Here is a 224,942-nt window from a genome sequence, read left to right as displayed (position 1 = left end):
GTCGAGACCAGCGCCACGATCAGCGTGTTGAGGGCCGCGGACAGGATCGCCGAATTCGAGGCCAGCGAGACATACCATTTCAGGGAGAATCCCGACCATGCCGTCGGCAACCCGCCTTCGTTGAAGGACAGCGCCACCAGCACGGCGATCGGGATGTAGAGGAAAGCGAAGACCAGGCTGAGCACGAGCCAGAGCGTGCGCCGCGTGGCAGGGGAGCGCTCAGCCATCGGTGTCTCCGCCGGCTTGCGTGACGTGACCCGAGGCGCGATTGGCGGCCAGCGCTTGCGCCATCAGTACCAGAAGCATGATGGCAATCAGCGCCATCGCCAGTGCCGCCCCGAAAGGCCAGTCGTTGGCGGTCAGGAACTGGTCGTAGACGAGGTTGCCGATCATCTGGAAGCGGCCGCCGCCGAGCAGCGCGGGCGTGACGAAATTACCGATCGACAGCACGAAGACGAAGACCGCGCCGGCGGCGATGCCCGGTACGGTCAGCGGCAGGATGACACGACGGAACGTGGTGGCTGCCGAAGCGCCGAGATCACGCGAGGCCTCGGCGAGTTCCGGGTTGAGTCGCGACAGCGGCGCGTAGCAGGCGAGAATGACGAAGGGCAGGTAGTTATAGACCAGGCCGGCGATGACGGCGCCTTCGGTGTAGAGCATCGACGGCGGCTCGCCGGTGTAGCCGAACCAGCGCAGCAGCTGGGTAATCAGGCCTTCGCGGTTGAGCAGCACGATCCAGGCATAGGTGCGGATCAGATAGTTGGACCAGAACGGCAGCACGGCGAAGAACAGGAACACTGGCTGCCACCGGCGCGGTGCCGCCGATATCGCGTAGGCGGCAGCATAGCCGATCACCACCGCGATCAGGGTCGCGGTGCCGGCGATGCGCGCCGAATTGAGGAAGATGCCGGCATAGAGCGGGTCGAAGACCAGGCCGAAATTCTCCAGCGTGAAGGTGTATTCGATGCCGCCATAGATGCCACGCCGGAAGAAGGCGAGCGCCAGTACCAGCGCGCACGGCACCACCATCAAGGCCGCGAGCCAGGCCAGCGCCGGGGCCATCAGCAAGGAGGAACGAAGTCTGGTTGAGGACACGATTGGGTACCGCATTCAGCGGCCGACGGCGGAAACCCGCCGTCGGCCGTGGTCTCTGATGTGCCGCCGCTTACTGCGCAGCCTTGATCTCGCTGACGATCTTCGAATAGTCGCGCTGGGCGTCGCCGACGTCACGCAACTGCTCGAATTTGACGAGATCGGCCACCGGCATCGCCATGTTGGGGAATTTTGCCAGAAAATCGGCCGGCAGGCTCTCCATGGCCGGCTTGTTCGGCACCTTGTAGTCGATGTTCTGCGCCGCCCAGGCGTGGTTCTTGGCGTCGAGCATGAAGTTGATGAACTGGAAGGCGGCGTCCTTGTTGGCGGAGGCCTTCATCACCACCATCGTGTCGACCCAGAGGTCCGAACCTTCCTTGGGAATGACGTATTTGATCTCCGGCTTTTCGGCGATGCCGTAATTGCACCAGCCGTCCCAGGCCTGCACCATCAGTGCCTCGCCGGACACCAGCTTGGAATAGAAGGTGGTGTCGTCATAGGCGAGCAGGGTCTTCTTGGCCGAGATCAGCAGATCCTTGACCTCGGCCATCTTGGCCGGGTCGGTTTCGTTGACCGAATAGCCCTTGTCGAGCTGGCCGGCGGCCAGCAGCCAGCGGTCGGTCGCCAGCATGGTGGTCTTGCCCTTCAATTCGTCGGAGGGCGCGAGCAGGTCGCTCCAGCTGGCCGGTGCGACCTTCATCAGATCCGAGCGATAGCAGAGGCCGGTGGTGCCCCAGGTGTAGGGCACCGAGAAGGCATTGCCGACATCGTGCGGCAGCTTGGCTGCTTCCGGATAGAGGTTGGCGAGGTTGGGGATCTTGGCGTGGTCGATCGGCTCGGTCAGGCCGAGCTTGTTCAGCACCTCGGCGAAGGGTGAGGAGACAAAGACCACGTCATAGCCCTTGCCGCCGGCGGCGATCAGCTTGCCCATGATCTCTTCATTGGTGGCATGCACCACCACTTCGCCCGAAACGCCGGTTGCGGTCTTGAAGGCGGCCATGGCGTCGGGTGCCATGTAGCCGTCCCAGTTGGAAATGACGAGGTCGGCAGCCGTCGCCGGCGCGGACAGCGCCAAGGCCAGGCCAAGTGCGATCGAAGATGTTTTCAGCGCACGGCGCCGCAGGCTGGTAGCGGTCATGACAGACTCCCATTCGGTTGATCGTCGAATTTCATTCGCCGGACCAACGCTTGCGACCCTTGCCGCTGCCTCGATCCTGTTCCCTCGGTCTTTTTCTCGCCGATTGTGCTGACAGTACTATTGCAGAAAAAAGTACGTCAATCCATAATTTGTCAAACGACCGAGGAAACTGGCCGATTGCGTCCGTTCGGGCGATCGGTCAAATCAATGCGGTCATCTCGTTTTCCGCTGGACCAGCCATGCAAGCCGCAGCCAGACGACCCCGCACCAACCATCTTGATCTGGCGCAGCGCATCCTGGATGTGGCGCGCCAGCGCGGCTTCGAGCCCGGTGCACGCTTGCCCGAGCAGCAGATCGCGTCGCTGTGCAATGTCTCGCGCACGCCGGTGCGGGCGGCACTCGGCCTGCTCGCGGAACGGGGCGTCGTGCGCTGGGAGGCGGAGTCCGGTTATCATCTGGCCATCGACCTCACCGCGCAGGCTTCGGTCGCCACGGAATTGCCCGCTGCCGAGGAGGACGAGTTGGCCGAGGCGATCCTGCGCGACCGCTCGGCGCGGCGACTGGACCAGACGGTGACCGTCGCGGGATTGATGCGGCGCTACAGTGCCGAGCGCAAGACGGTATTAAAAGCGTTGAACAAACTGACCGAAGAGAATCTGCTGGATCGTGCGCCTGGCCAGTCCTGGCTGTTTCGGCGCACGCCCGACGATCCGGAAGCGCAAGGCGACAGCTACGAGTTCCGCTTGCTGCTCGAGCCCGCGGCCATCCTGACGCCCGGCTTCAGGCTGGACGGCGCGCGGGCGGCGACGTTGCGCCAGGCTATGGAAGCGCTGGTGACGCTGCCGGACGCCGCCTTCGACACACGCGAGTTCCAGCGATTGGACATCGATTTTCACGGCATGCTCGCCGAGGGCAGCGCCAACCGCTTCATCGCCGACGCGCTCGCCGATCACCTCAGGCTGCGCCGGCTGCCGGGCATCTATGCCGGCGTCAACGTCTTCCGATTGCGGCAATCGCTGCGCGAACACCTTGTCATACTCGACCATCTTGAAAGCCTGCAGTATGAGGTGGCTGCCGATCTGCTTCGCATTCATCTGCGGCTCTCCCGCAACCAGCGACCGCAAGCGGCCAGCCGCGGGGCTCCCGCGCTGTTCGGCACGATCAGCCGGCCGGAATGACGAGGATTAATTGACGCGTAAAGCCAGCCCGACCATCGCGCTGTTTCCCGAAGCAAGCTTCGGCGCGGCGTTGAATTGCGTCGGCATCGCGCAGGCGCTGCGTGCGAAAGGCGCCCGGCCCGTCTTCATCTGCCATGCCGGTTTCTCCGGCGTCTTTGCCGACTATGGTTTCCAGGAATACCAGTTGCCAACCGACGAGCCGCTGAGCGAGAGCCAACGTCAGAGCTACTGGCAGGCTTTCGTGCGCCGGCACCTGCCGCATTTCAGGCTGAGCCCGATCGACCAGCTTGAGACCTATGTCGCTCCGACCTGGCAGGCCATCGTCGACACCGCGGTCAATGCCGAGGCGCCGCTGCGCCAATTGCTGGCACGGCTCAAGCCGGATGCCGTGGTGCTCGACAATGTCATCATGTTCCCGGCGATCGCCGCCGCCGGCTGTCCGTGGGTGCGCGTCGTCTCCTGCGCCGAGACCGAGCTGCCGGACGCCAATGTGCCGCCCTATCTGTCGGGGCTTGGCGTGGACGACCCGCAACGCGCGGCGTTCGAGGCCAGGTATCTGGCGGCTTGCGCGCCGGCGCATGACCGCTTCAACCGCTTCCGGGCGGATGCCGGACTGGGGCCGCTGCCGAAGGGTCAGTTCCTCGAGACGTCGCCCGATCTCAACCTGCTGCTGACGCCGACGATCGTGCGCCGCGAGCGTGCCGAGCCGCTCGACCCCGCGCGCTTCGTCTATCTCGAGGGCTGCGTGCGTTCTGAAGGGCCGTTCGAGGTGCCGGTGTTCCCGCGCAATGGCGGGCCGCTGGTCTATGTCAGCTTCGGCAGCCTGGGTGCCATGGATGTCGGCCTGATCGAGCGCATGCTGGTGGTGTTCGACAGGCTGCCGGCGCGCTTCATCGTCAATGCCGGCGGCCTGCGCGACGCTTACCGCGCGGTGCCGGACAATGTCTATCTCGACGCCTGGTTTCCGCAGCCCTCGGTGGTGGCGAAGTCGGATCTGTTCATCCATCACGGCGGCAACAACAGTTTTTGCGAAGCGCTGCGCTTCGGCGTGCCGTCGCTGATCATGCCCTATTGCTGGGATGGACACGACAACGCGCAACGCGCCGAAGAGACCGGCACCGGCGACCATATCGGCCGTGACGGCTGGACCGAAGGAGTGTTGGAGAAAGCCATTCTCGGCCTGCTGGCCGACGATGCCATGCGCGCCCGCCTCAAGGACAATGCAGCCCAAATGGCGCTGAAACCCGGAACGGATGCGGCCGCGCAAGCCATACTCTCTCTGATACGGATTTGAACGAAAATGCCTGACAACAACACGAACATCTCGCTCTCCAGCGGCAACGATGCCAAGGCCTGGCTGGCCCGGCACGGCATCAACGAAGTCGAGTGCCTGGTGCCCGACATGAACGGCGTCCTGCGCGGCAAGGCCTTGCCGACGGCCAAATTCCTCCAGGCGCTTGAAGACCGCGCGCTCTATCTGCCGAGCAGCGCTTTCCTGGTCAGCATCGACGGCCGCTATTCCGGCTCGATCGACGAGGGTTTTGCCTATTCGGATCCGGACATGCGCATGGTGCCTGATGTATCGACGCTCTGCCTGGCGCCGGGTGCCGCTCCCGGCAAGGCCTATGTCTTTGCCGATGCCTTCCATATGGACGGCCGGCCCTGGATGGCCTCGCCGCGCCATGTGCTCAGGGCCGTGCTCGACCTCTACGCCAAGCGCGGCTGGCGGGCGGTGGTGGCGCCCGAGGTGGAATTCTATCTCACCGCGCCCAATCCGGATCCGGACCGTCCGCTGACCGCCCCGGTCGGCGCCAATGGCCGCGCCGAGACCGTGCAGCATCCCTACGATATGGCCGGGCTCGAGGAGTTCGAGCCGGTGATCCGCCGCATTTACGATTATGCGGCGGCGGCCGGCCTGCCGCTCGACACGCTGATCCATGAGTCGGGAACCGCGCAGTTGGAGATCAACTTCCTGCATGGCGATGCGCTGCCGCTGGCCGACAAGGTGCTGCTGTTCAAGCGGCTGACGCGCCAGGCCGCGCAGCAAAGCGGCATGCACGCCACCTTCATGGCCAAGCCGATCGCCGCACAGGCCGGCAGCTCCATGCATCTGCACATGTCGGTCATCGACGAGGCCGGCAGGACTTTGTTTGCCGGCAGCGACGATGCCGACACCGCAATGTTTGGCCACTTCATCGGCGGCCTGCAGAAATATGTCCCCGAAATCATGCCGCTGTTCGCGCCCAACGTGAACTCGTTCCGCCGCATCAGGCCGAACCACAGCGCGCCGGCCAACATCGAATGGTCGCATGACAACCGCTCCTGCGGCCTGCGCGTGCCGGCCGGCGGCCGCGCCGCGCGGCGGGTGGAGAACCGGCTTCCGGGCGCGGATTCCAATCCTTACCTGGCGATCGCCGGCTCGCTGCTTGCCGGCTATCTCGGCGTCGAGCAGAAACTGGCGCGCTCGCCCGAGGCGTCGGGCAATGCCTACAAGATCAAGAGCACGCTGCCGAAGACGATGGAGGAGGCGCTCGATCGTTTCGAGGCTTGCGGCCCGGTGCGGGAACTGCTCGGCGAGGATTTCTTCCAGACTTATCTGCGCGTAAAGAGCGTCGAGCTCGACCTGTTCCAGGGCGTGGTGACGAGCTGGGAACGCGACCACCTTCTGCTGAAGGTGTGATCATGGCTTCCAGTTCAACGGGCTTCAATTCGGGCCTCGATATCGCAAAATCCTATTATGTCGCCACCGCCAATCCGGCGCCGGACCATCCGGCGCTGGTCGGCGACGTCGACACCGACCTGGTTGTCGTCGGCGGCGGCTGCACCGGCCTGTCGGCCGCCCTTCACGCCGCCGAGCGCGGGTTGAAGGTGGTGCTGCTCGAAGGCGGCAAGATCGGTTGGGGGGCGTCGGGCCGCAATGGCGGCCAGATGATCCCCGGCCTGCGCAAGGGCGCCAAGGGCCTGGTCAAGCTCTACGGGCCGGAGCGGGCAAAGGTGCTGTTCGATCTTGCGTTCGAGGCGCGTGGGCTGGTGCTCGACATCATCGAGCGCCATGCCATCGATTGCGATCTCAGGCTGACCGGCCATCTGGTCGGCGCGGTCAACGGTTCCGACCTCAAGGATCTCGAGGAAGAGGTCGAGTGCCTGGCTACGGTGATGAAGTTCCCGCACGCCGAAATCCTGTCGGCGGCGGAAGCCCGAGCCAAGGTCGACACACCCTATCATGGCGCGATGTATGAGCCGCTCGGCGGCCACATGCATCCGCTGAACTACACGCTCGGCCTTGCCCGCGCGGCGATTGCTGCCGGCGTCGTCATCCATGAGAATTCGGTGGCGGTGAAGCTGGAGCGTGAGCCTTCGATCCGGATCTCGACGGCAAAGGGATCGGTGCGTGCAAAACATGTCGTGCTGGCCGGTGACGCTCTGCTCGATGGGCTGGAGCCGCGCGTCAACAGCCGCATCATGCCGGTTGGCAACTACATCGTCGCCACCGAGCCGCTGGAGGGCAAGCGCAATGTCATCCCGGCCAATGTCGCGGTGTCCGACACACGCTTCGTCGTCAACTATTACCGGATGTCGGCGGACGGCCGGCTGCTGTTCGGCGGCGGCGAGCGCTACACGCCGTCACCGCCGGCCGATATCGCCGGCTTCGTGCGGCCGCATATGGAAGCCACCTTCCCGCAACTTCAGGGCTGCCGCATCGATCACGCCTGGGGCGGGCTGGTGTCGGTGACGACATCCAGGCTGCCGCATGTCGGGCACTATGGCGAGGTCTATTTCGCGCATGGCTATTCCGGCAAGGGCGTCATCCTGTCGACGCTGTCGGGCAAGCTCCTGGCCGAGGCGATCGCCGGCGACGCCTCGCGGCTCGATCTGTTCTCGACGCTCACCCCGATGCCATTCCCCGGCGGCACGGCGCTGCGCGGTCCGCTCTATGTGCTGGGCATGCTGTGGTATGCCATGCGGGATCGCATCAAGCATTGAGGGTCGGCGGGGCGGCGGCGAATTGCAAAACGCCGCGATCCTTCGCGCCCCCCTCAGTCCTGCCGGACATCTCCCCCTCAAGGGGGGAGATTGGCAGATTGGTGGCTTCGCCCATTCCTGCGTCGTTGGAGATTGGCGAAAGCCGGCGTGACGTCCGATCTCCCCCCAAGAGGGGGAGATGCCCGGCAGGGCAGAGGGGGGCGCTGTCCCGCCGACGGTGAAGGTTGTTGGAGAAGGCCTCTTAAACCACAAAAAAATCTTCAATCCGCTGCCTGGCCTCCAGCAGCGCCGGCAGAATCTCCCGCTCCATCTCCGCGACGGAGAACCGCGCCGATTGCGTCGAGACGTTGATGGCCGCGACCGTGCGTTCTGCGCGGTCGCGGATCGGCACGGCGATCGAGCGCAGGCCGAGTTCCAGTTCCTCGTCGACGATGGCAAAGCCGTCCGCTTTCGCCTTGCCGATGGCGTTGGCTAACAAACACCTGTCGGTGATCGTCTTCGGCGTCCGTCTCTCGATCGTCGCCTGGCCGAGGAATGCGTCCAATTCCTGAGGCGTCAGACCGGCAAGCAGGATGCGTCCCATCGAGGTGCAATAGGCCGGCAGCCTGGTGCCGACATCGAGCGACACGCTGAGGATGCGGCGGCCGGGAATACGGGCGACATAGACGACATCGGCACCCGACAGGATCGCCGCCGAACAGGCCTCGTTCAGCTGTGCGGCGACCGCGCGCATGATGGGTGCGGCGAAGGCCCAGAGCGAGGCGCCGCCGAGCCAGGTGCGGGCGATCGTCAGCAAGCGTGGCGACAGCGAGAACACGCGGCCGGCTTGCGTTGCATAGCCGGTGGCGGTGAGCGTCAGCAGAAAGCGGCGGGCGCCGGCGCGGGTCAGGCCCGCTTCCTCGGCCATTTCGGTCAGCGTCATGCCCGAGGGATGCCGAGCCAGGATCTCCATGACGGCAAGGCCGCGCTCGAGCGAGCCGACATGATCACGGGAAGCGGCTTCTTCGTCCATCTCAACTCCGCGGGAACGGCATCGACGCCAGGATTGACTCCTCGCCCTCCCCCAGCGTAGAAAGTATCGCATATAAAACATATGTTCGCAATGCGAACTTTTTGAACCCGGAGCCGATGCGATGGTCAAGTTCCTGCCGCTCAAACAGGCTGTTGCGGAGAATTTGAACGATGATGACACGGTCGCCTTCGAGGGTTTCACCCATCTGATCCCGACGGCGGCGGCGCATGAGGCGATCCGTCAGGGTTTTCGCGACCTGACCCTGGTCCGCATGACGCCGGACCTGATCTACGACCAGATGATCGGTATGGGCATGGCGAAGAAAATCGTCTTCTCCTATGTCGGCAATCCCGGCGTCGGCCTGCTGCGGCGCGCCCGCGACGCCATCGAGAACGGTTTCCCCAGATCGATCGAGATCGAGGAGCACAGCCATGCCGGCATGGCCAATGCCTATGAGGCGGGCGCGGCCGGTCTGCCCTGCGCGGTGTTTCGCGGCTATCGCGGTGCTGGCCTCGCGGCGGTCAATCCGAACATCAAGTCTGTCACCTGTCCGTTCACCGGCGAGGTGCTGGCGGCTGTTCCTTCGATCAGGCCTGACGTCACCTTCATCCATGCGCAGAAGGCCGACAGACAAGGCAATGTGCTGGTCGAAGGCATCATCGGCATCCAGAAGGAAGCGGTGCTGGCGGCCAAGCGAGCGGTGGTGACGGTGGAGGAAGTGGTCGATAATTTCGACGATCTGCACCCCAATCTGACCGTGCTGCCGCGCTGGACGATCGCGGCGATATCCGTCGTGCCAGGCGGCTCGCACCCGTCCTACGCACATGGCTATTATGCGCGTGACAATGCCGCCTATCTCGAATGGGACGAGATCGCCGCCGACCGTGACAAATTCCAGGCGTGGATGCAGGCCAATGTCATCGAGAAGAGCGCCGGCGATTTCGCGGCCCGGGTCGAGCATTTGAGGAAAGCGGCATGAGCGACAATCCATTGGGTTTCACCCCCAACGAGATGATGACGATCGCCGCCAGCAGGGCGCTCAGGAATGACGATGTCTGCTTCGTCGGCATCGGCGCACCGTCCGCGGCCTGCAATGTGGCGCGGCTAACGCATGCGCCTGACATCACGCTGATCTACGAGAGCGGCACGATCGGCACCGCGCCCGACGTGCTGCCGCTGTCGATCGGCGATGGCGAATTGTGCGAGACCGCCGTCACCACCGTCGCGGTGCCGGAGATGTTCCGCTACTGGCTGCAGGGCGGCCGCATCTCGATCGGTTTTTTGGGGGCGGCGCAGATCGACAAGTTCGGCAACATCAACACCACGGTCATCGGCGACTATTTCCATCCCAAGACCAGGCTGCCCGGCGGCGGCGGCGCGCCGGAGATCGCGACCTCGTCGAAGCAGATCTACATCACAATGGCGCAGACCAAGCGCGGCATGGTCGAGAAGATCGACTTCTTCACCTCCTTCGGCCATGGCGAGGGCGGCGACCATCGCAAGCGGCTTGGCATCGACACATCAGGTCCGACCTTGCTGATCACCGATCTCGCCATCTGGAAGCCGGATCCGGTGACCAAGGAATTCACCGTCGTGTCGTTGCATCCGGGCGTCACCCGCCAGCAGGTGCAGGAGAGCTGTGGCTGGGTGGTAAAGTTCGCGGAGGCGCTTGACGAAACACCGGCGCCAAGCGAACTCGAATTGAAGACATTGCGCGACCTGCAGGCCCGCACCAAGGCGGCGCATGAGGGAACCGGAAAAGCAAAGGCTGCATGACATGGCCGAGGCCTATATCTGCGACTACATCCGCACGCCGATCGGCCGCTTCGGCGGTTCGCTGTCTTCGGTACGATCGGACGATCTAGGCGCCATCCCGCTGAGGGCGCTGGCCGAGCGCAATCCGGGCATCGACTGGCAGGCGATCGACGATGTCGTCTATGGCTGCGCCAACCAGGCCGGCGAGGACAATCGCAACGTAGCGCGCATGGCGCTGCTGCTGGCCGGGCTGCCAAAGGAGGTCCCGGGCTCGACCGTCAATCGCCTGTGCGGCTCCGGCATGGATGCGCTGACCATTGCCGCCCGAGCCATCAAGGCCGGCGAGGCGGAGCTGATGATCGCGGGCGGCGTCGAATCGATGAGCCGGGCACCCTTCGTCATGCCCAAGGCCGACACGGCGTTCTCGCGCAATGCCGAGATTTACGACACCACCATCGGCTGGCGCTTCGTCAACCCGCTGATGAAGAAGCAGTATGGCGTCGATTCCATGCCGGAAACCGGCGAGAACGTCGCCGAGGATTTTTCGGTGTCGCGGGCCGACCAGGACGCCTTCGCAGTGCGCAGCCAGAACAAGGCCGTCGCCGCACAAGCCAATGGAAGATTGGCGAAGGAGATCACCCCAGTGACCATCCTGCAGCGCAAGGGCGATGCGCTCATTGTCAGCAAGGATGAACACCCCCGCGCGGGCTCAACGGTCGAGGCGCTGGCCAAGCTGCCGACGCCGTTCCGGCAGGGCGGCACGGTGACGGCCGGCAATGCTTCCGGCGTCAATGACGGCGCGGCGGCACTGATCGTTGCCTCCGAGGCGGCGGTGAAAAAGTATGGGCTGACGCCGATCGCCCGCATCCTCGGCGGGGCTGCCGCCGGCGTGGCGCCGCGCATCATGGGCATCGGCCCGGTGCCGGCGACGCAAAAACTCTGCGCGCGGCTTGGCCTGACACCAAAACAGTTCGACGTCATCGAGCTCAACGAAGCCTTTGCCTCGCAAGGCATCGCCGTGCTGCGCCAGCTCGGCATTGCCGAGGACGCCGAACACGTCAACCCGAATGGCGGCGCCATCGCGCTCGGCCATCCCTTGGGCATGTCGGGCGCCCGCATATCCGGCACGGCGGCGCTGGAGCTTCGCGAGCGCGGCGGCCGGTATGCGCTTGCCACCATGTGCATCGGCGTCGGCCAGGGCATCGCGATCGCGCTGGAACGGGTCTGATCGGCAAGTCTCTCCGGCTAACTTCGAGAATCCGGTGCGGTTAAATTTGACCACGTGGACAAAAGTCCGGACCCGTTCCATAGTTCCTCGTCTGATTTTTAGAACAGCCGGCTCGACACGGCTGTCGAACAGAGGGGAATACAATGGAAAACCGAAAGAACAGATTTCAATCCGCACGCGAAGGGCTTTCGCGACGCAATGTGCTGGAGTTGGGCGCGCTTGGCCTGGCTGCGGCAATGCTGCCGGGCGCTGCCTTCGGCAAGGACAAGAAACTGAAGGTGGCGGCGATCTTCGCCACGCCGATCGAGGAGCCATGGGACAACCAGATCCATGTCGCCCTGCAGAAAGCCGAGAAGGAACTCGGCATCGAATACAAATGGTCGGAGAAGGTGCAGACCGCCGATTTCAGCCGCGTCATGCGCGAATACGCGCAAGGCGGCTACCAGCTGGTGCTGGGTGATGCCTTCGCCGCCGAGCGTGAATCGCGCCGCACCGCCAAGCAGTTCCCGAAGACCGCCTGGCTGTTCGGCTCCGGTGCCGGGCCGGCGGAACCGAATTTTGGCGTGTTCGACAACTGGATCCACGAGCCCGCCTATCTCTCCGGTATGATCGCCGGCAAGATGTCGAAGTCGGGCACGATCGGCGCCGTCGCGGCGATGGGCATTCCGGAAGTGAACCGGCTGGTCAACGCCTTCTTCGCCGGCGCCAAGGAGGTCAACCCGAACATCAAGAAGAAGGTCGCCTTCATCGGCTCTTTCTTCGATCCGCCCAAGGCCAAGGAAGCGGCGGTCGCGCAGATCGACGCCGGTGTCGACGTCATCTATGCCGAGCGCTTCGGTGTCATCGAAGCGGCGGTCGACAAGAAGATCCTTGCCATCTCCAACATGTCCGACCAATCGAGTCTCGGCCCGGATACGGTCATCACCGGCCCGGTCTGGGACATGTATCCGACGGTCGAACAGGCGATCAAGCTGGTCAAGGCCGGCGTCTTCACCGCGCAGGACTATGGCGACTTCTCGCGCATGGCCAAGGGCGGCTCGCATCTGGCGCCTTACCACAAGTTCGACAAGACGCTGCCGGCGGACGTGAAGGAGCTGGTCGAAAAGAAGAAAGCCGAGATACTCGAAGGCAATTTCCGCGTCGACGTGGACGAGAACACGCCGGTTTCGGATTGAGTTCTGGTTTGAGGGGCTGGCGCTAGGCGCCCCCCTCTGCCCTGCCGGACATCTCCCCTCAAGGGGGGAGATTAGCAGTTTCGGCGACGCGCTGTTCTTTCAAGAAAATTGGCGAAAGCCGATATGACATCCAATCTCCCCCTTGAGGGGGAGATGGCCGGCAGGCCAGAGGGGGGTGCAGCGCATTCCTCTCAATCAAAGCTGAATCGCAAAGCCCGTACGTTCAGGAGCCCCCTTGTCCGCCCCCCTCATCGAAATGCGCGGCATCACCAAACACTTCGGCGCCGTCAAGGCGAACGAGGCTGTCGACCTTAGCGTCGCGCCGGGCGAGATCCTCGGGCTGCTGGGCGAGAACGGCGCCGGCAAGACGACGCTGATGAACGTGCTGTTCGGCGCCTATGCGCCCGACGCCGGCGAGATTCTCATCCAGGGCAGGCCGGTGCGGATCACAAGTTCCGCCGATGCGCTAGCCGCCGGCATCGGCATGGTGCACCAGCATTTTCATCTGGCGCCAAGGCTGACGGTGCTGGAGAACCTGCTGATAGGCATTCCCGGCAAGACAGGGCGGATCGACCGCGCCGGCGGGCTGGCGCGGCTGGCCGAGATCGGCCGCCAGCATGGGCTGACGCTTGATCCCGATCTTCCGGTCTCGGCGCTGTCGGTCGGCGAGCAGCAGCGGCTCGAAATCGTCAAGGCACTGTTTCGCGGCGCCAGGCTCTTGATCCTCGACGAGCCGACGGCGGTGCTGGCGCCGAGCGAGGTCGACGGGCTGTTTTCGGCGTTGCGGTCGATGGCGGCGCAAGGGCTCGGCATCATTTTCATTTCGCACAAGCTCAACGAGGTGCGGGCACTGACGCATCGCTGCACAGTGCTGCGGCATGGGCGCGTCGCCGGCCGCGTCGACGATCCCGCCAACACGACATCGTCCGCAATGGCGCAACTGATGTGCGGCCATGAGATCGTGCCGCCGGCGCGGGGACAGTCGACGCCCGGTGCTGCGGTGCTGACCCTCGACGGCATTTCCACCTCGCGTCATTCGGGTACGGCGCTGCGCGACGTGTCGCTTGCCGTGCGTGCAGGCGAGATCCTCGGCATTGCCGGCGTGTCGGGCAATGGCCAGCGCGCGCTGGCGGAGGTCATCTCCGGCGTGCGCGTACCTGACGCCGGCCGGATGACGATCGCCGGCCAGAAAGTCTCACGCTTTTCGCCGCGCGAAGTGCAGGCGCTCGGTCTTGGCCGCATCCCGGAAGACCGTATGACGACGGGGCTGGTTACCAACCTGCCGCTCGCGGATTCGATGGTGTTGCCGCGCATCGGCACCGCCGCGTTCAGCAGCAAGGGCCTGCTCAAGCCGGATACGATCCGCGCCTTCGCGGAAGAGCAGATCAAGGCCTATGATATAAGGTGCCCCGGGCCGATGACCCGCGCGGGAGCGCTGTCCGGCGGCAATCTGCAGAAGGCGCTCTTGGCACGCGAACTGGCCTTCGACCCGAAGGTTCTGATCGTCTCGCAACCGACGCGCGGGCTCGATATCGGCGCGGCGCGTTTCATCCACGAAAAGTTCCTCGACATGCGGGCCAAGGGCTGCGGCATCATCGTCATCGGCGAGGATCTGGAAGAGCTGCTGGTGCTCTGCGATCGCATCGCGGTGATGTATGAGGGCCGCATTGTCGGCACGCTCGACAGCGCCGATGCAACGATCGCACAGCTCGGCCTGATGATGACCGGGGCGGAGGGGCACAGCTGATGTTTCGCCTGGAAGTCCGCACCTCTACGCCGGCCTGGTTCAACCTCGCTTTGCCGCTGCTGGCTATCGGCGCGACGCTTGTCCTGTGCAGTGGCCTGATCGCGCTGGCCGGCGCCGGCGTGCTCGATGCGTATGGCGTGATGTTCACGGCCTCGCTGGGCGACAGCTATGCGATCACCGAAACGATGGTGCGCGCCGCGCCGATGATCTTCACCGGACTGGCGGTGGCGGTCGCCTTCCGGGCAAAATTCTGGAACATCGGCGCCGAGGGTCAATTGCTGGCCGGCGCGGTGGCCAGCTGCTTTGTCGGCGCCATCCCGATGCCGGGACCGCTCGCCATGGTGTTGATGGCGGTCGCAGGCGCTGCGGCCGGGGCCGCGGTCGCGCTGGTGCCGGCGACCCTCAGGGTAAAATTCAAGGTCGACGATGTCGTCAGTTCGCTGCTGCTCAACTCGGTCATCTACTACGCGCTGATGGCGCTGATCGAAGGACCGTGGAAGGACTCCTTCAGCGGCTATCCGATCTCGCCGCCGATAGAGGATTCGGCCAATTTCCCTGTGCTGATCGAAGGTACAAGGCTGCATCTCGGCGTTATCGTGGCGCTGCTGGCGGCACCGCTGATCTGGTTCCTGATCGTGCGCACCACGCTCGGCTTCAGGATAAGGGTCACCGGCGAAAACCCGGAAGCGGCCAGATATGGCGGCATCCATGTCGAGCGCGTGCTGATCTCGACAGCGCTGCTGTCCGGCGCGCTGGCCGGACTGGCCGGCGTCGGCGAGGTCGGCGGCGTGCATTTCCAGGTGATGAGCGACATCTCGCCGGGCTACGGCTATTCCGGCATCGTCGTTGCCATGCTGGCGCGGCTCAACCCGCTTGGCGTCGTGCCGGCGGCGATCTTCCTTGCCGCCGTGATGACCGGCGCCGAGGCGATGTCGCGGGCGACCGGCGTGCCGGCCTTCCTCAGCGATGTCATCCAGGGCACTGCACTGCTCGCCATGCTGGTGGCGCTGCTGTTCACCGCCTATCGCATCCGCCGCGTCGGGGTTGCCCGATGAGCGCGGTGTTCGAACAGATCTTCCAGGTCGGTTTTCTGGCCGCGATCATTCGTATCGCCACGCCGCTGGCTTTTGCAACGCTGGGCGAAATGTTCTCGGAACGGGCCGGCGTGCTCAATCTCGGCATCGAAGGCATCATGCTTTTGTCGGCGATGACAGGCTTCACCGCTGCCAGCCTCAGCGGCAGCCTGTGGCTCGGCGTGCTGGCGGCGGTGCTGACCGGCATGCTGATGGGTGCGCTGCATGCGTTGTTCACGGTGGTGCTCGGCCTCAGCCAGCATGTCTGCGGCATCGGCGTGACGCTGTTCTCGTCGGGCCTTGCCTATTTCCTCTACCGGCTGATCTTCGGCCAGCAGTCTGTGCCGCCCAACATCAATGGTTTTCAGACGCTGCCGATCCCCCTCCTCTCCGACATTCCGGTGCTCGGGCCGGCGGTGTTCAACCAGTTCGCGCTGGTCTACATGGCGATCCTGGCCATTCCGTTGGCCGCTTTCATACTCTACCGCACGCCATGGGGCCTGTCGGTGCGCATGGTCGGTGAAAATCCGCGTGCCGCGGATTCGGCCGGTGTCAGCGTCATCGCCACACGCTTCCAGGCGGTTGTCCTCGGCGGCGCGCTGATGGGGCTGGCCGGCGCCTTCCTGTCGATGGCGCAGTTCAACGCCTTCACCTTCGGCGTCGTCTCCGGGCGCGGCTGGGTGGCGATCGCGCTGGTCGTCTTCGGCCGCTGGGATCCATGGCGCTCGGCGGGTGCGGCACTTCTGTTCGCCTTCGTCGATGCCTTGCAGCTGCGCATGCAGGCGAGCGGGCTCGGACACATCCCCTACGAGGCGTTCCTGATGCTGCCGTTCATCTTCACCATCGTCGCCATGGCTGTGATGTCGCGCAACGCGGTGGCGCCGTCGGCGCTGCTCAAGCCATTTCGCAGGGAGGAGCGTTAGCAAGCAGGGCTTGGTGCCATTTCCTCTCCCTCCGGAGGGGGGAGAGGTGGCGCTGCGAAGCCGCGACGGAGTGGGGGAACCACCCGGCAACCGTCGCGACGGACATTGGAAGGCCACTAGGCGCAAGAATCTTCCTGCACCGCGCCCAAGGGTCGCCCCCACTCCGTCGACCCCCACTCCGTCGAGCTGCGCTCGACACCTCTCACCCGATCGACGGGGGAGAGGAAGGGCGCCAGGCGTCGCCTCACATCGCGGTAAAACCGTTGTCGACGAACAGATGCGTGCCGTTGACGAAGCTCGACTCGTCGCTGGCCAGGTAAAGCGCCGCCCTCGCCACCTCTTCCGGCTCGCCGATGCGGCCCTGCTGCGCGGCCAGCGCTGCGTCCGAGACATCGACGCCGAGCCTGCCGAGGTCGGCAACCTCGCGCAGGCCGTGCGGCGTGCGGATGAAGCCCGGGCAGACGGCGTTGCAGCGGATGTTGCGGTCGCGGAACTCGACGGCGATGGCGCGGGCGAACATGTGGCAAGCGCCCTTGGTGGTGTCGTAGAGCACTTCGTTGGGAGTAGCCGCCACCGCCGAGATCGACGAGGTGCAGACGATCGAGCCGCCGCCCGCCGCAATCATGCCGGGCAAAACGGCGCGCGTCATCAGGAACATCGAGCGCACATTGACGGCATGCAGCCAATCCCATTCCTGCACCGTGGTCTCCAGGAAGGGCTTTATCACGATGGTGCCGGCGTGGTTGAACAGCACGGTGATGGGCCCGAGTTTTTCGATAGCACCCTTCACGGCGGCTTCGACCTGTGCCTCGTCGGAGACGTCGGCGACAAAATGCTCGGCGACATGGCCGCGTGCCCTGATTGTCGCTGCGGTTGCGGCGGCCGCCTCGCCGTTGCGGTCGATGATCGCCACCTTGGCGCCTTCGGCGGCGAACAACTCCGAGGCTGCTCCACCCATTCCCGTCGCGCCGCCCGAAATGATGGCGACCTTGCCGGCCAGTCTTGTGCCCATTTTTTTTGCCCCTTATGTGACGATTTCGCTTTGCTGGTTGGGTGATGCTACCGCGCCGGCGCCGGGCGGCCAATCCACGAATTGAGTGCCGCGAGGGCAAGGCCATAGGTCCATTCGGACGCAGACCCGAAAACGGACGCGCCATACGGATCGGCCGCCCGAGTGCCCCTGTAAGCAAGTGGCTACCAACTTCCCGTCACCTAAGAGAAAATTATTCTAGATTTGACCGAAAAATAGCAATCGACAAAGTCTACAAGTTTTATAGATTAACAGACGAGACGGAGGTCGATATGTCCTATATCCAGAACGCCCAGACGGATCGCAGTGGTCAGCGGGCGGCCAATGCCCAGACCTTCCGCCCGGCCTATGCCGGGGCTTTCGCCTATCTCGTCTTTGCCCTTGCGTTCGTGTTCACCGGGGCCGTTGTTCTGGGTCTTATTCCCTGAGTCGTCAGATCGACCGGGGTTAGCTGCCCCACCACTTACAGGCAATTGGAGTTGAATGAACCGAATCCTCGGCGTGCTTTCGCGCGCCCGACACCACGGAGGACATGGCAATGCCGATCGAGTTCACGCATATTCCCGGCAAGACCGCCGATGCCGCGGTTCCCTTTTTCTACGACTTTGCCGAGACCGCGACCAAGCTCGGGCTGATCGAGGACGGCGGCTTCCGCAAGATCGTCGTCGACGATTCGGCCGGACTGCTGACCAACATGGATCTTGCGGCCCAGGTGCTCGATCGCACCTCGTCGCTGGAAGTCGTGCTCACCCATTGGGCGGGCGTGGTCGAACCGACTGTGGCGGCCCGACAACTGGCGTCGATCGACAGGCAAAGCGGCGGACGCCTGGCGCTGAGAATGATCAGCGAGCCGCTGAGCGATGCCGACGCCGAAACACGGCCGGTCGGGCACACCGTCATCTGGCAGCGAATAGACGAATATCTGGTGCTGCTGAAGCGGCTGTGGTCGAACGACCGGCCCTTCGACCACGAAGGAACGTTCTACAGCATCAAGGGCGGCTACGTGCCGCGCAAGGGACCGCACGGCGCCGACCTGGTCATCCGCATGGGCGGGCAGTCCGGAACGGCGCTCAAGGTGGCCGGCCGGCATGCCGATGTCTTTGAACTGGCGCCGGGCTCGATCGACGAGATCCGGCAATTGATGGAGCGGGTGCGTCGCTCCGCCGCCGAACATGGCCGGGCCGGCAAGCTGCGCTTCGCGCTTCCGGTCGGGATTCACCAGGGTGCTTCCGCCTCCGGCCACAAGGCGGTCGATGTTGCCGGGCCGCCAGCCCAGGCCGCCCTGTCGCTGCTTGCCTATGCAGCCCTCGGGATCGATGAATTCATGATTGTCGGCGTCGACACGCCACGCGAGATCGCAACGCTCGGCCGGGAAACGATCGCCCTGCTGCGCAATTCGCTGGCGCGTCGCGAACACGAGGCATTCCAGCCTGGAGCATATGCGTCTCGTGCAGGATTGGAGACGCGCGCAACGGGCTGAAGTCCTTCAGCCTTTTGTTGCCTCGGGCCTGTCGCCAAGCCGCGACAGGCCTTCAATGACAGCGCCCGAATCCGCCAGCGCGCCGAAGACGCCATCTTCGACCGTCACCATATGAAGCGCGGCCTCGTGGGCTTGTTTGTCGCCGCTGGCGCAGGCGTCGGAAATCGTCAGGCATTGAAACTTGCGGTCGCAGGCTTCGCGCAGCGTGGTGTGGACGCAGACATCCGTCGTGCATCCGGAAAACATGAGATGCGTGATGCCTTGCGCGCGGAGCACAAGCTCGAAATCCGTATAGGTGAAGGCGCTGTTGCAGGTCTTGTCGACGATGATGTCGTGCGGTGCCACGTCGATCTCCGGAACGATCTGGAACCCCGTGCCCGAGCGCAGCAGGATATCGGTGCCGTCGAGACCGGAGCGCTTGCGGCGCCATTTTTCGTAAGGCGTCATATCGGCCATGTCGGCCCTATAGCCCTGCCTGGTATGGATGACCCTGACGCCGGCCCTGCGCGCGGCCGCGATCAGCCGGCTCACCGTCGGCAGGATCGCCCTCAGAGGCGACGGGTCATAGCCCTGCCTGGCGAAGTAGCCCGTCGTCGACAGGAAATCCTGCTGCAGGTCGATGACGATCAGCGCGGTGTTTTCGGCCACCAGCCTGCCGTCAAAGGGAAAGTCGAAGGGCGTTGCCTTGATCATCCGGGGGCTCCCTGCTTGGCCGCTACCATAGTGGATCAACGCGATGACACCAGATGCTGGGCGTCGTGCAGGCGTCGATAGATGCCGCCGGCACGGATCAGTTCGCTGTGCGACCCCTGCTCGACGACGCCCGACTCCGAGACGACGACGATGCGGTCGGCGCCGCGGATCGTTGCCAGCCGGTGTGCGATGACCAGCGTGGTTCGGCCCTCGGCAAGTTCGGCCAGCGACTTCTGGATTTCGCGCTCGGTCTCGGTGTCGAGCGCCGACGTCGCCTCGTCGAGGATCAGGATCGGCGGGTTCTTCAAGAACATACGGGCAATCGCCAGCCGCTGCTTCTGGCCGCCGGACAGTTTTACGCCGCGCTCGCCGATGATCGTATCATAACCGGCCGGCAGGCCTGATATCATGCCGTCGAGCTGCGCCCGCCGCGCGGCATCGGCGATGGCGTCGTCGGAGGCGCCGAGACGGCCATAGGCAATGTTTTCGCGGATCGAGCCGCCGAACAGGAAGACATCCTGCTGGACAATGCCGATCTGGCCGCGCAGCGAAGCGAGCGTCATGTCCCTGATATCGATGCCGTCGATGCTGATCCGCCCGGCGCTGACTTCGTAGAACCGCGGCAGCAGCGAGCATATGGTGGTCTTGCCGGCACCTGACGGCCCGACGAAGGCGATGGTTTCGCCGGCGCGGATGGTGAGATCGATATCCCTGAGCACCGGCTTGCCGTCGCCATAGCCGAAGCTCACACCGCGATATTCGATGGAGCCCTTGAGGCCGCTGGCGGTAACGGCACTGGGCCGGTCGGCGATGTCGGGTTCGGTGTCGAGCAACTCTGTGTAGCGGCGGAAGCCGGCAATGCCTTTTGGATAGGTCTCGATCACCGAATTGATCTTCTCGATCGGCCGCACGAAGACGCCGACCAAAAGCAGGAAGCCGACGAAGCCGCCATTGCTCAGGCCTCCCGTAATGACGAGGTAGCTGCCGGCAATCATGACCACGAGCTGGATCAGCCTTATGCCCATGTAGTTCAGCGAATTGCTGGCCGACATGATGCGGTAGGCGTCGAGCTTGGTCTGGCGGTAGCGCTGGTTGTCATGTGCGAACAGCGTGCGCTCATGCTCCTCGTTGGCGAAGGCCTGGACGACGCGCATGCCGCCGACATTCTCCTCGATGCGGACGTTGAAATCGCCGACACGCCGGTAGAGCGCCTGCCAGTTGCGCTCCATGCGGTCGCCGTAGCGCATCGTCACCCAGGCGATCAGAGGCACGATCACCGCCGTGATCAGCGCCAGATGCATGTTGACCGTGAACATCAGCACGAAGGCGCCGGCGAACGTCATGATGGCGATGAACAGGTCCTCGGGGCCATGATGCGCGATCTCGCCGATCTCCTCGAGATCCTTGGTGACGCGACCGACGAGATGGCCGGTCTTGTGGTTGTCGTAGAAGCGGAACGACAGTTTCTGCAGATGATCGAAGCTCTTGCGCCGCATCTCGGTCTCGATGTTGATGCCAAGCATGTGGCCCCAATAGGTGACGACCGCCATCAGCACCGTGTTGAGCAGATAGATTACCAGCAGCCCGGCCGAGGCGATGATGATCAGCGTCCAGTCCTGCCGTGGCAGGAGCTGGTCGACGAAGGTGCGGACCGCCATGGGAAAGCCAAGTTCGAGCAGGCCGGCCAGCACCGCGCAGGAGAAGTCGAGCGCGAACAGCCCCTTCCAGGGCGCGTAATAGGACAGGAAACGTCTGATCATCGAGGTGAACCGCAAGCTGTCTTGATGGACGCGGCGAGGGCACCGGCCGCCATCGATGGGCGCTGCTTACAATCGGCAGGGCAGGGCCGGCAATATGCCAGGGCCGACTTCATTGCCTGCCTTTCCACATCAGCGCCATGAAATAGGGGCCGCCGACGAAGGCGGCGATGAGCCCGGCCGGCACCTGCCAGGGAAAGATCAGCGTCCGGCCGGCCCAGTCGGCGGCAACGAGGATCAGCCCGCCTGTCATGGCCGAGGCCAGAAGCTGCGGCACGGCACGGCGGAAGCCGAGCATGCGCGCGAGATGCGGCGCCATCAGGCCGACGAAGCTCAGCGGGCCGATGACCAATGTCGCGGTTGCGGTGGCCAGCGCGGTAAGTGCCAGCAGAATGGCGCGAACCCGTCCAAGCCGCAGGCCAAGGCCACGCGCGGCAGTTTCGCCGAGCGGCACTATATCGAGCCAGCGCGCCGTCAGCGGCGCCAGCGCGAGGACGGCGACCGCGACCGCAGCGGCAGTGAAGGCATCATTGGGCGTTGCGCGATAGGTCGATCCCGATAGCCAGGCGAGCAGGAAGCCCGTGCGCGGATCGCCGCTGGCCAGAAGCAGCGCGGCGAAGGCCGACGCGACCGTCGCCACGGCGACGCCGGCAAGCAGCAGCCGCGACGGCGACAGTGCATTGCGCCGCCCGACCAGCACGACGATCGTCAGCGCCAGCAAGGCGCCCGCGAGTGCGGCGCCGAGCATTGCCGCGCGGTCGAAGCCGTCGCTGAGCAACAGCAGCGCCAGCACGCCGAAAGAGGCGCCGCCGGAAATGCCGAGCACTTCGGGTGCTGCCATCGGGTTGCCGGTCATGCGCTGCATCAGCGTGCCGGCGACCGCGAGCAGGACGCCCGCCGACAGGGCTACGACGACGCGAGGCGCGCGCAGGGCAAGCAGCTCGGTCAAATCCTCGGATGCGATCCAGTGCCAACCGCCTGCGCCACGGCCAAAGCCCATTGCGACGACAACCGCGAGGATGAGCGCCAGCAGGCCGGCGATCAACGGCAGGCCGTTTGTCGGCAGGCGTACGGACGACATCATATCGGCCTGCCTTTCGGGGGTGGTTCGCATTCGCGGCAACAGGAACAGCAGCAGCGGCGCGCCGAGCAAAGCGGTCGCGGTGCCGGCGGGGATTTCGCCGGCGAACGGCAGATGCTGCACCAGGCGGTCGGTGAGCCAGAGCAGGGCGCCGCCGACCAGCGGCGACCAGACCAGGCGGCGGCCAAGCGTGCGCGCTCCGGCCAGCCGCGCCAGCGCCGGGGCAGCGAGCGCTACGAACCCGATGACGCCGACCTCGGCGACGACCAGCGCGCCAAGCGAGACGGCGACAGCCATGCCGGCAAGGCGGATGACGGCCGGGCGGGTGCCGAGCGATGCCGCGCCGTCGTCGCTGAGATCGAGCAGGCGTAGCGGTCGCCAGAGCAGGAACGCGGCGCAGATGCCGGCCAGCAGCCACGGCGCCAGAGCAACGACGGCCGCATCGCCATTCTGCACCAGCGAGCCGCTCTGCCAGATGAACAGCTCCTCGGTGTATTCGCGGTTGAGCGCCATCAGCAGCGCGCCGGCCGAACCGAAAGTGAGGCTGACGACGAGGCCGGCGATGATGATCGACACTGGCGAAAAGCTGCGCCCGCGCGCCAGTGCGAAAACGGCTGATGTGGCGAGAGCGCCGCCAGCCAGCGCCACCCCTTCACGGCCGCCTTCCAGCAGCCATGGTGCGTAGAGGGTGGCGGCCGCCAAAGCGAGGCTTGCTCCGGCATTGGTGCCGATCGTGGTCGGCTCGGCCAGCGGGTTGCGCAGCACATGCTGCATGACGACACCGGCGAGACCGAGCGCCGCGCCGGCCAGCACGCTGACGGCGACACGTGGCAGGAAAGCATAGCGATACAGCAACTGCACTGGATCGGATGTGTCGGGGGCGGTGAGCGCCTGCCACCACAGGTGCGCCGGCAGAAGGTGGATGAGATCGATGACGCTCAGCACCAGCGCCAGCCCCGCGGGCACGGCAACTAGCAGGATGAGCGCGCCGATGCCGTCGCGCTGTCGCGGCAGGGACATTGCCTGAGCGATCATGCTGCTGCCACGAATTCGGCGAAACGCGCGGCAGCAGTGAGACCGCCGAACGGCCAGACCGGCGGAATGGTCCGCACTTGGCCGTTCCGGACGCAGGGCAGGTTGGCCCAGAGCGAGTTGCGGGCGATCCTGATCCTGACGTGCGGCGGGATCGGATCGAGCGAGATCAGTTGCGCCTCGCCGACGGCGACCAGTTCCTCGATGCCGACCGTCGAAAAACCCCATTCATTGGTGGCGCCGGTCCAGGCATTGACGAGGCCGAGCCGGTCGAGGACGTCCTGCAGCAGGCTGCCGGCGCCGTAGACGCGGACATGGCGATCGTCGAACATGCTGACGACGCAGACCGGTTTTTGCACCGCCCGCTCCAGCCTGGCACGCGCTTGGGCGATCGAGGCTTCGATGCGCCCGACAAGGTTTTCTGCTTCCGTCCCACGGCCAAGCATGTTGCCAAGCTGCAGCGTCACCTGCTGCGCCTGCGCGTAAGGTGGAGCCTTGCCGCTGTAGAACGGCACATTGAAGGTCGGCGCCAATCTGGTGAAGCTGTTCTCGTCCAAGCCATAGCCATAGGCGCCGACGATCAGGTCGGGCCGCAATTCCCGAAGCAGTTCGAGATTGGGCTCGCTGCGCGACCCCAGGTCGATGGTGGCCTGCGGCAGCGCCGGGCCCTGGACCCAGTCGCCATAACCCCTGGTGTCGCCGACGGCGAGCGGCGACACGCCGAGCGAGACCACCATTTCGGCCGATGTCCATTCCAGGCAGACGACGCGGGCAGGTGCCGCGCGTGCCGTGCCGCCCGGCAAAGCGAGACCGGTCGCGGCGAGGCCGGCAAGATACTGGCGCCGTGTCAGCGCCGCCATTTTGGGCCGGCCCGCCACATTGCTTCTACCATGTGTATTTCACCGAACCGTTGATCCTGCGGCCCTCGCCGTAGAAGCAGCCGAAGCCCGAGGAGAAGCAGGAGGCGACGTAGCGTTTGTCGAACAGATTGCTGGCATTGAGGCTGAGCGTGGCGTTCTGCCAGGCGTAATGCACCGCCGCGTCGGCGAGCACGACCGACGGAACCTTGAAGCTGTTGGCGTCGTCGCCATAGGTCGAGCCGACATAGCGGACACCGGCGCCGAGGCCGAGACCTTCGAGCTTGCCGCCCATGAAGGTGTAATTGGCCCAAAGCGATGCGGAATGGGCCGGCACGCCGAAGGGCGTGTTGCCCTCGTTGCTGACCCAGACGCCGTTGACATCTTCGACAGCGGTCGCCCTGGTGATCTTCGTGTCGAGATAGGTGTAGGCCGCTCTCAGGTCGAAGCCGGAATCGAGGCTGGCAACGGCCTCGAATTCCACGCCGCGCGAACGGATCTCACCGGTCTGGAACAGATCGTTGGGCGAGCCCTCATTACCGGAACGCACGACATTCTGTCGGGTCAGGTCGAAAACCGATGCCGTAATGAAGGAGTTCCAGCCGGTCGGCTGGTATTTCAGCCCGATCTCGTATTGCCTGCTGGTCTCGGGCACGAACAGATTGCCGTCGCTGTCGGCGCCGGCCACGGGCTGGAACGATTCGGAGTAGCTGACATAGGGCGCAAGCCCGTTGTCTGCGAGATAGACCAGGCCGGCGCGGCTGGTGAAGGCGTTGTCCTTCTGCTCGGGAATGTAGCCGCCGGCCAGATTGTCGTAGACCTTGGCGTCCGACCAATCCTGGCGGCCGCCAAGGGTCAGCCGCCAGTTGCCGAACTTGACCTGGTCCTGGGCATAGAGACCGACCTGCTGCTGGGTGGTGTCGGTATCGGTGTAGGGCGTCAGATCGGTGATCGGGTACCCGTAAACCGGATCGAAGATGTTGAAACCGTCCTCGACGGTCCCTTCCGAGGCATAGTCGCGGTAAGTGTAGCGTTTGTAGTCGAGGCCGACGAGCAGCGTGTGGGCAAGCGGCCCGGTGTCGAAATCGGCTTGTGCCTGGTTGTCGATGGTGACGCCGCTGAGTTTGGTGCCGCCGGCATCTGCATAACGGTAGTAGTCGCCGCTTGAAGGTTCCAGGCCGTTCGAGTCCGTCAGTCCGCCACCAAAGACGCCCTCCTCGGTGTGGGTGAGGTGGACGTAGCGGGCATGCTGTCGCACCTGCCAGGTTTCGTTGAAACGGTGATCGAATTCGTAGCCGATCGAGGCCTGGTCGTTGTTGTAGGAGTCGAAGCCGGGTTCGCCGACGAACATGCTGTTCGGCAGGTACTTGCCGTCCTTGCCCGGTATGACCGTGCCGTAGGCAGGCAGGTACTGCATCGCCCATCCCGAGCGGTCGCGCTGATAGTTGGCGAGGATGGTCAGGCTGGTGTCGGCATCGGGCTGCCAGGTGATCGCCGGGGCGATGAAGATGCGGTCGTCCTTGACGAAATCGGTCTGCGTGTCGCCCATGTGAGCGGCACCGGTGAGGCGAAACAGCAGCGACTTGTCGGCGTTCACGGCACCGCTGAAATCGAACTTGCCTTCATAGCGATTGAAGCTGCCGCCACCGAGTTCGATCTCGCGCAGGTTTTCCTCGGTCGGCCGCTTGCTGACATAGTTGATGATGCCGCCGGGGCTAGCCTGGCCGTAGAGCACCGACGCTGGTCCGCGCAGCACCTCGTAGCGTTCCGCGCCATAGGAATCGAGTGCGGTGAACAGGATGAAATTGCTCTCCTTGAGCTGCAGCCCGTCCCTGTAGAAGACGCCGTTGGCGTTCGAAATGCCGCGCAACTGCAGGCCGAGGCCGCGATTGTCGGTGCCGTAGAGATCGCCGGTGGCGCCGGGCGTGTAGCGCAGAACGCCGCCGAGGTTGTCAATCGCCTGTGCTTCCATCTGGTCCTTGGTGATCACCGATATCGACTGGGGCGTCTCGATCAGCGGCGTGTCGGTCTTGGTGCCGGTGGAGCCCTTGGTGGCCACGTAGCCCTTGACCGGCCCGAAGGCGCTTTCGACACGTTCCTGGACGTTGATCGGGTCCAGGGTGGTGGTGACCGTCTCCTGGGCCAGGGCATGGCCGCAGCCAAGCAGGGCCGGCACCGACACCGCTGCGATCAGCAGGCGCTTCCGCGCCATCCGGTCCTGCCAAATCAGTCCACGTCCCGAGATCATCCTGCGCCCCCTTTTCCAAATTTCATGTCGATATTGCCGGTCGCGACGATTTGTTGATCGTTGCAGTCATCTTCAATGTTGACTAGTAAGGTCATGTTTCATAGTCAACCGGGCATGAGCCGTCGAAAGCCGGAATCTGGAAATGCGGGCGGCCGCACTGGAGAAAAGCCATGAGCATGGCTGGAATTGATGCCCAGACTGCCTTCCATATCGACGCGGTGCGCTTTGCCGTCGGCGAGCGGACGCTGCTCGGTCCGGTCTCGCTCGAACTGCAGCGCTCGCGCGTCTACGGGCTGATCGGCCACAATGGTTCGGGCAAGTCGACGCTGATCAAGCTCATGGCGCGCCAACAGCCGGCGAGTTCAGGCGCCATCACTTTCGCCAGGCGTCCGTTGCCGCAATGGGGCGCCCGCGAATTTGCCCGCGCGCTTGCCTATCTGCCGCAGACGACACCGGCGGCGACCGGCCTGACCGTGCGCGAACTGGCGACGTTGGGACGCTATCCCTGGCATGGCGCGCTTGGCCGCTTCCGCGCGCAGGACAGGCAGCATGTCGACGAGGCGCTGGCCCTGACCGACATGGACGGGTTCGCGGATCGGCTGGTGGACGAATTGTCGGGCGGCGAGCGCCAGCGCGCCTGGCTCGCCATGCTGGTGGCGCAGAACGCCGGCGTCATGCTGCTCGACGAGCCGATCTCGGCACTCGACATCGCCCATCAGGTCGAGGTGCTCGGGCTGGTCAAGGAACTCAGCCGCAAACGCGACCTCTGCGTCGTCGTCGTGCTGCACGATCCCAACATGGCGGCGCGCTACTGCGACGAACTGATCGCGCTCAAGGACGGCAAGCTGCTGACGCGCGGCACACCCGGCGAGATCATGCGCAGCGATGTTCTGAAAGGCATTTTCGGCGTGGAGATGGGCGTGTTCGCGCACCCCGTCACCGGCCAGCCCGTCGGCTATGTGCAGTGACGAGATCTGGTGCGGCGGCGGGAAATAGAAGGCGGCTGGCCGCTGTGAGAACAAGGAAGAAGCTGTTGTCGAGAACTGGTTTGTTGGCGGCGTTGGTCGCATCCGTCATCCTGTCGGCCGGCAGCGCGATGGCCCAGGAGCAACCGGCCGGTGCCGCGCCGGCGATTGATGCCCCCACCCCGGCTGCTCCCACGGCCCCAGCGCCGATTGCGCCGGCGCCCGCCGCACCGGCAGTCGCTCCGCCGGCCACGATGGCGCCTTCGCAGCCAGGCACCCAGCCGAACACAGCCGCGCCAGCCGAGGCCGGACCTTCGACGGCGATGGAATTGACCTTGCCGCATGACCTGTCGCCATGGGGCATGTTCATGGCGGCCGATATCGTCGTCAAGGCGGTGATGATCGGGCTGGCCTTTGCCTCCCTCGTCACCTGGACGATATGGCTGGCCAAGTCGCTGGAGCTTTTCGGCGGCAAGCTGCGCATCCGTCGCGCCGTGCGGGCGATCGGCGAGGCCGCCACGCTGAAGCAGGCCGGCAGTACCCTCGACCGCAGCGGCGGCCCGGGCGCGCTGCTGGTGCGGGCGGCCGAGGAGGAGACCGCACTCTCAGCCGGCGCCCTCGATCATGTCTCAGGCGATGGCCTCAAGGAACGGGTTACGTCGCGCCTGTCGCGCATCGAGGCGGCGGCGGCGCGGCGCATGTCACGCGGCACCGGCGTGCTGGCGACGATCGGCTCGACCGCGCCCTTCGTCGGCCTGTTCGGCACGGTCTGGGGCATCATGAACGCCTTCATCGGCATCTCGCAGGCGCAGACCACCAATCTCGCCGTGGTCGCGCCGGGCATCGCCGAAGCGCTGCTGGCCACCGCGATGGGCCTGGTCGCGGCCATACCGGCCGTCGTCATCTACAACGTCTTCGCCCGCTCGATAGCCGGCTATCGGCAGATCCTCGCCGATGCCTCGGCAGGGGTCGAACGACTGGTCAGCCGCGACCTCGACTTCCGCACCGTCGCGCCGGCCGCGCCACTGGCGGCGGAGTAGCGCCATGGGAAGCAGAATCCGACAGACCATGGATGACGATCTCGAGGAAAGCCACGAGATCAACGTCACCCCGTTCATCGATGTCATCCTGGTGTTGTTGATTATCTTCATGGTCGCGGCACCGCTGGCCACGGTGGATGTCAATGTCGACCTGCCGGGTTCGACCGCAACGCCCGCGCCGAGGCCCGAGACACCGCTGTTCCTGACGCTGAAGGACGATCTGACGCTGGCGATCGGCAATGACGGCGTGCCACGCCCGGCTTTCGCCGCGACGCTGGACGCCAAGACCAAGGGCGACAAGCAGACGCGCATCTTCCTGCGCGCCGACAAGGCGGTCGCCTATGGCGACCTGATGGAGGCGATGAACCTGTTGCGCGGTGCCGGCTATCTGAAGATCGCGCTGGTCGGCCTGGAGACGGCTCCCGCGTCCAATGCCCCCGCGCCCACAGCCACCCGTGCGGCGGCGCCATGACGCAAGCGGTCGCCGTGCCCTCGGTCCAGATGTCGCGCTTCGGCTGGCGCGACCTTGGCTTGTGGGCCGGTGCTGCCGCGCTGGTCCTCGGAGCCCATGTCGCGGTCGCCTATGCAGTGCAGAATCTCACCATGGTCACCGAAGCGGACGGCGGTCCGCCACCGGCCCAGGTGATCGAGATGGCGCCGATGGTGGTGATGCCGGCCGTACAAGAACAGGTCGCCGCGCTGGACGCGGTGACGCCAGATCAGACCGAACCGACACCGACGATCGAGCCGACACCTGAAGAACCGGTCGAAAAGGCGAAGCCGGTTGTCGAGCCACCGGAAGCGGTCGCGCCCGACGAGGCCGAACCCAACCGGACCGAAACGGCTGAACAGGCCGATCAGCCGCCGCCGGATGAGGTCATCCCGGATGTTGTCGAGGCTGTCACGCCAGACGTCGTCATTCCCTTGCCGCAGCCGAAACCGGTCGAAATTGTCAAAGACAAGAAACCGGTCGAGGCCAAGGCGAAAAAACCTGTCGAGAAGCCCAAGCCGCGGCTTAAGAAGGAGAAGGCGGCTCCGCCGAAGACGGCAACCGTCGCCAGCGCCGACGCACGGCCCGCGGCCAGGACCGCCGCGCCGAAGGCAGCGGAATCGACGTCGCGCTCCGGCGACTCCAGCAAATGGGACTCCCGTCTGGGCGCCTGGATCAAGCGGCACACGCGCTATCCCAGTTCTGCCAAGGCCCGAGGCGTGGAAGGCAGGCCGTATGTCGCCTTCACGGTCGACTCGTCCGGCCGGGTCCGGTCTGCCAGGCTCTCTCGTTCCTCAGGGGATGCGGATCTGGACCGTGCGGCGCTCGCCGTGCTGCAAGGCGCCACGGTGCCGGCACCGCCGCCGGAACTCGGTTCGCGTCTGAGCCGTACAGCGCCGTTCGTGTTCAGCCTGCGCAACTAGGACCGAATTTGATCGAAGCGGCCTGTCAGTAGGCCAGCGACAGGCTCAGGGCCTCGACCTGTTCGAGATAGAAACGGCATTTCGTGCGCAACAGCCCGAGGCTCGGGTCATCGGCTCCGTTGATCTCGATGGTCTGCATCATGAAGTCGAAATGGGCGTGGAAGGCGTCCACTGTACCCCAGAGACTGTCGGCCTGGCAGCTGTCGGCAATCGCCATCGAGACGAGTTGGCGGGCCTCGATCCGCGCGGCGTCAGGCGATGGCGGTCGCCTGGCGATCAAGACGTCGAGCCGACTGAAAATGCTTTCCCTGGCATCGACGCTTCTGATGTTGGCTATCATGTTCATGTGCAGGTCCCCCTTGGCATTCCAGGCGCGCAATAGGCTCCGGTCTGGAATTGCCTGAAAGCTGGTGATCAGAGCGGTTCAGCGGCGCTGAACCACTAAGCGCGTGGCGTTTGGGCGGGCGACTTGCATCAAGCCTGAGCGACCGGATGCCGGTCCTGCGGGCAGGATGCAATCAGGGTCGGGATCGCGGTTGCATCGGAGGGGTGGCCCCTGATGATGTTGGCGACCTCGGCATCGGCCTGCTCGAACCAGTAGACCATGTCGGCGCGGTGCAGATCCGTCGCGGCTTTCTTCAGCAGCGGCAGCAGGCTTTGCAACGCGCACAGCGTCTCCCAGCGGTTTGGCCGGGAGGTCGAGCCGGCCACCGCGCATGCGGCTGACGATTGCATGTCGCTACGCTCTCCGTGGCTGGGCGGCACGATTGTCTTTTGCCTGCGCCTTGGGGTGCAGCGGGTTGCCGCTGAGCTGCGCATGCCTGGCCGGCCGTGCGCCGCGAAGAACGTCGAAGGCCTCCGCATAGGCCATGCCCAGCAGATAGGAGATCATCGGAAAACGGCTTGATTCGGCCATTTGCACGAGCTCATTGGTCATCGACGAAATATATTGAAGACTATCGATTTCCGACTGGCGTAAGGATTGATTTGGCACGTGCTGCTCCTGTCTCTGGTTATACCCTGGGGAACGCGTTACTGGCCGGACTGCACATTGTTGGTCGACTAATTGATGGATTGGCTCGCGGTGGACGGGTCTCTTTCCGGGGTCGAGAGGGTCAAGGCATAGATCGGTGCGTCGGTGAGACTGTCGAGACCAAGCAGCCGCTTGATGGCGGAATGATTGAGCGCGGCTGTCGGACATGCCGACAGGCCATGATTGGTCGCCGCCAGCATGATATTCTGGCCGATATGGCCGGCCTCGATCAGCACGACACGATAGGCGTTGGCGTCCTCATATTTCCACATCGTGCGATCGAGCCTGGCGCAAAGCAGGATCAGGCACGGCATGCTATCAGCCCACTCCTGTCCGCCGACCAGTTCGGAGATCTTCGGCAGATGGTTCGCGGAAATCCTGCCAAGGTCGTGATCGGCGGCGGAATAATGATAGACACCGGGCTCGAGGCCATCGACGCCGAGCGCGACCACATAGGCCTCATAGGGATTCCGCGCGCCGCCGGAAGGGGTCATGCCAAGCGGCAGGGTGCCAACGCAATTGGCGGTCTCGCCGATGATGCCGAGCCCTGCGAACAGGCAATCGGAAAGCTGTTTGGCTGTGATGGTGGGCTGAGCCGCCGTGCGGTTGGTGCGGCGCCGCGCCATCAAGCTAAGAAGTTCGTTGTCTTCCAGTGCATTCGGCAGCTGGATAGCGCCGGCGGAATTCTTGAGCAGGAGGTCCGGCTGCGGCGTATGGCCGGCGCGTTCTATCTGCCGCTCTTCCGCCTGCTCGATGGTCATGTATTCGCTGTCCTGGACGCAGAAATGCATCAGCGCCGTCGGAAGCCCCCAACTCCATTGTCCTGAAAATTGTTCCTCCTGCTCGGCGAGAGGCGATCCGGCGGTGACCAGGGCGGAAAAATCGAGCAACTGCGGAACGACAGCCTTCAACTCGGACTTCGACCACCCATGGGCGCGGGCAATGTCCGCCGTCGATGCCCATTTGTCCCACGATGCGAGAAGGCCGACCATCTCAGGGCTGCATTCGAAGACGCTTCTGGTCAGGAAGTTGCATGCCGTGACCTTGTTCGGTCCGGGGTAGAAAACGAGCGTTTTCGAAGAGCGCATTTTCATGAAGCTGGATGCCATCTGCGGAGCCGAGGCGCCGACAAGCGAACCGCTCGTCGGCGCAGAACGGCTTCAGCGCTTGTTGTAGTGCATACCCTGCGAAAAGAAGACGGTCTGCGTGCCGGCGGCAATCGTCAGCTTCGGAGCGTTAGTCACTTTCTTGGCCATTTTTATCCCTTTCCTGACCCCCATTTGGGATCCGTTGAAAGACCCCCAGAATGGGATCCGCGTGAAGAAAGGTAAGGTCGGAAGAGTTAATGGTTTGTTAAAATTATAGTAAAACCACGAGCCGAAGACGGACGTGTGGATTATCTTTCCTGGCATTAAAGTGTAAAATATCGATTTTATTCAGATACAGAGTAGACAATCGTTGGCATACGCTTTATCGGCGTACGCTTATTCTTATTTGGCGTAAGACACGGCGATCCGAGGGATTAGCCCAACCCGTCCCGGGTCAGGCTGACAACCAGTTGGTCGACGCCCGCATCGTCGAGGCTGATGACATGCGCCATGCTGATGGCATCCCTTGCCTGGATATTGGCAATGTCGCGCCGCATGATGACGGACACGAATGCCGGGCCGGCCTCCGTCAGAAGCATGGCCTTGCCCATCAGCACCGGTTCGGAGATGGGAGCCCATTGCACGGAGATCAGCGACGGCTCTCCGGTCTGTCGGCGATTGATGCCGCTGAAATAGATCCAGTTCAGCCGCGAGATCGCCACGCCATAGTGATTGCCGCGCGCTCGTGCCCAGGTCGATCCCTGGCGCTCCGACCATCCGGTGACCCTTCGGAAGGTGACCAGTTCGGCTTCGCGCCGCACGAAGGTCACCGAGCGCATCAGGAGGTCGAGGCGGCCCGGGATCGAGAAATAGGTGAAATAGGTGCCGCCCGCGATCGAAGGACTGGGAGGGCGGATCATCTGGTTGAACAGGCTCTCGGAAACCGGCGGCAGGCCACGCATCGCGGGCTCGGGTGCGCCGGGATCCTGGTACAGTTCGGCCTCGTCGATCCGAAAGTAATCGCATATCAGCTTGGCGGTGGCCTTGTTGGGAACGGTCTGCCCTTGCAGGTAGCGTTCGAACTGCGTGCGATTGATGTGCAGCTCACGGCATACCGCACTTACGGAGGCATGGTCCTTGCTCAGCCGTCTAAGATTTGCAGCGAGATTCTCGCGAATTGACACGTCTTTGCTTCCGCGGGCGGGTTTTTCATTTCAACTCGAAATCCATATAGCGTCTCCGGTCGCCCCCGCCGAAACGCCTTGGCCACAACGCACAGAAAAAACTGATTTGGTAACGTCAATTTAGTGGGGCGGTTTGCAAAAAAAACGGAAACAATCGACGAGCGCTTCCGCCATAAGTCCAATTGACAAAAGTCTTGCCGGAGATTGCGAAAACAGGCGGCGCGGCGCGCGGCCTTTTAGGCGCGCCGGCACGGCAAATGCCAGCCGTGGAGGCAAGCCCGGACGAGCGTCGCGGAGTGCATATGGCGCGGAGAGCGAGGAATTAATCCGCTGGTGGAGCTGAGGAGGATCGAACTCCTGACCTCGTCATTGCGAACGACGCGCTCTCCCAGCTGAGCTACAGCCCCGTCCAGCGGATGGGCGCATTTATCGGGCGCTGCGGTTTCCTGTCAAGGCGGAGGTTTGCCGAAATCCAGTGGCTGGCAGCCGTACCGGCGCACCGTGGCAGGCGGCCCTTGCCGGTTTCGCGTGCAATGGCTACATGTCGGCAACAATTGGAGACCGGCATGCTCGCCCTCATTCAGACAATCGTCATGGCGCTCGACCTCTACTGGTGGATCATCATCGCATCGGCGATCTTTTCCTGGCTTTACGCCTTCAACGTCGTCAACTCGCGCAATCAGTTCGTCGGTTCCATCGGCAACATGCTCTATCGGCTGACCGAACCGGCGTTGCGGCCGATCCGCCGTTTCATGCCGGACCTTGGCGGCATCGACATCTCGCCGATCATCCTGCTTCTGATCCTGTTCTTCCTGCGGCAGTTCATATTGACCAGTGTGGCGCCTCTGGTCCTGTGAGCCCGATGATCGTATGAGCGCGCCGTTTCGCCTGCGCGATGATGGTGTCGACGTGTTTGTCCGGCTGACGCCGAAGGCTGCGCTGGACAGGCTCGAAGGCATCGAGACCACGGCGGACGAGCGAAGCCATCTGAAAGCGCGCGTCCGCGCCGTGCCGGAAAACGGCGCCGCCAATCATGCGCTCGAAAAGCTGATTGCCAAGGCGATTGGCGTGCCGGGGTCCGCCGTCTCGGTTGTCGCCGGCGGCACGGCGCGGCTGAAGACCGTGCGCATTGAAGGCGATCCGGAGACGTTGGCGAAAAGCATCGAGGCGCTCGGCCATCAGGCCTGATGTCCTTGCCGGAGGGTCAATCCCCCAGCGGCAAACGCGGATCGTCAACTTTCAACGTGTTGACGCTCTGCTTGATGCGGCGCAGATTTTCCAGAACCCTTGGTCCGCGCGTCTCGGCGACCGAGGTGACGATCATGTCGACGATCGACAGCAGCGCATAGCGCGACGATGTCGGCTTGTAGATATTGCCGTCTTCCAGCGACTGGAAATGGATGACCGTGTCGGCGACCTTGGCGAGCGCGGAGTCCGGCGGGGTGATGGCGATCGTCGTGGCGCCATATTGCTGGGCGACCTGCACCGCATCGATGACCGATCGTGCATAGCCGGAGACGGAGAAGGCGATCAGCGTGGTGTCGGGGGTGGCGACGGCGGCGTACATGCGTTGCAACTGTCCGTCGATTTGCGCCAGCACCGACACGCCAAGCCTGAACAGCCGGTTCTGCATTTCGGTCGCCATCATCGACGAAATGCCACCGGAGCCGATGCACAGCACATTGCCGGAAACCGCGATGCGTGCGGCGACGGCGACCAGCGTCGTCATGTCGAGGTTTTCGCTGGCGCGCTGGATGGCCGATATCGCCGCTTCGGTGATGGCGGAAGCGATGCGCTGTTCGCGGGCATCGCGGCTCAACGGCTCCGGCGACAGATACTGGCCGCCGATGGCGATGGCTTGCGCCAGATAGAATTTGAAGTCGCGCAGGCCCTCGCAGCCGAGGTTGCGGCAGAACCGCGTCACCGTCGGCTCGCTGACACCGACGCGCGCGGCAATTTCCGAAATCGCCGCCTTGGAAACGAAGTCGAGGTCTGCCAGCACGAAGCCGGCCAGCTTGCGATCCGACTTCGTTCCGTCCTGCGACATCAGCTGCAGGCGCGTGATGATGTCGGCCGGCGTCTTCATGCTGATATTTTCATAGAGGCAGGCCCGTCGCCTTGTCGAACAGATGGATGTTGCCGGGATCGACCGAGACCGGCAGCAGGTCTCCCGGCCTGACCGGCACCCTGTCACGGAACACGGCGCGTACCGTATCAGCACCGATAGCGCCATAGACATGTGTTTCGGAGCCGGTGGGCTCAACGACATCCACCCTGATCGCCATCGCGTCGACAGCCTCGCCGATGACAAAATGCTCGGGCCGGATGCCGGCCTCCACCGCGCTGTCCGCCGGCACCTGTTTGCCGGCAAGCGCCAGCCGCCCGCCACCGGCCGATTCGAACCAGGTTTTCTCAAGCGTCGTCTTGAGCGAACCCGAGACGAAACTCATCGACGGCGAGCCGAGGAAGGAGGCGACGAACTTGTTGGCCGGCCTGTCATAAAGCTCCAGCGGCGCCCCGACCTGCTGGATCCTGCCGCGATCCATCACGACGATGCGGTCGGCCATGGTCATAGCCTCGATCTGGTCGTGGGTGACGTAGACGATCGTCGATTTCAGCCGCTGGTGCAGAGCCTTGATCTCGACGCGCATCTGCACGCGCAATTGTGCGTCGAGATTGGACAGGGGTTCGTCAAACAGGAACACAGACGGTTCGCGCACGATGGCGCGGCCCATGGCGACGCGCTGGCGCTGGCCGCCCGACAGCTGGCGGGGATAGCGGTCGAGATAGGAGAAGAGATTGAGGACCCCGGACGCCTTCTTGACCTTCTCATCGATTACCGTGCGCGTCTCGCCGCGTATCTTCGGGCCGAAACCGATATTGTCCGATGCCTTCAGATGCGGAAACAGCGCATAGGACTGGAACACCATGGCGATGTTGCGCTGCTGCGGCGGCAGCGCGTTGGCGCGCACGCCGCCGATCAACAGATCGCCGGAAGTGATCGTCTCCAGGCCGGCGAGCATGCGCAGCAAGGTCGACTTGCCGCAGCCGGACGGGCCGACCAGGACGACGAACTCGCCGCTCTTGATATCGAGGCTGATGTTCTCGAGGATCTTGTGCTGCCCGAAGGATTTCGACAGGTCGCGGAACTCGACGTCGGTCATGCTCACGCTCCCAATATGTCGTCGATGAAGGGCAGGCAACCGGCGGTCAGTCCCGCGTCCACGGGCATCACCACGCCTGTTACTCCCGATGCGCGATCGGACGCAAGGAAAGCGACGGCTTCCGCCACTTCCGCAGCGTTGACGATGCGACCGAGCGGATAGAGCCGCTGCAATTTGCCGAGGATTTCGGGATCCTTGGCAAGGCGGTGGTCCCAGGCGGCGGTGCGGATCGATCCGGGGCAGACGACATTGGCGCGCAGGCCGCTGCGGCCGAGCTCGACGGCGATCGCCTTGGCATAGGCGTTGATGCCGGCCTTGGCCGCGGCATAGGCGGGATTGCCGAAATGCGCGATGGCGTTGACCGAGGAGATGAAGACGACGCTGCCGGAGCCACGGCTGGCCATCGCCTTGACCAGCGGATCGGCGAAATTCATCACGCCGGTCAGGTTGAGGTCGAGTTCCTGCTCAATCCTGTCGGGGTTGAGCGCGGGGAGCGTCTCGGCGCGCGTCCAGCCGGCATTGTTGATGAGAATGTCGGGCACACCGTCCCGGTCGAGGATGGCGGCGATCGCTGTGGCTATCGACGCCTTGTCGAGAAGATCGAAGACGTGGCGGGCGGCAAAAAACGGGCTCTTCAACGCCTCGCTCGACTGGTCGCAGCCTACGACCCTGGCGCCCCTTTGCGCCATCAGCGCCACGATGGCCGTGCCGAGGCCGCCGCCCGCACCCGTCACAACGACAGTCTTGCCCTCGAATTCGGCCCTGCCTTCGAGTTCCGTTTGCGAAACCACCGTGCGTCATCCTCCGGGATCTTCGACAGGTCGGATCAGGCCTAGTCCACAAAATGTAATTAAGCAACAGAATAATCTGCTTGCAAGCCTTCAAATCCACGATAATGTAGGAAAGTAACATAAATCTTCTGCTTGGGTAACGAAGAGGCGCGCAGGCGCAAAAATCAAAATGGGAGAGTTCAAATGAGTCTTGCAAAATGGACTGTCGGCCTGATGGCCGGAATGAGCATGCTGGCAATTGCGGCGCAGGCGGATGCGGGCGAGGTGCGGGTCACCGTGGCCGAGTACAGCGCCAAGACTGGCCCATATTTCGACAGCGTCAAGAAGGAATTCGAGGCGGCGAACCCCGGCATCACGGTCAAGTTCGAAGTGGTGCCGTGGGATGTGCTGCTGCAGAAGCTGACCACCGACATCACCGCCGGCACCAATGCCGATCTGTCGATCATCGGCACGCGCTGGCTGATCGACTTCGTCCAGCAGGATGTCGCCGAGCCGCTCGACGGCTACATCAAGCCCGACTTCAAGGACCGCTTCATCGACACCTTCCTGTCGCCCTCGATCATGGATGGCAAGACCTACGGCCTGCCGATCGCTGCCTCGGCGCGCGCCATGTACTACAACAAGGAGCTGTTCGAGAAGGCCGGCATCGCCAAGCCACCGGCAAACTGGACCGAGCTGCAGGAAGATGCGCGCAAGATCAAGGCTCTGGGGTCCGGCACGTTCGGCTTCGGCCTGCAGGGCAAGGAGATCGAGACCGACGTCTATTACTACTATGCGATGTGGTCCTACGGCACGGAAATCCTCAACAAGGACGGCACTTCGGGCCTGAGCACGCCCGGCGCGCTTGAAGCCGCCAAGCTTTACAAGTCGATGATCGACGAAGGCCTGACCGAACCCGGCGTCACCTCCAACAACCGCGAGGACGTGCAGAACCTGTTCAAGCAGGGCAAGGTCGGCATGATGATCACCGCACCCTTCCTGTCCAACCAGATCAAGGACGAGGCGCCGAACCTGAAATACGGCGTTGCGGCCATTCCCGCCGGACCGACCGGCGCGCGCGGCACCTATGGCGTCACCGATTCCATCATCATGTTCAAGAACTCCAAGAACAAGGACGAGGCCTGGAAGCTGCTCGATTTCCTGTTCACCACGGAGCAGCGTGCCAAGTTCACACAGGGCGAAGGCTTCCTGCCGGTGAACAAGGAAGAGGCCAAGATGGACTACTACGTCAACAATGCCGATCTGGCCGCGTTCACCGCTCTGCTGCCCGACGCCCGCTTCGCGCCGGTCATCCCGGGCTGGGAAGAGGTCGCCCAGATCACGTCGGACGCCATGCAGAAGATCTATCTCGGCGGCGACCCCGAGGCAGGCCTGAAGGACGCGGCGGCCAAGGCCAATGCGGTGCTGAAGAAGTAGGGGGGCAGTGCTGAAGGAATAGGGCGTATCTCCCTGCGCCCGTGGCGCGCCCCAGATTCAGGCGGGGCGCGCCACATCTTGCAGCCTCGAGCAGAAAGATAGTTCGTCGATGTCAACGCCGCCCAGCCAGGCTCCTTTCCTCTCCCACCGGAGGGGGGAGAGGTGGCTCGGCGAAGCCGAGACGGAGTGGGGGAACCACCTGGCAGCCACCGCGAACGGATATAGGAAGAGCACCAGGCGCAAGTCTCGCCTTGCGCCCAAGGGGTCGACCCCCACTCCGTCGAGCTTCGCTCGACACCTCTCCCCCGATCGACGGGGGAGAGGAAAGGGGCCCTTCCGCAACTGCTGCGGAGAACGGACGAGCAGGTGAGGGCAGCGCCGACGGTTGCAAGGAATCCTGAAGCGGTGCCCTGAGAAGAACGAGGCCGGACCAAGTCAATCTGTCAAGCCAGCGAAATCCAATCTCCCCGCAACGCGGTACAAAGCCAGCCGATGCAAAATCGTTTCTTGCCCTATCTCCTGACCTTGCCCAGCCTGTTTCTGGCGGCGGTGGTCATCTTCTGGCCGGTCTGGGACCTGATCCAGATCTCGACGCATGACGTCAGCCGCTTCGGCCAGCTTCGTGACTTCAACGACTTCGCCAATTTCGCGGCACTCGCTGCCGATCCCGATTTCACGGCCGCGCTTTGGCGCACCGGCCAATGGACGGTGATGGTGGTCGGCGGCGCGCTTCTCTTGTCGATCCCGGTGGCGATGATCCTCAACACCGATTTCTATGGCCGCGGCATTGCCCGCGTCATCATCATGCTGCCCTGGGCGGTGTCGCTGACCATGACCGCGGTGGTCTGGCGCTGGGCGCTGAGCGGCGAAAGCGGCATGCTCAATTCGGCGCTGATCGGCCTCGGCCTCATCGATCACAACATCCAGTGGCTGGCGAGTGCCGAAACCGCCTTTCCGATGCAAGTGCTGATCGGCATCCTGGTGACGGTGCCGTTCACGACGACGATCTTCCTCGGCGGGCTGTCGTCGATCCCGGACGATCTCTACGAGGCGGCGGCGCTTGAAGGGGCGACGCCGCTGCAGCAGTTCCGCGAAATCACCTTTCCGCTCCTGAAACCGTTCATCAACATCGCCATCGTGCTCAACACCATCTACGTCTTCAATTCCTTCCCGATCATCTGGGTGATGACGCAGGGCGGTCCGGCCAACTCGACCGATATCCTGGTCACCCATCTCTACAAGCTGGCCTTCCGCATCGGCAAGCTGGGCGAAGCATCGGCGGTGTCGCTGGTGATGTTCGCCATCTTGCTGGTCTTCACCATGATCTATGTGCGGCTGGCGATGCGGGAGCAACGCGCATGACGAGCAAGCTCAAGCGTTCGATCATCGCCTGGCTGCTGCTGGCGCCGCTGATCGTGGTGACGCTCTTTCCCTTCGCGGTGATGTTCCTGACCGCAGTCAAGCCGAGACAGGAAGTGCTGTCGCCGACCTGGTGGCCGAGCGAATTCCGCTGGTCGAATTTTTCCGACATGTGGGTGGCGACCGGCTTCGGCCAGGCGTTGCTCAATTCGCTCTACGTGTCTGTGATCGCCACCGTCGGCGCCATCCTGATCTCGGTTCCGGCGGCCTATGCGATGTCGCGCTTCCGCTTTGCCGGCTACGGCGCCTTGCGCCAGTTCCTGCTGATTTCGCAGATGATCTCGCCGATCGTGCTGGTGCTCGGCCTGTTCCGGCTGATGGCGGCCTGGGGCCTGGTCGAGAGCACGACGGCGCTCGGCTTCATCTACATGGCCTTCAACGTCGCCTTCACGGTGTGGATGCTGCAGAGCTATTTCGACACCATCCCGCGCGATCTCGAGGAAGCCGCCTGGATGGAGGGCGCCGGCCGCTGGCTGACCTTGCGCAAGGTGTTCCTGCCGCTCTGCCTGCCGGCGATCGCGGTGACGGCGATCTTCACCTTCATCAACGCCTGGAACGAGTTCGTCGTGGCGCTCACCATGCTGCGCAGCCAGGAAAGCTACACGCTGCCGATCCAGGTGTTTTCGCTGGTCGCCGGCCGCTACACCATCGAATGGCATCACGTCATGGCCGCGACGCTGCTGGCGACCTTGCCGGTGGCCATCCTGTTCATCTGGCTGCAGCGCTACCTCGTCAGGGGCCTGGCGCTCGGGGCGGTCAAATAGCGCCTATTCACGGACGGAGCTTTCATGCGCATTTTCACCGCCTCGCTGGCGACGGAAACCAACACCTTCTCGCCGGTGCCGACCGATAGGGCTTCGTTCGAGATGGCCTTCTATGCCGGGCCAGGCAAGCATCCGGAAACGCCGACGCTGTGCTCCTCGCCGATGGTGGCGCTACGCCGGCGTGCGGTGGCCGAAGGCCTCGACGTCATCGAAGGCACCGCCACCTGGGCGGAGCCGGGCGGCCTGGTGCAGCGGCAGACCTATGAGGCTCTGCGCGACGAGATTCTGGGCCAGCTCAAGGCGGCGCTGCCGGTCGATGCTGTCATCCTCGGCCTGCATGGCGCCATGGTGGCGCAAGGCTATGACGATTGCGAAGGCGATCTGCTCGAACGGGTTCGCGCAATGGTCGGGCCGGAGGTGGTGATCGCCGTGGAACTCGATCCGCACAGCCATCTGACACCGAAGCGCGTCGCGGCCTCCGACATTCTCGCCTATTTCCTCGAATTTCCGCACACCGATTTCTACGAGCGCGGCGAACATGTCGTCGAGCTTGGCCTGGCAGCAGTGCGCGGTGAGATCAACCCTGTGATTTCGACCTTCGACTGCCGCATGATCCAGGTGCTGCCGACCAGCCGCGAGCCGATGCGGTCCTTCGTCGATCGCATCAAGGCGCTGCACGGCAAGGACGGCGTGCTGTCGGTCTCCGTCATCCACGGCTTCATGGCGGCCGATGTGCCCGAGATGGGCACGCGCATCCTGGTCGTCACCGACAATGACAAGGCCAAGGGCGACGCGCTGGCGGAACGGCTCGGGCGGGAACTCTACGCGCTGCGCGAAAAGACGGCGATGACGATGCTGAGTGCTGCCGACGGCATCGATCGGGCGCTGGCCGTGCGCACAGAAAATCCGGGCAAGCCGGTGGTCATCGCCGATATCTGGGACAATCCCGGCGGCGGTGTGCCCGGCGACGGCACCTTCGTGCTGCGCCAGATGCTGGCGCGTGGCCTGGACAGGTTCGCCGTCGCGACCATCTGGGATCCGATTGCGGTCACCTTCTGCCTGGCGGCAGGCGAGGGCGCAGTCATCGACCTGCGCTTCGGCGGCAAGGCCGGGCCGCAAGCCGGCGAGCCGATCGATGCGCGCGTGCGCGTGCTGAAGGCGGTTGCGGAGGGCTGGCAGAGTTTCGGGCCAAGCCGGGTGACGCTTGGGCCGACGGCGCTGGTCCGCCTCGAAGGCACCGAGGTCGACATCATCCTCAACACCAACCGCACGCAGACTTTCGAGCCGGATATCTTTTCCAACATCGGCGTCGATCCGCTAGCCAAGGACATGCTGCTGATCAAGTCGACCAATCATTTCTACGCCGGCTTCGAGCCGATCGCCGCCGAGATCATCTATGTCTCGGCGCCGAGTTCGTATCCCAGCAATCCGGCGGTGACCGATTACAAGAAGCTGACAAGGCCGGTGTGGCCGAGGGTGACGGATCCTTGGAAGCTGCCAATCTCCCCCACGAGGGGGGAGATTGGCTAATCACACCAACCCGCGCTTGGCCATCATCGCTTCCGGCGACGGCATCTTGCCGCGGAAGGCGGTGTAGAGTTCTTCCGGATCCTTCGACCCGCCGGCCGCGTAGATGTTCTTGCGCAGCCGCTCGGCGAGTGCCGGGTTGAAGGGGTCGCCGGTTTCCTCGAAGGCGGCAAAAGCATCGGCATCGAGCACTTCCGACCACATGTAGGAATAGTAGCCGGCCGAATAGCCTTCGCCGGAAAAGACATGGCCGAAATGCGGGGTGCGGTGACGCATGGCTATGGTGTCCGGCATATGCAGTTCTGCAAGCGTTTCGGCTTCGAAACGAAGCGGCGCTTCAGGCGCCTCCGCCCGCGCGTGATAGGCCATGTCCATCAAGGCGGAGGCGGTGAATTCGACCGTGGCGAAGCCGGCGCCGAAGGTGCGCGCGGCCAGCATCTTGTCGAGCAGCGCCTTGGGCATCGGCTTGCCGGTCTTGACGTGCAGCGCGTGCTTTTCCAGCACTGCCGGCACGGTCAGCCAGTGCTCGTAGAGCTGCGAAGGCAGTTCGACGAAATCGCGGCTGACCGAAGTGCCCGAAACCGAGGGCCAGGTGACGTCGGTCAGCATGCCGTGCAAAGCATGGCCGAACTCGTGGAACAGCGTTTTGGCCTCGTCGACCGACAGCAGAGCCGGCTCGCCCACCGGCGGCTTGGCGAAGTTCATGATGTTGTAGATGACCGGGCTCGCACCGTGGCCGAGCCTGTAGCCGGATTGCAACGCGCTCATCCAGGCGCCGGATCGCTTTGACGGCCGGGCGAAATAGTCGGCCAGGAAAAGGCCGCGCTCGCTGCCGTCGGCATTCTTCACCACGAAGACGCGGGCGTCCGGATGCCAGGCCGCGATGTCCTTTTTCTCTTCGAAGGTGATGCCGAACAGCCGTGTCGCCACGTCGAAGCAAGCGTCGATGATCCGGTCGAGCTGCAGATAAGGTTTCAGTTCCGCCTCGTCGAAGGCGAATTTCTCCGCGCGCAGCTTCTCCTGGTAGAAGCGCCAGTCCCAGGCAGCGAATTTTTCGTTGCTGCCGGCTGCGGTGGCCAGGCGCTGCAATTCGATCTGGTCGCTTGCTGCCTTCTCAAGCGCCTTCTCCCACACCGGATCGAGCAGCGCGTGCACGGCCTTCGGCGTCTTGGCCATGGTGTCGTCGAGCTTCAGCGCGGCGAAAGAGGCGTAGCCGAGCAGCTTTGCCTTTTCGGCCCGCAGGCGCAGCATGTCGCGCACCACATTCGTGTTGTCGGTGGCGCCGCCATTCTGCCCGCGCATGGTGAAGGCGCGGAAGGCGATCTCGCGCAGATCGCGGCGTTCGGAGAAGGTCGAGAACGGCTCATAGATCGAGCGCGACAGAGTGACGGCATAGCGGCCCTTCTGGCCGCGTATCTCGGCCGCTTCGGCCATGGAACTTTTCACGAAGTCCGGCAGGCCGGCAAGGTCGGCTTCATCGAGGAACAGCGCCCAGTCGCGCTCGTCGGCCAGAACATTCTGGCCGAAAGCCGTGCCGAGCGAGGACAATTCCTCGCTGATGCTTGCCAGCCGCTTCTTGCCGTCGGCGTCGAGCTTGGCGCCGGAACGGACGAAGCCCTTCCAGGTCTTTTCCAGTACCCGCAGGGTCTCGGCGTCGAGCTTCAGGCTCTCGCGGCGCTGGTAGAGATCGTCGATGCGGGCAAACAGCCGCTCATTCATTGAAATCGCCGAGAAATGCCTGGACATTTTCGGCGAGATGTCGCGCTCCAGCGCCTGGATCGTCTCGTTGGTGTAGGCGCCGGCGCGGCACCAGAAGATCGACGAGACACGATCGAGCGCTTCGCCGCCGAGTTCCAGCGCGGCAAGCGTGTTCTCGACGGTCGGCGCATCCTTGTTGCCGGCGATCGCCTCGATCTCGGCCTCGTGCGCCTTCAGCGCCGCGTCGAAGACCGGGGAGAAGTCGCCGTCGCCAATGCGCGTGAAATCGGGCAGGCCGAGCGGCCCCTGCCACGCGGTCAGCGGATGGGCGGCGAGGTCGACGGCTTTCGTGGAAGGCATGGACAGTCTTTCGTTGGTGAAGCAGGCAGGTGGGTCGTACCCGATGTAGGGCGCGGCCGGCGGACCCGCAATATGCGGATTTGGCCGATATCGCCCTCAAAAGCCGTCGCAGTTTTCGGCGATCGCCGCTTGTGAACTGGCGGTGATGCGGTTGTCGGTGACCGCGAAAGTTTCCTGCATCAGCATGTCGTTGTTGGGGAAATCGTAGCAGGCGACCACCGTGGTGACGCCGCCTTCGCTTTTCTCGATCCGGTGCCGGATCGCAGCACCGGCAACGGCACCTTTCCATTCGTCGATCGAAGCGATGAATTCCTGCTTGCTCTGCACGATGCCGAGGTCGTCCAGCTTGATGCGGACATCGTCGGCGAGCAGGTCGGACAGTTCCGTGCGGTCGGCGACCAGCAGCGCCGAATACCAGCGGCTGATGAGGGCACGATCATCGGCGCGGGCGGCAATAATCGCCAGCAGCAGTGCGGCCGCCGCAAAAGCGACCGACCTGATGTTCACCAGCTTGCGCGCCGCCGCGTTCATCCCAGTTCCGGCCGTTCGAAATCGCCAGTCTCCTTGTTCATCGTCCAGAGTTCGCCGGTCGAGATATCGAACCAGGCCCCATGCAGCGACAGCCGTCCCTTGCCTTCGAGAATCGAGACGCAGGGAAAGGTTCTGAGGTTGGCGATGGAATAGCGGATCGAGATGCGCTCCAGCGCGGTCTGGCGCTCCGAGGCGGTCATGAAGGTGCTGGAGGAGACGGTTTCGGCCGCCGGCGCGATCAGGCTCATCCACTTGCCGATGAAGTCGCCCGGCGACAGCGGCGCGGAATTGCTGTCGAGCGCCGCCCGGATGCCGCCGCAGCGGCCATGGCCCATGACGACGATGTTCTTGACCTTGAGGCTCTGTACGGCGAATTCAAGCGCCGCCGAGGTCGAATGGAACTCGCCGTCGGGTGCATAGGGCGGCACCAGATTGCCGACATTGCGCAGAACGAAGAGTTCGCCCGGCCCAGCGTCGAAGATCGCCTCGGGCGCCGAACGCGAATCGCAGCAGGCGACGATCATCGTCTCCGGCGCCTGGCCTTCGCGAGCGAGATCGCGATAGCGCCCGCTCTCTGTGAGATAGCGGCCATTCATGAAATTGCGATAGCCGGCGAGAAGATGTTCAGGGAGATGGGACATGGGCGGCGTCTGGAGCCTTTCCGGGTTGGATGCGGCAGCTCGTTGCGGTCTAGAGAGGCTCTAGCGGCAAAAGCCGGTCGCGAGCAATGCAGAATTATGAGGGCTGGCTAGAAATGCCATGCATCGAGCGCAACGGTGGCCAACAGCGTCACGCCCAGATGGCGACGGGAATGCCAAAGCTGTCGCGGCCCGGCGGGTCGGGAAACGGCCGCGCCTCGCCGCCGACGATGCGACCGGCGATCAGCGTCATCGCGGCTGCGTCGAGGAAGTCATCAGCGGCGGCACCGCGGGGCGGCGGCTGGTCGAGAAAGCCCTTATCATAGCCGAGCCGGCAGAGCAGCGCCTTGCGTTCCGCCATGCCGGCCGGATTGATGCTGCCCTTGATCTTCTTCGGCAGTTGCATGGCTTGATCGCCGTTCAAGCGGCAGAAAGCGACTTCCGGATGGGATTCGAACACGCGGCCGCGCAAATCGGGCCGCGCGATCAGCAGGGCGTCGATCTCGCGGATCTTGGCAAAAATGCCGAACGCCTGGATCGAGACGCCGCGCGGCGGATCGGATGTGGTCAGGGCCACCGCGCTTGCCCTGACGTGCGCGGCATACCAGGCTTCGATGGTGGTGAAGCCGTTGGTGTCGGCATAGAGCGCGGCACGGGACGGGATCGAGAAGACACTGGACTGGCGTGCCCCGAGCAGCGGCCGCACCAGCGCTTCGGGGCCGCGACCGCCCTTGCCCGAAAAGCCGGGCAGGCCGATCGGCATGTCGACGGCGATGACAGCGTCTTCGGGAAGGGATGCGAGCAGGGCAGTGAAGGTTGCAAAGACACCGACCGACGGTGCCATGCCAAAAGTTCGTCGGACGGCGATCCAGCCGGCCTTGCAGCCATCGACGCCGACAAGTACGGCCTCAGTCGATGTCACGCCCGGCGGCCCCGCCCTGGATGTGTGAGGTGGCGAAGCTGGACCATCGCCATCGGATGCGACAGGCTCTGCGCATCGGTTTCGAGCTGCAGTTCGTCGCCGCCGCGCTTGGCGGTGCGTGCCAGGATCTCGTAGACCGCCGCCGTCGTCGATTGCAGCGCCTTGATCGGTGGCTGGCCGGACAGGATGCGTGCCAGGTAAACGGCCGCCGTCAGATCGCCCAGGCCATTCGGCGGCTTGTCGATCAGGCGATGTTCGGCGAGCAGCGCCTGGCTGTTATCGAGCAGGAGGTTGCCGGTGCCGCCCGTCATCATCGACGGCGCCGAGGTGACCAGCATGGTCGATGGTCCGGCGTGCAGCGCCGCCGCGATCACCGATTTCATGTCTGGCAACGCGGCGCCGGCCATCCATTCCAGTTCGTAGCGGTTAGGGGTGGCTATGTCGGCGATCGGCATCAGCCGGTCGCGCATGGCGATGGCGGTCGGTTCGGGCACATAGAGGCCGCCCGAATCACCCATCACCGGATCGCAGATATAGACGGCGCCGGGCGTCCTTGCCTTGACCGCGGCGACCAGCGAGGCGACGGCCTCGGCCTGGCCCGCCTCGCCGAGATAGCCGGACAGCACGGCGCCGACCTCACCCAGCCATGGCGCCCGCTCGAGATCGGCCATCAGAGCCTTGAACTCGTCGAGCGGCGGCACGATGCGCGTCGCGCGCCCATGGCCGGGATGCCAGGGCAAGATGACGGTCGGCACCGCCCAGACCGGGAAACCCAGGGTCTCCAGCGCAAAGACGGCAGCACGGTTGCCGACCGAGCCACGCGCGACATGGCTGGAAATGACGATGACCGCACGCGGCGCGTCGGTTTGTTCGGCGCTCATTGTCGTTTGATTCCTAACTGCCCCGGATGACGTAAAGCACGAGCCAGACCATCAGGCCCAGCGCCAGCAGCAGGCCCAGCGTGCGGCCAAAGCGGGTGCCCCAGACTTCGATCGGATCGGCACGATCGGCATCGGCCGCGATGACGTGATCGTGCATGCCTTTCGCTGCCCGCGCTACAAACGAGTTGCCGGCCGGATCCGTCTCGCGCGCAATGCGCTCGAGGATACGGCGCGATTCCTTGTCGCTGTCCTGGCGTTCCGCCATGATGATGTCCCGTTTTGCCGGACCTTATCGCGTTCGCACGGCCAATCACAGAGCCTTGCAGCGGCACCGGGCGTGCCAGGCGAGGGGCTGCCGGCGCGGGCGGTTTTCTTGCGCGCTGATTGTGGTAATGCTTCGCGTGCAACTTCTACCGAGGGACCCCCATCATGTTTGCCCAGCGCCTTGCCTTGCCGTCCACGTTCCGCACGCTGCCCGCCTTCCTGATGATGGCGATCGTGTTGCCGCTGCTTGCAGGCTGCGGCTATAACACCATCCCGACGGCGGAAGAAAATGCCAGGGCGGCATGGAGCGAGGTGCTGAACCAGTATCAGCGCCGCGCCGACCTCATCCCCAACCTGGTCGAGACGGTCAAGGGCTATGCCTCGCATGAAAAGGATACGCTCGACGCGGTGGTCGAGGCGCGCGCCAAGGCAACGCAGATCACGGTAACACCGGAAACGCTGAAGGATCCCGAAGCCCTCAAGAAGTTTCAGGATGCCCAGGCGGGGCTGACCAGCGCGCTGTCGCGGCTGATCGCGGTCTCGGAGGCCTATCCCGACCTCAAGGCCAATCAGAACTTCCTGGCGCTGCAGGCGCAGCTCGAAGGCACCGAGAACCGCATCGCGGTGTCGCGGCGCGATTACATCCAGGCGGTCAGGGACTACAATCTGACGCTGAGGACGTTCCCCTCGGTGCTGTGGGCGACCTTCTGGTTCCGCGGCAACGAGCCCTTCGCCAATTTCACCGTCGCCGAAGACAAGATGCAGCCGCCGAAGGTCGATTTCGGCACGAAGCAGGGCGGGTGAACGTCCACTGTCATCGGAATAAATCCCGCGAAATGACGGGCTGCTGGCGTGCAAACACCCCCCTCTGTCCTACCGGACATCTCCCCCTCAAGGGGGGAGATTGGCAGCTTCGGCGCTGACGCCCATCTTGCGACGTTGAAAATTGGTGAAAGTGGAGATGGCGGCCAATCTCCCCACTTGAGGGGGAGATGCCCGGCAGGGCAGAGGGGGGCGCTCCGGAACGCAAGCCTAGGGTTCCTTTTCGCTCTTCTAAGCCTCCTCTTCCTCCCCTTCACCGCCCTCGCGGCCGATCTCCCGGCGCTGACCGGCCGTGTCGTCGACAATGCCGGCATCATCGACGCCGCGACCAAGGCGGCGCTGACCCAAAAACTCGCCGATTTCGAGACAAAAGGCTCCGACCAGATCGTCGTCGCGACGATCCCCAGCCTCGATGGCGAGGAGATCGAGCCTTACGCCAACCGGCTGTTCCGCTTCTGGAAGCTCGGCCAGGCGAAGGAAAACAATGGCGTCCTGCTGCTGGTGGCCCCGAACGACCGCAAGATGCGCATCGAGGTCGGCTATGGGCTGGAAGGCACGCTGACCGACCTGCACACCAAGCTGATCATCGAGAATGACATGGTGCCGGCCTTCCGCGCCGGGGACTTCTCGGGCGGTATCAGCAAGGCCGTCGACGACATGGTCATGGTGCTGGAAGGCAATCCGGCGGAGCTGGAGGCGCGCGGCGAGCGCAACCAGCAAGCGCCTTTCGATTCCGACGACCTGTTCTTCGCCGTCTTCATCAGCATCTGGGCGATCATCTTCTTCGGCAGCATTGCGGCTTCCGTGCTGCCGCCGATCTTCGGCCAGAAGCTTGGCCCCGGCCGCTACCGCTGGCTTGGCATGACCTTCGAGCCAAGCCGGCGATCCTCCAGTGGCGGCTGGTCGTCGGGGAGTTCCGGCGGCGGCTGGTCTTCGGGGTCAAGCAGCGGTGGAGGCTTTTCCGGCGGCGGCGGTTCGTCCGGCGGCGGCGGCTCGTCGGGAAGCTGGTGATGGCATGATGGTATCCAGCATCAGCCTGTCGAAACGCGACCGCCTCGCCTCGGCCGTCCTGATTGCTGCGGTCGTGCTGTTCTCCTGCGTCATGGCCTACGCGGCCGACCTGCCGGCGCTGACCGGCCGTGTCGTCGACAATGCCGGCATCATCGACGCCGCGACCAGGGCGGCGCTGACCCAAAAACTCGCCGATTTCGAGACGAAAGGCTCCGACCAGATCGTCGTCGCGACGATTCCCAGCCTCGATGGCGAGGAGATCGAGCCTTACGCCAACCGGCTGTTCCGCTTCTGGAAACTTGGCCAGGCGGGCGAGAACAATGGCGTGCTGCTGCTGGTTGCCCCGAACGACCGCAAGATGCGCATCGAGGTCGGTTATGGGCTGGAAGGCACGCTGACCGACCTGCACACCAAGCTGATCATCGAAAATGACATGGTGCCGGCCTTCCGCGCCGGGGACTTCTCCGGCGGCATCAGCAAAGCCGTCGATGACATGGTCATGGTGCTGGAGGGCAATCCCGAAGAACTGGAAGCGCGGGGCAAGCGCAATCCCGCCGATGACGGCACGTCCATCGATCCGATCTTTGCCGTGTTCCTGATCCTGTGGGCGACGATGTTCTTCGGCGGGATGGCGATGGCGTTCCTGCCGCCGATGTTCGGCACGAAACTGTCGCCGGGCGTGTACAAATGGCTGGGCATGACGTTTCGTTATGGCCGCGGGCCGAGCGGGTACTCGGGCACTGGCTGGACAACCGGTTCGTCGTCGGGCAGCGGCTGGTCTTCGGGGTCAAGCGGCGGTGGCGGATTTTCCGGTGGCGGCGGCTCGTCGGGTGGTGGCGGTTCTTCAGGAAGCTGGTGAGACAGATCATGGCAACACGACCAATCAGCCCGCAGGATCATGAGCGCATCGCAACCGCGATCCACGCCGCCGAGGAGAAAACCGACGGCGAAATCTACTGTGTCGTGGCGCATGCCAGCGACGGCTATTTCTTCCCGGCCGCCTTCATGGCGACCGTGTGCATGCTGTTCGTCAGCCTGGCGGTCGGCTACGGTCTGGAGGCCTGGTGGCTGTCGATCCGGCTGCCGCATTTCGTCCTCGCCCAGCTCCTGGCGCTTGCCTGCGTGCTGGCCTTGTTGTGGGCGCTGCCTGGTATGCGCATCCACCTGGTGCCGAGGCGGCTGCGCTACCAGGCGGCGCACGCCAACGCGATCAAGCAGTTCCTCGCCCGCAACGTCCACCGCACCACGGCGCGCACCGGCGTGCTGGTCTTCGTCTCGATCGCCGAGCGCTATGCCGAGGTGGTTGCCGATTCGGGTATCGACGCCAAGGTCGGCCAGCATGTCTGGGACGGCGTCGTGCGCGACCTTACCGCGCATGCCGGCGACGACCGGCTTGCCGACGGCTTCGTCAAGGCGATCGAGTTGGTGGGTGCGGTGCTGGCCGAGCATTTCCCGGTCACTGCGGGCGACAGCAACGAGCTCGACGACCATCTCGTCGAGATTTGAGCCTTTCCACAGAAGTCTTGAAGGCCCCTCACCAGGGCGGTGATCGCCTGTGAGAAAGCAGCCGGCTGGCGGCCCGGACCCTTGCAATCGGGCGATGCGGGTTTATGGTTAACAAATCATGAATACGCTGACGATCGACATCCGGAAAGCCGACCCGCGCGATGCCAGTGCCATCGCCGAGGTGCATCTGGAGGCCTGGCGCGGCGCCTATTCCGGCATCATTCCGCACCGGACCCTGACATCGATGATCAACCGCCGTGGCGCCGACTGGTGGGCGAATGCGATTCGCCGCGCCGCCACCGTTCTGGTCGTCGAAATCGGCGGCAAGATCGCCGGCTATGCGACGATCGGCAAGAACCGCGCCCGTGAACTGCGCCAGCAGGGCGAAATCTACGAATTGTACCTGCGCCCGGAATATCAGGGCATCGGGCTCGGCAGCCGCCTGTTTTCGGCGGACAAGGCGCGGCTGGCCGATCACGGGCTGAAAGGCATGGTCGTGTGGGCGCTGGAGGACAACCAGAACGCGCTTGCCTTCTATGCCGGCGCCGGTGGCCGCGATGTCGCCGAGGGCGTCGAGATCTTCGAGCAAAAGGCGCTGAAGAAGGTCGCTTTCGTCTGGGAATGACAACCCGGCCTTTCGGCAATTGGGCGTTCCATTCGCACCCAGCACCATTCGCCGCATTGCACCATGACGCGCCGCCCGCTATCGATCGTCCATCGAGAGAGGGATTTAAGCCATGCGCATTGAAGCCATAGCCAGCGGAAAGAATCCGCCTGAGGACGTCAACGTCATCATCGAGGTGCCGATCGGCGGCGAGCCGATCAAGTACGAGATGGACAAGGAGGCCGGCACGCTGTTCGTCGACCGCTTCCTGCACACCTCGATGCGCTACCCCGGCAATTACGGCTTCGTGCCGCACACGCTGTCGGGCGACGGCGATCCGATCGACGTGCTGGTCTGCAACACGCGCGCGCTGGTGCCGGGCTGCGTCATCAACGTGCGGCCGATCGGCGTGCTGATCATGGAAGACAATGCCGGCCAGGATGAGAAGATCATCGCCGTGCCGTCGCCAAAACTGACGCTGCGTTACGAGAACGTCACCGAATACACTCAGCTGCCCGACATTACGCGCCAGCAGGTGCAGCACTTCTTCGAGCACTACAAGGATCTCGAGCCCGGCAAATGGGTCAAGATCGAAGGCTGGCACGATTCCAAATACGCCAAGAAGATGATCGTCGACGCGATCGAGCGGGCCAAGGCGAGCAAGTAGCCCGACCGGTCAGTTGTCGACCCGGCCGAAGGCCGGCACTTTGCCGATGACGGTGTGTCTGTCCTTGCCGCAGGCGAAGGTGCGTGCCTTGTCGTCGGCAAGCTTGCGCGCCTGGTCGTTGGCGACGGGATTGCCGGTGGCCAGCACCAGGCCGACGGTGCAGCCGTCGCGGGCGTCCATCTGGCCGACCTTGGCGACGAGCAGCACCTCGGTCGGCTTTTTCTCGTCCTCGGGATTGCTGATCGAGCGGCGATGGATGACGGCATAGGGCACTGCCGTGTCGCCCTTGGTTTCGATGCGCCATTCGACTTTGGCTCCGGACGAATTGAGGCCGGAAAAGCTTTCCCAGACCGTCGTCATGTCGCCGCCGGGCGGAAAACCGTAGAACAGCGATTCACGGGCGTCGTCATAGGCGATCAGTACGGGATAGCCGCGATAGCCTGAACAGGCGAGTTCGGCCCAGTCGCCGTCGCCTTCTTCTGCCTGCGCGTAGGTCACGCAGTCCGTTTTCGAATCCAGATCGGTGTAGGCGCTGGAAATGCCGTCGGCTTGCGCCGCCTGACCGAGACCGACCAGGACAAGCGGGATCAGAATGGCACGCATGGCGGTCAATCTCCGTTGCAAGCCGCCGCAGCGTAGCGCCAAACGCTATTTCTTCAAGCTGGCTTCGATCAGCAGGTCGGCATTGCGGGCAACCGCTTGCGCCGGACCGCCGAGGCCGAACAACTGGCCGCTGATATAGGCGCCCTCGATCAGCAGCAGCAGGCCGTCGCCGAGCGTGTCTGGGTCTTGCGCGCCCATCGCAGCCGCCATGGCGCGCAGGCGGCGGCGCAGTTCCTGCTTGTTGGCCTCGCTGACCACGCGAGCCGGGTGGCTGTGGTCGGGATATTCGACCGCCGCATTGGTCATGCCGCAGCCGCGATAGTCCGCCACCTGCGTGCGCTTGCCGATGCGGGTCAGGAAAGCCTTGATCTGAGCGCGCGGGTCGCCGGGATGAGCGGCGACCGCCTCGTCGAAGCGCTCCCAGTATTCACGGTCATATTGCCTGAGATAGGAAGCGGCCAGTTCGTCCTTGGACGGAAAGCTGCGGTAGAGGCTGGGCTTGGTGACGCCGGCACGCTTGACGATCTCGTCGACGCCGATCGCCCTGATGCCGCGCCGGTAGAACAGGTCATAGGCCACATCGAGGATCTTCTTGGCGGCTTTCGGCGGAGCGGATGCATGACCGTCGCTGATGGTCAGTTCAATATTTTTGTCGGTTGGCATCGTGTGACTCGATTGACAATGTTACCGATCGGTACGTATACATGTTCCCACCCTGCAACGTACCGGTCAGTAACATGATAACTCAATCTCGCCCCTTTGGCCAGCGCTACGCTTTCGTCGTGGTCGGCGTCATCTTCCTCAGCCTGCTGGTCGCGGCTGGCCTGCGCTCCGCACCCTCGGTCATGATGCTGCCACTCGAGAACAGTTTCGGCTGGCGCCGCGACGTCATCTCCCTGGCCGCCGGTGTCGGCATTCTGCTTTACGGTTTGACGGGGCCATTTGCCGCAGCCCTGATGGAGCGCATCGGGCTGCGCCGCACGCTGCTCGCCTCGCTGGTGGTGATGTCGGGCTCGACCATGCTCAGCCTGCTGATGACCAAGCCGTGGCATCTGTTCATCACCTGGGGCGTGTTCTCGGGCATTGGTTCCGGTGCCGTCGCCAGCGTGCTCGGCGCGACCATCGTCAATCGCTGGTTCAAGACCAATCGCGGCCTTGTCATGGGATTGATGTCGGCCTCCAGTGCCTCGGGCATGCTGGTGTTCCTGCCGCTGATCGCCGCTCTGGCACAGTCGGGCGGCTGGCAGCCGGTTGTCATTGCGGTCGCGATCGCGACCGCTGCCCTGATACCGCTGGTCTGGCTGCTGGTGCCGGAGCGGCCGGCATCGATCGGCATGGTGCGCTATGGCGCCGAGGCTGACGATGTGCCGCCGACGCCGCCTGCGTCACAGGGCAACTTTCTGGCGCATACGTTCTCGACGCTGCGCCGTGCCGCCGGCACGCGGGTGTTCTGGTATCTGTTCGCCACCTTCTTCGTCTGCGGCTTCACCACCAACGGGCTGGTCGGCACGCATCTGATCGCGTTTTGCGGCGACATGGGCATCGGCGAGGTGCAGGCCGCCGGCCTGCTGTCGATGATGGGCATTTTCGATCTGATCGGCACGACATTGTCGGGCTGGCTCACCGACCGTTTCGACCCGCGCAAGCTGCTCGGCGTCTATTACGGCATCCGCGGCCTGTCGCTGATCTACCTGCCCTATTCCGGCTTCTCAGCGACCAGCCTGATCATCTTCGCCGTGCTCTACGGTCTCGACTGGATCGCCACCGTGCCGCCGACTCTGAGGCTCGCCAATGAGGCGTTCGGCGATCGCAGTGGGCCGATCGTGTTCGGCTGGATCGTCGCCGGCCACCAGATCGGTGCGGCGACCGCCGCCGCCTTCGGTGGCACCATGCGCGAGTTGCAGGGCAATTACGAACTGGCCTTCCTGATCGCCGGCATGACGGCAATAGCCGCTGCCTGTATCTCGCTGCTGATCAACACCAGCAAGCCGGCATTCGAGCCGGAGCCGCAGGCGGCGTAGGGAGAGACGCTACCGGCCAAGCTGCCATCTCCCCCACACGGAGGAAGATCGGCAGCTTCGCCGTCCGCGCAAACGCCCACCCGCCTGTTGATCGTCAGAAAAACTTCATGATCCCGAGATGTCCCTGAAACATTGACGCTGGATTTTGGTGGCACCGTTCAAGCCATCCAGGAGACAGCCGTGAACAAGCTTTCGATGACTCGCCGCGCTTTCGTCACCTCCGCCAGCGCCGTTGGCCTGGCCGGCGTCTCGAGCCTGGTGCTGCCCTACTATTCGCGCGCCAGTCAGCGGCCGGCCTTCACCCATGGCGTCCAGTCCGGCGATGTCGACGCAACCAGCGGCATGGTGTGGACGCGCACCGATCGCCCGTCGCGCGTCATGTTCGAAGTGTCGTCGACGGAGAACTTCGCCACTGCGACACGCCTGGCGCCGCTCGATACGTCGCCGGCCAGCGACTACACCGTCAAGCGGCTGCTCACCGACCTCGCTTCGGACCAGGATATCTTCTATCGCATGACGGCAGCCGATCTCGCCGACATCAACGCCGTTTCCGAGCCGATCATCGGGCGCTTCAGGACGGCGCCGGCCTCGAAGCGCGACATCCGCTTTGCCTGGTCGGGCGACACCGCCGGCCAGGGCTGGGGCATCGATGAGACCGGCATGAAGACCTACGCCACGATCGGCAAGCACACGCCCGACTTCTTCCTGCATTCGGGCGACACCATCTATGCCGACGGCGCCATGAAGGACGAGGTCGACCTGCCCGGCGGCGGCAAGTGGAAGAACGTCGTGCTGATCGACGGCAAACGCAAGGTTGCCGAGACGCTGGACGAATACCGGGACCAGTGGAAGTACAACATGATGGACAGGAACGTGCTCGGCCTCAGCGCCATCTGCCCGACTTTCTACCAGTGGGACGACCATGAAGTCCTGAACAACTGGTCGGATTCGAAGGATCTCAGCGCCGACAGCCGCTATTCGGAAAAATCCATCCACGTGCTGGCGGCCCGTGCGGCGCGGGCTTTCCACGAGATGACGACGATCCGCTACGAACCTTCCGAGCCCGGCCGCGTCTATCGCAAGATCGCCTACGGGCCGCTGCTCGACGTGTTCTTCCTCGACATGCGCTCCTATCGCGGCCCCAATGGTCCCGACATGCAGGATGAGATGACGCCGCAATCGCGCATGCTCGGCGAACAGCAGACGAAATGGCTGAAGCGCGAACTGGCGAATTCGAAGGCGACCTGGAAAATCATCGCCGCCGACATGCCGCTCGGCCTCGTCGTCTGGGACGACGGCACCAAGAAGGTTGGTGCCGAAGCAGTCAGCAATGGCGACAATGGCTTGCCAAAAGGGCGTGAGCTCGAGATCGCCGACCTGCTGCGCTTCATCAAGAATGCCGGCATCAGCAACACCGTCTGGCTCACCGCCGACGTGCATTACACGGCCGCGCATTATTACAACCCGGACAAGGCGCAGTTCCAGGATTTCAATCCGTTCTGGGAATTCGTTTCGGGTCCGATCCATGCCGGAACGTTCGGGCCGAACGATTTCGACATGACGTTCGGTCCGGAGCTGAAGTTCATCAAGGCGCCGACCGCCGAACAGGGACAGAACCTGCCGCCCTCGGCAGGTCTGCAATTCTTCGGGCTGGTCGATATTTCAGGCGCCAGCGAGCAGATGACGGTGCGGCTGATGGATCGCGACGACAATGAACTCTACAAGGTGACGCTCGACCCGGTGCGGTCGGCATAAGCGCGCGCTGATGGAAAGGTGTCGCGCGCGTCTAGGGCGCGCGATGCCTTAGTCCGGGTAGCAGACCATGGGGATATTCGGCCAGACGGCGCTGTCGCAGTTGGCGGCGTCCTGCCGCTGCTTGAAGGCGGCGCTGACCGGGCCGGTCACCACCGGGTCGACGCCGTCGGGCGCGTCGGCGAAAATCTGCTCGGCCGACTGTGCCTCTGACGGCAAGGCAGGCCGTGATTCCTTCGTCGTCGCGGCCGACTGCGCGGCGTTGGCCGCCAGCAGGACGGCGAAGGCAACAGAGGCGATGAGCGGCCAGAATCGGTTGAGTTTATCGGTCATGACGTTCGAACTGCCCGGGCCCCGAGGGGTTCCCGCCTTGGTTAACAAAATCATCTCACACGCAGATGCTTAAGATTTGATGAGTATTTGGTGACGCGCCTCCTCTTTCGCAACTGCGAAAAACCCTGTATGAGCCGCGCAACCGAAAGAGGCAGCGCCTTTTGGCCTGCTGCCTGCAACGCTTCCGAGACCAGAACATGAAAATCCGTAATATCGCGATCATCGCGCACGTCGACCATGGAAAGACCACCCTGGTCGACCAGCTTTTGAAGCAGTCCGGCTCCTTCCGAGACAATCAGCGCGTGGCCGAGCGCGCCATGGATTCCAACGACCTCGAAAAGGAGCGCGGCATCACCATCCTGGCCAAAGCGACCTCGGTCGACTGGAAGGATACCCGCATCAACATCGTCGACACCCCCGGCCACGCCGATTTCGGTGGCGAGGTCGAACGCATCCTGTCGATGGTGGACTCAGCCATCGTGCTGGTCGATGCCGCCGAAGGGCCGATGCCGCAGACCAAATTCGTCGTCGGCAAGGCGCTCAAGGTCGGCCTGAAGCCGATCGTCGTCATCAACAAGATCGATCGCCCGGACGCCCGTCATGTCGAGGTGGTCAACGAGGTGTTCGACCTCTTCGCAGCGCTCGACGCCACCGACGAGCAGCTCGACTTCCCGATTCTGTACGGCTCAGGCCGCGATGGCTGGGTTTCGGAAAATCCGGAAGGACCGAAGGACCAGCAGTTGGCGCCCCTGTTCGACCTCGTCATCAAGCATGTGCCGGAGCCGACCGTTCATCCCGGTCCGTTCCGCATGATCGGCACCATCCTGGAAGCCAATCCGTTTCTCGGCCGCATCATCACCGGCCGCATCGAGAGCGGCACGCTGAAGGCCAACCAGCCGGTCAAGGTGCTGCACCATGACGGTACTCAGATCGAAACCGGCCGTATTTCCAAGATCCTGGCCTTCCGCGGCCTTGAGCGCCAGCCGATCGAAGAAGCGCAGGCGGGCGACATCGTCGCCATTGCCGGCTTGTCGAAGGGCACCGTCGCCGACACGTTCTGCGACCCGAGCGTGAGCGAACCGCTGCATGCGCAGCCGATCGATCCGCCGACCGTGACCATGTCGTTCCTGGTCAACGACAGTCCGCTGGCCGGCACCGAAGGCGACAAGGTGACCAGCCGCGTCATCCGCGACCGCCTGCTGCGCGAAGCCGAAGGCAATGTCGCGCTGAAGATCGAGGAATCGCCTGACAAGGATTCGTTCTTCGTCTCCGGCCGCGGCGAATTGCAGCTGGCCGTGCTGATCGAGACGATGCGGCGCGAAGGCTTTGAAATCGCCGTGTCGCGTCCGCGCGTCGTCATGCAGAAGGGCGAGAATGGCGAATTGCTGGAGCCGGTCGAAGAAGTCGTCATCGACGTCGACGAGGAGCATGCCGGCGTCGTCGTGCAGAAGATGTCCGAGCGCAAGGCCGAGATGGTCGAACTGCGCCCATCCGGCGGCAATCGTCAGCGCATTGTCTTCCATGCGCCGACCCGTGGCCTGATCGGCTACCAGTCGGAGCTTTTGACCGACACGCGCGGCACCGCCGTGATGAACCGGCTTTTCCATGCCTATGAGCCCTACAAGGGCGAGCTGCCAGGCCGCACCAATGGCGTGCTGATTTCCAACGAACAGGGCGAATCGGTCGCCTACGCCATGTGGAACCTGGAAGATCGCGGCCCGATGGTCATCGATCCGGGCGTCAAGGTGTATCAGGGCATGATCATCGGTATCCATAGCCGCGACAATGACCTTGAAGTGAACGTGCTCAAGGGCAAGAAGCTGACCAACATCCGTGCCGCCGGCAAGGACGAGGCGGTCAAGCTGACCCCGCCGATCCGCATGACGCTGGAACGCGCGCTGGCCTGGATCCAGGACGACGAGCTGGTCGAAGTGACGCCGAAGACCATTCGGCTGCGCAAGCTCTATCTCGATCCGAACGAGCGCAAGCGGTTCGAGAAGTCGTCCAAGGTGGTCGGCGCGGCGTAAGCTCTTATTTTTTCCAACAGCGGAGAGGGGCGGAGCAACCAGTGTTCCGCCCCTTTTTCGTTCATCCACCGGCAGCCGCGATGATGGCCTGCCGATCGGCCTCGCCGGCCAGATCGATGCGGATCGTGTTTCCCGCACGGGCCGGCTTGCGCAGGGCCTTTGCTCCATCCGGGTCAACGATGAGCAGCCGCTTCTCCTCCAGCGCCTGAAGCCGTGATCGCGAGATGCAGAGTTCGCTTGCGAGCAGCCGGTCGAGCCGCAGCGATGTCGGCATTTCGAGCCCGAGCTGGAGTTCCAACACGGTCGCGGCTTCCCTGGTGTCGCCGAGCCTGCGCTTGTGAACGCTGACATCGGAGAACTCCTCGACGCGCCCGATCCGGTTGCGCAACGCCACCGCATCGAAGGCATGACGGTGAGCGAGTGCAGGATCGTTGCTTTCGAGCGCCGCCAGCAGCGCCGGGTCGATGTCGCGGCGGTTGCAGCGTTCGAAAATGCCGAAATTCCAGGAATTGTCGCAGTCGATGCAGCGATAGATCAGCCACACGTCGATGCGTTTGCCATTGGCGTTGACGCGGAACTTTCCGCTGCTGCAATAGGCCCTCACGGTGCCGCAGCGGTTGCAATTGATGAGCGGTCGAGGTGCGGTCTGGGGTGCGATTGCCCAGTGGATACGCAGAAGTCCAGACATGCCGATAAGCCCTTCCCGTCGGGAAGTTCATCAGGCCGGCGATGTCGAGATGCCCATGCGGGCGCGGCGTGGCGGTCGCTTGCTATGATTGGAAATCGGATGTCACGGGCGGCAGCGCGCAACAACGGTTCAGCAGTGCCAAACCGGTCTCGAACCGCCGCCCAGAAGAACACATGAACATGAAAACAGATACCGCAAATGCGGTGTCATGCAGTGTGTCGGGGGAGTTGGCGAGACCGGCGGTTACGTAGGCAAAGTGAAGCTCAAAATTGTTTCGCGATGGCCTTTCTAGCCGCGACATGCCGGACCGACAAGGGTCTTTTGTCGGTGCTACCGCAGCCGAGCCACTTGCGTTAATATCCGAAATCGAAGGTTTTCAACCAGAGACCCGGTTATGCACCCCACCTCGCTCCTGATTTTCGCCGCCGCTCTGTTCGTTGCCGCGGGCTCGCCTGGGCCATCGATCGCGGCGCTTGTCGCCCGCGTCATCTCGAAAGGGTTTCGCGACGTGTTCCCGTTCCTGCTCGCCATGTGGATCGGCGAGGGCATCTGGCTATCGCTGGCGGTGTTCGGGCTGGCTGTCGTGGCGCAGACCTTCCATTTCGCCTTCGTCGTGGTGAAATGGGTCGGCGTTGCCTATCTCGCTTACCTCGCCTGGAAGATGTGGACCGCGCCTGTCGATGCAAAAGAGGGCGAGATGCCGCGCGAGGATTCGGCGATAAAACTGTTCTTCGCCGGCATGGCGGTGACGCTCGGCAATCCCAAGATCATGATGTTCTACCTGGCGCTGCTGCCGACCATCATCGACCTCGCTTCGGTCAGCATCGTCGGCTGGGTCGAGCTGACGGCGACCATGGCCGTGGTGCTGGTCGCCATCGATCTCGCCTGGGTGCTCGCCGCATCACAGGCGCGCAAGCTTTTGAAGAGCAAGCGCGCCATGAAGATCGCCAATCGCATCAGCGCCACGACGATGGCCGGTGCGGCGGCCGCCATAGCGACGCGGTCCTGAGCCGGCGCGTCACATCACTTCAATGATCGGCGCGATCTCGACGCTGAAGGCCGGGTTCATCAGGATCGGGCAGTCCTTGGCCTTGGCGACGGCATCGTCGATGTCTTTCGCTTCGACGATCGTGTAGCCGGCGGCCGGATTGCTGCCGCCATTGTTCTCGACCTTGCCGCCGGGCAGCACCATCTTCGACATGCCGACCGGATTGCCGCCGTCGACCACAGCCGAGCCGAGCTTGCCGTACCAGCCGTTCCAGGCGTCCATTGCGGCCTTCCGCTCGGCCTCGTCGGTCGGCATCTTGCCCGAGCCATGATAGACGTAGAGATACTTCGCCATGTTCTCCTCCCTTGGTGAGCGGCATCGAACCGGCATGCGGTCATGCCGCCTGCCGATCATCGGACCAAACCGGCAAACAAGCAACGAGAATGCGACACTGCTAATATAACGCCCCGGTCTGGATCCTGCCGCAATCCGTCACCTTGCCATGGCGTGGTATTCGTCGTTCGGCCGCATATCGATTGCCGCGGCCACGCGGTTCGACATGTTGAAGAAGGCAGCGGTCGAGGCGATGTCCCAGATGTCGCGATCGGTGAAGCCGGCCTGACGCAGCGCGCCCCGGTCGGCCTCGACGATCTTGGCCGGCTCTTGCGTCAGCTTGACGGCGAATTCGAGCATTGCCGTCTGCCTGGGCGAAAGATCGGCGGCGCGGAAATTCATCACCATCATTTCGCCGAGCGCCGGATCGCCGGAGAGCTGGCGCACCGCCGCGCCGTGCGCGGTCAGGCAATAGTAGCAATGATTGATCGAGGAGACGGCGACCGCGATCATTTCGCGCTCCAGCTTCGACAGGCCGGACTCACCCAGCATCAAATCGTTGTACATGTCGGTGAAGGCGCGCAGCTTCTTGTCGTCGAAGGCATAGGCCCTGAGCACGTTGGGGACGAGGCCGAGCTTCTCCTCGCATTTGGCGAAATAGGTTTTTGTCGCCTCGCTCAGCTCTCCCTGGCCAAGATCAAGCGCGCTGATTTTGCCGGTCATGGGTCATTTCTCCTCGTTGCGCGGCATCTTGTCGCCAAATTCCGATAATTCTTGGCAAGCCGTCAAACCTTTGTCGCCAAACAGCGGTCATCTGCTACCATAGTCGTAAAAGCATTCGACGGGAGGGACGTGCGTCATGGCCAGCGTGAAATCCGCGAGCAAGCCGAAGAAAAAAGCCACGGCAGCGCTTAAAGCGGAGGAAAGGCCAGCCAGGCTTGCAGACTATCTGCTCGCCCGCGCGCCAGCTGAAGACATTGCTCCCTACGATGTGGCCGACCTGGAGCGGGCTGCCGATCTCGCCGGCCAGGCAGTCGCCACTCACAGGAAAGGCGAGTGCGTCGTCGCCGTCGATGCCGATTCGGGCGTTGTGCGAGACGGCCGCCCGATGACGGTTGTCACGGTCGTCAACGACAACATGCCGTTCCTGTTCGATTCCATCCTCGGCGAGATCACCGAGACATCGGGCGAACCGACCCTGGTCACCCATCCGGTTATCGTCGTGCGCCACGGCAAGGGCGGCGTGGAAGAAATCCTCGGCGACGGCAATTTCGCCAAGGACGATGGCAGCCACGACCGGCTGAGCGTCATCCATGTCCACATCCCGCGGCTGACATCCGAGCAGGCGAGCGGATTGAGCGAGCGGCTGCGCAAGATCCTTGGCCAGGTTCATGCCGCCGTTCACGACTGGAGGCCAATGCTGGCCCGCCTCGATCAGGCGATCTCGGAATTCCGCTATACGGCCGTGCCGCTCGACAAGAAGAGCGTTGCCGAGGCTCTCGCCTTCCTGGAGTGGCTGCGCGACGACAATTTCACCTTCCTTGGCATGCGCGAGTTCAAATACACCGGCGGCGAGGAAAGCGGCACGCTGGAGCGCGCTGAAAAGCCTGGCCTCGGCATCCTGTCCGATCCCGACGTGCTGGTGCTCAGGCGCGGCACCGAAGCGGTAACGACGACGCCGGAGATCCGCGCCTTCCTGCATGGGCCGGAGCCGCTGATCGTCACCAAGGCCAATGCCAAGTCGTCCGTGCACCGCCGCATCTATCTCGATTACATCGGCATCAAGACCTACACCGCCAAGGGTACGCTCGCGGGCGAATTGCGCATCGTCGGCCTGTTCACCTCGACCGCCTACACGCGCTCGGTGATGAAGATCCCGTATCTCAGGTCCAAGGCCGAAACCATCATCGCCAAGTCCGGCTTCGACCGGCACGATCATTCCGGCAAGGCGCTGATCAACGTGCTGGAAAGCTATCCGCGCGACGAGCTGTTCCAGGTGCCGGTGCCGATCCTGCGCAAACATGCCGCCGCCATTCTGGGCCTGGTCGAGCGGCCACGCGTGCGGGCGCTGGTGCGCGCCGACCAGTTCGACCGTTTCGTCTCAATCCTCGTCTTCGTGCCGCGCGACCGTTACGACAGCGTCGTGCGCGAGAAGATTGGCTCCTATCTGAAAACCGTATTCGAAGGCCGGCTGTCGGCCTACTACCCGGCCTTTCCCGAGGGCGGGCTGGCGCGCGTGCACTTCATCATCGGCCGCTCCGGCGGCAAGACGCCGAAGGTCGAGCAAGCGACGATAGAGGCGGCGATCCGCGACATCGTGCGTACCTGGGAGGACGCCCTTTCCGATGCGGCCGAGGCCAGTGGCGGCGACCAGGCTTTGAAGGCGATTGCCGCGCGGCTGCCGGAAAGCTACCGCGATTCGTTCAGCGCGGCGGTGGCGCTGGCCGATGCCGGGCGCATTGCCAAGATCAGCGCCGGCAATCCGATCGCCATCGACTATTATCGCCATGCCGAGCAGAAGCCGCACCAGGCATCGCTGAAGATCTATCACCACGGCAGCCCGGTGGCGCTGTCGCGCCGCGTGCCGGTGCTGGAAAACATCGGCTTCCGCGTCATCAGCGAGCGCACTTTCGAGGTCGGCGACGACCAGGTCGGCACGATCAATAGTGATCGGCCCGGCTTAGTCTTTATTCATGACATGGAGCTTGAGAACAGCTACGGCCAGCCGATCGACCTGACCGATGGCGGCGCGCTGTTCGAAGATGCGTTCCTCTCCGTCTGGCGCGGCGACGTCGACAATGACGGCTATAACGGCCTCGCCCAGACCGCCGGCCTGTGGTCTGGCGAGATCACCATCCTGCGCGCCTATGGCCGTTATCTGCAGCAGGTCGGCATTCCGCAAAGCCAGGATTTCATCGCCGCCGCGCTCAACCGCTATCCCGACATAGCGCGTGGCCTGCATGCGCTGTTCATCGCCCGGCTTGGCCCGACAGCCGAGACCGAAGGCGTGGTGGCCGCAAAGCATCTCAAGGCCAAGATCAAGGATGCGCTGGAGGATGTGCCGAACATCGACGACGACACCATCATCCGGCGCTACCTCAATCTGATCGAAGCCACGCTGCGCACCAATCATTTCGTTGCCGATACGAAAGAAAAGGGCCAGTCGCTGGCGATCAAGCTGGACTCGCACGCGGTCGAGGGCTTGCCGGCGCCGCGGCCGTGGCGGGAGATCTTCGTCTACGGCTCCGAGGTCGAAGGTCTGCATCTGCGCTTCGGTCCGGTGGCGCGCGGCGGCCTGCGCTGGTCCGACCGCGCCCAGGACTACCGCACCGAGGTGCTCGGCCTGGTCAAGGCACAGCAGGTCAAGAATGCCGTCATCGTGCCGGTGGGCGCCAAGGGCGGCTTCTATCCGAAGAAGCTGCCGATGAGCGCTGGCCGCGACGCGATCTTCGAGGCCGGTACTTCGGCCTACAAGAACTTCGTCTCCAGCCTGCTGTCGATCACCGACAATATCGGCCTCGACGGCGTCATCCCGCCGGCCGGCGTTATCAGACGCGACCCGGACGATCCGTATTTCGTCGTTGCCGCCGACAAGGGCACGGCGACCTTCTCCGATACCGCTAACGCGATCTCGGAGAAGCACGGCTTCTGGCTCGACGACGCCTTCGCCAGCGGCGGCTCGGCCGGCTATGACCACAAGAAGATGGGCATCACCGCCAAGGGCGCCTGGGAAGCGGTCAAGCGGCATTTCCGCGAGATCAACCGCGACATCCAGACCTCGTCCTTCACCGTCGTTGGGGTCGGCGACATGTCGGGCGACGTGTTCGGCAACGGCATGCTTTTGTCCCCGAAAACCCGGCTGATCGCGGCCTTCGACCATCGCGACATCTTCATCGATCCCGATCCCGACATGGCAGCCTCGATGGCCGAGCGCGAGCGCATGTTCGCGCTGCCGCGTTCGAGCTGGCAGGACTACGACAAGACGAAACTGTCGGAAGGCGGCATCATCGTCTCGCGCAACCAGAAATCGATCACCTTGCCGGCGGCGGCGGCGGCGGCGATCGGCCTGGCCAAGACCACCGCCACGCCGGTCGAGATCATGACCGCCATCCTCAAAGCGCCGGTCGATCTTCTGTGGTTCGGCGGCATCGGCACGTATCTCAGGGCATCGACCGAGACCAATGCCGAGGTCGGCGACCGCGCCAACGATGCCATTCGCATCACCGCGCTCGACGTCCGGGCGAAAGTGATCGGCGAGGGCGCCAATCTCGGCGTCACGCAGCGGGCGCGCATCGAGTTCGGCATGAATGGCGGCCGCTGCAACTCCGACGCCATCGACAATTCGGGCGGCGTCAACTGCTCCGACGTCGAGGTCAACATCAAGATCGCGCTGGCTTCCGCCATGCGCAAGGGGTCGTTGACACGCCCGGCACGCAACAAGCTGCTGGCCGAGATGACCGAGGAGGTCGGCTCGCTGGTGCTGTCCAACAACTACCAGCAGACGCTGGCGCTTTCGATCGCCCGCAAGCGCGGCCTCGCCGACATCGCGCATCAGAGCCGCTTCATGACGGCGCTGGAGGCGCGCGGCCTGCTCGACCGTGCCGTCGAGACGCTGCCGTCGCCGGCAGCGCTGGCCGAGCGCGAAGCGCGTGGCGAACCGCTGACCAGAGCCGAACTCGGCGTGCTGCTCGCCTATGCCAAGATTGTGCTGTTTTCCGACATCGTCGCCAGCGACGTGCCTGATGACGCGCATTTCGACCGCGACCTGATGGGCTATTTTCCCGACCAGATGGCGAAGAAATACGCCGCCGAGATCCATGGCCACAGGCTGCGCCGCGAGATCATCACACGGGTCGTCGCCAACGATCTGGTCAATCGCGGCGGCCCATCCTTCGTCAACCGGCTGCAGGAGGCCACCGGGCGCACCGCCGCCGACGTGGTGCGGACCTTCGCGGTGGTGCGTGACGGTTTTGCCTTGCCGGCGCTCTATCGCGAGATCGACGCGCTCGACAACCAGATCGACGGCCAGGTGCAGCTCGATCTCTATCAGATGGTCAGCCGGCTGATCTATGTGACCAGCGGCTGGTATCTGAAGAACGATGCCGGCACGGCACCCCTCAGCCAGCGCATTGCCGAGTTGCAGGAAGCCCGCAAGGCGCTGGAGCCCAAGCTCGTTTCGCTGCTGCCGGCCTTTTCACGCGAGCGCATCGAGGAGAAGCGGCATGGGCTGTTCAAGGCCGGCGCGCCGGAAAGCTTGGCCGGGCAGCTGGCACTGAGCGAGGTGGCGGAACTCATCCCCGACATCGCGCTGACGGCGCGCACCGCCGGCGCCGATATCGTCGCCGCGGCCAAGGCGTTCTTCGCCGTCAGCGATGCCTTCCGCATTCCGCGTGTCGAGGATGCCGCACGCTCGATCACGCCATCGGACTACTACGATCAGCTGGCGCTTTCGCGCGCCACCGACACGATCGATGCGGCACGGCGCGGCATCGCGGTGGCGGCGCTCACCGGCCACGCCAAGACGGCCGATCCGGTGGCTGCCTGGCTGGACGCCGGCGGCGAGCGGGTGGCGCGCATCCGCGAGCGGCTGCAGGCGTTGACCGAGGGCGGCGACATCACCGTGTCGCGGCTGTCGGTGGCGTCGGGGCTGATGAGCGATCTGACGGGGATGTGAACCGTCGATGATTGCCACACGCGTTGTCGGGTGCGTGTGGCGCCTTTTCCAATGTTATCGGCGCTTGGCGTTCAGCAAGCTCACCAGGAATGTTTGAGGGTGCCGACGATTTTCAGCCGGTCGCCGTAGAATTCGGTCCCGTAATAGCTGGTTGTCAGATACTTCCGGTCGAACAGGTTCGTTGCGTTCAAGGCCAACGTCACGTCCTTGGTCATCTTGTAGCTAATCGCCGCATCCACCAGTGCGTAGCCGCCAATCGAAATGGTGTTCGCGTCATCCCCGTAGGTTTGTCCGATATAGCGCAGGCCACCGCCGATGGTCAGGTCGCCACGCGGTCCTTCCTCGGGAAGCGTGTAGTCGACCCAGGCTGACGCCAGGTGGCGAGGAACGCGCTGCGGCCGATTGCCGGCATTCCCGCCAATGCCGTCTTCCAGGATCTCGGCATCCCAGTAGGAATAGGCAAGCGTCAGGTTCAAGTTTTCCGCGATGGCGGCCTTGCCCTCGAGTTCGATGCCGCGGACGCCAACCTTGCCGATCTGCTGCTGGACAACAGGCGTGACATAGGTCGGAACATTGGTTTGGGTAAGGTCGAAGACCGCGGCTGTGAACAGGCCGTCGAAGCCGTCGGGCTTGTACTTGATGCCTGCCTCATACTGTTTGCCCTCCTGAGGCTTCAACGAGCCCGAGACCGCATACCCGTTGGCGCTTGGCGACACGAGCGGCTGGAAGCTTTCCGAATAGTTGGCGTAGACCGCGAGGTTCGGCGTGAATTTGTAGGTCAGGCCGGCGCGCTTGGTGAAGGCCGATGCGGTGTCGTCGTCCTGCGTTCCCAGGTCGAGATAATCAGCTGTCGTCTGCACGCGGTCCCAGCGCCCGCCCAGGGTGACGATCCAGCGGTCGTCAAACGTCAATTGCTCCTGGGCATAGACACCGACCGCCTGCTGCTTGACCCGCCAGTTCACATAGGGGCCGAGGTTGATGCAGGACAGACCGCAATAGGTCGGGTTGTCGATGTCGATGGGGCCGGCAGTGCCGAAGAGGATGTTTTCGCGGGTGTTGTCGTTGGCGTAGTCGACGCCGACAAGCGTCTTGCTGGCGACCCGGTCCCAGCCCGTATCGTATTGCAACTGATTGTCGAAGGCATAGCGGTTGGACAGGCCGCCGACGGAAAATGCCGTGCGGTCCGCCGTGGGGTCAAGCGACGCGCCGTAGACCTCGGCGTAGTCGAGGCTCAAATGCGTGTAGCGGGCATTGGAGCGGAAGGTGAGATTCTCGTTGAATTCATGTTCGAACTGGTAGCCGATATCGACCTGCTCGGTGTTGAAGCGGTTGAAATCCGGCTCGCCCAGGAAGGTGCCGATGTCGATATTGGCGCCGGCGGGGGTGCCGCGTGCGCCTGTGCCATCTCGCTTGTAATAGTCAGTCAGGATGGTGAGCGAGGTTCCTTCCTCGGGCTTGATGGTCAACGCGGGTGCGATGTAAAGCCGGTCGTCGTTGGAATAATCCCATCCTTGATCGCCATCCTTGGCCAGCCCGGTAAGCCGATAGGTCCACACGCCATCGGGGTCGATCGGCCCGCCAAAATCAACGCCAATCTCCTTGGTGCCGTCGCCATAGGACGTGTAAATCTCCCCCTGCTTCTGGTCCAGCGGCCGCTTGGTAATGGCGTTCACCAATCCGCCAGGGCCGTTGAGACCAAAAAGCGTCGATGTCGATCCCTTTAGGACCTCCACGCGCTGAAGTCCGTAAGGTTCGAGACGGCTGGCCGTGAACCAGGCTGGGATGCGCGCCGTCAAGCCGTCGCGATAGGTACCGAGCGATGTCTGGTCGAAACCGCGGATGCGAATATAGTCGTATCGGTCATCGTTGCCGAACTCGTCGGTGAGGACGCTGGATGTGTAGGCCACGGCCTGCTGGAGGCTTTCGACATGGCGCGCCTCCAGTTCCTTTTGGGTTACAACTGAAACCGAGGCGGGAACGTCGACGATCGGCGTATCGGTCTTGGTGGCGGTCGCCGTATCCTTGGCGACGATCGTTTGATCGGGCCCGCCAACGCGGTCCGACTTGCCGGTGACGACGATCGTTTCCAGTTGAGTTGCATCGTCCGGCGAAACGTCCTGGGCCCGGCCGGTCCCCACCATTCCAAAAGATGCCGCTATCAAGGCACTGCTCGCAATCAATCGCCTTGCCTGAATGCGCAACAATGCCTGTCGACCAATCGTCATCTCTTATTCCCTGTCAGACCAATTTCGAGCAGTTCGGCCGGTCACCGTTCCGGCCCTGCGCGAGCGCAATTAGTCAAAGCGGACAAAAAGAGTCAACTTAATAATCAAGAGATCCACGCCGGCGACAATCGTTGCGAAGCAGGGGGTGGAGGACGGCGCCGGACCTACGGTCCGACTTCCCCCACGAGAAAAATACGGGCTTGGTTCGCGAAGCGGACGAAAGCCGGTTGCATGGCTTTCGAACAGTGAACGCCCGGCAGCGTCAAGGGTACGGCACCGAGCTTCGTTCATTGCATGAGCGCATGAAACATGCAGACATGGCGCCCGACACGGAACCGGTGCCGAGGGATCATGATGACGGTAGAGACAGTGCAGCGTGCGTCCGGGCGCGGCATCTGGGGATGGATGCTGTTCGACTGGGCGGCGCAGCCGTTCTTCACGGTCGTGACGACCTTCATCTTTGGACCTTACTTCGTCTCGCGCATGGCGAGCGATCCGGAGACCGGCCAGGCGGCCTGGGGCTACGGCATTGCCGCGGCCGGTCTTGTCATCGCCGTGCTGTCGCCTATCCTCGGCTCGATTGCCGACCAGACCGGCCCGCGCAAGCCCTGGATCGCATTCTTTGCCGCGGTCAAGGTCACCTGCCTTTGCATGCTTTGGTTCGCGGCCCCCGGTTCGAACCTTTTCCTGGTCGTGCTATTCTTTTCGCTGGCGTCGGTCGCGGCCGAGTTTTCGACCGTGTTCAACGATTCGATGATGCCGCGCCTGGTGCCGAAGAGCGAGATCGGCCGAATCTCCAACATGGCCTGGGGCCTTGGTTATCTCGGCGGCATGATCGCGCTGATCTTCGTCGTCGCTTGCTTGGCCGGTTCGCCGGAGACCGGCAAGACGATCATCGGCACCGACCCGCTCTTTGGGCTCGACCCGAAGCTCGGCGAGGACGCGCGCGCAACCGGGCCTTTGTCAGCCGGCTGGTACTTCCTGTTCATCCTGCCGATGTTCTTTTTCACCCCCGATGCCATCAAGGGCCTGCCGATCGGCCCTGCGGTGCGAGAGGGGTTGGCGGAGCTGAAAGTGACGCTGGGCGAGGTGCGCAAGCGCAGCGGCATCTTCCGCTTCCTTGTCGCCCGCATGATCTATCAGGACGGTGTCAATGCGGTGCTGGCGCTGGGGGGCACTTTCGCAGCAGCGATGTTCCACTGGTCGATCACCGAAATCGGTATTTTCGGCATCATTCTCAACGTCGTCGCCATCTTCGGCTGCCTGGTTGCAGCCCGTCTCGATACGGCGCTTGGCTCAAAAACCATCGTCATGATCTCGCTGGTCCTGCTCAGCATCGCCACGATCGGCATCGTCTCGACCGGACCGGGCTATACTTTGTTCGGCCTCTGGATGATGCTTGGACCGGACAGCGGTGGCCTGTTCGGCACGGCAGCGGAAAAGGCCTACATCTTCTTCGGCCTGTTGATCGGTGTGGCTTTCGGGCCGGTGCAGGCGTCGTCGCGATCCTACATGGCGCGCAGCGTCACGGCCGCCGAATCCGGCCGCTATTTCGGCATTTATGCGCTGGCCGGACGGGCGACCAGTTTCCTGGCGCCGTTCATGGTCGCGTCCGTCACCCTGGCCAGCGGCTCGGCACGGCTCGGCATGGCGGTGATCGTGCTGTTCCTCGGGATCGGCATGGCGATCCTGGTCAAGACGCCCTATCCAGCGGACCGGCCGGCGGATTGAGTTCTTTCTTCCTTCTCCCCCTGTGGGGTGAGCGGCCGGTTCGCGAAGCGAATTCATCGTGCCAGTGGCACGATGAAAGGCTGACGAACGCCGGGACGCTGCGGAGCAGCGGGGACCCGGCAGGGCGGATCGTCCACCGCCCGGCCCTTCGCGGGCTCAGGGCGTTCGAAGCTCGAAAAGCCAAGCAATTGGCTTTTCGTTTGCTGCGCGAACCGCTTCTCACCCCGCAAGGAGAGAAAGAAGAAGTGCGTCAATGCCTGAAATGCCGGACGCCCGTAAACACCATGGCGATGCCGTGCTCGTCGGCAGCGGCGATGACGTCCTTGTCGTTCATCGAGCCACCCGGCTGGATAACGGCAGTGGCGCCGGCGGCGATCGCCGACAGCAATCCGTCGGCGAAGGGGAAGAAGGCGTCGGAGGCGACGACCGAGCCCTTGGTCAGCGGTTCGGCAAGGCCGGCGGCCTCGGCGGCGTCGAGTGCCTTGCGGGCAGCGATGCGTGAGGAGTCGACCCGGCTCATCTGGCCGGCGCCGATGCCGACGGTGGCGCCGTCCCTGACGTAGACGATGGCGTTGGACTTGACGTGCTTGGCGATGCGGAAGGCGAATTTCAGGTCGGCCATTTCGACCGGCGTCGGCGCCCTCTTGGTCACCACTTTCAGTTCGAGGTCGTCGACGACAGCGTTGTCCCGGCCCTGGATGAGCAGACCGCCGGCGACGGATTTGACCGTCGTGCCCGGCGTGCGCGGATCCGGCAGCCCACCGGTGACCAGCAGGCGCAAATTCTTCTTCGCCGCGACGATGGCCGCTGCCTCGTCAGTGGCGCCGGGCGCTATGATGACTTCGGTGAAGGTTTTTACGATCTCTTCCGCCGCCTCGGCGTCGAGGGTGCGGTTGACCGCGACGATGCCGCCGAAGGCCGAAACCGGGTCGCAGGCGAGCGCCTTGGCGTAGGCGGCTTTCAGCGAGGTGCCTTCGGCAACGCCGCACGGGTTGGCGTGCTTGATGATGGCGACGGCGGCGGAACGCGCCGGATCGAACTCGCCGACCAGCTCGAAGGCGGCGTCGGTGTCGTTGATGTTGTTGTAGGACAGCTGCTTGCCCTGCAACTGACGCGCCGTGGCGACGCCCGGCCGCTTGTCGCCATCGATATAGAAGCCGGCGCTCTGATGCGGGTTCTCGCCATAGCGCATCACCTCGACCAGCCTGCCGCCAAAGGCACGCCACGTCGGGTGTTCGATCTCGAGCGCTTCGGCGAACCAGCCGGAGATCGCCGCGTCATAGCTGGCGGTGCGGGCGAAGGCCTTGGCGGCCAGCTTCTTGCGGAAATCCAGCGACAGCGAGCCGATGTTCATCTCCAGCGCGTTCAGCACCGAGGCATAGTCGCCGGGATCGGTGACGATGGCGACATAGGCGTGGTTCTTGGCCGAGGCGCGGATCATGGCCGGGCCGCCAATGTCGATGTTCTCGACGATCGATGCGTAGTCGGCGCCGGAGCGGCGGACCTCCTCGAACGGATAGAGATTGGAGACGACGAGATCGATCGGCTCGATGCCGTATTTGCGCATTGCCGCTGAATGCTCCGGATCGTCGCGCACGCCAAGCAGCGCGCCATGCACGCCGGGATGCAAGGTCTTGACGCGGCCATCCATGATCTCGGGAAAGCCGGTGAGCTCGGAGACGTCGCGCACCGGAAGGCCCGCGTCAGAGATCGCCTTTGCCGTGCCGCCGGTCGAGACCAGCTCGACGCCTGCGGCTGCCAGCGCCTTGGCGAAATCGATGAGGCCGGTTTTGTCGAAAACGGAGAGCAGGGCGCGGCGCACGGGAACCAGGTCTGGTGCGGGAATGTTCTTGGCGGCGACGGCCATGGGCTGGCGGCCTTTCACGACTGGTGTGGTGGATGCCCGCGCCCGTAGCACATGCCGCCCGGAAATCAAACCGGCGGTCAGGTAGGTCAGTTGTTTTCCGGATAACCGGCGATGCTGGTGCGGGTCAGCTGCCAGTGGACTTCGGCGATTTCCGAGGCCTTGAAGGCAAGCACGATCTGGCGGCTGCGGCGCGGGCCGCCAAGACCGGCGAAATAGATCGATTCCTCGACCTCCGGCACCACTTCGGCCGATGTGAACACCCAGGTGTCGGCCTGATCGGCGGCCAGCACCAGGCGGTCATGCTCGTCCTGCAAAAGGTTGACATCGGGATGAACGTGGAAGCGGACGGTGACGAAGTCGCGGCCATTGTTGCGGATCGCGGCACTGCCGGGGCGCTGGAAGCGGTCCCGGCCGGCCAGCACATTGCCGTTCGACGACAGCTTCAGCTCGCGCTCATGCAGGAAACCAAAGCGCGCGACATAGCCGTCATGGCGGGCGATGAAACCCTGAACGCCTTTCTGATCGGTGCGCTTGCACTGCACATGCTGCGGGCCGCCGATCAACGGCGAACCGAGCAGGTCGTTGACGCGCAACGAGTGGCTGAAGCGCGCCGACGAGGTGTCGTTGATGGTGGCGGTCGAGTGCGCGGCGGTGGCGCGCGCCAGCGGCCGGAATTCAGCCGCGCCGTAGGTGTCGATGCCGGCATTGACGATGTAGTGCTGGCGCCCGGACGACAGTTCGAAGGCAAGGCAGCTGGCATGTGCGGCATTGGACACGTCGACCGGCGGCGGCGGGCCGGTGTCGGCGATGACCGTGGTGCCGCCCATAGACAGGCGCTCATAGCCGGAATGCGGCGCATGCAGCAGCGGCGCGCCAGCGGTGTCGTCGTGGCGCAGGATGGTGGCGATGCGGTCGTGGATGGTGGCGCCCATGCCGTTGAAGCGGGCGAGGCTGCCATCCTGATGGCGGAAGAAGCGCAGCGCCGGCAGCATGCGGTCGATGGCGCCGATCAGCGCCTGCGGCGGCGTTTCCGCCTGGTTGGCATAGGTCTGGCGCAGCGGCAGAAGGTCGGCGAGGATTTCCAGGACGACCATCGGATTGCGCGAAATGTGCCCGCCATCGGCGAGGATCTGGCGGTCGAGTTCCTCGGCAAGGTTGCGGGTCGCGCCACGCAGCGCCGATGCCGGCGCCGGCAGGGACAAGGCAGCGAAGGCGAGCGCGATGCGGGCCCGCAGCCTGTCCTTGCCGTCGGGCATTTCGCGCGCCATCGACCTGAGATAGCGGATCTGCATGGCAACCGACTTCAGGAAGGCGCGGTAGAAAGGGAACTCGGCGCCCTGCAATACGACCGAGGAGTGCTGCAACCAGGCGATGATGCGCTTGGCCGTCGTGCCGGGCTCCCAGGCGATGCCGGAAATATGGCTGCCATGCATGGTGATCCAATCGGAGACCAGGGCGCGGGCATTGGCAGCGGCAAGCTCCGTGCCGGCGGCGCGCATATGGCGCAGCCAGCGAAAGCCGTGCAGCGTCTTCTGCCACCCGTGATTGGGCACGTTGATCTGGAAAGGCGACTTGCCGCCGGTCTCGACCAGATGCCCCGACAGGGGATAGCGGCCGTAATAGATCTCGAGTGCGATCTGCGGGTCGGCGAGGCGCAGGTCCGGCGGTGCGATCAGCACACGTTCCGGCGTGCGGCCGGAATAGCGCCAGCGATAGACAGGCCCGGCGCGCAGGCGCCGGCGCGTTTTGCGCCAGAACTCCTTCGCGACAAGCGTCCACAGACGCGTCGTGCTGCTGGCAGCCAGTGCCAAAACCCCTCCTGATCGTCCTCTACCCCGGCGCCGAGTCTACATGATTGCACGATTCGTGCGAAGGCGAATTCCACGAGCCCGGGCCGGTTCACCTGCTTCTGCCCCCGGTCCTGCCTAAAAAAGGCAGCAAATCCGGCAGTTCAAGCCCTAGCCGGCTCGCCGCATGCGAGCGGCGAAGAAGCCGTCGAGGCCTGAGCGTTCCGGCGCGCCGAGGTCCAGGTCGGCGGGCGTGGTGCGCAGCGTGCCTTGCGGCGTCAGGAATGGAGCGATGCCGGCGATCTCGCCTTGCAGCAGCGGATCATTGGTGATTTCAGGCGTGCCGGCGAGAAAGGCGCGACAGAGATCCTCGCCTTCGAGCGGATCGAGCGAACAGTTGGAAAAGACGATCCTGCCGCCGGGCTTCACCAGCGTCACAGTGCGGGCGAGCAGCCTGCGCTGCAGGTCGGCCAGTTTTTCGACATCGGCAGAAGTCTTGGTCCATGGCACGTCGGGGTGCCGCCGCACCGTGCCGGTCGACGAGCAGGGCGCGTCGAGGAGAACGGCGTCGAACAATTCCTTCGGCTCGAATTTGAGCAGGTCGGCCTGGACGATCTCGGCGGACAGGCCGAGGCGCTCGAGATTCTGCGTCAGCCGCGCAAGCCGGTTTTTTGACGTGTCGACGGCGGTGACCTTCGCGCCGGCAACGATCAGCTGCGCGGTCTTGCCGCCGGGCGCGGCGCAGAGATCGGCAACCCGCAATCCCGTGACATCGCCGAACAGTCGGGCGGGCAGGCTGGCCGCGGCGTCCTGGACCCACCAGGCGCCCTCGGCAAAGCCAGGCAATTCGGTGACAGGACCGACAAGATTCTCGACCCGCACCGTGCCGGTCGGCAGGACGATGCCGCCGAGTTTTTCGGCCCAGAGTCCGGGATCGGCCTTGACCGAGAAGTCGACCGGCGCCTCAACGCGGTGCGCTTCGAGGATCTGTCTGGCCTTTTCGTTGCCGTAGGTAGTCTTCAGCCTGTCGGAAAACCATTCGGGCGCCTCGTCGGTGGCGGCAAGGGCGGCAGGCAATTCCGTTTCCTTGGCCCGTGCCAGTGTGCGCAGCACGCCATTGACGAGGCCGGAGAACCGCACCGTGCGCGGATCGGACTTGGCATGGGTCACCGCAATGTCGACGGCGGCGCTGTCGGGAATATCGAGGAACAGGATCTGTGCGGCCGCCACATGCAATATGTGCGACAGCGCCGTGGCATTGGGCGGCAGCGGCTTTTCCAGGCGCCGCGCCAAGAGCCCCGATATGGTCATGCGATAGCGCAGCGCGGTGACCAGAATGGCGCGGACAAGGCCGCGATCGCGCAAATCGAGCGCCTTGTATTGCGGGTGGCCGTTCTCGTGATCGGTCAGCCCGTCAAGCGGTGTCCTGGCATCGATGACGGCGGCCAGCAGGCGGGCCGCTGCCTTGCGCGCGGCGAGACCGGCGACGAAGTCGCCGCCGTCCCTGTGTTCCTGATCACCTGAAACCGTGCGTCGAGGTCCTCTGTCCGCCACGCTCACGACCACCGGCCCCTGGGCCCGGTCGGATTGCGACCCCATGGGTTGGATTTGGGCTTGGCGGGCTCCGCCGGCTGCTCGGGCCGTGCTGTCTGATCCCACGGGCCGGATGGCCGCAGTTCGTCCGCCTGGCGTGGCGTTGGGGCCTGGCGCGGTGCAGCCCGGGTTTCGCTGCCGGCCATGTCGCGCGCCATCGCCTGCAAGGCTGCAATGCGGTTCTCAGTGGCGGGGTGGGTGGAGAACAGGCTGTCCATGCGCTCGCCGTGAAGGGGATTGATGATGAAGAGATGCGCGGTCGCGGGATTGCGCTCGGCATCGGGGTTGCGGATGCGTTCGGCGCCGCGGGCGATCTTGTCAAGCGCCGATGCCAGCCAGAGCGGGTGTCCACAGATTTCGGCGCCACGTCGGTCGGCCTCGTATTCGCGGGTGCGGCTGACCGCCATCTGCACGACCATCGCGGCAAAGGGCGCTACGATCATCGCCGCCAGCACGCCGACAAAGCCGAACGGATTGTTGTCGCGATTGCCACTGAAAAAGAAGGCGAAATTGCCGAGCATCGAAATGGCACCGGCAAAGGTGGCGACGATCGTCATGGTCAGCGTGTCGCGGTGCTGCACATGGGCGAGTTCGTGCGCCATGACGGCTGCGACCTCTTCAGGCGTCAGCGCCTGCAACAGGCCGGTGGAGGCAGCGACCGCCGCGTTCTGCGGGTTGCGGCCGGTGGCAAAGGCGTTCGGCTGCGGATTGTCGATCAGGTAGGTCTTCGGCATGGGCAGGCCGGCCTGTTTGGCGAGCGACTGGACGATGGCGTAATATTCGGGCGCGTTCTTCTCGTCGACCTCGACGGCACGGTTCATCGACAGCACCATCTTGTCGGCATTCCAGTAGCTGAACAGATTGGTGCCGGCGGCGATCAGCAGCGCGATCATCATGCCGCCGGTTCCGCCGATCAAAAAGCCGACGCCCATGAACAGCGCGGTCATCGCGGCAAGAAGCATGGCGGTGCGAAGTGTGTTCATCGTCTGCTCCTGTCCAGGTGATAGCGAAAAGGGGTCGATCCGCTTCGTCTCATCGCTATATGATGGGAAACACCAGTTCCCGTTTCAATCCGCTGGAAATATCGCATGAACGACGAAGCCAGTAAAACCGATGCCGAGCTTGCCCATGATGTCGAGCCAAAGGCGCTGACGCCGGAAGCCAGACGTGCGCTCGCGGAAGCCGAAGCAAGGCGTGTAAAGTACCTGGAAAAGGAAGCCTCGGCGCCGAAGGAAATCGGCGGCCGCGGCGGCAAGGAGCCCGGCCGCTACGGCGACTGGGAGGTAAAGGGCCTGACCAGCGATTTCTAGACGCGGCCTAGGCGGCGTTGCGCTGCGGCTCGAGCGCGATCCAGCCACGCTCGTCGACGGTGATGCCCACCATGTCGTAGCCCGCGATCGCGGCGTGTTGCGTTGGCAAGGGGTGCTTGTGCGTGGCGCTGATGACCATGACCGCCGCGCCCGCCGCTTCGGCTGCCGCTATGCCGGCCGGGGCATCCTCGAACACGAGGCAGTCGCGCGCGTCGAAGCCGAGCCGTTCCGCGCCAAGCCGGAAGCAATCGGGCGCCGGCTTGCCGCGGGAGACATCTTCCGCTGCGACGATGACGGCCGGGACGGGGATGCCCGCGGCCTTCATGCGCAACAGCGCCAGCTCACGTGGGGCGGAGGTTACGATCGCCCAGCGTTCGGGCGGCAGCGAATCGAGAAATGCCACGGCGCCGGCGATCTGGATAATGCCTTCGAGATCGGCCGCCTCGGCCTTCAGCAGCAGATCAGCCTCGTGTGCCGGGTCGACGCCCGGCAGCGCCAGGCCGGTGATGGTCTCGATCGCGCGTACGCCATGGATCGTCGGCAGGAAGGCAGCGACGTCGAGGCCCTGGCGGCGTGCCCAATCGCTCCACACCCGTTCCGCCGAGGCGATGGAATTGATGAGCGTGCCGTCCATGTCGAAGAGGAAGGCCGCGAATTTTCTGCTTGAATACATGATTTTCCTTGAGTCCGGGGAGCGCTGGTGGGGTTGCCGAACCTAACGTCTCGACCGCGGCAGGGGAAGACACGGGGTGGGCTTTTCGATCGGCCCAGGGAACCACGGTATCCTCCGGGCGTTTGGGAAGGACTGCTTCTCACAAGATCGAAGGGGGGACCAACGATGCTGATCCGGCTCGGCTATGAAATCGCCATCGAATGCGTAGCCGCCACGCCGGTGATTTCAGTGCTCGAGATCCATCGGGACAGGCAGGCTGATATCAAGCGGCAGACGCGGGTGCTGACCTCGCCCGCGGTGCCGACAAGGCTGTACCACGATCTGCATGGCAATGCCTGCCGGCGCTTCACAGCGCCCGCCGGTGGTTTTCGCATCCTGTACGACGCGGTCGTCGAGGACAGCGGCGAGACGGACGAGGTAAACACGCTGGCCAGGGAAGTGCCGGTGGCGGACCTGCCGGACGAAGTTCTCGGTTATCTCCTGGGCAGCCGCTATTGCGAGACGGATCATCTGAGCAGCCTGGCCTGGCAGCTCTTCGGCGACATTCCGTCCGGCTGGGCGCGCGTGCAGGCGATCGTCGACTATGTCCACAACCGGCTGTCGTTCGGCTATGGCTATGCGCGCTCGACCCGCACGGCGGCTCAGGCGCATGAGGAACGCGTCGGGGTCTGCCGCGACTTCGCTCATCTGGCGATCACGCTTTGCCGCTGCATGAATATTCCGGCACGCTATGTGAACGGCTATCTCGGTGATATCGGCGTGCCAGCCGATCCGGCACCGATGGACTTTTCGGCGTGGCTGGAAGTGTTCCTCGACGGCAAATGGTACACGTTCGATCCTCGCCACAACACGCCAAGAATCGGCCGCATCGTCATCGCCCGCGGCCGCGACGCCACCGACGTGCCGCTGCTGCATAGTTTCGGCGCCCACCGGCTCAGCCTGTTCAAGGTATGGACCTATGAACAGGAAGGCAATCTGTTCAACCCGCCCTACCACGGTATCGACAGGACCGTCGGCGCACAGATGCTGGCCTAACGGTATGTCGATTCAGGTGAGGCCGGTCTGCAAATGACGGCTTTCTGCGCTTCCGGTGCTCACGGACCAAATGTCCGCTCCGCTCCGGTTCTCGAAAGCCATCATTTTCGACCTGGCCTGACCTGAATCTCAACACCCCCTTGAGGCGCGGCCAAAAGCGGCCCTGGTTTTCAAACGTGATGGCGCTTTGGTCTTTCGACGGCCGGAGGCGTTGGATCCGATCATTTCGCGCCCTGCAGTCTCGGGACAACTGGCCCGCTTCGGCACACGGACCCTGTCCCGCAACAGGACGTCATCGGGATTCCGTGATTGCTTCGTCTTGAGCATGGTAACCGGCTCGTAAACGCAGCCGCGGCCGCGCTTTTCTGTTTACCAGTCATTCACCTTTGCGGAGCTTGAAGCCGAACAAAAACAATGATTTGGCGGCAAGCGGCCGGCCTTCTGCCAGCCAGCGGCGTCATCCGGCGGGAATCCTGCATTGCCCTGTCCGCGGCGACGAGGCCGAGGCGAATGGAGGCTGTAGGATGCGGAATTACGGGGGTCTTGTTCACGCGATCGGCGGGTTCGCCAGGGATCGCGGTGGAAATTTCGCAATCCTGTTCGGCCTCAGCGCCTCGGTCTTGGCGCTGGCTGTTGGCTTCTCGGTCAACGTATCGCAGCTCTACAATGCCAGATCGAGCCTCCAAGGCGTCGTCGACGCCGCGGTCACATCGACGGCACGCGACCTAACGACCGGCGCCATCAAGGAAGCCGATGCCAACAAATCGGTGCAGGCCTTTCTCGACGCCAACAGCCAGGCAGGCATTCTGCAGGCCGACCAGATCGTACTCGACAGGCTGATCGTCAACAGGACCGCCAAGACGGTCCAGGCTGACGCCCATGTCGATGTCGGGCTGTATTTCCCGATTTTTGGCACGGGCGACATGAAACGCGTCGCCGCCTCCACGACGGCGCTCTATTCGGACAAGACCGTCGAAGTGGCGATGATGCTCGACATAACGGGGTCGATGGCCAAGCGCGGCAAGGTCGACAAAATCGGCGATCTGAAAACAGCTGCAAAAAACGCCGTCCAGACGATGCTGCAGAAACAGGATCCGCAGAACCCCCGCATCCGCGTCGCGATTGTGCCTTATGCATCTGGCGTCAACGCCGGCAAGCTGGCGGAAAACGTCTATGCCGAAAAACAAGCCAGCACTGAGCTCCCACCCGTCGCCGGCAGTCCGCTTCTCGTCGCCAAGACGGGCAAAAATCTGCTGCCGTCCTTCAGCGACTACATCTCCATTGTCGGCGCGGCGATGCCACGCCCCGACAATTGCGCCACCGAGCGCAAGGACAAGAACGGCAACGCGGATATGAGCGCCGACGGCCCGGATACTGTCCGCACCGACGGGAACGGCAAGAAATACTATGCTCTGGTCAACCGGGACGATCATCTCGGTGACGGGGACATGAACAGGTGCCCTGATGCGAAAGTGATCCCGCTGACCGCCGATTCCGATGCCTTGCTTGAATCGATCGAGGACTTCCGGGCCAATGGGTTTACGGCCGGCGCGATCGCCATTCAGTGGACCTATTATATGCTGTCGCCGCAATGGCGCACTGCGATCAGGAATGCCGGTCTTGGCAAGGGTGCCTCGGATGCCGATCCGAAGAAGATCGCCAAGGTCGCGATCCTGATGACCGATGGCCAGTTCAATACGGCCTTCGCCGGTGCTGGGGACAGCTACAACAGGCAGGGCACCCTTGCGCGCGGCAACGCCGAAACGCTGTGCGACAACATGAAAAACGACGGCATCGAGATTTTCACCATCGGCTTCGATCTGGACGACAAGGATATGTCGACAACCGAGCGGGACCAGGCAAAGGCGGTGCTGAAGGATTGTTCGTCGAAGGATACCTCCGCCGCCAAGAGGCATTTCTTCGACGTGTCCACCGGAGCCGAATTGGACGACGCCTTTCAGGAAATCATTCGCAACACCGAAAAGATCGCATTGACCCAGTAGTCTGGTCCGCAAACGGAAAAGGCCGCCGCTTCTTTCGAAGCCGGCGGCCTTCCGTGTTTCCGTCCGTGGCGCGGCCCATGGCGATGACCTATCAGGTCAGCCGCCGCGCATTTCGCGCCTTAACGGGAAGACTGCTTCCCGAAAGTGCAATCCGCTGAGGCCACGTTCTGGAAAACGAAATCACTCGACATCGGATCACCTCCTTTCGATTTGTTGAACACATACTCATGATGGGGTGCATTGCAGCAAAAGACAAGGTGCAGGTCTGAAATTAACCAAGGGGCGGGCCTGGTGCGGGCCGGCTTGCGATTGCCAGGCCGACCGGGCAAACTTCTGCCCCTGAGCCAGCATTCGGAGGAATCGCATGGAGGCAGCCGAAAAGGCCGCTCGCATCGTTCGAACGGTGATCGAAACATTGAAGCCGGGTTTTGCGGTCAGGCTGTGGACCGGGGAGCGGATAGGCCCCGCCACTGGTCCGGTGCTCACCATCAACGACCAGGACATCGTCTGGCAGATCGTGAAGCGACCGTCCCTGTCGACGCTGATCGAGATGTGGATTTCCAAGACCATCGACATCGAAGACGGGACGATCTTCGATTTTTATGCCCTGCCGTCGCAAGGCAAGCTCAGAACCAAGCTCAAGTCGCTGCCGAAAATGGCGATCCTGCGCGACCTGCCTTCCGTGCTTTTGGCACGCAAGCAGATGAGCGCGCGGACCGATCTGTCGGGGCGCAATCCCTATGTCAGCGGTTCGAGCCAGGAGGCGATCCAGCATCACTATGACATCTCGAACGCCTTCTACCGGCTCTTTCTCGACGAGCGCATGGTCTATAGCTGCGGCTACTTCAAGGATTTCGCCAATGGCATCGACGAGGCCCAGGTCGACAAGCTCGACCACATCTGCCGCAAGCTCCGGCTGAAACCGGGCGAACGACTGCTCGACATCGGCTGCGGCTGGGGCGCCATGCTGATCCATGCGGCAAAGAACTACGGCGTCGTCGGCCACGGTGTGTCGCTGTCGCAGGCGCAGACCGAGCTGGCCCGCGAACGCATTCGCGCCGAGGGGCTGGAGGACCGCATCACCATCGAGATCAAATCCTATGCGGAACTCACCGGCAGCTTCGACAAGATCTCGTCGATCGGCATGTTCGAACATCTCGGGCTCGCCAACCATGCGACTTATTTCAAGACCATTCATCGCCTGCTGAAGCCGGGCGGCATCTATCTGCACCACGCCATCACCCGGCGCAGCAAGGGCGACATCAAGAAGACCTTGCGCAAGGGGCCGGAGTTCAAGGCGCTGCTCAAATATATCTTTCCCGGCGGCGAACTCGACACCATCGGCATGACAACAGGCAATCTCGAGGCGCATGGTTTTCTCGTCTACGATGTCGAGAACCTGCGCGAGCACTATGCCCGCACCTGCAGGCTGTGGGCCGAGCGGCTGCAGGCCCGCTTCGATGAGGCAATCGCCGAGGTGGGCGAGGCCAGGGCGCGGCTATGGCTGCTTTACCTGACGGGCTGTTCGATCACCTTCGAGCGCGCATCGGCACAGATTTTCCAGACCGTCGTGACCAAGCGCGCGCGCGGTCCAAGCGGCCTGCCGCCGACACGGGCGGATCTGTATCGATAGCTTACAGGAAGCGCATCGCGTCGCCGACTTCGACGCGCGCCGGCCTGTCGACCGTGCAATAGACGCCGAGATTATGGGCGTTGTGACGGACCAGGTTGCGCAGGATCGCCGGATCATGGTCGAAGCCATCCTGGGCGACAATGGTGAAACCGCAGCGGCGGCAGGGTTCCGAGATGGTCAGCAGGAGATCGCCGACGGCAAGCTTGCGGCCGATCCATTCCGTTTCGGGAAACGAGCCTTCGATGGCCGCCATGTCGACAACGATGTTGGGGCGGAAGCGGCGCGGGTCGGCGACCCCTTCCGGGTGCAATGCTTTCAGGCGTGCCAGCGAAGCCGTGGTCAATAGATGAATCGGCGCCTTGCGGTAGCGCTCCGCGGTCAGCGGGCCGGAATAGTCAGGCCCGGCATTCTCGCGGCGAAACGGACGGAGCGAGGCCTCGAAGCCGAGATAGGCCGACACCGCGCGGTCGCTCTCGATGCTTGGCGCGGCCAGCCAGTCGCCCTCGGGAACGGCAATCTCGAGTTCCAGGGTCGGCGACAGCCGGGTGCGGATGCGCGGCACCTTGTGCCATTTCGCGTCGCGGTCCGGTCGTGCGATCTCGTTGTCGGACACGTCGACAAGGCCGAACAGGCGGTCGCCGTCGATGCTCTCGACGTCGACCGAGATTGTTTTCAGGCGCTCGCCGGCAAGCGAACTCGCCGGATAGCGCCAGAGTTCGCTGACAGTGCCCAGCGCGGCCTGCATCAGCTCTTCTTGTTCTGCCGGTTGGCGACCAGATCATCGACGACGGCCGGGTCGGCCAGCGTCGAGGTGTCACCCAGGGCAGAAAAATCGTCCTCGGCGATCTTGCGCAGGATGCGACGCATGATCTTGCCGGAACGCGTCTTCGGCAGGCCCGGCGCGAACTGGATCTTGTCGGGCGAAGCAATGGCGCCGATCTCCTTGCGGACATGGGCAACAAGCTCCTTGCGCAGCTCCTCGGTGGGTTCGGCACCCTTCATCAAGGTGACGTAGCTGTAGATACCCTGGCCCTTGATGTCGTGGGGATAGCCCACGACCGCGGCCTCGGAAACCTTCTCATGGCTGACCAGCGCCGATTCGACTTCGGCCGTGCCCATGCGGTGGCCGGAAACGTTGATGACGTCGTCGACGCGGCCGGTGATCCAGTAATAGCCGTCGGCGTCGCGGCGGCAGCCGTCACCGGTGAAGTACTTGCCCTTGTAGGTCGAAAAATAGGTCTGCACGAAGCGGTCGTGATCGCCATAGACGGTGCGCATCTGGCCCGGCCAGGAATCGGTGATGCACAGATTGCCGTCGGCCGCACCTTCCAGCACCTTGCCCTCGCCGTCGACCAGCTGCGGCTTGATGCCGAAGAAAGGCCGCGTCGCCGAACCCGCCTTGAGGTCGGTCGCACCTGGCAGCGGCGTGATCAGGATGCCGCCGGTCTCGGTCTGCCACCAGGTGTCGACGATCGGCACCTTGCCGTTGCCGACGACGTTGAAATACCACTCCCAGGCTTCCGGGTTGATCGGCTCGCCGACCGAACCCAGCACGCGCAGCGACTTGCGCGACGTCTTCTTCACGTGCGCATCGCCGGCGCCCATCAGCGCGCGCAACGCCGTCGGCGCGGTGTAGAAGATATTGACCTTGTGCTTGTCGATGACTTCCCAGAAGCGCGACTGCGACGGATAGTTCGGCACGCCTTCGAACATCAGCGTGGTGGCGCCGTTGGCGAGCGGGCCGTAGACGATGTAGCTGTGGCCGGTGACCCAGCCGACATCGGCGGTACACCAGTAGATGTCGCCGTCATGGTAGTCGAAGACATATTGGTGGGTCATCGAGACGTAGACGAGATAGCCGGCGGTGGTGTGCAGCACGCCCTTCGGCTTGCCGGTCGAACCCGACGTGTAGAGAATGAACAGCGGGTCCTCGGCCTTCATCTTCTCGGGCTTGCATTCGGCTTTCACCGTCGCGATCTCGTCGTGATACCAGACGTCGCGGCCTGAAACCCAGCCGGTCTTGCCGCCGGTGCGTCGCACGACCACCACCTTTTCGACTTTCGTTCCGGCTTTCGCGGCGATCTCGATCGCCCTGTCGGTGTTTTCCTTCAAAGGGATCGGCTTGCCGCCGCGCAGGCCTTCGTCAGCCGTGATAACGAAGGTCGACTTGCAGTCGTCGATGCGGCCGGCCAGCGCATCCGGCGAGAAACCGCCGAAGACGATCGAATGGACGGCGCCGATGCGCGTGCAGGCCAGCATCGCATAGGCGGCTTCCGGGATCATCGGCATGTAGATGGTGACTCGATCGCCTTTCTTGACGCCGTGTTTCTTCATCACATTGGCGAGCCGGCAGACATGCTCGTAGAGCTCGTTATAGGTGACCTTCTTGTCGTCGTAGGGATTGTCGCCTTCCCAGATGATGGCGGTCTGGTTGCCGCGCTTCTTCAGATGCCGGTCGATGCAGTTGTAGGAAACGTTGGTCAGTCCGTCCTCGAACCATTTGATCGAGACCTTGCCGTCGAAGGAGGTGTTCTTGACCTTGCTGAACGGCTTGAACCAGTCGATGCGCTTGCCGTGCTTGCCCCAGAATTTGTCCGGGTTCTTGACGCTGTCGGCATACCATTTCAGGTAGGTGTCATTGTCGATCAGCGCGTTTTTCTTCCACGCCGGCTGGACGCGATGGACATGAACCTCGGACATTCCTGACTTTCCTCCCGAACCAATCGCCGGCTTGAAATGCCGGCGGGATCGCGGCGACACGGCCGCGAATTCGGCGGCATTATTACCAGTTCCGCCGTTACGGCAACATTAGACGTTGGATTCGCGCGGCGGGATGCCGCAGGGAGCTTCTCCAGGGCTGTCAGCACTCGAAGAGGTGCGCTGCTAACCGCATGTTTTCGCAAGCTAAAGCCGGTTCAGATGAAGAAAAAATCAATAGACGGTTAATCAGCGGCGCGCACAATCAGCCGTGGGAGGACAGGCGAATCAACCTGGGGACCGTCATGCGCGACCATGCCGAAATGGACCTGATGCTCAAAGGCTATGGCTTGACCACTGCCAAGATTCTTTATCACTTTCCCGATCACCCGCATCTGCTGCAGAGCTTCATCTGGCAGGACTACGATCTCGCGCCGAAGTTTCCGGTGCTGATCAAGTTCATCGAATTCTGGAAGGCCAAGCTGGACGGGCCGCTGCATTCGATCAGCTACACCCACCAGAAGCTGATCGCGCCGAATGAATGGCGCAAGGTGGATGGGGAGTTTGTGCTGCACTAGGGGCAAGTTTCGCAGCAACGGCTTCTTGAGGTCGGCGTTCTACGACGCCCCCCTCTGTCCTGCCGGACATCTCCCCCTCAAGTGGGCAGATTGGCAGCTCCACCGACAACGCCGCCCCTTGTTACGCCTGCGATTGGCGAAAGTCGCCGCGACATCCGATCTCCCCCCTTGAGGGGGAGATGGCCGGCAGGCCAGAGGGGGGCGCTGGCCCGCGAACCTTGCGCCATGACGGCCCGATGCGCTCAAACCACCGGCGGGTTCAACCGGGCAAAGCCTTCCTGCCGCCGATACGGGAAGTACGGGTAGGGCGCGGTGACTTCGCTTGCCGCGTCGAGCTGCCTTATCTGCCCCGGCGTCAAGGTCCAGCCGACGGCGCCGAGGTTCTGGCGCAACTGCTCCTCGTTGCGGGCGCCGATGATGACCGACGATACGGTCGGGCGCTGCAGCAGCCAGTTGATGGCGATCTGCGGCACGGTCTTGCCGGTTTCCTCGGCCACGACATCGAGGGCATCCATCACTCGATAGAGATGCTCGTCCTCGACCGGCGGACCGAAGCTTGCCGTGTCGTGCAGCCGGCTCTTTTCCGGTAGGGACTGGCCACGGCGGATCTTGCCGGTCAGGCGGCCCCAGCCAAGCGGGCTCCACACCAATGCACCGACGCCCTGGTCGAGGCCGAGCGGCATCAGCTCCCACTCATAGTCGCGGCCGACCAGCGAATAGTAGACCTGATGGGCGACATAGCGCGGATAGCCTTGGCTGTCGGCTTGCGCCAACGACTTCATCACTTGCCATCCGGAGAAGTTGGAGACGCCGACATAGCGCAGCTTGCCGGCACGGATCAGGTTGTCCAGCGTCGACAGCACCTCCTCGATCGGCGTGCCGGCATCGAAGGCGTGTAGCTGCAAAAGGTCGATGTAGTCGGTGCCGAGGCGCCTCAGCGCATCATCCACGGATCTGATCAGCCGCGAACGTGACGAGCCGTAATCGCCCGGCCCATCGCCCATCGGCAGCGCGGTCTTGGTCGAGATCAGCACGGCATCGCGGCGGCCTTTTATCGCGTCGCCAAGCACCTGTTCAGAAGCGCCGTTCGAATAGACGTCGGCCGTGTCGAACAAATTGACACCGGCCTCCAGGCAGATGTCGATCAGCCGCCGCGCTTCCCTGGCGTCGCTGTTGCCCCAGGCGCCGAACAGCGGGCCGGAACCGCCAAAGGTTCCCGCGCCGAAGGAGAGTGCGGGCACTTTCAAGCCCGATGCACCGAGACGTCGATAATCCATCTTTTTACTCCTGGTGGTATGAAGGGTGTCGGAAGCGGGTTTGCCGAGGGTAGTCACGAGCGGATGGAGGCAGGTGCGCCGAGCGCCGGGGTGCGATCGAGACGCAGCGCCAGGCCCGCCACGCCGAGTGCCGTGAGCGGCAGCAGGGCGGCGACCCAGGTGAGGGAACCCAGACCAAGGCCGTGGGCAATCACCGCGCCGCCAAGCCAGGCGCCTGCGGCGTTGCCGAGATTGAAAGCGGCGATGTTGAAGGACGAGGCGAGGCTCTGGCCGGCACCTTGCGCCTTGTCCAGCACCCACATCTGCAGCGGCGCCACGGTAGCAAAGGCGGCGGCACCGAGCAGGCCGACATAGATGACGGCCATCACCTGGCTGTGGATGGCGAAGGTCATCGTTGCGAGCACCAGGGCCAGCACCACGAGGCTGCCCAGCACGGACGGCCAAGCCAGCGGTCGGCGACCTTGCCGCCAAGCAAATTGCCGGCGATGAGACCGCCGCCGAAGACGAGCAGGATCGGCGACACGGCTGCTTCCTTGAAGCCGCTTATCTCGGTCAGCAACGGAGCGATATAAGTGAAGACGGCGAAGACGCCGGCATAGCCGAGCACGGTGGTGGCGAGGCCGAGCAGGACGGGGGTGCGGCGCAAAACGGCGAGATCGGCGCGCAGGTCGCTCTTTTCGGGCGCCGTCCGGCTGCGTGGCACCAGAGCCAGGATGACGGCGAAGGCGGCCACACCGACCACTGTCACGGCCCAGAAGGTCGCGCGCCAGCCGAAGGCCTGGCCGAGCCATGTGCCGAAGGGCACGCCGAGGATGTTGGCGATGGTCAGGCCGGTGAACATCAGCGCGATCGCCGAGGCTTGTCTGTTGGGCGCGACCAAGCCGGTGGCGACCACCGAGCCGACGCCGAAGAAAGTGCCGTGGGCAAAGGCGGTGATGATGCGGGCGCCCATCAGCGTCCAGTAGTCGGGCGCCAACGCGCAGGCGAGATTGCCGAGCGTGAAGATCGCCATCAGCGCCAGAAGCACGGTCTTGCGCGGCCAGTTGCCGGTGGCGATGGTCAGCAACGGCGCGCCGATGACGACGCCAAGCGCATAGCCCGAAATGAGCTGGCCGGCAGCCGAGATCGAAACGCCGAGATCCTTGCTGACATCGAGCAGCAAACCCATAATGACGAATTCGGTGACGCCGATGCCGAAGGCACCGGCGGCGAGGGCGTAGAGAGCAAGAGGCATGGCGGTTTTCCACTTCGATGCGAAGAGCGCCGTCCCGCGCCCCGACCCCTGAGATCGTGCTTCCCTGCATTGTGAACCAGACTTGCCTTGGGCATATTTTCTGTGAAATAGATTCATAAATGGCCAGGCCCGACATCAATCGCTCCGGCGAGATCGAAGTGTTCGTGCGCGTCGTCGAGGAAGGCAGTTTCTCCTCCGCGGCACGCGCGTTGCGCATGACGCCGTCGGCGGTGAGCAAGCTGATCGCGCGGCTGGAGGCCCGGCTTGGCGCGCGGCTGGTCAGCCGCTCGACGCGAAAGCTGCAACTGACGCCGGAAGGCACAGCATTCTACGAGAGCGGCCTGCGCATCCTTGCCGACATGGCGGCAGCCGAGCAGGAGGCAGCGGCCGGTGCTTCACCGCGCGGACGTGTGCGCATTAACAGCTACGTGCCCTTCGGGGTGCATCGGCTGGTCCCGCTTCTGCCTCGGTTCCTGGAACGCTACCCCGAGATTTCGGTCGATCTGGTGCTGACCGACAGCGTCGTCGACCTGATGGCGGAGCGCGCCGATGTTGCCATCCGTGCCGGGCCATTGAGTGAGTCACGGCTGGTGGCGCGCAAGCTCGGGCAAAGCCCGGTGGTCGTTGTTGCAGCACCTTCTTACCTCGAGACGCACGGCATACCGCTGACGCCAGCCGATCTCGACAAACACAACCGCATGGGCTTCGGCTTCGTCAGGCACCTCGATGGCTGGCCGTTCCTCGACGCGGAAGGCCGCGTCATCATGATTCCGATCACCGGCAACACGCTGGTCAGCGATGGTGAGGCGATGCGGCTCATGGCACTGGCGGGCGCGGGCATCGCCCGGCTGGCGCGCTGGCATGTGGCGGAAGACATAGCGGCCGGCAGACTGGCGCCGCTGCTGGAGGCATTCAATCCGGGTGACGAGGAGCCGACCCACGCCGTCTATGTCGGCCAGGGCCGGCATCTGCCGGCGCGGGTGCGCGCCTTTCTCGATTTTCTGGGCGAGAGCGTCCGGCTGACCTGACATCTCCGGAGCCACGGCTCCCGAGATGTCAGCGTGGGCTGTATTTATGCTTTCGGCGTGAACGCCGCCGGACGGCGGCCCGCTGCCTGGCGCTCCAGCATCCAGCCTGGATATTCGGACGGCAGGGCGCTGACCTCGTCGAGACGAACCAGATCGTCGGTGTCGAGCTTCACCTCAGTGGCGGCAAGGTTCTGCTCCAGCTGCTCCATGCGGCTGGCGCCGATGATGACGCTCATCACGAAGGGCTTGGCCAGGACATAGCCGAGCGCCACCGTGGCGACGCTCACATCATGTTTTTTGGCTATGTCGCGCATGACGGCAACGGCCGCCCAGGCGCGGTCCTCATTGACCGGCGGGAAGTTGAAGGACGCGCGGCGGCCTTCGCCATTGCCGGGTGCGCCGGGGCCATATTTGCCGGAGAGCAGGCCACCGGCCATCGGCGACCACACCATCAGGCCGAGCTTCTCCTCATTGAGCAGCGGCACGATTTCGCGCTCGAGATCGCGGCCGGCGATCGAATAATAGGACTGCACGGTCTCGAAACGGGCGAAACCCTTGCGCTCGGCGATGCCGAGCGCCTTGGCGATGCGCCATGCCGCCCAGTTGGAGACGCCGACATAGCGGACCTTACCGCTGGCAACGAGATCGTCGAGCGCCCGCAGCGTTTCGTCGATCGGCGTCACGGTGTCGGTGCCGTGCAACTGATAGAGATCGATATGGTCGAGTTGCAACCGCTCCAAGCTGGCATCGACCGAATCCATGATGTGGCCGCGTGACGAGCCGCGCTGGTTGGGGCCTTCACCCATGGCGCCATGCGCCTTGGTGGCGATGACCACATTCTGCCTGTTGACCTTGAGATCCCTGAGCGACTGGCCGAGCAACCGTTCGGATTCGCCAAAGGAGTAGACGTCGGCCGAATCGAAGAAATTGACGCCGGCGGCAAGCGAATGGGCAACGATCTCGTTGACGCCCTTCTGGTCGAGGCTGGCGATCAGGCCCCATTGGGCATTCTGGCCGGCGGCGCCGAAGGTCATGGTGCCGAGGCACAGTTCGGAGACGAACATCCCCGTATTTCCAAGCTGGTTGTAGCGCATGGTGGCGGCTCCAGAGAGTTTGTGACGACCCAAAGCAAATAGGAACGGTACGTTTCGTTTCCAGTCCTGGAGCAACGAGCCTGTCGGATTGGCCCAAAGGCCGTTGCGTCTCAGCGAGTGCCGAAGATCGCCGAACCGACGCGGACGCTGGTGGCGCCGAAGGCGATTGCTGTTTCGTAGTCGCCGGACATGCCCATTGAGAGTTTGGCGACGTCGGCTTCCTTGCTAAGCTTCTCCAACAGCGCAAAATGCGGACCGGGATTCTCGTCGGCCGGCGGGATGCACATCAGGCCTTCGATGGCGAGGCCGTGCACGTCGCGGCAGCGGGCGACGAAGGCCACGGCGTCGCGGGGCTCGATGCCGGCCTTCTGCGGCTCGGAGCCGGTGTTGACCTGGACATAGAGTTTTGGCGCGCGGCCCTGTTTGGCGATCTCCTTGGCGAGTTCGGCGGCGATCTTCTCGCGATCGACCGTCTCGATGACGTCGAACAGTGCTACCGCTTCCCTAGCCTTGTTGGATTGCAGCGGGCCGATCAGATGCAGTTCGATGTCGGGAAATGCGTCCTTCAGATCAGGCCATTTGGCTTGCGCCTCCTGCACCCGGTTCTCGCCGAAGACGCGCTGGCCGGCTTCGATGACCGGGCCGATGTCGGCGGCATCAAAGGTCTTTGAGACCGCGACCAGGATCACGGCGCCGGCTTCGCGGCCGGCCTCGCGTTCGGCGGCGGCGATCTTCGCCTTGACCGCGAAAAATTGCTGAACGGCGTCACCCATATGCAAATCCTGCTGTTTTGACCGGCGTTTTTGTCAGACGCGGTACCCATATGGTTGACGGGTTTGCCAAACCATGGTGAACACCCGGACCACATTCCCTGAACTGCCGAGCCATCGCCCGCAGTTCGCGCATGCTTTTAAGTGAAAAACGTCCCATGGCAACCGAACGATACAATCCGCGCGCGTCAGAGCCCAAATGGCAGAAGGCCTGGGACGCCAAGAAGCTGTTCGAAGCGCACAATGACGATCCGCGCCCGAAATACTACGTGCTGGAGATGTTCCCCTATCCGTCGGGGCGCATCCATATCGGTCATACCCGCAATTACACGATGGGCGACGTGGTGGCGCGCTACAAGCGGGCCAAGGGCTTCAACGTGCTGCACCCGATGGGCTGGGACGCCTTCGGCATGCCGGCCGAAAACGCGGCGATGCAGAATAAGGTCCACCCCAAGGAGTGGACCTACCAGAACATCGCCACCATGCGCGAGCAGCTCAAGGTCATGGGGCTGTCGCTGGACTGGGCGCGCAAATTCGCCACCTGCGACGTCGATTACTACCACCGCCAGCAGATGCTGTTCCTCGACTTTGTCGAGAAGGGGCTGGTGACGCGCAAATCCTCCAAGGTCAACTGGGATCCGGAGGACATGACGGTGCTTGCCAACGAGCAGGTCATCGACGGGCGCGGCTGGCGCTCGGGCGCGCTGGTCGAACAGCGCGAACTGACGCAGTGGTTCTTCAAGATCACCGACTTCGCCCAGGATCTGCTGGATTCGCTCGAAGGCCTCGACGAATGGCCGGAAAAAGTGAAGCTGATGCAGCAGAACTGGATCGGCCGCTCGGAAGGCCTGCTGATCCGTTGGCCTCTGGCCGACGCCTCCGATGGCGAGCATGAGTTGGAAGTCTATACGACAAGGCCCGACACCATCTTCGGCGCTTCCTTCATGGCTGTCGCCGCCGATCATCCGTTGGCCAAGAAGGCCGCTGCGCACAATCCGGCACTGGCGAAGTTCATCGAGGATATCGGCCATATGGGCACCTCGGTGGCGGCGCTGGAGACAGCTGAGAAGAAGGGTTTTGACACCGGCCTCCGCGTCGTCCATCCGTTTGACGACAACTGGACGCTGCCTGTCTATGTCGCCAATTTCGTGCTGATGGAATACGGCACCGGCGCCATTTTCGGCTGCCCGTCCGGCGACCAGCGCGACCTCGACTTCGCCAACAAATACGGCCTGCCGGTGATTCCGGTGGTGATGCCGGAAGGCGAGAATCCGGCGACGTTCCAGATCATCGATGAAGCCTATGTCGATGACGGCGTGATGATCAATTCGCGCTTTCTCAACGGCTTGAAGCCGGATCAGGCTTTCGACGAAGTCGCCAAACTGCTGGAGCAGAAGACGATCGGCAACCGGCCGATGGCCGAGCGCAAGGTGAATTTCCGTCTGCGCGATTGGGGCATTTCGCGCCAGCGCTACTGGGGCTGCCCTATCCCGATGATCCATTGCGAGGCTTGCGGCGTGGTGCCGGTGCCGAAGGCGGACCTGCCGGTGAAGCTGCCCGACGATGTCGATTTCGACCGCCCGGGCAATCCGCTCGACCGTCATCCGACATGGCGGCATGTGAAATGTCCGCAATGCGGCAGGGATGCGCGGCGCGAAACCGACACGATGGACACGTTCGTCGACTCGTCGTGGTATTTTGCCCGCTTCACCGCGCCGTGGGCACATGAACCGACCGATCCCAAGGCGGCCAACGAATGGCTGCCGGTCGACCAGTATATTGGCGGGATCGAGCACGCGATCCTGCATCTGCTCTATTCGCGCTTCTTCACCCGCGCCATGCGCGAGGCCGGCCATGTCGATCTGGCCGAGCCGTTCAAGGGCCTGTTCACGCAAGGCATGGTGGTGCACGAAACCTATCGTGTTGGCTCGGCATCGAACGGCCGCTGGCTGGCGCCCACCGAAGTTCGGCTGGACGACGTTGACGGCAAGCGCAGCGCCATCGAGATCGCCACCGGCGAGACCGTCTCCATCGGCCCGCTGGAAAAGATGTCGAAGTCGAAGAAGAACACTGTGAGCCCGGAAGACATCACCGATGGCTACGGCGCCGATACGGCGCGCTGGTTCATGCTGTCGGATTCGCCTCCCGAGCGCGATGTCGAGTGGACCGACGATGGCGCCGCCGGCGCGCATCGCTTCATCCAGCGCATCTGGCGCCTGGTGTCGACGGCGGCCGAAACACTGGCCGGCATCAAGCCCGTGGCGGCCAGCAGCGGCGAGGCCGCGGTGGTTTCCAAGGCCGCGCACAAGATACTCAAGGCGGTCGGAGAGGATATCGAGAAGCTCGCTTTCAACCGCGCCATCGCCCGCATCTACGAACTGGCCAACGCGCTGACCACGCCGCTTAACGAGGTGGCAGAAGGCAAGGCCGATGCAGCGCTGAAAGGCGCCTGCCGGCAGGCGGTGGAGATTCTCGTGCATCTGATCGCGCCGGTCATGCCGCATCTGGCCGAGGAGTGCTGGGCAACGCTCGGCGGCACCGATCTCGTTGCCGAACGGCCTTGGCCGGTCTTCGATCCGGCGCTGGTCGTCGACAACGAAGTCACCTATCCGGTACAGGTCAACGGCAAGAAGCGGGGGGATTTGACAATTGCCCGCGACGCGGACCAAGGTGCGGTCGAAAAAGCGGTATTGGCTCTCGACTTCGTGCAGAAAGCACTCGAAGGGAAGGCTCCGCGCAAGGTGATCATCGTGCCGCAGAGGATCGTCAATGTCGTTGCCTGATCGGGAAAAGACAGAGTTGAGCCATTTGCTGCGCCGCATGGCGCTTGCCGGCCTGATAGGTTCGCTCGCGCTTGTCTCGGCCTGCACGGTGCGGCCGCTCTATTCGAGCGCGCCACTGTCGGGTTCGCAGGCCAGTGCCAGTGCCGAACTGGCGTTGATCGGCATCAAGCCGGTCAATACGCGTTACGGCCAACAGGTGCGCAACAATCTCATTTTCGGGTTTGGACGAGGCGCCGGCGAGCCGGCCTCGCCGGCCTATTCGCTCAATCTCGGCGTGACCGAAGCGGTCGAGTCCGCGGCACTTGTGCAGGTCGGAACCGACGAAGACGAGCCGACCGCCGGTTCCGTGACGCTGACCGGCAGCTATACGCTGGCCGATGCGAAGACCGGCGTGGTGATCGCATCCGGCAAGCGTTCGATCACCTCGTCCTTCGACAGGCCGCGTCAGGAATTCGCCGCATACCGGGCGCAGATCGACGCCGAGAATCGCGCGGCGCGAGAGTTGGCGGAAGCGCTGCAGCTGTCCATTGCCCAGGACCTTGTCCGGCACGGCAAGACCGGCTAGCGCACCTCATCTGCTTCACGAAAACGGTCTGGCGCCCCAGGCATGACGGGATGATCGTGGGATCATGACCAGATTCCCGAACAGAGCCAGATTCTGAACAGAGATTGGCCGAAGAGACCCATCGGCCTGCTATGGCACAGCGAGTAGATCGCGCCACCGCGGTGGGTGCGGCGAGGCGACGATCGTGCCGCGTCGCTCGCGAAGATTTTGGCGCTCAGGATCGTAGGCGACCCATCCGGGAAGCAACTGTTAACCACTCGCTCCCTATTGCTCGGCAGACATTTCAGAGTGAGTCTTGAGAATGGAAGCCAAGCGTTTTTCCCGGGTCAATTTGTCGACGGCCGCACCGCCTGATGATCCCGAGGGGAAGCGCTTCGAGAGCATCGGCGACAGGGGTGATCAGCGAAGTTCTTCCGCCGCAGGCGCCCTTGATCGTATGGCTCGCAAGGAGCCGGACGGTCGGCAGCCCGCCACACGCCAGGCCGGCTATTCCGCGCCTATGGTCGATCTCGGCGGCAACAAGCGGCCCTATATGGAGCCGCGGAGTGGCTCGGACGACACGCCTTCGAAAATCGGCGATATCGAGAGCCCTGCCTGGCAGGAATATTTCTTCCTTGCACCCAACGTGCGTTTTACACGCACGCCGGATTATGAGGCCAGGAAGCATCATCCGCAGCACGAGCGTGTCGTCGAACACGGCGCGACGCGCCCGGCACAGCAAGCCGTTGCGCAACCCATGGTCGGCAGGGCGTCCTCCGCGCCCTCGCTCCTGGCATTGCCGGCGTCGGTGAAAAGCCCTGCCTCCCAGCCGCAGACCGGGCACGCCACGCAAGGGCCACTGCCGCCGGCTGCTGCTTTTGTCCCGTCCGTGCGCGCCAGGGAGAGGGTGCCAGCCGTTGCGCCGGTGCCGCCGAGGACGGTCGCAACGAGACGGGCATCCGCGCGTGCGTCCGTTGCTCCGGGCGCCCCGATCAAAACCGAAAGGCTGCGCTGGCCCTATCTTTCGGATCATGCCTTCTTCGAGGCTATGGCACCCTATCTGGTCGACGTTTCGCCGCCGGCCCGGCAAACCGGTTCAGCGTCGCCTGCGCCGCTCGCCGCAGCGCCAGTCACCACTATGCCGATCGACATCCGTCCGACGACAGGGACCGATGCCACCGCCTTGTTTCGTGTCATCGACTGCCTGCCGGGCCAGGCCTTGAAGCCGTTGCCGGATGTTTGGCCGGCCAATTCGAACCAGGCCGTCGCCCAACCTGACGTGCCGGCGAGCAATGCGCCGTCGCCGGTCCAGCCTGTCGCAATTCCAGCCGCCAAAAGCGTCGCCGTTTCCGCGCCGGCCGCGCCAAGTGCGAACGTCCCTGCCAAGGCCGTTGGCGCCCGCTCTGCACGCTTGCCTGGGGCTGGAAAGGTCGTGCTGTCAACCGCGGGCGATCCCTATGAGCTTCCCTCGGAAGAGCTGTTGCAGCAGCCACCGGAGGGACAAGGCTTCTACATGTCGCAGGAGCGGCTCGAGCAGAACGCGGATCTGCTGGAAAGCGTGCTCGAAGACTTCGGCGTGCGTGGCGAGATCATTCATGTTCGTCCCGGCCCGGTCGTCACGCTCTATGAATTCGAGCCGGCGCCGGGCGTCAAATCTTCTCGCGTCATCGGGCTTGCCGACGATATCGCCCGCTCCATGTCGGCGATTTCGGCGCGCGTCGCCGTCGTGCCCGGCCGCAACGTCATCGGCATCGAGCTTCCGAACGAGATGCGCGAAACCGTCTATTTCCGGGAACTGATCGAATCCGAGGGCTTCCGCAAGACAAGCTGCAAGCTGGCGCTGTGTCTCGGCAAGACGATCGGGGGTGAGCCGGTCATCGCCGAGCTGGCGAAGATGCCGCATCTGCTCGTGGCCGGAACCACCGGCTCCGGCAAGTCGGTCGCCATCAACACCATGATCCTGTCGTTGCTCTATCGGCTGAAGCCGGAAGAATGCCGGCTGATCATGGTCGATCCCAAAATGCTCGAACTCTCTGTCTATGACGGCATCCCGCATCTTCTGACGCCCGTCGTCACGGATCCCAAGAAAGCCGTCACGGCGCTCAAATGGGCGGTGCGCGAAATGGAGGACCGGTATCGCAAGATGGCGCGGCTCGGTGTGCGCAACATCGACGGCTACAACGAGCGCGCCGCCCAAGCCCGCGACAAGGGCGAAACCGTCGTCATGACGGTGCAGACCGGCTTCGAAAAGGGCACCGGCGAACCGCTTTTCGAACAGCAGGAAGTAGACCTGGCGCCGATGCCCTACATCGTCGTCATCGTCGACGAGATGGCCGACCTGATGATGGTCGCCGGCAAGGAGATCGAAGGCGCCATCCAGCGTTTGGCGCAGATGGCGCGTGCTGCCGGCATCCACCTGATCATGGCAACGCAGCGTCCCTCGGTCGACGTCATCACGGGCACGATCAAGGCCAATTTCCCGACCCGGATTTCCTTCCAGGTGACGTCGAAGATCGACAGCCGCACCATCCTGGGCGAGCAGGGCGCCGAGCAGCTGCTCGGCCAGGGCGACATGCTGCACATGATGGGTGGCGGGCGCATTTCGCGCGTGCATGGGCCGTTTGTCTCCGACGCGGAGGTAGAGCACGTCGTGGCGCATCTCAAGGCGCAGGGCCGGCCTGAATATCTGGAAACCGTGACCGCCGACGAGGATGAGGAAGAAATCGACGAGGACCAGGGCGCGGTCTTCGACAAGGGATCGGTTGCAGCCGAAGACAGCGATGCGATCTACGACGAGGCGGTCAAGGTGGTGGTGCGCGACAAGAAGTGTTCGACCTCCTACATCCAGCGCCGCCTCGGCATCGGCTACAACCGCGCCGCATCCCTGGTCGAGCGTATGGAAAAGGAAGGATTGGTCGGCGCACCCAACCATGTTGGCAAACGCGAAATCATCATGGGCCGGCGCCAGCCGGCGACCGTGCCTGAGGATGACGGCGCGGACTGAGCGACCCCGGCCGTTATGGGATCATGCTTCAGGGGATGCTTCAGCTGCGGGTCAAGCTCGTGAATTCCATCACCTATCCCAGCCTAAACCTTAAGCATCTACACTAGCGGTTAGTGACGGCCTTTCCAATGCTGACGACCACATAGGATAACCAGCCAATGACATGCCCGAAGAAATAGATGCACAGTCCCAAATATGTAAGCAACGCAATCACAAATAGCTTCTCACCTAACGCAACATTCGTCACGAAGCCTTGAGGCAACAGGGCAAGAATCCAACCGAAGTGAAGGCCCCAGCTACACCCCCATTGACCACACGTCCGGTTGGCACTCAGCACCGTTGCGCCAAGCCACACGACCGAAATCACTATGAAACTCACCCACGAATAACGTTTGTCCCGAATGAGGCCGTAGATTGAAAATGCCTTTGCGAAAGCGAGTCCTATTGATGCAAGAACAGAAAAGGCGATTGAGATTAGAAGGCTCATGTTCGACCCAGTAGCTAAAACATCGAAGCTACAGCCAGCACCTTTACAAAGGGTTCGACCAAGTCATCGTTTTTTAAGTTCGTCGAAGGGCATCTCTCTAGCGTGATATCCAGGGTATGCTTCAGCAGCGTGTCGATCTGGTGAACTCGATCAAATATCCTGTTTTGAACTTGTCGCTCTCGATTTCAGCTGGATGCAATGCTGCGATGCAGTAAAGCCAAAAGAGCTAGTGCAAGGCACCCAAAAACAAAGACATGGAAAGTCACCCCACCCGCAGCACATAAAAAAGACCGGTTGCCCGGTCTTTTTTCACTGCAAGCGCATTGGCTTCAGCCGATCGCCATCTCAGCCAATCGATTGGCCGGTCTTGGCCCAGTCGGCGAGGAAGGCGGCGAGGCCCTTGTCGGTCAGCGGATGGTTGACCAGGGCCTTCAGGGTCGCCGGCGGCGCGGTCACGACATCGGCGCCGATGAGTGCCGCCTGCTTGACGTGGTTCACGGTGCGCACCGAGGCGACGAGGATCTCGGTCTGGAAATCGTAATTATCATAGATCTGCCGGATTTCCTGGATCAGCTCCATGCCGTCGATGCCGATGTCGTCGATGCGGCCGACGAAGGGCGAGATGAACGAGGCGCCGGCCTTGGCCGCCAGCAGCGCCTGGTTGGCCGAAAAGCACAGGGTGACGTTGACCAGGCGGTTCATCTCGGTGCGGATCGTCTTGCAAGCCTTGAGACCGTCCAGCGTCAGCGGCACTTTGATGCAGACATTGTCGGCGATCTTGGCCAGAACCTTGGCCTGCTGCATCATCTCGGAATATTCGGTGGCGGTGACTTCAGCCGAAACCGGACCCTTGACGATGTCGCAAATCTGTTTGGTGACCTCGGCGATCTTGCCGCCGGATTTGAGGATCAGCGACGGATTGGTGGTGACGCCGTCGAGCAGCCCCAGATCGTTCAGCTCACGGATATCCTTGACGTCGGCGGTGTCGACAAAAAATTTCATGGCGGGTCTCCTGAAGATTTTCATGTGCATGTCATGCACATTTGGGGTCGGCCTTTGATCTAGACCAAAGTCAGGGCAAGGTCACGCCTCATGATCGAAGATTCGCCCTTTGTCGCAGCCGCACCGGTGCTGGTGCCGATGCCCGCCGAACGCCCCTACACCTACGCCGTGCCGGCCGGCATGCGCGTGGTGCCGGGCTCGATCGTGCGTGTGCCGCTCGGGCCGCGCCAGGTCGCCGGCATCGTCTGGGATGGCGCGGTCGAGAAGGTCGACGCGAAAAAGCTGCGTCCTATCGAACAGGTCTTCGACTGCCCGCCGATCGACCGCGCGATGCGCCGTTTCGTCGACTGGGTGGCGCAGTACACGCTATCGCCGCCCGGCATGGTGGCGCGCATGCTGCTCAGGGCGCCGGAGGCTTTCGACCCCGAACCGTGGATCGAGGGGTTGCAGCGCACGCTTCTCGCACCTGACCGGATGACGGGCGCCAGGCAGCGCGTGCTGGAGACGGCCGAAGGCGGCCTTGCCTGGACGCGCTCCGGCCTCGCTCACGCCGCCGGCGTGTCCTCGACGGTGATCGACGGCCTGAGGGCGCAAGGCGTGTTCGAGACCGTGATGATCCCGCCGCGCCCGGTGGTGGCCGCGCCCGATCCCGGCTACGCTATTCCGGAACTGATGCCGGACCAGGGCGCCGCGGCGCAGATGCTGCGCGCCAATGTCGCAGCCGGCGTGTTCAACGTCGCGCTGCTCGACGGCGTCACCGGATCCGGTAAGACCGAGGTCTATTTCGAGGCTGTGGCGGCTGCGCTCGACCAGGGCAGGCAGGTGCTGATCCTGCTGCCGGAAATCGCGCTGACGCATGCCTTTCTCGAGCGCTTCCAGCAGCGCTTCGGCGCCAAGCCGGGCGAATGGCATTCCGACCTGCCGCCGCGGATGCGCGAGCGGGTTTGGCGGCAAGTGGCGGAGGGCGGCGTGCGGGTCGTCGCCGGCGCGCGCTCGGCGCTGTTCCTGCCGTTCAAGGAGCTCGGCCTTATCGTCGTCGACGAGGAGCACGACCCTGCCTACAAGCAGGAGGACCGCGTCTTCTACAATGCGCGCGACATGGCGGTGGTGCGCGGCCATATCGGCAGCTTCCCCGTGGTGCTGGCGTCGGCGACGCCGTCGGTCGAAAGCCGGGTCAATGCCAGCCAAGGTAAATATAACAGGGCGGTGCTTTCCGCTCGCTTCGCCGAGGCGGCGCTTCCGCATCTGAAGGCGGTCGACATGCGGCGTGCGCCGCCGGCGCGTGGCGGTTTCCTGTCGCCGGTGCTGCTCGACCAGATGCGCCAGACGCTGGAGAGGAAGGAGCAGTCGCTGCTGTTCCTCAACCGGCGCGGCTATGCGCCGCTGACCCTGTGCCGGGTCTGCGGCCATCGTTTCGGCTGCCCGGTCTGCTCGGCCTGGCTGGTCGAGCACCGGTTTCGCGGGCAACTGGTCTGCCATCATTGCGGGCACAATGAGCGCCGCCCCGAAGCCTGCCCGGAATGCGGCACGCTCGATCATCTGGTCGCCTGCGGACCGGGTGTCGAGCGCATCGCCGAAGAGGTCGTGACGCATTTCCCCGACGCGCGCACCATCGTCTTGTCGTCAGACCTGATGGGCGGCGTGCGGCGGCTGCGGCTGGAGCTGGAGGCGATCGCCGACGGCGAGGCCGATATCGTCATCGGCACGCAGCTCGTCGCCAAGGGCCACAATTTCCCTAATATGACCCTGGTCGGCGTCGTCGATGCCGATCTCGGCCTTGCCAACGGCGATCCACGCGCCGCCGAACGCACATTCCAGTTGCTCAGCCAGGTGACAGGCCGCGCCGGCCGCACCGGCAAGAAGAGCCTTGGACTGCTGCAGACCTTCCAGCCCGACCATCCGGTGATGCGGGCGATCGTCTCCGGCGACGCCGAGGCTTTTTACGAGCGCGAGATTGCCGAGCGCGAACGGGCCGCCCTGCCGCCCTTCGGCCGGCTCGCCGGCGTCATCGTCAGCGCGGTGACGCGAGCGGAAGCCGAGGGCCATGCACGCGGCCTGCGCCGCGCAGCACCCGAGGCGTCAGATCTGTTCGTGCTGGGTCCAGCCGAGGCGCCGCTGTCCCTGCTCGGCGGCCGCCACCGCTTCCGCCTGCTGATCCAGGGCGAACGGCGCGCCGACATGCAAGGTTTTATCAGGGCCATGCTGGCCAACGGGCCGAAGCAACGCGGCTCGGTCCGGGTGCAGGTCGACGTCGACCCGCAGAGTTTTTTGTAAGGTTGCGCTTTCAGCGATAGGTTGCCCGCAAGCCAGCGAGATGTGGAAACTCATATGAAGACCCTTGGCCTGCTCGGCGGCATGAGCTGGGAATCGACCGCCATCTACTATCGCCTGCTCAACGAGATCGTGCGCGAACGGCTGGGTGGGCTGCATTCCGCGAAACTGCTTCTGTGGTCGTTCGACTTTGCCGAAATCGCCGAGCGGCAGCATCACGGCGACTGGGACGGTGCCGGCGTGCTCCTCGTAGAAGCGGCGCGCAAGCTTGAGGCCGGCGGCGCGGAAGGTCTGCTTTTGTGCACCAACACCATGCACAAACTGGCCGATCAGGTGCAGGCGTCGGTGTCGATCCCGCTGATCCACATCGCCGATGCCACCGCAGTGGCGGTCAAGCGTGCCGGAATGCAGCGTCCGGCGCTGCTGGCGACGCGCTTCACCATGGAGCAGGATTTCTACAAGGGCCGGCTCGCTGACAGATTTGGCTTGGACCCCGTGGTGCCGGATGCGGCCGGGCGCGACATGGTCCATCGCGTCATCTACGACGAGTTGTGCCAGGGCATGGTCAAGGAGACTTCAAAGGCGGCCTATATCGCCGAGACCGAACGCCTGCGCCGCGAAGAGGCGGCCGACAGCGTCATCATGGGCTGCACCGAGATCACCATGCTCATCGGCCAGCAGGATTTCGACATCCCGGTCTTCGACACGACGCGCATCCATGTCGAGGCGGCTGTGGAATTCGCGCTCGGTTGATGCGCGCTGCCTAAAGTACCTGGACCCATCTGGCGCGGGGGCTTTCCTCCGTTAGAATGCCCGGAATTTCAAAACAGGCATCTCGAGGGGACAAGATGGATTTTGCGCTTCCATGGCCGACGAGCCAGGGCGAATGGCTGGCTTGGTCGAGCGCCGTCTTCACGGTGCTGCTCGGGCTTTTGTTCTTCCTGGCGCCGGGTCTCGCCTTTCGTGCCCTGCGCCTGCAGGTCAAGCCAGAGAAGGCTGCGGCGATCGCCGAGGGGCGCGGCAGGATGTCGGGCTTTTATCTGGGTGTCGGCCTGTGCTGTATCCTGCTGGCGCAGCCGCTGATCTACATGGCGCTTGGCTTCTCCTGGCTGTTCACTGCCTTCGGCCGGCTGCTGTCGATGATGTCTGATGGCGCCAACACGCCTTTCAATTGGGTTTCCATTGTGCTGGAATTGGTCCTGGCGGCGTTGCCGCTCGCCTTCGCCTTCGGCTTTCTGCCCTGAATCATTGGGTATTCCGCGATCGAAGACGGGCGACTTTCGCCGGATGCGACAATAGTGCCTGAAAACCATGCGGAACGACGCATTGCGGTCTTAAAATGCCTGTGCTAGACGGCAATCGACTTTCGGCCGGGGATAGCGGAAGCCGCGCCTCCGTGCTCGAAAAAATGCAGTAAGGTCAAAGATTTAGCCAGAGTTTTTGCTCGCGCCAACAATCTACGGCCTGTCAGACAAGAGAAAAGACGGTCCGTGGCTCAATCGTCATCGCCAATCTCAGGTGTCGCAGAACGCTATGCGGGTTCGCTGTTCGAACTCGCCCTGCAGGCAAATTCCGTGGCCAAGGTCGAAGCCGACCTCAACAGTTTCGAAATCATGCTCGCGGGCAGCGCTGATCTCACCCGGCTGATCAACAGCCCGGTGTTCTCCAGCGAGGACCAGGCGAAGGCCATCGCGGCGATCGCCGACAAGGCCGGGATCACCGGCCTCACCGGAAATTTCCTGCGCGTCGTCGCCCGCAACCGCCGGCTGTTCGCCATTCCCGGCATGATCAGGGCGTTCCGCCAGATATCAGCCGAACACCGTGGCGAGACCGCTGCTGAAGTGACGTCGGCTCACGCGCTGACGGCTGTCCAGCAGACCGAACTCAAGGCGGCGCTGAAGAGCGTTGCCGGCAAGGACGTGGCTATCTCCGTCACCGTCGATCCGTCGCTGCTCGGCGGGCTGGTGGTCAAGATGGGCTCGCGCCAGATCGATACGTCGCTCAAAACCAAACTCAATTCGCTCAAGCTTGCACTGAAAGAGGTCGGCTGATGGACATCCGCGCCGCGGAAATTTCCGCAATTCTGAAAGACCAGATCAAGAATTTCGGCAAGGAGGCCGAGGTCTCCGAAGTTGGACAGGTGCTGTCCGTCGGTGACGGTATCGCTCGTGTCTACGGCCTCGACAATGTCCAGGCCGGCGAGATGGTCGAATTCCCCGGCGGCATCCGCGGCATGGCGCTCAACCTCGAAGCCGACAATGTCGGCGTCGTCATCTTCGGCGCCGACCGCGACATCAAGGAAGGCGACATCGTCAAGCGCACCGGCGCCATCGTCGACGTTCCCGTCGGCCCAGGCCTGCTCGGCCGCGTCGTCGATGCGCTCGGCAATCCGATCGATGGCAAGGGTCCGATCAAGGCAGTCGAGCGCAAGCGCGTCGACGTCAAGGCGCCCGGCATCATTCCGCGCAAATCGGTGAACGAGCCGATGTCGACCGGCCTCAAGGCCATCGATGCGCTGATCCCGGTCGGCCGCGGCCAGCGCGAGCTGGTCATCGGCGATCGCCAGACCGGCAAGACCGCCATCATCCTCGACACGATGCTCAACCAGAAGTCGGTGCACGACAACGGCCCCGAGAAGGAAAAGCTCTACTGCGTCTACGTCGCCGTCGGCCAGAAGCGCTCGACCGTCGCGCAGTTCGTCAAGGTGCTGGAAGAGCGCGGCGCGCTCGAATACTCGATCATCATCGCCGCCACCGCTTCCGACCCGGCGCCGATGCAGTTCCTGGCGCCGTTCGCCGGCTGCACCATGGGTGAATATTTCCGCGACAACGGCATGCACGCGCTGATCAGCTATGACGATCTGTCGAAGCAGGCCGTCGCCTATCGCCAGATGTCGCTGCTGCTGCGCCGCCCGCCGGGCCGCGAAGCCTATCCGGGCGACGTGTTCTACCTGCACTCGCGCCTGCTCGAGCGCGCCGCCAAGCTCAACGACGATCTGGGCGGCGGGTCGCTGACCGCTCTGCCGATCATCGAGACGCAGGCCAACGACGTGTCGGCCTACATCCCGACCAACGTGATCTCGATCACCGACGGCCAGATCTTCCTCGAAACCAACCTGTTCTTCCAGGGCATCCGTCCTGCGGTGAACGTCGGTCTATCGGTGTCGCGCGTCGGCTCGGCCGCGCAGATCAAGGCGATGAAGCAGGTTGCCGGCTCGATCAAGGGCGAGCTCGCGCAGTACCGCGAAATGGCGGCCTTCGCGCAGTTCGGCTCGGATCTCGACGCTGCCACGCAGCGCCTGCTCAACCGCGGATCGCGCCTGACCGAACTCCTGAAGCAGCCGCAGTTCTCGCCGCTGAAGACGGAAGAGCAGGTCGCGGTGATCTTCGCCGGCGTCAACGGTTATCTCGACAAGCTGCCGGTCAACCAGGTCGGCAAGTTCGAGCATGGCCTGCTCAGCCACATGCGTGCGGCCGGCAAGGACGTTCTCGACGCCATCCGCAAGGAAAAGGCACTGTCGGACGATCTGCGCGCCAAGCTGAAGGCCGAGATCGACGCTTTCGCCAAGACCTTCGCCTGAGCGAAGCGACAAGACGGGATCAGGTTTGAAGCATGCCTTCATTAAAAGACCTTCGTAACCGTATCGCCTCGGTCAAGGCGACGCAGAAGATCACCAAGGCGATGCAGATGGTCGCCGCGGCGAAGCTGCGCCGTGCGCAAGAGGCTGCGGAAGCGGCGCGCCCCTATTCGGAGCGCATGGGTTCCGTGCTGGCCAACATCACCCAGGCGATCGGCGGCGGTGGCGATGCCCCGGCGCTGATGACCGGCACCGGCAAGGATGATGTGCATCTGCTCGTCGTCTGCACCGCCGAGCGCGGCCTGTGCGGCGGCTTCAATTCGCAGATCGCCCGTCTTGCCCGCGACCACATCCGCAAGCTTTTGGCCGACGGCAAGCAGGTCAAGATCATCTGCGTCGGCAAGAAGGGTTTCGACATCCTGCGCCGCGACTACGCGTCGCTGATCATCGATCGCGTCGATCTGCGCGAGGTCAAGACACTCGGTTTCGTCAATGCCGATGCCATAGCCAAGAAGGTCATCCATCTCTTCAACGAGGGCGGCTTCGACATCTGCACGCTGTTCTATTCGCAGTTCAAGTCTGTGATCAGCCAGATCCCGACCGCGCAGCAGATCATTCCGGCGGGCGTTGCTTCGGCTCAGGCGGAAGTGACGGATGGCGGCAACGCTGTCTATGAATACGAACCGGAGCCGGGCGAAATCCTCTCCGATCTCATTCCGCGCAACATCTCGGTGCAGGTTTTCCGGGCACTGCTCGAAAACGCGGCCGGCGAGATGGGCGCCAAGATGAGTGCCATGGACAATGCGACGCGCAACGCCGGCGAGATGATCAACAAGTTGTCGATCACCTATAACCGCCAGCGGCAGGCGCAGATCACCAAGGAACTGATCGAAATCATTTCGGGCGCCGAGGCGCTCTAGGCGCGGTCCACGGGTTTTTTGCCCGCGACCGGACCGCGTGAGAAACAAAGGACGAAAAAGGGTAAAGACGATGGCGAAAGCAGCGACCCCCCAGAAGGCAGCCCCCAAGGCCGCAGCCGCGAAGGCAGCAGCCCCCGCGAAGGCGGCAAAGGCTCCAGCAGCAGCCGCGAAGGCGGCCCCGGCCAAGGCAGCAGCACCGGCGAAGGCCGCAGCTGCCAAGACATCGGCAGTGGCCAGCAAGGCAACCGGCGTTGTCGGCAAGGTCCGCCAGGTCATCGGCGCCGTCGTCGACGTGCAGTTCGGCGATCACCTGCCGGCGATCCTGAACGCGCTCGAGACGACCAATGTCGGCAACCGTCTGGTGCTCGAAGTCGCCCAGCACCTGGGTGAAAACACCGTGCGCTGCATCGCCATGGACTCGACCGAAGGTCTGGTTCGCGGCCAGGAAGTGCGTGACACCGGCGCGCCGATCACCGTGCCGGTCGGCCCGGGCATGCTCGGCCGCATCATCAACGTCATCGGCGAGCCGGTCGACGAAGAAGGCCCGGTCGACGCGATCGAAATGCGCTCCATCCACCAGCCGGCTCCGACCTATGTCGAGCAGTCGACGGAAGCACAGATCCTGATCACCGGCATCAAGGTGCTCGACCTCCTGGCTCCCTACGCCAAGGGCGGCAAGATCGGCCTGTTCGGCGGCGCCGGCGTCGGCAAGACCGTGCTGATCCAGGAACTGATCAACAACATCGCCAAGGCGCATGGCGGCTATTCGGTGTTCGCCGGCGTCGGCGAGCGCACCCGCGAAGGCAACGATCTGTATCACGAGTTCATCGAATCCGGCGTCAACAAGAAGGGCGGCGGCGAAGGCTCCAAGGCCGCGCTCGTCTACGGCCAGATGAACGAGCCGCCGGGCGCGCGCGCCCGCGTCGGCCTGACCGGCCTGACGGTTGCGGAGTATTTCCGCGACCAGGGCCAGGACGTGCTGTTCTTCGTCGACAACATCTTCCGCTTCACGCAGGCGGGTTCGGAAGTGTCGGCTCTGCTTGGCCGTATCCCGTCGGCGGTGGGCTATCAGCCGACGCTCGCCACCGACATGGGCGCGTTGCAGGAACGCATCACCACCACCACCAAGGGCTCGATCACGTCCGTGCAGGCGATCTACGTGCCCGCCGACGACTTGACCGATCCGGCGCCGGCGACCTCGTTCGCCCACCTTGACGCGACCACGACGCTGAACCGCGCCATCGCCGAAAAGGGCATCTATCCGGCGGTCGATCCGCTGGATTCGACCTCGCGCATGCTCGACCCGCTGGTCGTCGGCGACGAGCATTACGGCGTCGCGCGCCAGGTGCAGTCGATCCTCCAGCGCTACAAGTCGCTGCAGGACATCATCGCCATCCTGGGCATGGACGAGCTGTCGGAAGAAGACAAGCAGACCGTGGCCCGCGCCCGCAAGATCGAGCGCTTCCTATCGCAGCCCTTCTTCGTCGCCGAAGTGTTCACCGGCGCGCCGGGCAAGCTGGTCGACCTCGCCGACACCATCAAGGGCTTCAAGGGCCTCTGCAACGGCGACTACGATCACCTTCCGGAAGCTGCCTTCTACATGGTCGGCGGCATCGAGGAAGCGGTCGAGAAAGCACAGCGCCTCGCGGCTGAAGCGGCGTAATCAAGCGAATAGCGAATAGGGAGTAGCGAATAGGGAATATGGGCCGGCGAATTCTTCTTCTGACTACTCGCTGCTCGCTATTCGCTATTCGCTAAATTGATCATGGCTGAAGCTTTCAAGTTCGAACTGGTCTCGCCGGAGCGCCTGCTTGTTTCCGAGCAGGTTGAATCCGTCGTCATTCCGGGCGCCGAAGGCGAGATGACCGTGATGGCGCATCACGCGCCGGTCATGACCACGATCAAGCCGGGTGTCGTCACCGTGAAGACCGCAGCGGGCGGCGAAGAGCGCTATGTGGTGTTCGGCGGCTTCGCCGACATCGTTCCGGCCGGCTGCACGCTGCTGGCGGAATCGGCTGTCGCGGTGAAGGATGTCGACCGCGCCGATCTCGCGCGCCGCATCCAGGAAGCCAAAGAAGACGCCACTGATGCCAAGGACGACGAGGCTCGCAGCAAGGCGGAACAGTTCCTTAGCCAGCTCACCACGCTGGAAGGCGCCATCCTGCCGGCTTGAAATTCGGTTCGATGAAAGAGTAAAAAGCGGGGCCTTGCCTCGCTTTTTTGTTTAAATGCCCAAGGCTGCGAAAGCCAATGTCGGGCCGTCTCGTCGCAGGTGGACGAGATGCACGGCCACGAGCTCGATCAAGGTCTGGCGCTCGGCATGGTCCTTGGCGAAGCCGGCGAGGTCGAACACAGCGGTCACGGTTTCGTTCGCCGGCAGTTGCTCGCCCAAAAGTGCCGTCAACGCCGCGTCGAGCGGGTCGGTGAAATGGCCCTCCGGCAAGGTTTTTCCTCGTGCGGCGCAAGCAGCGATCCAGGCAGCCACCACCAACGTGAGATGGACCAGCTCGGTACCGGCTTCTAGACATTCGATGGCGGAAGCGACGATGCGCTGCGGCAATTTCTGGCTGCCGTCATTGGCGATCTGAGCCGTACGGTGGGCAAGTGCAGTGTTGGAAAAACGCTCAGCGAGCTCCGCGGTGTAAGCGCTCGGGTCGAGCCCGGCATCCTCGGGCAGGGTCGGGATGGCTTCCGCCCACAATGCATCGACGAATTGCCGGATCGCCGGGTCGGCGAAGGCGCGGTCGACGGTGGCATGACCGCTGAGCAGGCCAAGATAGGCGATGGCCGAATGCGAGCCGTTGAGCAGCCTGAGCTTCATGTCCTCGAACGGGCCGACGTCGCGAACCATGGTGACGCCGAACTGTTCCCAGTCCGGGCGGCCCGCTGGGAAATTGTCTTCGACCACCCATTGGCAGAACGGCTCGGTCATGACAGGCCAAGCGTCCTCGGCACCGAGTTCTTCAGCGATCCGCGCCCGATCGGCATCGGTGGTTGCCGGCACGATGCGGTCGACCATGCTTGAAGGAAAGGCGACCTGATGGGCGATGTGATCGGCAATTCCGACATCATTCGATTGGGCGAGCCCGGCATCTCGCAACTGGGCGAATTCAACCAACAGCCGATGCAGCGTGGCGCCGTTGGCCGGCAGATTGTCGCAACAGAGCACGGTAAAGGGCGGCGTGCCGGCGGCGCGTCGCCGGGCAAGCGCCTCGGTCAGGAAACCATGCGCTGTCTTCGGCATCTGCGGATTGGCCAGATCATGGGCGATATCGGGATGAGCAGCGTCCAATCCGCCGCCAGCCGCCCTCAGATAGGCCTTTTCGGTGATCGTAAGCGTGACGATGCGGGTGCGCGGATCGGTCAGCGCGGCCAGTACCGCGCCCGGATCCTCCGGCGCCACCAGCATCGCGGTAATCGAGCCGATGACCTGAAGTTTTTCGGTTCCACTGCTTCTGATCGCCAGCGTGTAGAGCCCATCCTGCGGCGTGAGTGCGTCGCGCGTGTCGGCGCTGCGCAGCGAAACGCCTGTTATGCCCCAATCCGTCTCGCCGGCCGCCAGGCAATCGTCGACATAGGCGGCCTGGTGGGCGCGATGGAAGGCGCCGACGCCAAGATGCACGATGCCCGGGACGATGCGGCTGCGATCATACGAAGGCGTCGCGATCGAAGCCGGCAGTGCGCGCAACGTCTTCGTGGAAAGGCGTTCGGTCGTCGTGGTGCGACTGGTCTGGTCGGATGACATGAGTGGCCTCGGCAGGGATCGGCAAAGCGGCGTAACATTCGATTTCCCGCCACACAATGGGCCGAAAAGTCATCATACAACAACCTAATTTTTGTATGTTGACATTATTTCTTGCCGCCCCTACCGATAGCGGCCCTGGGAGGATTGCCGTGCCACTGACCGATGCGGATCTGCTGTTTCCCGCCGATGCGCATTCGCGCTCGGTTGCCCGCGATCTCTATGCCGGGATCAAGGACCTGCCCCTGGTCAGCCCGCATGGCCACACCGATCCGCGTTGGTATGCGCTGAACGAGCCTTTTCCGGATCCGGCGCAACTGCTCATCGTTCCGGATCACTACATTTTCCGCATGCTGTTCAGCCAAGGCATCCGCCTTGAGGATCTCGGCGTGGCGACGCTGGACGGCGCGCCGGTCGAGACCGACGGCAGGGCGATCTGGCGGCTTTTTGCCGAGCACTATTATCTGTTTCGGGGTACACCGACCCGGCTGTGGTTCGATCATGTGCTTGCCGATCTGTTCGGCATCGACGAGCCGCTGACCGCAGCGACCGCCGACCGCCACTACGACGCCATCGCGACGCTGCTGCAGTGGGAGAATTTCCGCCCGCGCGCCCTGTTCGAGCGCTTCAACATCGAGGTCATCGCGACCACCGAAGGCGCGCTCGACGATCTCAAATGGCACCAGATGATCCGCGACAGCGGCTGGCAGGGCCGTGTGGTCACCGCTTATCGCCCCGACGCCGTCGTCGATCCCGACTTCGAGGGGTTTTCAACCAATCTCGACCGGCTCGGCGAGATCACCGGCTGCGACACCGGCAGCTGGGCAGGCTATCTCGATGCGCATCGCCAGCGGCGCGCCTTCTTCAAAAGCTTCGGCGCGACCTCGTCCGACCATGGCCATCCGACGGCCGAGACCGCCAATCTTTCGGATGCTGCAGCGCAGGAGCTGTTCAATCGCGTTCGCCGTGGCTCCGACGACGAGCGCGAACGGAAACTGTTCCGCGCCCAGATGCTGACCGAGATGGCCAAGATGAGCCTCGACGACGGGCTGGTGCTGCAGATCCATCCCGGCTCCTGGCGCAATCATTCGTCGGCTGTTTTCCAAAAATTCGGCCGCGACAAGGGTTTCGATATCCCGACCCGGACCGACTATGTGACGGCGCTGAAGCCACTGCTCGACTGCGTCGGACTTGAGCGCGACCTCACAATCGTTCTCTTCACGCTCGACGAAACAAGCTATGCGCGCGAACTGGCGCCACTCGCCGGTGTCTACCCGGCGCTGAAGCTCGGGCCGGCCTGGTGGTTCCACGACAGCCCGGAAGGCATGCGGCGCTTCCGCGAGATGACCACCGAGACCGCCGGCTTCTACAACACCGTCGGCTTCAACGACGACACCCGTGCCTTTCCCTCGATCCCGGCGCGCCACGATGTGGCGCGGCGGGTCGACTGCGCGTTCCTGGCGCGTCTCGTCGCCGAGCATCGGCTGCGCGAGGACGAGGCGCATGAGCTGGCGCGGGAGCTTGCCTATACACTTGCGAAAAAGGCCTACCGGCTCTGAGCCGGGCGTTTTGGTTTTCATAGGGAGGAAGTCATGTTGCATCTTTCGAAATTGACGGCAGTTACATTCGTTTTCGGCTCGTTGCTGGTCGGCATCGCCAACGCCGAAACCGTGCTGCGGTCGTCCGATACCCATCCCGACGGCTATCCAACCGTCGAAGCGGTCAAATATATGGGCGAGCTGATCAAGCAGCGCACCAATGGCCGCTATTCGGTCGAGGTCTATCATTCGGCGCAGCTCGGCGAGGAGAAGGACACGATCGAGCAGACGCAGACCGGCGTCATCGATCTCAACCGCGTCTCGATGGGGCCGTTCAACGGCATCGTTCCGCAAACCGCGGTGCCGTCGCTGCCCTACATGTTCCGCTCCGTCGAGCATATGCGCCATGTCATGGACGGGCCGATCGGGGACGAGATCCTGAAAGCCTTTGAGACTCACGACCTTGTCGGTCTCGCCTTCTACGATTCCGGGGCACGCTCCTTCTACAACACCAAGAAGGACATCACCTCGATGGCCGACATGAAGGGCATGAAGTTCCGCGTCATCCAGTCCGACGTGTTCGTCGACATGGTCAATGCGTTGGGCGCCAACGCCACGCCGATGGCCTATGGCGAGGTCTATTCGGCTTTGCAGACAGGCGTCATCGACGGCGCCGAGAACAACTGGCCGAGCTTCGAATCCGCCAAGCATTTCGAGGTCGCCAAGCATTACACGCTCGACCAGCACCAGATCGTGCCCGAGGTTCTGGTGATGTCGAAGGCGAGCTGGGACAAGCTCGCCCCGGAAGACCAGGCGATCGTGCGGCAGGCGGCCAAGGACAGCGTCGTCAAGATGCGTGAATTGTGGGACGCGCAGGAGAAGAAGTCGCGCGACATCGTCGAGAAAGCCGGCGTCAAGGTCAGTGAGATCGACAAGCAGCCGCTGATCGATGCGATGAAGCCGGTCTACGAGAAATATCTCTCGACCCCCGAGTTGAAAGATCTCGCCGCGCGCATCCAGGCGACCAAATAATCCGTTCGCGGCAATGGTGGCGCGAGCTTGCGCGCCACCGTCCAGTGGGAAGCGCGCATATGAAACCATTCTGGCTGGCAATAGAACGGCTGCTGTCACGGCTGGCGAGGCTTGCGCTGTGGGTCAGCGGCATCGGCCTGACGCTGATGACGGTGATCATCTTCTGGCAGGTGTTCTCACGCTATGTGCTCAACAGTTCGCCAAGCTGGACGGAACCCTTCTCGGTGATTTTGATGGGGTGGTTCATCTTTTTGGGCGCGGCCGTCGGTGTCCGCGAACGCACGCATCTGGGCTTCGATGTGCTGCTCTATTTCCTGCCGCCCGCCGCAAAGGCGGTACTGCGCAGCATTTCGGATGTCGTCGTGCTCGCCTTCGGTCTCGGCATGATCGTCTACGGCGCCCAGCTCACCCGGCTGACATGGAACACGGTGATGCCGTCTCTCGCTTTCCCGGGCGGCGTCAGTTTCCTGCCGGTCATCCTGGGCGGCGCGCTTGTCTGCCTGTTTTCGCTCGAGCGGCTTGCCGGGCGGTTTGCCGGACTGCCGGTCGATGCCGATCAGTACGCCACGGGCGAGGAGGGTCTCTAGATGGCATTGACGGTTCTGTTCGGCACCTTCGTCTTTCTTCTGATCATCGGCACACCGATCGCCTTCTGCCTCGGTGTCGCCAGCTTCGCCACGGTTCTGGTGCTGGGGCTGCCGCCGCTGGTGGTGTTCCAGCGCCTCAACTCCGGTGTCAGCGTGTTTTCGCTGATGGCCATCCCGTTCTTCATCTTCGCCGGTGACCTGATGGTGCGCGGCGGCATTGCCGCTCGCCTTGTTGCGCTCGCCGGGGCGTTGGTCGGCCACCTGAGAGGCGGGCTCGGCCAGGTCAACATCGCCGCCTCGACCATGTTCGGCGGCATTTCCGGCTCGGCGGTGGCCGATGCCTCGGCGGTCGGCGGGCTGATGATCCCGCAGATGAAGGCGCGCGGCTACGGCGTCGATTATGCTGTCAACATCACTTCGGTCGGCGCCATCATTGCGCTGCTGATACCGCCTTCGCACAACATGATCATCTATTCGATTTCGGCCGGCGGCCGGATCTCGATCGCTGATCTGTTCACCGCCGGCATCATACCGGGCCTGCTGCTGGCGCTATCTCTGATGGTCACGGCCTATTGGGTCGCCAGCCGCCGCGCCTATCCGACCGAGCCGTTCGCCGGCTTCGGCAGGGCGCTGCAATTGCTCGTTGCCGCAATTCCCGGGCTGATCCTGATCGGCATCATCTTCGGCGGCGTTCGCTCCGGCGTCTTCACCGCCACCGAAAGCTCCTGCATCGCCATCGTCTATGCTTTCCTGGTGACCCTGCTGATCTATCGCTCCATGAGCTGGAACGACTTCGTCACCGCGACCACCGCTGCCGTGCGCACAACCGCAATGGTGCTGATGATCATCGGCTGCGCCGCCGCCTTTGGCTGGCTGCTGGCCTATCTCCGGGTGCCGGCCGCTCTGGTCGCCTTCCTGCAGTCCGTATCCGACAACAAGCTGGTCATCTTGCTGTTGATCAACGTCGTGCTTCTCATCCTCGGCACGTTCATGGACATGTCGCCGCTGATCATCATCACCACGCCGATCTTCCTGCCGGTGGTCATGGCCTACGGCGTCGATCCGGTGCATTTCGGCGTGATCCTCATTCTCAATCTCGGCATCGGCTTGTGCACACCGCCGGTGGGGGCAGTGCTGTTCGTCAGCTGTGCGATCGGCCGGATCCCGATCTGGACGGCGATGCGTTCGATCTGGCCATTCTATGGGGCGGCTTTCGCTGTGTTGATGCTTGTCACCTACGTGCCGGAAATTTCGTTGTGGTTGCCGCACCTGTTCCACTAGAGCAGTTCACGGGAACGGCGAACTGCTCTAACCCTTTGTTTTGACGCAATTCCGGACGGAAACCGTTTCACATTTTTCCTGGAATTGCTTTAGGAGACCATCACGTGTCCGCTGCATCCGCCGATCTCAGGGTCGAGAGAAAACCCAAGCTGTCGGAGACCGTCGTTGCGGCGATCCGCAAGCAGCTGCAGGCGGGCGAAATCCTGCCTGGCCACAAATTGCCGACCGAGGGCCAGCTGACCGAGACCTTCGGCGTCAGCCGCACCGTCATCCGCGAGGCGCTGGCCAAGCTTGCCGCCGACGGCCTGGTCGAGTCGCGTCAAGGCGCCGGCGTCTTCGTCACCGAGCATATCTCGACGATGTTCGGAGCGCTTGCCGCCGACATGGGAGCCAAGGATTCGATCGCGCTCAACGTGCTCGAGGTACGCTTGGCAATCGAGATCGAGTCGGCCGGGATCGCCGCTATTCGCCGCAACGCCGCGCAGGAGGCGGCGATCCAGGAAGCCTTCTTCGAATTCGAGCGGCTGCTGCTTGCCAGCGAGCCGACCGGCCCGGCCGACCTCGCCTTCCACCGCGCCATCGCCAGCGCGACCAACAACCCGTTCTATGTCGAGATGCTCGACGTGCTCGGCCGGCGCGCCATTCCGTGCGACGTGACCTCGCCCTGGTCGACCGAACTGGCGCAATCCGACAACTACCAGCGCGGGCTGCAGCGCGAACATCTGGTGATCCTCAATGCGATCACATCGGGCGATGCCGAAGCGGCGCGCGAGGCAATGCGCGCGCACCTCACAGCCAGCCAGCAGCGCTACCGCGAACGCCTGCATGCGCGGCAGGCTTTCTATGCCAGTTCGGTCAGGGCCGCCGCCGGCGAATGACCCATTTCAAGTCAGGACGAAAATGAGCCAGAGCCATACCGATTACACATCCCGCTTTGCCATAGACCCGGTTGCCGCCGCGGCGATGGGAACCGATGAACTCCGTCACAATTTCCACATTGACGGCCTGTTCCAGTCCGGCCGCATCAGCCTGACCTACACCCACTACGACCGCATGATCGTCGGCGGCGCCGTGCCGATAGGCTCGCCGCTCCAACTGGAGGCGATCAAGCCGACCGGCACCAAAGGTTTCCTCGACCGGCGCGAGTTGATCGCCGTCAACATCGGTGGCGTGGGCGTCATCACGACCGGCGGCCAACCTCATGAATTGCAGGCGCGCGACATGCTCTATCTCGGCATGGGCACACAGGATGTGTCCTTCGCCTCAGCGGATGAGGGGGCGCCGGCGAAGTTCTATCTGCTCAGTGCGCCGGCGCATCTGGCTCATCCCAGCCGGCTGATCCGCCTCAGTGACGCCAAGCGCCTCGATCTCGGCAGCAAGGATGCCTGCAACGAGCGTTCGATCTTCCAGTTCATCCATGCCGATGGCGCAAAGACCTGCCAGCTGGTGGTCGGCATGACCCAGCTGGCGCCGGGCTCTATCTGGAACACCATGCCTTGCCATGTGCATGACCGGCGCATGGAGGCCTATCTCTATTTCGACCTGGCCGAGACGGCGCGCGTCTTCCACTTCATGGGCGAGCCGGACGAAACGCGCCATATCGTCATGGCCAACGAAGAGGCCGTGCTGTCGCCGGGTTGGTCGATCCACTCCGGCGCCGGCACTTCCAATTATGCGTTCATCTGGGCGATGGCCGGCGACAATGTCGACTACACCGATGTCGACCCGGTGGCGTTGGGCGATCTGCGGTGAGCGACCCCTTCAGCCTTGCCGGAAAACGTATCCTGGTCACCGGCGCCAACACCGGCATCGGCCAGGGCATCGCCGTATCGATCGCACGCGCCGGCGGCACGGTGATCGGCGTCGGTCGCTCGTCGATGGACGATACGGCCAGAAAGATCGCAACGATGGGCGGGCAATTCGAGGCGGTGAGCGCCGATCTTGCCGACACGTCAGCCGCCGGCCCCTTGCTCGACCGCGTCTGGGACGAAAGCGGCCCGCTCGACGGGCTGGTCAACAATGCCGGCATCATCCGGCGCGCCGATGCCGTCGATCTCAGCGAGGCCGATTGGGACGACGTCATGGACGTCAATCTGAAGACGGTTTTTTTGCTCTGCCAAAGCTTTGCCAGGCGTGCCTTGGCCGCTGAGCGGAAAGGCAAGATCGTCAACATTGCCTCCGTGCTGAGCTTTCAGGGCGGCATTCGCGTGGCGTCCTACACCGCCTCGAAGCATGGCGTGCTCGGCATCACCCGGCTGCTTGCCTGCGAATGGGCGCAAAAAGGCATCAACGTCAACGCTGTCGCGCCAGGCTATATCGAAACCAACAACACGCAGGCGCTGCGCGCCGATCCCGACCGCAGCGCCGCTATCCTGGCGCGCATCCCGGCCGGCCGCTGGGGCGAGGCGGGCGACATTGGCGATGCCGCCGTCTTCCTGCTGGCGCCGGCGTCGAACTACATGCATGGCGCGGTGGTGCCGGTGGATGGTGGCTGGCTGGCACGCTAGGTTTTGACGCAATTCCGAACGGAAACCGTTTCACACTTTTCCTGGAATTGCTCTGAGGAGACGACGATGACCGCAAAGATCTTCGCGCATGCCGGCGAGGGCGCCTGGACGGCGACACCGGACGGCAACAGGCGCCGCATTCTCCTGCACACTGACGAGTTGATGCTGGTCGAATTCGGCTTCGACAAGGGTGGCGTCGGCGCCCTGCATTCGCACCCGCACGTCCAGGCAAGTTACGTCGCCGAGGGCCGCTTCGAGGTGACCATCGACGGCCGGAGCGAGATCGTTGGGACGGGCGGGAGTTTCATCGTGCCGTCGGGCCTGGTGCACGGGGTCAAGGCGCTCGAAGCGGGGCGGCTGGTCGACAGCTTTGCGCCGCACCGGGCCGATTTCCTCGGCTAGAGCATTTCACCGTTTCACGGAAACGGCGAGCTGCTCTAACTCTTTGTTTTGACGCAATTCTAGACGGAAAACCGCTTCACACTTTTCCTGGAATTGCTCTAACGAGGGGTAAGAGATCGAGCGGGAATGACCCGCACCCCAGAAAGAGGCGCGGGTCTGTTGCCTGGGCGCTTGTGGCGCCGCGGTACTCAAGACATCACCGCAGGATGAGGACCCTGCCGCACCGTGGTGAAGATAGTCTTAATGCACCGGGGCTGCGTAGCTCGGTCGGTCAGGTGATGTGCCGCAGGAGGCTGAAAAGCCGTTCGAACGTCTTGCCGTAGGGCGGGCGCAGCAGGCTTCCCGCGCTCAGCCGCGACTGCATGAAAACCCGTTTCTCCTTGCTGAAGGTGCGAAATCCCCATTCGCCGTGATAGGCGCCCATGCCGCTGGCGCCGACGCCGCCGAAGGGCTGGTTTTCCTGTACCAGATGCAGCATGCAGTCGTTGACGGTGACGCCGCCGGCAATTGTCTCGCGCAGGATGCGTTGACGGTTGCCGCTGTCGCGGCCGAACCAGTAGAGTGCCAGCGGGCGGTCGGCCCCGTTCACATGGGCGATCGCCTCGTCGATCCCGGTGTATTCTACGATGGGCAGCACCGGCCCAAAGATCTCTTCGCGCATCAGCCGCAGGTTTGCGCCGGCATTGCGGACCAGGGTCGGCAGCAACTTCCCGCTATTGGCGTCAAGTTCCTCGCCGGCCGGGTTGATTTCGGTGACATCGGCGCCGGCGTCACGCGCTTCAGTGACCATGTCGCGCAGGCGCTGGTGGTGCCGATCGCTGATGATGGCGGTATAGTCGGGGTTGTCGCGTAGAGTCGGGTAGAGCTTAGCGATCGCCGTTGCGAGCCTGGCAGCGACCGTGCCTGCTTGCCCCTTCGGCACCAGAAGGTAATCCGGCGCGATACAGGTCTGCCCGGCATTCAACAGCTTGCCGTAGGCAATGCTCGATACTGCCGCGTCGAGGTCGCATGACGGATCGAAGATTGCCGGCGACTTGCCGCCGAGTTCGAGCGTGACCGGGGTCAGGTTGGCGGCCGCGGCGATCGCGACCTGGCGTCCGACCGCGGTCGAGCCGGTGAACAGCAAATGATCGAAAGGCATCGATACGAAGGCCTTTCCCATCTCCGCGTCGCCGCTGATGACGCTGAGCTCATCGGGTGCGAAATGCTCGGCAACAAGTTTGGCCAGCAACGCCGAAAAAGCCGGCGTCAATTCGGAAGGTTTTATGAGCACGTGATTGCCGGCCGCGAGTGCCGCGATGACCGGCGCGACGGCGAGCTGGAAAGGATAATTCCAGGGCGACACGATGCCGATGACACCGAGCGGCTGCGGGATGAGGCGATTTCTGCCGGGCAGGAACGGCATGGTGGTGGCAACGCGGCGTTCGCGCATCCAGCCCCTGAGGTGCGACAGCGCGTGGCGGATGCCGGCACGTACGACGAACAGTTCCGCAAGACGCGTCTCATGCGCGGAACGGCCGCCAAAGTCGGTGTCGATGGCGGTGCAGATGTCGGCTTCATGCCGCTCGGTCAGCGCGAGCAGGCGTTTGAGGCGATCCTTGCGAACGTCAAAGTTGGGGAAAGGCTGCGCCTCGAAGGCGGCGCGCTGCAGGTGGAACCGCTCGCCGAGAACATTCTGTCTGGTCTGCAGCATCACGCCCTCCCTGGCTTGCCGGACGGAGCTTACATCGTGGTGCGTGGCGGAATCCAGCGGGGGTGCAGGTGTCCTAGGGGAAGCCGCTTTCGGATGTGCACGGCATCCGGCTGGCAGGCGCCGATGGCCGCATCAACGACAGGTTCCTGCAAAGGGGGCGTTGTGGTTGGATGACGGCTGCGCTACTCCAAAGCGTCACGCCAGAGAGTCGTCTTGACCGGTTTCCACATCCTCTCCAGTCTACGAAATTCCAGCCCGGTGTCCGCCTGATGCTGATGTCGGCGACGAGCATCTTGGCCATGGACCCCAAGCGGCGCGTTCCGCGCCGCGCGGCCCAGCGGAATTGCGGATGAAGGGCGCTCACAGGCTTGAGGCTGCGTTTGGAGCGGCTGCGCGAAGGGTTGTGCGGGAGTTTCTGCGGTTCGTGCCGCTGTCTCTGAGACAGCGCATGCAAAGACGCACATATGCACGCGCGACGCCCGCCAACAGAATTTTCATTTCGGGCTGCGCACGCAGCGGGACGACGCTGACACAGCGGCTGATGAGGTGTTTCGAGGACATTTTCGTCCATCCGCCCGAAGCGCGATACGCAATGCTGGACATGTTGGACCGGCCGGAATCGAACCTCGTCGTCAAGCGCGATGCGCGCGGTTTTGCGCATCTGGCGAAGCTACCGACCTCCATCGGCTTGATCTATTGCGCGCGCCATCCATTCGACACGCTGACAAGTTCGCATCCGCAAACACGCAACCAGCGTCGGTTCCACGTCACGCCGCAACGCTGGCTGACCGAATACGACGCGCTGATCCGGCTGAAGAAGGCACAACCGCACCGGCAGATCCTTTTCGTCCGCTACGAAGACATGATCGGCGCGCCCGATGCGCAGCAGGACAGAATCGCGCAGTCATTCGGACTGACACCGCGCATTCGTTTCAGCGAGGACCCGGACAATCCGATCCGGGTGGCTTCGTTGAGAAAATGGGAACGGAATGAAGAATTCAGGACCTATCTCGGCGGCCTGCCCCCGGCATTTCTCGCCCGCGTCCAGCGTTTCTGCGCCGAGTTCGGCTATGACATGCCAATAAGCACGCCGACCGTGGACGCGCGGTGATGCAGGCACCGGCGGCCCTCGCGACAGAAGAGCTGGATCCCAAGCGGCGCGTGCTGAAGGACGTGTTCGGCTTCGATGATTTTCGCCCCGGGCAGGCCGATGTCATGGACGCGTTGCTGGCCGGGCGTCATGTGCTGGCTGTCATGCCGACTGGTGCCGGCAAATCGCTCTGCTACCAGGTGCCGGCGCTTGTCCTGGGCGGGCTCACCATTGTCGTTTCGCCGCTGGTGGCGCTGATGCAGGATCAGGTCGCCGCCTTGCGGCTTGCCGGCGTGGCCGCCGATACGATCAATTCCTCGATCGACCGCGATGCCAATATTGCCGCATGGCGTCGCGTCGCCTCGGGCCAGACGCGCCTGCTCTATCTCGCGCCGGAGCGGTTGATGACCGAGCGCATGCTCGAGGCGCTGGCCAGGCTCGATATCAGCCTGATCGCCGTCGACGAGGCGCATTGTATCTCGCAATGGGGGCCGGCATTCCGGCGCGAATACGAGGACCTGTCGCGTCTGCGCGGCATCTTTCCCAGCGTGCCGATCATCGCGCTGACGGCAACGGCGGACGAAGGCACGCGCACCGACATCGAATCCCGGCTGTTTGCCGAGCGCGTCGAGACCCTGGTGCTGGGCTTCGACCGGCCGAACATCAAGCTTGCCATCGAGGCCAAGCAGGACAGCAAGCGCCAATTGCTGCGCTTCGTCGAGCGCCATCCCGGCCGCAGCGGCATCGTCTATTGCCTGTCGCGCAAGAAGACGGAGGAGATGGCGGCCTTCCTCGAGAAGAACGGCGTCACCGCGCTCGCTTATCACGCCGGCATGAGCAAGGAGGCGCGTGACGCCAACCAGAACAGCTTCATGACCTTGTCCGGCGTCGTCATGGTGGCGACCATCGCCTTCGGCATGGGCATCGACAAGCCTGACGTCGCCTATGTCTTCCACACCGACATGCCGGGCAGCCTGGAGGCCTACTACCAGGAGATAGGCCGCGCCGGCCGCGATGGGCGGGACGCCGAGGCGCATATGCTGTTCGGCCTGGGCGATATCCGCATGCGCAGGTTGTTCATCGACGACGAGGATGCGCCGCCCGAGCACAAGAGGCGCTCGCATGGCCGGCTCGACACGCTGATAGGCTATTGCGAGACGGCGCAGTGCCGCCGCCAGGTGCTGCTCGGCTATTTCGGCGAGGAAGCGCAGCCCTGCGGCAATTGCGACACCTGCCTCGACCAGGCACCGCGCGCCGATGGCGGAGCCGAGGCTCGGATCATCCTGACGGCGATCGCCCAGAGCGGTGAGCGTTTCGGTGCCGGTCATGTCATCGACATCCTGCTCGGCCATGAAACCGAGAAGGTGCTTGCCAGGAACCACCAGAGGCTCACGAGTTTCGGCAGTGGTCTGGCGCACAAGAAGGATTTCTGGCTATCGCTGATCCGGCAACTCGTCGCCGGCGGGTTCCTGATGCCGGATCCGGCCGGCCATGGCGGCCTCGCCATCGCCGAAAAGGGTCATGCGCTTGGCCGTGGCGAGGTGCCGTTCCATTATCGTGTCGAGGTACGCAGCCGCGCCTTGCGCGGCAAGATGCGCTCGGGGCAGGATCTCGGGCAGTCGGCTGTGGACACCGGGCTACTGGCCGCGCTCAAATCCTTGCGCCTGCGGCTCGCCAAGGAGCGCCAGGTGCCGGCCTATGTGGTGTTCTCGGATCGTACGCTGATCGACATGGCCGAGCGCCGCCCGCACGACCTCGACGCCTTCGCCGAAGTGAATGGGGTTGGGGCGGCAAAGCTCAAGGAATTCGGCCAGGTTTTTCTGAGTGCGATTGCCGAGCACCGGTCGGGTGAGGCGGCCTGAGGTCAGATCAGCGACTGGTCACGCGCCGTGAAGCAGAGGGATCTTCGGAGAAGGCATCCGTTCCGAAACCTCCTGTGCCGCCGCCGCCCATTCCTCCACCGCCCATGCCCCCCAGGGACCGATTAGTTCAACGTTTTCTGGCCGGCCGGTCGACAGATCAGGCCCAGACTGAGGCGTGCATCGACTTCATGGCCGAGCATTTGCAACCGCAATAGATGCCGCTGTCCGCTTGCAGGCACCTATCCACTGCAAGCGTCGCGGGCGACCCGCCGGGCGTCAGTCGCGCGATGTGGACAGTCCCGCGAGAAGCGGAGCGTAGGCGGCGAGCCTGCGGGATACGAACTCAGTGAAGAGCCGCACGCGCTTCGTCTTGCGTGTCTCCCCATGCGTGAGAAGCCAGAGCGTTCCGTACAGGTGCAGGTCGGTGCCCGGCACCCTCACCAGCAGGGGGTCGGCATCTCCGACGAAGCACGGCAGTGTCGTGATCCCGAGACCTTGCCGTACGGCAACGATCTGCGCCTCGGCGTCCGTGATCCTGAATGGAACTCCCGTGGTGCCAACCTCACCCGCGCTGGCCCACTCTGGAATTCCATGAACGCTTATGACGATCCACCGGATGGGATCAGGTGCGCCCGCACGCCACGCGGCCAGGCGATCGCGGGACATGTAGACGCCGCCAAACACCTCCGCTCCCTTCAGTCCGTGAAGATTGAGCGGCAGGTTTTTGCGGTCGTAGACGACGCGGATCGCCACGTCGGCCTCTCGGTTGGTCAGATTTGCCAGCTCGCCGGACGACAAGATTTCCATCTCGATGTCTGGATGCAGGTGCGCGAAATCGGCGAAGTCCGGCATGAGCAGGTGCGTCGCGAGGGGCGGTGCCAGCGTCACCCGCAGAAGTCCGCGTACGCTCTGGTCGCGCCCGAAGACGCGCGTCTCCAGCTGGTGCGACGACGCTTCCATCTGGTTCGCGAGCTCGAGGACCTCCTCGCCCGCAGCGGTCAGGCGGTAGCCCGAAGGCCGCTTTTCGAACATTTGCGCCCCGAGGCGTTCCTCAAGCTGTGCGATGCGTCGCAGCACGGTCGAGTGATTCACCCCGAGCTGCGCGCCGGCAGCCCGCACCGAGCCTCCGCGTGCGACGGCTAGAAAGTAGCGAACGTCATCCCAGTCGATCATGGTGCAATCCGGCACCGCGCGGTGCGCCTTCCAAAGCCCGTATCTAACACATCCTACAGCAGTAGGGGCGGGATATCGTGGCTTGTGTCGACAAGGGCGACGCTATTCCGAACGGCGGACACGGATCGTCGCGGGCTGGCGTCAATCCTGAAAGCGGATCGATTCTGCACCACCGATGTGCGCGCTTCCGCACTCACCGCGCGACCCCGGCGGGCCCATCTAGAGGTTCTCGGGGCGTCCCCGAACGACCAAAGACAGAGCCTGGAAGGATTAAGTCATGGGAAAACTGGATGGTAAGGTTGCGGTTATAACGGGTGGTGCCACCGGCATCGGCCTCGCCGCTGCAAAGCGCTTCATCGAGGAGGGCGCCTTCGTCTTCATCTTCGGCCGCCGGCAGGAAGCGCTAGACGCCGCTGTGGCCGAGCTCGGGCCCAATGCCCGCGCGGTGAAGGGCTCGGTCTCGGATGAGGCCGACCTCGATCGGCTCTACGCGGCGGTGAAGGCCGAGCGCGGAGCCCTCGACATCATCTTCGCCAACGCCGGGGTGGGAAGCCTGCTTCCGCTCGGCAAGCTCACCGCCGGGCACATTGACGAGACCTTCAACACCAATGTGAAGGGTACGATCTTCACGGTCCAGAAGGCGCTGCCGCTGATGGGCGAGGGCGGTTCGATTATCCTGACCGGATCGAGCGCCGGCACCACGGGCGCGCCCGCATTCAGCGTCTATAGCGCGAGCAAGGCGGCCGTGCGCAACCTCGCGCGGACCTGGGCGGAAGACTTGAAAGGCACCGGCATCCGGGTAAACGTGCTGTCGCCCGGGCCGACGGCGACCGAACTCGCGAAGGCAGCGATAGGCGAGGAGGGCTTGAAGGTCTTCGCCTCGATGAATCCGCTTCAGCGTATGGCCGATCCAGCGGAGATCGGGGCGGCGGCTGCGTTTCTCGCGTCGCCCGACAGCAGCTTCATGACTGCCAGCGAGGTCGCCGTCGACGGGGGCTTGGCGCAAATCTGACCCGCTACGCCCCGCCGTTCATTCCATTCGATATCCCGAGCCCGCAGGGCCTGGTAAACTGAAGGAGAGTATACATGAGCTACGCAATTATCGGCTTCGGCAAGATCGGCCAGGCTCTTGCCAAGGCATTTGCCCGCAAGGGCCTCGAAGTGTCCGTGGCAACCACGCGCGACCCGGAAAGCTTTGCATCCGACGCGGCCGCGATCGGACCCACGATCATCCCGAAAACACTGGCGGACGCCGTCAAGGCGGACATCATCTTTTTGGCTGTCCGCTTTGAATCGCACCCGGATGTCGCGAAGGCGCTGCCAAGCTGGGAAGGCAAGACGATCATCGACGCGACGAACGTGTTTCCAGTCCCCGAAGAGCTGGACGGTCTGCCGTCCTCCGCCTTCGTCGCGAAGGCGTTCACCGGCGCCAAGCTCGTCAAAGGCTTCAATCACCTGATTGCGGCCACCCTGGCTGCCGATCCGATCGTCGAGGGCGGGCACCGGGTCGTCTTTCTGTCGAGCGACGACGAGGACGCGATCGCTCCCGTGGCGGCCTTGGCCAGACAACTCGGGTTCGCACCGGTCAAGCTGGGGAAGCTCAACGAGGGCGGCACGCTGGTGCACGCACGCGGCCGCACTTGGGGCCAGCTGATCTTCCAGGACCTGTTCAAGAAGGAGCAGTAACGGATTTATCGTGCGCCGACAGAGTGGCAGGCGTTCGATGCCGGCCACATCGTCGGCAAAGAGCCAAGCGCGCGAAGTGACATGCTTGAAAGCTTACATCTGCCTGGGATCCTTCGGCCGACATGTGCCTGCCACCCAGGAATCGTAGTTGCAATAGCTGATGTCCCAGCCGGCATCGCGTCTTTTGAAAGTTGCCTCACGACCGCCCGCGCGGATGGGTCCGAAGCCACCCCAACTGCCATCCGAGCCTTTGTAATTTCCCATGACGCGATAATTGCAGTTGTTCACGACGACGTTGCCGTCCATCGACACGCATGCCGATGCAACAGTGGCAAGGCTGAAGAAAGCTGCGATGGCGAGAGAGGCTTTGCGCATCGTGGTCTCCTAACTGGGTTCGGCGAACCAACCGTTACGAGATCGTGGGCCGGGCCTCTTCCCCATTTGGGCTAAACCGGCTGGTAAATTCACGGCGGCATGGCTGCGCTTGCGGACAGAAGCGATGTGCGGAGATGCCGAATGGGCCTGCCCATCGCCGAAGCTTTACGGCCTCCGCGAAGGCCAGAGTGTCCCGGCTCGAGCGGCTCTATCGCCGCCTCTCTACCAGATCCGCAAGATTTGCCGGAGGTTAACGGTAGACAATGAGCGGCCGCAACTGTGTCTCTTTCCGGCCATTTTCTTCAGTCCTGGTTCGGCCCAAAGGCCATATGTCAGGGGGATCACTTTTCAGGGGCAGGCCAGTTCCGCTCGACGGGCAGTGAGAGGCGGAATGTCGACCCGTTGACGTCGCTGGCGGCCAGTATGAGACCGCCGCCATGCTGCCGGGCGATCTCGCGTGAAATGTAGAGCCCTAAACCGGAGCCGTTTACCAGTTGGCCCGCGGCGCGATAGTACCTCATGAATATGAACTCGTGGTCGTCGGGCGCTACGCCAGAGCCCTGATCCGCCACGTGTACAAACGCCACGCCCTGCTCAGTCGACAGCCGGATCGTCACAGAGCTGGTCACCGATGAGTATTTCAGGGCGTTCTGGATCAGATTTTGTATCACAATCTCCAGCAGGTTGCGGTCACCTTTCACAATCACTTCATCGCCGTGAGTGAAGCTAACACGTCCGGCCGCAGCATCATCCAATCCCGCTTCGGCGGCGCGCAAAACCTCATTCAGGTCGAACATCTTGATCCTGGGAAGAGTTTCGTGCCCGCCATTGAGCCGGTCGAAGGCTAGGACGTTTTCAATCAGCGATGACATCCTTTTGACGGTCTGGCGGATCCTTGTGGTGCGCAACTTGATATTGTCGGCGCTTTCACCTGCAGAAGATGACAGATTGTCGGCGGCGGCAGAGATGACGGCCAACGGGCCGCGAAACTCATGAGATACCAAGGCCACAAAGTCCCGCTGCTGAGCCAGAGCATCGTTGGCGGTGTCCAGAGCCTGCCTGAGCTTGAGTTCAAGCAGGTGACGTCGATCCACTTCCACCATGAGCGAGGTGTTTCTTTCCCCAAGCTCAGCGGTCCTTTCGCGCACCTTGATAGTCAGCTCCTGCTCGGCCAAGCGCGACACTGCGATGACGCGGTCCTTTTCCTCGCTCAAGCTGCGCTCGGCAAGCCGCGTTCTCTTCGCGACGGCCGCGCTGAGCAACGCCAGGTGAATCACGGTCCCGCCGGCCAAGAATCTGGACAAAGAGCCATCCAGTTGGAACGGGTTGGCCCCAGTATACATCATCTGCATCACCAGCATGACAGAGATTACGCTCAAAAATGCAATCGCCGACAGCAGATATTGATACCGTCGCCGCACAATGAGCAGATAGAGCACCAGCAGCGAAATGAAGATGAGAGACAGCTGCTGCAGTCGCGATACGAAAAACCCGACGTCGCCGTAGCGTCCCACAATCGCAAAAGCCAAGGCGATGCCATTGAGCAGTACAACGCCCTGGGAGATGCGCCACGCCCAGATCAATTGGCGGTGAAAATCAAACAGTCTAGATAAAAATAATATCAGCACTATACTGTATAAGCAAACGATAATACCCCAAATGAGGTGTATGGTTTTCGGCTCTAGAGACCTCAGAATTTCGGATGCGTATCCCATGTGGAAGAGACTTATTAGCCCAGACTCTATGATAAACAAGACACACAAACAATATAGACAATGCGGCGAATAAATGAAATCGAATGGTATCAGATTGCTGCATGGGGTCCGTAGATGATCGGAGAAGGCTACAAGCATGGCGTTATCGTGATCTCCCCCCTTGTTTATCTTGTCGATGACGACAGGGATTTCCGCGAGGAGATGGTCTTCGGACTATCCAGATTGGGCCTGAACGTACATGGATTCCACAATGCTGCCGCCCTCTACCGAGCCTGTGCCGCCAAGCCGGCTGAAATCGTCATTCTCGACATTGGCCTGGAGGGCGAAGACGGCCTTTCCATAGCTACCCATTTGCGGGCCTTACAATCGGTCGGGATCGTCATGGCGACGGCCCGGAGTTCCATCGACGACCGGCTCAATGGTCTTGAAGCGGGCGCTGACGCTTACCTCGTCAAACCCATTGATGTTCGGGAGCTTGCTGCCACGGTGATGGCGGTCAATGAACGTCTCAACAGGCGCCGCGCCCCTTCGTCGTCTCCGGCCCCACGATGGGCCCTCGAGGAAGGCGGCTGGGTGCTTACCGACGGCATGGGCCATCGCCTTCGCTTGACCACCTCGGAACGGCACTTTTTGGAACGCTTGTTCAGTGAGCGTGGCAAGACCGTCGATCGCCGCGCGCTCGTCGAAGCCATGGGCGCAGACATCTATGACTTCAACTATGCCCACCTGGACACCATCGTGAGCCGGCTGCGTCGAAGAGCCAAGAAATCCGACATGCTTCTCCCCTTGCACGCAATTCGCGGGTCAGGCTTCGCCTTCCCCGATTAGAATGATCGTGCCGACCCTGTCCAGAGAGAAGATTGCCGATCTCATCAATTTGGAAGATGACAGGGAAGGAATTCGAGAAGCATCCTCAAGCGACTGACAGTAAGTGTAAGGATATGACAGTTACTGCGATTGTGAATAATCGCGAGATTAATTACTTCAAGGAAAGGGTTGGATAAATCCGCATTCGTTAGATGGCTCGCATTCTATGCATAATCGAATAGGAATGTATCGTGCGCATGGCGAGGTAGATAACGAGGGCGGCGGTGCGCAGAAGGGGTGCGGGATGCGGCAGCATAAGAGAATTTTATTTGCCAGTTGTTCTATTCTAACGTTCGCATCCATCTATGTCGCGATTACCCCCGCGCTAGCCGGGGCGCCAAGCAACGAACAACTCTATCAGATGATTTTGGACCTGCAGCGAAATCAGAAGCAGATGGCGCGCAAACTTGAGGCCGCCTACGCCGAGACTGCTCAGGTTAAAGAAGAACTGGCCACCCTCAGGGGTTCGGTGGCCCAGAGTCGCGAGATGGCTGCGCTATCCTCGGTTGAGAGGCGCATGTACCTGTCAAATCCGCAATCCGACACTCGTGCCGTTGCCGCGCCCAATGTGCGTGTCGGATTCGGCGCGGGAACCAACGGTAACGACCCGTATGCCTTTACCGACGGTTCCGTGGCGCTCCCGCTCGGTGAAAAATACGGCTTCCAGGTCGATGCGATTGGTGGCGTGACGCCAAACAGTAACTTCACAGGTGCCGCCGCGCATCTGTTCCGCCGTGATCCGAAAGTTGGGGCGCTGGGTCTGTATGGAAGCTACCTTCACGGCGGAGGTGGTTACGATGATGGTGGAGTTCTTGAAAACGGTTATGTCGAAGGCAAGCTCGGCGTTGAAGGCCAGTACTATCTGGGCCGGGTCACGCTTGAGGGACTTGCCGGTATAGAATGGAATTCACTTGAAGAGGACGTCAGCCCGTTCGCCGAAGGCAGGGTCGGGTACTATCCTACGGATAACTTCAAGGTTAATGGCGGCCTGCGTCATCGCGACGCCTTTGGTGGTAGAACGCAACTTGTTGGCGGCGCCGAGTACCTGACCGAGTTCGGAAGCGGGATAGCGACTTCTATCTACAGTGATTTCAGCTTCGATCTGACGAACAGCGACGTCTCCTCAAGCGGCGATTTTTCTGCGATGGCCGGTTTGAGATTCCACTTCGGCACCAATGGCGATCGAAGCGCCCCGAAGACAGTCTTCTGCAAGGATCCGGACCAGAATTTCGAGTGCGCGGTCACGGATGGTCAGAACGATTATTATGCCGACAAGCCAGGTCGTTCCTTGATTCAGCGTGATCGTGGCGACTTCCTTCCATCGCACATCGTAAAAGACGTTGGCAACTTGCCGACGCCTTCCACCAATGTTTGGGGACAGCCGGGGGCGCCTGGCGCACCCGGCGAGGCTGGTACGCCTGGAGTGCCCGGCGCGTCTGGACCTCCCGGCGCGCCCGGCGCGGAGGGACCTGGCGGACCTGCTGGGCCTGTCGGACTGCCCGGATCGGACGGGACACCTGGAGCGCCCGGCGATACCGGCGCGTCTGGACCTCCCGGCGCGCCCGGCGCGGAGGGACCTGGCGGACCTGCCGGACCTGCGGGACCGGAGGGACCTGCCGGACCGGTGGGGCCGGTGGGACCGGAGGGACCTACCGGACCGGCAGGCCCATAGTGCCTCCTTCTATCCTGGTCATGCCGCTACGGTTGGCGACGTGATCAGCAACTTAGAATCGAATCGTTTGAGGATAGCGGAGAGTATGACCGGCCCTCGTCTTGACTGCATGATCCAGGCTCCGAACCCGCCTGAGCTTGTCGCCGCGGAGGGGACGCGAGACTGGATGGATGCGACCGACCAGCATTTCGCCTACCGCTGCACGCCGCTTTCAATCGCCAATGCCAGCGGATGGGAATTGTTGAACCCCATAAATGTGACTGTTACTTGGAACGGATACAACACTACAAAAGACATCGCCTTCCATGTAAACGAACCGAACGTCACGCACCGATTCATCAGCTCGACCTTCGGGCACGGCATAGTAACCTTTCATCCGGGTTACGTGTTTCGCACCGAGCCGGGCTGGATGGTGTGGGCTCGCGGCTCTCCCAACCGGATGAAGGACGGAATCGCGCCGCTGGACGGCTTGGTGGAAACCAACTGGCTGCCGTTCAGTTTCACCATGAATTGGCGCTTCACCCGCCCTGGGTCTGTCACTTTTGCCAAGGGCGAGCCATTCTGTTTCATCACCATGATGCCAAGTGTCGCTATCGAGCAGGTGCAGCCGGTCATTCGTCCGATGGAGGACGATCCTGAGTTCCATAAAGAACATAAGGTTTGGAATAGCGAACGTCGACGGTTTTCGGCCGGCCTGCAGATGAACGACGAGCTTACCAAGGAGATGAAGTGGCAGAAGCACTATCTGCAGGGTGTTTCGCCGACGGGGAAATCGGTCGCGGATGACACTCACCGAGTAAAGCGAACTCTAAAGCGGCCGATCCACATCGACCAGTTGCGGGCCCAGGAAAAAGGTTCGCCAGTAGATGAAGCTAGCCAAGAGTAAGCGGCCTGTGCGCATTCCTCCAGTTGGATCGCTAGCATTTGGCCGTTCGATTAACGGGTCGGTTTCGAGCAGAGACGAAAGACCGGAATGCATCCGCCAGTTCGTGCGGTCGGGCTTTGTATTGGCGCTGGCGGCGCTCCTTGTCGGTTGCCTGGCGGATGGAAAAGGTAGCCCGAATACGGCTACAGAGTTAGTTCGCGTGAAAGCCGCTTACGCGAGGGAGCCGCATGAGGTCTTCATCGTCGATCGCAGCAAGTTTGACCAACGCTTTCTGCCTGTCGATGTGACGCCCCCGGAACGCTTGCCTGCCGGTACGGTGTTGATCGATACACGGCAGAGGTTCCTCTATCTATACCGCCTCAATGGGATGGCGCGGCGCTATGGTGTCGCCGTCGGGGCTAGCGGTTACAGTTGGTCGGGCATTGCCAGCGTAGGGCGTAAGGCGGAGTGGCCCGCATGGCATCCGACTGACGACATGCGTAACCAGTCGCCCGACCTGCCGCGCATGATCAGGCCCGGCACGCACAATCCGCTCGGCGCGCGAGCTCTCTATCTGTACAAGAACGGCGTGGATACGCTTTATCGTATCCACGGCACCTCAGAGCCCTGGACCATAGGAACTGAAGCGTCCTCAGGGTGCATTCGCATGCTCAACGAGGATGTGATCGAACTCTACAGTCTGGTGCCGAAGGGAGCAAAGGTCATCGTGAAGTGAAGCGAATTGAACAGGCACAGGCCAACGCTTGCTGTCGGATGCCGTTGGACAATACCCACGCCGGTGGCACAGGTGACGGCAGATTTCTGCTTCTATCCATATGGCGTCATAGAGGGAGAATTTAAGACATAGGCGTCGCTGCTCGTATCGATATCACTCGCGAATAAGGTTTTGGATACCTTAACCGTCATCTCTGTCCGTCATAATCGACGTTTAGGTATTCTTTTTTACACCTTTTGCGTGTATTGAAATAAAAAAATTCAATGGACGCGTCTATATGTCAGTTCTCGTCAGTGACGGCATGCCATTCGTCTTCCCGTTCGCCGTCGGCATCAGTCAGGGCGCGAACGTCCGAAGGACAAATCCAGGCTGATGGGTTGGCAATTGAACGGACCGAGTGAAAGGACCTATGATGAGGCGCTCTCTATTCATGCTGGTTTCCGCCGCGCTATTGAGTACCGCCGTTGCGGGTCCAGCGGCAGCGCAGACCGCCGCTGAAACAAACCAGACCCTTGACGCGCTGTTCGGCAGTCACACAACCTATCAGCAGTTCTTCGACAAGCTGCAGAAGGCTGTCAGTGCCGGCGACAAGCAGACCGTCGCGTCGATGATCGATTATCCCTTCCGCGCCCGGATCGGCGGCAAGGCGATCAAGATAAACGACGCCGCGCATTTCGTGACGGATTACGACAAGATCGTTACCGCCAAGGTCAAACAGACCGTCCTCAAGCAGACCTACCCGACGCTGTTCGCCAATTGGCAAGGCATCTCAATCGGTGATGGCGAGGTCTGGTTCTCCGGCGTCGGAGACGGCAACACCATCAAGATCACCGCGATCAACGACTGACACCTGGCGGAAGAAATTCCATTTCGATGACACCGACGCAACCGGTCGTTGACCACTCCGGAGGGGTTCACATGCTACGTTACATGTTCATTGCTTTGCTCGCGCTCGGCTCATCGTGGATGATCTCTGATGCCCGCGCACAATCGACCGTCGAATGCCAATCGAGGCACTATCAGTATGGCGAATGCTGGGCGGGCCCGCTGAGCAAGCCGCAACTCATTCATCAGACTTCTGGAAGTCCTTGTATTTTGAACCGGACCTGGGGCTACAATCCACGCAGCAAATATATTTGGGTCGCGCAAGGTTGCTCCGGAATTTTCGCCGATGTCGGCGGCTACCACCATGGACGTGGCGACAGCTTTGATCCCAATGCCCGCATGTATGACCATCGCGGTCATGACGTCGGCGCAGTGGTTGGCGGAGCTATTCTCGGCGCTCTGATCGAGGGGATGGCGGACGATCATCACAATCGACGGCACACGACGAGTAACTACCGCCCCGATAGCAGCTACAATGGTTGTCATGGCATGGGATGCAAGGTCGACAATCCTGACCAGGCAATCGATACCCGACCGCAATTTGACAGGCAGGGAGAGCCAAACTTTGATGTGCATGGCAACTACCAAGGATGCCATGGTGCAGGCTGCCTTGTCGACAATCCTGACGCGGAGTGAATTGAAGGACGAAGGAAGCCGGTCACGATTGTCAAAGCGGGGCTCTTAAATCTTTCCCGCAGCATCAATCTTGATCTTCATCCTGGCATCACCACGGCAGACTTCGTTCACCTGCTTCTTGGTTTCTCCTCGAAGCGGTGGAGGCAGCCGAACATGTTCTCTATCTCCTCCTGCATCGTGGCGGCGGCTGAGACGATAAGATCGAGGTTCTTATGATGTCGATCCATAGGGGCTTGTGCGGAAGCCTCTTTGTACCAAGAAATGCACCAAAAGAGAGCTGATATTCGGAAAAATCGTTGCGAATCAGGCCGTTATGGGAAATCGATGGCGGAGAGGGAGGGATTCGAACCCCCGATGGGCTTGCACCCATGCCGCATTTCGAGTGCGGTGCATTCGACCACTCTGCCACCTCTCCGCGGTCATGGTCGGCCGTTGCCGGCGCGGCGCACTAGATAACGGCTGAACGGGCAGGTTACAAGGCCAATCCGTCAGTTATTTGGCTTGCCGGGCAAGCAGCGGATTCGCGACGGTTCAGCGGCGGCGAGGCCTGGGTAGGTTGGTAACCAGTCACGCGTGCTTGCCTCGACGACGGTCACGTCGTGCAGTCGTGCTGACACGCTCGATCCTTCGGCCGCCAACAACAGTCCCGACAACAGCTGTTTGCCTTGACTCGCACTCAACCTTCGGTTAGGGACAGCGCGCAATCGGCGTGGAGGGTTCTTCCGCGCCGCTTGTTTTTTGAACCCGCAGACTGACAAAAAGACGGCTGAACCGCCAGAGGCGGCTCATCAAGGCCGACCGAACAGCGAAAGGCAAAAAATGTTCGCAGTCATTAAAACGGGTGGCAAGCAGTATCGCGTTGCCGCCAACGATCTCCTGAAGATCGAAAAACTCGAAGCCGCTGTCGGCGATATGGTCGAGATCGGCCACGTCCTCGCACATGGCGAAGGCGAGAATGTCACGTTCGGCGCGCCGTTCGTCGACGGCGCGGTGGTCACCGCCGAAGTCGTCGAGCAGGGCAAGAACCGCACCGTCATCGCCTTCAAGAAGCGCCGCCGGCAGAATTCGCGCCGCAAGATCGGCCATCGCCAGCTTTTGACCACCGTGCGGATCTCCGAGATCCTGCTGGGTGGCGCCAAGCCGACGAAGACGGCAGCGGTCAAGGCGCCGAAGAAGGTGAAGGCCGAGGCCGCCACCGAGGTGCAGGCGGAAGCCGCGCCGAAGAAGGAGCCCAAGGCCAAGGCAGCCGAGACAAAGGCAGCCGAGACCGCGGCAGCGCCGCTGTTCAAGGCGCCCAAGGGTGAGCCGGACGATCTGACCGTGATCAAGGGCATCGGCCCGGTCGCAGCCAAGGATCTCAACGAGCAGGGCATCATCACCTTCGCGCAGCTCGCCAAGCTGACCGACAAGGATGTCGCCAAGATCGACGAGCACATGCCCTTCAGCGCCGACCAGATCAAGGACTGGCGCGAGCAGGCCAAGGAATTGGCGGCGAAGTAATTTTCTGGCGACCAGGTCGCCGGATCGGACTTGAAACGGAACGCGAACGCGTTCATAAGGCCTTTTAGGCGCCTTGCGGCGCAACGGAGTTAGTTAGATGGCACACAAGAAAGCTGGCGGCTCGTCGCGCAACGGTCGCGACTCGCATTCCAAGCGTCTGGGCGTGAAGAAGTTCGGCGGCGAAGCCGTCATCCCGGGCAACATCATCATTCGTCAACGCGGCACCACGTGGCATCCCGGCGTCAATGTCGGCATGGGCACGGACCATACGCTTTTTGCGCTCGAGACCGGCGCCGTGACGTTCAACAAAAAAGCCAACGGCCGAACCTACGTATCGGTCAACCCGATTGCCAAAGCCGCGGAGTAGCCGGTTCCGCACTAGAACACCGGCGCCCATCTCGGGAACCGGTGTCTGGCAAAGCCAGGAAAAGGATCAGGGGAGATGGGTTTCCATCTCCCCTTTTTCTTGTGCCTGGAGGACTTTCAAATGGTTGCCGAAGCGGAAGACTCAGAAGACGAAAGTTACGCGATAGACTGCCCGGTGCTGGTCACCGAGCGGCTGGTGATGCGGGCGCCCCACGAGGGCGATATCGCGCAGCTGGTCGAGCTTGCCGACAACCGCCATGTCGCCGAAATGCTGGCACGCATGCCGCACCCCTATGGCGAGGCCGAGGCGCGCGCTTTCCTGGCCATGACCAAATCGCGCCGGGCCGGCATTGCTTATGCCCTGACGCTGGCCGGCACCGACACCTTCGTCGGTTGCGCCGGCCTCAACACCACCGATCGCGGGCTGGAGCTCGGTTACTGGATCGGCGAGCCGCACTGGAAGAAGGGCTATGCGACGGAAGCAGCGCACGCGCTGGTCGATCTCGCCTTCCAGAGGACGTCGATCCAGGTCCTGCATGCCTCGACGCGGGTCATCAATCCGGCCTCGCGCCGCGTCATCCACAAGTGCGGGTTCCAGTATGCCGGCCAGGGCATGCTGAACTCGATCGTCGCCGGCCAGGTTCCCGTCGAGCGCTACCGGCTCGATCGCAAGACCTGGACCAGCCTGCGGAACTGGGTGCATTTCTGATGGATGACGACGGTCAAACCAATGGTCGACAGCAGCGATATTGAAACGGCCGCGATCGCGCCGATGACGCCTGGGGATATCGAAAGCTTTCATCGCGCGCTCGATGTCGTAGCGCGTGAGCGAAAGTACTTGTCCTTCCTTGAGGCGCCACCGCTGGATCAAGTCAGAAGTTTCGCAATGGATCGTATCGGGAGAGGCGATCCGGGGTTCGTGGCCGTTGTTCGTGGCGAGGTCGTCGGCTGGTGCGACATCTCACGCCATGATCGGCTCATCCATGCCCATCGCGGCTCCCTCGGGATGGGGATTGTTCCTCCCTATCGGGGGCGAGGGCTTGGACTGCGGCTCATCAATGCAACCTTGGCGCAAGCGCGCAGGGCCGGTTTCGTCCGCATCGAACTCTCCGTGCATTCCGACAATGCTCGCGCCATCTCTCTCTACGACAAGGTCGGGTTTGTCAGGGAGGGCGTGCAGCGCGATGCCGTCCATGTCGACGGGGAATACCGCGATACGATCATGATGGCGATCGTCGAACGCGAAAACGCCGCCAGATGAATGGCCATCAGCCCAGTTCGACCCACACCGGCAGATGGTCCGAGCCGACTGCCTTTCGGTCGACCCACAGACGCTGCAGGGATCTGGCAAGCGAAGCGCTGGTAAAGATATAATCGATGCGCTTGTGCCGGCTGGGATCGGTGGGTTGCTTGGGATCGACCCAACTGATGAGATCGTCGCCGGTGGCGTTCAGCCGCAAGGCGGCATCGACGGCGAAGTCGGCGGTCAGCGGCATGCCGAATTCATGGTCCGGCCGGCCGGCGAGTTCGACATATTCGGGTGAGCCGGCCAGCATGTTGAAATCGCCCATGCCGACAAAGGCTTCGGGATGCGGCAGTTCCGGCAGGCCGATCTCGGCGACGCCGGACAGTGCTCCGCCTTCGAGCGCATAGTTCAGCATGCGTTGGCGCAGGAACTGGATCTGGCTGGCGCGTTCGAGGGGGCTGCGGTGATCGAGATGGATGGAATAGAAGCGGATGAAACCAAGCGGCGTCTCGATCAGCGCTTCCAGCGCGCCGCGCTGGAAGTTCATCATCTCGAAGCTGCGGCTGCGCGGCAAAAGCAGGTTGCGCGACAGATGAATGGGCGTCCTAGACAGCACCATGTTGCCGAGCTGGAAGGTTTTCGTGACGGCACGGCCGTTGTCGATGTGCGAACCGATATTGGCCTCGAAATTGCTGCCATAGACGGCGAAATAGTCGGGCAGCGCCTCGCCGATCTCGGCGACCATGTCGCGGCCGCCATTCCGAGGATTGTTGCGGGTCACCTCCTGCAAAGCGATCACGTCGGCGCCGCGCACGGCATCGGCGATGCGCCCGACATCGTACTGCCCGTCGAGGCCGATGCCGTACTGGATGTTGTAGGTTACAAGCTTCATTCCGACGTCTCTCCGGCCAACCCCACATGGCCATTGTCACAAAACGGCCTCGCCCTTCGCCGCGCCTTGGTTTAGAGCAAGGGCCAAGGTTTAGAGCAATGCCGCAAAGCCACTAGTAGAAACTGTACAATCTCATGAAATTTCTCGATCAAGCCAAGGTATACATCCGCTCCGGTGACGGCGGCGCCGGTTCGGTGTCGTTCCGGCGTGAAAAATTCATCGAGTTCGGCGGGCCGGATGGCGGCGACGGCGGCCGCGGCGGCGATGTCTGGCTGGAGGCGGTCGACGGGCTGAACACGCTGATCGACTACCGGTATCAGCAGCATTTCAAGGCCAAGACCGGCGTCCACGGCATGGGCCGCAACATGACCGGCGCCAAGGGCGCCGACGTCACGCTGAAAGTGCCGGCCGGAACGCAGGTGTTCGAAGAAGACAACGAGACGCTGATCTGCGACCTGACCGTGGTCGGACAGCGCTTTCTGCTGGCCAAGGGCGGCAATGGCGGTTTCGGCAACCAGCATTTCAAGACCTCGACGAACCAGGCGCCGCGCCGCGCCAATCCCGGCCTGCCGGGGCAAGAGCTCAACATCTGGCTGCGGCTGAAGCTGATCGCCGATGCCGGGCTGGTCGGGCTGCCCAATGCCGGCAAGTCGACATTCCTGGCGGCGGTCACCGCAGCCAAGCCGAAGATCGCCGACTATCCGTTCACGACGCTGCATCCCGGCCTCGGCGTTGCCCGCATCGACGCGCGCGAATTCGTCATCGCCGACATTCCGGGCCTCATCGAAGGCGCGCATGAGGGCGTCGGCATCGGCGATCGCTTCCTTGGCCACGTCGAGCGCACGCGTGTGCTGCTGCATCTGGTTTCGGCGCAGGAGGAAAATCCGGGCAAGGCCTACAAGACCGTGCGAGCCGAGCTCGACGCCTATGGCCATGGCCTCACCGACAAGGTCGAGATCCTGGCGCTTTCCCAGGTCGACACGCTCGACGCCGATGCGCGCAAGAAGAAGGTCGCCTCGCTGAAACGCGCTGCCGGCCGCGCGCCGATGCTGTTGTCGGCGGTCACCGGCGAGGGCGTCGAGGCGGTGCAGCGGGCGCTGATGGCGGTGATTGCTGAGGCGCGCGCGCAGATCGCGGCGCCGGTCGAGACGCGCTGGGACAAATAGGGTCATGCAGTCGCTGAGAAAATATCGGCGCATCACCGTCAAGATCGGCTCGGCGCTGCTCGTCGACCGCGCGACGGGCCTGAAGCGCGACTGGCTGGCTTCGCTCGCCGACGACATTGCCGGGCTGGCCCAGGGCGGCGCTGAAATCCTCGTCGTCTCGTCCGGCGCCATCGCGCTTGGCCGCACCATCCTTGGCCTCGGCAAGCGAGCCCTGAAACTGGAGGAGAGCCAGGCGGCGGCAGCCGTGGGACAGATCGCGCTGGCCGGCGCCTGGTCGGACGCGCTCGGCAAGGGCAGCCTGAAATCGGGCCAGATCCTGCTGACGCTCGGCGACACCGAGGAGCGCCGCCGCTATCTCAACGCGCGGGCGACGATCTCGACACTCTTGAAGATGAAGGCAGTGCCGGTCATCAACGAGAACGACACGGTGGCGACTTCCGAAATCCGCTACGGCGACAATGACCGGCTGGCGGCCCGCGTCGCCACCATGATGGGCGCCGATCTTTTGGTGCTGCTTTCCGACATCGACGGGCTCTACACCGCGCCGCCGGCGCGCGACCCCAACGCCAAATTCATTCCGGTGGTCGACCGCATCACGCCTGATATCGAGGCGATGGCGGGTGCGGCCGCTTCCGAGCTGTCGCGCGGCGGCATGCGCACGAAGCTCGATGCCGGCAAGATCGCCACCGCCGCCGGCACCGCGATGATCATCACGTCGGGCACTCGGCTGTCGCCGCTGATGGCGATCGAACGCGGCGAGCGCGCTACTTTCTTTCGGCCGAGCAGCAACCCGGTCAAGGGCTACAAAACCTGGATCGCCGGCCAGCTCGAGCCGGCCGGCCGGCTTACGGTCGATGCCGGCGCCATCGGCGCGCTGCTGTCGGGCAAATCGTTGCTGCCGGCCGGCGTCAAGCTGGTCAGCGGCAATTTCTCGCGCGGCGACACGGTGGCGATCCTGTCGCCCGAGGGCCGCGAGATCGCGCGCGGGCTGGTTGCCTATGATGCCGCCGATGCCGTAAGGATCGCGGGCCTGAAGACGGCCGAGATCGAAACCGTGCTCGGCTACGAGGCGCGTTCGGCGATGATCCACCGCGATGACCTTGTGGTGAGCCATTCGGGTGACCAAGTACGGGCCGGCGACCAAACAGGGGCCGGTGACCAAGTCACGGTCGGTGGCGATGTAAGCGGAGGATGAGCCATGCTGAAACTGCATGAAAAATCCGGGGATGACACTGTCGCGCTGATGGCCGATATCGGCCGGCGCGCCCGCGCTGCCGCCCGGCCGCTGGCCATTGCCACAACCGCCGCCAAGAACGCCGCACTGCTGGCCATGGCCGAGGCGATTGTGGCCCGTGAGCAGGACATTCTCGACGCCAACGCCATCGATGTTTCGAATGGTCATGAATCCGGGCTTTCCACCTCCTTCATGGACCGGCTGAAGCTCGATCCGGCGCGCATCCGCGCCATGGCCGACGGCATCCGCGAAATCGCCGCGCTGCGGGATCCGGTTGGCGACGTGATCGCGCAGTGGGACCGGCCGAACGGTTTGCATATCGAGCGCGTGCGCACGCCGCTCGGCGTCGTCGGCGTCATCTATGAGAGCCGCCCGAACGTCACCGCCGATGCCGGCGCGCTGTGCCTCAAAGCCGGCAATCCGGTGATCCTGCGCGGCGGTTCGGATTCGCTCAATTCTTCCGCCGCCATCCACGCCTGCCTGGTCGAAGGGCTGAAGCAAGCGGGCCTGCCGGAGGATGCCATCCAGCTGGTGCCGACCACCGACCGCGCCGCCGTCGGCGAAATGCTGAAGGGGTTGGGCGGCAACCTCGACGTCATTATCCCGCGCGGTGGCAAAAGCCTGGTCGGACGGGTGCAGGCCGAGGCGCGGGTCCCGGTCTTCGCGCATCTCGAAGGCATCTGCCATCTCTACATCGACCGTTCCGCCAAGCTCGATATGGCTGTCAGGATCGCCGTCAACGCCAAGATGCGACGCACCGGCGTCTGCGGTGCCGCAGAGACGCTGCTGGTCGACCGGGCGGTTGCCTCCACGCATCTGGTGCCGATCCTTGATGCACTTCGCGCCGCCGGCTGCGAAATCCATGCCGATGCCGAGGTGCTGAAAGTGTTTTTCGACGCCAAACCGGCGACCGATGCCGACTGGATCACCGAGTATCTCGATGCCATCATCGCGGTAAAACTGGTCGACGGTATCGGTGGTGCGATCGAGCATATCGAGACGTTTTCCTCGCATCACACCGAGGCGATCGTCGCCGAGGATGCGCAAGCCGTCGAGCGGTTTTTCAACGAGATCGATTCGGCGATCCTGCTGCACAACGCATCGACGCAGTTCGCCGACGGCGGCGAATTCGGCATGGGCGCCGAGATCGGCATCGCCACCGGCAAGATGCATGCGCGCGGACCGGTGGGCGTCGAACAGCTGACGTCGTTCAAATACCGTGTGCGCGGGTCGGGACAGGTGAGACCTTGAGCGCTGGTCTTACCCTTCCCCTTGTGGGGAGGGTGGCGAGCACAGCGAGCCGGGTGGGGGGACGACGCTGAATTCCGCGATACCCCTACCCCGCTCCGCTTCGCGGATCGACCCTCCCCACAAGGACGAGGGTAAGGAGGCTATCTCCTCCCACTATCTCAAAATGCCGCACGCCGAGAAAGGCCTTGCCGTCGGCCTGTTCGGCGGTTCGTTCAATCCGCCGCATGCCGGCCATGCGCTGGTCGCCGAGATCGCGCTCAGACGCCTGGCGCTCGACCAGTTGTGGTGGATGGTGACGCCGGGCAATCCGCTGAAGAACACCAGGGAGTTGGCGCCGCTGGGCGAACGGCTGCAGCTGTCGGAACAGATCGCCAAGAACCCGAAGATCAAGGTCACCGCTTTCGAAGCCGCCCATCACGTCCGCTACACCGCCGATACGCTGGCGCTGGTCAAGGCGCGCAACCCCGGTGTCGATTTCGTCTGGATCATGGGTGCCGACAGCCTGCGCGATTTCCATCGCTGGCAGCGCTGGCGCGAGATCGTCATGACCTTCCCGATCGCCGTCATCGACCGCCCGGGCGCGACGCTGTCGTTCCTGTCCTCGGTCGTCGCCAAGACCTTCGACTATGCCCGCATCGACGAGGGCGATGCGCCGCGGCTTGCCCGCATGAAGGCGCCGGCCTGGACCTTCATTCACGGCCCGCGCTCGTCGCTGTCATCGAGCGCGATCCGCAAGCTGGCGAAGGGGTGAGCCCGGCCGCCCGGCCATGTCGCTTTTATCGCTTCCTTTGCCCGTTTCATGGGCAATCCTGAGCAGGCATGTCGATTCCCAGGAAAAACCGCAGCGAAGCCGAGCAGGGCGCCGAGCCCACGCCGCTGATCGCGATTGCCAGCGTCATCGTGTCGATGGCGCTGATTGCCGTCGGCAACGGGCTGATGTTTGCTTATATCCCGGTCCGGCTTGGCGCAGAGGGTTTCGATCCGACCTGGGCCGGGCTGATCATCACCGGGCTTTCGGCCGGCGGGCTCGCCGGCTGCATCTTGACCGGACCGCTGGTGCGAAGGGTCGGCCATGCCCGCGCCTTCATGGTGCTGTCGGCGCTGATCGCGCTGGCCAACGCCGCTGTCGGCGCCGGGGTCCTTCCGCTGCTGTGGATAGCCGCCCGCGCGCTCTACGGCTTTGCCATATGCGGCCTGTTCATCGTCGCGCAGAGCTGGCTGAACGATGCCGTTGCCAACGCCATCCGCGGCCGGGTGATGGCTTTCTTCTACGTTGCCTATGTCGCCGGGCTCGGCGTCGGCTACGCGACGCTAGCGCTGGTCGATATCAGGACAGCGGATGCGCCGCTGATCGGCATCGTCTTCACCGCGCTGTCGATCCTCCCTGTCGGGATGACCAAACTTGCCCAGCCGCCGGCGCCGCAGGCGGCCTCGGTGGCGCTGCGCCGTGCCTGGCGGGTTTCACCGGTCGGCGTCGCCGGCATGCTTGCCGTCGGCGGCCTGTCGATGTCGATTGCTGGCTTCGCACCGATCCACGCCACGGCCAAGGGCTACAGCCAGGCCGACGTGGCGCTGCTGCTTTCGGCGATGCCTCTCGGCACGCTGATCCTGCAGATCCCGCTTGGTTGGATTTCCGACCGAACCGACCGCCGCTATGTGCTGATCGCCGCATCCGCGCTCGCCATGGTCGCCGGCCTGTTTGCACTCGGGTTCGATGGCGGCGCGCTGGCCGCGTTGGTTGTGATCTACATCGTGTGGGACGGCGCTTCGGAATCGATCTATTCGCTGGCCAGTGCGCACGCCGCCGACCGCGCCGGCAAGGACGACATGGTGGCGCTGTCCAGTTCGCTTTTGTTTGCCTGGTCGCTGTCGGGCTTCGTCGTGCCCGGCATCGTGACGGCGCTGTCGGCCGTCTTCGGAACGCAGGCTTTCATCTATGTGGCTGTTCTCATCGCCGCAGCCTTCTGCCTGTTCGTGCTTTTGCGTGTGTTCACGACGCGTGCGGTCCCGGTCGGCGAAACCGGCAGTTTCGCACCGATGACGGCGCAGGCGCCGTTGCCGGTCGAACTCGCCTTCGCACCGGACGATGAGGGCCGGCACTGAGCCACCCGACTATTGTCGACGGGCTTCCGGCGACGGGGCTTCCGGTGGCGGCAGCGGGATCGATATGCCTTCGCTATCGAATTCCTGCTTGGCGCGCTTGGTGAGATCGGTCTGGGTGGCGAAGAAGTCCGCCGACGATGTCCAGTAGCGCAAGGCAATCGAAACGGTGCTATCGCCCAATGTCGCGACGAAAGCGATCGGTGCCGGCTCACGCTTGACCCGCCGTTCGGCGGCGGCAATGGCAAGCAATGTCTTTTGAGCGCGGTCGATGTCGTTCCAGGAGCCGATGCTCAGCGTGATGTCGCTGCGGCGCACCCCGTTGCGCGAAAAGTTGCGCACCGGCTGGTTCCACAGCGTCGAGTTGGGCGCCAATATGTAGACCCCGTCGGCCGTCCTGAGCTTGGTTGCGAACAGGCCGATCTCCTCGATCGTACCGGCAATCGAACCGACCTCGACGGACTCGCCGATGCGAAACGGCCGCAGTGCCAGAAGCATGATGCCGGCCGCGATGTTCTGCAGCGTGCCTTGCAACGCCAGGCCGATGGCGAGGCCAATGGCACCGATCGCGGCAATGATCGAGGCCGTCTGCACGCCGAACTGGCCGAGCACCATGATGGTGACGAGGATCAGGATGGCATAGCGGACGATCTTGGAGAAGAAATGCCGCAACGTCGCGTCGAAACCATGGATATGGCCGAGACCGGCGAAGATCGAACGTTCGGCAAGGCCGGCGACGATATAACCGACGATCAAGAGGATAACGGCACCGATGGCCGAGAAGGAGTAGGAAACAATCAGCGTGCTCAGTTGGGCGAGGCCAGCCTGGACGCTGAGGAAGGCGTTTTGCGGGTCGATCGGCATGGGGGAAATCCGGTTGGTCGGTGAGCCGATAACCCATGCCGACGGCGAGGGTTCCGATCTTTTCCGGTGTGCGGCGGAACCACAGGAGCGACAATACGTTCGTGCGAGGCAGGGTCCCGTCTTGAAACTGTCAGGGAACTCTGCCTATCTAAGTGGTGTCACCTGCTTCAAGGGGTGATTTGGTTGTTCTTGCTGCGAAAGGAAATACACTGAGAACAGCACTGCGGAAGAAGGCCGATATCATGCCTTCGCCGGCCAGGATCAGCGTAGACGACGCCGTGTCCCGCGCCATCAAGACAGTCCTTGCCAGTCTGGAAGACTCCAAGGCCGAAAATATTGTCTCCATCGACATCCAGGGGAAATCGAGCCTCGGCGACTATATGGTCGTCGCTTCGGGCCGATCGCACCGTCATGTCGCGGCTGTCGCCGATCATCTTCTCAAAGCGATCAAGGATGCCGGTCTCGGCACCGCGCGCGTCGAGGGGCTGTCCGGCGCCGACTGGGTCCTGATCGATTCTGGCGACATCATCGTCCATGTCTTCCGCCCCGAAGTCCGCGAATTCTACAATCTCGAAAAGATGTGGCAGGCGCCGGACCTCGAGGAAGAAACGCTCCACTAAGTCGTTCGCGCGGCTTACAAGGCAAGGATGAAGATATCAGTTCATGCCGTGGGCCGGATGAAAGCCGGCCCCGAGAAGCTGCTGGCCGACCGCTATTTCGAGCGCTTCGCCAAGAGCGGCCCGGCGGTGGGGCTTGAATTTGGCGGCATTGCCGAAATAGCCGAGGGGCGCGGCCAGACTGCCAACGAGCGCCGGCGTGAGGAAGGCCAGAAACTGCAGACGCAGTTGCAGCCCGGCACCGCCCTGATCCTGCTCGACGAACGCGGCAAAAGCTTTTCCTCGGAAGATTTCGCCGGGCGCCTCGGCCTGTTGCGTGACGGTGGCCGCAAGGCGCTGATCATCGCCATCGGCGGCGCCGACGGCCACGATCAGTCGCTGCGCGACCAGGCCGAACTGGTGATGTCGTTCGGATTGCTGACATGGCCGCATCAACTGGTGCGCGTGATGCTGGGAGAGCAGCTTTATCGTGTGGCCACTATCCTTTCGGGACATCCCTACCATCGCTCGTAAGCCGGTGAATTGGTGCGACACACCCGGATTTCCGCCCCAATGCCAACGTAACATTGCATCGAGTGGGCGGTTTCGAACATGGTTGATTGTTCGTTAACGAAGCCACGCATAGAGTCGGGCTTCAATGTCTGAAGACAGAAAATCAAGAACGGGCTCATGGCGCGCGCGCTGCGGAATCGCGGCGGCGGTGCTTGTGCTGTCGCTGCATGCGGGGCGGGCGGAAAACACGCTCGACCTGGCTCCCGATCCGGACCAGAGCCGGGCCGAATATGAACGGGTCTCGAAGGAGATCACGCTGTCGTCGGAACGATTGGCCAAGCTCTCCGCCGACATCGCGACGATCAAGAAGGATCACGCCTCGATCACCGCCGCATTGATCCAGTCGGCGATGACCGAGCAGAAGCTCGGCCAGGACATCGAGGACATCGGCGCCAGGCTGGAAGGGTTGAAGGGCCAGGAACAGAAGATCCGCGCCTCGCTGATGGCGCGGCGCGACGTTCTGGCCGAAGTGCTGGGCGCGCTGCAGCGCATGGGCCTCAACCCGCCGCCGGCGATCCTGGTCAAGCCCGAGGACGCGCTGTCGTCGGTGCGCAGCGCCATCCTGCTCGGCGCGGTGGTGCCGGAACTGCGCCAGCAGACCGATAGCCTGCTTGCCGATCTCAAGGAACAGACCAGGATTACGGCGTCGATCGAGGCCGAACGGGCGCGGCTGACGGCGGCGGTCGGCGACCAGACGGCGGAAAAGAAGCGGCTCGGCATGCTGCTGGAGGCCAAGCAGAAGCTCGAAGCCGACACGCAAACGCAAATGGCCGCGGAAAAGCAGCGATCCGAAGCGCTGGCGGCCAAGGCCGGCAGCCTGAAAGAGTTGATCGCCTCGCTCGAAGCGCAGGCCGACAAGAGCCGCAAGGCCGCCGATGCCGCCAAGGCCGCTGAGCAGAAGACGGCGGATGGCGACAAGACATCCGCGCCGGCGGAACTGGCGTCGCTGCCCGTTCCGGAAAGCAACCAACTTGCCGCCGCGGTGCCCTTTTCGGCGCTGCAGGGACAGATCGCACTGCCGGTGACCGGCCGCATCAAGCGGCGATTCGGCGCCGACGACGGTAACGGCGCGGTGATGCTAGGCGACATGGTTGCGACACAATCGGGAGCCATCGTTACCGCGCCGGCGGATGGAAATGTGCTTTATGCGGGGCCGTTTCGCTCTTATGGTCAACTCTTGATCCTGAACGCAGGCGACGGCTATCATGTCGTTTTGGCGGGGATGAGCAGAATCAGCGTCGCGACCGGTCAATCAGTGCTTGCAGGAGAGCCGATCGGTGCGATGGGAGAGGCCCGGGTGGCGAGCACCTCGGTTTCGAAGAATGGAAATGCCACGCCGGAACTCTATGTCGAGTTCCGCAAGGATGGAAAACCCGTCGATCCGGCCCCATGGTGGGCGGACCGTTTTTCTGGAAGGACGTGAATAATGCGGAAACTGTCGCTTCTGTTTGCCGGTGCGCTGATGGGCGCGTCCGCCATGAGCCTGGTCTATGGCGCACCCGGCTCGGCGGCGAACGCTGCAGGGTCGGAGACCTACAAGCAACTGGCGATCTTCGGCGATATCTTCGAGCGCGTGCGGGCACAGTATGTGACGCCGCCCGACGACAAGTCGCTGGTCGAGAATGCCATCAACGGCATGCTGGCTTCGCTTGACCCGCACTCCTCCTACATGAATGCCGAGCAGGCGCAGGATATGCGCGTCCAGACCAAGGGCGAGTTCGGCGGCCTCGGCATCGAAGTCACCATGGAGAACGATCTGGTCAAGGTGATCACGCCGATCGACGACACGCCGGCCGCCAAGGCAGGCGTGCTGGCCGGCGACTACATCGCCAAGATCGACGGCGAAGAGGTTCGCGGCCTGACCCTCAACGATGCGGTCGACAAGATGCGCGGCCTGGTCAACACGCCGATCAAGCTGACCATCCTGCGCCAGGGCGCCGACAAGCCGATCGAACTGACGGTCGTGCGCGACATCATCAAGGTCAAGGCGGTCAAGTTCCGGGTCGAGAACGACATCGGCTACATGAAGATCACCTCCTTCACCGAAAAGACCTACGACGACCTCGAGAACGCCATCGACACCATCAAGAAGCAGATTCCCGACGACAAGCTGAAGGGCTACGTTCTGGATCTCCGCCTCAATCCGGGTGGCCTGCTCGACCAGGCGGTGAGCGTGTCCGATGCCTTCCTCAACCGCGGCGAGATCGTCTCGACGCGCGGCCGCGACCCCAAGGACGTCACCCGCTTCGACGCCAAGCCCAAGCAGGTCGACGACATCAACGGCAAGCCGATGATCGTCCTGGTCAATGGCGGTTCGGCCAGTGCCTCGGAAATCGTCGCCGGCGCGCTGCAGGACCTGCGCCGCGTCACGGTGGTCGGCACGCAGTCCTTCGGCAAGGGTTCGGTGCAGACCATCATTCCGCTCGGCGAGAATGGTGCGCTCAGGCTGACGACGGCGCTCTATTACACGCCGTCCGGCAAGTCGATCCAGGGCAAGGGCATCACGCCCGACATCAAGGTCGAACAGCCACTGCCGCCGGAACTGCAGGGCAGGGATCTGACGCGTGGCGAATCCGATCTCAAGGGCCATATCAAGGGCGCCGACGAGAGCACGACGGGTTCGGGCTCGGCCGCCTATGTGCCGCCGGATCCGAAAGACGATCTGCAGCTCATCTATGCCGAGCAGCTGCTGCGTGGCCAGAAGACCGATCCGTCCTTCCCGCCCAATCCGCAAAAGGCGGTTCTCAACCAGTAGGGATCTGGAGCGGCGCACGCGCCGCTCCATCTTTCTGTTTGAGCATGATGGAAGCAATGCGATGCTGCCGGGACCGAAAGGTTCCGGCAGTTTGATTCGGGGGCGAGGCAAAGCTCCCAAGGCATGGCGCGGGGGTGCGCCGGGATTGATGAATTCGCGCATGCCGTTTCGAAGTGGCTTCGCCTTCGGAGCCATGCGCCCGGGGATTACGCTTGACTGATATCGGCAAGGACATCGAACGCCCGCTCGGACAGGCAGTCCGGCCGCCGCGCGCCGCCGGCAAGCTCAGCGGCGGTGCGATCATGGCGACAGTGGCCGTGCTGGTGGTGGCAGGCATCTCCGGCGCGATCGCGCTCAGGGAAAAGCCGTTTCGTAAGCCGCAACAGGTTGCCGTTTCAACGCCGAAAGTGACCGCGGCGGCCGAACCTGCCGCCGCGCCGCCTGCATTGGCCCCGGCGGCACCGAAGCCGGAGGCGCCGGTCAAATCAGGTGGGCCGCAGATCATCCATGTGCAGACGGAGGAGGGCGATGGGCCGCCCAAGGCAGCGATCGTCATTCGCGACCCGTCGACCGTCGGCCAGAACCTGAAGGTCGCGCATATTCCAGACAAGGCGCTGATCGAGGCCAGCGAGACCGGGCCGTTGCCGGTGCGCGCCGCCGATGGCAGGCGGCCGTTCGACGTCTATGCGCGGCCCTGGTCGGGCGGGCGCGGCGCACGGGTGGCGATCGTCATCGGTGGACTTTCGGTTTCGCAGACCGGCACCCAGGCGGCCATCGCCAAGCTGCCGGCGGAAGTGACGCTGGCCTTCGCGCCGCAAGGCAACAGCATCGGCCGCTGGATGCAGGCAGCCAGGCAGAGCGGCCACGAGATCGTCATGCAGGTGCCGCTCGAACCGTTCGATTATCCCAAGGTCAATCCGGGACGCAACACGCTGACGGTGGCGGCGAGCGCGGACGAGAACCTGAAGAGCCTGCACTGGGCGCTGTCGCGGACGACCAACTATACCGGCGTCATGAACTATATGGGCGCCCGCTTTTCCGCTGACGCGGCGGCGATGGAGCCGTTCATCGCCGAGCTCGGCAAACGCGGCCTCGCCTATATCGATGACGGCTCGTCGGCGCGCAGTCTGGCGCCGGATCTGGCGCTGAAGGACGGCGTGCCCTTCGTCGCCGGCGACATGGCGATTGATGCCGTGCAGGATCGCGGCGAAATCCTGAAGAAGCTCGACAGCCTGGAGGCGACCGCGCGGGCCAAAGGCACTGCCGTCGGCATCGGTTCGGCCTTCGACCTGACGGTCGATACCGTGTCATCCTGGGTGGTCGAGGCCAAGAAGCGCGGCATCGAGATCGTGCCGATTTCAGCGGTGGCTATCGATCCGCAAAAAGGCTAGCCCTCGGAAGACGGCTGGAAAGAGTGACTGATGCCAAAGACGAACAAAATCGACCGCGAAACGCTGCCTTACCGACCCTGCGTCGGGCTGATGATCCTCAATGCCGAGGGCCTGGTCTGGGTCGGGCACCGCATTGCCGAACCGGACAGCGAATTTGCCGGCACGACGCAGCTCTGGCAGATGCCACAAGGCGGCATCGACGAGGGCGAGGAGCCCCTGCAGGCGGCCGAGCGCGAGCTCTATGAGGAGACCGGCATGCGCGGCGTCTCGCTACTGGCCGAGGCGCCGGACTGGATCAACTATGATTTGCCGGAGCATCTCGTCGGCATCGCCTTCAAGGGCCGGTATCGCGGCCAGACGCAGAAATGGTTCGCCTTTCGCTTCCACGGCGATGTCAGCGAGATCCAGATCAATCCGCCGCCGGGTGGCCACACCGCCGAGTTCGACAAATGGGCATGGCGGCCGATGCAGGACCTTCCCGACCTGATCGTGCCGTTCAAGCGCCATGTCTATGAGGATGTGGTGGCGGCGTTCCGGCATCTGGTGCGATAGTAGGGGAGTAGGGGAGTAGGGGAGTAGGGTTGAATGTTCTGTTGCGGTCCGCGCCAAATTCTACTGACTACTGACTACTGACTAACCCATCCACCACAAGAACGGTCGCCATGAACGACGCCCTCCAAAAATCGCCGCCAGAAGAGGTCACCGCCACGAGCGAAGTGGCGGCTGGGGCCATCCTCACCATCGATCTCGGTGCAATCCGTGAAAACTACCGGCGGCTGAAGGCGCGGTTGGGCGATGTTGCCTGCGCTGGTGTGCTCAAGGCGGACGGCTACGGCCTTGGCGCCGGCCAGGTCGGGGCGGCACTGCTGCGCGAAGGCTGCGATATCTTCTTCGTTGCGCTTCTGGGCGAAGGCGTCGCCCTGCGCCGCTCGCTTGGGGCCGGCCCTGCCATTTTCGTGTTGAACGGCATTCCGCCCGGTGCCGAGCCGGACGCCGTGGCAGCAAACCTTTGCGCTGTTATCAACAGCCACGAGCAACTGGCAGCCTGGCGTGCTGCGGCCCGCCGCGCCGGCCGAAAACTGCCGGCCGCGGTCCAGGTCGACAGCGGCATGTCGCGGCTCGGCATGGCGCCTCGGGATGTGGATCGCATCGCCGCCGATCCGCAGGCTTTCGACGGCATCGACATCCGTTACGTGATGAGCCATCTGGCCTGCGCCGACGAGCCGGAGCATCCGGCCAATGAGAAGCAGCGGTCGGTGTTCGAGCGGCTGCGCGCAATGTTGCCGAAGGCGCCGGCGTCGCTGGCCAATTCCTCCGGCATCTTTCTTGGGCCGTCCTTTCACTACGATCTCGCCCGCCCCGGTGCCGCCCTCTACGGCATCAATCCGACGCCGCCAAAGTCCAATCCGATGCTGCCGGTGGTGCGGCTGCAGGCAAAGGTGGCACAGACGCGCAGCGTCGAAAAGGGCGCCGGCGTCGGCTATGGCCACAGCTATCATGCGCAAGGCCCGCTCAGGCTGGCGACGATTTCGTTCGGCTACGCTGATGGCTGGCAACGCCGCGCCGCGTCCGCCGCCTGGTTCGAGGGCGTGCGGCTACCTTTCGTCGGGCGGGTGTCGATGGATTCGATCATTCTCGACATTTCCGCCCTGCCGGCCGGCAGGCTGCGCGAGGGTGATCTGGTCGAACTGCTCGGTCCCTCGCAAAGCGTCGATGACGCCGCCGGCCATGCCGGCACCATCGGCTACGAGATCCTGACCAGCCTCGGTCCGCGCTTCCATCGGCGCTATGTCGGCGGTTGAGCGGTTTGGCCGCGCTTGACAAGCGGACGCCTGTCGGCAAGGCTCCATGCATGAGCAACCCAGCTTATATCAGAACCTTGTTCAGGGTCTGCCCGATCGCGGGATCGTAGCCCCGGCGCGGTCGCCTTTTGGCGTCCGTCCGAACCGGGGCATTTCTACCTGACATTATCATTCCCGAGCCAGACAGCTTCGCGGCTGCCGGTTTTTCATCAAGCCACCGTTTGCGCGGCGGCAGGCGCGCGTCTGTTCGATGCGCCAAGTCATGAGGTTTGCCATGCAACATGCAACAGGATTGCGTCCACCGAGCCGGCTTCTGGTCACCGATGCCGACCATCATAGGCTGACGGGCCTGGCGCGGGCGTCGCTCGACCGCGTGCCCGAGACGGCCGAAGAATTGCTTTCGGAGATGGACCGTGCCGTTGTCACGGCAGCGGCTTCCATGCCGGCCAATGTCGTGCGGATGGGCTCGGCGGTAACAATCCGCAACGATGGCGGCAACATCCAGCGCGTCACGCTGGTCTATCCCGGCGAAGCAGACATCAGTGAAAACAGGATCTCGGTGCTGACGCCGATGGGGACGGCGCTCATCGGCGCGACCGCTGGGCAGACGGTGTGCTGGAGCAGCCGTGGCGGCCGGGAACTGTCGGCGACCATCGAAGTGGTCGATACGCCGGCCTGCGGGCGGGAGGGGGCCTGATCATGGAGACGGTGATGACAGGCGCGAATTTCCAGCTGACGACAAAGGACTTCGCCGTCCTCGAAATCATGTTGGAGCGTCGGCGGGCTTTCGCGGATCCGATTGTTCCAATGCTTGAAGACAAGCTTTCCAAGGCCGAGGTCGTCGCGATGGATTCGGTCGGATCCGATATCGTGACGCTGAACAGCAGGCTGGTATTCCGTGTCGATGCCGGCCCCGCCCAGACCCGGACCCTGGTGCAGAATGAGGTGCGCGGCCCGGTCGGCTCCAGCCTGTCGATCATGACAAGGCGGGGGCTTTGCATGCTCGGCATGGCCGAGGGCCAGACTGCATGGATCGAACAGGCCGACGGCAGGCGGGAGTCGGTCCTGATCGCGACCGTGCTCTACCAGCCGGAGGCCGCGCGGCGTGCCGTCAGGGAGAAATCCCAGGCCGAGGCGCGACGGCCGCATGGGCTCACCCTCGTCTACAGCGCCGCAGCCGATTGGCGGCCCCTTGGCGAAAGGGCCGGAATGCGGCAGACAGGGGACGACGACCCCGGTCCTGCGGCGGCGTGAACAGGCAACACTGCATGATCTCGAAAATCGGCATCGATTTTCGCCGGGGATCATGCGCAAATCGGAATGCGCCGCGTCCAGGCGTCCTCAAGGGCGTGCGACGCGGCAAGGAGTAAACGATGAAGATCATGGTGCTGGGCGGCGGCGTCATCGGAGTGACCACGGCGTACTTTCTCGCCGAGGCCGGCCACGAGGTGACGGTTCTCGACCGCCAGAAAGGCCCGGCGCTGGAAACCAGCTTCGCCAATGCCGGCGAAATTTCGCCCGGCTACGCCTCGCCCTGGGCCGGGCCCGGCATTCCGCTGAAGGCGATCAAATGGCTGCTGATGAAGCATGGCCCGCTGGTGGTGCGGCCGGCCTTCGATCCGCATATGTGGACATGGCTCATCAAGATGCTGCGCAACTGCACGGCCGAGCGCTATGCGATCAACAAGGCGCGCATGGTGCCGCTGGCCGAATACAGCCGCGATACGCTCAAGGCGCTGCGCGAAGCGACCGGCATCGCCTATGACGAGCGGACCCAGGGCACGCTGCAGCTGTTCCGGACGCAAAAGCAGCTTGACGGCACCGGCGGCGATGTCGAGGTGCTGAAGAAGTATGGCGTGCCTTACGAGATCCTCGACCAGGACGGTTGCATCGCGGCTGAGCCTGGCCTTGCCGGGGTGCGCGAAAAGTTCGTCGGCGGCCTCAGGCTGCCGCACGACGAGACCGGCGACTGCAAGATGTTCACCGACAGGCTGGCCGAACTCTGTGTGGCCCGTGGCGTCAAGTTCGAGTACGACGTGACGATCTGGCGCGTCATCCGCAGCCGCAACCGCATTGCCAATCTCAGCACCAGCAAGGGCTGGAAGACCGCCGACGCCTATGTGATGGCGCTGGGCAGTTATTCGGCGGGTTTCATGCGCCGAGTGAAGCGGCCGATCCCGGTCTATCCGGTCAAGGGCTATTCGATCACCGTGCCGATCAAGGACGCGGCGGCGGCGCCGGTCTCGACGGTGATGGACGAGACCTACAAGGTGGCGATCACCCGGCTTGGCGACCGCATCCGGGTTGGCGGTACGGCCGAGATTTCCGGCTTCGACCTCAGGCTGCACGAATCGCGGCGGCGCACGCTGGAACACTCGGTCGGCGATCTCTTTCCTGGCGCCGGCGCGATGCGGGACGCGACGTTCTGGTGCGGGCTGCGGCCGATGACGCCGGATGGTCCGCCGCTGATCGGCCGCACCGAGCTTTCCAATCTCTATCTCAACACCGGCCACGGCACGCTCGGCTGGACCATGGCTTGCGGCTCGGGCAAGGTGCTGGCCGACATCATCTCCAACCGGGTGCCTGACATCGACGTCCGCGACCTCGCGCAGGAGCGCTATCTGCGCTAGAGAGTCAGAACGCCTGCCGGACCCAGTCCTCGTCGAAAAGCAGCCGGTAGGCCCACGGGATCGTCACATTGGTGGCGACCGGTTTGGAGTGGGCGACATAGTCGTCATAGATCGGCTTCATCCTGGTGTAGAAGGCCGGATCGAGCACCATCATGCCGTTCTCACTGTCGTGGAAGAAGCTGCGGTTGTTGAGGTTGACCGACGAGATGGCGACCAGCCTTTCGTCGATCATCATGATCTTGGAATGCAGCACCACGTCAGGCGCCTTGAACTCGCGGATGTTGATGCGATCGCCATATTTCTCGACAAACAGCTTGTTGAGCGCGGTGAGAAACTTGCCGCCGATATCGCCCTTGAGATCGATGCGGCCGACAATGTCGATCCTGACGCCGCGGGCGAGCGCCCGGTCAACAGCCTGGGCAAGCTTGGGCGTCAGGTTGAGGTAGGGATTAACGATCTGGATATGGTGCTGGGCGGCGTCGACCAACTCGACGAAATAGTCCTCCAGCGCATGGCCATCCTCGTAAGGCACCGAAATGAAGTGTCGTGCCGTGCCTGAAGGACGGGCGCCGTCGGACCGGACCGGAATGGAGAAGGGGCGCGCCAGATTGGTGTCGGCGTCGCGCAGCCACACTGTCGAAAGATGCGCGGCAAGGGTCTCGACCGTGGCCGGATCGGCGAACTCGATGTCGAAGTCGCTCCAGTTCGAATAGTAGTTCAGCGACAACCCGTCGGTCTTGCCGTATTGCTCAAGGTCTGGATAGCGCGACAGATCGATCGGCTGGTGGAACAGGAAGCCGTCATGGATGTTGCGGCCGCCGATGATGGCGCGCGACCGCCGTGGATCGTCGGCAAGCGTCGCCAGCATCTTGACGTGATGGACCTTGTGCAATTGTGAAATCTGCTCGTCGATCGGCGCGCCCCGGTCCGCCCGCCAGCGATATTCCTGCAGCCCGACATTGGGGAATTCGGCCGCCAGCCGATGCAGCATGGCGTCGTCCTTGTCGCGCTCCAGCACGTCGGTGACCAGGATGCGCACCTTGGTGCCGAGGGCTGCATGATGACGGATCAGCCGTTCGATGATGCGGCCGGAGAAGTCGGCCTTGAACTCCAGGGATGACAGATAGATCAGCTTCAGTTTTGGGGCCCTGGAGAAGTCGAGCGGCAGCTCCGGGTCGCCCTTGTCGATGGCGCTGTCGGACAGCGGCGCTCCCATCAGCGCCTCGACCTTGGCGTTGAAGCCGTCGCGCGATTTGCGCAGCAGGCGCGGCTTTCCGATCGGCAAGGCACAGGTCTGCGACAGCCAACGGCTGGCATAGAAGGCGCGGCTGAGAGGATCGAGGCCGGTTGGGTCTGGCGTCGGGCAACGCTCGTAGCGACTGTCGAAAGCGGCAAGCGCCGGATCGGCGGTCTCTTCGCGTCGGATGGTGAGCGGCGCGCCGGCCGGAGCAAGGCTGGAGCGGATTCTTGCCGCGCAGCGGTTCAGGCCGTCACTTGGAAACAGGCTGACCGTATCGTCCTCGCCGGACAGGCGAAAGCGAAATGCCGTGCCCGTGGCGATGGTGCGTGAAGCGCCGCCGGCACGGATCGCCAGCGTGCCGTCGCAGACGCCTTCGATGTCGGCCGGTTGCTTGCCGGCCTGGCGCAGCACGATCTCGACGCTGCGCGCTTGCAGGCCGGAGAAATCGAAGGTCTTGGGCGCCGAAGGCCGCGCCGCCGCATCGATGTAGAGCGTCTGTCGCGACACCCGCCAGCGTCCGTCAAAATGACCCTCGCCGCTGTTGGCGTCGGCCGGCGGCAGATGCGTTTCGGCAACCGGCCCGGCCAGTTTTTGCAGCGTCCGGTAGGTCGCCTGGAAATCGCTGTTGGCGATCTCATGGCGGTCGTGGCCGAAAGGGCCGGTGCCGTTGGCGCGGTCCATGGCGCCAAGCTGATGGCGGGCGAGCAGCGCCAGGAAGCGTTTTTCGTAGTCGCTGGTGCCGGCGTCGCCGAAAAACTGCGCGGCGGCGATCCGCGGCCCAGCTGTCTCCGCGGAGAGCGCGGGTCGCGCGCAAGCGCTCTGGCCTTGCAGGAGATCGCAGGCATTGCGACCAGTACCGGCACAGCCGGCAAGGACAGCCAGCCCGAACAGAACAACGGCGATGAATGCGCGACCCTTCACCCGGCCGCTCCGGTCTTCAGGGCGCTCAATTGCGCCGGATCGCGCGGCGGCATGAAGCCCTGCGGGAAGACCTTGCAGACGGGAATGGCGAAGGTGGCGATCAGCAGTTCGGCCTCGCCGCGCATCTTGCGCGGCGTTGCGTTGTCGTCACGGATCGCTTTCGCCGAGGCGACCAGGGCGCCGTCGCAGTCGCAATGGTTGTGGCGGGCGATGTAACAGGCGTCATGCGTCTGGCAGGCCGCGTCGAGGCGGTCGACCGGCCGGGCCGACAGATCGCCGGTGCGGGTGCCGGGGCCGCAATAATTGCCGAAGACGAAAGGCGAAGGCCGCGCCATGGCGTAGCGGATCGGTTTGGGCAGTTCGGCCTCCGGGACCTTCGTCCACGGATTGGCGCAAGCGGAAACGAAAAGCAGCGGCAGGATGGCAAGAACGGCTCGCATGTCTATCCGCGCCAGCTTTCTGAAAGGTTCCCCACCCGGCGACCTGCCCGTGGCCGGCGACCGCACGCCTGATGCCACACTGGCCGGTTTTGTGGCAAGGAAAAGGCGGCACGGCCAAAGCGTATCGCGTTTGATCGGATTCATGCGATGCGCTTTAGCGTCTTAGTTTATGCATGTCGTTCGCCCAAAACCGAGATCAGTTTTGGGCGACATGCCTCAGACGAACAGGTTCCGCTCCCGCTCCACCATCTTGGTGATGAAGCTGGCGACGATCTGGACGCGGCGCAGTGGCCTGACCGATTCGTGATAGACCAGCCAGTAGGCGCGGCGGATGGGTGCCACGACATCGACCGGCACGAGTTCCGGCATCGAGCGGGCGACGAAGGTGTGCAGGATGCCGATGCCGGCGCCCGAGCGCACTGCTTCGGCCTGGCCGAGCGCCGAGGAGATGGCGAAACTGGTGCGCCAGTCCGCGCTGAATTCGGCCGCGTAGTCGAGCGAAGGGCTGACAATGAGATCCGGCACATAGCCGATAAGGGTGTGCTGGCCGAGTTCGGCCGCTGTTTTGGGCAGACCATTGGCATCGACATAAGCGCGCGAGGCAAACAGGCCGAGCGAATAGTCGACCAGCTTTCCCGCCACCAGCCGGCCTTCGGTCGGCCGCTCGACAGTGATGGCGATGTCCGCCTCGCGGCGCGACAGGGAGAAGGAGCGCGGCACCGGCACAAGCTGGATCGTCAGTTCGCGGTGCAGGGCGGTCAGCGCGCCAAGGCGTTTGGCCAGGAAGGCAACGCCAAAACCGTCCGGGGCGCCGATGCGCACCGTGCCGGAAACATCGTCGCCTTCGCCTGATATGGTCGAGCGCGCGGCGATCATGTCGCCCTCCATGCGCTCGGCAATGTCGAGGAAGCGCTCGCCGGCGGGAGTCAGCTCGCTGCCGGTGGTCAGCCGGCGAAACAGCTTTGTCCGAAGCGCATCCTCGAGTGCGGCGATGCGGCGTGAGACGGTGGCGTGGTTGAGCTCCAGCCGTTTGGCGGCGCCAAGGATCTGGCCGGCACGCGCCACGGCAAGGAAGATGCGGACGTCATCCCAGTTCATGGGGATGGTCCAGATGACAATCGCTGACGCCGCGTCCTGTGGTGGAAACTCAATCTCTCAATCCCTGCTGCTATCAGACGGGGTCTCGCATTTGCGAGAATTGATGCTCGTCCGTCAACCGCTATCTACTTTCCGCACAACGGTTGCGTTCTCCGTCGCGTTGCCATCCGCCGGCCAAAGGCGGACAATGCAGCATCACAAACAAGGGAGAGAAATCATGATCGACTATGGTCATTTCATCGGCGGCAAGCACGTCGCCGGGACCAGCGGCCGCAAGCAGGATGTCATGCAGCCGATGGACGGCTCCGTGCGCGGCACGGTGGCGCTGGCATCACAGGCGGAACTGCGCGCTGCGGTGGAGAACGCCAAGGCTGCGCAGCCGAAATGGGCCGCAACCAACCCGCAGCGTCGCGTGCGCGTGCTGATGAAGTTTCTCGAACTGGTCGCCCGCGACTATGACGAACTGGCCGACATCCTGGCGCGCGAGCACGGCAAGACGATCGCCGACGCCAAGGGCGACATCCAGCGCGGCCTCGAAGTGGTCGAAGTCTGCATCGGCGCGCCACACATGATGAAGGGTGAATTCACCGACGGCGCCGGCCCCGGCATCGACGTCTATTCGATGCGCCAGCCGCTCGGCGTCGTCGCCGGCATCACGCCGTTCAACTTCCCGGCAATGATCCCGCTGTGGAAGATCGCGCCGGCCATCGCCTGCGGCAACGCCTTCATCCTGAAGCCTTCGGAGCGCGATCCGGGCGTGCCGATGCGCATCGCCGAACTGTTCCTCGAAGCTGGCCTGCCGGCGGGCATCCTCAATGTCGTCAATGGCGACAAGGACGTGGTCGACGCCATCCTCGACGATCCCGACATCAAGGCCATCGGCTTTGTCGGCTCGACGCCGATCGCCCACTACATCTATTCGCGCGGCACGGCCGCCGGCAAGCGCGTGCAGTGCTTCGGCGGCGCCAAGAACCACATGATCATCATGCCCGATGCCGACATGGACCAGACGGTCGACGCGCTGATCGGCGCCGGCTACGGCTCGGCCGGCGAACGCTGCATGGCGATCTCGGTTGCCGTCCCGGTCGGCAACGACACCGCCAACCGGCTGATGGAAAAGCTGATCCCGCGCGTCGAAAGCCTGAAGGTCGGTCCTTCGACCGACTCTTCCGCCGATTTCGGCCCGCTGGTGACGCGCCAAGCCCTGGAGCGGGTCAAGGGCTATGTCGACACCGGCGTCAAGGAAGGCGCCAAGCTGGTCGTCGACGGCCGCGGCTTCTCCATGCAGGGCTATGAAGACGGCTACTATATGGGCGGCTGCCTGTTCGACAACGTCACCGCGGACATGCGCATCTACAAGGAAGAGATCTTTGGGCCGGTGCTGTCGGTTGTGCGCGCGCCGACCTATGAGAGCGCGATCAAGCTCGCCAACGACCACGAGATGGGCAATGGCGTCGCCATCTTCACTCGTGACGGCGATGCCGCGCGCGATTTCGCAAGCCGTGTCCAGGTCGGCATGGTCGGCATCAATGTGCCGATCCCGGTGCCGATCGCCTACTACACCTTCGGCGGTTGGAAGGCGTCTTCCTTCGGCGACCTCAACCAGCACGGCCCGGACGCGTTCCGTTTCTACACCAAGACCAAGACGGTGACCTCGCGCTGGCCGTCCGGGATCAAGGACGGTGCCGAATTCGTCATCCCGACGATGAACTGACCGGACAACAGATTGATTTTGAATTTGAGGCCCGGGCGCTCGCGCCCGGGCTTTTTTGCAGTCCGGCGACGACCCTATCTGCGTGAACGCTAATGTGATGGAACCAAGTGGGCATCTGCCGTCTTGGTTTGCAGTCCTGCCGCAAGGAGGTACGGCAGATCAAGCAACGGCGCTGGCGACAGCTTCGGGGACATCGTCTGGCGCAAGGAGGTGTCAGATGACCCGTCTTGTGGCAACGCTATTTTTCGCGGCGGTTTCCGCGTTTGCCGCCGTCCCGGCGATGGCGGAGCAATGCGCAGCCCGTGCGGATATGATCAAAGCGCTCGGGGAAAAATTCCACGAAAGCGAGGCTGCGCGCGGCCTGGTCAACCCGAGCGTCATTCTTGAGATATTCGTCTCCGACCAGGGCACCTGGACGATCCTTGCCACCGACACGCATGGTCAGAGCTGCGTCATCACGGCGGGCGAAGGCTGGGACGGTTCGTTGATGGCGGCGGCTGCCTTGCCAGGGACGTGATCCGAGCTTCGAGGAAGCACCGGCGACGAAAGCGCATCGGATTAAAAGACGCTCAGCGCGTCGCCGCCGTTTCGGCGTGGCCGCGCAGCAGCGCCATCAGGCGTTTGGCATCCTTGGCCGCGGCCTCCTCGTCGCCGGCAAGGATCGAGCGGATCAGCGCGACATGGTGCTCGGCGGATTCGGCAAGACCGGTCTCGGCCTTGTAGCGGAACCAGAAGCGGCGGCTGTGGGTCTGCAACGGGGCGGCCAAACGGGCGGCGAAGGGATTGTCGGCAGCCAGTGCCAACGCTTCGTCAAGTGCCTTGTCGGCCTGAATGAAGGCAAGCACGTTGCCCGAGATCACCGCTTTCTGCATGGCAAGCGCTGCTTCGTGAAACAGGTCGGCGGCCTCGCGGGTGACGAAGCGGGCGGCCGAGCGGGCCAGCACCACCTCGACGCCGCGACGCGCGTCGAGCACGCGCAGCCAGTCGCCGGGATGCAGCGGGGCGATGGCGATGCCTGCGCGCGGCCTGATGTCGAGCAGCCCTTCCCAGGCCAGCCGCTGGATCGCCTCGCGCACCGGTGTCCTGCCAAGCCCGAGCCTGTCGATCAGGGCGCCCTCGGTGACGAAGCTTGCCGGGGCCAGTTCGAGCGTGACGATCATGTGCTCGAGCACATGGTAGGCCCTGGTCGCGGCCGGCTCCGCCGAGGTGCTTGCTGCCGTGGATATCAAATGCGCTCTCCTGATATATCTTGAATATATCATAACGGATTCCGCATTGACAGCGGGTTTGTTAATAGATATACCAGTGATATATCAGATGGAGAGATGATCATGTGGACCGGAGTTTTTCCTGCCGTCACGACCAAATTCACCGCGGATGATCGCCTCGATCATGCCGAGATGGAGCGCTGCTTCAACCTGCAGATGGAAGCTGGCTGCGACGGCATCATCGTTTGCGGATCGCTCGGCGAGGGGCCGATGCTGTCGCCCGATGAGAAGATCGAGGTGCTGAAGACCGCACAAAAGGTCGCCGGCAAGAAGCCGGTGCTGCTGACGGTCAACGAGGCCGGCACACGCGAGGCCGCCAGCATCGCCAAGCGCGCGAGCCGGGAAGGCGCCAACGGCCTGATGGTCGTGCCGAGCCCGATCTACCACACCAATGCGGAAGAGACGGTCGCGGCGCTGCGCGCGGTCGCGCAGGCTGGCGACCTGCCGGTCATGATCTACTCCAACCGGCTTGCCTACCGCGTCGACGTCAGCGTCGACCAGATGGAGGAGCTGGCGTCGGACGAGCGCTTTGTCGCGATCAAGGAATCCTCCGACGACATCCGTCGTTCGACCGAGATCATCAATCGCCTGGGCACTCGCTACGACCTGTTCACCGGCGTCGACAATCTGGCCTTCGAGGCGCTGTCGGTCGGCGCCATCGGTTGGGTGGCCGGACTGGTCACCGCGTTCCCGCGCGAGACGGTCGCCATCTACCAGCTGATGAAGCAGGGTCGCCGCGAAGAGGCGCTCGGCATCTACCGCTGGTTCCGGCCGCTGCTCGATCTCGACGTCTCGACCTATCTGGTCCAAAACATCAAGCTTGCCGAAGTGTTCGCGATCAACACAAATGACCGCGTTCGCATGCCGCGACAGCCGCTGTCTGGCGATCGCCGCAAGTCCGTCGAGAAGATCGTCAAGGATGCGCTCGCGGTGCGGCCGACACTGCCGCAGTTCTGAGGCTTCTTCTTCCTGTTCGCAGGGAGAAGATGGTGGCAGCCAGATAAGGGGCAGCGCCCACGTGCAAGGAAATTCCAAGTCGACAGAAGCGGGGCGCAGCCCCTCATCCGCCCTTCGGGCGCCTTCTCCCCGTGAACGGGGAGAAGGGTTGGACATAGCCATCGTCGGTGGCGGCATCATCGGTATCTGTGCCGCTGCTTCTCTCGCTGAGGCGGGACGCAGGGTCACCGTCTTCGATCGCACAGGCATTTGCGAGGTGACGAGCTCGGGCAATGCCGCCGCCTTCGCCTTCTCCGACGTGCTGCCGCTGGCGCACAAGGGCATGATGCGGCAGCTGCCGAAATGGCTGGCCGATCCGCTCGGCCCGCTCAGCATCCCGCCCGCCTACCTGCCGACGCTTCTGCCCTGGCTGATCCGCTTCTGGCGCGCCGGTGCGCCGGGGAAATACGAGGCGAGCCTTGCCGCTCAAGCAGGCATGATGAAGCTTGCCGAGGCGGAGTGGATGGGCTTGCTCGATCGCTCCGGCACGCGGTCGATGCTGCGCGAGGATGGCTCGCTCGAGCTTTACGAAAGCGAAGCCGAATTTCAGGCCGGGCTGCCCGGCTGGGCGGCGCGTAAGCGTTTCGGCATCGGTTTCCGCCACGTCGAGGGCGAGGAACTGGCCGCCTTGCAGCCGGGCCTGTCGCCGCGCTTCATCAAAGGCACGTTCGTGCCGGGATGGAAGACGGTCGCCGACCCGAAACTGCTGGGCAAAGCGGTGTGGACCTATGCGCAGGCCAAGGGCGCTCGCTTTGAGCTGGTCCGGATCAGCCAAGTCGCGGCGGATCAGGATGGAGCGACGCTGACGTTGGCAGACGGCACGACCAGAGAGGCCCGGCACCTCGTCGTCGCCGCCGGCGCCTGGTCGCATCTGCTGGCTAAGCAACTCGGCGATCGCATTCCGCTGGAGACCGAGCGCGGCTACAACACCACCTTGCCCACGAGTGCCTTCGACGTGAAGCGGATGCTGATCTTCTCCGGCCATGGTTTCGTCGTCACGCCGCTCGAAACGGGTCTGCGCGTCGGCGGCGCCGTCGAACTCGGCGGCATCGAACGGCCGCCCAATTATGCCAGGTCGAAGGCGCTGCTGCAGAAGGCACAGAAATTCCTGCCGGGGCTCGATCCCTCGGGCGGGCGCGAATGGATGGGGTTCCGCCCCTCGCTGCCGGATTCAGTGCCCGTCATCGGCGGCGCGCCGGGAAAGCGGTCGGTGGTCTATGCCTTCGGCCATGGCCATCTCGGCCTGACCCAGGCGGCGGCCACCGGACGGTTGATCAGGGATCTTGTCCTGGGGCAGACTCCGCCGATCGATCTGGCCCCCTTCAGTCCGCAACGATTTTGATTTTTTCGGGTTTTTGATTTTCGAGGAGCGTCATGGCCAAGAAATCCTTCTTCTGCATAGACGGCCACACCTGCGGCAATCCTGTGCGGCTGGTCGCCGGCGGCGGCCCGCTGTTGCAGGGCGCGACGATGATGGAGCGGCGTGCGCATTTTCTGGCCGAATATGACTGGATCCGCACCGGGTTGATGTTCGAGCCGCGCGGCCACGACGTGATGTCCGGTTCGATTCTCTATCCGCCGACGCGCGAGGATTGCGACATCGCCATCCTGTTCATCGAAACCTCCGGCTGCCTGCCGATGTGCGGCCATGGCACGATCGGTACGGTGACGATGGCCATCGAGCACGGACTGATCAAACCAAAGACGCCGGGCGTGCTCAGGCTCGACACGCCGGCCGGGCTGGTCGTCGCCGAATACAAGCAGGTCGGCGACTATGTCGAGGAGGTGCGCATCACCAATGTGCCATCCTTCCTCCATGCCGAGGGGCTGACGGTCGAATGCCCTGGGCTCGGTGAAATCACCGTCGACGTCGCCTATGGCGGCAACTTCTACGCCATCGTCGAACCGCAGGAGAACTATCGCGACATGGCCGATCATTCGGCGGGCGACTTCATCGCCTGGAGCCCGGTGGTGCGGCAGCGGCTCAACGAGAAATATTCCTTCGTGCATCCGGAAAATCCTGGCATCAACCGGCTGTCGCACATGCTGTGGACCGGTGCGCCGACGGTGGATGGGGCGGATGCCCGCAATGCCGTGTTCTACGGCGACAAGGCGATCGACCGCTCGCCCTGCGGCACCGGCACCTCGGCGCGCATGGCGCAGCTTCATGCCAAGGGCAAACTCAAGGCCGGAGACAGCTTCGTGCATGAATCGATCATCGGTTCGCTGTTCAAGGGCAAGGTCGAAAAGGATGTCAGCGTGGCCGGCAAGCCGGCCATCATTCCCTCGATCGGCGGCTGGGCGCGCATGACCGGACTGAACACCATCTTCATCGACGACCGCGACCCGTTCGCGCACGGGTTTGTTGTCAAGTGATGGGAATCCTGACCTTGCGGAAAGCAACGACCTGAAAAATGGATCGTGCCAAAAACGCAAGGATTCCTTTCATCACCTAATTTTGACGGCGATTTCTTCGAAACGGGGCGCATGATGCGGTCGAATCGTCAAAGACATTGCGTTATGCCAATGGTAGGGTCCGCGATAGTCCAGGGGTCGGATGATGGAAAACGGGCAATCGGGCGGCGTGCTTCGAAAACACGCATGACGATTGAAAAATGACGTTGCAATCCGGGCTCGAAACTTTACGACTAGGGGAAATACGAAAAGGAATGCGTCTGCATGGGCGACATTCCAGGGGAGCCATGTACACATGCAGTACTTTGTCCAGCAGCTTATCAACGGGCTGACGCTGGGATCGATCTATGGGCTGATCGCGATCGGCTACACGATGGTCTACGGCATCATCGGTATGATCAATTTCGCCCATGGCGACATCTTCATGGTGGGTGCCTTCACGGCACTGATCGTCTTCCTCGCCCTTGGCGCGCTGTTCTATTCCGTGCCGGTTGTGCTGGCGCTGCTGATCATGATGATCGTGGCGATGCTGCTCACCAGCCTCTACAACTGGACGATCGAAAAGGTGGCCTACCGGCCGCTGCGCGGTTCGTTCCGACTGGCCCCGCTGATCACTGCCATCGGCATGTCGATCGCGCTGTCGAACTTCGTCCAGGTGACGCAGGGTCCCCGCAACAAGCCGATCCCGCCGATGGTCAGCCAGGTTTACAACATCAACGGCATCAGCGTGTCGCTGAAGCAGATCATCATCGTCGTCGTCACGGCGCTGCTGCTGGCGCTGTTCTGGTATCTGGTCAACAAGACCTCGCTTGGACGAGCGCAACGGGCCTGTGAGCAGGACCGCAAGATGGCGGCGCTGCTCGGCATCGATGTCGACCGTACCATCTCGATCACCTTCATCATGGGTGCGGCCCTTGCCGCGGTCGCCGGCACTTTGTTCCTGATGTATTACGGCGTCATTGCCTTCTCGGATGGTTTCACGCCGGGCGTGAAAGCCTTCACGGCGGCGGTGCTGGGCGGCATCGGTTCGCTGCCGGGCGCGGTGGTCGGCGGGTTGATGATCGGCTTCATCGAGAGCATGTGGTCGGCCTATTTCTCGATCGACTACAAGGATGTCGCGGCGTTCTCGATCCTGGCCATCGTGCTGATCTTCCTGCCTTCCGGCATATTGGGCCGGCCAGAAGTCGAAAAGGTCTGAGACTATGGCCGTCACCGTATCTCCGGAGCGCGACACCGTCGCCACCCCCATGCAGCGCGCATTGCGTGAGGCGCTCTATGCCGCTGCCATATCGTTTGGCCTGTTCGTGCTGTTCATCGGCCTGAAGACCGGCCAGAACATTTCCAATGAACTGGTCCTGACGACACGCTGGGGCCTGCTTGCCGCCGTGGTTATCGCCACGGCTGTCGGGCGCTTCCTCTATGTCGCCTATGGACAGCCCTTCCTGGCCAACCAGAAGATCACCGACGTCGCCACCGGCCTGCTGCCGGCCAGCGTGGCGTCACGCTTCTTCCAGTTGCCGGCCTTCATCGTGGCCTTGGTCGCGGCGGTGGTGTTGTTTGCGGTCAACAGCTCTCTCGTCGGATGGGTGGGAGCGGAGCCGGCGGGCTATCTGCAGTTCCTGCGCGCCTTGTCGGTCATCTATGTGCTGGCCTGCGTGATCTATTATTTCCGCGGCTTCATTCATGCCAACTTCACCAAACTCGGCATTGCCGCGCTGATCCTCTATCCGATCCTGGTGGTGGCGATCCTGTCGCTGATGTCCTGGTCGTTCGTCGGCGGACTGCAAGGCTCGCTGAAATGGGTCGACAATTTCGGCATCCAGATCCTGATCTATGTGATGCTGGCCTGGGGCCTGAACATCGTCGTTGGCCTCGCCGGCCTGCTCGACCTCGGTTATGTCGCCTTCTACGCGGTCGGCGCCTATGCCTATGCGCTGCTCGGCACGCAGTACGGCCTGTCGTTCTGGATCCTTTTGCCGGCCGCCGGCGCCATGGCCGCCTTCTGGGGCGTGCTGCTCGGTTTCCCGGTGCTGCGCCTGCGCGGCGATTACCTGGCGATCGTCACCTTGGCTTTCGGTGAGATCATCCGCCTGGTGCTGATCAACTGGCGGGAAGTCACCAACGGTTCAGCCGGTATTTCCGGCATCCCGAAGGTCACCTTCTTCGGCCTGATGACCTTCAACGTGTCGGACCCCAATTACGTCGCCAAGGTGCTGCATCTGGCGACATCGAGCGCCTACTACAAGATCTTCCTCTATTACCTGATCCTGGCGCTGGCGCTGCTGACAGCCTTCGTCACCATCCGGCTGCGGCGCATGCCGGTCGGCCGTGCCTGGGAAGCGTTGCGCGAGGACGAGATCGCCTGCCGCTCGCTCGGCATCAACACCACCACCACGAAGCTTACGGCCTTTGCCACGGGTGCGATGTTCGGCGGCTTCGCCGGCGCATTCTTCGCCGCACGGCAGGGCTTCGTCAGCCCGGAATCCTTCGTCTTCCTGGAATCGGCCATCATCCTGGCCATCGTGGTTCTCGGTGGCATGGGCTCGCTGGTCGGCATAGCGGTCGCCGCAATGGTGATGATCGGCGGCACCGAGGCGTTGCGCGAACTCGACTTCCTCAAGCAGGTCTTCGGACCGGACTTCACACCGGAACTCTACCGCATGCTGCTGTTCGGCATGGCCATGGTCATCGTCATGCTGTGGAAGCCGCGCGGCTTCGTCGGCAGTCGTGAACCAACCGCCTTCCTGAAGGAGCGAAAGGCCGTCTCAAGCTCCTTCACCAAGGAAGGACACGGCTGATGAATGCGAACCCTGTTCAGAAAGCCGCTTCGGGCATGAACGACGCTATCCTTCAGGTCGATCATCTGTCGATGAAGTTCGGTGGCCTGGTGGCCATCGGGGATCTGTCTTTCGCCGCCAAGCGCGGCGAGATCACCGCGCTGATCGGCCCCAACGGCGCCGGCAAGACCACGGTGTTCAATTGCATCACCGGCTTCTACAAGCCCTCGGAAGGCATGATCACGCTCAACCGGAACGATGGTTCGACCTTCCTGCTCGAGCGGCTGCCCAACCATGAAATCCCGGCGCGCGCCAAGGTGGCGCGCACCTTCCAGAACATCCGCCTGTTCTCCGGCATGACCCTGCTGGAGAACCTGCTGGTCGCCCAGCACAACAAACTGATGAAGGCATCGGGCTACACGGTGCTTGGCCTGTTCGGCTTCAGCGGCTATCGCAAGGCCTCGGCCGAATCGGTGGAGCTCGCCAAGCATTGGCTGGAAAAGGCCGATCTTGTCGACCGTGCCGACGACCCGGCCGGCGACCTGCCCTATGGCGCGCAGCGCCGTCTCGAGATCGCTCGCGCCATGTGCACGGGACCCGAGCTTCTGTGCCTCGACGAGCCGGCGGCCGGCCTCAATCCGAAGGAATCGGCGGCGCTCAACGAGCTGCTGATCGACATCAAGAACACATCCGGCGCCTCGATCCTGTTGATCGAGCACGACATGTCGGTGGTCATGCAGATCTCCGACCATGTCGTGGTGCTGGAGTATGGCCGCAAGATCTCCGACGGCAGTCCGCAGTCGGTGCGCACCGATCCGCGCGTCATCGCCGCCTATCTCGGCGTCGACGACGAGGAAGTCGAAGCGGTCCTTACCGAAGTCGGCGACGAAGATGTCATCGAACAGCTCGATACGGGGCCGGATGCCGCGCACGGTCCGGGAACATCGTCGTCCTATCTCGCCGGGCCGGTGACCGACACGGTCGGCCATAGTTCGGGCGAGCGGGTTACGGTGGCCAAGGGAGCGTCAAAGGCCGGTCAGGTCGACGCCAGGTCGCTCGCCGCGGCAAACAAGGCAGCCTCGCAGGCAGCCGTGCCGCCGGCGAAGGCAAAGCCTGCTCCGAAAGCGACGTCGAAGGCGGCAACCGGCACGGCGGCGAAGTCGACCGCATCCGCCAAGCCTGCGGCGAAGACTGGAGAGATCTCCAACCGGCTGGCTGCGCCTCGCGGCGGCAAGGCCGACAATTTGACCCGCATAAAGGGCATCGGTACGGTCAACGAGAAGAAGCTCAACGACCACGGCATCTTCCACTTCGACCAGATCGGCGCCTGGAAAAAGGCCGACGTCGAGGCCGCCGAAGCCTATCTTGCTTTTGACGGACGTATCGCGCGCGAGGAATGGGTCAAACAGGCTAGGCTGCTCGGCCAGGGCAGGGACACGGAATTTTCGCGCCGCGTGGATGCGGGCAAGGTGGCGACGAGCCATGCTTCCGCAAAGACTGCAAAGGCAGCCTCCGGAAAGACCGCGAGCAAGACCGCTGCCAAGCCCGTGGCGGGCAAGCGTGGAGGGGGCAAGTGATGGCCGCGACAACGCTGCTCGATATCAAGGGCGTGCAGACCTATTACGGCAACATCCGGGCGCTGAACGGCGTCGATGTCACCGTCAAGCAGGGTGAGATCGTGGCGCTGATCGGTGCCAATGGCGCCGGCAAGTCGACGCTGATGATGACTATTTTCGGTGCGCCGCGGGCTCGCGCCGGGACTATCACCTTTGCCGGCACCGACATAACCCAGATGCCGACGCACGAGATCGCGCGCATGCGCATTGCCCAATCGCCCGAGGGCCGGCGGATCTTTCCGCGCATGACGGTGATGGAAAACCTGCAGATGGGCGCCAGCCTCGACAACCTCAAGCACTATGACGAGGACGTCGAGAAGGTGTTCACGCTGTTCCCGCGTTTGAAGGAGCGCATCACCCAGCGCGGTGGCACGCTGTCGGGCGGTGAGCAGCAGATGCTGTCGATCGGACGCGCGCTGATGGCACGGCCGAAGCTGCTTTTGCTCGACGAGCCGTCGCTGGGTCTCGCGCCGCTGATCGTCAAACAGATCTTCGACGCCATCCGCGAACTGAACCGCACCCAGGGGCTGACCGTGTTCCTGGTCGAGCAGAACGCCTTCGGCGCGCTCAAGCTCGCCACGCGCGGCTACGTCATGGTCAACGGCAATGTGACGATGAGCGGCACCGGCAAGGAACTGCTCGCCAATCCGGAAGTGCGCGCCGCCTATCTCGAGGGCGGACACCACTGAGTTCGAAGCGGAATGCGTGCACCGCTATTCCGCTCCAGATTGTTTGTTTGTCGCATGATCTTTGTCCGGAAAGTCCGCAACTTTCGGGATCATGCTAAGGAGACTTCACCATGCAGGGCATTCTTTACGAGGAACCCTCGATCTGGCAGTTCTTCTTCGTCACCTGTCTGCTCGGCGGCTGGGCGGCGTGGATGACGGGCAAGGCCAGTGCCCAGACGTGGCGCAGCTTCATCCAGCTGTTCGCCTATGTGCTGGGCCTCGGCATCGCGATCCGCTTCATCCATCACGCGCTGTTCGGCGGCACCATGTTCTCGCTGCATTATTATGTCGTCGACACCATCGTGCTGATGATCCTCGGCTTCGTCGGCTATCAATACACGCGCACCAACCAGATGGTGACACAGTATAATTGGCTCTACGAAAGAGCTTCACTCTTGAGCTGGAAACCGAAAGGTTGACGTTCATCATTAACGCCGCCTCGAAATTGAATCGGCGTGACAAGTGCCTGAAAATCGGCAAACTATGCTTTCTGCGATAAGGGTGGGCATCGCATGAAAGCTTCATCCACGCCCACTCCGTTAATGGGAGCGTTTAAATGAAAAAGTCACTTTTGTCCGCCGTCGCCCTGACCGCGCTTGTCGCGTTCGGCGGCAGCGCGTGGGCTGACGTAATGATGGGCGTCGCGGGCCCGATCACCGGTCCGAACGCCGCCTTCGGCGCGCAGCTGCAGAAGGGGGCGGAAGCTGCTGTCGCCGACATCAATGCCAAGGGCGGCATCAACGGCGAGCAGATCAAGCTCGAAGTCGGCGACGACGTCTCCGATCCGAAGCAGGGTATCTCGGTCGCCAACAAGTTCGTCGGCGACGGCGTCAAGTTCGTGGTCGGCCACTTCAACTCCGGCGTCTCTATCCCGGCATCTGAAGTCTATGCGGAAAACGGCATCGTCGAAGTGACGCCGGCCGCGACCAACCCGCAATTCACCGAGCGCGGTCTGTGGAACGTGTTCCGCACCTGCGGACGCGACGATCAGCAGGGCAGCATTGCCGGCGCGTATCTCGCCGCCAACTTCAAGGACGCCAAGATCGCTGTCGTTCACGACAAGACCACCTACGGTCAGGGCCTTGCCGACGAAACCAAGAAGGCGATGAACGCCAAGGGCGTGACGGAAGTCATGTATGAAGGCATCAATGTCGGCGACAAGGACTTCTCGGCGCTGATCGCCAAGATGAAGGAAGCCGGCGTTTCCATCATCTATTGGGGCGGCCTGCACACCGAAGCCGGCCTGATCATCCGTCAGGCGGCCGACCAGGGCCTCAAGGCAACGCTGGTTTCCGGCGATGGCATCGTGTCGAACGAACTGGCTTCGATCGCTGGCGACGCAGTTGCGGGCACGCTCAACACGTTCGGCCCGGATCCGCGCCTGATCCCCGCCAACAAGGAACTCGTCGAGAAGTTCCGCGCGCAGGGTTTCGAGCCGGAAGCCTACACGCTCTACTCCTACGCCGCCGTGCAGGCGATCGCGGAAGCAGCGACCGCTGCCAAGTCGAACGACCCGCAGGCAGTTGCCAAGGCGCTGCATGAAAACGGCCCCTTCAAGACCGTTCTCGGCGACCTGTCCTATGACGCCAAGGGCGATCCGACGCTGCCCGGCTACGTCATGTACGAATGGAAGAAGGGCGACGACGGCAAGTACACCTACGTCCAGAAGATGTAAGCTCGTCAGTCTCCAGACCATTTACCGATGCCCGGCGCCTCGCGCCGGGCATTTTCTTTTGCCGTCGTCATGTTCAGGGGCGGCCGATGGAGCCGATGCTTAGCCGGGCAATGATCGTGCATTAACCGGAAAGCCGGCTCTTTTTTAGCTGTTCGGAGGAATGGGAAGGGTCCTTGGCGCAATGTTTCTATTTCAATCGGTTTAAGTGCGCGTCAATTTCGTTTGCACTGCAGCATTTTCACGCTAATCATTGCGCCGATTTCTCTTCCTTCCGTCGCTGGAGCCCAGTCCTTGGCCATCACGAAGATCCTCGTCGCCAACCGGTCCGAAATCGCCATTCGCGTCTTCCGCGCGGCCAACGAACTCGGGCTCAAAACCGTGGCGATCTGGGCGGAGGAAGACAAATACTCTCTGCATCGCTTCAAGGCCGACGAGAGCTACCAGGTCGGACGCGGGCCGCATCTGACCAAGGACATGGGGCCGATCGAAAGCTATCTGTCGATCGAGGAGGTGATCCGCGTCGCCAGGCTGTCGGGTGCCGATGCTATCCATCCCGGCTACGGATTGTTGTCGGAAAGTCCCGAATTCGCCGACGCCTGTGCCGAAGCCGGCATTACCTTCATCGGGCCGAGGCCGGACACAATGCGGCGGCTCGGCAACAAGGTCGCGGCGCGCAATCTCGCCATCGAGGTCGGCGTGCCGGTGATCCCCGCCACCGATCCGTTGCCGGATGACATGGAGACGGTCAAGACACTAGCCAAGGAAATCGGCTATCCGGTGATGCTGAAGGCATCATGGGGCGGCGGCGGCCGCGGCATGCGGGCCATCCGCGCCGAAGCCGACCTTGCCCGTGAAGTCACCGAAGGCAAGCGCGAGGCGAAAGCCGCCTTCGGCAAGGACGAGGTCTATCTCGAAAAGCTGATCGAACGCGCCCGCCATGTCGAGGTGCAGGTGCTGGGCGATACCCATGGCAATGCCGTGCACCTGTTCGAGCGCGACTGTTCGATCCAGCGCCGCAACCAGAAGGTCGTCGAGCGGGCGCCGGCGCCCTATCTCGAAATGTCGCAGCGCGAGGAGCTTTGCGGCCATGCGCTCAAGATCGCCCGCGAGACCAGCTATATCGGCGCCGGCACGGTCGAGTTCCTGCAGGATGCCGACACCGGCAAATTCTATTTCATCGAGGTCAACCCGCGCATCCAGGTCGAGCACACCGTCACCGAGCAGGTGACCGGCATCGATATCGTCAAGGCGCAGATCCATATCCTCGACGGCTTTGCCATCGGCACACCGGAATCAGGCGTGCCGGCGCAGAAGGACATAAGGCTGAACGGCCACGCGCTGCAGTGCCGTATCACCACGGAAGATCCCGAGCACAATTTCATCCCCGATTACGGCCGCATCACCGCCTATCGCGGCGCGACGGGCTTCGGCATCCGCCTCGACGGCGGCACCGCTTATTCGGGCGCGGTCATCACCCGCTTCTACGATCCGCTGCTGGAGAAGGTGACGGCGTGGGCGCCGACGCCGGCCGAGACGATCGCCCGCATGAATCGGGCGCTGCGCGAGTTCCGCATCCGCGGCGTCGCCACCAATTTGACCTTCCTCGAAGCGATCATCAACCATCCGAGCTTCGCCGACAATTCCTACACGACCAAGTTCATCGACACGACGCCGGAACTGTTCCAGCAGGTCAAGCGCCAGGACCGCGCCACCAAGCTCATCAACTATCTCGCCGACGTCAGCGTCAACGGCCATCCCGAGACGCGCGGCCGGCCGCAGCCGAAGGCCGACGCCGCGGCACCCGTGGTGCCTTACCTCAACGGCAATGTGCCCGGCGGCAGCAAGCAGAAGCTGGATGTGCTGGGCCCGCAGAAGTTCGCCGCCTGGATGCGCGATCAGAAGGAGGTTCTGGTCACCGACACGACGATGCGCGATGGCCATCAATCGCTGCTGGCGACGCGCATGCGCACGCATGACATTGCCGGCATCGCCGGTGCCTATGCGCGTGCCTTGCCGCAGCTTCTATCGCTGGAATGCTGGGGTGGCGCCACCTTCGACGTCGCGATGCGCTTCCTCACCGAGGATCCGTGGGAGCGGCTGTCGCTGGTGCGCGAGGCGGCGCCCAATCTGCTGTTGCAGATGCTGCTGCGCGGTGCCAATGGCGTCGGCTACACCAACTATCCCGACAATGTCGTGCAGCATTTCGTCAAGCAGGCAGCAAGCGGTGGCATCGACCTGTTCCGGGTCTTCGATTGCCTGAACTGGGTCGACAACATGCGCGTCGCCATGGATGCGGTCGGAGCCGAGGGCAAGCTGATCGAAGCGGCGATCTGCTACACCGGCGATATCCTCGATCCGGCTCGGGCGAAATACGACCTCAAATACTATGTCGGCCTGGCCGGGGAATTGCAGGCGGCCGGCGCCCACATCATCGCCGTCAAGGACATGGCCGGCCTGCTGAAGCCTTCCGCAGCACGCGTGCTGTTCAAGGCGCTGCGCGAGGCGACCGACCTGCCGATCCATTTCCACACCCACGACACGTCGGGCCTGTCGGCGGCGACGGTGCTGGCGGCGGTGGAAAGCGGCGTCGACGCCATAGACGCGGCGATGGATGCCTTCTCCGGCAACACCTCGCAGCCATGCCTTGGCTCACTCGTCGAGGCGCTGAAGGGCACCGAACGCGACCCCGGTCTCGACCCGCAATGGATCAGGAAGATCTCGTTCTACTGGGAAGCGGTGCGCAACCAGTACGCCGCCTTCGAAAGCGACCTCAAGGGGCCGGCCTCGGAAGTCTATCTGCACGAGATGCCGGGCGGCCAGTTCACCAATCTGAAGGAACAGGCTCGCTCGCTCGGATTGGAGACGCGCTGGCACGAGGTGGCGCAGACCTATCACGACGTCAATCTGATGTTCGGCGACATCGTCAAGGTGACGCCGTCGTCCAAGGTCGTCGGCGACATGGCATTGATGATGGTCAGCCAGGACCTGACCGTTGCCGATGTCGAAAACCCGGATAGGGATATCGCCTTCCCGGATTCGGTCGTCTCGATGCTGCGCGGCGACCTCGGCCAGTCGCCAGGCGGGTGGCCGGTGGCGCTGCAGAGGAAGGCGCTCAAAGGCGACAAGCCGATCACGGTGCGGCCCGGCTCGCTGCTCAAGCCAGCCGACCTCAAGGCCAACCGCAAGGAAATCGAGGAGAAGCTCGAGCGCAAGCTGTCGGAATTCGAATTCGCCTCGTGGCTGATGTATCCGAAGGTGTTCACGGATTTCGCCGGCGCGCAGGAAACCTATGGGCCGGTCAGCGTGCTGCCGACGCCGACGTATTTCTACGGCATGAAGCCGGAAGACGAGATCTTCGTCGACATCGAGAAGGGCAAGACGCTGGTGGTGCGGTGCCTGGCCATCGGCGATGTCGACGAGAAGGGCATGGTCACCGTGTTCTTCGAGCTCAACGGCCAGCCGCGCCGTGTCAAGGTGCCCGACCGGGCGCATGGCGCGTCCGCCGCCAAGGCCCGCCGCAAGGCCGAACCCGGCAACGAGGCGCATGTCGGCGCACCGATGCCGGGCGTCGTTTCTGCGCTTTCGGTGGCTGCCGGCCAGGCTGTGAAGGCCGGTGACGTGCTGCTTTCCATCGAAGCGATGAAGATGGAGACGGCGCTGCATGCCGAGCGCGACGGCACGGTCGCCGAGGTGCTGGTCAAGGCAGGCGACCAGATCGATGCCAAGGATCTGCTGATCGCTTTCAGCTAATTGATACCTTCCTGGGGGATCGCTGTCCGCATCGTGGCGGCAGCGTCAGTTCGATCATCGATAACAGCTTGACCCGCCGCCGGCGGTCGGGCATCGAGCCCGCTCAATTCGCCGCTGCATGCATCCCGAGTCGCGGCGCAGAAACGATGTGGAGAAAAATATGGCCGACGATATCACCGATACCAGCCAGACTGTTGCCGCCGGCCAGCTGCGTGCCTTCATCGAGCGCATAGAGCGGCTCGAGGAAGAGAAGAAGACCATTTCCGACGACATCAAGGAAGTGTTCGCCGAGGCCAAGGGCACAGGCTTCGACACCAAGGCGATGCGCACGATCATCCGGCTGCGCAAGAAGGACCAGGCCGAGCGTCAGGAAGAGGAAACCATCCTCGATCTGTACAAGGCCGCACTCGGCATGGTGTAGAGACCGTCTGGAAATTCTACTCCGGCGGCCATCTGGTGGCGTTTTCTGCGCTTCCCTAGTTCTACTGCAATGCAGTAGAACTGAGCTCACGTACTTTAAGTACGCTCCGCTCCGGTTCTCGAAACCACCACCATATGACTCGCCGGAGCGAATTTCGAAACAGTCTCCGGCCGAGCATGATGCCGGAGCGAGCATCGAGCCATGAGCGAATTCGACTTCGGCGCCCGCCGCGCCTCTGAATTCCGCCAGCGCGGCTTCTGGACGCTGTTCGCCGAGCGGCATCCGGAAGAAAGGGCTCTGATGGCGAGGCGCGGACCCTGGTTCTGGCAGCGCGGGCTGCCCGATTTCGCCTTGGTCCTTTCCATGTATGTCGCGCCGGCGCAGAGCCAGGTCGGCGTCTTCTTCGGCCGCAACGAGAAGTTCGGCGCCACGCAAGCGTGGTCGCGGTTGAAACCGTTCCAGCCTGATATCGAAGCCCGGCTGAAGCTCAGGCCGGAACAGAGTTGCGAGGATCTCGGCATCAATTCGATGTGGCGGGTGAACTGCTATGCCGAGGACAACTGGCCAGCCATGGCCGACTGGCTGGTGACCGAATGTTCGCGTTTCGAGCGCGCGGTAACCGAAGTCCTGAGGCAGGGATAGACATCCGGTGTTGCCAGAGGGTATCGGCTCCTTTTTCCGCTCACGCTGGCAAGGCCAGGTGCCGCTCGACCGGCTGTTCTGGCGCGACCTTGTTCTTGTCGGCACGGCGCTCAACGTCGCATCTCTGGTGGCCGCGATCGTCCTGCTCGGACTGAAGCTGCCGCTGGCGCTGGTTCTGGCGGTGCATTTCGCACCGGTGCCCTACAACCTCTTTCTGACCTTTTCCGTATGGCGAACCACGGAAAAGGCCGGTGGCGCCAAGGCCTCACTGATGACGCTCGGCGCCACATTATGGCTGATCCTGACGGTCGTGGTCTGAGAGCGGACACGGGCGCCCACCGCGTTCGCCGGGTTCGGCCGGGGGGCAATGAAAAGGGCGGCCGCAGCCGCCCTTTTCATTCATTCAATCGAATTTCGGTTCAGGCCGCCGGCTCGAATTTCAGCGCCACGCCGTTGATGCAATAGCGCAGGCCGGTCGGCGGCGGGCCGTCCTCGAAGACATGGCCGAGATGGCTGCCGCAGCGGGCGCAATGGCATTCGGTGCGAACCATGCCGTAGCTGCGGTCGACGGTGTTTTCGACCGAACCCGGCACCGGGTCGTTGAAGCTCGGCCAGCCGGTGCCGCTCTCGAACTTCAGCTTGGATTCAAACAAAGGCTGGTCGCAGCCGACGCAGGAAAAGGTGCCGGCGCGCTTCTCGTAGAGCAAAGCGCAACTTCCCGGCCGCTCGGTGCCGTGGCCGCGCATGACGGCATACTGCTCCGGCGTCAGCCGGGCGCGCCATTCGGCGTCGGTGCGGGTTACAGGGTAGGTGTGGGTGTCCATTCGATCTCCTCAGCCTTGCCGGCTCGCCACTACAGCGCCGCGCGCCCATCGGACGCGCAAAGGACGCTGTAGTACTTTGGTTTTGCGCATGATCCTTTCCGAACCGGAGGTTCGGGACCATGCGCGGATTGCAACCTCATATTCGCACCAAGATAGGCATTTGTTACGCGATTTGCCCGCATTTTCGATCGTGATCTTTATGCGATCGCCCTGAGATAGCGATCGACCGAAGCAGCGAACGCCGCTTTTGCGCCCCCGATGACATTCTGGTTCCACCATGCACCATAGATATGGTCGAACGCGAATGGCTCCAGTGCCGCCGCGATGCGGCGCACGGCCGCTGCATTGAGCGGAATGTAGTTCGGATAGCTGTACATGAAGCTGACATGGTGGCGCGTCGGCGTCACCTGCAAGATATCGCCGGCCAGCAAGACGTCGCCGACATCGCGTTTCCAGTGCAGCACCTGACCGCCGGCAAAGTGGCCGCCGCAGCGGATGAGCGTCAGCGAAGGGTTTATGGCCAGCGTCTCGCCTTCCCAACTGACGATCGCCTTGTGCGGTCGCATGATCCATTGGCGGTCGTCGGCATGGAGATAAATCGGCACGCCGCCAAACGCCTCGCTCCAACTGGCCATCACCGAATAATAGTGGCAGTGCGAGATGGCGATCGCCGCCAGGCCACCGCGGCGGTTGATCTCGGCCACCGCCTCGTCGCTGACCATCGAAACGCAGTCCCACAGCACGTTGCCGTGCGGCGTCTGCGCCAGCAGCGCCCGTTGGCCGATGGCGAAGCGCGGCTCGATGCCGAAGCCGAGAACGCCGGCATCGTCCTTCATAACAAGCCGGTGTCCTTCGGCAAGTTCCTCCGGCGTGATCCACGCTTGGCCCTCCCAGCGCACATATTGGCGCTCGTCCTCGCAGATCGGGCAATGTTCTGGCGGCGTCTCTGTCGCCGCGAACTGGACGCCGCATTGCAGGCAGAGGAAGCAGGTCATCGGATCTCCTGTCGGTCTTTCAGTGCTTTCTTGAAAGCTGCTTGGTCGCGCCCTCCAGCCCGGCCAGCGTCAGCGGGAACATGCGGCCGCCGAAAATGTCGCGGATCATCGCAACCGAATGGGTGTAGCCCCAGTTCTTGGGATCTTCGGGGTTCAGCCATACCGCGTTCGGCCATTGCTGCAGCAGACGGCCGAGCCAGACGCTGCCCGCCTCCGGATTCCAGTGCTCGACCGAACCGCCGGGGTGAGCGATCTCGTAAGGGCTCATCGAGGCGTCGCCGACGACGATCACCTTGTAGTCCGGACCGTATTTGTGAAGCAGGTCGAAGGTCGGAATCACCTCGGCATGCCTGCGGCGATTGTCCTTCCACACGCCCTCATAGAGGCAGTTGTGGAAATAGAAATATTCGAGCTGGCGGAATTCGGCGCGGGCGGCCGAGAACAGCTCCTCGACGCTTTTGATGTGGTCGTCCATCGAGCCGCCGACATCGAAGAACATCAACAGCTTCACCGCGTTGCGCCGCTCTGGCCGCGTCTGCACGTCGAGATAGCCGTGTTCGGCCGTGGCGTGGATGGTTCCGGGCAGGTCGAACTCTTCCTCGGCGCCCTCGCGCACCCAGCGACGCAGGCGTTTCAGCGCGATCTTGATGTTGCGGGTGCCGAGTTCGACGGCATCGTCGAAATTCCTGAACTCGCGCTTGTCCCAGACCTTCACCGCGCGGCGGTTGCGGCTTTCATGCTGGCCGATGCGCACGCCTTCGGGATTGTAGCCATAGGCGCCGAATGGCGAGGTTCCGCCGGTGCCGATCCATTTCGAGCCGCCCTGGTGGCGACCTTTTTGCTCCTCGAGTCGCTGTTTCAAAGTCTCCATCAGCTTTTCGAACCCGCCGAGCGCCTCGACCAGTTTTTTCTCCTCGTCGGTCAGGTGCTTTTCGGCGAGGCGGCGCAACCATTCCTCGGGGATATTGGCGACGTCCAGCGCGTCCGGTCCGCCCAGCGCTTCAATGCCCTTGAAGACATGCGCGAACACCTGGTCGAAGCGGTCGATGTGGCGCTCGTCCTTCACCAGGGCGGCGCGGGCGAGGTAATAAAAACCTTCGACGTCGTAGTCGACCAACCCGGCTTCCAGCCCTTCGAGCAGCGACAGATATTCCCTGAGCGAGACGGGAACGCGTGCAGCCTTCAGTTCAAGGAAGAAGGGGATGAACATGGCCGGTTACAGCAAATCATACTCGATGAAGCCCGTGCGGCGGGCGACGTGGTCGTAAAGCTTGCGCGCGGTGGCGTTGGTCTCGTGCGTCATCCAGTAGACATTCTTGACGCCGATCTTTGCCGCCTCTTCCTTCACTGCGTTGATAAGGGCGGCGCCGATCCCCTTGCCGCGCACATCCGGGTCGGCGAACAAATCCTGCAGATAGCAGTTGTTTTTCTCCGACCAGCCGGAGCGGTGGTACAGGAAGTGCGTGAGACCGACCGCCTTGCCGTCCAGTGTGGCGATGAAGCCTTTTGGCTCGAATTCGCCCGGAGTGAACAGCCGCTTCCAGGTGACGGCGTAGACCTCTTCCGGCAGCTTCGTCTCATAGAAGGTGAGATAGTCGGTCCACAGGCGCCGCCAATCGGCGTGGTCGGACTGCGCGAGCGGGCGGACGATTATCTCGGACATTTCGTTCCCTCTGAAGTCTGGAACCCGATCCATACCAATAGAATCGGGATCAGGAACACCCTTGCCTATTCGGCAGGCGAATTATATTCGCGAAAAGCGGTCGCGAGCATGTGCAGCGCCTCCCGCGCCCGCGGCGGCAGAGCGTGCGACTGCAAAACGATCTCGGACGGGGGAATTGGTGGCAGGCCGAGTTTGCGGCCCACCTCGATCAAGCCCGGGGGCACAACCCGGTAAGCGAGGGCGGAAAGGGCAAAGCCCGCCGATACCGCGATGTTGACGGCAGCGCCGCCGCCGCCGACGAAAGCCTCATTCCAGGCGATGCCTGCCCGGTCCAGCGCTTCGACCGCTCTCATACGGTCCGGGCAATTGCATCTGGTGCTTAAAAGAGCCAGGCGCAGGGGCGTGCCTGGTCGCCATTCGAAGCCAGGTGCCGCGAACCAGCCATAGTGGGTGCGCGACAAAGCTTCACCGCGTCGACTGTCATCTTCCTGGTGCACAATCACCGCATCGAGTTCGCCGCGATCGAAAGCTTCTTCCAGCATGGAGCTGGTATCGATCCGTATGTTGAGCGCGAGCGACGGATCGTGGGCATGAAGCTGGGCGATCAGCGTGGAAAGCTCAGGCCCCGCGACATGATCGACGAAGCCGAGCGCAAGCCGACATGGCGCCGCGGAAAATTCCGCGACGGCGCGTTCATGGGCGGCAAGGAATTCGCGGGCCACGGGCAGGAAGACAGCCCCCCTTTCCGACAGTGCCACGCGGCGCGGGGTTCGTTCGATCAAACGTGCGCCGAGCTTTTCCTCGAGCCGCCGCAACTTGACGCTGATCGTCGCCTGGGTGCTGCCAAGTGCTGCAGCCGCCCGGGTGAAGCTCTGCAGGTCGGCCACCATGACGAAAGTGCGCACGGCATCGACATCGAGACTGGCCATCTCCGTCATTCCATTTTGTTATCTCTGAAATAGAAATGCATAGTCTTTTTTCATAGTAAAGCCTCGTCTATGTCATCTCGACCGCAGTTTGAAGAGCCAGCCCGGTTCCAGAATGCTTCGACAGAAAGTGATCGACATGACGTTTCAAATCGACCGAAACACCGTTGCGCTTGCCGGGGCCTGCCTTGCCTCGCTGCTGTTCGGCCTCGAAATCTCCAGCGTCCCGGTGATCCTTCCGAAACTGGAAAGCGTGCTCGCCGCCGACTTCAAGGATCTGCAATGGATCATGAACGCCTACACCATTGCCTGCACCACGGTGCTGATGGCGACAGGAACGCTGGCCGACCGCTTCGGCCGCAAACGGGTGATGGTGATCGCCACCATCGCCTTCGGGCTGGCCTCACTGCTGTGCGGCCTCGCGCCGAGCGCTTCGCTCCTCATCATTGCACGCTTCCTGCAAGGCCTGGCGGGAGGGGCGATGTTCACTTGCAGCGTGGCCGTCTTGTCCCACCAGTTTCAGGACGGCAGCGAACGCGGCAAGGCTTTTGTGGCCTGGAGCGTCGTCTCGGGGATCGGGCTTGGCTTTGGTCCCGCCATCGGTGGATTGATCGTCGCGTTCTCGAGCTGGCAGTGGGTGTTCCTCATCCATGTGCCGCTTGCCATCCTTGCGCTGGTCTTCATCGGTGCCGGTGTCACCGAATCACGCGACCACAATGCCCAGAAGCTTGACCGTGCCGGTATCCTGACGCTCTCGTTCGCGGTGTTCGGCTTCTCCTATCTGATCACGCAAGGGGCCGATCTCGGCTCTGGTGCCCGCATCGGCGTGGCAAGTGCTGCCGTGCTGGCCTTCGCCGCGTTCCTCGTTGCCGAGAAGATCAGCCCCTATCCGATGTTCGATTTCTCGGTGTTCCGGATCCGTCAATTTTCGGGAGCGATCATGGGCGGCATCGGCATGAATTTCAGCTATTGGCCGTTCATCATGTATCTGCCGATCTATTTTTCGGGTGTGCTCGGCTACGACAGCACCACGACCGGCCTGCTGCTGCTCGTCTACACGCTTCCCTTGATGCTGATGTCCTCGACCGCCGAGCGCCTGCGCGCCCGCTATCAGGCGCGGGTGGCGATCCCGCTCGGGTTGCTGACATTGGGGGTCGGCTTTATCGCCATGAGGATAGGTTCGAGCCTTGAGGGAGCCAGCTGGCTGACCATGCTGCCCGGTACGCTGATCGCCGGTATCGGTATCGGCCTCACCAACTCACCGACCACCAACACCACGACGGGTTCGGTGTCGCCGGATCGCGCCGGCATGGCTTCGGGCATCGATATCAGCGCGCGGCTGATCACGCTCGCCATCAACATCGCGGTGCTGGGCCTGCTGTTGACGCAGGGAATTGCTTCCTATCTCAAAACCGCATTGGGCACGGCCCTTGACCCGGACGAATTGCGCGCGTTGGCGGAAAAGATCGCCACCGGAAATCTCGATGGCCTCTCCCAATATTCGCCCAGGCTGGCGACCCTCGACCCGTCCGGCGCGCTTGCGCATGCCGCCTTGGTCAACGGTTTTGGCTGGGTCATGCTCTATAGCGGGATCGGCGTTCTTGCCCTTGCCGTCATCAGCTTCGTCGTCTTCGGCCCCAGAAACGTCGCGCCGCAAGAGGCAAGGGACCGTCATCGTGCTCAGGGCGCAAGCGAAGCTCGATCGTAGCAAGTGCCCGGCGCCTCACCCTTGCCTGCGCGCCATGAAGGCAAGCCGCTCGAACAGATGGACATCCTGTTCGTTCTTCAGCAATGCGCCATGCAGCTTGGGCAACGCGTTCTTCGGGTCGGCGCGCAGATCCTCGGGCGCGATATCGTCGGCGACCAGCAGGCGGATCCAGTCGAGCGCCTCGGAGGTCGACGGTTTTTTCTTCAGCCCCGGCACTTCGCGGATCTCGTAGAACTGGGTGAGGGCTGCCCGAACCAGGTTCTGCTTGATGCCGGGATAGTGGACGTCGACGATTCTGTGCAGCGTGTCGACGTCGGGAAAGCGGATGTAATGGAAGAAGCAGCGGCGCAGGAACGCGTCCGGCAACTCCTTCTCGTCGTTGGAGGTGATGATGACGATCGGCCTGACGGCGGCGCGGATGGTTTCGCCGGTCTCGTAGACGAAGAACTCCATCCGATCGAGTTCCTGCAGGAGATCGTTTGGGAATTCGATGTCGGCCTTGTCGATCTCGTCGATCAAGAGCACGACCTTCTTGCCGGCGGCGAAAGCCTCCCAGAGTTTGCCGCGCTTGATGTAGTTCCTGATGTCGTTGAAGCGCTCGTCGCCCAACTGGCTGTCGCGCAGCCGCGAGACGGCATCATATTCGTACAGGCCCTGCTGCGCCCGCGTCGTCGACTTGACGTGCCATTCGATGAGGTCGAGGCCGAGTGCAGCCGCCACCTGGCGGGCCAGTTCCGTCTTGCCGGTGCCGGGCTCGCCCTTGACCAGCAAGGGCCGCTCCAGCGCGATCGCCGCATTGACGGCCACCATCAGATCCTTGTCGGCGACATAGGCCGCCGTGCCTTCGAAACGCATTCTTGCTCCTCGGTTGGTCATCGCGACCGTAAGGACGAGGCCGTGCCTGTGCAAGGGTGAGGTGTTGGCGGCGCGAGGGCCTGAACCAACACGGAAAGAGTGCCCGTCTCACTGGCGCTTAGCCGGCCGGCAGCCTATATTGGGCGGGACGGTCTGTGCTTCCCGGCAGGAGAACATTTTCCCCGGGGCCTTAACGATCCTTAGGGAGCTGTCCCTGGGAAGACCCGTGGGTTTTCTCACACGGCGCCCACCTACTTTGTAGGTTCCCGGGATCGCTCTCTCCACCGGTTGTGTGGATCGTCACTTATTGCCACGCGTCCCGCATTTCGGTGGATGATTGCGGTGGAAAACGTCGCTCCCAACACTCCATCCAGATCTGACCTTTTCTACCCTGACTGCATGACCTCTCTCAAAGACCTCAAAAAGCAGCTTCGCCGCGAGGCCCTCGGACGCCGCGATGCGCTCGACGAATTCTGGCGGGTGGAGGTCGCGCTTGAAATGGCAGAGACGGCACGCGATCACCTCCACATTGAGCCGGGCCAGATCGTTTCCGGCTTCTGGCCGATGCGCTCGGAAGTCGACGTCAGGCCGCTGATGTTTGCCTTGCGCGAAAGGGGCGCGCGGCTTTGCCTGCCGGCCATTCTCGACAAAACCACGATCGTCTTTCGCGAACTGGTGCGCGGCGCGCCGATGGTCGAGATGGGTTTCGGCACGGTCGGCCCGCATGAAGAAGCAGAAGTGCTCGACCCCTCGGTGATGCTGGTGCCGCTCGCCGCCTTCGATGCGCGCGGCCATCGCATCGGCTATGGTGCCGGCTATTACGACCGCGCCATCGCCAAGCTGATCGACAAGGGACAGCCGCCGCGGCTGGTCGGCATCGCCTTCGACTGCCAGGAGGTGGCAATGGTGCCGGATGAGGAACATGACGTCGTCATTCCGGAAATACTGACCGAGAGCGGGTTGCGCCGCTTCGCGTCAAAATTGTAGATAAAAGGACGCATGATCTTTCACAGACGTCATGCAGCTTTTGCTTCGCTGACCTTCGGTGCGGGATCATATGAGACTTCTCTTCCTCGGTGACATGGTTGGAAAGACGGGACGGACGGCGGTGTGGGAACAACTGCCCGGCTTGATCTCCGACTTCAAACTCGATTTCGTCATCGTCAACGGTGAGAACGCCGCCGGCGGCTTCGGCATCACCGAAGATATCTTTCGCGAGACGATCGCGGCCGGTGCGGATGTCGTCACAACCGGCAACCATGTCTGGGACCAGCGCGACGCACTCGCCTTCGCGCCGCGCGAAGAGCGCTTCCTGCGCCCCTCGAACTTTCCCAAGGGCACGCCCGGGCGCGGCTCCGGCGTCTACATCGCCAGGAGCGGCGCGCGCGTGCTGGTCGCCAACATCATGGGCCGGGTGTTCATGCATCCCGAACTCGACGATCCCTTCCAGGCCGGCGAACGCGAGCTTGCCGCCTGTCCGCTCGGCGAGCAGGCGGATGCCGTGATCATCGACTTCCACGCCGAGGCGACCTCGGAAAAGATGTGCTTCGCGCATTTCGTCGACGGCCGTGCCAGCCTCGTCGTCGGCACCCATACCCACCAGCCGACCGGCGATCACCAGATCCTCAATGGCGGCACCGGTTATATGTCCGACGCCGGCATGTGCGGCGACTATGATTCCTCGCTCGGCATGGACAAGGAGGAGCCGCTCAACCGGTTCCTGTCGAAAGTGCCGAAAGGCCGCTTCGAAGCGGCGACCGGACCGGCGACCTTGTGCGGCGTCGGCGTCGATATTTCCGACCGCACCGGGCTGACCGAGCGGATCGCGCCGTTTCGTCGCGGCCCGCGGCTGGAGGAAACCGCACCGTCCTTCTGGTCATGACATTGATATAGGCACGCTTAGTACCTAACTGCCGGCGACACTGCTCTAGATCGTTAAAAGAGGGGACGACCTCCATGCAGCTCATCGAATTCCTGGCGCCGCATTTTCAATTTGTGTCCGATCCAACCGCCTGGGTCGCGCTGCTGACGCTGATTGTGCTCGAGGTCGTGCTCGGCATCGACAATCTGATCTTCATCTCGATCCTGACCAACAAGCTGCCGGAAGCACAACGGGCCCGTGCCCGCCGGCTCGGCATCTCGGCGGCGCTGATCATGCGGCTGGTGCTGCTGGCCACCATTTCGATCATCGTCCAGCTGACCACGCCGGTATTCACGGCCTTCGGCCATGGTTTTTCCTGGCGCGACCTGATCCTGATCGCCGGCGGCCTGTTCCTGGTCTGGAAGGCGACCAAGGAGATCCATCACACGGTCGATCCCGACGACCACAAGGATACGATGATGGGCGAGACGCTGCAGATCAGCCTCGCCGGCGCGATCTTCCAGATCCTGCTGCTCGACCTGGTCTTCTCGATCGATTCGATCATCACCGCCGTCGGCATGACCGACGAGATCGCCATCATGTACATCGCCGTGATCGTGGCGGTGAGCGTGATGATGCTGGCGGCCGGGCCGCTGGCCAACTTCATCGCCAAAAACCCGAGCATTGTCATGCTGGCGCTGGGCTTCCTTTTGATGATCGGCATGACACTGATCGCCGACGGCATGGGCTACCATGTGCCCAAGGGCTACATCTATGCGGCGATGGGCTTTTCGGCATTGGTCGAGGGGCTCAACATGCTGGCGCGGCGGCGCAAGAAGCCGGGCGGCGGGCATTGAGGCAAGAGCAGCAGGGTGGTCGCCCTTGCACAGACCAGTCATGCGAGATTGATCTGCCAGGAGACCCCGAACCTGTCGTTTAGCCATGCGAAACGGCGGCTGAAGCCGTAATTGTCCGATGGCATCAGGAACGCGCCATCCTTGCCCAGCGTCTCGACAATTCGGTTCAGTTCATCCTCGGAGGAACAGTCCACATACAGCGACACCGATGGCGTGAAGGTGAATGCATGGTGGACGGGGCTGTTGAAGACCATGACTTCCAGGCCGGCGATCGACACCCGCGCTAGTTTGACCGTTCCTTGCGGACCGTCTTCGCCGGGGCCGTAATTCGTGACGTCGAGGACGCTGCTGCCGGGAATGGTCTCGCAATAGAGGGTCATTGCCTCTTCGGCCTTGCCCTCGAACATCAGGAATGGCGTTACTTTCTTCATCGCAAAGGCCTCCTCTTCCTTCTGGTTGCTCAGATGTCGGGTCGCTCAAACATTGGTCTCGTTGGCGGGTTCGCCTTTCATCTCGCTGCGGTAGTAACCGTCGCGCAAATTGATGCCGTACTCGACATAGGCCTTCATGCAGGCCAGCATCTGCGACCAGCCCTCGCAATTGAGGTAGGACTTCTTCAGGCCGACCGCGCCTTCCTGCCAGCCGCTCTCGGCGATGGTGACGAAGGTGCCGCCATCGTCCAGCGGTTCGAAGTTCATCTCGATGCGGGTTTTGTAGGCCGGCTTGCCGTCCTCATCGGTGGCATCCCAGCGCAGCACGATGCGGCGGTCCTTGACCACTTCGTCGACCTCAACCGGCACCTTGCCCCACCAGACGACGCCGGCGCCGGCTTCCAGCGGGGCGCTGGCGCCGCCGATCGTGGTGAAATAGCCGCTCAGTTTCTTCGGATTGACGACTGCGTCGAAGACGTCGGCGACCGGCTTGCCGATGCGTCCGGAAACACTGAATCCAAGTGACATATCCACAGCTCCTTCCCTTGATCGGTCCAAAGATACGTTATATAAACATAACATGTCAAGCAGATCGCAAGACGACAATGTTTTCAAGGCGCTGGCGCATCCGCGCCGGCGCGAAATGCTGGATCAGCTGAAGGACGCGCCGAAGACGACCGGCATGCTGTGCGAGGCCTTTCCCGATATCGATCGCTGCACGGTCATGCTGCATCTGAAGGTGCTGGAGGAGGCCGACCTGATCGTTGCGCGGCGCGACGGCCGCGAGCGCTGGAACCATCTCAACGCGCTGCCGATCAAGCAGATCCACGACCGCTGGATCAGCCAGTATGCCGGCCATGCGCTCAGCATCATCGACCGACTGAAGTCGGACCTCGAGGCGTGAGCGGCCGCAGCAGGTCACGTCTTGCGCCGCATGCGCGGTGCGGCTGGACGAATTGAGCCGATTTATCTATAAGCCGGCCATTCCGACAGAGAACGCCGTGCTTCCAAGAGGTGCACCTGGGACGCTCTGAAATTTTGAATTCGGGCATTGCGGAAGACGAGGTCAGATCACTTCGCTTCGCGATGCTCTAGCCGAGAAGACGACAGGGGTGCCATGGCTGGCCATTCACAGTTCAAGAACATCATGCACCGCAAGGGCCGCCAGGATGCGGTGCGGTCTAAAATGTTTTCCAAGCTGGCGCGCGAAATCACCGTCGCCGCCAAGAGCGGGACGCCCGATCCATCGATGAACCCGCGCTTGCGCCTGGCGATCCAGAACGCCAAGGCGGTGTCGATGCCGAAGGACAACATCCAGCGCGCCGTCAACAAGGCCTCGATGGGCGATGCCGAGAATTACGAAGCCGTGCGCTATGAGGGCTATGGCCCGGGCGGCGTCGCTGTCATTGTCGAGGCGCTGACCGACAACCGCAACCGCTCGGCGTCCAATGTGCGTGCTGCCTTCACCAAGGCCGGCGGCGCGATGGGCGAAACGGGCTCGGTTTCCTTCATGTGGGACCGCGTCGGCGAGATCTATTATCCGGCATCGGCCGGCAGCGCCGACAAGGTCATGGAAGCGGCAATCGAAGCCGGCGCCGACGACGTGGAAACCGACGAGGAAGGCCACACCATCTATTGCGCCTTCGAGAATCTCGGTGAGGTGTCGAAGGCTCTGGAAACCTCGCTCGGCGAGGCAGAATCGGTGAAGCTGATCTGGCGGCCGCAGAACAACGTTCCGGTCGACGAGGAGCGGGCACAGTCGCTGATGAAACTGGTCGCCACGCTCGAGGACGACGACGACGTGCAGAGCGTCTACGCCAACTTCGAAGTCGACGACGAGACCATGGCCAAGCTCAGCGCGGCATGAGCGGAGCTCAGCCCGGCATGAGCGAGAGAGTGCTCCCCGCCATCCGCATCACCTACTGCACGCAGTGCCAATGGCTGTTGCGCGCCGGCTGGATGGCGCAGGAGCTGCTGTCGACCTTCGGCACGGACCTCGGCGAAGTAACGCTGGTGCCGGGCACCGGCGGCATCTTCACCATTTCCTGCAATGACGTGCTTGTCTGGGATCGCAAGCGCGACGGCGGTTTTCCGGACGCGGCCAAGCTGAAGCAACTGGTCCGCGATGTCATTGATCCGGACCGCGACCTCGGTCATTCCGATCGGAAGACAAAGGCGTAGAGGCCGCCGGCGCTGCCGTCACTTGCGTCGCCACGCTCCGAAGGCGGCGCCAATCGCAATACCCGCGGCGACGCCCATCGGAAGGTCATCCAGAGCGGTGCCGACCGCGGCACCGACACCAACTCCGATTGCCATGCCGAAGGCCATATTCGAATATTGATCCTTCATCGGTGGCTCCATCCATCCTTTTCAACGCGCGGCGAACCAGAAGGATGCCAGCGCGGCTATGCCGCTGATGGTGCGGACATGGTTCCACATCACCCACTCGTCGAGGTAGCGCGACCACAGGCTTGCGCCATTGCTGCTGGCCGGATCGAGGGCGGCGAGCGCATCGTTGAGCGGGACGTTGAAGATCATCGTCACCACCACGATGCCGATGAGATAGAGCAGGCTGCCGGCAACCAGCCAGAGCGAGCCTGGCTGGTTCCAGCCGATCACCGCACCGATGGCGACAACGATGCAGACGAGAGCCGTGCCGAACAGTGCTGTCATGAACAGCGGCGTCACCGCTGTGACGTTGATGGAATTCATCGCGGCAATGCCGCTTGCGGCTGGCATGCGGGCGAGGCCCGGCATGACGAAGCTGGAGAAAGCAAAGAAGACGCCGCCGACGACGCCTGAGCCAAGTGCGGCAATGAAGATGAGAGTGGGAAGAAGTTTCGCGATCATGTCAGTTGCTCCAGATGCCCATTGTGCTTTCCTCCGCATAAACGTGATTAATCCTCACATTTGCAAAACGTGATAAACCCTCGTATTTTTCGAGTCAAGTGATTTTGGCGGCATTTGGAGTCAGGTATGGAAGACGCGGCAACCCCCGTTTCCGCACAGAAGCAGGCTGCTTCACCGCGTCGGGCGCCGAGCCAGCAGCGCAGCCGCGAGCGGGTCGAGCGCATGCTGGCGGCTGCCTCGGCGCTGATCGCCGAGCAAGGCAGCGATGCCATGCGCATGGGTGAGGTGGCGGAGCGCGCTGGGGTGTCGATCGGGTCGCTCTACCAGTTCTTTCCGGACAAGCGGGCGATCATCTGGGCGCTGGCCGAGCGCTACACCGCCGAAAGCCAGTCCTGCATTTCGGCAGCACTGGCTGGCATCAGCGACGCCGAAGGCCTGCAGTCCGCGTTTTCAGAGTTGGTCGACATCTATTACCGGCTGTTCCTGGCCGAGCCGGTGATCCGCGACATCTGGTCGGGCACGCAGGCTGACAAGGCGCTGCGCCAGCTCGAACTCGCCGACAGCCGTGCCAACGCCGAATTCCTCAGCGCGGTGCTGAAACGGCTGCGGCCGGCAGCCGATCCGGCGACACTGGAAACCACGGCGTTTCTGGTCTGGCAGATGGGCGAGGCCGCCATGCGGCTGGCGATCTCGGTTGAGCGGCAGGAGGGCGACAGGCTGGTCGCCGCCTACAAGCGCATGGCGTTAAGGGAATTGCTGGCCGAGTAGGACCGCGCCGCAACAAAAAACCCGCCACAGGGCGGGTTTTCGATCTGTGAAAGCTCGTTTGGCTTAAGTTCTTACTTGATGCAAGTCGTTATCCCAAAACCGCTTCGCACTTTTGGGCGACATGCAATTAGATGCCGAAACCTTCGAAACGCTTCTTGAACTTCGACAGGCGGCCGCCGCGGTCGAGCAGGGTCTGCTGGCCGCCGGTCCAAGCCGGGTGGGTGGTCGGGTCGATATCGAGGTTCATCGTATCGCCTTCCTTGCCCCAGGTCGAACGGGTCGTGTATTCGGTGCCATCGGTCATGACGACCTTGATGGTGTGGTAATCGGGATGGATGTCGGTCTTCATGGTTCGGTTCCTGGCTTGCCGGCGCTGGCGACGGGCATAAGCCTGCGTCGATGCGCCCCTTTTTAAAACTCGAAGCCGCAGCTATTGAGGAGCCACGGCTTCTAAAACGGTCGGCGAGCCTATACATCAGCCGGAATTGAATCACAAGGCCGCGGCAAGCGCATATTGAGGCGCAGACCCCAAGGACGGCTGGAGGAAACATCGGGATGGCGCAAATCACCAGCGCAGACGAGCGCCGGCGTTCGCTCAAGCCGCTCAGGCGCCTGTTCCCCTACATCACGCACTACCGCACGCTGGTCGTCGGCGCCATTATCTCGCTGGTTATCGCGGCGGCAACCACGTTGGCGCTGCCGCTGGCGGTGCGTCGCATGATCGATCATGGCTTCTCGTCGTCCAGCACGACCTTCATTGCCGAATATTTCGCAGCGCTGGTGGCTATGGCCGCCCTGCTGGCGGCAGCATCGGCCGGCCGCTACTATTTCGTCATCACGCTGGGCGAGCGCGTCGTCGCCGATATCAGGCGCGATGTGTTTGCCCATGTGACGACGCTGTCGCCTGCCTTCTTCGACACCGCCCAGTCGGGCGAGATCGTGTCGCGGCTTGCCGCCGACACGACGCAGGTCAAGTCGGCGGTCGGAGCGACGGCCTCGGTGGCGCTGCGCAATGTCATCCTCGGCCTTGGCGCGGTGGGGATGATGGTCATCACCAGCCCGAAACTGTCCGGCCTGGTCATCGCGGCAATACCCGTGATCGTGCTGCCGCTGGTCGCCTTCGGCCGTTCGGTGCGGCGCAAATCACGTCAGGCGCAGGATACGCTGGCCGATGCCACCGCCTATGCCAGCGAGCAGATCGGCGCGGTGCGCACGCTGCAGGCCTTCACCAATGAGAAGCTGGTCACCGGGCATTTCTCGGCTGCGGTGGAAGCTGCTTTCGAGGCGGCACGCTCCTCGATCTTCGCGCGCTCCTTCTTAACCTTCTTCGCCATTTTCACCATCTTCTCGTCCGTCGTGGCGGTGCTGTGGTTCGGCTCGCGCGACGTGCTCGAAGGCTCGATATCGCCAGGCACGCTCGGCCAGTTCCTGCTCTATTCGGTGTTCGCCGCCGGCGCGCTGGGCGCGCTGTCGGAAGTGTGGGGCGAACTTGCGCAAGCGGCGGGTGCTGCCGAACGGCTGACCGAGATCCTGGCCGAGAAGCCGGCGATCCAGGCTCCCGCCGATCCGAAGCCGCTGCCGGCCGTCGCCAAGGGCGCGATCGTCTTCGACAATATCTCCTTCTCCTACCCGGCAAGGCCCGACCGCGCCGCCGTGCACGGCTTAAGCTTTCAGGTCATGCCGGGCGAGACGGTGGCGATCGTCGGGCCGTCAGGGGCCGGCAAGAGCACGGTGTTTTCGCTGATCCTGCGTTTTTACGATCCCGAAACAGGCAAGATCCTGATCGACGGCGTCGATGTGCGCGAGGCCGATCCCGTTTCGGTCCGCCAGCGCATCGCCATCGTGCCGCAGGACGTCACCATTTTCGCGGCAAGCGCGCGTGACAATATCGGTTTCGGCCGGCCGGGAGCCAGCAAGACCGAAATCGAGACGGCGGCGAAGGATGCACTTGCCGATGAATTCATCCTCAAGCTGGAAAAAGGCTATGACAGCCAAGTCGGCGAGCGCGGCGTGACGCTGTCAGGCGGTCAGCGCCAGCGGGTTGCGATCGCCCGTGCCATCTTGCGCGACGCGCCGATCCTGTTGCTCGACGAGGCCACCTCGGCACTCGACGCCGAAAGCGAAACGCTGGTGCAGACGGCATTGGAACGGCTGATGCAGGGCCGCACCACGATCGTCATCGCCCACCGCCTGGCAACGGTGCTGAAGGCCGACAGGATCCTGGTCATGGATGGGGGCTCGATCGTCGAGGAAGGCACGCATCAAAGCCTTGTCGCCAAGGGCGGCATCTATGCACGGCTGGCCAAGCTGCAGTTCGAAACCGGCGCCAGTGCTTTCAGGGGCGCGGCGGAATAGGCAGATCTGGCGCTGTGGCGACAGCCGCTATGCGGCTCCATAGCGCTGTTTCAGATGGTTCACGAAATAGGTGGCGTTGAGCTTTTCGCCTGTGGCGCGTTCGAGCAGGTCCGGCGTCGACCAGCGTGACCCCTGTGACCAGATTTTTTGGCGGCGCCAGTCGTTGATCGCCTCGAAATTGCCTTTGGCGAGATCCTCGTCGGCGGCAGGATGCTCCCGCGTCAGCGCCGCCCATTGCTGTGCTGCCATCATCGCGCCCAGCGTGTAGGAGGGGAAGTAGCCGAAAGCTGCCCCGGGCCAATGCACGTCCTGCATTGGCCCGTCGGCTGGGTTGTCGATGGTGGAAAGGCCGAGGTAGTCGCGCATCTTGGCGTCCCAGGCTTCGGGCAGATCGGCCACCTCCAGCCGGCCCGAGACGAGTTCCTGTTCCAGTTCGTAGCGCAGGATGACATGCAGGGGATAGGTCACCTCGTCGGCATCGACCCGGATCAGGCCGCGTCCGACGCGATGCACGTGCGGCAGGATGTCGTCGAGCGACCAGGCTTCGCCGAGATGCTTTTCAACCACTGGCAGCGCCCAGCGCCAGAAGGCCGGGTTGCGGCCTAGCTGCTTCTCGACGAACAGGCTCTGGCTTTCATGCACGGCCATGCCGCGCGCTTTGCCGAGCGGCCAGTGCGACCATGCCTTGGGCAGGTTCTGTTCGTAGAGCGCATGGCCGGTCTCGTGCAGCACGCCCATCAGCGCCGACAGGAAGTCGGACGTCTTGTAGCGGGTGGTGATACGCACGTCGCTCGGCACGCCGCCGCAGAAAGGGTGGTGCGACACCGACAGCGACCCATGCGTCAGGTCGAAGCCGACTGCCGTCATCATGGCAAGGCCGAGCTCGCGCTGCCGATCGATCGCATAGGTGCCCGAAAGCGGCTTCAGCGGGCGCTTGCGCTGCCGTGCGTCCTGGATCGCCAGCGCCTCCGGCACGAAACTTTTCAGAAAAGCCTTCAGGTCGCTGAACACAGGCGTGATGTCGGCGGTGCGGTTGCCGGGGTCGTACTGCTCCATCAGCGCGTCATAGGGGGCCAGGCCGAGCACATCGGCACGCAGCGCCGCCTCCTCGCGCACCAGCGCCACGACGCCTTCCAGCGCCGGCTGGAAGCCTGCCCAGTCGTTCTTGGCGCGCAGGCCGCGCCACAGCTGCTCGCAACGCATGCGCGCGGTCGTCTGGCGTTCGACGAATTCGACCGGCAGGCAGGTCAGGTTGGTGTATTGCCGCCGCAGTTCCGAGACGGCGGCGCGCTGCTCCTCCCCCAGCGCTTCCTGTTCGGCCGCGGCGATCCAGTCTGCTATCTCGGGCGCCGTTGCCCTGGTGTGATACATGCCGGCCAGTGCCGACATCGCCTCGGCACGCTTCTCGCCGCCGCCGACGGCCATGTGCGTGGCCTCATCGGCACCGAGGATGGCCAGCGCATGCTCGAGCGCTTCGAGCTTGTGACCGAGGTCGTCGAGTTTCTGAAAGGACATGGCGACTTCCGTGATTGGGACGGCGCGAAAAGACACCAACGCAAAAGCGTTGGCAACCCTCGGATGCCGTCCGGCAAATGCACCTTGCGCAGGCGAGGCCGCGCATGAAATGCTGCCGGCAACACATCAAGGGGGAAAAAATGATCGGCAACATCCTGGTCGGGCTGGTGGCCTTGATCCATGCCTACATCGTCTATCTGGAGATGGTGCTGTGGGACACGCCGCGCGGGCACAAGGCTTTCAACCTGACCCCGGAATTCGCCAGTGCCTCGAAAGTGCTCGCGGCCAATCAGGGACTTTATAACGGGTTCCTCGCCGCCGGGTTGATCTGGGGGCTATACCTTGGTGCGGCCGGGTTCCAGGTCAAGGTCTTCTTTCTGGCTTGCGTGGCCATTGCCGGCCTCTATGGCGCGGCAACGGTCGGGCGCAAGATCCTGTTCATCCAGACCGTGCCGGCGGTGATCGCCCTGATCGCGGTATTGCTCGGCTGGTAAAAAGGACGCCCGCGGGATCGCTCTCGAAGGCGCCAGGCGGTTCCTTCCTCTTGGACCGTTTCGGGCGCTATGGCCTCAGCCGTTCGGGTAATTGCCGCCGTCGGCGCCGTCGCCGATCATGAAGCCGCTGCCGGTGTCGATCATCAGCCGCTGGTCGACATTGTCGAGACGGCGCAGCAGATCATGGTATTGCGCGGCCGGTATCCTGCCGTGATCGGAGGCGGCGACTTTCTCTGCCGCCTGACTGATGTGGGCCGTGCGCATTTCCAGGCGTTCCGCCACAGCCGGGGTGATGTTGTTGGCCTGTCTTGCGTCCACGATGCCCTGCCGGACGCCCTGCACCTGTTGGATAAGCGCCTCGACACGCGGGCCAGTCATATCGGTTGGATCGGTCGCGTCGAGAGCGCCCTTGTGATGGCCCGCGGCATAGGCGCCGGCAAGCGGAACGGCGATGAGGAGCGCCGTGAGTGTTGCAGTTCTAAGCGAGGTCTTGGGAGTGAAAGAGCGCATCACGCGTCTCCTCTTGTAGAGGGAGGCGGCGGTTGTCCGCCTGCCTTCCAGCCTTGGGCCGTCCGGTTCCGTCGCGTCGCGATGAGGGGGGATTCATCGCCGGCGGTTCTCGGCCCGGGCGGCAGGCTAGGACCGCCCTGCGACAATGTGTAATTAAAAAAAGATAATCTTTTCAGGCCTTGCCCGCCTCCATCTGCGCCCTAGGGTTGAACCGGCGAACAAGTTCGCGTGATTTTCGATCAACGTTCGGTGAGCTTCAGTTCAATACGGCGGTTCTTGTTGCGCGCCTCTTCGGTGTCGGCGGGATCGAGCGGCTGGAACTCACCGAAGCCTGCCGCGACCAGGCGGTTGGCCGGCACGCCGTTCTCGATCAGAAATTTCACCACCGAGGTCGAACGCGCCGTCGACAGTTCCCAATTGTCGCGGTAGCGGCCGGTGCCGGAGAGCGGCTTGTTGTCGGTATGGCCGTCGACGCGCAGCACCCAGTTGATCTCGGGCGGGATTTCCTTCTGCAACTCGATGATGGCGTCGGCGAGTTTCTTCATCTCGACCTTGCCGGCATCGTTGATCACCTCGGAGCCCGTTGGGAACAGCACTTCCGACTGGAAGACGAAGCGGTCGCCGACGATGCGGATGTTCTCGCGGTCGGCGAGGATTTCGCGCAAACGGCCGAAGAAGTCGGAGCGGTAGCGGTTCAACTCCTGCACGCGCTGCGCCAGCGCGACGTTGAGGCGGCGGCCGAGATCGGCGATCTTGGTGTTGGAATCGCGGTCGCGGATTTCGGAGACGTTGAGCGCATCCTCGAGCGCGCCGATCTGCTTGCGCAGCGCCGCGATCTGCTGGTTGAGTATCTCGACCTGGCTCAGCGCCTGCTGGCTGATCTGGCGCTGGCTGTCGAGTTCGCCGCCGAGCGCCGCTGCACGCTGATTGGCGGCGTCGCCGGCACCGGCACCTTGCGCCAGCAATCGTTCGAGCCGGCTCTTTTCCGCTTGCGCGGCCGACAGCGACGCCTGCAGATTGGCCAGGGAATCATCCTTGTCCTGCGCCGTCGAGCGCTCCAGCGCCAGCAGTTGGGTCAGTTCGTTGATCTGCGAGTTGAGGCGCGAGAGCGCCGTATCCTTGCCGGAGATTTCGCGTCCCAGCAGGAACTGCGCCAGCACGAAGACCGTGAGCAGAAACATGATCGCCAAAAGCAGCGTCGACAGCGCGTCGACGAAGCCCGGCCAGTAGTCGATGCGGCGATCGGTGCGCCGGCCCCTGGCGAGCGCCACTTCAGTGCACTCCGGGCTTCTTCAGGGCATCGGCGATCTTTTCCAGCGTGTTGCGCATCGCCTTCTGCTCGTCGGACTGGGCCTCGACCCAGTCGCGCATGATCTGCTGTTCCGAGCGCATATTCTTGACCAGGCCGGAAATGCCGTCGGCGAGATTGGCCATGGCGGTGGCGACGCGCGGGTTGGAGCCGCCGCCATTCTCCTGCATCGAGCGCAGCCGTTCCGACAGCACCCGGATCTCGTCGGAGGATTCGGTTTTGGCCGGGTCGGCGACGACGATGTCCGACGACAGGTCGGTGACCGAGGAAAGCCAGTTTTCCAGTTCGGTGTAGAAGCGCGTCTGGGCGCGGCCGGCCTGCAGGTCGAGGAAGCCGAGCACCAGCGAGCCGGAGAGGCCGAACAGCGAGGACGAGAAGGCGGTGCCCATGCCGGCCAGCGGCGCCGAAAGCCCCTGCTTCAGGGAATCGAGCACCGCGGCGGCGTCACCGGTGCCGGGATCGAGCGATTCGATGGTTTCGCGGATCGAGCCGATGGTGTTCAACAGTCCCCAGAAGGTGCCGAGCAGGCCGAGGAACACCAGCAGGCCGACGAGATAGCGCGAGGTGTCGCGGCTTTCGTCGAGGCGCGTGGCGATGGAATCGAGCATGGTGCGCATCGAACTGGTCGAGAAGGCCATCGCCGAGGAACGGCCGATCATCGCCTTCATCGGCGCCAGCAGCACCGGTTCGGTCGTCTCCGAGCCGGCACGGAAGGAGTTGACCCAGCGCACTTCGCGAAACAGTCGCCCAACCTGGGCGAAGGCCAAAAGGATGCCGACCACCAGCACGCCGACGATCAGGCCATTGAGGCCGGGATTGCTGCCAAAGGCGGTTGAGATCTGTCGGGTGAGGATGGCGGCGATGAAGGCGACGATGACCAGGAAGATCACCATGGTCAGCAGAAAGACCTGCGGGCTCGATAATTTATGCGGGTCGTAGATCAGGACATCAGAACGTCTGCCCATGCCGAAGGATCTGAGAAAAGCCATCCGTGCCCCGTTTCCGATGCCGCCGCCGATCACGTAAACCGCGACTCTAAACGGAATTGTGACCAAATTGAATGGCGCTTGGCAATATTGCCGCGTCGATAGTGTCAGAGGCGATTGATGACCAGACAGTCGACCATGGCGGCCAGATGCAGGCTGGCGCCGGTGACGACGAAACCGTGCCACAGCGCATTGTGGAAGCGCAGCCCCTTCCAGGCGAAGAAGATGACGCCGCAGGAGTAGACGATGCCGCCGGCAACGATCAGCGCTATCGATGTCGTCGGTAGCGTCTGGACAAGCGGCTTGACCAGGATGATGCCGCTCCAGCCAATGGCGAGATAGAAGCCGATCGCCAGCCGGTCGAAACGGCCGGGAAAGAACACCTTGACGGCAATGCCCAGCGCTGCCGCGGTCCAGACCAGCACGATCATCCAGCGCGCCAGCGGCGAGCCTTCGAGCTGCGCCAGGAAAGGCGTATAGGTCGCGGCGATCAGCAGATAGATCGCGGCGTGGTCGAAACGCCGCAACACCCATTTTGCCGGCGACGAGACCGGCCACAGATTGTAGGTCATCGACACCGAGAGCACGGTGAGCAGCGAAACCACGTAGAAGGCGGCGGCGATGTATTCGCCGGGTCCGACACGAAACGCCGCCAGCGCCAGCAGCGCGGAACCGGCCGATATCGCCAGCACGATGCCGACCGCGTGGACGATACCGTCAGCGATCATCTCGGCACGCGAATAGTGCCAGCGTCCGATGAACGGGATATCGGGGTAGGGTTCGTTGTCTCTCACTAAGCCGGGTTCCTGCGCCGCGCCCTCCAATCTGGGCGCTCGCCGGGCAGTATTTCAAGCTTCCGTTGCGGTTTTGCGACTGCGGCGCATCAGCGCGGCGGTTTGTCGGCGCGGCTTGCCTGTCAACGAGAGGAGAGCGGCTTCTTCACGACCTTGAGCAAAGCGCGCTGGATGATCTCGTTGCCGGCGACGACCGAACCGTTGTCGAGCATGTCCTGGCCGCCATCCATGTCGGAGACGAAGCCGCCCGCCTCGCGGATCAAAAGCAGCCCGGCGGCGATATCCCAGGCAGACAGGCCGGTTTCCCAGAAGCCATCCATGCGGCCGGCAGCGACATAGGCGAGATCGAGCGATGCGGAGCCGAGGCGGCGGACGCCGGAAACCTCGGCCATGACGTTGCGCAGCTCGACGAGGAAATTGCCGTGGTGGCCGCGGCCGAGATGCGGCATGCCGCAGCCGATGACCGTGTCGACCAGCTTGATGCGGCCGGCGACGCGCAAGCGGCGGTCGTTCATGAAGGCGCCGCCGCCGCGTTCGCAGGTGTAGAGTTCGTCCATCGCCGGATTGTAGATGACGCCGGCGACGATCTGGCCCTGGCGCTCCAGCGCGATCGAAACGGCAAAGAGCGGAATGCCGTGCAGGAAATTGGTGGTGCCGTCGAGCGGGTCGACGATCCAGCGATGCTGGCCGTCGTCGCCTTCGACCACGCCGCGCTCCTCCATCAGGAAGGAATAGCCGGGCCGTGCCTTGGACAGTTCGGCGAAGACGATGTCCTCGGCCTTGCGGTCGGCCTGGCTGACATAGTCGCCGGGGCCCTTCATCGAGACCTGCAGGTTCTGCACTTCGCCGAAGTCGCGCGACAGCGAGCGGCCGGCCTTCATTGCGGCCTGGACCATGACGTTGAGAAGGGCTGAGCGTGCCATAGTGCTTTTTCCCGGTGCTGCGCTTTAAATTCTGCCTCGATGCATGTCGGTGACCCGGAACCGGGCCACTGTTGGGGGACATGCGTCAGTCGGCGCGGCGCACGTAAGTGATTTCGTTGGTGTCGACGATGATGCGTTCGCCGGCGCCGATGAAGGGCGGCACCAGGACGCGGATGCCGTTCTCCAGGATCGCCGGCTTGTAGGACGATGCCGCCGTCTGGCCCTTCACCACCGGGTCGGCCTCGGTGATGGTCAGCGTCACATAGTCGGGCAGCGAAATGCCGATCGGCCGCTCTTCGTAGAGTTGGACCGTTACCATCATGCCGTCCTGCAGGAAGGCGGCGCGATCGCCGACGAAGTCCTTGTTCAATTCGAGCTGCTCGTAGCTCTGGGTGTCCATGAACACCAGGGCGTCTTCCTGCGCGTAGAGGAAGGAAAAATCCTTCAGGTCGAGCCGGATCTGTTCGACCGTCTCGGCCGAGCGGAAGCGCTCGTTGAGCTTGGTGCCGTTGATGAGGTTCTTCAGTTCGACCTGATTGTAGGCGCCGCCCTTGCCAGGCTTGACGGTGTTGGTCCTGACCGCCACCCAAAGGCCGCCATCATGCTCGATGACATAGCCGGGACGGATTTCGTTGCCATTGATCTTGGCCATGATGAGATGATCCGGAATGATGCCTACGGCCACGCCGTCGGTAAGGGATATTCGCTGGGAAAGCGATTTCGGGCTCCCAAGACCACAAATCGCCAGAAGAGGCAAGGGAGCGGGCAGGTTGGTGCCAGGCGAGGGCAGCCGAGGCGACACTCGCAATGACCGCGCGGGCCGCCGTCAAGGCAGCCGGTTGGCCTTCTGCAGCGCCTGCTTGGTCTGGTCGTCGTCCAGCCCCTGCAGGAAGTCGTCCATCTGCGGATCGATGAGGCCGGCGCGGCGGGCAATGATGTACCAGGCACCGGCAAGGACCAGGTCCGGATCGGTGCCGATGCCTTGCATATAGAGCTTGGCCAGGCGGTTCTGGGCGGCAACATTGCCGCCCTCCGCCGCCTGCTTCATCCAGCCGAAGGCGGATTTCAGGTCGCGCGCACCGCCGCGGCCTTCGATCATCCAGGCGGCGAGATCGATTTGCGCGGTGTCGTAGTTCTGCCTTGCGGCCTGCGCCAGCAGGCGCCTTGCCTGGGCATCGTCGCGTGGCTTGCCGCCGACACCGTTGGCGTAGATCTGCGACATTGCATATTGCGCGTCCGCGAGGCCGGTCGCAGCGGCGCGTTCATAGTAGGAGACCGCCTTGGCCATACCGGCGTCGCCGGGGTCCTGCTGGACCAGCATCTGCGCGAAATTGAATTGCGCCAGCCGGTTGCCGGCTTCGGCTGCGGCCTGCATCAGGGCGTAGGCCTCTTTTCCATCCTTTTTGACATAGCGGCCGTCGAGCAGCATCAGCGCATACTGGAACTGCGATTCCGGCACACCCTGTTCGGCGGCCAAGGCGTACCATTTCGCCGCCTGCGCCGAATTGACCGGTACACCGAGACCTCGCGACAGGATCTCGGCCACCAGGGTCTGCGCCGCCGGGTCGCCGTTTTGCGCCCGGACCAATGCCAGATTGTAAGCTGTCTTGTAGAGGCCGCGCTGGAAGGCGCCATAGGCCGCGTCGGCGGGTTTTGCGCCGAAGCGGTCGGGATTGACGGCGTCGGCCGACGGCAGCGGCGCAGGCTCGGCCGTGGTGGCGGGCTGCGGCAACGGCTTGTCGATCGGCTTATCGGTGTGGACGCCGATTTCCGGCTTGGGCTGCGGCAAGGGGATGGTCTCCGCGGCCGCCGCCTGGACCATCAGCACCGCAAGCAGAGCCTGGAGGGGAAGCGTCGCCGATGACATTTCAGTCCTCGAAACGCGGCGCAGTCTCGTCGAGCAGCGCGTTGGCGGTGGCGACCGCTGTCCTGGGGTCGGTGCCGTCGGCGAACACGGCGCTCGACAGCGCCACGAATTCAGCGCCGGTGGCGCCCACGGCTTCGACCGAGGCGATGTCGGATCCGGCCATGACGATGCAAGGGATCTGGATCATGTCCGCCCACCATGCGCCGAGCGACAGGTTGCGCGGGTGCGGTTCGGGCTTGTTGTCGTAGCCGAAGCGGCCGAAGAAAATGTAGTCTGGCCGCGTCTCGCCAAGCTCGAGCGCGTCGTCACGCGTCTTGGCGCCTCCGGTGCCGACCATCATCTTTGCCTGGGAATGCTCGATTGTCTCGGCGAGTTCGGCCTTGGAGACTTCGACATGGATGCCGTCGGCCTGGACGCGGCCGGCTATGCGGGTGTCGCCGGCGATGATGACAGCAACGCCGGCGGCTTGCGCTGCCGGCACGATCCGTTCGGCGAAAGCCTGGAACGAGGCTTCATCCATGCCGTTCTCGGGCAGGATCAGCGAAGCGACATCGCCACCATCGAATGCCGTGACAATACGGGCCGCCGGCACGCCGGGCGGCGCGATCAGCACGATGCGACAGCGATTGGGGGGCGTTGCTTCATTCATGGTTCTTCGGGTCCCGCGTTTCGCCTATGCCGGGCGAAGATGGTTGGATTGCGGCATAGAGCAAAGTGCCCGCCTTGAACAGGCGGGCAGTCGGGATCGCGATGTTTGATCCGCCGGGCAGCCGGCGGGCCGCTTCACTTGATCGGGTGCGGGCTCGCGACGGGCGGTTTGCCCTTCCACAGCGTCCAGCCGAGATTCATGCCGGCGGCGGCGATCAGGATGGCGGTGGCGCCGACGACCTGGCTCAGATGCAGCCGATGGCCGAAGGCGACGACGTCGACCAGGATGGCGACGACGGGATAGATGAACGACAGCGATCCCTGCAGATGCGTCGGCAGCTTCTGGATGGCGCCGTACATCAGTATGTACATCAGGCCGGTGTGGACGATGCCGAGCGTCGCCAGCATGGTCCAGCTCCAGGCATCGGCTGGAAGCCGGGATAGATTGGCGAACGGCGCCAGCATGACGACGCCGACGCAGACCTGTATCAGCGCAATCAGATGCGGTGGCGTGCCCTTGAGCTTCTTGGTGACGATGGCGGCGACGGCCCAGAAGAAGGCCGCGCCCAATGCCATGACGATGCCGGTGAAATAATCCGTGCCGGCCATGCCGGCATTGGGGCCGGCATCGGGAGCCGACTGCACGATCAGCACCATGCCGGCGAAGGCGATGGTCAGCCAGGTCAGCTTGGTCAGGCTCAGCCGCTCGGCGAAGAAGAGCGCGCCGAAGCCGACCAGCATGAAGGGCTGCGTGTTGTAGACGGCGGTGGCGATCGAGATCGACGCGCGCGAGAAAGCGCTGAACAGCAAAAGCCAGTTGACGACGATGGCGACGCCGCCGAGCGCGGCGATGCCGATGATGCGCAGCGACAGCCTGTTGCGCAGCAACCCCAGCCCGGCGCAGATGATGAGCAGCGTCAGCGCGCCGAAAGCGCAACGCCAAAACACCACATCCATGATCGGCTGGCCGGACAGGACGACGAACCATCCGATCGTTCCCAGGATGGCCATTGCGGCGGACATTTCGACCGTGCCGCGTACTGTCTCGTTCACAACAAACCTCCTTATCGGTTGAGCCGCCATAATCTCATGCGGTCGCGAAGCTTTCCATCAGATTGGAAAGGGTGTATGGCCTATTGGCCTAATTATATTAGGAGAAAGCTCCAAGCTGTCGGGAAAAGGAAAAAGATGCTGGACGATCTCGACCGAAATCTCCTTGAAATCCTGATCAAGGATGCGCGGACCTCGCTGAAGGAGCTGGCCGCCCAGGTCGGGCTGTCGTCGCCAAGCGTTTCGGAGCGGCTGCGACGACTCGAGGAGCGCGGCGTCATCCGGGCGTTCACCGTCGAGATCGATCCGCTCGCGCTCGGCTATACCTTGCAGGCGATCGTGCGCATCCGGCCTCTGCCGGGCAAGCTGCACATCGTTCAGAAGCTGATCGAGGACATCCCCGAATTCGGCGAATGCGACAAGGTAACGGGCGATGACTGCTTCGTCGCCCGGCTGTTCGTACGCTCGATCGGCGATCTCGACGGGATTCTCGACCGTATCGCCGACAAGGCGGAGACAAGCACCGCCATCATCAAGGCGCAGCCGATCCGGCGGCGGCCGCCACCGCTCGACGCGGCTGCTTCTCGGGATAGGGCAAAGGTCTTGCATGCCTCCTGATCGAGCCGGGTGGAAAGCCGGTGGCCGCTTGGTTAGTGTGCCGACCAAATGAGACCGAGACTGTCATGGCGCAGAACATATACGACCGTGAGGATTTCTTCGCAGGCTACAGCCAACTCGGCCGTTCGGTCGAAGGGCTGGAGGGTGCCGCCGAGTGGCCGGCAATGCGCGCGATGCTGCCCGATGTCGGCGGCTTGAGGGTCGTCGATCTCGGCTGCGGCTTCGGCTGGTTCTGCCGCTGGGCACGCGAGCATGGGGCGGCGCAGGTGCTTGGCCTGGACCTGTCGGAGAAGATGCTTGCCCGAGCAAGGGCCGCCGGCCCGGATGCAGGGATAAGCTATGAGACGGCCGATCTCGATCGGCTCAGCCTGCCGGAAGCCAGCTTCGATCTCGTCTACAGTTCGCTCGCCTTGCACTATGTCGAGGATGTGTCGCGTCTGTTCGGGACCGTGCATCGGGCCCTGGCGCCTGGCGGGCATTTCGTCTTTTCGACGGAACATCCGATCTTCATGGCGCCGACCAAACCCGGCTGGGTGATCGATAGCGAAGGCCGAAAGACGTGGCCTGTCGACCAGTATCTGGTGGAAGGACCGCGCAGCACGGACTGGCTGGCCAAGGGCGTCGTGAAACATCACCGCACGATCGGCACCACGCTCAACGCTCTCCTGCAGGCCGGCTTCACCATCGCGCATGTCGAGGAGTTCCGTCCGACATCAGAGCAGATCGCGGCCAAACCCGAACTGGCGGAAGAGCTCGAGCGGCCGATGTTCCTGCTGGTCTCGGCGCGTCGGTAGGCACAGGCCTGCGTCGGCCCGCATGTGCAGCCGCCACGCTCATATTTGCTGTCGCTCCGCCCGACATTCTGGGCTATTCAAGCGTCGACACGCTTTCCCTCCGGACCAGTCCCCTCCCATGTCAGGCCTGCTTCTCGATCCGTGGTTCTATGCGGCCGCCATTCCGGCGGTCATTCTGGTCGGCCTGTCGAAGGGCGGCTTTGGCGGTGCCGTCGGTTTCGTCGGCGTGCCGCTGATGGCGCTGACCATGCCGCCGGTGCAGGCGGCGGCCATCCTGCTGCCGATCCTGTGCCTGATGGACATCGTCTCGGTGTGGACGTGGTGGGGCGTTTACGACCGCAAGATGCTGGTCGACATGATGCCGGGCGCCGTCATCGGCATCGGCCTTGGCTGGCTTACGGCGGCACTGGTGACCGAAGAGGCGGTGCGGCTGATCGTTGGCGCCGTCGCCATCATCTTCGTCCTGCGCTGGCTCTATCTGCAGTTCCGCCACGGCGCCGATCACGCGGCCGCGCCCAACCGCGTGGCCGCCGCCGTGTGGGGCACGGTCGCCGGCTTCACCAGCTTCGTTGCCCATGTCGGCGGTCCGCCCTTCCAGGTCTATGCCTTGCCGATCCGTCTCGATCCGAAAGTTCTGTCGGGCACCGCAGCGATCTTCTTTGCCGCCACCAACGCGCTGAAGCTGGTGCCCTATTTCGCGCTCGGCCAGTTCGACACCGCCAATCTGACGGCATCGGCGGTGCTGATGCCGCTGGCGCCGCTGTCGACCATCGCCGGAGCGTGGCTGGTGCGCCGCATGCGGCCGGAAACCTTCTATCCCTTTACCTACGCAACCGTCGCGGTCGTGGCGCTGAAGCTGCTGTGGGATGGCATTGTCGGCCTGATGTAGAAAGGCCGCCGCGCAGCCGCCCCGTCATTAGGGGTCAGGCGGCGCTTGGCACCAGACGACGGTTGCCGCCAAAAGCCAGTGTCGCGCCGACCATAACGACCAGCACCATGCCGGCAAGGATGCCGATGTCATGCACGGTCGGTTTGAGCACCATGTCCGCAATGATCACCAGCATCACCGCATAGTCGAAACGTGCCGCGCTCATCATGCGCTGGCCGATGGCAAGAACCTCTGGCGTGACGCCCTCTTTGGCGATCATTGCGCCCATGCGCTCCCCGGTCGGCTTGAAGATGAACATGCCGATCGAAAAGGTCGTGGCGTATCCCGCCAGGCCGATGAGTACCCACAAATCGGAGAAGCCGACCCAGAACCAGCACATGATGAGGCCGAAGATCAGCGTCAGCATCGACATCGGCGCAAAGAACCTGCCGCCCAGCTGACCGCTGGCGCGCATTGCCTGCAGCTTTTCCTCGATGTTGCCCGCGCGCTCGGCAAGCATGCCCAGCAGGAACAGTACGAAGCCGCCGTCGACCCACAGAATGGCGGTAGTGACGTGGAGGAATTTGACGATCGAGTACCAGTCCATGGGTTGCTCCTGCAGTGTCCGGTCAGGTTTGCGGCGGCGCCGATTTGCGCCGGCCGTCAGAGGAGCGGGCGTTTAGCGTGGCGCCTGTTTCGGAACGATGTCGCGAAAAATCCGGCTCTGTTTCAGCTTACGGCCAACGCGCGAGGTCGCAGATTGTGAACGCATTATCTGATTTTCTGCTAATGTACGAATCGTCGGGAGGGGGTTGGCGCGACATCGTCTGGATACGCTGCCGATATTAGTGCGCCAATGCCGGGAGCCCGGTGGCGACAACAATCGCCTGACGATCAACCCATTCCCGCAAGCGGGAAAAGGCAATTCGGGGGACCATTATGCAAGGGATAGCACGGAATTTCTTCACGCTGGCCATCATCTATTCGCTGTGCGGCATGGCGCTCGGCCTGTACATGGCGATCAGCCAGGATCACGGCCAGATGCCGACCCACGCCCACACGATGGTGGCCGGATGGCTGATGTCGGCGGTCTTCGCCTTCTTCTACCATTTGTTTCCGGCAATCGGGCAGAAGACGCTCGCCACAGTTCATTTCTGGCTGACGGCGGTCAGCGGCATCGGCCTGCTGATCGGCCTCTATTTCCTGCTTGCCGGCAATGCCGCGATCGAACCGCTGGTGGCGGCCTCCTCGATGGGCTTCTACGCAGCCATGCTGCTGTTCGCCTTCATCGCCTTGCCGGCGGTCTGGAAGACCGCTTGACCGAGCCTGACGCAGGAGATGCTGTGCTGTTACGGCACAGTATGGCGGCGTTCGGTCAAAAAACATCCGCACCGTTAAGGCTTCATTAAGCTTTACAGGTGTTTACTATGTCCATCCAGTGATCTGGATTCTTACCGAGTGGTTGGAGCCACTTTGTTTGACGCCTCCCTGTTAAACTCCTGAGAGCCGCCTTATCCGCGGCTCTTTTTTTGTCTCGATTTCTCTTTTTTGTCCGCACCCCAGCGGGGCCGCCCGACAGGGGTGCCGTTAACCTTCTGTTAAACATGTGCTTGCCTTCACCGGTGACGAAGCGCATTTTCAAGCTTCAGTCAGATAGGGTTCCGGGTGTATCGGCAGGGAGCCGAATCGGCCGGTTGCAAGTGCAGGGGCGTATCAATGAACGAGCCTTCGAAGGGCAGTGCGAAAACCGTCAAGCTGGCGGAACGCCGGGTTTTCTCGCAATCCTTCAAGCCGCTTTACCAGGAAGGCATGGGTCTGGTCGAACAGGCCGCCGAATATCTCGACGGCAAGGGCCGGGCCGAGGCGAAGAAGCTGTCGCGGCTGGCCGCCACGCTCTACGCGGCCGAATCGATGCGGCTGACCACCAGGCTGATGCAGGTTGCCTCCTGGCTGCTTTTGCAGCGCGCCGCCAATTCCGGCGAGATGACCCGTGACCAGGTGGCATCGGAAAAGTCCAAGGTGCGCCTCGACACCGCTTCCGCCCATGACGAAGCCGCCGGTTGGGCCGAACTGCCCGAGGATTTCCTCGACCTCGTCACCCGCTCGCTGCGCCTGCAAGCGTTGGTGCGCCGCATGGACGACGAGATCTATGGCTCCGGCGCCATGGTCGACATGCAACCGATGGCTCGCCGCCCCAACCCGGTTTCCGACCAGATCAGCCTGCTCAACACGGCTTTCGCTCGGGGTTAGACCGCGGTCCGCCTTCTGTTTCCGGTTTGTTCACATTTCGCTGGCATCGCTGTCCGCCGGAGGTAAACTCGGCAAATGGCGGAAGCGATTCGCATCATCGGTATCGATCCCGGGCTTCGGCGCACCGGCTGGGGCATCGTCGAAAGCCTCGGCAATTCGCTGCGCTTCATTGCTTCCGGCACTGTGAAATCAGACGATAAGGCCGCGCTGGCAACGCGGCTGTGCCAGCTGCATGACAGGCTTGCCGAAGTCCTGCATGCCGCCATGCCGCACGAAGCGGCGGTCGAACAGACCTTCGTCAACAAGGACGCGGTGGCAACGCTGAAGCTCGGTCAGGCACGCGGCATCGCCATGCTGGTGCCGGCGCGTGCCGGCCTCGTCGTTGCCGAATATGCGCCTAACGCAGTCAAGAAAGCGGTGATCGGCGTCGGCCATGGCGACAAGAAGCAGATCCACATGATGGTGAAGGTGCTGTTGCCGAAAGCCATTTTCGATACCGAGCATGCCGCCGACGCGCTCGCCATCGCCATCTGCCACGCGCATCACCGGCAAAGCGTGGCCTACCGGATGGCACTCGCTGGATAGAGATGTTCTTGACTTGTTCACCGGGTTGGAATAATCCTTACTTGTAAGAAAGGGGTGTTTCATGCGTGTGACGAGCAAAGGTCAAGTGACAATCCCACGGGATCTGCGGGAGACATTTGGGATTGGCGCCAACAGCGAAGTCATCTTCGGCATCGAGGGCGGCAAGATCACGATCACGCCGAAGCATGACAAGGGGCGGTTGGCCGACCGCGAAAGACTCGATCGTTTTCTTGCTGCGCTCGATCGGCTTGAGGGCAGCGGCGATCAGACAATGAATGCCGATGCCGTCATGGCTTTGACCCGGGATCGCTAATCTTGGCGACGCTTGTCGACACCAACGTGCTTGTCGATATCGCCGTTCGCGATCCCGTCTGGTCAAAGTGGTCGTGGTCCAAAATGGTGTCTGCCCTCGAGCAAGGCAGCCTGGTCATCAATCAGATTATCTACGCCGAGTTTTCGATGCGCTATGAGGCGATAGACGATGTCGATGATGCCTTGCCTGAAGACGAGTTCCGGCGCGAAAGTCTCCCGTTCGAGGCGGCCTTTGCTGCGTCGAGAGCGTTCTCGGTCTATCGGCGGTTGGGCGGACCTCGAGAGAAGGTGATGCCCGACTTCTTGATTGGGGCTCACGCTGCCATCCGAGGCTATCCCATTCTTACTCGCGATCCCGCAGGTTTCAGAAAGTACTTTCCAGATGTCGAGCTCATCACGCCCGATACTCATCCCTAACGGGGATTGCGTCCAATGATCGGCAAGCTCAAGGGCACGCTGGACGAGGTCGACGAGGATCATTGCCTCGTCGATATCCATGGCGTCGGCTACGTCGCCTATTGTTCAGCGCGCACGCTGGCGGCGCTGCCTTCGCCCGGCGAAGCGGTGGTGCTGTTCATCGAGACCTATGTCCGCGAGGACATGCTGCGGCTCTACGGCTTCCAGTCAGTGCTGGAACGCGAGTGGTTCCGGCTGCTGATGAACAATGTTCCCGGCGTCGGCGCCAAGGTGGCGCTGGCCATCCTGTCGACGCTGGCGCCGGCCGACCTCGCCAATGCGATCGCGCTGCGCGACATCGCCATGGTTTCTCGCGCACCCGGCGTCGGCAAGAAGGTGGCCGAGCGCATCGTCACCGAACTGAAGAACAAGGCGCCGGCCTATGCCGGAACCGCTTCGGGCACCATCGGCCTGAAACAGGAGCTCGGCGACGGCGTGGCATCCGCGCCGATCACCGACGCGGTCTCGGCGCTGGTCAATCTCGGCTATTCGCGCGACACGGCCGCCAATGCGGTGGCGGCGGCGCTGAAGACGGCGGGCGAGGATGCCGATGCGCCGAAGCTGATTCGCTTCGGGCTGAAGGAACTTGCGCGGTGAGCCGCCGCTTGTTCAGCCCCTTGCCGTGTGCAAGGAAGGCGGCATGAGCCTGTCGCCCCGCTTGATTGCCCCGGAAAAACGCGGCGAGGATGCCGAGCAGACCTTGCGGCCGCAGACGCTCGACGATTTCGTCGGCCAGGCGGCGGCGCGGGCCAATCTCAAAGTGTTCATCGAGGCTGCCAAGAGCCGCAGCGAGGCGCTCGACCACGTGCTGTTCGTCGGGCCGCCTGGTCTCGGCAAGACGACGCTGGCGCAGATCATGGCGCGCGAGCTCGGCGTCAATTTCCGCTCGACCTCCGGCCCGGTCATCGCCAAGGCCGGCGATCTTGCCGCGCTGCTGACCAATCTCGAGGAAGGCGACGTGCTGTTCATCGACGAGATCCATCGGCTGAGCCCGGCGGTGGAGGAGATCCTTTATCCGGCGATGGAGGATTTTCAGCTCGACCTGATCATCGGGGAAGGCCCGGCGGCGCGCTCGGTCAAGATCGACCTCGCCCGCTTCACGCTCGTCGCCGCCACCACGCGGCTTGGCCTGCTGACCAATCCGCTGCGCGACCGTTTCGGCATTCCGGTACGGCTCAATTTCTACACGGTCGAGGAGCTGGAGCAGATCGTGCGGCGTGGCGCGCGTATCCTGCAAATGCCGCTCGGCAACGACGGCGCGCTGGAGATCGCGCGGCGCGCGCGGGGCACGCCACGCATCGCCGGCCGGTTGTTGCGCCGTGTGCGCGATTTCGCCTCGGTGGCCGGCGATGGCCATGTCGACCGCAAGATCGCCGACGAAGCGTTGACCCGGCTGGAAGTCGATGCGCTCGGCCTCGACTCGCTCGACCGCCGGTACCTCAGCATGATCGCGCGCAATTTCGGCGGCGGGCCGGTCGGCATCGAGACGATCGCCGCAGGCCTGTCCGAACCGCGCGATGCCATCGAGGACATCATCGAGCCTTATCTGATCCAGCAGGGTTTCATCCAGCGCACGCCGCGCGGCCGCATGCTGACGGCCAATGCCTGGCGGCATCTCGGCCTCGACGCGCCGAAGGATCTGGCGCAACAGCAGATCAACCTGTTCCAGGAAGAATAGCGCTCAGGCCGATCAGGCGCAGGTTCCGGGCCGACAAAGGATCTGTGAGCGGCCTGCGCAAAATATCCTCGGCTTCGCCGGTTTGCCGGCGCATTCGTCGGCTCTGGTGGCGGTGCCATCCCGGGGCAATCTCGCTCCGATGGTTTGCCGGAGCCACGCAATGATCACCAGACGCGGGTTCCTGCGCTTCATCGGCGGGTCGATTCTGTCGGTTGCCGCGCTCAGCGCCTATGCGGCCGGCATAGAGCCGATGCTGCTGACGCATGTGAAACGCTATGCGCTAACGCCGCCGCATTGGCCTGATGGCCTGAAGCTGCGCATCGTCGCGCTTGCCGATATCCATGCCTGCCGGCCATGGATGACGCCGGAGCGGATCGCCTCACTTGTCGAAGACGCGAATGCCCTGCAGCCGGACGTGATCGTCCTGCTCGGCGATTATATCGCCGGCATGCCGTTGGTGACCGGCCCGGTGACGCCGTCGCAATGGGCCTCCGCCCTCTCGGACCTCAAGGCACCGCTCGGCGTGCTCTCGATTCTCGGCAACCATGACTGGTGGGCAGATGGCTTCGCGCAGCGCGCCGGGGCCGGCCCGACCGTAGCGGGCAAGGCCCTGGAGAAAGTCGGCATTCCGGTGCTGGAGAACGATGTCGTGCGCCTGGAAAAGGATGGGCATGGTGTGTGGATTGCCGGGCTCGCCGACCAGCTCGCTCTGCTGCCGACCAGGGACCGCCCCGGCTTTACCGGGCTGGACGATCTCGACGGCACGTTGGCCAAGGTCAGCGACGCATCGCCCATCATCCTGCTTGCGCACGAGCCGGATATTTTTCCGAAGGTGCCGTGGCGCGTCTCGCTGACCCTGTCCGGCCACACCCATGGCGGACAAATTCGGCTGTTCGGCTATTCGCCGGTCGTGCCATCGCGTTTCGGCAACCGCTACGCCTATGGCCACGTCGTCGAGAACGATCGCAATCTGATCGTCTCCGGCGGGCTCGGTTTCAGCATATTGCCGGTGCGTTTCGGGATGCGGCCGGAAATCCTGTCGATCGACCTTGGCTAAATCCAAATCGCCTCAGTGAAGCGATTTGATCGCGTCCATCACATCCGGCTCGGCCTTGTCGCCGTTGAAGGCATCGACGATGCCGAAGGCGCCGCCATAGCTCCACACCGACCATGAGAAGCCATGTGCTTCGGCACGCGCGATCATGTCCCTGACATAGGCGGCCCGATACCCAGCGGGCATCACATAGGAATTGCCGTATTCCTGGCGGATCATGCCGAACTCGCCCAGCGTGATGTTTCCAGGCTTGACGCCGTTGGCCCTCGCCCACGCCTCGACCTTTTCGAACGGCGCATCCATCAAGCCGAGCAGTCTGTCGGGGGTGTCCATGCTGGCGACCTGTTCGTCAAGATAGGCAAGCAGGCCGCTTTGCCGCGTCCATGGCGCCTCGGCCTTGATCCTGGCGCGGATGGTGTCGAGCGTCACGTCGAGCTGTGCCTTGGGCACCGCACTCAGCGGATAGGGCAGGCCAGTCACATAGGGGATGAAGTCTCCGGCCCAGGTTGCGCCCTGATGGGTGAGCAGAAACGGATCGTAGGAATGGAAGGTCCAGATGACGTTGTCGTCCGGAATCGTCTTCGGGTCGATCTTTTCCAACGAACTCGCGGCGGAATAGCAGGCGCCGGTCAGCACCAGGGTCAGTTTCGTAGCCGAGGATCGCGCCGCCGCGAACAGTTTGCGCTGGCGGTCCGGCCACAGGCTCGTGCCGTCGCTGTCGCAGTCCACGATCGGTTCGTTCATGGGCTCGAAGGCGACCTGGGCGGGATCTTCGCTGGCCAGCGTGCGGGCCATCTTGCGGACCATCTCGACATAGGCGTCGAAGGTCCGTGGGTCGCCCATCACTTCAGCCATTCCGATCTTGCGGCTGCCGCCGGCCGGGATCAGGTGCATGTCGACGATCACCTTGAGCCCGGCGCGGTTGATTATGCGCACCGAGTCCAGCACGCTGGCATAGAGATCGTCACGCAAGGCCACGGTCTGGTCGGACAGAAAGGGCGATGGATCGACCGGCATGCGCAGGAAATCGAAGCCGGCATCCTTCAACGCCTTGAGGTCGTCCTCCCCAAGGAATTTCCGCCACTCCGGATAGGGCAGGATGGCCTTGGCGTCGCCCCACTGGTCCTCGCCGGGCCAGGTGACCCACTGGTCGAGATTGAGGCCGCGCTTCATCGAGAATGTCGCGGTCTGGCCAGGCAGCGCCAAAGCCACCAACACGAACAGCGCCGCCATCAAAGTCTTGATCATCGCCGTCAACAGTGCCATCCGATGCTGTGTCACGCGGGAAACAGGTGCCTCGTCGGGGCTGAAAAAGGAAGCGCAATGGGCGATCATGGTGAATCGGCGACGCTGCTGGCCGGGCTTTCCGGTGCGCTGACGGCGTTCGGCCACCGGCTGATGGCGCGGGTCTATTATGCCGACACCGATTTCTCCGGCGTCGTCTATCATGCTCGCTATCTCGAATTCTTCGAACGCGGCCGCTCCGACTATCTCAGGCTGACCGGCGTGCACCACACAGAGCTTGCCGACGGCAAGCATGGCGAAAGAATAGTCTGGGTGGTGCGCCGCATGGAGATCGACTTTCGCGGCCCGGCCCGCATCGACGACATCCTGACCGTCGACACCCGCACCGAGGAGATTTCCGGCGCGCGCATCTTCATGGCGCAACAGCTCAAGCGCGGCGACGAGGTGCTGGTCGAGGCCAAGGTCGAGGCGGCGATCATCGGCGAGAATGGCCGCCCAAGGCGCTTTCCCAAGGAATGGGTGGCGGCATTCATGCCCCGGATGGGATGATATTCAGGTGATGCCGGCCTGCAAACGGTGATTCCCTGCGCTTCCGGTGCTCGGGTGCTTCAAGTACCCTCCGCTCCGGTTCTCGGAAACCGCCGCTTTCGGCTCGGCCTGACCTGAATCTCAACCCATCCTGACTTCGCGCTTGGATGATGGCGTTACAACTGTGCGGGCGTGGCAATGCGCCGCGCCTTATATACTAACCCATCCTTAACCATAACGGTTCATGAAGAGATTGGTGAAGATTGGCGTTATCGAACGCCTTCCTTTCACCAATATTTGCCCTGAAAAGGCCGACAACGGCACAGTTTGGGGTTGTTCCGGTAGCTTCGTGCGAACCGACCACAAGGGATGCCAGGGGCCAGCCGCCAGCTTCGCCCGGAAAATCTTAAGGACGTAACGATGGAAAATATCGCACTCGCCGATCCGGGCGCGCAATTGTCGGTTTGGTCGCTGTTCGTTTCGGCCAGCTGGGTGGTCAAGCTGGTCATGATCGGCCTGCTCTGCGCCTCGGTCTGGACCTGGGCGATCATCGTCGACAAGCTGGTTTCCTATGCCCGCATGCGGCTGGCGCTCAACCGGTTCGAGCAGGTGTTCTGGTCGGGGCAGTCGCTGGAGGAGCTTTACCGCACGCTCGCCGATCGCAAGACCACCGGCATGGGCGCCATTTTCGTGGCGGCCATGCGCGAGTGGAAGAAGAGTTTCGAGAAGGGCGCCAAGTCGCCGCTCGGCCTGCAAACCCGCATCGACAAGGCGATGGACCTGGCGCTGACCCGCGAGATGGAAAAGCTGGAAGGCCGCCTCGGCTTCCTTGCCACCACCGGCTCGGCGGCACCCTTCATCGGCCTGTTCGGCACCGTCATCGGCATCATGACGTCGTTTCAGGCGATCGCCGGCTCCAAGAATACCAGTCTCGCCGTGGTTGCGCCGGGCATCGCCGAAGCGCTGCTGGCGACGGCCATCGGCCTGCTCGCCGCCATTCCCGCCGTCATCGCCTACAACAAGCTGTCGTCCGATGCGAGCAAGATAGCCGTGCGCATGGAAGGGTTCTCCGACGAGTTCTCCGCCATACTCTCGCGCCAAATCGATGAAAAAGTGGCCCCCAAGGCCTGAGGAGTAGCAGATGGGTATGTCCATGGGCATGGCAGGACGCGGCGGGCGCGGCCACAGGCGGCGCGGCCGTCACCATGCACTGATGTCCGAGATCAACGTCACGCCGATGGTCGACGTGATGCTGGTGCTGCTGATCATCTTCATGGTCGCGGCGCCAATGCTGACGGTCGGCGTGCCGATCGACCTGCCGGATACGCAGGCTAAGGCGATGAATGCCGACACGCAGCCGATCACCGTCTCGATCAACGCCGCCGGCCAGATTTACCTGCAGGAAACCGAAATCCCGATCGAGGAACTGGTAGCCAAGCTGCAGGCAATTTCCAAGACCGGCTATGAGGAGCGCATCTTCATCCGCGGCGACAAGTCCACCGACTATGGTACGGCGATGAAGGTGATGGCCCGCATTTCGGCCGCCGGCTACAAGAACATCGGCCTGGTTTCACTGCAGGAACAGGACCAGTAGACGCGCGATGAAGACCGGCCTCACCACATCGGTGATCTTGCATACGGCGGCGCTGACCTTCGGCCTGTTCACGCTGACGGCGCCGGCGGCACTTCCGTCGTCCGACGTCGAGTCGGTCGCGGTCGATATCGTGCCGATGGAAGCCATTGCGCAGACGTTGCAGGGCGACAAAAAGGCCGTGATGCATGAAAAGCCGGCCCCTGTGCCGACGCAGCGCCCGGACATTGTGCCGGATGCGCAGAAGGTCGGTGAGAACAGTGTCGATACCGACAAGCCGATAACGCCGGAAGCCAAGCCCAAGCCCGTCGACATGACCTCGGCTCCGCCGCCCGCACCGACCCCGATCGAAAAGCCGAAGCCTGAGGACGTGCCGAAGCCGCAGGAGAAGCCCAAGCCTACCCCGGCAACGGAAGTGGCGCCGGCGCCGACGCCCAAGGAAGAGGTCAAGCCCGAGCCGGTCAAGCAGGCCGATCCCAAGCCGACACCGGCCAAGCCGGCGCCGACCCCGCCGCCGCAGGACAAGACCGCTGCCATCGATCCGACGCCCGAGGTCAAGCCCGACGCCGTCGCTGAAGCCATAGCGCAGGAGCCGCCCGCCGAGGCGACGCAGCTGCCGGATTCCGCTCCCGCGCCGGAAGCGCGGCCGAAGCCGCAGCCGGCGCAGGCCGAAAGCGCCAAGGCGCCGGAGCGCAAGGACGCCGACAAGCCGGTCAAGGAAGCGTCGTCGAAGCCGAAATCCGATGACAAGCAATTCAACGCCGACGAGATCTCCGCGCTCCTCGACAAGCAGAAACCATCCGGCGGCGGCGCCAAGCGCTCGACCCAGCAGGCGTCGCTCGGCGGCGACAAGGACCAAGGTCAGAAGCTCTCCAGGTCCGAAATGGGTGCCCTGGAAAGCCAGCTCGGCGGCTGCTGGACCCTTCCTGTCGGCCTTGAAGGTTCCGAGAACTTCCTCGTCGTGGTGCGGTTCAACCTGGATGCATCCGGTAAGCTGGACGGGCGCCCGGCGGTCGAAAAGTCGAGCGGAAATCGCCAGTTCGACGAAAGTGCCGTTCGTGCGGTGCAAAAATGCGATGTCACCGGCCTGCAAGTTCCCGCCGGCAAGCAGGACATCTGGGCCGACGTCCGCGTCACCTTCGATCCAAGGGAGATGCTCGGCCTCTAAGGCCCTGTCATCCGAAAATCAGTACGAGAAGCGAGAAGACATGAAATCAATCCTCAAGCCGCTCCTGATGGTCGCAGCAATGGCGATGGGCATGACCGCGGCAGGCACGTTGCCGGCGCTGGCGCTCGTCGAGCTCAACGTCAACAAGGGCAACGTCGAGCCGCTGCCGATCGCCATCACGGATTTCCAGGGCGGCGACGCGCTTGGGGCGCAGATTTCGCAGATCGTCACCGCCGATTTGAAGCGTTCGGGTCTGTTCGCTCCGATCGACAAGAGCGCCTTTATCGAGAAAATCACCAACCCCGATGCAGCACCGCGCTTCGACGACTGGAAGGTGATCAACGCTCAGGCGCTGGTCACGGGCAGCGTCAGCAAGGAAGCCGACGGCCGCATCCGCGCCCAGTACCGGTTGTGGGATACCTTTGCCGGCCAGCAGATGGCTGGCGAGCAGTTCTTCGCCAACGATGCCAATCAGCGGCGTGTCGCCCATATCATCGCCGACGCCATCTATGAGCGGCTGACCGGCGAAAAAGGCTATTTCGACACCCGCGTCGTCTTCATCGACGAATCCGGCGCCAAGAATGCGCGCAAGAAGCGCCTCGCGATCATGGACCAGGACGGCGCCAACGTCCGCTATCTTTCGGACGGCAGGTCGATCGTGCTGACGCCGCGTTTCTCGCCGAACCGGCAGGAAATCACCTACATGTCCTATGAAAGCGGTCAGCCGCGGGTGTACCTGCTGCAGATCGAGACCGGCCAACGCGAACTGGTCGGCAATTTCCCAGGCATGACCTTTGCGCCGCGCTTTTCGCCCGATGGCCAGAAGGTGATCATGAGCCTGCTGCGCGACGACGGCAATTCCAACATCTTCGCCATGGACCTGCGCAGCCGCTCGACGACGCGGCTGACCAACTCGACCGCCATCGACACCTCGCCGTCCTATTCGCCCGACGGCAGCAAGGTGGTGTTCACCTCCGACCGTGGCGGCCGCGCACAGATCTACGTGATGGGCGCCGACGGTTCGGGCCAGACCCGTATCTCCTTCGGCGACGGCGTCTATTCGACACCGGTATGGTCGCCGCGCGGCGACCTGATTGCCTTCACCAAGCAGACCGGCGGCGAATTCCAGATCGGGGTCATGAAGACCGATGGATCGGGTGAGCGCATCCTCTCCTCCGGCTTCCAGCAGGAGGGACCGACCTGGGCGCCGAATGGCCGCGTGCTGATGTTCTTCCGCGATTCCGCCGGTGGCCCCAAACTGGTTTCGGTCGATCTGACCGGACGCAACGAGCAATCGATCCCGACGGCGAACTTCGCTTCGGACCCTGCCTGGTCGCCGCTGCTGGAGTAAGAGACGAACTGAGGAACTGGGGAATTGAAGAACTGAAGAATGGAGAAGGCGGGCGGCCACATCAAGCGTGCGAAGGATCTAGAGGTTTATAAGCGCGCTTATGTGGTCTCTCTTGACGTGCATAAAGCTACGCTCGCCTTCCCGAAAATGGAGCAATACGCACTGGCTGATCAGTTGCGTCGCTCCAGCAAGGGAATCTGCGCCAATTTGGCTGAGGGATTTGCCAAGCAGACTCACTCCAAACCCGAATTCGCGCGGTTCATTTCGATGGCAATGGGTCATGCAGCGAAGTGGAGACGTGGATTTCCTAAGCGTTCGACCTTGGATACATCAGCCAGGCACAACACGACGATTGGCTGCGATCCTATGCCCATATCTACGGCATGCTGATCAATCTGAGAGAAAAGCTGAAGTGAATTCTCTCTTCAGTTCCTCAATTCCCCAACTCTTCAATTCCTCTTTTCCATCTCTTTGTCGCGTTTTGGCCGTATTTCCGCCTAGGGTCCGCGCCAACTGTGGCTCATGGCCAATGGCTGCGGACGGGCAGCTTAAACCAAAATTTAACCGTGTTTCTTGAATGCCGGTTAACCCAAACGTGGTTACTGGGTGATCAACGAAATCACTCAAATTAGACCACTCGAATTACGAAGGAGAGGCGGCATGGGCCGTATTGCAGCACTTACCAGAAACCCGGTCATGATCGCGCTGGTGGCGATGCTCGCCATCGCCGGTTGCGCCTCGAAAAAGACGCCGAACAACGCGGCCGATCTTGGCCTTAACGGCGCCGGCGCCGCAACACCCGGATCGGCGCAGGACTTCACCGTCAACATTGGCGACCGCATCTTCTTCGATACGGACTCGACCTCGATCCGTGCCGACGCGCAGACGACGCTCTCGCGCCAGGCACAGTGGCTGAACCAGTACAAGCAGTATGCCATCGTCGTCGAAGGCCATGCCGACGAACGCGGAACGCGCGAATACAATCTGGCGCTCGGCGCCCGCCGCGCAGCCGCTACCCGTGACTTCCTTGTCGCCAAGGGCGTCTCGGCCAGCCGTCTCAAGACCATTTCCTACGGCAAGGAACGTCCGGTCGCGGTTTGCGACGACATCTCTTGCTGGTCGCAGAATCGCCGCGCGGTCACTACGCTTAGCGGCGCTGGCTCCTGAGGCATCATGGACCGGCGCGTCAAAGGACGCGTGGCCGTCTAGCGGTAAAAATGCAACATACTTGTGCGAAAGGCGGCCTTGGGGCCGCCTTTTTCATATCCGGATGCCCGAAACAAAATTTGGCCGAAGTCTCGGCTCCTGCTATGAGCCGAGGGCGCTTGGCTGGTCCCATTCTGATTGGAAGGCGCGAACAAGCTAACGAAATCACTGCGAGAGGCACATGCATTTGAGATCGGTTCTGAGCGGCACGCTTGCGCTGCTGCTCCTATCAGGCGTCACCGCCCTGGCTAGCGGCACCGGGGCGAGCGGCACAGGGCAATCAACCGACAGCGGCTTTACCTTCCATCTTCCCAGTATCGAATTGCCCGGCTTTTTTGGTCAAAAGAAGAAACCGGACCAGGTTCAGCTGGTGCAGTCCGATCCTACCGCTGTCACCAGCCTGGAAGAGCAGCTGCGGCAGATGAACGGCAAGATCGAGGAACTCAATTTCCAGGTCCTGCAAATGCAGGAGCAGATCCGCAAGCAGCAGGAAGATAATGAATTCCGCTTCCAGCAGCTGGAAGGTGGCGGCACGCAAGGCGGACAGCCGCCGGCGCAGAAGAAATCGGACGCCACCACCGGCACCGACAACAACGTGGCGGCGGCCCCGGCAACACGGGCGCCGGCCGATGCCGGCGCCGAGCCCGCCAACGATCAATCGGCAGTCGGCAAGACGGTCGAGGACGTCATCGTCGAATCTCCGGATGGCGACCCCGGCAAGGTTATTCCCGGTACGGGAGCGCCGGAAAAGACCTTCGGCAGCATCACCGTCGACAAGAACGGCAATGTCATCGATGCCGGCGGCAACACACAATCGACCGCGCCGGCGCAGGATACCGCGCCAGTCGCCGGGGCGGCGCCCAAGGCCGGCAAATCCGATACGGTGGTCGCGGCGTTGCCCGCCACCAACAATCCGGAAGAGCTCTACCGCAACTCATACCAGTTCATCCTCTCGGGCGACTACGGCACCGCCGAGCAGGGTTTTCGCGACCACATCGCCCGCTTCCCCAAGGATGCGAAGGCCGCGGACGCGCATTACTGGCTGGGCGAGTCATTGCTCGGCCAGCAGAAATACCGCGATGCGGCCGAGACGTTCCTTGCCGCCAGCAAGGACTACCCCAAGGCCAAGAAAGCTCCCGATATGTTGCTGAAGCTCGGCGTGTCGCTGGTCGGCCTCAAGCAGCATGACGTTGCCTGCGCCACTTTCAGCGAGGTCGGCAAGCGCTACCCCGATATTTCCAGCGCGCTCAAGGAACGCGTCAAGCAGGAGAAGGCTCTGGCTGCCTGCTGATCCTTGTCATACATGTCGTTGTCCTGAAACCGGGATCACTTTTGGGCGACATGCATCATGCTCGACACCGAGCCGGACCTCTCGACTAACCCTTTTTCGCATATCGATTTTACCAGCGGCGCTGTTGCGGCCGTGTCCGGCGGCAGCGACTCGACCGCCCTGCTCCTTCTTCTCAAACACCATCTCGAACGTAGGGCGCCGGCAACCAGGCTGCTGGCGGTGACGATCGACCACGGTTTGCGGTCCGGTTCGGCTGCGGAAGCGCAAACAGTGGCGAAGCTGTGCGCCAGGCTCGGAATTTCACACCGCATCCTGACATGGTCGGGTCCAAAGCCATCGACCGGTCTGCCCGCCGCCGCTCGCGAGGCGCGCTACCGGCTGCTAGCCGAGGCGGCACAAGCGGAAGGCATCGGCATGATCCTCACCGGCCATACCGCCGACGACCAGGCGGAAACGGTGCTGATGCGGCACGCGCGGGACGAGGGCCAAGGCCATGCCGGCATGGCCGGCCGGGGACTTGCCGGCATGGCGCCGGCCACCCTCTATGACTGGCGCATTTGGATCGTGCGGCCGCTCCTCGGCGTGCGGCGCGCGGCATTGCGCGACGTCCTGCGCCGTCAAAATGTCGGCTGGGCTGACGATCCGACCAATGACGACGCGGCTTTCGAGCGGCCGCGTGTGCGGGCCGCACTTGCCGGCGAGAGTGTCGAGCATGTGAAGGGCATGTTGATGCTCGCGGGCCAGGCCGCCCTCGAGCGCAGGCAGCTTGGCGCCAGCGCAGCCGGTTTGATCGATGGCTTCGCCAGCCAGCCAGCCATCGGCCTCATCCGCCTCGACCCGTGCCTGCTCTCCTCCGGTGACGAGCAGGCGGCCGTCTATGCGTTGCGCATCCTTCTGGCCACGACCGGCGGGATTGCCTTCCTGCCGGATCAGGCCCGCAGCGAGGCTCTGTTCGGTCGGCTGAGGGCTGGATTTCTTTGCGCCACATTGTCGCGGACGGTTGTCGATTCCCGGCGCTCCGGCATATTCCTGCGCCGCGAGGCGCGCGGACTGCCCGCCGCCGCTGCCGCCACCGGCAGCACCCTGTGGGACGGCCGCCGGCACATCACATTGAACGACAGCAGCAGCGCATTGTTGATTGCCCCGTTAGGCACGGCAGCGGCGAAACGGCTCGCGACGGGTGAAGGAAAAACCCCGTCGAGCCTGATGCGCGCCGCGCTCGCGGCCGAACCGGCGGTGTGGCAGGCCGGTGAATGCCTTGGTTTGCCTGGATATGGACTGAAGTCCGCGACGGTGGAAGTGCGGCCGGTCGTTGCCCCCTTCGGCCGCTTCCTGCCATCCTTCGACCTAGCGCTGGCGCGGGCCGTCGCCGGGCTGATTGGCGCGGCCCCGGTCCCGCCCTTGCCTTTCAGCGGCCACAGTGCCGGCTGAGGGTTGCGCGAAAGCTTAACCCAGACGTGCTGTTCTGCTTGGCAAGGGGGGACGCTCTCCCTATGTTAGGCGCAAGTTTCCTCTCATGACGCGTGTCCGCCTCGCGGACGCCAACGGGACAATTGATGAATCCGAACTATCGCAACCTCGCGCTCTGGGCGATCATAGCGGTCCTGCTCATAGCCCTGTTCAATTTGTTCCAGACGCCGCAGACGCGAGGGGCTTCCAGCGATGTGCCTTATTCGCAGTTCCTGCAGGATGTCGCGGCGGGGCGGGTCAAGACGGTGACCATTGCTGGCGCTCGTATCAGCGGCACCTACACCGACAATTCCAGCGGTTTCCAGACCTATTCGCCCGGCGATCCTTCGCTGGTCTCGCGGCTGCAGGACAAGAACGTCACCATCAATGCACGGCCTGAAACGGACGGTTCCAATTCGCTGTTCGGCTATTTGATCTCCTGGCTGCCGATGATCCTCATCCTCGGCGTCTGGATATTCTTCATGCGCCAGATGCAGTCCGGCTCCGGCCGCGCGATGGGCTTCGGCAAATCGAAGGCCAAGCTGCTCACCGAAGCGCATGGCCGCGTCACTTTCCAGGACGTTGCCGGCGTCGACGAAGCCAAGGAAGATCTGGAAGAGATCGTCGAGTTCCTGCGCGATCCGCAGAAGTTCCAGCGGCTCGGCGGCAAGATTCCGCGCGGCGTGCTGCTCGTCGGCCCTCCGGGAACCGGCAAGACGCTGCTCGCGCGCTCGGTTGCCGGCGAAGCCAATGTGCCGTTCTTCACCATTTCCGGTTCTGACTTCGTCGAGATGTTCGTCGGCGTCGGTGCAAGCCGCGTCCGCGACATGTTCGACCAGGCCAAGAAGAACGCGCCCTGCATCATCTTCATTGACGAAATCGACGCAGTCGGCCGTCATCGCGGCGCCGGCCTCGGCGGCGGCAATGACGAACGCGAGCAGACGCTGAACCAGCTGCTGGTCGAGATGGACGGTTTCGAATCCAACGAAAGCATCATCCTGATCGCTGCCACCAACCGGCCCGACGTGCTCGATCCGGCACTGCTCAGGCCAGGCCGCTTCGACCGCCAGGTCGTGGTGCCGAACCCTGACATCGTCGGCCGCGAGAAGATCCTCAAGGTGCATGTGCGCAACGTGCCGCTGGCGCCCAACGTCGACCTCAAGGTGATCGCGCGCGGCACGCCTGGCTTCTCCGGCGCCGACCTGATGAACCTCGTCAACGAATCCGCGCTGATGGCGGCACGACGCAACAAGCGCCTCGTCACCATGGCTGAATTCGAGGACGCTAAGGACAAGATCATGATGGGCGCCGAGCGCCGCTCGTCGGCCATGACGCAGGCCGAGAAGGAACTGACCGCCTACCATGAGGCCGGCCACGCCATCCTCGCGCTCAACGTGCCGTCGGCCGATCCGCTGCACAAGGCCACCATCATCCCGCGCGGCCGTGCACTCGGCATGGTCATGCAGTTGCCCGAAGGCGACCGCTATTCGATGAGCTACAAATACATGATCTCGCGGCTCGCCATCATGATGGGCGGCCGTGTCGCCGAGGAGTTCAAGTTCGGCAAGGAGAACATCACCTCCGGAGCTTCTTCGGATATCGAGCAGGCGACCAAGCTGGCGCGTGCCATGGTCACGCGCTGGGGCTTTTCCGACAAGCTCGGCCATGTCGCCTATGGCGACAACCAGGAAGAAGTGTTCCTTGGCCATTCGGTGGCACGCACGCAGAACGTCTCGGAAGAAACGGCGCAGATCATCGACGCCGAAGTGCGCCGCCTGATCGATGAGGCCTATTCGTCGGCGAAGTCCATCCTGACCAAGAAGAAGAAGGAATGGATCGCGCTGGCTCAGGGCCTGCTGGAATACGAGACGCTGTCCGGCGAGGAGATCAAGCAGTTGATCGCCGGCCACAAGCCCGCACGCGACCTCGGCGACGATACGCCGCCAAGTCGTGGCTCGGCCGTGCCGAAGTCCGGCGGCCGCCGCAAGAAGGGTCCTGAGCCCGAAGGCGGTATGGAACCACAGCCGTCGAGCTGAGTTCGGCCACCGATTTCATCGAACGCCGCGGCTTGCTCCGCGGCGTTTTTTGTTTTTGGCGTTGGGGAGGAGTTGTCCGCGACCTCGCATCTGCGACGGTGACGATTGGCGAAAGTCTAGGTGATAGCCAATCTCCCCCACAAGGGGGAGATTGGCAACGTCGCCGCTGGCGTGCCCTCGAAGGCAACAAAAAGGCCCGCGAACCCTGCGGTTCGCAGGCCTTCTCTTCTTCAGATGTCTTGTCGCTCAGCTCTTCAGCTTGGCATTGCACAGGCTGTAATAACCGCCGCCCTTCTGGATCCAGCGAAGGCCGTTCAACGTGCCCGCGTCCTTGTTGCCATGGTAGCCCTGGAGACAGGTCTTCATGCGCGCCTTCGCGGGCTTTTCGGTCTTGAACTCGGCGGCCAGCGTGGTCGGAAATGTCACGCCCGCGGGCGCTACAGTGGGGGCGACCGCCGCGCTGGTTTCTTTTTTCGTCTGCGGCTCGGTTTTGACCGTATCCTCGCTGACACTGTCCGCTGCTGATGTCGCGCACTTCTCCTTGCGAAAAGCCGTCCAGTCCATGCCGTTCAGAGTGCCGCCTTCCTTGGCTGTTCGATAGGTCTCGCCGCATTCCTTCATCGTCAGTGCGCTTGCGGGGGCGACGCTCCAAGCGACAAATGCGGTCGCAGCCAATACCGCCAATTTCAAACCGTGCATAAGACCCTCCTGGTTGATAATAAGTTTGACGTCTTTTTGTATATGGTTTGTTCTCTATATGTTCAACCAGAATCTTTACGGACTACCGATGAGCTTGGCGGTGGGCAGTGTAGGCGAATTGATGATGCCGGCAGCCCGGCGACATGCAGATGCGAGCAAGGCAGTGTGCGTCTTCGCGCAACAAAAAAGGCCCGCGCATCTTGCGATGCGCGGGCCTTTGTTTGGAGACTATGGCTAAGCGATCAGCTCTTCAGCTTGGCGTTGCACAGGCTGTAGAAGCCGCCGCCCTTCTGGATCCACTTCAGGCCGCCAAGCGAATTGGCGTCCTTGAGGGCATAGTACTGGTCGAGGCAGGTGTGCATACGGCCCTTTCCGGGGGTCTCGCTGGTATATTTCGGCGAGATCGCGGACGGGAAGGTGACGCCCTTGGGCGCAGCCGTCGTCGGCTTCGCCGGCTCCTTGGTGTAGCTCGCCTCGTCGGCGGCCGGCACGGTGTCGTCATCCGAGGCGGCTGCGCCGCACTCGGTCTTGCGGAAGTCGTTCCACTTCATGCCGTTCAGCGTGTTGGCCGTCTTGGCGGCCTGATACTTGGTGCTGCATTCGGCCATGCTCAGGCCCTTGCCGCCATTGTCTGCGGGAGCGGCGGGAGCCGCGGCGGCCTTGGTGGTCGCCGGCTTGGCGGCGGCAGCGGCGGATGCACCGGCGGCGCATTCGGATTTGCGGAAGTCGTTCCACTTCATGCCGTTCAGCGTGCCGGCAGCCTTCGCCGCCTGATACTTGGTGCTGCATTCCTTCGCCGTCAGGCCCTTGGCCGTGCTGTCGTCCGCCGCGGCGGCAGCCTTCGTGGTGTCGGTCGCTTTCTTGGCATCGGCCGGCTTGGCGTCGGTCGTCGCTGCGGCGTCGGTACCGCACTGAGCCTTGCGGAACTGGTTCCAGGTCGCTCCGGCCAGTGTCCCCGCATCCTTGGCGGCGTTATACTTCGTGCTGCACTCGGCCATCGTCAGTGCGTTGGCTGGCGCGGCCAGGAACAAGGTCGCGACGGCGAGGCCGGTCAAAGTGGCAAGTCGGTGGATGAGCATAGCGTTTCTCCGTTGCAGCAGCCCATGATACGTCCCTGCAAATCAATAACGCTCAACGGTCGGTTGCGCCAGATGCTAAGTGGCGTATATATCGCCGAAAATCGGCTTCTCCCGATAAGGTGATGAAATCGTTGTCCGTTGCCTGGTTCAGAGCAAGATTTTCCTGGTGCATCCGCGCTGAAAGGCTCGAATGACTTGTATATTGCAGCATGGCAGTCTGGGCATGTCAGGTTGCGGCCACGTTGTGTGCAGTGCACAACAATGGTTTTCTAAGGATTGGTAACGTATAATCACACAATGTGATCATAGCGCCCTGGCCACTTGTGGCATGACGTGCCGGGGAAGAAACGTCGAGGAAGCTGACTGGCATGGCAGGGAATTATTTCGGCACGGACGGCATTCGCGGACGCGCCAACAAGTTTCCGATGACCGCTGAAATCGCGATGCGGGTCGGCATGGCCGCCGGCCTTTCTTTCCAGCGCGGCAGCCATCGACATCGTGTCGTGCTCGGCAAGGACACCAGGCTTTCCGGTTATATGATCGAGAATGCCATGGTCGCCGGTCTTTGTGCCGCCGGCATGGACGTGTTCCTGCTCGGCCCGATCCCGACGCCGGCTGTCGCCATGCTGGTGCGTTCGCTGCGCGCCGATATCGGCGTCATGATCTCGGCCTCGCACAACCCCTATTACGACAACGGCATCAAGCTGTTCGGACCCGACGGCTACAAGCTCTCCGACGAGATCGAGGAGCGCATCGAGAGCATGCTCGACAGGGATATCGAACTGGCGCTCGCCGACTCCGACGGGCTTGGCCGCGCCAAGCGCGTCGACGGCGTGCATGACCGCTACATCGAATTCGCCAAGCGCACCTTGCCGCGCTCGATGTCGCTCGCGGGCTTGAGGATCGTCGTCGATTGCGCCAATGGCGCGGCCTACAAGGTGGCGCCCGAGGCGCTGTGGGAACTGGGCGCCGAAGTCGTCGCCATCAATGTCGAGCCCAACGGCTTCAACATCAACAAGGAATGCGGCTCGACCCACCCGGCCGGCCTGCAAAAGAAGGTGCACGAAGTGCGCGCCGATATCGGCATCGCGCTCGACGGCGACGCCGATCGCGTCGTCATCGTCGATGAAAACGGCGCGATCGTCGATGGTGACCAGATCATGGCGCTGATCGCCGAATCCTGGCACCAGAGCGGGCGGCTTGCCGGCGGCGGTGTCGTCTCAACCGTCATGTCCAATCTGGGCCTCGAACGCTTCCTCGGCGACATGAAGCTGCAATTGCACCGCACCAAGGTCGGCGACCGTTATGTCGTCGAGCATATGCGCGCGCATGGCTTGAATGTCGGCGGCGAACAGTCGGGCCATATCGTGCTGTCCGACTTTTCGACCACCGGCGACGGCCTGGTTTCGGCGCTGCAGGTGCTGGCCTGCATCAAGCGGCAGGGCCGGCCGGTCAGCGAACTGTCGAAGAAATTCGAACCCGTGCCGCAACTCCTGAAGAACGTTCACATTTCCGGCGGCAAGCCGCTCGAGGAGGCGCCGGTCAAGGCCGCCATCGAAGACGCGCGTAGCCGGCTCGGCAAGACCGGACGGCTGGTTATCCGGCCATCCGGGACAGAGCCGCTGATCCGCGTGATGGCCGAGGGCGACGACCCGCAACTGGTCGAGTCCGTGGTGAATGGCATCGTGGACATCATCTCGGAAACGCGCAGCGCCGCCTGACCCCCACAGCGCCCGGCAGGACGTCGTCGCCTGAACCTGTCCAAGGCCCGCCTCTCGGCGGGCTTTTTCTTGTCGGCTCCCAGTCTGTTCGCTGTTCGGAAATCTCGCGCCGGTCCCCAGAAGTTTCGAGATTCGTGGTTAAGCAACAGGGTTAAACGCCTTTTAACCTTTGCAATTCATTATCCACGACTGAAAGCCAATCGCATTTCGGGCGGGTTTGCCGTTCCGAGCTTCTCAGGGGTGACAAGCATGTTCAAGACAGCAAGAAAGGCCCTGCTCGCCTTACTGTTCGCAGGCCTGGCGGGGCCGTTGTTCGCGGCCGACCTGCCGGAACCGATCGTCGAAGAGGCTCCGCCTCAGGCCGTCTACGAGCAGCCGGTAGAAGTCGGCGGCTGGTATATCCGTGGCGACATCGACTATCACAAGTCGACCGTGCGCGGCATCGACTATATGACCTACACCGTCGATCCCTGTAACTGTACGGTTACGCCCGGCACCAGAAGCTTCGATTTCGGCAAGCTCAAGGGCGGTTTCTCGCTCGGCGCCGGCGTCGGCTACAAGATCAACGATCACTTCCGGACCGATTTGACCGCCGACTATTGGTTCAAGTCGAACTTCAACGGCGGCACC

216 protein-coding genes, 2 tRNA genes, 1 other RNA gene and 1 pseudogene (2 of these 220 only partly in view) are annotated in these 224,942 nt (G+C 63.2%); 138 read left to right on the top strand and 82 right to left on the bottom strand.

The window, feature by feature from the left end:
* The 3 genes from EOC83_RS13770 to EOC83_RS13760 form a co-directional block, all read right to left on the bottom strand.
* A protein-coding gene (locus EOC83_RS13770) for an ABC transporter permease (RefSeq protein ID WP_063169496.1) crosses the window boundary here: on the bottom strand, positions 1-227 show its 5' end (the start). Its footprint begins 568 nt before the window's first position; 227 of the gene's 795 nt are visible here — the first part of the coding sequence; the start codon lies at positions 225-227; the stop codon falls past the left edge of the window.
* Positions 220-1,062: an ABC transporter permease gene (locus tag EOC83_RS13765; RefSeq protein WP_027163033.1), complete on the bottom strand. Its 843-nt coding sequence runs from the start codon at positions 1,060-1,062 to the stop codon at positions 220-222. Before EOC83_RS13765 ends, EOC83_RS13770 begins: the two co-directional genes overlap by 8 nt.
* Positions 1,063-1,165: 103 nt before the next feature.
* Positions 1,166-2,230: a spermidine/putrescine ABC transporter substrate-binding protein gene (locus EOC83_RS13760; protein WP_063169495.1), complete on the bottom strand. Its 1,065-nt coding sequence runs from the start codon at positions 2,228-2,230 to the stop codon at positions 1,166-1,168.
* A 239-nt stretch (positions 2,231-2,469) separates the two neighbouring features.
* Between EOC83_RS13760 and EOC83_RS13755 the strand changes: the two genes are divergently transcribed.
* Genes EOC83_RS13755 through EOC83_RS13740 form a run of 4 tightly spaced genes read left to right on the top strand, consistent with a single transcriptional unit; the run spans position 2,470 to position 7,392 of the window.
* Positions 2,470-3,408 carry a GntR family transcriptional regulator gene (locus EOC83_RS13755; RefSeq protein ID WP_063169494.1) on the top strand — a complete coding sequence of 313 codons (939 nt, stop codon included), beginning with the start codon at positions 2,470-2,472 and terminating at the stop codon, positions 3,406-3,408.
* Positions 3,409-3,418: 10 nt separating this feature from the next.
* Positions 3,419-4,702 (top strand): glycosyltransferase, encoded by a 1,284-nt coding sequence (locus tag EOC83_RS13750; RefSeq protein WP_013528948.1) that lies wholly within the window; start codon positions 3,419-3,421, stop codon positions 4,700-4,702.
* Positions 4,703-4,708: 6 nt separating this feature from the next.
* On the top strand, positions 4,709-6,088 hold the full coding sequence (locus EOC83_RS13745) for a glutamine synthetase family protein (RefSeq protein WP_063169493.1): 1,380 nt from the start codon (positions 4,709-4,711) through the stop codon (positions 6,086-6,088).
* Between the two features lie 2 nt (positions 6,089-6,090).
* The gene (locus tag EOC83_RS13740) at positions 6,091-7,392 is read left to right on the top strand and encodes an FAD-binding oxidoreductase (protein WP_063169492.1); all 1,302 of its coding nucleotides are present in this window, start codon (positions 6,091-6,093) and stop codon (positions 7,390-7,392) included.
* A gap of 241 nt (positions 7,393-7,633) precedes the next feature.
* Here EOC83_RS13740 and EOC83_RS13730 read toward each other — a convergent pair whose 3' ends face one another.
* On the bottom strand, positions 7,634-8,404 hold the full coding sequence (locus tag EOC83_RS13730) for an IclR family transcriptional regulator C-terminal domain-containing protein (protein ID WP_027163027.1): 771 nt from the start codon (positions 8,402-8,404) through the stop codon (positions 7,634-7,636).
* A gap of 121 nt (positions 8,405-8,525) precedes the next feature.
* Here EOC83_RS13730 and EOC83_RS13725 point away from each other — a divergent pair, with 121 nt between their 5' ends.
* The 7 genes from EOC83_RS13725 to EOC83_RS13695 all read left to right on the top strand — a co-directional run bounded on the left by EOC83_RS13725 (position 8,526) and on the right by EOC83_RS13695 (position 16,305).
* Entirely contained in the window at positions 8,526-9,383 is an 858-nt protein-coding gene (locus EOC83_RS13725; protein ID WP_063169491.1) for a CoA transferase subunit A, read from the top strand.
* The gene (locus EOC83_RS13720; protein WP_063169490.1) at positions 9,380-10,180 is read left to right on the top strand and encodes a CoA-transferase subunit beta; all 801 of its coding nucleotides are present in this window, start codon (positions 9,380-9,382) and stop codon (positions 10,178-10,180) included. The genes EOC83_RS13725 and EOC83_RS13720 overlap by 4 nt, the downstream gene beginning before the upstream one ends.
* Position 10,181: 1 nt before the next feature.
* A complete protein-coding gene (gene pcaF, locus EOC83_RS13715; protein ID WP_013528954.1) occupies positions 10,182-11,387 on the top strand; it encodes a 3-oxoadipyl-CoA thiolase in 1,206 nt (401 codons plus the stop codon).
* Positions 11,388-11,530: 143 nt separating this feature from the next.
* Positions 11,531-12,562: a BMP family protein gene (locus tag EOC83_RS13710; protein ID WP_013528955.1), complete on the top strand. Its 1,032-nt coding sequence runs from the start codon at positions 11,531-11,533 to the stop codon at positions 12,560-12,562.
* Positions 12,563-12,797: 235 nt separating this feature from the next.
* Positions 12,798-14,309 carry an ABC transporter ATP-binding protein gene (locus tag EOC83_RS13705; RefSeq protein WP_063169489.1) on the top strand — a complete coding sequence of 504 codons (1,512 nt, stop codon included), beginning with the start codon at positions 12,798-12,800 and terminating at the stop codon, positions 14,307-14,309.
* On the top strand, positions 14,309-15,364 hold the full coding sequence (locus EOC83_RS13700) for an ABC transporter permease (protein WP_063169488.1): 1,056 nt from the start codon (positions 14,309-14,311) through the stop codon (positions 15,362-15,364). The genes EOC83_RS13705 and EOC83_RS13700 overlap by 1 nt, the downstream gene beginning before the upstream one ends.
* Complete coding sequence (locus tag EOC83_RS13695) at positions 15,361-16,305, top strand: ABC transporter permease (RefSeq protein ID WP_063169487.1); 945 nt, start codon at positions 15,361-15,363, stop codon at positions 16,303-16,305. Before EOC83_RS13700 ends, EOC83_RS13695 begins: the two co-directional genes overlap by 4 nt.
* A gap of 244 nt (positions 16,306-16,549) precedes the next feature.
* On the opposite strand, the gene EOC83_RS13690 is transcribed toward EOC83_RS13695, so the two are convergent.
* Positions 16,550-17,317 carry an SDR family oxidoreductase gene (locus tag EOC83_RS13690; protein ID WP_024504731.1) on the bottom strand — a complete coding sequence of 256 codons (768 nt, stop codon included), beginning with the start codon at positions 17,315-17,317 and terminating at the stop codon, positions 16,550-16,552.
* 290 nt (positions 17,318-17,607) lie between these two features.
* Here EOC83_RS13690 and EOC83_RS13685 point away from each other — a divergent pair, with 290 nt between their 5' ends.
* The gene (locus EOC83_RS13685; RefSeq protein ID WP_013528960.1) at positions 17,608-17,763 is read left to right on the top strand and encodes a hypothetical protein; all 156 of its coding nucleotides are present in this window, start codon (positions 17,608-17,610) and stop codon (positions 17,761-17,763) included.
* 110 nt (positions 17,764-17,873) lie between these two features.
* Positions 17,874-18,815, top strand: a complete 942-nt coding sequence (locus EOC83_RS13680; RefSeq protein WP_013528961.1) for an LLM class flavin-dependent oxidoreductase — start codon at positions 17,874-17,876, stop codon at positions 18,813-18,815.
* 6 nt (positions 18,816-18,821) lie between these two features.
* On the opposite strand, the gene EOC83_RS13675 is transcribed toward EOC83_RS13680, so the two are convergent.
* The 5 genes from EOC83_RS13675 to EOC83_RS13655 all read right to left on the bottom strand — a co-directional run bounded on the left by EOC83_RS13675 (position 18,822) and on the right by EOC83_RS13655 (position 26,447).
* Positions 18,822-19,508, bottom strand: coding sequence for an isochorismatase family cysteine hydrolase (locus EOC83_RS13675; protein WP_063169486.1), 687 nt, complete (start codon positions 19,506-19,508; stop codon positions 18,822-18,824).
* Positions 19,509-19,543: 35 nt separating this feature from the next.
* A complete protein-coding gene (locus EOC83_RS13670; protein ID WP_063170398.1) occupies positions 19,544-21,268 on the bottom strand; it encodes an ABC transporter ATP-binding protein in 1,725 nt (574 codons plus the stop codon).
* 109 nt (positions 21,269-21,377) lie between these two features.
* Positions 21,378-23,381, bottom strand: a complete 2,004-nt coding sequence (fhuB, locus tag EOC83_RS13665) for a Fe(3+)-hydroxamate ABC transporter permease FhuB (protein WP_063169485.1) — start codon at positions 23,379-23,381, stop codon at positions 21,378-21,380.
* Positions 23,378-24,238, bottom strand: a complete 861-nt coding sequence (locus tag EOC83_RS13660; RefSeq protein WP_063169484.1) for an ABC transporter substrate-binding protein — start codon at positions 24,236-24,238, stop codon at positions 23,378-23,380. Before EOC83_RS13660 ends, fhuB begins: the two co-directional genes overlap by 4 nt.
* 25 nt (positions 24,239-24,263) lie before the next feature.
* Complete coding sequence (locus EOC83_RS13655; protein WP_244514244.1) at positions 24,264-26,447, bottom strand: TonB-dependent siderophore receptor; 2,184 nt, start codon at positions 26,445-26,447, stop codon at positions 24,264-24,266.
* Between the two features lie 212 nt (positions 26,448-26,659).
* On the opposite strand from EOC83_RS13655, the gene EOC83_RS13650 reads away from it, so the two are divergent.
* The 4 genes from EOC83_RS13650 to EOC83_RS13635 all read left to right on the top strand — a co-directional run bounded on the left by EOC83_RS13650 (position 26,660) and on the right by EOC83_RS13635 (position 29,901).
* Positions 26,660-27,451: an ATP-binding cassette domain-containing protein gene (locus EOC83_RS13650; RefSeq protein WP_063170397.1), complete on the top strand. Its 792-nt coding sequence runs from the start codon at positions 26,660-26,662 to the stop codon at positions 27,449-27,451.
* A 65-nt stretch (positions 27,452-27,516) separates the two neighbouring features.
* Positions 27,517-28,488 carry a tonB-system energizer ExbB gene (exbB, locus tag EOC83_RS13645; protein ID WP_013528968.1) on the top strand — a complete coding sequence of 324 codons (972 nt, stop codon included), beginning with the start codon at positions 27,517-27,519 and terminating at the stop codon, positions 28,486-28,488.
* Positions 28,489-28,492: 4 nt separating this feature from the next.
* On the top strand, positions 28,493-28,960 hold the full coding sequence (gene exbD, locus EOC83_RS13640; protein ID WP_063169482.1) for a TonB system transport protein ExbD: 468 nt from the start codon (positions 28,493-28,495) through the stop codon (positions 28,958-28,960).
* Positions 28,957-29,901, top strand: a complete 945-nt coding sequence (locus EOC83_RS13635) for an energy transducer TonB (protein WP_063169481.1) — start codon at positions 28,957-28,959, stop codon at positions 29,899-29,901. Before exbD ends, EOC83_RS13635 begins: the two co-directional genes overlap by 4 nt.
* 25 nt (positions 29,902-29,926) lie before the next feature.
* Here the strand turns inward: EOC83_RS13635 and EOC83_RS13630 are convergent, their stop codons facing one another.
* From EOC83_RS13630 to EOC83_RS13600, 6 genes are all read right to left on the bottom strand, one after another.
* Complete coding sequence (locus EOC83_RS13630; RefSeq protein WP_063170396.1) at positions 29,927-30,247, bottom strand: hypothetical protein; 321 nt, start codon at positions 30,245-30,247, stop codon at positions 29,927-29,929.
* Positions 30,248-30,375: 128 nt separating this feature from the next.
* Positions 30,376-30,636: a hypothetical protein gene (locus EOC83_RS13625; RefSeq protein ID WP_024504722.1), complete on the bottom strand. Its 261-nt coding sequence runs from the start codon at positions 30,634-30,636 to the stop codon at positions 30,376-30,378.
* Between the two features lie 4 nt (positions 30,637-30,640).
* Positions 30,641-30,895 (bottom strand): hypothetical protein, encoded by a 255-nt coding sequence (locus tag EOC83_RS13620; RefSeq protein WP_024504721.1) that lies wholly within the window; start codon positions 30,893-30,895, stop codon positions 30,641-30,643.
* Positions 30,896-30,963: 68 nt separating this feature from the next.
* Positions 30,964-32,028 (bottom strand): SagB/ThcOx family dehydrogenase, encoded by a 1,065-nt coding sequence (locus EOC83_RS13615; RefSeq protein WP_024504720.1) that lies wholly within the window; start codon positions 32,026-32,028, stop codon positions 30,964-30,966.
* Positions 32,029-32,456: 428 nt separating this feature from the next.
* On the bottom strand, positions 32,457-33,206 hold the full coding sequence (locus EOC83_RS13605; protein WP_024504719.1) for a helix-turn-helix transcriptional regulator: 750 nt from the start codon (positions 33,204-33,206) through the stop codon (positions 32,457-32,459).
* Positions 33,207-33,537: 331 nt separating this feature from the next.
* Positions 33,538-33,613, bottom strand: a tRNA-Ala gene (locus tag EOC83_RS13600).
* Positions 33,614-33,772: 159 nt separating this feature from the next.
* Here EOC83_RS13600 and EOC83_RS13595 point away from each other — a divergent pair.
* The gene (locus tag EOC83_RS13595; RefSeq protein WP_013528977.1) at positions 33,773-34,063 is read left to right on the top strand and encodes a YggT family protein; all 291 of its coding nucleotides are present in this window, start codon (positions 33,773-33,775) and stop codon (positions 34,061-34,063) included.
* 13 nt (positions 34,064-34,076) lie between these two features.
* The gene (locus tag EOC83_RS13590; protein WP_063169480.1) at positions 34,077-34,394 is read left to right on the top strand and encodes a DUF167 domain-containing protein; all 318 of its coding nucleotides are present in this window, start codon (positions 34,077-34,079) and stop codon (positions 34,392-34,394) included.
* A 16-nt stretch (positions 34,395-34,410) separates the two neighbouring features.
* Here the strand turns inward: EOC83_RS13590 and EOC83_RS13585 are convergent, their stop codons facing one another.
* The 3 genes from EOC83_RS13585 to EOC83_RS13575 are packed head-to-tail and all read right to left on the bottom strand — an operon-like array spanning position 34,411 to position 37,161.
* Positions 34,411-35,292: a MurR/RpiR family transcriptional regulator gene (locus EOC83_RS13585; protein WP_013528979.1), complete on the bottom strand. Its 882-nt coding sequence runs from the start codon at positions 35,290-35,292 to the stop codon at positions 34,411-34,413.
* Positions 35,293-35,302: 10 nt separating this feature from the next.
* Positions 35,303-36,370, bottom strand: a complete 1,068-nt coding sequence (gene ugpC / locus EOC83_RS13580) for a sn-glycerol-3-phosphate ABC transporter ATP-binding protein UgpC (RefSeq protein ID WP_013528980.1) — start codon at positions 36,368-36,370, stop codon at positions 35,303-35,305.
* 2 nt (positions 36,371-36,372) lie between these two features.
* Positions 36,373-37,161, bottom strand: a complete 789-nt coding sequence (locus tag EOC83_RS13575; protein ID WP_063169479.1) for an SDR family oxidoreductase — start codon at positions 37,159-37,161, stop codon at positions 36,373-36,375.
* A gap of 183 nt (positions 37,162-37,344) precedes the next feature.
* Between EOC83_RS13575 and EOC83_RS13570 the strand changes: the two genes are divergently transcribed.
* The 4 genes from EOC83_RS13570 to EOC83_RS13555 all read left to right on the top strand — a co-directional run bounded on the left by EOC83_RS13570 (position 37,345) and on the right by EOC83_RS13555 (position 42,290).
* The gene (locus tag EOC83_RS13570) at positions 37,345-38,577 is read left to right on the top strand and encodes a sugar ABC transporter substrate-binding protein (RefSeq protein WP_013528982.1); all 1,233 of its coding nucleotides are present in this window, start codon (positions 37,345-37,347) and stop codon (positions 38,575-38,577) included.
* Between the two features lie 492 nt (positions 38,578-39,069).
* Entirely contained in the window at positions 39,070-39,939 is an 870-nt protein-coding gene (locus EOC83_RS13565; protein WP_024504714.1) for a sugar ABC transporter permease, read from the top strand.
* Positions 39,936-40,760: a carbohydrate ABC transporter permease gene (locus EOC83_RS13560; protein ID WP_013528984.1), complete on the top strand. Its 825-nt coding sequence runs from the start codon at positions 39,936-39,938 to the stop codon at positions 40,758-40,760. Before EOC83_RS13565 ends, EOC83_RS13560 begins: the two co-directional genes overlap by 4 nt.
* A 24-nt stretch (positions 40,761-40,784) precedes the next feature.
* Positions 40,785-42,290 carry a M81 family metallopeptidase gene (locus tag EOC83_RS13555; protein WP_063169477.1) on the top strand — a complete coding sequence of 502 codons (1,506 nt, stop codon included), beginning with the start codon at positions 40,785-40,787 and terminating at the stop codon, positions 42,288-42,290.
* Here EOC83_RS13555 and EOC83_RS13550 read toward each other — a convergent pair whose 3' ends face one another.
* From EOC83_RS13550 to EOC83_RS13525, 6 genes are all read right to left on the bottom strand, one after another.
* The gene (locus tag EOC83_RS13550) at positions 42,291-44,345 is read right to left on the bottom strand and encodes a M3 family metallopeptidase (RefSeq protein WP_013528986.1); all 2,055 of its coding nucleotides are present in this window, start codon (positions 44,343-44,345) and stop codon (positions 42,291-42,293) included.
* Between the two features lie 96 nt (positions 44,346-44,441).
* Positions 44,442-44,876 carry a hypothetical protein gene (locus EOC83_RS13545; protein ID WP_024504711.1) on the bottom strand — a complete coding sequence of 145 codons (435 nt, stop codon included), beginning with the start codon at positions 44,874-44,876 and terminating at the stop codon, positions 44,442-44,444.
* Positions 44,873-45,517 (bottom strand): carbonic anhydrase, encoded by a 645-nt coding sequence (locus tag EOC83_RS13540; RefSeq protein ID WP_027037320.1) that lies wholly within the window; start codon positions 45,515-45,517, stop codon positions 44,873-44,875. The genes EOC83_RS13545 and EOC83_RS13540 overlap by 4 nt, the downstream gene beginning before the upstream one ends.
* Before the next feature lie 148 nt (positions 45,518-45,665).
* Positions 45,666-46,436 carry a DUF429 domain-containing protein gene (locus EOC83_RS13535; protein WP_063169476.1) on the bottom strand — a complete coding sequence of 257 codons (771 nt, stop codon included), beginning with the start codon at positions 46,434-46,436 and terminating at the stop codon, positions 45,666-45,668.
* The gene (pdxY, locus tag EOC83_RS13530; protein ID WP_063169475.1) at positions 46,433-47,317 is read right to left on the bottom strand and encodes a pyridoxal kinase PdxY; all 885 of its coding nucleotides are present in this window, start codon (positions 47,315-47,317) and stop codon (positions 46,433-46,435) included. The genes EOC83_RS13535 and pdxY overlap by 4 nt, the downstream gene beginning before the upstream one ends.
* Positions 47,318-47,330: 13 nt before the next feature.
* Entirely contained in the window at positions 47,331-47,582 is a 252-nt protein-coding gene (locus tag EOC83_RS13525) for a hypothetical protein (RefSeq protein ID WP_063169474.1), read from the bottom strand.
* A gap of 164 nt (positions 47,583-47,746) precedes the next feature.
* Here EOC83_RS13525 and EOC83_RS13520 point away from each other — a divergent pair, with 164 nt between their 5' ends.
* The 6 genes from EOC83_RS13520 (at position 47,747) to ppa (ending at position 52,191) form a co-directional block, all read left to right on the top strand.
* Positions 47,747-48,385, top strand: coding sequence for a LemA family protein (locus EOC83_RS13520; RefSeq protein WP_024504707.1), 639 nt, complete (start codon positions 47,747-47,749; stop codon positions 48,383-48,385).
* A gap of 177 nt (positions 48,386-48,562) precedes the next feature.
* On the top strand, positions 48,563-49,414 hold the full coding sequence (locus EOC83_RS13510; RefSeq protein ID WP_063169473.1) for a YgcG family protein: 852 nt from the start codon (positions 48,563-48,565) through the stop codon (positions 49,412-49,414).
* A 4-nt stretch (positions 49,415-49,418) separates the two neighbouring features.
* Positions 49,419-50,273: a YgcG family protein gene (locus tag EOC83_RS13505; protein WP_063169472.1), complete on the top strand. Its 855-nt coding sequence runs from the start codon at positions 49,419-49,421 to the stop codon at positions 50,271-50,273.
* An 8-nt stretch (positions 50,274-50,281) separates the two neighbouring features.
* On the top strand, positions 50,282-50,920 hold the full coding sequence (locus tag EOC83_RS13500; protein ID WP_063169471.1) for a TPM domain-containing protein: 639 nt from the start codon (positions 50,282-50,284) through the stop codon (positions 50,918-50,920).
* Positions 50,921-51,038: 118 nt separating this feature from the next.
* On the top strand, positions 51,039-51,545 hold the full coding sequence (locus tag EOC83_RS13495; protein ID WP_127325945.1) for a GNAT family N-acetyltransferase: 507 nt from the start codon (positions 51,039-51,041) through the stop codon (positions 51,543-51,545).
* A 112-nt stretch (positions 51,546-51,657) separates the two neighbouring features.
* Positions 51,658-52,191 (top strand): inorganic diphosphatase, encoded by a 534-nt coding sequence (ppa, locus tag EOC83_RS13490; RefSeq protein ID WP_013528997.1) that lies wholly within the window; start codon positions 51,658-51,660, stop codon positions 52,189-52,191.
* 9 nt (positions 52,192-52,200) lie between these two features.
* Here the strand turns inward: ppa and EOC83_RS13485 are convergent, their stop codons facing one another.
* Both EOC83_RS13485 and EOC83_RS13480 read right to left on the bottom strand, forming a co-directional pair.
* Positions 52,201-52,794: a hypothetical protein gene (locus EOC83_RS13485; RefSeq protein WP_013528998.1), complete on the bottom strand. Its 594-nt coding sequence runs from the start codon at positions 52,792-52,794 to the stop codon at positions 52,201-52,203.
* Positions 52,795-52,839: 45 nt separating this feature from the next.
* Positions 52,840-53,457, bottom strand: a complete 618-nt coding sequence (locus EOC83_RS13480; RefSeq protein WP_013528999.1) for a TetR/AcrR family transcriptional regulator — start codon at positions 53,455-53,457, stop codon at positions 52,840-52,842.
* A gap of 74 nt (positions 53,458-53,531) precedes the next feature.
* Between EOC83_RS13480 and EOC83_RS13475 the strand changes: the two genes are divergently transcribed.
* Both EOC83_RS13475 and EOC83_RS13470 read left to right on the top strand, forming a co-directional pair.
* Positions 53,532-54,815 (top strand): MFS transporter, encoded by a 1,284-nt coding sequence (locus tag EOC83_RS13475; protein WP_063169470.1) that lies wholly within the window; start codon positions 53,532-53,534, stop codon positions 54,813-54,815.
* Between the two features lie 180 nt (positions 54,816-54,995).
* Entirely contained in the window at positions 54,996-56,570 is a 1,575-nt protein-coding gene (locus EOC83_RS13470) for an alkaline phosphatase (RefSeq protein WP_063170395.1), read from the top strand.
* A 48-nt stretch (positions 56,571-56,618) separates the two neighbouring features.
* Here EOC83_RS13470 and EOC83_RS13465 read toward each other — a convergent pair whose 3' ends face one another.
* A complete protein-coding gene (locus EOC83_RS13465) occupies positions 56,619-56,900 on the bottom strand; it encodes a hypothetical protein (RefSeq protein ID WP_224618852.1) in 282 nt (93 codons plus the stop codon).
* A gap of 197 nt (positions 56,901-57,097) precedes the next feature.
* On the opposite strand from EOC83_RS13465, the gene typA reads away from it, so the two are divergent.
* The gene (gene typA / locus EOC83_RS13460) at positions 57,098-58,927 is read left to right on the top strand and encodes a translational GTPase TypA (protein WP_013529003.1); all 1,830 of its coding nucleotides are present in this window, start codon (positions 57,098-57,100) and stop codon (positions 58,925-58,927) included.
* 61 nt (positions 58,928-58,988) lie between these two features.
* Here the strand turns inward: typA and EOC83_RS13455 are convergent, their stop codons facing one another.
* A complete protein-coding gene (locus EOC83_RS13455) occupies positions 58,989-59,615 on the bottom strand; it encodes a DUF1062 domain-containing protein (RefSeq protein ID WP_063169468.1) in 627 nt (208 codons plus the stop codon).
* A 394-nt stretch (positions 59,616-60,009) separates the two neighbouring features.
* On the opposite strand from EOC83_RS13455, the gene EOC83_RS13450 reads away from it, so the two are divergent.
* Positions 60,010-60,624: a LysE family translocator gene (locus EOC83_RS13450; protein ID WP_024504201.1), complete on the top strand. Its 615-nt coding sequence runs from the start codon at positions 60,010-60,012 to the stop codon at positions 60,622-60,624.
* Positions 60,625-60,633: 9 nt separating this feature from the next.
* Here EOC83_RS13450 and EOC83_RS13445 read toward each other — a convergent pair whose 3' ends face one another.
* The gene (locus EOC83_RS13445; RefSeq protein ID WP_013529006.1) at positions 60,634-60,957 is read right to left on the bottom strand and encodes a hypothetical protein; all 324 of its coding nucleotides are present in this window, start codon (positions 60,955-60,957) and stop codon (positions 60,634-60,636) included.
* 138 nt (positions 60,958-61,095) lie between these two features.
* A complete protein-coding gene (locus EOC83_RS13440) occupies positions 61,096-61,659 on the bottom strand; it encodes a peroxidase-related enzyme (protein ID WP_063169467.1) in 564 nt (187 codons plus the stop codon).
* Positions 61,660-61,795: 136 nt separating this feature from the next.
* On the opposite strand from EOC83_RS13440, the gene EOC83_RS13435 reads away from it, so the two are divergent.
* Positions 61,796-66,610, top strand: a complete 4,815-nt coding sequence (locus EOC83_RS13435; RefSeq protein ID WP_063169466.1) for an NAD-glutamate dehydrogenase — start codon at positions 61,796-61,798, stop codon at positions 66,608-66,610.
* An 80-nt stretch (positions 66,611-66,690) separates the two neighbouring features.
* On the opposite strand, the gene EOC83_RS13430 is transcribed toward EOC83_RS13435, so the two are convergent.
* Complete coding sequence (locus EOC83_RS13430; RefSeq protein ID WP_063169465.1) at positions 66,691-68,835, bottom strand: TonB-dependent siderophore receptor; 2,145 nt, start codon at positions 68,833-68,835, stop codon at positions 66,691-66,693.
* A gap of 354 nt (positions 68,836-69,189) precedes the next feature.
* Here EOC83_RS13430 and EOC83_RS13425 point away from each other — a divergent pair, with 354 nt between their 5' ends.
* Positions 69,190-70,566: an MFS transporter gene (locus EOC83_RS13425; protein WP_063170394.1), complete on the top strand. Its 1,377-nt coding sequence runs from the start codon at positions 69,190-69,192 to the stop codon at positions 70,564-70,566.
* A 250-nt stretch (positions 70,567-70,816) separates the two neighbouring features.
* Here the strand turns inward: EOC83_RS13425 and purH are convergent, their stop codons facing one another.
* The 4 genes from purH to htpX all read right to left on the bottom strand — a co-directional run bounded on the left by purH (position 70,817) and on the right by htpX (position 76,796).
* Positions 70,817-72,433, bottom strand: a complete 1,617-nt coding sequence (gene purH, locus EOC83_RS13420; RefSeq protein ID WP_024504206.1) for a bifunctional phosphoribosylaminoimidazolecarboxamide formyltransferase/IMP cyclohydrolase — start codon at positions 72,431-72,433, stop codon at positions 70,817-70,819.
* 86 nt (positions 72,434-72,519) lie between these two features.
* Entirely contained in the window at positions 72,520-74,244 is a 1,725-nt protein-coding gene (locus EOC83_RS13415; RefSeq protein ID WP_013529012.1) for a heparinase II/III family protein, read from the bottom strand.
* 147 nt (positions 74,245-74,391) lie between these two features.
* On the bottom strand, positions 74,392-75,819 hold the full coding sequence (locus EOC83_RS13410; RefSeq protein WP_063169464.1) for an RsmB/NOP family class I SAM-dependent RNA methyltransferase: 1,428 nt from the start codon (positions 75,817-75,819) through the stop codon (positions 74,392-74,394).
* Positions 75,777-76,796 (bottom strand): zinc metalloprotease HtpX, encoded by a 1,020-nt coding sequence (gene htpX / locus EOC83_RS13405; protein ID WP_024504208.1) that lies wholly within the window; start codon positions 76,794-76,796, stop codon positions 75,777-75,779. The genes EOC83_RS13410 and htpX overlap by 43 nt, the downstream gene beginning before the upstream one ends.
* 105 nt (positions 76,797-76,901) lie before the next feature.
* Between htpX and EOC83_RS13400 the strand changes: the two genes are divergently transcribed.
* Positions 76,902-77,123 (top strand): DUF1674 domain-containing protein, encoded by a 222-nt coding sequence (locus EOC83_RS13400; protein ID WP_024504209.1) that lies wholly within the window; start codon positions 76,902-76,904, stop codon positions 77,121-77,123.
* A gap of 7 nt (positions 77,124-77,130) precedes the next feature.
* Here EOC83_RS13400 and EOC83_RS13395 read toward each other — a convergent pair whose 3' ends face one another.
* Positions 77,131-77,796: an HAD-IA family hydrolase gene (locus EOC83_RS13395; RefSeq protein WP_063169463.1), complete on the bottom strand. Its 666-nt coding sequence runs from the start codon at positions 77,794-77,796 to the stop codon at positions 77,131-77,133.
* Between the two features lie 165 nt (positions 77,797-77,961).
* Here EOC83_RS13395 and EOC83_RS13390 point away from each other — a divergent pair, with 165 nt between their 5' ends.
* The 3 genes from EOC83_RS13390 (at position 77,962) to EOC83_RS13380 (ending at position 82,467) form a co-directional block, all read left to right on the top strand.
* Positions 77,962-78,831, top strand: a complete 870-nt coding sequence (locus EOC83_RS13390; protein ID WP_013529017.1) for a transglutaminase family protein — start codon at positions 77,962-77,964, stop codon at positions 78,829-78,831.
* A gap of 524 nt (positions 78,832-79,355) precedes the next feature.
* Positions 79,356-80,834, top strand: coding sequence for a pilus assembly protein (locus tag EOC83_RS13385; protein WP_063169462.1), 1,479 nt, complete (start codon positions 79,356-79,358; stop codon positions 80,832-80,834).
* 364 nt (positions 80,835-81,198) lie between these two features.
* Positions 81,199-82,467 (top strand): cyclopropane-fatty-acyl-phospholipid synthase family protein, encoded by a 1,269-nt coding sequence (locus EOC83_RS13380; RefSeq protein WP_063169461.1) that lies wholly within the window; start codon positions 81,199-81,201, stop codon positions 82,465-82,467.
* A 1-nt stretch (position 82,468) separates the two neighbouring features.
* On the opposite strand, the gene EOC83_RS13375 is transcribed toward EOC83_RS13380, so the two are convergent.
* Both EOC83_RS13375 and acs read right to left on the bottom strand, forming a co-directional pair.
* Positions 82,469-83,212 carry an MOSC domain-containing protein gene (locus tag EOC83_RS13375; RefSeq protein ID WP_063169460.1) on the bottom strand — a complete coding sequence of 248 codons (744 nt, stop codon included), beginning with the start codon at positions 83,210-83,212 and terminating at the stop codon, positions 82,469-82,471.
* The gene (acs, locus tag EOC83_RS13370; protein ID WP_013529021.1) at positions 83,212-85,167 is read right to left on the bottom strand and encodes an acetate--CoA ligase; all 1,956 of its coding nucleotides are present in this window, start codon (positions 85,165-85,167) and stop codon (positions 83,212-83,214) included. Before acs ends, EOC83_RS13375 begins: the two co-directional genes overlap by 1 nt.
* A 302-nt stretch (positions 85,168-85,469) precedes the next feature.
* Between acs and EOC83_RS13365 the strand changes: the two genes are divergently transcribed.
* The gene (locus tag EOC83_RS13365; protein ID WP_013529022.1) at positions 85,470-85,742 is read left to right on the top strand and encodes an usg protein; all 273 of its coding nucleotides are present in this window, start codon (positions 85,470-85,472) and stop codon (positions 85,740-85,742) included.
* Between the two features lie 242 nt (positions 85,743-85,984).
* Here the strand turns inward: EOC83_RS13365 and EOC83_RS13355 are convergent, their stop codons facing one another.
* Together EOC83_RS13355 and EOC83_RS13350 are read right to left on the bottom strand one after the other, a co-directional pair.
* Complete coding sequence (locus EOC83_RS13355) at positions 85,985-87,019, bottom strand: aldo/keto reductase (protein ID WP_063169459.1); 1,035 nt, start codon at positions 87,017-87,019, stop codon at positions 85,985-85,987.
* Between the two features lie 53 nt (positions 87,020-87,072).
* A pseudogene (locus tag EOC83_RS13350) lies at positions 87,073-88,253 on the bottom strand (MFS transporter).
* A gap of 119 nt (positions 88,254-88,372) precedes the next feature.
* Here EOC83_RS13350 and EOC83_RS13345 point away from each other — a divergent pair.
* Entirely contained in the window at positions 88,373-89,281 is a 909-nt protein-coding gene (locus tag EOC83_RS13345; protein WP_063169458.1) for a LysR substrate-binding domain-containing protein, read from the top strand.
* A 44-nt stretch (positions 89,282-89,325) separates the two neighbouring features.
* On the opposite strand, the gene EOC83_RS13340 is transcribed toward EOC83_RS13345, so the two are convergent.
* Both EOC83_RS13340 and EOC83_RS13335 read right to left on the bottom strand, forming a co-directional pair.
* Positions 89,326-90,375 (bottom strand): aldo/keto reductase, encoded by a 1,050-nt coding sequence (locus tag EOC83_RS13340; protein ID WP_063169457.1) that lies wholly within the window; start codon positions 90,373-90,375, stop codon positions 89,326-89,328.
* 110 nt (positions 90,376-90,485) lie between these two features.
* A complete protein-coding gene (locus tag EOC83_RS13335; protein ID WP_027163466.1) occupies positions 90,486-91,148 on the bottom strand; it encodes a YggS family pyridoxal phosphate-dependent enzyme in 663 nt (220 codons plus the stop codon).
* Positions 91,149-91,303: 155 nt separating this feature from the next.
* Here EOC83_RS13335 and leuS point away from each other — a divergent pair, with 155 nt between their 5' ends.
* The 3 genes from leuS (at position 91,304) to EOC83_RS13320 (ending at position 97,476) form a co-directional block, all read left to right on the top strand.
* Positions 91,304-93,928 carry a leucine--tRNA ligase gene (gene leuS, locus EOC83_RS13330; protein ID WP_127325943.1) on the top strand — a complete coding sequence of 875 codons (2,625 nt, stop codon included), beginning with the start codon at positions 91,304-91,306 and terminating at the stop codon, positions 93,926-93,928.
* Complete coding sequence (gene lptE / locus EOC83_RS13325) at positions 93,915-94,493, top strand: LPS assembly lipoprotein LptE (RefSeq protein ID WP_013529029.1); 579 nt, start codon at positions 93,915-93,917, stop codon at positions 94,491-94,493. The genes leuS and lptE overlap by 14 nt, the downstream gene beginning before the upstream one ends.
* Positions 94,494-94,794: 301 nt before the next feature.
* Entirely contained in the window at positions 94,795-97,476 is a 2,682-nt protein-coding gene (locus EOC83_RS13320) for a DNA translocase FtsK (RefSeq protein WP_063169455.1), read from the top strand.
* A 103-nt stretch (positions 97,477-97,579) separates the two neighbouring features.
* Here EOC83_RS13320 and EOC83_RS13315 read toward each other — a convergent pair whose 3' ends face one another.
* Entirely contained in the window at positions 97,580-97,963 is a 384-nt protein-coding gene (locus tag EOC83_RS13315; RefSeq protein WP_127218570.1) for a hypothetical protein, read from the bottom strand.
* A 345-nt stretch (positions 97,964-98,308) separates the two neighbouring features.
* A complete protein-coding gene (gene fsa / locus EOC83_RS13310) occupies positions 98,309-98,965 on the bottom strand; it encodes a fructose-6-phosphate aldolase (RefSeq protein ID WP_024504222.1) in 657 nt (218 codons plus the stop codon).
* 90 nt (positions 98,966-99,055) lie between these two features.
* On the opposite strand from fsa, the gene EOC83_RS13305 reads away from it, so the two are divergent.
* From EOC83_RS13305 to EOC83_RS13270, 8 genes are all read left to right on the top strand, one after another.
* A complete protein-coding gene (locus EOC83_RS13305) occupies positions 99,056-101,239 on the top strand; it encodes a primosomal protein N' (protein ID WP_063169454.1) in 2,184 nt (727 codons plus the stop codon).
* Between the two features lie 54 nt (positions 101,240-101,293).
* Positions 101,294-101,989, top strand: coding sequence for an aspartate/glutamate racemase family protein (locus tag EOC83_RS13300; RefSeq protein WP_063169453.1), 696 nt, complete (start codon positions 101,294-101,296; stop codon positions 101,987-101,989).
* Between the two features lie 95 nt (positions 101,990-102,084).
* Positions 102,085-102,480, top strand: a complete 396-nt coding sequence (locus tag EOC83_RS13295; RefSeq protein ID WP_013529034.1) for a DUF4345 family protein — start codon at positions 102,085-102,087, stop codon at positions 102,478-102,480.
* A gap of 246 nt (positions 102,481-102,726) precedes the next feature.
* Positions 102,727-103,287 (top strand): F0F1 ATP synthase subunit delta, encoded by a 561-nt coding sequence (locus EOC83_RS13290; protein ID WP_013529035.1) that lies wholly within the window; start codon positions 102,727-102,729, stop codon positions 103,285-103,287.
* Entirely contained in the window at positions 103,287-104,816 is a 1,530-nt protein-coding gene (atpA, locus tag EOC83_RS13285) for a F0F1 ATP synthase subunit alpha (protein WP_013529036.1), read from the top strand. Before EOC83_RS13290 ends, atpA begins: the two co-directional genes overlap by 1 nt.
* Before the next feature lie 32 nt (positions 104,817-104,848).
* The gene (locus tag EOC83_RS13280) at positions 104,849-105,733 is read left to right on the top strand and encodes a F0F1 ATP synthase subunit gamma (RefSeq protein ID WP_013529037.1); all 885 of its coding nucleotides are present in this window, start codon (positions 104,849-104,851) and stop codon (positions 105,731-105,733) included.
* A 70-nt stretch (positions 105,734-105,803) separates the two neighbouring features.
* Positions 105,804-107,396, top strand: a complete 1,593-nt coding sequence (gene atpD / locus EOC83_RS13275) for a F0F1 ATP synthase subunit beta (RefSeq protein ID WP_027163462.1) — start codon at positions 105,804-105,806, stop codon at positions 107,394-107,396.
* Positions 107,397-107,498: 102 nt separating this feature from the next.
* On the top strand, positions 107,499-107,906 hold the full coding sequence (locus tag EOC83_RS13270) for a F0F1 ATP synthase subunit epsilon (protein ID WP_013529039.1): 408 nt from the start codon (positions 107,499-107,501) through the stop codon (positions 107,904-107,906).
* Positions 107,907-107,957: 51 nt separating this feature from the next.
* Here the strand turns inward: EOC83_RS13270 and EOC83_RS13265 are convergent, their stop codons facing one another.
* Positions 107,958-109,478 carry a mannitol dehydrogenase family protein gene (locus tag EOC83_RS13265; RefSeq protein WP_063169452.1) on the bottom strand — a complete coding sequence of 507 codons (1,521 nt, stop codon included), beginning with the start codon at positions 109,476-109,478 and terminating at the stop codon, positions 107,958-107,960.
* Positions 109,479-109,573: 95 nt separating this feature from the next.
* Between EOC83_RS13265 and uxaC the strand changes: the two genes are divergently transcribed.
* From uxaC to EOC83_RS13225, 8 genes are all read left to right on the top strand, one after another.
* The gene (gene uxaC / locus EOC83_RS13260) at positions 109,574-111,034 is read left to right on the top strand and encodes a glucuronate isomerase (RefSeq protein ID WP_063169451.1); all 1,461 of its coding nucleotides are present in this window, start codon (positions 109,574-109,576) and stop codon (positions 111,032-111,034) included.
* 33 nt (positions 111,035-111,067) lie between these two features.
* Positions 111,068-112,045: a TRAP transporter substrate-binding protein gene (locus tag EOC83_RS13255; protein WP_024504231.1), complete on the top strand. Its 978-nt coding sequence runs from the start codon at positions 111,068-111,070 to the stop codon at positions 112,043-112,045.
* Positions 112,046-112,104: 59 nt separating this feature from the next.
* Positions 112,105-112,632, top strand: a complete 528-nt coding sequence (locus EOC83_RS13250) for a TRAP transporter small permease (protein WP_013529043.1) — start codon at positions 112,105-112,107, stop codon at positions 112,630-112,632.
* Positions 112,633-113,913 (top strand): TRAP transporter large permease, encoded by a 1,281-nt coding sequence (locus tag EOC83_RS13245; protein WP_013529044.1) that lies wholly within the window; start codon positions 112,633-112,635, stop codon positions 113,911-113,913.
* 104 nt (positions 113,914-114,017) lie between these two features.
* The gene (locus EOC83_RS13240) at positions 114,018-114,791 is read left to right on the top strand and encodes a FadR/GntR family transcriptional regulator (RefSeq protein WP_063169450.1); all 774 of its coding nucleotides are present in this window, start codon (positions 114,018-114,020) and stop codon (positions 114,789-114,791) included.
* Positions 114,792-114,813: 22 nt separating this feature from the next.
* Complete coding sequence (kduI, locus tag EOC83_RS13235; RefSeq protein ID WP_063169449.1) at positions 114,814-115,665, top strand: 5-dehydro-4-deoxy-D-glucuronate isomerase; 852 nt, start codon at positions 114,814-114,816, stop codon at positions 115,663-115,665.
* Positions 115,662-116,420, top strand: coding sequence for a 2-dehydro-3-deoxy-D-gluconate 5-dehydrogenase KduD (gene kduD / locus EOC83_RS13230; protein ID WP_063169448.1), 759 nt, complete (start codon positions 115,662-115,664; stop codon positions 116,418-116,420). The genes kduI and kduD overlap by 4 nt, the downstream gene beginning before the upstream one ends.
* Before the next feature lie 66 nt (positions 116,421-116,486).
* Complete coding sequence (locus EOC83_RS13225; RefSeq protein WP_063169447.1) at positions 116,487-116,822, top strand: cupin domain-containing protein; 336 nt, start codon at positions 116,487-116,489, stop codon at positions 116,820-116,822.
* A 271-nt stretch (positions 116,823-117,093) separates the two neighbouring features.
* Here EOC83_RS13225 and EOC83_RS13220 read toward each other — a convergent pair whose 3' ends face one another.
* On the bottom strand, positions 117,094-118,515 hold the full coding sequence (locus EOC83_RS13220; RefSeq protein ID WP_063169446.1) for a coniferyl aldehyde dehydrogenase: 1,422 nt from the start codon (positions 118,513-118,515) through the stop codon (positions 117,094-117,096).
* A 448-nt stretch (positions 118,516-118,963) separates the two neighbouring features.
* Here EOC83_RS13220 and EOC83_RS13215 point away from each other — a divergent pair, with 448 nt between their 5' ends.
* Positions 118,964-119,626, top strand: a complete 663-nt coding sequence (locus tag EOC83_RS13215) for a sulfotransferase (protein ID WP_244514242.1) — start codon at positions 118,964-118,966, stop codon at positions 119,624-119,626.
* Positions 119,626-121,467, top strand: coding sequence for a DNA helicase RecQ (recQ, locus tag EOC83_RS13210; RefSeq protein ID WP_063169445.1), 1,842 nt, complete (start codon positions 119,626-119,628; stop codon positions 121,465-121,467). Before EOC83_RS13215 ends, recQ begins: the two co-directional genes overlap by 1 nt.
* A gap of 276 nt (positions 121,468-121,743) precedes the next feature.
* Here recQ and EOC83_RS13205 read toward each other — a convergent pair whose 3' ends face one another.
* Positions 121,744-122,640: a LysR family transcriptional regulator gene (locus tag EOC83_RS13205; RefSeq protein WP_063169444.1), complete on the bottom strand. Its 897-nt coding sequence runs from the start codon at positions 122,638-122,640 to the stop codon at positions 121,744-121,746.
* Positions 122,641-122,917: 277 nt separating this feature from the next.
* Here EOC83_RS13205 and EOC83_RS13200 point away from each other — a divergent pair, with 277 nt between their 5' ends.
* Both EOC83_RS13200 and EOC83_RS13195 read left to right on the top strand, forming a co-directional pair.
* Positions 122,918-123,652, top strand: coding sequence for an SDR family oxidoreductase (locus EOC83_RS13200; RefSeq protein ID WP_063169443.1), 735 nt, complete (start codon positions 122,918-122,920; stop codon positions 123,650-123,652).
* Between the two features lie 74 nt (positions 123,653-123,726).
* Complete coding sequence (locus tag EOC83_RS13195; protein ID WP_013529054.1) at positions 123,727-124,326, top strand: NADPH-dependent F420 reductase; 600 nt, start codon at positions 123,727-123,729, stop codon at positions 124,324-124,326.
* Between the two features lie 93 nt (positions 124,327-124,419).
* Here the strand turns inward: EOC83_RS13195 and EOC83_RS13190 are convergent, their stop codons facing one another.
* The gene (locus tag EOC83_RS13190) at positions 124,420-124,701 is read right to left on the bottom strand and encodes a hypothetical protein (protein ID WP_063169442.1); all 282 of its coding nucleotides are present in this window, start codon (positions 124,699-124,701) and stop codon (positions 124,420-124,422) included.
* A gap of 341 nt (positions 124,702-125,042) precedes the next feature.
* Positions 125,043-126,284 carry a HAMP domain-containing sensor histidine kinase gene (locus tag EOC83_RS13185; protein ID WP_244514241.1) on the bottom strand — a complete coding sequence of 414 codons (1,242 nt, stop codon included), beginning with the start codon at positions 126,282-126,284 and terminating at the stop codon, positions 125,043-125,045.
* A gap of 246 nt (positions 126,285-126,530) precedes the next feature.
* On the opposite strand from EOC83_RS13185, the gene EOC83_RS13180 reads away from it, so the two are divergent.
* The 6 genes from EOC83_RS13180 to EOC83_RS13155 all read left to right on the top strand — a co-directional run bounded on the left by EOC83_RS13180 (position 126,531) and on the right by EOC83_RS13155 (position 132,077).
* Positions 126,531-127,244, top strand: coding sequence for a response regulator transcription factor (locus tag EOC83_RS13180; protein WP_063169440.1), 714 nt, complete (start codon positions 126,531-126,533; stop codon positions 127,242-127,244).
* Between the two features lie 205 nt (positions 127,245-127,449).
* The gene (locus EOC83_RS33200; protein WP_245441839.1) at positions 127,450-128,955 is read left to right on the top strand and encodes a hypothetical protein; all 1,506 of its coding nucleotides are present in this window, start codon (positions 127,450-127,452) and stop codon (positions 128,953-128,955) included.
* Positions 128,956-129,040: 85 nt separating this feature from the next.
* Positions 129,041-129,841: a DUF6065 family protein gene (locus EOC83_RS13170; RefSeq protein WP_063170393.1), complete on the top strand. Its 801-nt coding sequence runs from the start codon at positions 129,041-129,043 to the stop codon at positions 129,839-129,841.
* Positions 129,822-130,556 (top strand): L,D-transpeptidase, encoded by a 735-nt coding sequence (locus EOC83_RS13165; protein ID WP_082826592.1) that lies wholly within the window; start codon positions 129,822-129,824, stop codon positions 130,554-130,556. Before EOC83_RS13170 ends, EOC83_RS13165 begins: the two co-directional genes overlap by 20 nt.
* A gap of 430 nt (positions 130,557-130,986) precedes the next feature.
* Positions 130,987-131,403 carry a hypothetical protein gene (locus tag EOC83_RS13160; protein WP_244514240.1) on the top strand — a complete coding sequence of 139 codons (417 nt, stop codon included), beginning with the start codon at positions 130,987-130,989 and terminating at the stop codon, positions 131,401-131,403.
* Between the two features lie 71 nt (positions 131,404-131,474).
* Entirely contained in the window at positions 131,475-132,077 is a 603-nt protein-coding gene (locus EOC83_RS13155) for a DUF3011 domain-containing protein (protein ID WP_013529061.1), read from the top strand.
* A gap of 325 nt (positions 132,078-132,402) precedes the next feature.
* Here EOC83_RS13155 and EOC83_RS13150 read toward each other — a convergent pair.
* Positions 132,403-132,492: transfer RNA gene (locus tag EOC83_RS13150), tRNA-Ser, on the bottom strand.
* 404 nt (positions 132,493-132,896) lie between these two features.
* On the opposite strand from EOC83_RS13150, the gene EOC83_RS13145 reads away from it, so the two are divergent.
* The 4 genes from EOC83_RS13145 to EOC83_RS13130 all read left to right on the top strand — a co-directional run bounded on the left by EOC83_RS13145 (position 132,897) and on the right by EOC83_RS13130 (position 135,204).
* Positions 132,897-133,577 carry a 50S ribosomal protein L21 gene (locus EOC83_RS13145; RefSeq protein ID WP_013529062.1) on the top strand — a complete coding sequence of 227 codons (681 nt, stop codon included), beginning with the start codon at positions 132,897-132,899 and terminating at the stop codon, positions 133,575-133,577.
* Positions 133,578-133,674: 97 nt separating this feature from the next.
* Positions 133,675-133,944 (top strand): 50S ribosomal protein L27, encoded by a 270-nt coding sequence (gene rpmA / locus EOC83_RS13140; RefSeq protein ID WP_013529063.1) that lies wholly within the window; start codon positions 133,675-133,677, stop codon positions 133,942-133,944.
* A gap of 120 nt (positions 133,945-134,064) precedes the next feature.
* Positions 134,065-134,652, top strand: coding sequence for a GNAT family protein (locus tag EOC83_RS13135; RefSeq protein WP_024502874.1), 588 nt, complete (start codon positions 134,065-134,067; stop codon positions 134,650-134,652).
* Positions 134,653-134,673: 21 nt separating this feature from the next.
* Positions 134,674-135,204, top strand: a complete 531-nt coding sequence (locus EOC83_RS13130; RefSeq protein ID WP_027163447.1) for a GNAT family protein — start codon at positions 134,674-134,676, stop codon at positions 135,202-135,204.
* Positions 135,205-135,211: 7 nt separating this feature from the next.
* On the opposite strand, the gene EOC83_RS13125 is transcribed toward EOC83_RS13130, so the two are convergent.
* Positions 135,212-136,081, bottom strand: coding sequence for an endonuclease/exonuclease/phosphatase family protein (locus EOC83_RS13125; RefSeq protein ID WP_013529066.1), 870 nt, complete (start codon positions 136,079-136,081; stop codon positions 135,212-135,214).
* 134 nt (positions 136,082-136,215) lie between these two features.
* On the opposite strand from EOC83_RS13125, the gene obgE reads away from it, so the two are divergent.
* From obgE to EOC83_RS13100, 5 genes are all read left to right on the top strand, one after another.
* Positions 136,216-137,247: a GTPase ObgE gene (obgE, locus tag EOC83_RS13120; protein WP_013529067.1), complete on the top strand. Its 1,032-nt coding sequence runs from the start codon at positions 136,216-136,218 to the stop codon at positions 137,245-137,247.
* A 4-nt stretch (positions 137,248-137,251) separates the two neighbouring features.
* Positions 137,252-138,442 carry a glutamate 5-kinase gene (gene proB / locus EOC83_RS13115; RefSeq protein WP_013529068.1) on the top strand — a complete coding sequence of 397 codons (1,191 nt, stop codon included), beginning with the start codon at positions 137,252-137,254 and terminating at the stop codon, positions 138,440-138,442.
* A gap of 3 nt (positions 138,443-138,445) precedes the next feature.
* Entirely contained in the window at positions 138,446-139,732 is a 1,287-nt protein-coding gene (locus EOC83_RS13110; protein WP_063169216.1) for a glutamate-5-semialdehyde dehydrogenase, read from the top strand.
* Positions 139,733-139,895: 163 nt separating this feature from the next.
* Entirely contained in the window at positions 139,896-140,483 is a 588-nt protein-coding gene (locus EOC83_RS13105) for a nicotinate-nucleotide adenylyltransferase (protein WP_013529070.1), read from the top strand.
* A gap of 68 nt (positions 140,484-140,551) precedes the next feature.
* The gene (locus EOC83_RS13100) at positions 140,552-141,835 is read left to right on the top strand and encodes an MFS transporter (protein WP_013529071.1); all 1,284 of its coding nucleotides are present in this window, start codon (positions 140,552-140,554) and stop codon (positions 141,833-141,835) included.
* A 9-nt stretch (positions 141,836-141,844) separates the two neighbouring features.
* Here EOC83_RS13100 and EOC83_RS13095 read toward each other — a convergent pair whose 3' ends face one another.
* The gene (locus tag EOC83_RS13095; protein WP_013529072.1) at positions 141,845-142,696 is read right to left on the bottom strand and encodes a mechanosensitive ion channel domain-containing protein; all 852 of its coding nucleotides are present in this window, start codon (positions 142,694-142,696) and stop codon (positions 141,845-141,847) included.
* 242 nt (positions 142,697-142,938) lie between these two features.
* Here EOC83_RS13095 and rsfS point away from each other — a divergent pair, with 242 nt between their 5' ends.
* The 10 genes from rsfS (at position 142,939) to EOC83_RS13045 (ending at position 152,443) form a co-directional block, all read left to right on the top strand.
* Entirely contained in the window at positions 142,939-143,316 is a 378-nt protein-coding gene (gene rsfS / locus EOC83_RS13090; protein WP_013529073.1) for a ribosome silencing factor, read from the top strand.
* Between the two features lie 27 nt (positions 143,317-143,343).
* Positions 143,344-143,826 (top strand): 23S rRNA (pseudouridine(1915)-N(3))-methyltransferase RlmH, encoded by a 483-nt coding sequence (rlmH, locus tag EOC83_RS13085; protein ID WP_013529074.1) that lies wholly within the window; start codon positions 143,344-143,346, stop codon positions 143,824-143,826.
* Between the two features lie 124 nt (positions 143,827-143,950).
* Positions 143,951-145,288 carry a murein hydrolase activator EnvC gene (locus EOC83_RS13080; RefSeq protein ID WP_024502880.1) on the top strand — a complete coding sequence of 446 codons (1,338 nt, stop codon included), beginning with the start codon at positions 143,951-143,953 and terminating at the stop codon, positions 145,286-145,288.
* Positions 145,289-146,620, top strand: a complete 1,332-nt coding sequence (locus EOC83_RS13075; RefSeq protein ID WP_024502881.1) for a S41 family peptidase — start codon at positions 145,289-145,291, stop codon at positions 146,618-146,620. It abuts the gene before it with no gap.
* Between the two features lie 212 nt (positions 146,621-146,832).
* Positions 146,833-148,011 carry a divergent polysaccharide deacetylase family protein gene (locus tag EOC83_RS13070; protein ID WP_063169215.1) on the top strand — a complete coding sequence of 393 codons (1,179 nt, stop codon included), beginning with the start codon at positions 146,833-146,835 and terminating at the stop codon, positions 148,009-148,011.
* A gap of 30 nt (positions 148,012-148,041) precedes the next feature.
* Positions 148,042-148,563, top strand: coding sequence for an RNA pyrophosphohydrolase (locus EOC83_RS13065; protein ID WP_013529078.1), 522 nt, complete (start codon positions 148,042-148,044; stop codon positions 148,561-148,563).
* A 110-nt stretch (positions 148,564-148,673) separates the two neighbouring features.
* Positions 148,674-149,813 (top strand): alanine racemase, encoded by a 1,140-nt coding sequence (alr, locus tag EOC83_RS13060; RefSeq protein WP_063169214.1) that lies wholly within the window; start codon positions 148,674-148,676, stop codon positions 149,811-149,813.
* A gap of 274 nt (positions 149,814-150,087) precedes the next feature.
* Positions 150,088-150,510, top strand: a complete 423-nt coding sequence (gene rnk / locus EOC83_RS13055; protein WP_027162554.1) for a nucleoside diphosphate kinase regulator — start codon at positions 150,088-150,090, stop codon at positions 150,508-150,510.
* A 2-nt stretch (positions 150,511-150,512) separates the two neighbouring features.
* Complete coding sequence (locus tag EOC83_RS13050; protein ID WP_082826563.1) at positions 150,513-151,067, top strand: nucleoside-diphosphate kinase; 555 nt, start codon at positions 150,513-150,515, stop codon at positions 151,065-151,067.
* A gap of 119 nt (positions 151,068-151,186) precedes the next feature.
* A complete protein-coding gene (locus EOC83_RS13045) occupies positions 151,187-152,443 on the top strand; it encodes a D-amino acid dehydrogenase (RefSeq protein ID WP_013529082.1) in 1,257 nt (418 codons plus the stop codon).
* 4 nt (positions 152,444-152,447) lie between these two features.
* Here the strand turns inward: EOC83_RS13045 and EOC83_RS13040 are convergent, their stop codons facing one another.
* The 3 genes from EOC83_RS13040 to EOC83_RS13030 form a co-directional block, all read right to left on the bottom strand.
* Positions 152,448-154,604, bottom strand: coding sequence for a phospholipase D-like domain-containing protein (locus EOC83_RS13040; RefSeq protein WP_063169213.1), 2,157 nt, complete (start codon positions 154,602-154,604; stop codon positions 152,448-152,450).
* Positions 154,601-155,044, bottom strand: coding sequence for a hypothetical protein (locus tag EOC83_RS13035; protein ID WP_063170362.1), 444 nt, complete (start codon positions 155,042-155,044; stop codon positions 154,601-154,603). Before EOC83_RS13035 ends, EOC83_RS13040 begins: the two co-directional genes overlap by 4 nt.
* Before the next feature lie 216 nt (positions 155,045-155,260).
* Positions 155,261-156,142: a LysR family transcriptional regulator gene (locus EOC83_RS13030; protein ID WP_013529085.1), complete on the bottom strand. Its 882-nt coding sequence runs from the start codon at positions 156,140-156,142 to the stop codon at positions 155,261-155,263.
* A gap of 217 nt (positions 156,143-156,359) precedes the next feature.
* Here EOC83_RS13030 and EOC83_RS13025 point away from each other — a divergent pair, with 217 nt between their 5' ends.
* The gene (locus tag EOC83_RS13025) at positions 156,360-157,856 is read left to right on the top strand and encodes a CoA-acylating methylmalonate-semialdehyde dehydrogenase (protein WP_013529086.1); all 1,497 of its coding nucleotides are present in this window, start codon (positions 156,360-156,362) and stop codon (positions 157,854-157,856) included.
* A 217-nt stretch (positions 157,857-158,073) separates the two neighbouring features.
* Complete coding sequence (locus tag EOC83_RS13020) at positions 158,074-158,373, top strand: hypothetical protein (protein WP_024502890.1); 300 nt, start codon at positions 158,074-158,076, stop codon at positions 158,371-158,373.
* A 52-nt stretch (positions 158,374-158,425) separates the two neighbouring features.
* Here the strand turns inward: EOC83_RS13020 and EOC83_RS13015 are convergent, their stop codons facing one another.
* Complete coding sequence (locus EOC83_RS13015; RefSeq protein WP_050596296.1) at positions 158,426-159,118, bottom strand: GntR family transcriptional regulator; 693 nt, start codon at positions 159,116-159,118, stop codon at positions 158,426-158,428.
* A gap of 69 nt (positions 159,119-159,187) precedes the next feature.
* Between EOC83_RS13015 and EOC83_RS13010 the strand changes: the two genes are divergently transcribed.
* From EOC83_RS13010 to EOC83_RS12950, 13 genes are all read left to right on the top strand, one after another.
* Positions 159,188-160,081 (top strand): dihydrodipicolinate synthase family protein, encoded by an 894-nt coding sequence (locus EOC83_RS13010; protein WP_024502892.1) that lies wholly within the window; start codon positions 159,188-159,190, stop codon positions 160,079-160,081.
* 148 nt (positions 160,082-160,229) lie between these two features.
* A complete protein-coding gene (locus EOC83_RS13005; RefSeq protein ID WP_082826562.1) occupies positions 160,230-161,462 on the top strand; it encodes an FAD-binding oxidoreductase in 1,233 nt (410 codons plus the stop codon).
* A gap of 32 nt (positions 161,463-161,494) precedes the next feature.
* Complete coding sequence (locus tag EOC83_RS13000; protein ID WP_013529091.1) at positions 161,495-162,496, top strand: 4-hydroxyproline epimerase; 1,002 nt, start codon at positions 161,495-161,497, stop codon at positions 162,494-162,496.
* A gap of 334 nt (positions 162,497-162,830) precedes the next feature.
* On the top strand, positions 162,831-163,733 hold the full coding sequence (locus EOC83_RS12995) for a branched-chain amino acid ABC transporter permease (RefSeq protein WP_013529092.1): 903 nt from the start codon (positions 162,831-162,833) through the stop codon (positions 163,731-163,733).
* A 4-nt stretch (positions 163,734-163,737) separates the two neighbouring features.
* On the top strand, positions 163,738-165,333 hold the full coding sequence (gene livM, locus EOC83_RS12990) for a high-affinity branched-chain amino acid ABC transporter permease LivM (protein ID WP_013529093.1): 1,596 nt from the start codon (positions 163,738-163,740) through the stop codon (positions 165,331-165,333).
* Positions 165,333-166,889, top strand: a complete 1,557-nt coding sequence (locus EOC83_RS12985) for an ATP-binding cassette domain-containing protein (protein ID WP_013529094.1) — start codon at positions 165,333-165,335, stop codon at positions 166,887-166,889. Before livM ends, EOC83_RS12985 begins: the two co-directional genes overlap by 1 nt.
* A complete protein-coding gene (locus EOC83_RS12980; protein WP_013529095.1) occupies positions 166,889-167,617 on the top strand; it encodes an ABC transporter ATP-binding protein in 729 nt (242 codons plus the stop codon). The genes EOC83_RS12985 and EOC83_RS12980 overlap by 1 nt, the downstream gene beginning before the upstream one ends.
* A gap of 110 nt (positions 167,618-167,727) precedes the next feature.
* Entirely contained in the window at positions 167,728-168,075 is a 348-nt protein-coding gene (locus EOC83_RS12975) for a DUF6867 family protein (protein ID WP_013529096.1), read from the top strand.
* A 137-nt stretch (positions 168,076-168,212) separates the two neighbouring features.
* Entirely contained in the window at positions 168,213-169,331 is a 1,119-nt protein-coding gene (locus EOC83_RS12970; RefSeq protein ID WP_013529097.1) for a branched-chain amino acid ABC transporter substrate-binding protein, read from the top strand.
* Between the two features lie 291 nt (positions 169,332-169,622).
* Complete coding sequence (pyc, locus tag EOC83_RS12965; protein ID WP_063169212.1) at positions 169,623-173,081, top strand: pyruvate carboxylase; 3,459 nt, start codon at positions 169,623-169,625, stop codon at positions 173,079-173,081.
* Between the two features lie 160 nt (positions 173,082-173,241).
* Entirely contained in the window at positions 173,242-173,502 is a 261-nt protein-coding gene (locus EOC83_RS12960) for a DUF2312 domain-containing protein (protein ID WP_013529099.1), read from the top strand.
* A 201-nt stretch (positions 173,503-173,703) separates the two neighbouring features.
* Entirely contained in the window at positions 173,704-174,144 is a 441-nt protein-coding gene (locus EOC83_RS12955; protein ID WP_013529100.1) for a hypothetical protein, read from the top strand.
* 7 nt (positions 174,145-174,151) lie between these two features.
* Positions 174,152-174,463 carry a hypothetical protein gene (locus EOC83_RS12950; protein ID WP_024502896.1) on the top strand — a complete coding sequence of 104 codons (312 nt, stop codon included), beginning with the start codon at positions 174,152-174,154 and terminating at the stop codon, positions 174,461-174,463.
* Positions 174,464-174,563: 100 nt separating this feature from the next.
* Here the strand turns inward: EOC83_RS12950 and msrB are convergent, their stop codons facing one another.
* From msrB to EOC83_RS12925, 5 genes are all read right to left on the bottom strand, one after another.
* Complete coding sequence (gene msrB / locus EOC83_RS12945) at positions 174,564-174,968, bottom strand: peptide-methionine (R)-S-oxide reductase MsrB (protein WP_013529102.1); 405 nt, start codon at positions 174,966-174,968, stop codon at positions 174,564-174,566.
* 197 nt (positions 174,969-175,165) lie between these two features.
* Positions 175,166-175,963, bottom strand: coding sequence for a hypothetical protein (locus EOC83_RS12940; RefSeq protein WP_063169211.1), 798 nt, complete (start codon positions 175,961-175,963; stop codon positions 175,166-175,168).
* A 19-nt stretch (positions 175,964-175,982) separates the two neighbouring features.
* Entirely contained in the window at positions 175,983-177,173 is a 1,191-nt protein-coding gene (locus EOC83_RS12935) for a VWA domain-containing protein (protein WP_063169210.1), read from the bottom strand.
* Between the two features lie 6 nt (positions 177,174-177,179).
* A complete protein-coding gene (locus tag EOC83_RS12930) occupies positions 177,180-177,626 on the bottom strand; it encodes a GNAT family N-acetyltransferase (protein WP_063169209.1) in 447 nt (148 codons plus the stop codon).
* A gap of 65 nt (positions 177,627-177,691) precedes the next feature.
* Positions 177,692-178,555 (bottom strand): LysR family transcriptional regulator, encoded by an 864-nt coding sequence (locus EOC83_RS12925; protein WP_013529105.1) that lies wholly within the window; start codon positions 178,553-178,555, stop codon positions 177,692-177,694.
* A 136-nt stretch (positions 178,556-178,691) separates the two neighbouring features.
* Between EOC83_RS12925 and EOC83_RS12920 the strand changes: the two genes are divergently transcribed.
* On the top strand, positions 178,692-180,260 hold the full coding sequence (locus EOC83_RS12920; RefSeq protein WP_063170360.1) for an MFS transporter: 1,569 nt from the start codon (positions 178,692-178,694) through the stop codon (positions 180,258-180,260).
* A 15-nt stretch (positions 180,261-180,275) separates the two neighbouring features.
* Here EOC83_RS12920 and EOC83_RS12915 read toward each other — a convergent pair whose 3' ends face one another.
* Positions 180,276-181,115: a MoxR family ATPase gene (locus tag EOC83_RS12915; RefSeq protein WP_063169207.1), complete on the bottom strand. Its 840-nt coding sequence runs from the start codon at positions 181,113-181,115 to the stop codon at positions 180,276-180,278.
* Between the two features lie 147 nt (positions 181,116-181,262).
* Between EOC83_RS12915 and ssrS the strand changes: the two genes are divergently transcribed.
* The 4 genes from ssrS to EOC83_RS12895 all read left to right on the top strand — a co-directional run bounded on the left by ssrS (position 181,263) and on the right by EOC83_RS12895 (position 183,833).
* Positions 181,263-181,418, top strand: a non-coding RNA gene (gene ssrS, locus EOC83_RS12910) — 6S RNA.
* A 96-nt stretch (positions 181,419-181,514) separates the two neighbouring features.
* On the top strand, positions 181,515-182,102 hold the full coding sequence (locus EOC83_RS12905) for a 5-formyltetrahydrofolate cyclo-ligase (RefSeq protein ID WP_024502903.1): 588 nt from the start codon (positions 181,515-181,517) through the stop codon (positions 182,100-182,102).
* 70 nt (positions 182,103-182,172) lie between these two features.
* On the top strand, positions 182,173-182,997 hold the full coding sequence (locus EOC83_RS12900) for a YmdB family metallophosphoesterase (protein WP_024502904.1): 825 nt from the start codon (positions 182,173-182,175) through the stop codon (positions 182,995-182,997).
* Positions 182,998-183,071: 74 nt separating this feature from the next.
* Positions 183,072-183,833, top strand: coding sequence for a TerC family protein (locus tag EOC83_RS12895; RefSeq protein WP_013529109.1), 762 nt, complete (start codon positions 183,072-183,074; stop codon positions 183,831-183,833).
* Positions 183,834-183,871: 38 nt separating this feature from the next.
* Here the strand turns inward: EOC83_RS12895 and EOC83_RS12890 are convergent, their stop codons facing one another.
* Together EOC83_RS12890 and EOC83_RS12885 are read right to left on the bottom strand one after the other, a co-directional pair.
* Complete coding sequence (locus EOC83_RS12890) at positions 183,872-184,264, bottom strand: VOC family protein (protein ID WP_063169206.1); 393 nt, start codon at positions 184,262-184,264, stop codon at positions 183,872-183,874.
* Between the two features lie 45 nt (positions 184,265-184,309).
* The gene (locus EOC83_RS12885; RefSeq protein ID WP_063169205.1) at positions 184,310-184,792 is read right to left on the bottom strand and encodes an SRPBCC domain-containing protein; all 483 of its coding nucleotides are present in this window, start codon (positions 184,790-184,792) and stop codon (positions 184,310-184,312) included.
* A gap of 52 nt (positions 184,793-184,844) precedes the next feature.
* Between EOC83_RS12885 and EOC83_RS12880 the strand changes: the two genes are divergently transcribed.
* The 3 genes from EOC83_RS12880 to EOC83_RS12870 all read left to right on the top strand — a co-directional run bounded on the left by EOC83_RS12880 (position 184,845) and on the right by EOC83_RS12870 (position 186,445).
* Positions 184,845-185,168 (top strand): helix-turn-helix domain-containing protein, encoded by a 324-nt coding sequence (locus EOC83_RS12880; RefSeq protein WP_024502907.1) that lies wholly within the window; start codon positions 184,845-184,847, stop codon positions 185,166-185,168.
* A gap of 213 nt (positions 185,169-185,381) precedes the next feature.
* A complete protein-coding gene (locus tag EOC83_RS12875; RefSeq protein ID WP_013529113.1) occupies positions 185,382-186,131 on the top strand; it encodes a YebC/PmpR family DNA-binding transcriptional regulator in 750 nt (249 codons plus the stop codon).
* Positions 186,132-186,148: 17 nt separating this feature from the next.
* A complete protein-coding gene (locus EOC83_RS12870; protein WP_127224143.1) occupies positions 186,149-186,445 on the top strand; it encodes a SelT/SelW/SelH family protein in 297 nt (98 codons plus the stop codon).
* Positions 186,446-186,463: 18 nt separating this feature from the next.
* Here the strand turns inward: EOC83_RS12870 and EOC83_RS12865 are convergent, their stop codons facing one another.
* Positions 186,464-186,613, bottom strand: coding sequence for a hypothetical protein (locus EOC83_RS12865; RefSeq protein WP_082826704.1), 150 nt, complete (start codon positions 186,611-186,613; stop codon positions 186,464-186,466).
* A 21-nt stretch (positions 186,614-186,634) separates the two neighbouring features.
* Positions 186,635-187,114 (bottom strand): anthrone oxygenase family protein, encoded by a 480-nt coding sequence (locus EOC83_RS12860; protein ID WP_082826561.1) that lies wholly within the window; start codon positions 187,112-187,114, stop codon positions 186,635-186,637.
* Between the two features lie 126 nt (positions 187,115-187,240).
* Between EOC83_RS12860 and EOC83_RS12855 the strand changes: the two genes are divergently transcribed.
* On the top strand, positions 187,241-187,882 hold the full coding sequence (locus EOC83_RS12855) for a TetR/AcrR family transcriptional regulator (RefSeq protein ID WP_024502910.1): 642 nt from the start codon (positions 187,241-187,243) through the stop codon (positions 187,880-187,882).
* Between the two features lie 127 nt (positions 187,883-188,009).
* Here the strand turns inward: EOC83_RS12855 and rpmE are convergent, their stop codons facing one another.
* Positions 188,010-188,231, bottom strand: coding sequence for a 50S ribosomal protein L31 (gene rpmE, locus EOC83_RS12850; RefSeq protein WP_013529118.1), 222 nt, complete (start codon positions 188,229-188,231; stop codon positions 188,010-188,012).
* Positions 188,232-188,437: 206 nt separating this feature from the next.
* Here rpmE and EOC83_RS12845 point away from each other — a divergent pair, with 206 nt between their 5' ends.
* Entirely contained in the window at positions 188,438-190,237 is a 1,800-nt protein-coding gene (locus EOC83_RS12845; protein WP_027162537.1) for an ABC transporter transmembrane domain-containing protein, read from the top strand.
* A 27-nt stretch (positions 190,238-190,264) separates the two neighbouring features.
* On the opposite strand, the gene EOC83_RS12840 is transcribed toward EOC83_RS12845, so the two are convergent.
* On the bottom strand, positions 190,265-191,752 hold the full coding sequence (locus tag EOC83_RS12840) for a carboxypeptidase M32 (RefSeq protein WP_013529120.1): 1,488 nt from the start codon (positions 191,750-191,752) through the stop codon (positions 190,265-190,267).
* A 140-nt stretch (positions 191,753-191,892) separates the two neighbouring features.
* On the opposite strand from EOC83_RS12840, the gene EOC83_RS12835 reads away from it, so the two are divergent.
* Positions 191,893-192,246, top strand: a complete 354-nt coding sequence (locus tag EOC83_RS12835) for a DUF1304 domain-containing protein (RefSeq protein ID WP_063169204.1) — start codon at positions 191,893-191,895, stop codon at positions 192,244-192,246.
* Between the two features lie 75 nt (positions 192,247-192,321).
* Here EOC83_RS12835 and EOC83_RS12830 read toward each other — a convergent pair whose 3' ends face one another.
* From EOC83_RS12830 to EOC83_RS12790, 9 genes are all read right to left on the bottom strand, one after another.
* Positions 192,322-192,756 (bottom strand): hypothetical protein, encoded by a 435-nt coding sequence (locus EOC83_RS12830; RefSeq protein WP_027162534.1) that lies wholly within the window; start codon positions 192,754-192,756, stop codon positions 192,322-192,324.
* Between the two features lie 239 nt (positions 192,757-192,995).
* Entirely contained in the window at positions 192,996-194,027 is a 1,032-nt protein-coding gene (locus tag EOC83_RS12825) for a peptidoglycan -binding protein (protein ID WP_013529123.1), read from the bottom strand.
* A 1-nt stretch (position 194,028) separates the two neighbouring features.
* On the bottom strand, positions 194,029-195,054 hold the full coding sequence (locus EOC83_RS12820; RefSeq protein WP_013529124.1) for a MotA/TolQ/ExbB proton channel family protein: 1,026 nt from the start codon (positions 195,052-195,054) through the stop codon (positions 194,029-194,031).
* A 104-nt stretch (positions 195,055-195,158) separates the two neighbouring features.
* Positions 195,159-195,845 (bottom strand): hemolysin III family protein, encoded by a 687-nt coding sequence (locus EOC83_RS12815; protein ID WP_063170358.1) that lies wholly within the window; start codon positions 195,843-195,845, stop codon positions 195,159-195,161.
* A gap of 122 nt (positions 195,846-195,967) precedes the next feature.
* Positions 195,968-196,768 carry an inositol monophosphatase family protein gene (locus tag EOC83_RS12810; RefSeq protein ID WP_013529126.1) on the bottom strand — a complete coding sequence of 267 codons (801 nt, stop codon included), beginning with the start codon at positions 196,766-196,768 and terminating at the stop codon, positions 195,968-195,970.
* An 85-nt stretch (positions 196,769-196,853) separates the two neighbouring features.
* On the bottom strand, positions 196,854-197,420 hold the full coding sequence (efp, locus tag EOC83_RS12805) for an elongation factor P (protein ID WP_013529127.1): 567 nt from the start codon (positions 197,418-197,420) through the stop codon (positions 196,854-196,856).
* A gap of 174 nt (positions 197,421-197,594) precedes the next feature.
* Positions 197,595-198,635 (bottom strand): tetratricopeptide repeat protein, encoded by a 1,041-nt coding sequence (locus EOC83_RS12800; RefSeq protein WP_013529128.1) that lies wholly within the window; start codon positions 198,633-198,635, stop codon positions 197,595-197,597.
* Position 198,636: 1 nt separating this feature from the next.
* Complete coding sequence (locus tag EOC83_RS12795; RefSeq protein ID WP_063169203.1) at positions 198,637-199,284, bottom strand: thiamine phosphate synthase; 648 nt, start codon at positions 199,282-199,284, stop codon at positions 198,637-198,639.
* A 134-nt stretch (positions 199,285-199,418) separates the two neighbouring features.
* Positions 199,419-200,336 carry a DMT family transporter gene (locus EOC83_RS12790; protein ID WP_027162529.1) on the bottom strand — a complete coding sequence of 306 codons (918 nt, stop codon included), beginning with the start codon at positions 200,334-200,336 and terminating at the stop codon, positions 199,419-199,421.
* Between the two features lie 135 nt (positions 200,337-200,471).
* Between EOC83_RS12790 and EOC83_RS12785 the strand changes: the two genes are divergently transcribed.
* From EOC83_RS12785 to EOC83_RS12775, 3 genes are all read left to right on the top strand, one after another.
* Positions 200,472-200,951 (top strand): Lrp/AsnC family transcriptional regulator, encoded by a 480-nt coding sequence (locus EOC83_RS12785; protein WP_063169202.1) that lies wholly within the window; start codon positions 200,472-200,474, stop codon positions 200,949-200,951.
* 65 nt (positions 200,952-201,016) lie between these two features.
* The gene (locus EOC83_RS12780; protein ID WP_024502917.1) at positions 201,017-201,745 is read left to right on the top strand and encodes a class I SAM-dependent methyltransferase; all 729 of its coding nucleotides are present in this window, start codon (positions 201,017-201,019) and stop codon (positions 201,743-201,745) included.
* 118 nt (positions 201,746-201,863) lie between these two features.
* Positions 201,864-202,634 (top strand): sulfite exporter TauE/SafE family protein, encoded by a 771-nt coding sequence (locus EOC83_RS12775; protein ID WP_013529133.1) that lies wholly within the window; start codon positions 201,864-201,866, stop codon positions 202,632-202,634.
* 34 nt (positions 202,635-202,668) lie between these two features.
* Here the strand turns inward: EOC83_RS12775 and EOC83_RS12770 are convergent, their stop codons facing one another.
* The gene (locus EOC83_RS12770; RefSeq protein WP_063169201.1) at positions 202,669-203,220 is read right to left on the bottom strand and encodes a hypothetical protein; all 552 of its coding nucleotides are present in this window, start codon (positions 203,218-203,220) and stop codon (positions 202,669-202,671) included.
* Between the two features lie 332 nt (positions 203,221-203,552).
* Between EOC83_RS12770 and EOC83_RS12765 the strand changes: the two genes are divergently transcribed.
* The 8 genes from EOC83_RS12765 (at position 203,553) to EOC83_RS12730 (ending at position 208,951) form a co-directional block, all read left to right on the top strand.
* Positions 203,553-203,933 (top strand): hypothetical protein, encoded by a 381-nt coding sequence (locus EOC83_RS12765; protein WP_013529135.1) that lies wholly within the window; start codon positions 203,553-203,555, stop codon positions 203,931-203,933.
* A 396-nt stretch (positions 203,934-204,329) separates the two neighbouring features.
* Entirely contained in the window at positions 204,330-204,863 is a 534-nt protein-coding gene (locus tag EOC83_RS12760) for a DUF1465 family protein (protein WP_013529136.1), read from the top strand.
* A 75-nt stretch (positions 204,864-204,938) separates the two neighbouring features.
* Positions 204,939-205,448, top strand: coding sequence for a crossover junction endodeoxyribonuclease RuvC (gene ruvC, locus EOC83_RS12755; RefSeq protein WP_063169200.1), 510 nt, complete (start codon positions 204,939-204,941; stop codon positions 205,446-205,448).
* Positions 205,449-205,509: 61 nt separating this feature from the next.
* Positions 205,510-205,761 carry an AbrB/MazE/SpoVT family DNA-binding domain-containing protein gene (locus EOC83_RS12750; protein ID WP_013529138.1) on the top strand — a complete coding sequence of 84 codons (252 nt, stop codon included), beginning with the start codon at positions 205,510-205,512 and terminating at the stop codon, positions 205,759-205,761.
* Positions 205,762-205,763: 2 nt separating this feature from the next.
* Positions 205,764-206,177, top strand: a complete 414-nt coding sequence (locus EOC83_RS12745; RefSeq protein WP_013529139.1) for a type II toxin-antitoxin system VapC family toxin — start codon at positions 205,764-205,766, stop codon at positions 206,175-206,177.
* Between the two features lie 15 nt (positions 206,178-206,192).
* Complete coding sequence (gene ruvA / locus EOC83_RS12740) at positions 206,193-206,813, top strand: Holliday junction branch migration protein RuvA (RefSeq protein WP_013529140.1); 621 nt, start codon at positions 206,193-206,195, stop codon at positions 206,811-206,813.
* 43 nt (positions 206,814-206,856) lie between these two features.
* On the top strand, positions 206,857-207,894 hold the full coding sequence (gene ruvB / locus EOC83_RS12735) for a Holliday junction branch migration DNA helicase RuvB (RefSeq protein WP_063170357.1): 1,038 nt from the start codon (positions 206,857-206,859) through the stop codon (positions 207,892-207,894).
* A gap of 160 nt (positions 207,895-208,054) precedes the next feature.
* Positions 208,055-208,951 (top strand): metallophosphoesterase, encoded by an 897-nt coding sequence (locus EOC83_RS12730; RefSeq protein WP_063169199.1) that lies wholly within the window; start codon positions 208,055-208,057, stop codon positions 208,949-208,951.
* A gap of 12 nt (positions 208,952-208,963) precedes the next feature.
* Here the strand turns inward: EOC83_RS12730 and EOC83_RS12725 are convergent, their stop codons facing one another.
* Complete coding sequence (locus EOC83_RS12725; protein ID WP_063170356.1) at positions 208,964-210,214, bottom strand: cellulase family glycosylhydrolase; 1,251 nt, start codon at positions 210,212-210,214, stop codon at positions 208,964-208,966.
* Between the two features lie 57 nt (positions 210,215-210,271).
* On the opposite strand from EOC83_RS12725, the gene ybgC reads away from it, so the two are divergent.
* The 10 genes from ybgC to ftsH all read left to right on the top strand — a co-directional run bounded on the left by ybgC (position 210,272) and on the right by ftsH (position 220,813).
* Positions 210,272-210,742 (top strand): tol-pal system-associated acyl-CoA thioesterase, encoded by a 471-nt coding sequence (ybgC, locus tag EOC83_RS12720; RefSeq protein ID WP_013529144.1) that lies wholly within the window; start codon positions 210,272-210,274, stop codon positions 210,740-210,742.
* Between the two features lie 399 nt (positions 210,743-211,141).
* Positions 211,142-211,852: a protein TolQ gene (gene tolQ, locus EOC83_RS12715; RefSeq protein WP_013529145.1), complete on the top strand. Its 711-nt coding sequence runs from the start codon at positions 211,142-211,144 to the stop codon at positions 211,850-211,852.
* Positions 211,853-211,862: 10 nt separating this feature from the next.
* Entirely contained in the window at positions 211,863-212,315 is a 453-nt protein-coding gene (tolR, locus tag EOC83_RS12710; RefSeq protein WP_013529146.1) for a protein TolR, read from the top strand.
* 7 nt (positions 212,316-212,322) lie between these two features.
* Entirely contained in the window at positions 212,323-213,480 is a 1,158-nt protein-coding gene (locus tag EOC83_RS12705) for a TonB family protein (RefSeq protein WP_013529147.1), read from the top strand.
* A 40-nt stretch (positions 213,481-213,520) separates the two neighbouring features.
* Positions 213,521-214,831, top strand: coding sequence for a Tol-Pal system beta propeller repeat protein TolB (tolB, locus tag EOC83_RS12700; RefSeq protein WP_013529148.1), 1,311 nt, complete (start codon positions 213,521-213,523; stop codon positions 214,829-214,831).
* Positions 214,832-214,870: 39 nt separating this feature from the next.
* Positions 214,871-215,221, top strand: a complete 351-nt coding sequence (locus EOC83_RS12695; RefSeq protein WP_224618753.1) for a four helix bundle protein — start codon at positions 214,871-214,873, stop codon at positions 215,219-215,221.
* Between the two features lie 270 nt (positions 215,222-215,491).
* Positions 215,492-215,998, top strand: a complete 507-nt coding sequence (gene pal / locus EOC83_RS12690) for a peptidoglycan-associated lipoprotein Pal (RefSeq protein ID WP_013529149.1) — start codon at positions 215,492-215,494, stop codon at positions 215,996-215,998.
* Between the two features lie 220 nt (positions 215,999-216,218).
* Positions 216,219-217,328 (top strand): tol-pal system protein YbgF, encoded by a 1,110-nt coding sequence (gene ybgF / locus EOC83_RS12685; RefSeq protein ID WP_027162518.1) that lies wholly within the window; start codon positions 216,219-216,221, stop codon positions 217,326-217,328.
* 57 nt (positions 217,329-217,385) lie between these two features.
* Positions 217,386-218,759, top strand: coding sequence for a tRNA lysidine(34) synthetase TilS (gene tilS / locus EOC83_RS12680; protein WP_063169198.1), 1,374 nt, complete (start codon positions 217,386-217,388; stop codon positions 218,757-218,759).
* A 125-nt stretch (positions 218,760-218,884) separates the two neighbouring features.
* Complete coding sequence (gene ftsH, locus EOC83_RS12675; RefSeq protein ID WP_013529152.1) at positions 218,885-220,813, top strand: ATP-dependent zinc metalloprotease FtsH; 1,929 nt, start codon at positions 218,885-218,887, stop codon at positions 220,811-220,813.
* A 246-nt stretch (positions 220,814-221,059) separates the two neighbouring features.
* Here ftsH and EOC83_RS12670 read toward each other — a convergent pair whose 3' ends face one another.
* Positions 221,060-221,512 (bottom strand): hypothetical protein, encoded by a 453-nt coding sequence (locus tag EOC83_RS12670; RefSeq protein WP_013529153.1) that lies wholly within the window; start codon positions 221,510-221,512, stop codon positions 221,060-221,062.
* Between the two features lie 242 nt (positions 221,513-221,754).
* The gene (locus tag EOC83_RS12665) at positions 221,755-222,591 is read right to left on the bottom strand and encodes a hypothetical protein (RefSeq protein WP_063169197.1); all 837 of its coding nucleotides are present in this window, start codon (positions 222,589-222,591) and stop codon (positions 221,755-221,757) included.
* 368 nt (positions 222,592-222,959) lie between these two features.
* Between EOC83_RS12665 and glmM the strand changes: the two genes are divergently transcribed.
* Positions 222,960-224,312: a phosphoglucosamine mutase gene (gene glmM / locus EOC83_RS12660; protein ID WP_013529155.1), complete on the top strand. Its 1,353-nt coding sequence runs from the start codon at positions 222,960-222,962 to the stop codon at positions 224,310-224,312.
* Positions 224,313-224,561: 249 nt separating this feature from the next.
* Positions 224,562-224,942, top strand: the 5' portion of a protein-coding gene (locus tag EOC83_RS12655) for an outer membrane protein (protein ID WP_013529156.1). 456 nt of this gene lie beyond the right edge of the window; the window shows 381 of its 837 coding nt (coding positions 1-381); it begins with the start codon at positions 224,562-224,564; its stop codon lies beyond the right edge, outside the window.

The sequence above is a fragment of the Mesorhizobium sp. Primo-A genome, from assembly GCF_003997175.1.
Classification (GTDB): Bacteria; Pseudomonadota; Alphaproteobacteria; order Rhizobiales; family Rhizobiaceae; genus Mesorhizobium; species Mesorhizobium ciceri.
The sequence above is the reverse complement of the archived record's forward strand: the minus strand, read 5'-3'. Positions and strand labels throughout refer to the sequence as shown.

Bases quoted from the DNA above. Each gene is read 5' to 3' on its own strand.
- EOC83_RS12705 (WP_013529147.1), top strand. From the start codon at position 212,323: ATGAAGACCGGCCTCACCACATCGGTGATCTTGCATACGGCGGCGCTG.
- EOC83_RS13625 (WP_024504722.1), bottom strand. From the start codon at position 30,636: ATGCAATCGTCAGCCGCATGCGCGGTGGCCGGCTCGACCTCCCGGCCA.
- EOC83_RS13685 (WP_013528960.1), top strand. From the start codon at position 17,608: ATGTCCTATATCCAGAACGCCCAGACGGATCGCAGTGGTCAGCGGGCG.
- kduI (WP_063169449.1), top strand. From the start codon at position 114,814: ATGAGCCAGAGCCATACCGATTACACATCCCGCTTTGCCATAGACCCG.
- pdxY (WP_063169475.1), bottom strand. From the start codon at position 47,317: ATGAGCGCCGAACAAACCGACGCGCCGCGTGCGGTCATCGTCATTTCC.
- EOC83_RS13720 (WP_063169490.1), top strand. From the start codon at position 9,380: ATGAGCGACAATCCATTGGGTTTCACCCCCAACGAGATGATGACGATC.
- ybgF (WP_027162518.1), top strand. From the start codon at position 216,219: ATGCATTTGAGATCGGTTCTGAGCGGCACGCTTGCGCTGCTGCTCCTA.
- lptE (WP_013529029.1), top strand. From the start codon at position 93,915: ATGTCGTTGCCTGATCGGGAAAAGACAGAGTTGAGCCATTTGCTGCGC.
- EOC83_RS13015 (WP_050596296.1), bottom strand. From the start codon at position 159,118: ATGATATATTCAAGATATATCAGGAGAGCGCATTTGATATCCACGGCA.
- EOC83_RS12730 (WP_063169199.1), top strand. From the start codon at position 208,055: ATGATCACCAGACGCGGGTTCCTGCGCTTCATCGGCGGGTCGATTCTG.
- rpmE (WP_013529118.1), bottom strand. From the start codon at position 188,231: ATGAAGACCGACATCCATCCCGATTACCACACCATCAAGGTCGTCATG.
- EOC83_RS13540 (WP_027037320.1), bottom strand. From the start codon at position 45,517: ATGTCCCATCTCCCTGAACATCTTCTCGCCGGCTATCGCAATTTCATG.
- EOC83_RS13740 (WP_063169492.1), top strand. From the start codon at position 6,091: ATGGCTTCCAGTTCAACGGGCTTCAATTCGGGCCTCGATATCGCAAAA.
- EOC83_RS12770 (WP_063169201.1), bottom strand. From the start codon at position 203,220: ATGGACTGGTACTCGATCGTCAAATTCCTCCACGTCACTACCGCCATT.
- fhuB (WP_063169485.1), bottom strand. From the start codon at position 23,381: ATGATCGCTCAGGCAATGTCCCTGCCGCGACAGCGCGACGGCATCGGC.
- EOC83_RS13430 (WP_063169465.1), bottom strand. From the start codon at position 68,835: ATGACGATTGGTCGACAGGCATTGTTGCGCATTCAGGCAAGGCGATTG.
- ruvC (WP_063169200.1), top strand. From the start codon at position 204,939: ATGGCGGAAGCGATTCGCATCATCGGTATCGATCCCGGGCTTCGGCGC.
- EOC83_RS12785 (WP_063169202.1), top strand. From the start codon at position 200,472: ATGCTGGACGATCTCGACCGAAATCTCCTTGAAATCCTGATCAAGGAT.
- EOC83_RS12810 (WP_013529126.1), bottom strand. From the start codon at position 196,768: ATGGCACGCTCAGCCCTTCTCAACGTCATGGTCCAGGCCGCAATGAAG.
- EOC83_RS12905 (WP_024502903.1), top strand. From the start codon at position 181,515: ATGACCTCTCTCAAAGACCTCAAAAAGCAGCTTCGCCGCGAGGCCCTC.
- EOC83_RS13250 (WP_013529043.1), top strand. From the start codon at position 112,105: ATGAAACCATTCTGGCTGGCAATAGAACGGCTGCTGTCACGGCTGGCG.
- EOC83_RS13675 (WP_063169486.1), bottom strand. From the start codon at position 19,508: ATGATCAAGGCAACGCCCTTCGACTTTCCCTTTGACGGCAGGCTGGTG.
- EOC83_RS12900 (WP_024502904.1), top strand. From the start codon at position 182,173: ATGAGACTTCTCTTCCTCGGTGACATGGTTGGAAAGACGGGACGGACG.
- EOC83_RS13130 (WP_027163447.1), top strand. From the start codon at position 134,674: ATGGTCGACAGCAGCGATATTGAAACGGCCGCGATCGCGCCGATGACG.
- EOC83_RS13480 (WP_013528999.1), bottom strand. From the start codon at position 53,457: ATGCCAACCGACAAAAATATTGAACTGACCATCAGCGACGGTCATGCA.
- EOC83_RS13020 (WP_024502890.1), top strand. From the start codon at position 158,074: ATGACCCGTCTTGTGGCAACGCTATTTTTCGCGGCGGTTTCCGCGTTT.
- EOC83_RS13205 (WP_063169444.1), bottom strand. From the start codon at position 122,640: ATGATCGACTGGGATGACGTTCGCTACTTTCTAGCCGTCGCACGCGGA.
- EOC83_RS13505 (WP_063169472.1), top strand. From the start codon at position 49,419: ATGATGGTATCCAGCATCAGCCTGTCGAAACGCGACCGCCTCGCCTCG.
- EOC83_RS12870 (WP_127224143.1), top strand. From the start codon at position 186,149: ATGAGCGAGAGAGTGCTCCCCGCCATCCGCATCACCTACTGCACGCAG.
- EOC83_RS12975 (WP_013529096.1), top strand. From the start codon at position 167,728: ATGCAGGGCATTCTTTACGAGGAACCCTCGATCTGGCAGTTCTTCTTC.
- recQ (WP_063169445.1), top strand. From the start codon at position 119,626: ATGCAGGCACCGGCGGCCCTCGCGACAGAAGAGCTGGATCCCAAGCGG.
- tolR (WP_013529146.1), top strand. From the start codon at position 211,863: ATGGGTATGTCCATGGGCATGGCAGGACGCGGCGGGCGCGGCCACAGG.
- EOC83_RS13025 (WP_013529086.1), top strand. From the start codon at position 156,360: ATGATCGACTATGGTCATTTCATCGGCGGCAAGCACGTCGCCGGGACC.
- EOC83_RS13695 (WP_063169487.1), top strand. From the start codon at position 15,361: ATGAGCGCGGTGTTCGAACAGATCTTCCAGGTCGGTTTTCTGGCCGCG.
- EOC83_RS13155 (WP_013529061.1), top strand. From the start codon at position 131,475: ATGCTACGTTACATGTTCATTGCTTTGCTCGCGCTCGGCTCATCGTGG.
- EOC83_RS12960 (WP_013529099.1), top strand. From the start codon at position 173,242: ATGGCCGACGATATCACCGATACCAGCCAGACTGTTGCCGCCGGCCAG.
- EOC83_RS13375 (WP_063169460.1), bottom strand. From the start codon at position 83,212: ATGCAGGCCGCGCTGGGCACTGTCAGCGAACTCTGGCGCTATCCGGCG.
- pcaF (WP_013528954.1), top strand. From the start codon at position 10,182: ATGGCCGAGGCCTATATCTGCGACTACATCCGCACGCCGATCGGCCGC.
- EOC83_RS12895 (WP_013529109.1), top strand. From the start codon at position 183,072: ATGCAGCTCATCGAATTCCTGGCGCCGCATTTTCAATTTGTGTCCGAT.
- EOC83_RS13690 (WP_024504731.1), bottom strand. From the start codon at position 17,317: ATGGGCACAAGACTGGCCGGCAAGGTCGCCATCATTTCGGGCGGCGCG.
- EOC83_RS13180 (WP_063169440.1), top strand. From the start codon at position 126,531: ATGATCGGAGAAGGCTACAAGCATGGCGTTATCGTGATCTCCCCCCTT.
- msrB (WP_013529102.1), bottom strand. From the start codon at position 174,968: ATGGACACCCACACCTACCCTGTAACCCGCACCGACGCCGAATGGCGC.
- EOC83_RS12800 (WP_013529128.1), bottom strand. From the start codon at position 198,635: ATGTCATCGGCGACGCTTCCCCTCCAGGCTCTGCTTGCGGTGCTGATG.
- EOC83_RS13760 (WP_063169495.1), bottom strand. From the start codon at position 2,230: ATGACCGCTACCAGCCTGCGGCGCCGTGCGCTGAAAACATCTTCGATC.
- exbD (WP_063169482.1), top strand. From the start codon at position 28,493: ATGGGAAGCAGAATCCGACAGACCATGGATGACGATCTCGAGGAAAGC.
- EOC83_RS13165 (WP_082826592.1), top strand. From the start codon at position 129,822: ATGAAGCTAGCCAAGAGTAAGCGGCCTGTGCGCATTCCTCCAGTTGGA.
- EOC83_RS12670 (WP_013529153.1), bottom strand. From the start codon at position 221,512: ATGCACGGTTTGAAATTGGCGGTATTGGCTGCGACCGCATTTGTCGCT.
- EOC83_RS13105 (WP_013529070.1), top strand. From the start codon at position 139,896: ATGCCGCACGCCGAGAAAGGCCTTGCCGTCGGCCTGTTCGGCGGTTCG.
- EOC83_RS13670 (WP_063170398.1), bottom strand. From the start codon at position 21,268: ATGATCAGACGTTTCCTGTCCTATTACGCGCCCTGGAAGGGGCTGTTC.
- purH (WP_024504206.1), bottom strand. From the start codon at position 72,433: ATGGCCGTCGCCGCCAAGAACATTCCCGCACCAGACCTGGTTCCCGTG.
- EOC83_RS12980 (WP_013529095.1), top strand. From the start codon at position 166,889: ATGGCCGCGACAACGCTGCTCGATATCAAGGGCGTGCAGACCTATTAC.
- EOC83_RS13170 (WP_063170393.1), top strand. From the start codon at position 129,041: ATGACCGGCCCTCGTCTTGACTGCATGATCCAGGCTCCGAACCCGCCT.
- EOC83_RS12875 (WP_013529113.1), top strand. From the start codon at position 185,382: ATGGCTGGCCATTCACAGTTCAAGAACATCATGCACCGCAAGGGCCGC.
- EOC83_RS13100 (WP_013529071.1), top strand. From the start codon at position 140,552: ATGTCGATTCCCAGGAAAAACCGCAGCGAAGCCGAGCAGGGCGCCGAG.
- EOC83_RS12860 (WP_082826561.1), bottom strand. From the start codon at position 187,114: ATGATCGCGAAACTTCTTCCCACTCTCATCTTCATTGCCGCACTTGGC.
- typA (WP_013529003.1), top strand. From the start codon at position 57,098: ATGAAAATCCGTAATATCGCGATCATCGCGCACGTCGACCATGGAAAG.
- EOC83_RS12760 (WP_013529136.1), top strand. From the start codon at position 204,330: ATGAACGAGCCTTCGAAGGGCAGTGCGAAAACCGTCAAGCTGGCGGAA.
- EOC83_RS13065 (WP_013529078.1), top strand. From the start codon at position 148,042: ATGCCAAAGACGAACAAAATCGACCGCGAAACGCTGCCTTACCGACCC.
- atpD (WP_027163462.1), top strand. From the start codon at position 105,804: ATGGCGAAAGCAGCGACCCCCCAGAAGGCAGCCCCCAAGGCCGCAGCC.
- tilS (WP_063169198.1), top strand. From the start codon at position 217,386: ATGCTCGACACCGAGCCGGACCTCTCGACTAACCCTTTTTCGCATATC.
- EOC83_RS13400 (WP_024504209.1), top strand. From the start codon at position 76,902: ATGAACGACGAAGCCAGTAAAACCGATGCCGAGCTTGCCCATGATGTC.
- EOC83_RS13425 (WP_063170394.1), top strand. From the start codon at position 69,190: ATGACGGTAGAGACAGTGCAGCGTGCGTCCGGGCGCGGCATCTGGGGA.
- EOC83_RS13755 (WP_063169494.1), top strand. From the start codon at position 2,470: ATGCAAGCCGCAGCCAGACGACCCCGCACCAACCATCTTGATCTGGCG.
- EOC83_RS13215 (WP_244514242.1), top strand. From the start codon at position 118,964: ATGCAAAGACGCACATATGCACGCGCGACGCCCGCCAACAGAATTTTC.
- EOC83_RS13525 (WP_063169474.1), bottom strand. From the start codon at position 47,582: ATGGCGGAACGCCAGGACAGCGACAAGGAATCGCGCCGTATCCTCGAG.
- EOC83_RS13730 (WP_027163027.1), bottom strand. From the start codon at position 8,404: ATGGACGAAGAAGCCGCTTCCCGTGATCATGTCGGCTCGCTCGAGCGC.
- EOC83_RS13010 (WP_024502892.1), top strand. From the start codon at position 159,188: ATGTGGACCGGAGTTTTTCCTGCCGTCACGACCAAATTCACCGCGGAT.
- EOC83_RS13585 (WP_013528979.1), bottom strand. From the start codon at position 35,292: ATGAAGACGCCGGCCGACATCATCACGCGCCTGCAGCTGATGTCGCAG.
- ruvA (WP_013529140.1), top strand. From the start codon at position 206,193: ATGATCGGCAAGCTCAAGGGCACGCTGGACGAGGTCGACGAGGATCAT.
- EOC83_RS12840 (WP_013529120.1), bottom strand. From the start codon at position 191,752: ATGTCCTTTCAGAAACTCGACGACCTCGGTCACAAGCTCGAAGCGCTC.
- EOC83_RS13195 (WP_013529054.1), top strand. From the start codon at position 123,727: ATGAGCTACGCAATTATCGGCTTCGGCAAGATCGGCCAGGCTCTTGCC.
- EOC83_RS12995 (WP_013529092.1), top strand. From the start codon at position 162,831: ATGCAGTACTTTGTCCAGCAGCTTATCAACGGGCTGACGCTGGGATCG.
- EOC83_RS13455 (WP_063169468.1), bottom strand. From the start codon at position 59,615: ATGTCTGGACTTCTGCGTATCCACTGGGCAATCGCACCCCAGACCGCA.
- ugpC (WP_013528980.1), bottom strand. From the start codon at position 36,370: ATGACCGACGTCGAGTTCCGCGACCTGTCGAAATCCTTCGGGCAGCAC.
- EOC83_RS13560 (WP_013528984.1), top strand. From the start codon at position 39,936: ATGACGAGCAAGCTCAAGCGTTCGATCATCGCCTGGCTGCTGCTGGCG.
- acs (WP_013529021.1), bottom strand. From the start codon at position 85,167: ATGTCCGAGGTTCATGTCCATCGCGTCCAGCCGGCGTGGAAGAAAAAC.
- EOC83_RS12930 (WP_063169209.1), bottom strand. From the start codon at position 177,626: ATGTCCGAGATAATCGTCCGCCCGCTCGCGCAGTCCGACCACGCCGAT.
- EOC83_RS12865 (WP_082826704.1), bottom strand. From the start codon at position 186,613: ATGAAGGATCAATATTCGAATATGGCCTTCGGCATGGCAATCGGAGTT.
- tolQ (WP_013529145.1), top strand. From the start codon at position 211,142: ATGGAAAATATCGCACTCGCCGATCCGGGCGCGCAATTGTCGGTTTGG.
- EOC83_RS13555 (WP_063169477.1), top strand. From the start codon at position 40,785: ATGCGCATTTTCACCGCCTCGCTGGCGACGGAAACCAACACCTTCTCG.
- EOC83_RS13495 (WP_127325945.1), top strand. From the start codon at position 51,039: ATGAATACGCTGACGATCGACATCCGGAAAGCCGACCCGCGCGATGCC.
- EOC83_RS12890 (WP_063169206.1), bottom strand. From the start codon at position 184,264: ATGAAGAAAGTAACGCCATTCCTGATGTTCGAGGGCAAGGCCGAAGAG.
- tolB (WP_013529148.1), top strand. From the start codon at position 213,521: ATGAAATCAATCCTCAAGCCGCTCCTGATGGTCGCAGCAATGGCGATG.
- uxaC (WP_063169451.1), top strand. From the start codon at position 109,574: ATGTTGACATTATTTCTTGCCGCCCCTACCGATAGCGGCCCTGGGAGG.
- EOC83_RS12750 (WP_013529138.1), top strand. From the start codon at position 205,510: ATGCGTGTGACGAGCAAAGGTCAAGTGACAATCCCACGGGATCTGCGG.
- EOC83_RS12940 (WP_063169211.1), bottom strand. From the start codon at position 175,963: ATGACCTGCTTCCTCTGCCTGCAATGCGGCGTCCAGTTCGCGGCGACA.
- EOC83_RS13220 (WP_063169446.1), bottom strand. From the start codon at position 118,515: ATGCTGCAGACCAGACAGAATGTTCTCGGCGAGCGGTTCCACCTGCAG.
- EOC83_RS13395 (WP_063169463.1), bottom strand. From the start codon at position 77,796: ATGTATTCAAGCAGAAAATTCGCGGCCTTCCTCTTCGACATGGACGGC.
- livM (WP_013529093.1), top strand. From the start codon at position 163,738: ATGGCCGTCACCGTATCTCCGGAGCGCGACACCGTCGCCACCCCCATG.
- EOC83_RS13320 (WP_063169455.1), top strand. From the start codon at position 94,795: ATGGAAGCCAAGCGTTTTTCCCGGGTCAATTTGTCGACGGCCGCACCG.
- EOC83_RS13110 (WP_063169216.1), top strand. From the start codon at position 138,446: ATGCTGAAACTGCATGAAAAATCCGGGGATGACACTGTCGCGCTGATG.
- EOC83_RS13000 (WP_013529091.1), top strand. From the start codon at position 161,495: ATGGCCAAGAAATCCTTCTTCTGCATAGACGGCCACACCTGCGGCAAT.
- alr (WP_063169214.1), top strand. From the start codon at position 148,674: ATGAACGACGCCCTCCAAAAATCGCCGCCAGAAGAGGTCACCGCCACG.
- EOC83_RS12855 (WP_024502910.1), top strand. From the start codon at position 187,241: ATGGAAGACGCGGCAACCCCCGTTTCCGCACAGAAGCAGGCTGCTTCA.
- EOC83_RS13080 (WP_024502880.1), top strand. From the start codon at position 143,951: ATGTCTGAAGACAGAAAATCAAGAACGGGCTCATGGCGCGCGCGCTGC.
- EOC83_RS13095 (WP_013529072.1), bottom strand. From the start codon at position 142,696: ATGCCGATCGACCCGCAAAACGCCTTCCTCAGCGTCCAGGCTGGCCTC.
- EOC83_RS13485 (WP_013528998.1), bottom strand. From the start codon at position 52,794: ATGCGTGCCATTCTGATCCCGCTTGTCCTGGTCGGTCTCGGTCAGGCG.
- EOC83_RS13545 (WP_024504711.1), bottom strand. From the start codon at position 44,876: ATGAACGCGGCGGCGCGCAAGCTGGTGAACATCAGGTCGGTCGCTTTT.
- pal (WP_013529149.1), top strand. From the start codon at position 215,492: ATGGGCCGTATTGCAGCACTTACCAGAAACCCGGTCATGATCGCGCTG.
- EOC83_RS13315 (WP_127218570.1), bottom strand. From the start codon at position 97,963: ATGAGCCTTCTAATCTCAATCGCCTTTTCTGTTCTTGCATCAATAGGA.
- EOC83_RS13335 (WP_027163466.1), bottom strand. From the start codon at position 91,148: ATGGGTGACGCCGTTCAGCAATTTTTCGCGGTCAAGGCGAAGATCGCC.
- EOC83_RS13765 (WP_027163033.1), bottom strand. From the start codon at position 1,062: ATGGCCCCGGCGCTGGCCTGGCTCGCGGCCTTGATGGTGGTGCCGTGC.
- EOC83_RS13200 (WP_063169443.1), top strand. From the start codon at position 122,918: ATGGGAAAACTGGATGGTAAGGTTGCGGTTATAACGGGTGGTGCCACC.
- EOC83_RS13450 (WP_024504201.1), top strand. From the start codon at position 60,010: ATGCACCCCACCTCGCTCCTGATTTTCGCCGCCGCTCTGTTCGTTGCC.
- EOC83_RS12925 (WP_013529105.1), bottom strand. From the start codon at position 178,555: ATGGCCAGTCTCGATGTCGATGCCGTGCGCACTTTCGTCATGGTGGCC.
- EOC83_RS13570 (WP_013528982.1), top strand. From the start codon at position 37,345: ATGAGTCTTGCAAAATGGACTGTCGGCCTGATGGCCGGAATGAGCATG.
- EOC83_RS13050 (WP_082826563.1), top strand. From the start codon at position 150,513: ATGGAGACGGTGATGACAGGCGCGAATTTCCAGCTGACGACAAAGGAC.
- rpmA (WP_013529063.1), top strand. From the start codon at position 133,675: ATGGCACACAAGAAAGCTGGCGGCTCGTCGCGCAACGGTCGCGACTCG.
- EOC83_RS12830 (WP_027162534.1), bottom strand. From the start codon at position 192,756: ATGCGCTCTTTCACTCCCAAGACCTCGCTTAGAACTGCAACACTCACG.
- rlmH (WP_013529074.1), top strand. From the start codon at position 143,344: ATGAAGATATCAGTTCATGCCGTGGGCCGGATGAAAGCCGGCCCCGAG.
- EOC83_RS13595 (WP_013528977.1), top strand. From the start codon at position 33,773: ATGCTCGCCCTCATTCAGACAATCGTCATGGCGCTCGACCTCTACTGG.
- atpA (WP_013529036.1), top strand. From the start codon at position 103,287: ATGGACATCCGCGCCGCGGAAATTTCCGCAATTCTGAAAGACCAGATC.
- EOC83_RS13745 (WP_063169493.1), top strand. From the start codon at position 4,709: ATGCCTGACAACAACACGAACATCTCGCTCTCCAGCGGCAACGATGCC.
- EOC83_RS13145 (WP_013529062.1), top strand. From the start codon at position 132,897: ATGTTCGCAGTCATTAAAACGGGTGGCAAGCAGTATCGCGTTGCCGCC.
- EOC83_RS13650 (WP_063170397.1), top strand. From the start codon at position 26,660: ATGGCTGGAATTGATGCCCAGACTGCCTTCCATATCGACGCGGTGCGC.
- EOC83_RS12920 (WP_063170360.1), top strand. From the start codon at position 178,692: ATGACGTTTCAAATCGACCGAAACACCGTTGCGCTTGCCGGGGCCTGC.
- EOC83_RS12845 (WP_027162537.1), top strand. From the start codon at position 188,438: ATGGCGCAAATCACCAGCGCAGACGAGCGCCGGCGTTCGCTCAAGCCG.
- EOC83_RS13440 (WP_063169467.1), bottom strand. From the start codon at position 61,659: ATGACCGGCAAAATCAGCGCGCTTGATCTTGGCCAGGGAGAGCTGAGC.
- EOC83_RS13135 (WP_024502874.1), top strand. From the start codon at position 134,065: ATGGTTGCCGAAGCGGAAGACTCAGAAGACGAAAGTTACGCGATAGAC.
- EOC83_RS13700 (WP_063169488.1), top strand. From the start codon at position 14,309: ATGTTTCGCCTGGAAGTCCGCACCTCTACGCCGGCCTGGTTCAACCTC.
- glmM (WP_013529155.1), top strand. From the start codon at position 222,960: ATGGCAGGGAATTATTTCGGCACGGACGGCATTCGCGGACGCGCCAAC.
- EOC83_RS13660 (WP_063169484.1), bottom strand. From the start codon at position 24,238: ATGGCGGCGCTGACACGGCGCCAGTATCTTGCCGGCCTCGCCGCGACC.
- EOC83_RS13125 (WP_013529066.1), bottom strand. From the start codon at position 136,081: ATGAAGCTTGTAACCTACAACATCCAGTACGGCATCGGCCTCGACGGG.
- EOC83_RS13500 (WP_063169471.1), top strand. From the start codon at position 50,282: ATGGCAACACGACCAATCAGCCCGCAGGATCATGAGCGCATCGCAACC.
- EOC83_RS12880 (WP_024502907.1), top strand. From the start codon at position 184,845: ATGTCAAGCAGATCGCAAGACGACAATGTTTTCAAGGCGCTGGCGCAT.
- EOC83_RS12665 (WP_063169197.1), bottom strand. From the start codon at position 222,591: ATGCTCATCCACCGACTTGCCACTTTGACCGGCCTCGCCGTCGCGACC.
- EOC83_RS13655 (WP_244514244.1), bottom strand. From the start codon at position 26,447: ATGGCGCGGAAGCGCCTGCTGATCGCAGCGGTGTCGGTGCCGGCCCTG.
- EOC83_RS12780 (WP_024502917.1), top strand. From the start codon at position 201,017: ATGGCGCAGAACATATACGACCGTGAGGATTTCTTCGCAGGCTACAGC.
- EOC83_RS13265 (WP_063169452.1), bottom strand. From the start codon at position 109,478: ATGTCATCCGACCAGACCAGTCGCACCACGACGACCGAACGCCTTTCC.
- EOC83_RS13345 (WP_063169458.1), top strand. From the start codon at position 88,373: ATGGCCAGGCCCGACATCAATCGCTCCGGCGAGATCGAAGTGTTCGTG.
- EOC83_RS13475 (WP_063169470.1), top strand. From the start codon at position 53,532: ATGATAACTCAATCTCGCCCCTTTGGCCAGCGCTACGCTTTCGTCGTG.
- EOC83_RS13280 (WP_013529037.1), top strand. From the start codon at position 104,849: ATGCCTTCATTAAAAGACCTTCGTAACCGTATCGCCTCGGTCAAGGCG.
- EOC83_RS13565 (WP_024504714.1), top strand. From the start codon at position 39,070: ATGCAAAATCGTTTCTTGCCCTATCTCCTGACCTTGCCCAGCCTGTTT.
- EOC83_RS13340 (WP_063169457.1), bottom strand. From the start codon at position 90,375: ATGCGCTACAACCAGCTTGGAAATACGGGGATGTTCGTCTCCGAACTG.
- rnk (WP_027162554.1), top strand. From the start codon at position 150,088: ATGCAACATGCAACAGGATTGCGTCCACCGAGCCGGCTTCTGGTCACC.
- rsfS (WP_013529073.1), top strand. From the start codon at position 142,939: ATGCCTTCGCCGGCCAGGATCAGCGTAGACGACGCCGTGTCCCGCGCC.
- EOC83_RS12835 (WP_063169204.1), top strand. From the start codon at position 191,893: ATGATCGGCAACATCCTGGTCGGGCTGGTGGCCTTGATCCATGCCTAC.
- EOC83_RS12795 (WP_063169203.1), bottom strand. From the start codon at position 199,284: ATGAATGAAGCAACGCCCCCCAATCGCTGTCGCATCGTGCTGATCGCG.
- EOC83_RS13385 (WP_063169462.1), top strand. From the start codon at position 79,356: ATGCGGAATTACGGGGGTCTTGTTCACGCGATCGGCGGGTTCGCCAGG.
- EOC83_RS13590 (WP_063169480.1), top strand. From the start codon at position 34,077: ATGAGCGCGCCGTTTCGCCTGCGCGATGATGGTGTCGACGTGTTTGTC.
- ybgC (WP_013529144.1), top strand. From the start codon at position 210,272: ATGGGCGATCATGGTGAATCGGCGACGCTGCTGGCCGGGCTTTCCGGT.
- EOC83_RS12885 (WP_063169205.1), bottom strand. From the start codon at position 184,792: ATGTCACTTGGATTCAGTGTTTCCGGACGCATCGGCAAGCCGGTCGCC.
- EOC83_RS13615 (WP_024504720.1), bottom strand. From the start codon at position 32,028: ATGAAAATGCGCTCTTCGAAAACGCTCGTTTTCTACCCCGGACCGAAC.
- EOC83_RS13045 (WP_013529082.1), top strand. From the start codon at position 151,187: ATGAAGATCATGGTGCTGGGCGGCGGCGTCATCGGAGTGACCACGGCG.
- EOC83_RS13030 (WP_013529085.1), bottom strand. From the start codon at position 156,142: ATGAACTGGGATGACGTCCGCATCTTCCTTGCCGTGGCGCGTGCCGGC.
- ppa (WP_013528997.1), top strand. From the start codon at position 51,658: ATGCGCATTGAAGCCATAGCCAGCGGAAAGAATCCGCCTGAGGACGTC.
- leuS (WP_127325943.1), top strand. From the start codon at position 91,304: ATGGCAACCGAACGATACAATCCGCGCGCGTCAGAGCCCAAATGGCAG.
- EOC83_RS12985 (WP_013529094.1), top strand. From the start codon at position 165,333: ATGAATGCGAACCCTGTTCAGAAAGCCGCTTCGGGCATGAACGACGCT.
- EOC83_RS12970 (WP_013529097.1), top strand. From the start codon at position 168,213: ATGAAAAAGTCACTTTTGTCCGCCGTCGCCCTGACCGCGCTTGTCGCG.
- EOC83_RS13680 (WP_013528961.1), top strand. From the start codon at position 17,874: ATGCCGATCGAGTTCACGCATATTCCCGGCAAGACCGCCGATGCCGCG.
- EOC83_RS13550 (WP_013528986.1), bottom strand. From the start codon at position 44,345: ATGCCTTCCACGAAAGCCGTCGACCTCGCCGCCCATCCGCTGACCGCG.
- htpX (WP_024504208.1), bottom strand. From the start codon at position 76,796: ATGAACACACTTCGCACCGCCATGCTTCTTGCCGCGATGACCGCGCTG.
- EOC83_RS12725 (WP_063170356.1), bottom strand. From the start codon at position 210,214: ATGGCACTGTTGACGGCGATGATCAAGACTTTGATGGCGGCGCTGTTC.
- proB (WP_013529068.1), top strand. From the start codon at position 137,252: ATGCAGTCGCTGAGAAAATATCGGCGCATCACCGTCAAGATCGGCTCG.
- EOC83_RS12765 (WP_013529135.1), top strand. From the start codon at position 203,553: ATGCAAGGGATAGCACGGAATTTCTTCACGCTGGCCATCATCTATTCG.
- EOC83_RS13725 (WP_063169491.1), top strand. From the start codon at position 8,526: ATGGTCAAGTTCCTGCCGCTCAAACAGGCTGTTGCGGAGAATTTGAAC.
- EOC83_RS13160 (WP_244514240.1), top strand. From the start codon at position 130,987: ATGCTGGTTTCCGCCGCGCTATTGAGTACCGCCGTTGCGGGTCCAGCG.
- EOC83_RS12955 (WP_013529100.1), top strand. From the start codon at position 173,704: ATGAGCGAATTCGACTTCGGCGCCCGCCGCGCCTCTGAATTCCGCCAG.
- ftsH (WP_013529152.1), top strand. From the start codon at position 218,885: ATGAATCCGAACTATCGCAACCTCGCGCTCTGGGCGATCATAGCGGTC.
- EOC83_RS13035 (WP_063170362.1), bottom strand. From the start codon at position 155,044: ATGCGAGCCGTTCTTGCCATCCTGCCGCTGCTTTTCGTTTCCGCTTGC.
- EOC83_RS13300 (WP_063169453.1), top strand. From the start codon at position 101,294: ATGAAGACCCTTGGCCTGCTCGGCGGCATGAGCTGGGAATCGACCGCC.
- EOC83_RS13635 (WP_063169481.1), top strand. From the start codon at position 28,957: ATGACGCAAGCGGTCGCCGTGCCCTCGGTCCAGATGTCGCGCTTCGGC.
- EOC83_RS12915 (WP_063169207.1), bottom strand. From the start codon at position 181,115: ATGCGTTTCGAAGGCACGGCGGCCTATGTCGCCGACAAGGATCTGATG.
- EOC83_RS13255 (WP_024504231.1), top strand. From the start codon at position 111,068: ATGTTGCATCTTTCGAAATTGACGGCAGTTACATTCGTTTTCGGCTCG.
- ruvB (WP_063170357.1), top strand. From the start codon at position 206,857: ATGAGCCTGTCGCCCCGCTTGATTGCCCCGGAAAAACGCGGCGAGGAT.
- efp (WP_013529127.1), bottom strand. From the start codon at position 197,420: ATGGCCAAGATCAATGGCAACGAAATCCGTCCCGGCTATGTCATCGAG.
- EOC83_RS13305 (WP_063169454.1), top strand. From the start codon at position 99,056: ATGATCGAAGATTCGCCCTTTGTCGCAGCCGCACCGGTGCTGGTGCCG.
- EOC83_RS13270 (WP_013529039.1), top strand. From the start codon at position 107,499: ATGGCTGAAGCTTTCAAGTTCGAACTGGTCTCGCCGGAGCGCCTGCTT.
- EOC83_RS12820 (WP_013529124.1), bottom strand. From the start codon at position 195,054: ATGGCTTTTCTCAGATCCTTCGGCATGGGCAGACGTTCTGATGTCCTG.
- EOC83_RS12695 (WP_224618753.1), top strand. From the start codon at position 214,871: ATGGAGAAGGCGGGCGGCCACATCAAGCGTGCGAAGGATCTAGAGGTT.
- EOC83_RS13445 (WP_013529006.1), bottom strand. From the start codon at position 60,957: ATGGCGAAGTATCTCTACGTCTATCATGGCTCGGGCAAGATGCCGACC.
- EOC83_RS13390 (WP_013529017.1), top strand. From the start codon at position 77,962: ATGCTGATCCGGCTCGGCTATGAAATCGCCATCGAATGCGTAGCCGCC.
- EOC83_RS13365 (WP_013529022.1), top strand. From the start codon at position 85,470: ATGCGCGACCATGCCGAAATGGACCTGATGCTCAAAGGCTATGGCTTG.
- EOC83_RS13295 (WP_013529034.1), top strand. From the start codon at position 102,085: ATGGATTTTGCGCTTCCATGGCCGACGAGCCAGGGCGAATGGCTGGCT.
- EOC83_RS13520 (WP_024504707.1), top strand. From the start codon at position 47,747: ATGTTTGCCCAGCGCCTTGCCTTGCCGTCCACGTTCCGCACGCTGCCC.
- EOC83_RS13380 (WP_063169461.1), top strand. From the start codon at position 81,199: ATGGAGGCAGCCGAAAAGGCCGCTCGCATCGTTCGAACGGTGATCGAA.
- fsa (WP_024504222.1), bottom strand. From the start codon at position 98,965: ATGAAATTTTTTGTCGACACCGCCGACGTCAAGGATATCCGTGAGCTG.
- EOC83_RS13435 (WP_063169466.1), top strand. From the start codon at position 61,796: ATGGCCAGCGTGAAATCCGCGAGCAAGCCGAAGAAAAAAGCCACGGCA.
- EOC83_RS12935 (WP_063169210.1), bottom strand. From the start codon at position 177,173: ATGTTCATCCCCTTCTTCCTTGAACTGAAGGCTGCACGCGTTCCCGTC.
- EOC83_RS13410 (WP_063169464.1), bottom strand. From the start codon at position 75,819: ATGGGGTCGCAATCCGACCGGGCCCAGGGGCCGGTGGTCGTGAGCGTG.
- obgE (WP_013529067.1), top strand. From the start codon at position 136,216: ATGAAATTTCTCGATCAAGCCAAGGTATACATCCGCTCCGGTGACGGC.
- EOC83_RS33200 (WP_245441839.1), top strand. From the start codon at position 127,450: ATGCATAATCGAATAGGAATGTATCGTGCGCATGGCGAGGTAGATAAC.
- EOC83_RS13190 (WP_063169442.1), bottom strand. From the start codon at position 124,701: ATGCGCAAAGCCTCTCTCGCCATCGCAGCTTTCTTCAGCCTTGCCACT.
- EOC83_RS13465 (WP_224618852.1), bottom strand. From the start codon at position 56,900: ATGACCGATAAACTCAACCGATTCTGGCCGCTCATCGCCTCTGTTGCC.
- EOC83_RS12775 (WP_013529133.1), top strand. From the start codon at position 201,864: ATGTCAGGCCTGCTTCTCGATCCGTGGTTCTATGCGGCCGCCATTCCG.
- EOC83_RS13710 (WP_013528955.1), top strand. From the start codon at position 11,531: ATGGAAAACCGAAAGAACAGATTTCAATCCGCACGCGAAGGGCTTTCG.
- EOC83_RS13355 (WP_063169459.1), bottom strand. From the start codon at position 87,019: ATGGATTATCGACGTCTCGGTGCATCGGGCTTGAAAGTGCCCGCACTC.
- EOC83_RS13630 (WP_063170396.1), bottom strand. From the start codon at position 30,247: ATGAACATGATAGCCAACATCAGAAGCGTCGATGCCAGGGAAAGCATT.
- EOC83_RS13245 (WP_013529044.1), top strand. From the start codon at position 112,633: ATGGCATTGACGGTTCTGTTCGGCACCTTCGTCTTTCTTCTGATCATC.
- EOC83_RS13225 (WP_063169447.1), top strand. From the start codon at position 116,487: ATGACCGCAAAGATCTTCGCGCATGCCGGCGAGGGCGCCTGGACGGCG.